Source organism: Candidatus Rhabdochlamydia oedothoracis (assembly GCF_019453995.1).
In the GTDB taxonomy this organism is placed as follows: Bacteria; Chlamydiota; Chlamydiia; order Chlamydiales; family Rhabdochlamydiaceae; genus Rhabdochlamydia; species Rhabdochlamydia oedothoracis.
On sequence record NZ_CP075587.1, the window covers coordinates 1,201,294 to 1,431,979 of the forward strand.

The 230,686-nt window shown below is 36.5% G+C and carries 214 protein-coding genes, 6 tRNA genes, 3 rRNA genes, 2 other RNA genes and 40 pseudogenes (1 of these 265 cut by a window edge); 120 read left to right on the forward strand and 145 right to left on the reverse strand.

The window, feature by feature from the left end; all coding sequences use genetic code 11:
* Positions 1–284: 284 nt before the first annotated feature.
* Entirely contained in the window at positions 285–467 is a 183-nt protein-coding gene (locus RHABOEDO_RS06645; RefSeq protein ID WP_220017458.1) for a winged helix-turn-helix domain-containing protein, read from the forward strand.
* A 7-nt stretch (positions 468–474) separates the two neighbouring features.
* On the opposite strand, the pseudogene RHABOEDO_RS06650 reads toward RHABOEDO_RS06645, so the two are convergent.
* Positions 475–591, reverse strand: a pseudogene (locus RHABOEDO_RS06650) (IS5/IS1182 family transposase); the annotation flags it as partial.
* 12 nt (positions 592–603) lie between these two features.
* Here RHABOEDO_RS06650 and RHABOEDO_RS06655 point away from each other — a divergent pair.
* Positions 604–783, forward strand: a pseudogene (locus RHABOEDO_RS06655) (transposase); the annotation flags it as partial.
* 10 nt (positions 784–793) lie between these two features.
* On the opposite strand, the pseudogene RHABOEDO_RS06660 reads toward RHABOEDO_RS06655, so the two are convergent.
* Both RHABOEDO_RS06660 and RHABOEDO_RS06665 read right to left on the reverse strand, forming a co-directional pair.
* A pseudogene (locus RHABOEDO_RS06660) lies at positions 794–1,537 on the reverse strand (IS630 family transposase); the annotation flags it as partial.
* Between the two features lie 13 nt (positions 1,538–1,550).
* The gene (locus RHABOEDO_RS06665; RefSeq protein ID WP_220017460.1) at positions 1,551–1,826 is read right to left on the reverse strand and encodes a helix-turn-helix domain-containing protein; all 276 of its coding nucleotides are present in this window, start codon (positions 1,824–1,826) and stop codon (positions 1,551–1,553) included.
* Positions 1,827–1,991: 165 nt separating this feature from the next.
* Here RHABOEDO_RS06665 and RHABOEDO_RS10845 point away from each other — a divergent pair.
* Positions 1,992–2,122 (forward strand): annotated as a pseudogene (locus RHABOEDO_RS10845) (IS5/IS1182 family transposase); the annotation flags it as partial.
* Between the two features lie 253 nt (positions 2,123–2,375).
* Here the strand turns inward: RHABOEDO_RS10845 and ispH are convergent.
* Positions 2,376–3,305: a 4-hydroxy-3-methylbut-2-enyl diphosphate reductase gene (ispH, locus tag RHABOEDO_RS06670; RefSeq protein ID WP_215217577.1), complete on the reverse strand. Its 930-nt coding sequence runs from the start codon at positions 3,303–3,305 to the stop codon at positions 2,376–2,378.
* Positions 3,306–3,312: 7 nt separating this feature from the next.
* Positions 3,313–4,527, reverse strand: coding sequence for a dicarboxylate/amino acid:cation symporter (locus tag RHABOEDO_RS06675; protein WP_215217578.1), 1,215 nt, complete (start codon positions 4,525–4,527; stop codon positions 3,313–3,315).
* Between the two features lie 447 nt (positions 4,528–4,974).
* Between RHABOEDO_RS06675 and RHABOEDO_RS06680 the strand changes: the two genes are divergently transcribed.
* A complete protein-coding gene (locus tag RHABOEDO_RS06680; RefSeq protein WP_220017461.1) occupies positions 4,975–6,564 on the forward strand; it encodes a hypothetical protein in 1,590 nt (529 codons plus the stop codon).
* A gap of 7 nt (positions 6,565–6,571) precedes the next feature.
* Here RHABOEDO_RS06680 and RHABOEDO_RS06685 read toward each other — a convergent pair whose 3' ends face one another.
* From RHABOEDO_RS06685 to RHABOEDO_RS06695, 3 genes are read right to left on the reverse strand one after another with little or no spacing between them, the layout of a single operon-like run.
* Positions 6,572–7,087 carry a transposase gene (locus RHABOEDO_RS06685; protein ID WP_220017462.1) on the reverse strand — a complete coding sequence of 172 codons (516 nt, stop codon included), beginning with the start codon at positions 7,085–7,087 and terminating at the stop codon, positions 6,572–6,574.
* Positions 7,044–7,193, reverse strand: a complete 150-nt coding sequence (locus tag RHABOEDO_RS06690; protein ID WP_220017463.1) for a hypothetical protein — start codon at positions 7,191–7,193, stop codon at positions 7,044–7,046. Before RHABOEDO_RS06690 ends, RHABOEDO_RS06685 begins: the two co-directional genes overlap by 44 nt.
* On the reverse strand, positions 7,160–7,396 hold the full coding sequence (locus RHABOEDO_RS06695) for a transposase (protein WP_220017464.1): 237 nt from the start codon (positions 7,394–7,396) through the stop codon (positions 7,160–7,162). The genes RHABOEDO_RS06690 and RHABOEDO_RS06695 overlap by 34 nt, the downstream gene beginning before the upstream one ends.
* A gap of 191 nt (positions 7,397–7,587) precedes the next feature.
* Here RHABOEDO_RS06695 and RHABOEDO_RS06700 point away from each other — a divergent pair, with 191 nt between their 5' ends.
* Entirely contained in the window at positions 7,588–9,939 is a 2,352-nt protein-coding gene (locus RHABOEDO_RS06700) for a hypothetical protein (protein ID WP_220017465.1), read from the forward strand.
* Here the strand turns inward: RHABOEDO_RS06700 and RHABOEDO_RS06705 are convergent.
* Positions 9,936–11,798 carry a bifunctional serine/threonine-protein kinase/formylglycine-generating enzyme family protein gene (locus RHABOEDO_RS06705; protein ID WP_215217363.1) on the reverse strand — a complete coding sequence of 621 codons (1,863 nt, stop codon included), beginning with the start codon at positions 11,796–11,798 and terminating at the stop codon, positions 9,936–9,938. The genes RHABOEDO_RS06700 and RHABOEDO_RS06705 overlap by 4 nt on opposite strands.
* A gap of 29 nt (positions 11,799–11,827) precedes the next feature.
* Complete coding sequence (locus RHABOEDO_RS06710; protein WP_215217362.1) at positions 11,828–12,235, reverse strand: helix-turn-helix domain-containing protein; 408 nt, start codon at positions 12,233–12,235, stop codon at positions 11,828–11,830.
* A 142-nt stretch (positions 12,236–12,377) separates the two neighbouring features.
* Between RHABOEDO_RS06710 and rnhC the strand changes: the two genes are divergently transcribed.
* Positions 12,378–13,277, forward strand: a complete 900-nt coding sequence (gene rnhC, locus RHABOEDO_RS06715) for a ribonuclease HIII (protein WP_215217361.1) — start codon at positions 12,378–12,380, stop codon at positions 13,275–13,277.
* On the opposite strand, the gene RHABOEDO_RS06720 is transcribed toward rnhC, so the two are convergent.
* The 4 genes from RHABOEDO_RS06720 to RHABOEDO_RS06735 all read right to left on the reverse strand — a co-directional run bounded on the left by RHABOEDO_RS06720 (position 13,266) and on the right by RHABOEDO_RS06735 (position 15,917).
* Positions 13,266–13,838 carry a hypothetical protein gene (locus RHABOEDO_RS06720; protein WP_215217360.1) on the reverse strand — a complete coding sequence of 191 codons (573 nt, stop codon included), beginning with the start codon at positions 13,836–13,838 and terminating at the stop codon, positions 13,266–13,268. The two genes, rnhC and RHABOEDO_RS06720, sit on opposite strands and share 12 nt — an antisense overlap.
* Positions 13,839–13,859: 21 nt before the next feature.
* A complete protein-coding gene (locus tag RHABOEDO_RS06725) occupies positions 13,860–14,477 on the reverse strand; it encodes a Yip1 family protein (RefSeq protein ID WP_215217359.1) in 618 nt (205 codons plus the stop codon).
* Positions 14,478–14,973: 496 nt separating this feature from the next.
* Positions 14,974–15,561 carry an IS630 family transposase gene (locus RHABOEDO_RS06730; RefSeq protein ID WP_220017466.1) on the reverse strand — a complete coding sequence of 196 codons (588 nt, stop codon included), beginning with the start codon at positions 15,559–15,561 and terminating at the stop codon, positions 14,974–14,976.
* A 17-nt stretch (positions 15,562–15,578) separates the two neighbouring features.
* The gene (locus RHABOEDO_RS06735; RefSeq protein WP_220017467.1) at positions 15,579–15,917 is read right to left on the reverse strand and encodes a helix-turn-helix domain-containing protein; all 339 of its coding nucleotides are present in this window, start codon (positions 15,915–15,917) and stop codon (positions 15,579–15,581) included.
* Between the two features lie 294 nt (positions 15,918–16,211).
* On the opposite strand from RHABOEDO_RS06735, the gene RHABOEDO_RS06740 reads away from it, so the two are divergent.
* The 5 genes from RHABOEDO_RS06740 (at position 16,212) to RHABOEDO_RS06760 (ending at position 20,112) form a co-directional block, all read left to right on the forward strand.
* Positions 16,212–16,988: a BPL-N domain-containing protein gene (locus tag RHABOEDO_RS06740; protein ID WP_215217547.1), complete on the forward strand. Its 777-nt coding sequence runs from the start codon at positions 16,212–16,214 to the stop codon at positions 16,986–16,988.
* A 77-nt stretch (positions 16,989–17,065) separates the two neighbouring features.
* A complete protein-coding gene (locus RHABOEDO_RS06745) occupies positions 17,066–17,308 on the forward strand; it encodes a DUF378 domain-containing protein (RefSeq protein WP_215217548.1) in 243 nt (80 codons plus the stop codon).
* Positions 17,309–17,368: 60 nt separating this feature from the next.
* A complete protein-coding gene (locus RHABOEDO_RS06750; RefSeq protein ID WP_215217549.1) occupies positions 17,369–18,775 on the forward strand; it encodes a cryptochrome/photolyase family protein in 1,407 nt (468 codons plus the stop codon).
* A 2-nt stretch (positions 18,776–18,777) separates the two neighbouring features.
* Entirely contained in the window at positions 18,778–19,128 is a 351-nt protein-coding gene (locus tag RHABOEDO_RS06755) for an SRPBCC family protein (RefSeq protein ID WP_215217550.1), read from the forward strand.
* 51 nt (positions 19,129–19,179) lie between these two features.
* A complete protein-coding gene (locus RHABOEDO_RS06760) occupies positions 19,180–20,112 on the forward strand; it encodes a TIGR01777 family oxidoreductase (RefSeq protein ID WP_215217551.1) in 933 nt (310 codons plus the stop codon).
* A 334-nt stretch (positions 20,113–20,446) separates the two neighbouring features.
* Here RHABOEDO_RS06760 and RHABOEDO_RS06765 read toward each other — a convergent pair whose 3' ends face one another.
* The gene (locus tag RHABOEDO_RS06765; protein ID WP_215216525.1) at positions 20,447–21,460 is read right to left on the reverse strand and encodes an IS30 family transposase; all 1,014 of its coding nucleotides are present in this window, start codon (positions 21,458–21,460) and stop codon (positions 20,447–20,449) included.
* A 46-nt stretch (positions 21,461–21,506) separates the two neighbouring features.
* Here RHABOEDO_RS06765 and RHABOEDO_RS11515 point away from each other — a divergent pair, with 46 nt between their 5' ends.
* The 3 genes from RHABOEDO_RS11515 to RHABOEDO_RS06780 all read left to right on the forward strand — a co-directional run bounded on the left by RHABOEDO_RS11515 (position 21,507) and on the right by RHABOEDO_RS06780 (position 23,456).
* Positions 21,507–21,683 carry an IS630 transposase-related protein gene (locus RHABOEDO_RS11515; RefSeq protein ID WP_350339714.1) on the forward strand — a complete coding sequence of 59 codons (177 nt, stop codon included), beginning with the start codon at positions 21,507–21,509 and terminating at the stop codon, positions 21,681–21,683.
* A gap of 413 nt (positions 21,684–22,096) precedes the next feature.
* On the forward strand, positions 22,097–22,525 hold the full coding sequence (locus tag RHABOEDO_RS06775; RefSeq protein WP_215217701.1) for a hypothetical protein: 429 nt from the start codon (positions 22,097–22,099) through the stop codon (positions 22,523–22,525).
* A gap of 43 nt (positions 22,526–22,568) precedes the next feature.
* A complete protein-coding gene (locus RHABOEDO_RS06780; RefSeq protein ID WP_220017469.1) occupies positions 22,569–23,456 on the forward strand; it encodes a hypothetical protein in 888 nt (295 codons plus the stop codon).
* A gap of 45 nt (positions 23,457–23,501) precedes the next feature.
* Here the strand turns inward: RHABOEDO_RS06780 and RHABOEDO_RS06785 are convergent, their stop codons facing one another.
* Together RHABOEDO_RS06785 and RHABOEDO_RS11520 are read right to left on the reverse strand one after the other, a co-directional pair.
* Positions 23,502–23,822, reverse strand: a complete 321-nt coding sequence (locus RHABOEDO_RS06785; RefSeq protein WP_215217704.1) for a hypothetical protein — start codon at positions 23,820–23,822, stop codon at positions 23,502–23,504.
* Positions 23,823–24,253: 431 nt separating this feature from the next.
* Positions 24,254–24,343: a DUF4277 domain-containing protein gene (locus RHABOEDO_RS11520; protein WP_215217705.1), complete on the reverse strand. Its 90-nt coding sequence runs from the start codon at positions 24,341–24,343 to the stop codon at positions 24,254–24,256.
* A 59-nt stretch (positions 24,344–24,402) separates the two neighbouring features.
* Here RHABOEDO_RS11520 and RHABOEDO_RS06795 point away from each other — a divergent pair, with 59 nt between their 5' ends.
* Positions 24,403–25,416 (forward strand): IS30 family transposase, encoded by a 1,014-nt coding sequence (locus RHABOEDO_RS06795; protein ID WP_215216525.1) that lies wholly within the window; start codon positions 24,403–24,405, stop codon positions 25,414–25,416.
* 139 nt (positions 25,417–25,555) lie between these two features.
* Positions 25,556–25,805: pseudogene (locus tag RHABOEDO_RS10850) on the forward strand (IS481 family transposase); the annotation flags it as partial.
* Here the strand turns inward: RHABOEDO_RS10850 and RHABOEDO_RS06800 are convergent.
* Positions 25,783–26,175 (reverse strand): IS110 family transposase, encoded by a 393-nt coding sequence (locus RHABOEDO_RS06800; protein ID WP_220017470.1) that lies wholly within the window; start codon positions 26,173–26,175, stop codon positions 25,783–25,785. The pseudogene RHABOEDO_RS10850 and the gene RHABOEDO_RS06800 sit on opposite strands and share 23 nt — an antisense overlap.
* Before the next feature lie 176 nt (positions 26,176–26,351).
* Between RHABOEDO_RS06800 and RHABOEDO_RS10855 the strand changes: the two are divergent.
* The 4 genes and pseudogenes from RHABOEDO_RS10855 to gatB all read left to right on the forward strand — a co-directional run.
* A pseudogene (locus RHABOEDO_RS10855) lies at positions 26,352–26,486 on the forward strand (IS481 family transposase); the annotation flags it as partial.
* 73 nt (positions 26,487–26,559) lie between these two features.
* Positions 26,560–26,865 (forward strand): Asp-tRNA(Asn)/Glu-tRNA(Gln) amidotransferase subunit GatC, encoded by a 306-nt coding sequence (gene gatC / locus RHABOEDO_RS06810; protein WP_215217624.1) that lies wholly within the window; start codon positions 26,560–26,562, stop codon positions 26,863–26,865.
* 13 nt (positions 26,866–26,878) lie between these two features.
* Positions 26,879–28,342 carry an Asp-tRNA(Asn)/Glu-tRNA(Gln) amidotransferase subunit GatA gene (gatA, locus tag RHABOEDO_RS06815; protein WP_215217623.1) on the forward strand — a complete coding sequence of 488 codons (1,464 nt, stop codon included), beginning with the start codon at positions 26,879–26,881 and terminating at the stop codon, positions 28,340–28,342.
* 2 nt (positions 28,343–28,344) lie between these two features.
* The gene (gene gatB, locus RHABOEDO_RS06820; protein ID WP_215217622.1) at positions 28,345–29,808 is read left to right on the forward strand and encodes an Asp-tRNA(Asn)/Glu-tRNA(Gln) amidotransferase subunit GatB; all 1,464 of its coding nucleotides are present in this window, start codon (positions 28,345–28,347) and stop codon (positions 29,806–29,808) included.
* Positions 29,809–29,951: 143 nt separating this feature from the next.
* Here gatB and RHABOEDO_RS11770 read toward each other — a convergent pair whose 3' ends face one another.
* Positions 29,952–30,203 (reverse strand): transposase, encoded by a 252-nt coding sequence (locus RHABOEDO_RS11770; RefSeq protein WP_434062171.1) that lies wholly within the window; start codon positions 30,201–30,203, stop codon positions 29,952–29,954.
* Between the two features lie 130 nt (positions 30,204–30,333).
* On the opposite strand from RHABOEDO_RS11770, the gene RHABOEDO_RS06830 reads away from it, so the two are divergent.
* From RHABOEDO_RS06830 to RHABOEDO_RS06840, 4 genes are all read left to right on the forward strand, one after another.
* Positions 30,334–30,516, forward strand: coding sequence for a helix-turn-helix domain-containing protein (locus RHABOEDO_RS06830; RefSeq protein WP_220017471.1), 183 nt, complete (start codon positions 30,334–30,336; stop codon positions 30,514–30,516).
* Between the two features lie 41 nt (positions 30,517–30,557).
* Positions 30,558–30,680: a hypothetical protein gene (locus tag RHABOEDO_RS11135; RefSeq protein ID WP_281069542.1), complete on the forward strand. Its 123-nt coding sequence runs from the start codon at positions 30,558–30,560 to the stop codon at positions 30,678–30,680.
* Entirely contained in the window at positions 30,622–30,786 is a 165-nt protein-coding gene (locus RHABOEDO_RS06835) for a hypothetical protein (RefSeq protein ID WP_220017472.1), read from the forward strand. The genes RHABOEDO_RS11135 and RHABOEDO_RS06835 overlap by 59 nt, the downstream gene beginning before the upstream one ends.
* A 378-nt stretch (positions 30,787–31,164) precedes the next feature.
* A complete protein-coding gene (locus RHABOEDO_RS06840) occupies positions 31,165–31,368 on the forward strand; it encodes a hypothetical protein (RefSeq protein ID WP_220017473.1) in 204 nt (67 codons plus the stop codon).
* Here RHABOEDO_RS06840 and RHABOEDO_RS06845 read toward each other — a convergent pair.
* The 3 genes and pseudogenes from RHABOEDO_RS06845 to RHABOEDO_RS11775 all read right to left on the reverse strand — a co-directional run.
* Entirely contained in the window at positions 31,356–31,550 is a 195-nt protein-coding gene (locus tag RHABOEDO_RS06845) for a hypothetical protein (RefSeq protein ID WP_220017474.1), read from the reverse strand. The two genes, RHABOEDO_RS06840 and RHABOEDO_RS06845, sit on opposite strands and share 13 nt — an antisense overlap.
* The gene (locus RHABOEDO_RS06850; protein ID WP_220017475.1) at positions 31,496–32,122 is read right to left on the reverse strand and encodes a helix-turn-helix domain-containing protein; all 627 of its coding nucleotides are present in this window, start codon (positions 32,120–32,122) and stop codon (positions 31,496–31,498) included. The genes RHABOEDO_RS06845 and RHABOEDO_RS06850 overlap by 55 nt, the downstream gene beginning before the upstream one ends.
* Before the next feature lie 80 nt (positions 32,123–32,202).
* A pseudogene (locus RHABOEDO_RS11775) lies at positions 32,203–32,677 on the reverse strand (integrase core domain-containing protein); the annotation flags it as partial.
* Positions 32,678–32,741: 64 nt separating this feature from the next.
* Between RHABOEDO_RS11775 and RHABOEDO_RS10860 the strand changes: the two are divergent.
* The 5 genes and pseudogenes from RHABOEDO_RS10860 to RHABOEDO_RS06885 all read left to right on the forward strand — a co-directional run.
* A pseudogene (locus RHABOEDO_RS10860) lies at positions 32,742–33,385 on the forward strand (integrase core domain-containing protein); the annotation flags it as partial.
* A 317-nt stretch (positions 33,386–33,702) separates the two neighbouring features.
* Positions 33,703–35,169, forward strand: a complete 1,467-nt coding sequence (locus tag RHABOEDO_RS06870) for a TolC family protein (protein WP_215217029.1) — start codon at positions 33,703–33,705, stop codon at positions 35,167–35,169.
* The gene (locus RHABOEDO_RS06875) at positions 35,166–36,263 is read left to right on the forward strand and encodes an efflux RND transporter periplasmic adaptor subunit (protein WP_215217028.1); all 1,098 of its coding nucleotides are present in this window, start codon (positions 35,166–35,168) and stop codon (positions 36,261–36,263) included. The genes RHABOEDO_RS06870 and RHABOEDO_RS06875 overlap by 4 nt, the downstream gene beginning before the upstream one ends.
* The gene (locus RHABOEDO_RS06880; protein ID WP_215217027.1) at positions 36,260–39,328 is read left to right on the forward strand and encodes an efflux RND transporter permease subunit; all 3,069 of its coding nucleotides are present in this window, start codon (positions 36,260–36,262) and stop codon (positions 39,326–39,328) included. Before RHABOEDO_RS06875 ends, RHABOEDO_RS06880 begins: the two co-directional genes overlap by 4 nt.
* A 121-nt stretch (positions 39,329–39,449) precedes the next feature.
* Complete coding sequence (locus RHABOEDO_RS06885) at positions 39,450–40,856, forward strand: Fic family protein (RefSeq protein ID WP_215217026.1); 1,407 nt, start codon at positions 39,450–39,452, stop codon at positions 40,854–40,856.
* A 263-nt stretch (positions 40,857–41,119) separates the two neighbouring features.
* Here the strand turns inward: RHABOEDO_RS06885 and xerD are convergent, their stop codons facing one another.
* The 5 genes and pseudogenes from xerD to RHABOEDO_RS06910 all read right to left on the reverse strand — a co-directional run bounded on the left by xerD (position 41,120) and on the right by RHABOEDO_RS06910 (position 46,314).
* Entirely contained in the window at positions 41,120–41,986 is an 867-nt protein-coding gene (xerD, locus tag RHABOEDO_RS06890; RefSeq protein WP_215217025.1) for a site-specific tyrosine recombinase XerD, read from the reverse strand.
* Positions 41,987–42,033: 47 nt separating this feature from the next.
* The gene (locus tag RHABOEDO_RS06895) at positions 42,034–43,278 is read right to left on the reverse strand and encodes a hypothetical protein (RefSeq protein ID WP_215217024.1); all 1,245 of its coding nucleotides are present in this window, start codon (positions 43,276–43,278) and stop codon (positions 42,034–42,036) included.
* Positions 43,279–43,359: 81 nt separating this feature from the next.
* Positions 43,360–45,186 (reverse strand): YrzE family protein, encoded by a 1,827-nt coding sequence (locus RHABOEDO_RS06900; RefSeq protein ID WP_215217023.1) that lies wholly within the window; start codon positions 45,184–45,186, stop codon positions 43,360–43,362.
* A 149-nt stretch (positions 45,187–45,335) separates the two neighbouring features.
* Positions 45,336–45,803: pseudogene (locus tag RHABOEDO_RS06905) on the reverse strand (IS630 family transposase); the annotation flags it as partial.
* 154 nt (positions 45,804–45,957) lie between these two features.
* Positions 45,958–46,314 (reverse strand): IS630 transposase-related protein, encoded by a 357-nt coding sequence (locus RHABOEDO_RS06910; protein WP_215217796.1) that lies wholly within the window; start codon positions 46,312–46,314, stop codon positions 45,958–45,960.
* Positions 46,315–46,665: 351 nt separating this feature from the next.
* Between RHABOEDO_RS06910 and RHABOEDO_RS06915 the strand changes: the two genes are divergently transcribed.
* Positions 46,666–47,700, forward strand: a complete 1,035-nt coding sequence (locus RHABOEDO_RS06915) for an IS630 family transposase (protein WP_220017478.1) — start codon at positions 46,666–46,668, stop codon at positions 47,698–47,700.
* A 140-nt stretch (positions 47,701–47,840) separates the two neighbouring features.
* Here RHABOEDO_RS06915 and RHABOEDO_RS06920 read toward each other — a convergent pair whose 3' ends face one another.
* The 3 genes from RHABOEDO_RS06920 to RHABOEDO_RS06930 form a co-directional block, all read right to left on the reverse strand.
* Positions 47,841–48,356, reverse strand: a complete 516-nt coding sequence (locus RHABOEDO_RS06920; protein ID WP_220017479.1) for a transposase — start codon at positions 48,354–48,356, stop codon at positions 47,841–47,843.
* The gene (locus tag RHABOEDO_RS06925; protein ID WP_215217041.1) at positions 48,313–48,666 is read right to left on the reverse strand and encodes a transposase; all 354 of its coding nucleotides are present in this window, start codon (positions 48,664–48,666) and stop codon (positions 48,313–48,315) included. Before RHABOEDO_RS06925 ends, RHABOEDO_RS06920 begins: the two co-directional genes overlap by 44 nt.
* 225 nt (positions 48,667–48,891) lie before the next feature.
* Entirely contained in the window at positions 48,892–49,905 is a 1,014-nt protein-coding gene (locus tag RHABOEDO_RS06930; RefSeq protein ID WP_215216525.1) for an IS30 family transposase, read from the reverse strand.
* Between the two features lie 240 nt (positions 49,906–50,145).
* Here RHABOEDO_RS06930 and RHABOEDO_RS06935 point away from each other — a divergent pair, with 240 nt between their 5' ends.
* The gene (locus RHABOEDO_RS06935) at positions 50,146–52,419 is read left to right on the forward strand and encodes a DUF4116 domain-containing protein (RefSeq protein ID WP_220017480.1); all 2,274 of its coding nucleotides are present in this window, start codon (positions 50,146–50,148) and stop codon (positions 52,417–52,419) included.
* Between the two features lie 37 nt (positions 52,420–52,456).
* Here RHABOEDO_RS06935 and RHABOEDO_RS06940 read toward each other — a convergent pair whose 3' ends face one another.
* Positions 52,457–52,654 (reverse strand): IS630 transposase-related protein, encoded by a 198-nt coding sequence (locus tag RHABOEDO_RS06940; protein ID WP_215217716.1) that lies wholly within the window; start codon positions 52,652–52,654, stop codon positions 52,457–52,459.
* 74 nt (positions 52,655–52,728) lie between these two features.
* On the opposite strand from RHABOEDO_RS06940, the pseudogene RHABOEDO_RS06945 reads away from it, so the two are divergent.
* Together RHABOEDO_RS06945 and RHABOEDO_RS06950 are read left to right on the forward strand one after the other, a co-directional pair.
* Positions 52,729–52,924, forward strand: a pseudogene (locus tag RHABOEDO_RS06945) (IS5/IS1182 family transposase); the annotation flags it as partial.
* Between the two features lie 59 nt (positions 52,925–52,983).
* Positions 52,984–54,018, forward strand: coding sequence for an IS630 family transposase (locus RHABOEDO_RS06950; RefSeq protein ID WP_220017482.1), 1,035 nt, complete (start codon positions 52,984–52,986; stop codon positions 54,016–54,018).
* Positions 54,019–54,127: 109 nt separating this feature from the next.
* Here RHABOEDO_RS06950 and RHABOEDO_RS06955 read toward each other — a convergent pair whose 3' ends face one another.
* Positions 54,128–55,141, reverse strand: coding sequence for an IS30 family transposase (locus tag RHABOEDO_RS06955; RefSeq protein WP_215216525.1), 1,014 nt, complete (start codon positions 55,139–55,141; stop codon positions 54,128–54,130).
* Between the two features lie 70 nt (positions 55,142–55,211).
* Here RHABOEDO_RS06955 and RHABOEDO_RS06960 point away from each other — a divergent pair.
* The 5 genes and pseudogenes from RHABOEDO_RS06960 to RHABOEDO_RS06980 all read left to right on the forward strand — a co-directional run.
* Positions 55,212–55,417 (forward strand): annotated as a pseudogene (locus RHABOEDO_RS06960) (IS5/IS1182 family transposase); the annotation flags it as partial.
* Between the two features lie 263 nt (positions 55,418–55,680).
* Positions 55,681–56,343 (forward strand): CT253 family lipoprotein, encoded by a 663-nt coding sequence (locus RHABOEDO_RS06965; RefSeq protein ID WP_215216531.1) that lies wholly within the window; start codon positions 55,681–55,683, stop codon positions 56,341–56,343.
* 42 nt (positions 56,344–56,385) lie between these two features.
* Complete coding sequence (locus RHABOEDO_RS06970; RefSeq protein WP_215216532.1) at positions 56,386–57,228, forward strand: CPBP family intramembrane glutamic endopeptidase; 843 nt, start codon at positions 56,386–56,388, stop codon at positions 57,226–57,228.
* 31 nt (positions 57,229–57,259) lie between these two features.
* The gene (locus RHABOEDO_RS06975) at positions 57,260–58,039 is read left to right on the forward strand and encodes a protein phosphatase 2C domain-containing protein (RefSeq protein ID WP_215216533.1); all 780 of its coding nucleotides are present in this window, start codon (positions 57,260–57,262) and stop codon (positions 58,037–58,039) included.
* Complete coding sequence (locus RHABOEDO_RS06980) at positions 58,036–59,169, forward strand: cysteine desulfurase family protein (RefSeq protein ID WP_215216534.1); 1,134 nt, start codon at positions 58,036–58,038, stop codon at positions 59,167–59,169. Before RHABOEDO_RS06975 ends, RHABOEDO_RS06980 begins: the two co-directional genes overlap by 4 nt.
* Here the strand turns inward: RHABOEDO_RS06980 and RHABOEDO_RS06985 are convergent.
* The 4 genes from RHABOEDO_RS06985 to dcd are packed head-to-tail and all read right to left on the reverse strand — an operon-like array spanning position 59,166 to position 62,627.
* On the reverse strand, positions 59,166–60,404 hold the full coding sequence (locus RHABOEDO_RS06985) for a hemolysin family protein (RefSeq protein ID WP_215216535.1): 1,239 nt from the start codon (positions 60,402–60,404) through the stop codon (positions 59,166–59,168). The genes RHABOEDO_RS06980 and RHABOEDO_RS06985 overlap by 4 nt on opposite strands.
* Positions 60,404–61,675 carry a hemolysin family protein gene (locus RHABOEDO_RS06990; RefSeq protein WP_215216536.1) on the reverse strand — a complete coding sequence of 424 codons (1,272 nt, stop codon included), beginning with the start codon at positions 61,673–61,675 and terminating at the stop codon, positions 60,404–60,406. The genes RHABOEDO_RS06985 and RHABOEDO_RS06990 overlap by 1 nt, the downstream gene beginning before the upstream one ends.
* On the reverse strand, positions 61,668–62,000 hold the full coding sequence (locus tag RHABOEDO_RS06995; RefSeq protein WP_245397492.1) for a hypothetical protein: 333 nt from the start codon (positions 61,998–62,000) through the stop codon (positions 61,668–61,670). The genes RHABOEDO_RS06990 and RHABOEDO_RS06995 overlap by 8 nt, the downstream gene beginning before the upstream one ends.
* Positions 62,001–62,060: 60 nt before the next feature.
* Entirely contained in the window at positions 62,061–62,627 is a 567-nt protein-coding gene (dcd, locus tag RHABOEDO_RS07000; RefSeq protein WP_215216537.1) for a dCTP deaminase, read from the reverse strand.
* A gap of 129 nt (positions 62,628–62,756) precedes the next feature.
* Between dcd and ruvB the strand changes: the two genes are divergently transcribed.
* The 3 genes from ruvB (at position 62,757) to ffs (ending at position 65,162) form a co-directional block, all read left to right on the forward strand.
* Positions 62,757–63,755 (forward strand): Holliday junction branch migration DNA helicase RuvB, encoded by a 999-nt coding sequence (gene ruvB / locus RHABOEDO_RS07005; protein WP_215216538.1) that lies wholly within the window; start codon positions 62,757–62,759, stop codon positions 63,753–63,755.
* 12 nt (positions 63,756–63,767) lie between these two features.
* Complete coding sequence (locus RHABOEDO_RS07010; RefSeq protein WP_215216539.1) at positions 63,768–64,955, forward strand: SpoIID/LytB domain-containing protein; 1,188 nt, start codon at positions 63,768–63,770, stop codon at positions 64,953–64,955.
* Positions 64,956–65,064: 109 nt separating this feature from the next.
* An RNA gene (gene ffs, locus RHABOEDO_RS07015) (signal recognition particle sRNA small type) lies at positions 65,065–65,162 on the forward strand.
* A 4-nt stretch (positions 65,163–65,166) separates the two neighbouring features.
* On the opposite strand, the gene RHABOEDO_RS07020 is transcribed toward ffs, so the two are convergent.
* Positions 65,167–66,117 carry a hypothetical protein gene (locus RHABOEDO_RS07020; RefSeq protein ID WP_220017484.1) on the reverse strand — a complete coding sequence of 317 codons (951 nt, stop codon included), beginning with the start codon at positions 66,115–66,117 and terminating at the stop codon, positions 65,167–65,169.
* 202 nt (positions 66,118–66,319) lie between these two features.
* Between RHABOEDO_RS07020 and RHABOEDO_RS07025 the strand changes: the two genes are divergently transcribed.
* Positions 66,320–69,448, forward strand: a complete 3,129-nt coding sequence (locus tag RHABOEDO_RS07025; RefSeq protein WP_215216541.1) for a hypothetical protein — start codon at positions 66,320–66,322, stop codon at positions 69,446–69,448.
* Here the strand turns inward: RHABOEDO_RS07025 and RHABOEDO_RS07030 are convergent.
* On the reverse strand, positions 69,445–70,059 hold the full coding sequence (locus RHABOEDO_RS07030) for a MazG nucleotide pyrophosphohydrolase domain-containing protein (RefSeq protein WP_215216542.1): 615 nt from the start codon (positions 70,057–70,059) through the stop codon (positions 69,445–69,447). The two genes, RHABOEDO_RS07025 and RHABOEDO_RS07030, sit on opposite strands and share 4 nt — an antisense overlap.
* Before the next feature lie 89 nt (positions 70,060–70,148).
* Between RHABOEDO_RS07030 and RHABOEDO_RS07035 the strand changes: the two genes are divergently transcribed.
* The 4 genes from RHABOEDO_RS07035 (at position 70,149) to RHABOEDO_RS11525 (ending at position 71,717) form a co-directional block, all read left to right on the forward strand.
* The gene (locus RHABOEDO_RS07035; RefSeq protein WP_215216543.1) at positions 70,149–70,613 is read left to right on the forward strand and encodes an NUDIX hydrolase; all 465 of its coding nucleotides are present in this window, start codon (positions 70,149–70,151) and stop codon (positions 70,611–70,613) included.
* 4 nt (positions 70,614–70,617) lie between these two features.
* The gene (locus RHABOEDO_RS07040; protein ID WP_215216544.1) at positions 70,618–71,004 is read left to right on the forward strand and encodes an AAA family ATPase; all 387 of its coding nucleotides are present in this window, start codon (positions 70,618–70,620) and stop codon (positions 71,002–71,004) included.
* A 137-nt stretch (positions 71,005–71,141) separates the two neighbouring features.
* Positions 71,142–71,519, forward strand: a complete 378-nt coding sequence (locus RHABOEDO_RS07045; RefSeq protein WP_215216545.1) for an AAA family ATPase — start codon at positions 71,142–71,144, stop codon at positions 71,517–71,519.
* A gap of 36 nt (positions 71,520–71,555) precedes the next feature.
* The gene (locus RHABOEDO_RS11525) at positions 71,556–71,717 is read left to right on the forward strand and encodes a DRTGG domain-containing protein (protein WP_215216558.1); all 162 of its coding nucleotides are present in this window, start codon (positions 71,556–71,558) and stop codon (positions 71,715–71,717) included.
* A gap of 98 nt (positions 71,718–71,815) precedes the next feature.
* Here the strand turns inward: RHABOEDO_RS11525 and RHABOEDO_RS07055 are convergent, their stop codons facing one another.
* From RHABOEDO_RS07055 to RHABOEDO_RS07065, 4 genes are all read right to left on the reverse strand, one after another.
* The gene (locus RHABOEDO_RS07055) at positions 71,816–71,995 is read right to left on the reverse strand and encodes a hypothetical protein (RefSeq protein ID WP_215216546.1); all 180 of its coding nucleotides are present in this window, start codon (positions 71,993–71,995) and stop codon (positions 71,816–71,818) included.
* 106 nt (positions 71,996–72,101) lie between these two features.
* The gene (locus tag RHABOEDO_RS11530) at positions 72,102–72,248 is read right to left on the reverse strand and encodes a hypothetical protein (RefSeq protein ID WP_215216547.1); all 147 of its coding nucleotides are present in this window, start codon (positions 72,246–72,248) and stop codon (positions 72,102–72,104) included.
* On the reverse strand, positions 72,202–72,339 hold the full coding sequence (locus RHABOEDO_RS07060; RefSeq protein ID WP_215216548.1) for a transposase family protein: 138 nt from the start codon (positions 72,337–72,339) through the stop codon (positions 72,202–72,204). Before RHABOEDO_RS07060 ends, RHABOEDO_RS11530 begins: the two co-directional genes overlap by 47 nt.
* Before the next feature lie 212 nt (positions 72,340–72,551).
* On the reverse strand, positions 72,552–73,634 hold the full coding sequence (locus tag RHABOEDO_RS07065; protein WP_215216549.1) for a glycosyltransferase family 9 protein: 1,083 nt from the start codon (positions 73,632–73,634) through the stop codon (positions 72,552–72,554).
* Between the two features lie 89 nt (positions 73,635–73,723).
* Here RHABOEDO_RS07065 and RHABOEDO_RS07070 point away from each other — a divergent pair, with 89 nt between their 5' ends.
* Entirely contained in the window at positions 73,724–74,989 is a 1,266-nt protein-coding gene (locus RHABOEDO_RS07070; protein WP_215216550.1) for an MFS transporter, read from the forward strand.
* On the opposite strand, the gene RHABOEDO_RS07075 is transcribed toward RHABOEDO_RS07070, so the two are convergent.
* The 4 genes and pseudogenes from RHABOEDO_RS07075 to RHABOEDO_RS07095 form a co-directional block, all read right to left on the reverse strand.
* Positions 74,957–75,829: an RluA family pseudouridine synthase gene (locus tag RHABOEDO_RS07075; protein WP_220017486.1), complete on the reverse strand. Its 873-nt coding sequence runs from the start codon at positions 75,827–75,829 to the stop codon at positions 74,957–74,959. The two genes, RHABOEDO_RS07070 and RHABOEDO_RS07075, sit on opposite strands and share 33 nt — an antisense overlap.
* Positions 75,810–77,294 carry a leucyl aminopeptidase gene (locus RHABOEDO_RS07080; protein ID WP_215216552.1) on the reverse strand — a complete coding sequence of 495 codons (1,485 nt, stop codon included), beginning with the start codon at positions 77,292–77,294 and terminating at the stop codon, positions 75,810–75,812. The genes RHABOEDO_RS07075 and RHABOEDO_RS07080 overlap by 20 nt, the downstream gene beginning before the upstream one ends.
* Positions 77,295–77,299: 5 nt before the next feature.
* Positions 77,300–77,728 (reverse strand): single-stranded DNA-binding protein, encoded by a 429-nt coding sequence (gene ssb, locus RHABOEDO_RS07085; protein ID WP_215216553.1) that lies wholly within the window; start codon positions 77,726–77,728, stop codon positions 77,300–77,302.
* Positions 77,729–78,018: 290 nt separating this feature from the next.
* A pseudogene (locus RHABOEDO_RS07095) lies at positions 78,019–78,139 on the reverse strand (IS5/IS1182 family transposase); the annotation flags it as partial.
* 227 nt (positions 78,140–78,366) lie between these two features.
* On the opposite strand from RHABOEDO_RS07095, the pseudogene RHABOEDO_RS07100 reads away from it, so the two are divergent.
* Positions 78,367–78,624 (forward strand): annotated as a pseudogene (locus RHABOEDO_RS07100) (IS481 family transposase); the annotation flags it as partial.
* 104 nt (positions 78,625–78,728) lie between these two features.
* Here RHABOEDO_RS07100 and RHABOEDO_RS11140 read toward each other — a convergent pair.
* Both RHABOEDO_RS11140 and RHABOEDO_RS11145 read right to left on the reverse strand, forming a co-directional pair.
* On the reverse strand, positions 78,729–82,592 hold the full coding sequence (locus RHABOEDO_RS11140) for an autotransporter outer membrane beta-barrel domain-containing protein (RefSeq protein WP_215216556.1): 3,864 nt from the start codon (positions 82,590–82,592) through the stop codon (positions 78,729–78,731).
* 175 nt (positions 82,593–82,767) lie between these two features.
* Complete coding sequence (locus tag RHABOEDO_RS11145) at positions 82,768–82,896, reverse strand: hypothetical protein (protein WP_256439893.1); 129 nt, start codon at positions 82,894–82,896, stop codon at positions 82,768–82,770.
* A 247-nt stretch (positions 82,897–83,143) separates the two neighbouring features.
* On the opposite strand from RHABOEDO_RS11145, the gene RHABOEDO_RS07110 reads away from it, so the two are divergent.
* A complete protein-coding gene (locus tag RHABOEDO_RS07110; protein WP_281069578.1) occupies positions 83,144–83,572 on the forward strand; it encodes an IS110 family transposase in 429 nt (142 codons plus the stop codon).
* A gap of 66 nt (positions 83,573–83,638) precedes the next feature.
* On the opposite strand, the gene RHABOEDO_RS07115 is transcribed toward RHABOEDO_RS07110, so the two are convergent.
* Both RHABOEDO_RS07115 and RHABOEDO_RS07120 read right to left on the reverse strand, forming a co-directional pair.
* Positions 83,639–84,019 (reverse strand): winged helix-turn-helix domain-containing protein, encoded by a 381-nt coding sequence (locus RHABOEDO_RS07115; RefSeq protein WP_215217433.1) that lies wholly within the window; start codon positions 84,017–84,019, stop codon positions 83,639–83,641.
* A 57-nt stretch (positions 84,020–84,076) separates the two neighbouring features.
* A pseudogene (locus RHABOEDO_RS07120) lies at positions 84,077–84,221 on the reverse strand (IS481 family transposase); the annotation flags it as partial.
* Positions 84,222–84,965: 744 nt separating this feature from the next.
* Between RHABOEDO_RS07120 and RHABOEDO_RS07125 the strand changes: the two are divergent.
* From RHABOEDO_RS07125 to RHABOEDO_RS07145, 5 genes are all read left to right on the forward strand, one after another.
* Complete coding sequence (locus tag RHABOEDO_RS07125) at positions 84,966–86,030, forward strand: hypothetical protein (protein WP_220017488.1); 1,065 nt, start codon at positions 84,966–84,968, stop codon at positions 86,028–86,030.
* Positions 86,031–86,314: 284 nt separating this feature from the next.
* Positions 86,315–86,923 carry a hypothetical protein gene (locus RHABOEDO_RS07130; protein WP_215217435.1) on the forward strand — a complete coding sequence of 203 codons (609 nt, stop codon included), beginning with the start codon at positions 86,315–86,317 and terminating at the stop codon, positions 86,921–86,923.
* A 179-nt stretch (positions 86,924–87,102) separates the two neighbouring features.
* Positions 87,103–88,812, forward strand: a complete 1,710-nt coding sequence (gene lepB, locus RHABOEDO_RS07135) for a signal peptidase I (RefSeq protein WP_215217436.1) — start codon at positions 87,103–87,105, stop codon at positions 88,810–88,812.
* 171 nt (positions 88,813–88,983) lie between these two features.
* Positions 88,984–90,165: a DEAD/DEAH box helicase gene (locus RHABOEDO_RS07140; protein WP_215217437.1), complete on the forward strand. Its 1,182-nt coding sequence runs from the start codon at positions 88,984–88,986 to the stop codon at positions 90,163–90,165.
* Between the two features lie 129 nt (positions 90,166–90,294).
* Entirely contained in the window at positions 90,295–91,308 is a 1,014-nt protein-coding gene (locus tag RHABOEDO_RS07145) for an IS30 family transposase (protein WP_215216525.1), read from the forward strand.
* 68 nt (positions 91,309–91,376) lie between these two features.
* Here the strand turns inward: RHABOEDO_RS07145 and ileS are convergent, their stop codons facing one another.
* Positions 91,377–94,478: an isoleucine--tRNA ligase gene (gene ileS, locus RHABOEDO_RS07150; RefSeq protein ID WP_215217564.1), complete on the reverse strand. Its 3,102-nt coding sequence runs from the start codon at positions 94,476–94,478 to the stop codon at positions 91,377–91,379.
* Between the two features lie 231 nt (positions 94,479–94,709).
* Here ileS and RHABOEDO_RS07155 point away from each other — a divergent pair, with 231 nt between their 5' ends.
* From RHABOEDO_RS07155 to RHABOEDO_RS07170, 4 genes and pseudogenes are all read left to right on the forward strand, one after another.
* Positions 94,710–95,639 (forward strand): tetratricopeptide repeat protein, encoded by a 930-nt coding sequence (locus RHABOEDO_RS07155; protein WP_215217563.1) that lies wholly within the window; start codon positions 94,710–94,712, stop codon positions 95,637–95,639.
* Positions 95,640–95,709: 70 nt separating this feature from the next.
* Positions 95,710–96,089: a transfer-messenger RNA gene (ssrA, locus tag RHABOEDO_RS07160) on the forward strand.
* Between the two features lie 125 nt (positions 96,090–96,214).
* Positions 96,215–96,430, forward strand: coding sequence for a helix-turn-helix domain-containing protein (locus RHABOEDO_RS07165; protein ID WP_220017489.1), 216 nt, complete (start codon positions 96,215–96,217; stop codon positions 96,428–96,430).
* Positions 96,431–96,442: 12 nt separating this feature from the next.
* A pseudogene (locus RHABOEDO_RS07170) lies at positions 96,443–97,234 on the forward strand (IS630 family transposase); the annotation flags it as partial.
* A gap of 34 nt (positions 97,235–97,268) precedes the next feature.
* Here the strand turns inward: RHABOEDO_RS07170 and RHABOEDO_RS07175 are convergent.
* Positions 97,269–98,282 carry an IS30 family transposase gene (locus RHABOEDO_RS07175; RefSeq protein WP_220017490.1) on the reverse strand — a complete coding sequence of 338 codons (1,014 nt, stop codon included), beginning with the start codon at positions 98,280–98,282 and terminating at the stop codon, positions 97,269–97,271.
* A gap of 172 nt (positions 98,283–98,454) precedes the next feature.
* On the opposite strand from RHABOEDO_RS07175, the gene RHABOEDO_RS07180 reads away from it, so the two are divergent.
* Positions 98,455–100,458, forward strand: a complete 2,004-nt coding sequence (locus RHABOEDO_RS07180) for a hypothetical protein (RefSeq protein WP_220017491.1) — start codon at positions 98,455–98,457, stop codon at positions 100,456–100,458.
* A gap of 93 nt (positions 100,459–100,551) precedes the next feature.
* A pseudogene (locus RHABOEDO_RS11780) lies at positions 100,552–100,659 on the forward strand (IS481 family transposase); the annotation flags it as partial.
* Here RHABOEDO_RS11780 and RHABOEDO_RS07185 read toward each other — a convergent pair.
* Positions 100,657–101,052, reverse strand: a pseudogene (locus RHABOEDO_RS07185) (integrase core domain-containing protein); the annotation flags it as partial. The pseudogenes RHABOEDO_RS11780 and RHABOEDO_RS07185 overlap by 3 nt on opposite strands.
* A gap of 39 nt (positions 101,053–101,091) precedes the next feature.
* On the opposite strand from RHABOEDO_RS07185, the gene RHABOEDO_RS11785 reads away from it, so the two are divergent.
* Together RHABOEDO_RS11785 and RHABOEDO_RS07195 are read left to right on the forward strand one after the other, a co-directional pair.
* Positions 101,092–101,328, forward strand: coding sequence for a transposase (locus RHABOEDO_RS11785; protein ID WP_220017464.1), 237 nt, complete (start codon positions 101,092–101,094; stop codon positions 101,326–101,328).
* Positions 101,295–101,915 (forward strand): transposase, encoded by a 621-nt coding sequence (locus RHABOEDO_RS07195; RefSeq protein WP_220017492.1) that lies wholly within the window; start codon positions 101,295–101,297, stop codon positions 101,913–101,915. Before RHABOEDO_RS11785 ends, RHABOEDO_RS07195 begins: the two co-directional genes overlap by 34 nt.
* A gap of 120 nt (positions 101,916–102,035) precedes the next feature.
* Here RHABOEDO_RS07195 and RHABOEDO_RS07200 read toward each other — a convergent pair whose 3' ends face one another.
* Entirely contained in the window at positions 102,036–102,200 is a 165-nt protein-coding gene (locus tag RHABOEDO_RS07200) for a DUF1328 domain-containing protein (protein ID WP_220017493.1), read from the reverse strand.
* A gap of 168 nt (positions 102,201–102,368) precedes the next feature.
* Here RHABOEDO_RS07200 and RHABOEDO_RS07205 point away from each other — a divergent pair, with 168 nt between their 5' ends.
* Positions 102,369–102,959: a helix-turn-helix domain-containing protein gene (locus RHABOEDO_RS07205; protein WP_220017494.1), complete on the forward strand. Its 591-nt coding sequence runs from the start codon at positions 102,369–102,371 to the stop codon at positions 102,957–102,959.
* Positions 102,911–103,450, forward strand: a complete 540-nt coding sequence (locus RHABOEDO_RS07210) for an IS630 family transposase (protein WP_245397602.1) — start codon at positions 102,911–102,913, stop codon at positions 103,448–103,450. The genes RHABOEDO_RS07205 and RHABOEDO_RS07210 overlap by 49 nt, the downstream gene beginning before the upstream one ends.
* A 4-nt stretch (positions 103,451–103,454) precedes the next feature.
* Here RHABOEDO_RS07210 and RHABOEDO_RS11150 read toward each other — a convergent pair whose 3' ends face one another.
* The gene (locus RHABOEDO_RS11150) at positions 103,455–103,589 is read right to left on the reverse strand and encodes a hypothetical protein (protein ID WP_256439941.1); all 135 of its coding nucleotides are present in this window, start codon (positions 103,587–103,589) and stop codon (positions 103,455–103,457) included.
* 47 nt (positions 103,590–103,636) lie between these two features.
* On the opposite strand from RHABOEDO_RS11150, the gene RHABOEDO_RS07215 reads away from it, so the two are divergent.
* Positions 103,637–104,155, forward strand: coding sequence for a transposase (locus tag RHABOEDO_RS07215; protein ID WP_220017496.1), 519 nt, complete (start codon positions 103,637–103,639; stop codon positions 104,153–104,155).
* Positions 104,156–104,510: 355 nt separating this feature from the next.
* On the opposite strand, the pseudogene RHABOEDO_RS07220 reads toward RHABOEDO_RS07215, so the two are convergent.
* Positions 104,511–104,729, reverse strand: a pseudogene (locus RHABOEDO_RS07220) (transposase family protein); the annotation flags it as partial.
* A 95-nt stretch (positions 104,730–104,824) separates the two neighbouring features.
* On the opposite strand from RHABOEDO_RS07220, the gene RHABOEDO_RS07225 reads away from it, so the two are divergent.
* Complete coding sequence (locus tag RHABOEDO_RS07225) at positions 104,825–105,838, forward strand: IS30 family transposase (protein WP_215216525.1); 1,014 nt, start codon at positions 104,825–104,827, stop codon at positions 105,836–105,838.
* A gap of 8 nt (positions 105,839–105,846) precedes the next feature.
* On the opposite strand, the gene RHABOEDO_RS11155 is transcribed toward RHABOEDO_RS07225, so the two are convergent.
* Both RHABOEDO_RS11155 and RHABOEDO_RS07235 read right to left on the reverse strand, forming a co-directional pair.
* Entirely contained in the window at positions 105,847–106,182 is a 336-nt protein-coding gene (locus tag RHABOEDO_RS11155) for an IS110 family transposase (protein WP_220017889.1), read from the reverse strand.
* 3 nt (positions 106,183–106,185) lie between these two features.
* Positions 106,186–106,371: a hypothetical protein gene (locus RHABOEDO_RS07235; protein WP_220017497.1), complete on the reverse strand. Its 186-nt coding sequence runs from the start codon at positions 106,369–106,371 to the stop codon at positions 106,186–106,188.
* Between the two features lie 218 nt (positions 106,372–106,589).
* Here RHABOEDO_RS07235 and RHABOEDO_RS11535 point away from each other — a divergent pair.
* Positions 106,590–106,745 (forward strand): annotated as a pseudogene (locus RHABOEDO_RS11535) (helix-turn-helix domain-containing protein); the annotation flags it as partial.
* Here RHABOEDO_RS11535 and RHABOEDO_RS07245 read toward each other — a convergent pair.
* Positions 106,742–107,902, reverse strand: a complete 1,161-nt coding sequence (locus tag RHABOEDO_RS07245; protein ID WP_215217485.1) for a citrate (Si)-synthase — start codon at positions 107,900–107,902, stop codon at positions 106,742–106,744. The pseudogene RHABOEDO_RS11535 and the gene RHABOEDO_RS07245 overlap by 4 nt on opposite strands.
* A gap of 12 nt (positions 107,903–107,914) precedes the next feature.
* Positions 107,915–108,898, reverse strand: coding sequence for a malate dehydrogenase (locus tag RHABOEDO_RS07250; RefSeq protein WP_215217484.1), 984 nt, complete (start codon positions 108,896–108,898; stop codon positions 107,915–107,917).
* Positions 108,899–109,091: 193 nt separating this feature from the next.
* On the opposite strand from RHABOEDO_RS07250, the pseudogene RHABOEDO_RS10885 reads away from it, so the two are divergent.
* Positions 109,092–109,403: pseudogene (locus RHABOEDO_RS10885) on the forward strand (EamA family transporter); the annotation flags it as partial.
* 9 nt (positions 109,404–109,412) lie between these two features.
* Positions 109,413–110,006 carry a DMT family transporter gene (locus RHABOEDO_RS10890; protein ID WP_245397603.1) on the forward strand — a complete coding sequence of 198 codons (594 nt, stop codon included), beginning with the start codon at positions 109,413–109,415 and terminating at the stop codon, positions 110,004–110,006.
* A gap of 81 nt (positions 110,007–110,087) precedes the next feature.
* Here RHABOEDO_RS10890 and RHABOEDO_RS07260 read toward each other — a convergent pair whose 3' ends face one another.
* The 4 genes and pseudogenes from RHABOEDO_RS07260 to RHABOEDO_RS07275 form a co-directional block, all read right to left on the reverse strand.
* Positions 110,088–111,005, reverse strand: a complete 918-nt coding sequence (locus tag RHABOEDO_RS07260; RefSeq protein WP_215217482.1) for a hypothetical protein — start codon at positions 111,003–111,005, stop codon at positions 110,088–110,090.
* Between the two features lie 84 nt (positions 111,006–111,089).
* A pseudogene (locus RHABOEDO_RS07265) lies at positions 111,090–111,527 on the reverse strand (ISAs1 family transposase); the annotation flags it as partial.
* A 30-nt stretch (positions 111,528–111,557) separates the two neighbouring features.
* Positions 111,558–111,734 carry a hypothetical protein gene (locus RHABOEDO_RS07270; RefSeq protein WP_215216832.1) on the reverse strand — a complete coding sequence of 59 codons (177 nt, stop codon included), beginning with the start codon at positions 111,732–111,734 and terminating at the stop codon, positions 111,558–111,560.
* A gap of 49 nt (positions 111,735–111,783) precedes the next feature.
* A complete protein-coding gene (locus RHABOEDO_RS07275) occupies positions 111,784–113,613 on the reverse strand; it encodes an NEL-type E3 ubiquitin ligase domain-containing protein (protein ID WP_215216831.1) in 1,830 nt (609 codons plus the stop codon).
* A 148-nt stretch (positions 113,614–113,761) separates the two neighbouring features.
* On the opposite strand from RHABOEDO_RS07275, the gene RHABOEDO_RS11790 reads away from it, so the two are divergent.
* Together RHABOEDO_RS11790 and RHABOEDO_RS07285 are read left to right on the forward strand one after the other, a co-directional pair.
* A complete protein-coding gene (locus RHABOEDO_RS11790; protein ID WP_215216830.1) occupies positions 113,762–113,995 on the forward strand; it encodes a hypothetical protein in 234 nt (77 codons plus the stop codon).
* 51 nt (positions 113,996–114,046) lie between these two features.
* Positions 114,047–114,214: pseudogene (locus tag RHABOEDO_RS07285) on the forward strand (IS5/IS1182 family transposase); the annotation flags it as partial.
* A gap of 178 nt (positions 114,215–114,392) precedes the next feature.
* Here the strand turns inward: RHABOEDO_RS07285 and rrf are convergent.
* The 9 genes and pseudogenes from rrf to RHABOEDO_RS07325 form a co-directional block, all read right to left on the reverse strand.
* Positions 114,393–114,507: ribosomal RNA gene (gene rrf, locus RHABOEDO_RS07290) — 5S ribosomal RNA — on the reverse strand.
* Positions 114,508–114,635: 128 nt separating this feature from the next.
* A 23S ribosomal RNA gene (locus RHABOEDO_RS07295) occupies positions 114,636–117,577 on the reverse strand.
* Positions 117,578–117,743: 166 nt separating this feature from the next.
* Positions 117,744–117,817 (reverse strand) — tRNA-Ile (locus RHABOEDO_RS07300).
* Between the two features lie 10 nt (positions 117,818–117,827).
* Positions 117,828–117,900 (reverse strand) — tRNA-Ala (locus RHABOEDO_RS07305).
* Positions 117,901–117,989: 89 nt separating this feature from the next.
* Positions 117,990–119,545: ribosomal RNA gene (locus RHABOEDO_RS07310) — 16S ribosomal RNA — on the reverse strand.
* Together the 16S, 23S and 5S rRNA genes with 2 tRNA genes alongside form the textbook arrangement of a ribosomal RNA operon.
* A gap of 261 nt (positions 119,546–119,806) precedes the next feature.
* Positions 119,807–120,616 carry a vitamin K epoxide reductase family protein gene (locus RHABOEDO_RS07315; protein WP_245397494.1) on the reverse strand — a complete coding sequence of 270 codons (810 nt, stop codon included), beginning with the start codon at positions 120,614–120,616 and terminating at the stop codon, positions 119,807–119,809.
* Positions 120,617–120,766: 150 nt separating this feature from the next.
* A pseudogene (locus RHABOEDO_RS11795) lies at positions 120,767–121,042 on the reverse strand (SPW repeat domain-containing protein); the annotation flags it as partial.
* Positions 121,039–122,103, reverse strand: coding sequence for an NAD-dependent epimerase/dehydratase family protein (locus RHABOEDO_RS07320; RefSeq protein WP_245397495.1), 1,065 nt, complete (start codon positions 122,101–122,103; stop codon positions 121,039–121,041). The gene RHABOEDO_RS07320 and the pseudogene RHABOEDO_RS11795, both read right to left, overlap by 4 nt.
* Positions 122,104–122,207: 104 nt before the next feature.
* Entirely contained in the window at positions 122,208–123,743 is a 1,536-nt protein-coding gene (locus tag RHABOEDO_RS07325) for an Npt1/Npt2 family nucleotide transporter (RefSeq protein ID WP_215216828.1), read from the reverse strand.
* 258 nt (positions 123,744–124,001) lie between these two features.
* Here RHABOEDO_RS07325 and RHABOEDO_RS07330 point away from each other — a divergent pair, with 258 nt between their 5' ends.
* Positions 124,002–124,340, forward strand: a complete 339-nt coding sequence (locus RHABOEDO_RS07330; protein ID WP_220017498.1) for an Hsp20/alpha crystallin family protein — start codon at positions 124,002–124,004, stop codon at positions 124,338–124,340.
* A 104-nt stretch (positions 124,341–124,444) separates the two neighbouring features.
* The gene (locus tag RHABOEDO_RS07335) at positions 124,445–125,119 is read left to right on the forward strand and encodes an adenylate kinase (protein ID WP_215216826.1); all 675 of its coding nucleotides are present in this window, start codon (positions 124,445–124,447) and stop codon (positions 125,117–125,119) included.
* Between the two features lies 1 nt (position 125,120).
* On the opposite strand, the gene RHABOEDO_RS07340 is transcribed toward RHABOEDO_RS07335, so the two are convergent.
* The 6 genes and pseudogenes from RHABOEDO_RS07340 to RHABOEDO_RS07365 form a co-directional block, all read right to left on the reverse strand.
* Complete coding sequence (locus RHABOEDO_RS07340; protein ID WP_215216825.1) at positions 125,121–126,029, reverse strand: DMT family transporter; 909 nt, start codon at positions 126,027–126,029, stop codon at positions 125,121–125,123.
* Between the two features lie 245 nt (positions 126,030–126,274).
* Positions 126,275–126,778 (reverse strand): annotated as a pseudogene (locus RHABOEDO_RS10900) (transposase); the annotation flags it as partial.
* A 21-nt stretch (positions 126,779–126,799) separates the two neighbouring features.
* Positions 126,800–127,081 (reverse strand): annotated as a pseudogene (locus RHABOEDO_RS10905) (aromatic amino acid lyase); the annotation flags it as partial.
* An 80-nt stretch (positions 127,082–127,161) separates the two neighbouring features.
* Positions 127,162–127,422, reverse strand: coding sequence for an aromatic amino acid lyase (locus tag RHABOEDO_RS07355; protein ID WP_320412797.1), 261 nt, complete (start codon positions 127,420–127,422; stop codon positions 127,162–127,164).
* A gap of 127 nt (positions 127,423–127,549) precedes the next feature.
* A pseudogene (locus RHABOEDO_RS07360) lies at positions 127,550–127,753 on the reverse strand (transposase family protein); the annotation flags it as partial.
* A gap of 198 nt (positions 127,754–127,951) precedes the next feature.
* Positions 127,952–128,986, reverse strand: coding sequence for an IS630 family transposase (locus tag RHABOEDO_RS07365; RefSeq protein WP_220017499.1), 1,035 nt, complete (start codon positions 128,984–128,986; stop codon positions 127,952–127,954).
* 96 nt (positions 128,987–129,082) lie between these two features.
* Between RHABOEDO_RS07365 and RHABOEDO_RS07370 the strand changes: the two genes are divergently transcribed.
* Positions 129,083–130,096, forward strand: coding sequence for an IS30 family transposase (locus tag RHABOEDO_RS07370; RefSeq protein ID WP_220017500.1), 1,014 nt, complete (start codon positions 129,083–129,085; stop codon positions 130,094–130,096).
* A 134-nt stretch (positions 130,097–130,230) separates the two neighbouring features.
* On the opposite strand, the gene RHABOEDO_RS11545 is transcribed toward RHABOEDO_RS07370, so the two are convergent.
* Positions 130,231–130,521 (reverse strand): aromatic amino acid lyase, encoded by a 291-nt coding sequence (locus tag RHABOEDO_RS11545; protein WP_215216526.1) that lies wholly within the window; start codon positions 130,519–130,521, stop codon positions 130,231–130,233.
* A 231-nt stretch (positions 130,522–130,752) separates the two neighbouring features.
* On the opposite strand from RHABOEDO_RS11545, the pseudogene RHABOEDO_RS11800 reads away from it, so the two are divergent.
* Positions 130,753–130,841 (forward strand): annotated as a pseudogene (locus RHABOEDO_RS11800) (IS5/IS1182 family transposase); the annotation flags it as partial.
* 73 nt (positions 130,842–130,914) lie between these two features.
* Positions 130,915–131,424, forward strand: a complete 510-nt coding sequence (locus RHABOEDO_RS07380) for a hypothetical protein (protein ID WP_215216527.1) — start codon at positions 130,915–130,917, stop codon at positions 131,422–131,424.
* A 287-nt stretch (positions 131,425–131,711) separates the two neighbouring features.
* Here the strand turns inward: RHABOEDO_RS07380 and RHABOEDO_RS11805 are convergent.
* The 8 genes and pseudogenes from RHABOEDO_RS11805 to RHABOEDO_RS07425 form a co-directional block, all read right to left on the reverse strand.
* A pseudogene (locus RHABOEDO_RS11805) lies at positions 131,712–132,296 on the reverse strand (transposase); the annotation flags it as partial.
* A 449-nt stretch (positions 132,297–132,745) separates the two neighbouring features.
* Entirely contained in the window at positions 132,746–133,279 is a 534-nt protein-coding gene (locus RHABOEDO_RS07395) for an IS30 family transposase (protein ID WP_220017857.1), read from the reverse strand.
* A complete protein-coding gene (locus tag RHABOEDO_RS07400; protein ID WP_220017502.1) occupies positions 133,280–134,314 on the reverse strand; it encodes an IS630 family transposase in 1,035 nt (344 codons plus the stop codon).
* A 55-nt stretch (positions 134,315–134,369) separates the two neighbouring features.
* Positions 134,370–134,867, reverse strand: a complete 498-nt coding sequence (locus RHABOEDO_RS07405) for an IS30 family transposase (RefSeq protein WP_220017503.1) — start codon at positions 134,865–134,867, stop codon at positions 134,370–134,372.
* Positions 134,868–135,300: 433 nt separating this feature from the next.
* Positions 135,301–135,813, reverse strand: a complete 513-nt coding sequence (locus RHABOEDO_RS07410; protein WP_215216848.1) for a hypothetical protein — start codon at positions 135,811–135,813, stop codon at positions 135,301–135,303.
* 444 nt (positions 135,814–136,257) lie between these two features.
* Positions 136,258–136,340: transfer RNA gene (locus tag RHABOEDO_RS07415), tRNA-Tyr, on the reverse strand.
* A gap of 9 nt (positions 136,341–136,349) precedes the next feature.
* Positions 136,350–136,421: transfer RNA gene (locus tag RHABOEDO_RS07420), tRNA-Thr, on the reverse strand.
* Positions 136,422–136,460: 39 nt separating this feature from the next.
* The gene (locus tag RHABOEDO_RS07425; protein WP_215216847.1) at positions 136,461–136,670 is read right to left on the reverse strand and encodes an SEC-C metal-binding domain-containing protein; all 210 of its coding nucleotides are present in this window, start codon (positions 136,668–136,670) and stop codon (positions 136,461–136,463) included.
* Positions 136,671–136,759: 89 nt separating this feature from the next.
* Here RHABOEDO_RS07425 and RHABOEDO_RS07430 point away from each other — a divergent pair, with 89 nt between their 5' ends.
* Genes RHABOEDO_RS07430 through surE form a run of 3 tightly spaced genes read left to right on the forward strand, consistent with a single transcriptional unit; the run spans position 136,760 to position 139,765 of the window.
* Positions 136,760–137,512: a tRNA 2-thiocytidine biosynthesis TtcA family protein gene (locus tag RHABOEDO_RS07430; RefSeq protein ID WP_215216846.1), complete on the forward strand. Its 753-nt coding sequence runs from the start codon at positions 136,760–136,762 to the stop codon at positions 137,510–137,512.
* Between the two features lie 15 nt (positions 137,513–137,527).
* Entirely contained in the window at positions 137,528–138,967 is a 1,440-nt protein-coding gene (locus RHABOEDO_RS07435; RefSeq protein ID WP_245397496.1) for a sodium/proline symporter, read from the forward strand.
* Positions 138,968–139,765, forward strand: a complete 798-nt coding sequence (gene surE, locus RHABOEDO_RS07440; RefSeq protein ID WP_245397497.1) for a 5'/3'-nucleotidase SurE — start codon at positions 138,968–138,970, stop codon at positions 139,763–139,765.
* On the opposite strand, the gene RHABOEDO_RS07445 is transcribed toward surE, so the two are convergent.
* Entirely contained in the window at positions 139,752–140,150 is a 399-nt protein-coding gene (locus RHABOEDO_RS07445; protein ID WP_215216845.1) for a hypothetical protein, read from the reverse strand. The two genes, surE and RHABOEDO_RS07445, sit on opposite strands and share 14 nt — an antisense overlap.
* Before the next feature lie 176 nt (positions 140,151–140,326).
* Between RHABOEDO_RS07445 and RHABOEDO_RS07450 the strand changes: the two genes are divergently transcribed.
* The 3 genes from RHABOEDO_RS07450 (at position 140,327) to RHABOEDO_RS07460 (ending at position 141,454) form a co-directional block, all read left to right on the forward strand.
* Positions 140,327–140,399: transfer RNA gene (locus RHABOEDO_RS07450), tRNA-Val, on the forward strand.
* Positions 140,400–140,414: 15 nt separating this feature from the next.
* Positions 140,415–140,488, forward strand: a tRNA-Asp gene (locus tag RHABOEDO_RS07455).
* A gap of 69 nt (positions 140,489–140,557) precedes the next feature.
* Positions 140,558–141,454 (forward strand): YitT family protein, encoded by an 897-nt coding sequence (locus RHABOEDO_RS07460; RefSeq protein ID WP_215216844.1) that lies wholly within the window; start codon positions 140,558–140,560, stop codon positions 141,452–141,454.
* Here RHABOEDO_RS07460 and rfbA read toward each other — a convergent pair.
* The 13 genes and pseudogenes from rfbA to RHABOEDO_RS07525 form a co-directional block, all read right to left on the reverse strand.
* Entirely contained in the window at positions 141,444–142,334 is an 891-nt protein-coding gene (gene rfbA / locus RHABOEDO_RS07465; RefSeq protein ID WP_215216843.1) for a glucose-1-phosphate thymidylyltransferase RfbA, read from the reverse strand. The two genes, RHABOEDO_RS07460 and rfbA, sit on opposite strands and share 11 nt — an antisense overlap.
* A gap of 194 nt (positions 142,335–142,528) precedes the next feature.
* Positions 142,529–143,071 carry a phosphoribosyltransferase gene (locus RHABOEDO_RS07470; protein WP_215216842.1) on the reverse strand — a complete coding sequence of 181 codons (543 nt, stop codon included), beginning with the start codon at positions 143,069–143,071 and terminating at the stop codon, positions 142,529–142,531.
* A complete protein-coding gene (accC, locus tag RHABOEDO_RS07475) occupies positions 143,072–144,439 on the reverse strand; it encodes an acetyl-CoA carboxylase biotin carboxylase subunit (RefSeq protein WP_215216841.1) in 1,368 nt (455 codons plus the stop codon).
* Between the two features lie 27 nt (positions 144,440–144,466).
* Complete coding sequence (accB, locus tag RHABOEDO_RS07480) at positions 144,467–144,934, reverse strand: acetyl-CoA carboxylase biotin carboxyl carrier protein (RefSeq protein ID WP_215216840.1); 468 nt, start codon at positions 144,932–144,934, stop codon at positions 144,467–144,469.
* A gap of 12 nt (positions 144,935–144,946) precedes the next feature.
* Positions 144,947–145,504, reverse strand: coding sequence for an elongation factor P (locus RHABOEDO_RS07485; protein ID WP_215216849.1), 558 nt, complete (start codon positions 145,502–145,504; stop codon positions 144,947–144,949).
* A gap of 45 nt (positions 145,505–145,549) precedes the next feature.
* Entirely contained in the window at positions 145,550–146,221 is a 672-nt protein-coding gene (locus RHABOEDO_RS07490; protein WP_215216839.1) for an HAD family hydrolase, read from the reverse strand.
* Positions 146,205–147,167, reverse strand: a complete 963-nt coding sequence (locus tag RHABOEDO_RS07495; protein WP_215216838.1) for a gluconeogenesis factor YvcK family protein — start codon at positions 147,165–147,167, stop codon at positions 146,205–146,207. The genes RHABOEDO_RS07490 and RHABOEDO_RS07495 overlap by 17 nt, the downstream gene beginning before the upstream one ends.
* Before the next feature lie 5 nt (positions 147,168–147,172).
* Complete coding sequence (gene rpe / locus RHABOEDO_RS07500) at positions 147,173–147,889, reverse strand: ribulose-phosphate 3-epimerase (protein WP_215216837.1); 717 nt, start codon at positions 147,887–147,889, stop codon at positions 147,173–147,175.
* Positions 147,890–147,933: 44 nt separating this feature from the next.
* A complete protein-coding gene (locus RHABOEDO_RS07505; protein ID WP_215216836.1) occupies positions 147,934–149,850 on the reverse strand; it encodes a hypothetical protein in 1,917 nt (638 codons plus the stop codon).
* Between the two features lie 8 nt (positions 149,851–149,858).
* Positions 149,859–150,641, reverse strand: coding sequence for an aspartate kinase (locus RHABOEDO_RS07510; protein WP_215216835.1), 783 nt, complete (start codon positions 150,639–150,641; stop codon positions 149,859–149,861).
* Between the two features lie 480 nt (positions 150,642–151,121).
* Positions 151,122–151,427: an IS30 family transposase gene (locus RHABOEDO_RS11550; protein WP_220017891.1), complete on the reverse strand. Its 306-nt coding sequence runs from the start codon at positions 151,425–151,427 to the stop codon at positions 151,122–151,124.
* Positions 151,428–151,521: 94 nt separating this feature from the next.
* A pseudogene (locus tag RHABOEDO_RS07520) lies at positions 151,522–151,797 on the reverse strand (transposase); the annotation flags it as partial.
* 47 nt (positions 151,798–151,844) lie between these two features.
* Positions 151,845–152,048, reverse strand: a complete 204-nt coding sequence (locus tag RHABOEDO_RS07525; protein WP_215217408.1) for a hypothetical protein — start codon at positions 152,046–152,048, stop codon at positions 151,845–151,847.
* Between the two features lie 206 nt (positions 152,049–152,254).
* Between RHABOEDO_RS07525 and rpsA the strand changes: the two genes are divergently transcribed.
* The 5 genes from rpsA to RHABOEDO_RS11810 all read left to right on the forward strand — a co-directional run bounded on the left by rpsA (position 152,255) and on the right by RHABOEDO_RS11810 (position 158,475).
* Positions 152,255–154,018 (forward strand): 30S ribosomal protein S1, encoded by a 1,764-nt coding sequence (gene rpsA, locus RHABOEDO_RS07530; protein WP_215217409.1) that lies wholly within the window; start codon positions 152,255–152,257, stop codon positions 154,016–154,018.
* A gap of 128 nt (positions 154,019–154,146) precedes the next feature.
* Positions 154,147–155,424: a transcription termination factor NusA gene (gene nusA / locus RHABOEDO_RS07535; RefSeq protein WP_215217410.1), complete on the forward strand. Its 1,278-nt coding sequence runs from the start codon at positions 154,147–154,149 to the stop codon at positions 155,422–155,424.
* A gap of 3 nt (positions 155,425–155,427) precedes the next feature.
* Positions 155,428–157,875 (forward strand): translation initiation factor IF-2, encoded by a 2,448-nt coding sequence (gene infB, locus RHABOEDO_RS07540; RefSeq protein ID WP_215217411.1) that lies wholly within the window; start codon positions 155,428–155,430, stop codon positions 157,873–157,875.
* 1 nt (position 157,876) lies between these two features.
* On the forward strand, positions 157,877–158,242 hold the full coding sequence (rbfA, locus tag RHABOEDO_RS07545) for a 30S ribosome-binding factor RbfA (protein ID WP_215217412.1): 366 nt from the start codon (positions 157,877–157,879) through the stop codon (positions 158,240–158,242).
* A 20-nt stretch (positions 158,243–158,262) separates the two neighbouring features.
* Positions 158,263–158,475, forward strand: coding sequence for a hypothetical protein (locus tag RHABOEDO_RS11810; protein WP_215217413.1), 213 nt, complete (start codon positions 158,263–158,265; stop codon positions 158,473–158,475).
* A 39-nt stretch (positions 158,476–158,514) separates the two neighbouring features.
* Here RHABOEDO_RS11810 and RHABOEDO_RS07555 read toward each other — a convergent pair whose 3' ends face one another.
* Positions 158,515–159,528: an IS30 family transposase gene (locus tag RHABOEDO_RS07555; protein WP_215216525.1), complete on the reverse strand. Its 1,014-nt coding sequence runs from the start codon at positions 159,526–159,528 to the stop codon at positions 158,515–158,517.
* A gap of 78 nt (positions 159,529–159,606) precedes the next feature.
* Between RHABOEDO_RS07555 and RHABOEDO_RS11560 the strand changes: the two genes are divergently transcribed.
* Both RHABOEDO_RS11560 and RHABOEDO_RS07565 read left to right on the forward strand, forming a co-directional pair.
* Positions 159,607–159,780, forward strand: a complete 174-nt coding sequence (locus RHABOEDO_RS11560) for a winged helix-turn-helix domain-containing protein (protein WP_215217736.1) — start codon at positions 159,607–159,609, stop codon at positions 159,778–159,780.
* A 139-nt stretch (positions 159,781–159,919) separates the two neighbouring features.
* Positions 159,920–160,219, forward strand: a complete 300-nt coding sequence (locus RHABOEDO_RS07565; RefSeq protein WP_245397498.1) for a pseudouridine synthase family protein — start codon at positions 159,920–159,922, stop codon at positions 160,217–160,219.
* A 17-nt stretch (positions 160,220–160,236) separates the two neighbouring features.
* On the opposite strand, the gene RHABOEDO_RS07570 is transcribed toward RHABOEDO_RS07565, so the two are convergent.
* The 5 genes and pseudogenes from RHABOEDO_RS07570 to RHABOEDO_RS07585 form a co-directional block, all read right to left on the reverse strand.
* Complete coding sequence (locus RHABOEDO_RS07570; protein ID WP_220017505.1) at positions 160,237–161,727, reverse strand: hypothetical protein; 1,491 nt, start codon at positions 161,725–161,727, stop codon at positions 160,237–160,239.
* A 149-nt stretch (positions 161,728–161,876) separates the two neighbouring features.
* Positions 161,877–162,002: pseudogene (locus tag RHABOEDO_RS07575) on the reverse strand (IS5/IS1182 family transposase); the annotation flags it as partial.
* A gap of 199 nt (positions 162,003–162,201) precedes the next feature.
* Positions 162,202–162,441 (reverse strand): annotated as a pseudogene (locus RHABOEDO_RS10910) (IS5/IS1182 family transposase); the annotation flags it as partial.
* A 117-nt stretch (positions 162,442–162,558) separates the two neighbouring features.
* The gene (locus RHABOEDO_RS07580; protein ID WP_215216924.1) at positions 162,559–163,275 is read right to left on the reverse strand and encodes a hypothetical protein; all 717 of its coding nucleotides are present in this window, start codon (positions 163,273–163,275) and stop codon (positions 162,559–162,561) included.
* 308 nt (positions 163,276–163,583) lie between these two features.
* Positions 163,584–164,582: a hypothetical protein gene (locus RHABOEDO_RS07585; protein WP_215216925.1), complete on the reverse strand. Its 999-nt coding sequence runs from the start codon at positions 164,580–164,582 to the stop codon at positions 163,584–163,586.
* Positions 164,583–164,831: 249 nt separating this feature from the next.
* Between RHABOEDO_RS07585 and ychF the strand changes: the two genes are divergently transcribed.
* From ychF to RHABOEDO_RS07640, 11 genes and pseudogenes are all read left to right on the forward strand, one after another.
* A complete protein-coding gene (ychF, locus tag RHABOEDO_RS07590; RefSeq protein WP_215216926.1) occupies positions 164,832–165,926 on the forward strand; it encodes a redox-regulated ATPase YchF in 1,095 nt (364 codons plus the stop codon).
* An 8-nt stretch (positions 165,927–165,934) separates the two neighbouring features.
* Positions 165,935–167,065: a THUMP domain-containing class I SAM-dependent RNA methyltransferase gene (locus RHABOEDO_RS07595; RefSeq protein ID WP_215216927.1), complete on the forward strand. Its 1,131-nt coding sequence runs from the start codon at positions 165,935–165,937 to the stop codon at positions 167,063–167,065.
* 87 nt (positions 167,066–167,152) lie between these two features.
* Entirely contained in the window at positions 167,153–168,238 is a 1,086-nt protein-coding gene (gene sctU / locus RHABOEDO_RS07600; protein ID WP_215216928.1) for a type III secretion system export apparatus subunit SctU, read from the forward strand.
* Entirely contained in the window at positions 168,235–170,367 is a 2,133-nt protein-coding gene (gene sctV / locus RHABOEDO_RS07605; RefSeq protein WP_215216929.1) for a type III secretion system export apparatus subunit SctV, read from the forward strand. Before sctU ends, sctV begins: the two co-directional genes overlap by 4 nt.
* A 12-nt stretch (positions 170,368–170,379) precedes the next feature.
* Positions 170,380–171,528: an HrpJ domain-containing protein gene (locus tag RHABOEDO_RS07610; RefSeq protein ID WP_215216930.1), complete on the forward strand. Its 1,149-nt coding sequence runs from the start codon at positions 170,380–170,382 to the stop codon at positions 171,526–171,528.
* Complete coding sequence (locus RHABOEDO_RS07615) at positions 171,525–171,980, forward strand: CesT family type III secretion system chaperone (protein WP_215216931.1); 456 nt, start codon at positions 171,525–171,527, stop codon at positions 171,978–171,980. Before RHABOEDO_RS07610 ends, RHABOEDO_RS07615 begins: the two co-directional genes overlap by 4 nt.
* A gap of 6 nt (positions 171,981–171,986) precedes the next feature.
* Complete coding sequence (locus RHABOEDO_RS07620; RefSeq protein ID WP_215216932.1) at positions 171,987–173,585, forward strand: 4-alpha-glucanotransferase; 1,599 nt, start codon at positions 171,987–171,989, stop codon at positions 173,583–173,585.
* Positions 173,582–175,093: a transglutaminase family protein gene (locus RHABOEDO_RS07625; protein WP_215216933.1), complete on the forward strand. Its 1,512-nt coding sequence runs from the start codon at positions 173,582–173,584 to the stop codon at positions 175,091–175,093. The genes RHABOEDO_RS07620 and RHABOEDO_RS07625 overlap by 4 nt, the downstream gene beginning before the upstream one ends.
* 263 nt (positions 175,094–175,356) lie before the next feature.
* Positions 175,357–175,843 (forward strand): annotated as a pseudogene (locus RHABOEDO_RS10915) (transposase); the annotation flags it as partial.
* 76 nt (positions 175,844–175,919) lie between these two features.
* On the forward strand, positions 175,920–176,171 hold the full coding sequence (locus RHABOEDO_RS07635) for an IS30 family transposase (protein ID WP_245397604.1): 252 nt from the start codon (positions 175,920–175,922) through the stop codon (positions 176,169–176,171).
* Between the two features lie 342 nt (positions 176,172–176,513).
* Positions 176,514–176,987 (forward strand): hypothetical protein, encoded by a 474-nt coding sequence (locus RHABOEDO_RS07640; protein ID WP_215217790.1) that lies wholly within the window; start codon positions 176,514–176,516, stop codon positions 176,985–176,987.
* A gap of 41 nt (positions 176,988–177,028) precedes the next feature.
* Here the strand turns inward: RHABOEDO_RS07640 and RHABOEDO_RS07645 are convergent.
* From RHABOEDO_RS07645 to RHABOEDO_RS07655, 3 genes and pseudogenes are all read right to left on the reverse strand, one after another.
* Positions 177,029–177,634 (reverse strand): annotated as a pseudogene (locus tag RHABOEDO_RS07645) (transposase family protein).
* Between the two features lie 28 nt (positions 177,635–177,662).
* Positions 177,663–179,003: a DNA recombination protein RmuC gene (locus tag RHABOEDO_RS07650; RefSeq protein ID WP_215217121.1), complete on the reverse strand. Its 1,341-nt coding sequence runs from the start codon at positions 179,001–179,003 to the stop codon at positions 177,663–177,665.
* Positions 179,003–179,824: a CDP-alcohol phosphatidyltransferase family protein gene (locus RHABOEDO_RS07655; protein ID WP_215217122.1), complete on the reverse strand. Its 822-nt coding sequence runs from the start codon at positions 179,822–179,824 to the stop codon at positions 179,003–179,005. The genes RHABOEDO_RS07650 and RHABOEDO_RS07655 overlap by 1 nt, the downstream gene beginning before the upstream one ends.
* Positions 179,825–180,168: 344 nt before the next feature.
* Here RHABOEDO_RS07655 and RHABOEDO_RS07660 point away from each other — a divergent pair, with 344 nt between their 5' ends.
* Together RHABOEDO_RS07660 and RHABOEDO_RS07665 are read left to right on the forward strand one after the other, a co-directional pair.
* Positions 180,169–183,333, forward strand: coding sequence for a ribonucleoside-diphosphate reductase subunit alpha (locus RHABOEDO_RS07660; RefSeq protein WP_215217128.1), 3,165 nt, complete (start codon positions 180,169–180,171; stop codon positions 183,331–183,333).
* Positions 183,308–184,381: a ribonucleotide-diphosphate reductase subunit beta gene (locus RHABOEDO_RS07665; protein ID WP_256439909.1), complete on the forward strand. Its 1,074-nt coding sequence runs from the start codon at positions 183,308–183,310 to the stop codon at positions 184,379–184,381. Before RHABOEDO_RS07660 ends, RHABOEDO_RS07665 begins: the two co-directional genes overlap by 26 nt.
* Before the next feature lie 68 nt (positions 184,382–184,449).
* On the opposite strand, the gene RHABOEDO_RS07670 is transcribed toward RHABOEDO_RS07665, so the two are convergent.
* A complete protein-coding gene (locus RHABOEDO_RS07670) occupies positions 184,450–184,593 on the reverse strand; it encodes a hypothetical protein (RefSeq protein ID WP_215217124.1) in 144 nt (47 codons plus the stop codon).
* A 63-nt stretch (positions 184,594–184,656) separates the two neighbouring features.
* On the opposite strand from RHABOEDO_RS07670, the gene RHABOEDO_RS11160 reads away from it, so the two are divergent.
* Together RHABOEDO_RS11160 and RHABOEDO_RS10920 are read left to right on the forward strand one after the other, a co-directional pair.
* Complete coding sequence (locus RHABOEDO_RS11160; RefSeq protein WP_256439910.1) at positions 184,657–184,779, forward strand: hypothetical protein; 123 nt, start codon at positions 184,657–184,659, stop codon at positions 184,777–184,779.
* Positions 184,780–184,923: 144 nt separating this feature from the next.
* Positions 184,924–185,187: pseudogene (locus tag RHABOEDO_RS10920) on the forward strand (transposase); the annotation flags it as partial.
* On the opposite strand, the pseudogene RHABOEDO_RS11165 reads toward RHABOEDO_RS10920, so the two are convergent.
* The 4 genes and pseudogenes from RHABOEDO_RS11165 to RHABOEDO_RS07695 all read right to left on the reverse strand — a co-directional run.
* Positions 185,184–185,366: pseudogene (locus RHABOEDO_RS11165) on the reverse strand (transposase); the annotation flags it as partial. The pseudogenes RHABOEDO_RS10920 and RHABOEDO_RS11165 sit on opposite strands and share 4 nt — an antisense overlap.
* An 18-nt stretch (positions 185,367–185,384) precedes the next feature.
* Positions 185,385–185,672, reverse strand: a complete 288-nt coding sequence (locus tag RHABOEDO_RS07685; RefSeq protein WP_220017506.1) for a helix-turn-helix domain-containing protein — start codon at positions 185,670–185,672, stop codon at positions 185,385–185,387.
* A gap of 95 nt (positions 185,673–185,767) precedes the next feature.
* Positions 185,768–190,138 (reverse strand): hypothetical protein, encoded by a 4,371-nt coding sequence (locus RHABOEDO_RS07690; protein WP_220017507.1) that lies wholly within the window; start codon positions 190,136–190,138, stop codon positions 185,768–185,770.
* A gap of 64 nt (positions 190,139–190,202) precedes the next feature.
* The gene (locus RHABOEDO_RS07695; protein WP_220017508.1) at positions 190,203–191,345 is read right to left on the reverse strand and encodes an ISAs1 family transposase; all 1,143 of its coding nucleotides are present in this window, start codon (positions 191,343–191,345) and stop codon (positions 190,203–190,205) included.
* 381 nt (positions 191,346–191,726) lie between these two features.
* On the opposite strand from RHABOEDO_RS07695, the gene RHABOEDO_RS07700 reads away from it, so the two are divergent.
* The 6 genes from RHABOEDO_RS07700 to RHABOEDO_RS07725 all read left to right on the forward strand — a co-directional run bounded on the left by RHABOEDO_RS07700 (position 191,727) and on the right by RHABOEDO_RS07725 (position 198,695).
* Positions 191,727–192,077 (forward strand): IS110 family transposase, encoded by a 351-nt coding sequence (locus tag RHABOEDO_RS07700; RefSeq protein ID WP_220017509.1) that lies wholly within the window; start codon positions 191,727–191,729, stop codon positions 192,075–192,077.
* Between the two features lie 77 nt (positions 192,078–192,154).
* Positions 192,155–192,523 carry an IS630 transposase-related protein gene (locus RHABOEDO_RS07705; RefSeq protein ID WP_215216866.1) on the forward strand — a complete coding sequence of 123 codons (369 nt, stop codon included), beginning with the start codon at positions 192,155–192,157 and terminating at the stop codon, positions 192,521–192,523.
* 5 nt (positions 192,524–192,528) lie between these two features.
* On the forward strand, positions 192,529–193,014 hold the full coding sequence (locus tag RHABOEDO_RS07710; protein ID WP_245397582.1) for an IS630 family transposase: 486 nt from the start codon (positions 192,529–192,531) through the stop codon (positions 193,012–193,014).
* 369 nt (positions 193,015–193,383) lie between these two features.
* Complete coding sequence (locus tag RHABOEDO_RS07715; RefSeq protein WP_220017510.1) at positions 193,384–196,320, forward strand: insulinase family protein; 2,937 nt, start codon at positions 193,384–193,386, stop codon at positions 196,318–196,320.
* A 127-nt stretch (positions 196,321–196,447) separates the two neighbouring features.
* Positions 196,448–197,197, forward strand: a complete 750-nt coding sequence (locus RHABOEDO_RS07720) for a S1C family serine protease (RefSeq protein ID WP_220017511.1) — start codon at positions 196,448–196,450, stop codon at positions 197,195–197,197.
* Between the two features lie 82 nt (positions 197,198–197,279).
* On the forward strand, positions 197,280–198,695 hold the full coding sequence (locus RHABOEDO_RS07725; RefSeq protein ID WP_215216906.1) for a Do family serine endopeptidase: 1,416 nt from the start codon (positions 197,280–197,282) through the stop codon (positions 198,693–198,695).
* A gap of 81 nt (positions 198,696–198,776) precedes the next feature.
* Here the strand turns inward: RHABOEDO_RS07725 and RHABOEDO_RS07730 are convergent, their stop codons facing one another.
* The 4 genes from RHABOEDO_RS07730 to sucC are packed head-to-tail and all read right to left on the reverse strand — an operon-like array spanning position 198,777 to position 202,256.
* Positions 198,777–199,061, reverse strand: a complete 285-nt coding sequence (locus RHABOEDO_RS07730) for a hypothetical protein (protein ID WP_215216905.1) — start codon at positions 199,059–199,061, stop codon at positions 198,777–198,779.
* Positions 199,062–200,204, reverse strand: coding sequence for a site-2 protease family protein (locus tag RHABOEDO_RS07735; RefSeq protein WP_215216904.1), 1,143 nt, complete (start codon positions 200,202–200,204; stop codon positions 199,062–199,064).
* Between the two features lie 3 nt (positions 200,205–200,207).
* Positions 200,208–201,086, reverse strand: a complete 879-nt coding sequence (gene sucD / locus RHABOEDO_RS07740; RefSeq protein WP_215216903.1) for a succinate--CoA ligase subunit alpha — start codon at positions 201,084–201,086, stop codon at positions 200,208–200,210.
* Complete coding sequence (sucC, locus tag RHABOEDO_RS07745) at positions 201,087–202,256, reverse strand: ADP-forming succinate--CoA ligase subunit beta (RefSeq protein WP_215216902.1); 1,170 nt, start codon at positions 202,254–202,256, stop codon at positions 201,087–201,089.
* Between the two features lie 119 nt (positions 202,257–202,375).
* Here sucC and ftsY point away from each other — a divergent pair, with 119 nt between their 5' ends.
* Positions 202,376–203,263 (forward strand): signal recognition particle-docking protein FtsY, encoded by an 888-nt coding sequence (ftsY, locus tag RHABOEDO_RS07750; RefSeq protein ID WP_434062184.1) that lies wholly within the window; start codon positions 202,376–202,378, stop codon positions 203,261–203,263.
* Between the two features lie 204 nt (positions 203,264–203,467).
* On the opposite strand, the gene RHABOEDO_RS07755 is transcribed toward ftsY, so the two are convergent.
* The gene (locus tag RHABOEDO_RS07755) at positions 203,468–204,418 is read right to left on the reverse strand and encodes a leucine-rich repeat domain-containing protein (RefSeq protein ID WP_220017512.1); all 951 of its coding nucleotides are present in this window, start codon (positions 204,416–204,418) and stop codon (positions 203,468–203,470) included.
* A 258-nt stretch (positions 204,419–204,676) separates the two neighbouring features.
* Here RHABOEDO_RS07755 and RHABOEDO_RS07760 point away from each other — a divergent pair, with 258 nt between their 5' ends.
* The 3 genes from RHABOEDO_RS07760 to RHABOEDO_RS11170 all read left to right on the forward strand — a co-directional run bounded on the left by RHABOEDO_RS07760 (position 204,677) and on the right by RHABOEDO_RS11170 (position 207,954).
* Positions 204,677–205,351 (forward strand): hypothetical protein, encoded by a 675-nt coding sequence (locus tag RHABOEDO_RS07760; protein ID WP_215216899.1) that lies wholly within the window; start codon positions 204,677–204,679, stop codon positions 205,349–205,351.
* Positions 205,315–207,543 (forward strand): replication restart helicase PriA, encoded by a 2,229-nt coding sequence (gene priA, locus RHABOEDO_RS07765; protein WP_215216898.1) that lies wholly within the window; start codon positions 205,315–205,317, stop codon positions 207,541–207,543. Before RHABOEDO_RS07760 ends, priA begins: the two co-directional genes overlap by 37 nt.
* Positions 207,544–207,831: 288 nt before the next feature.
* Positions 207,832–207,954: a hypothetical protein gene (locus RHABOEDO_RS11170; protein WP_281069544.1), complete on the forward strand. Its 123-nt coding sequence runs from the start codon at positions 207,832–207,834 to the stop codon at positions 207,952–207,954.
* Between the two features lie 101 nt (positions 207,955–208,055).
* Here RHABOEDO_RS11170 and RHABOEDO_RS07770 read toward each other — a convergent pair.
* Positions 208,056–208,842 (reverse strand): IS5 family transposase gene (locus RHABOEDO_RS07770; protein ID WP_434062185.1). Its coding sequence is split into 2 segments (ribosomal slippage): positions 208,056–208,583 and positions 208,585–208,842, totalling 786 coding nucleotides; the frame shifts between segments, so codons are not numbered across the junction.
* A gap of 53 nt (positions 208,843–208,895) precedes the next feature.
* Positions 208,896–209,057, reverse strand: coding sequence for a hypothetical protein (locus RHABOEDO_RS07775; RefSeq protein WP_215217720.1), 162 nt, complete (start codon positions 209,055–209,057; stop codon positions 208,896–208,898).
* Between the two features lie 127 nt (positions 209,058–209,184).
* Here RHABOEDO_RS07775 and RHABOEDO_RS07780 point away from each other — a divergent pair, with 127 nt between their 5' ends.
* Positions 209,185–209,529 carry a hypothetical protein gene (locus tag RHABOEDO_RS07780; RefSeq protein ID WP_215217721.1) on the forward strand — a complete coding sequence of 115 codons (345 nt, stop codon included), beginning with the start codon at positions 209,185–209,187 and terminating at the stop codon, positions 209,527–209,529.
* 37 nt (positions 209,530–209,566) lie between these two features.
* Here RHABOEDO_RS07780 and lysS read toward each other — a convergent pair whose 3' ends face one another.
* The gene (gene lysS / locus RHABOEDO_RS07785; RefSeq protein ID WP_215217722.1) at positions 209,567–211,132 is read right to left on the reverse strand and encodes a lysine--tRNA ligase; all 1,566 of its coding nucleotides are present in this window, start codon (positions 211,130–211,132) and stop codon (positions 209,567–209,569) included.
* 343 nt (positions 211,133–211,475) lie between these two features.
* A pseudogene (locus RHABOEDO_RS07790) lies at positions 211,476–212,252 on the reverse strand (IS30 family transposase); the annotation flags it as partial.
* An 84-nt stretch (positions 212,253–212,336) separates the two neighbouring features.
* On the opposite strand from RHABOEDO_RS07790, the gene RHABOEDO_RS07795 reads away from it, so the two are divergent.
* On the forward strand, positions 212,337–212,579 hold the full coding sequence (locus RHABOEDO_RS07795) for a helix-turn-helix domain-containing protein (protein WP_220017514.1): 243 nt from the start codon (positions 212,337–212,339) through the stop codon (positions 212,577–212,579).
* A 39-nt stretch (positions 212,580–212,618) separates the two neighbouring features.
* Here the strand turns inward: RHABOEDO_RS07795 and RHABOEDO_RS07800 are convergent, their stop codons facing one another.
* The 5 genes and pseudogenes from RHABOEDO_RS07800 to RHABOEDO_RS07820 all read right to left on the reverse strand — a co-directional run bounded on the left by RHABOEDO_RS07800 (position 212,619) and on the right by RHABOEDO_RS07820 (position 218,429).
* Entirely contained in the window at positions 212,619–213,632 is a 1,014-nt protein-coding gene (locus RHABOEDO_RS07800) for an IS30 family transposase (protein ID WP_215216525.1), read from the reverse strand.
* Between the two features lie 76 nt (positions 213,633–213,708).
* Positions 213,709–213,930, reverse strand: a pseudogene (locus RHABOEDO_RS10925) (transposase); the annotation flags it as partial.
* 107 nt (positions 213,931–214,037) lie between these two features.
* Positions 214,038–214,301 carry a hypothetical protein gene (locus tag RHABOEDO_RS07810; protein ID WP_215217560.1) on the reverse strand — a complete coding sequence of 88 codons (264 nt, stop codon included), beginning with the start codon at positions 214,299–214,301 and terminating at the stop codon, positions 214,038–214,040.
* Complete coding sequence (gene cysS / locus RHABOEDO_RS07815; protein WP_215217562.1) at positions 214,298–215,713, reverse strand: cysteine--tRNA ligase; 1,416 nt, start codon at positions 215,711–215,713, stop codon at positions 214,298–214,300. Before cysS ends, RHABOEDO_RS07810 begins: the two co-directional genes overlap by 4 nt.
* Positions 215,694–218,429 (reverse strand): AMP-binding protein, encoded by a 2,736-nt coding sequence (locus RHABOEDO_RS07820; RefSeq protein ID WP_215217561.1) that lies wholly within the window; start codon positions 218,427–218,429, stop codon positions 215,694–215,696. The genes cysS and RHABOEDO_RS07820 overlap by 20 nt, the downstream gene beginning before the upstream one ends.
* A 224-nt stretch (positions 218,430–218,653) precedes the next feature.
* On the opposite strand from RHABOEDO_RS07820, the gene RHABOEDO_RS07825 reads away from it, so the two are divergent.
* Positions 218,654–218,830 (forward strand): helix-turn-helix domain-containing protein, encoded by a 177-nt coding sequence (locus RHABOEDO_RS07825; RefSeq protein WP_215216868.1) that lies wholly within the window; start codon positions 218,654–218,656, stop codon positions 218,828–218,830.
* 58 nt (positions 218,831–218,888) lie between these two features.
* On the opposite strand, the pseudogene RHABOEDO_RS07830 reads toward RHABOEDO_RS07825, so the two are convergent.
* Together RHABOEDO_RS07830 and RHABOEDO_RS07835 are read right to left on the reverse strand one after the other, a co-directional pair.
* Positions 218,889–219,023: pseudogene (locus RHABOEDO_RS07830) on the reverse strand (IS5/IS1182 family transposase); the annotation flags it as partial.
* Between the two features lie 26 nt (positions 219,024–219,049).
* A complete protein-coding gene (locus tag RHABOEDO_RS07835) occupies positions 219,050–219,274 on the reverse strand; it encodes a hypothetical protein (protein WP_220017516.1) in 225 nt (74 codons plus the stop codon).
* On the opposite strand from RHABOEDO_RS07835, the gene RHABOEDO_RS07840 reads away from it, so the two are divergent.
* Positions 219,261–220,274 (forward strand): IS30 family transposase, encoded by a 1,014-nt coding sequence (locus RHABOEDO_RS07840; RefSeq protein ID WP_215216525.1) that lies wholly within the window; start codon positions 219,261–219,263, stop codon positions 220,272–220,274. The genes RHABOEDO_RS07835 and RHABOEDO_RS07840 overlap by 14 nt on opposite strands.
* Before the next feature lie 65 nt (positions 220,275–220,339).
* On the opposite strand, the pseudogene RHABOEDO_RS07845 reads toward RHABOEDO_RS07840, so the two are convergent.
* A pseudogene (locus RHABOEDO_RS07845) lies at positions 220,340–220,525 on the reverse strand (transposase); the annotation flags it as partial.
* 260 nt (positions 220,526–220,785) lie between these two features.
* The gene (locus RHABOEDO_RS07850; RefSeq protein ID WP_220017518.1) at positions 220,786–220,935 is read right to left on the reverse strand and encodes a hypothetical protein; all 150 of its coding nucleotides are present in this window, start codon (positions 220,933–220,935) and stop codon (positions 220,786–220,788) included.
* Positions 220,936–221,144: 209 nt separating this feature from the next.
* Between RHABOEDO_RS07850 and RHABOEDO_RS10930 the strand changes: the two are divergent.
* Positions 221,145–222,230 (forward strand): annotated as a pseudogene (locus RHABOEDO_RS10930) (ISAs1 family transposase).
* A 51-nt stretch (positions 222,231–222,281) separates the two neighbouring features.
* Here RHABOEDO_RS10930 and RHABOEDO_RS07865 read toward each other — a convergent pair.
* Together RHABOEDO_RS07865 and RHABOEDO_RS07870 are read right to left on the reverse strand one after the other, a co-directional pair.
* The gene (locus RHABOEDO_RS07865) at positions 222,282–222,821 is read right to left on the reverse strand and encodes an IS630 family transposase (protein WP_245397605.1); all 540 of its coding nucleotides are present in this window, start codon (positions 222,819–222,821) and stop codon (positions 222,282–222,284) included.
* Positions 222,773–223,141, reverse strand: coding sequence for an IS630 transposase-related protein (locus RHABOEDO_RS07870; RefSeq protein ID WP_220017522.1), 369 nt, complete (start codon positions 223,139–223,141; stop codon positions 222,773–222,775). Before RHABOEDO_RS07870 ends, RHABOEDO_RS07865 begins: the two co-directional genes overlap by 49 nt.
* A 149-nt stretch (positions 223,142–223,290) precedes the next feature.
* On the opposite strand from RHABOEDO_RS07870, the gene RHABOEDO_RS07875 reads away from it, so the two are divergent.
* The gene (locus RHABOEDO_RS07875) at positions 223,291–223,509 is read left to right on the forward strand and encodes a hypothetical protein (RefSeq protein ID WP_215216865.1); all 219 of its coding nucleotides are present in this window, start codon (positions 223,291–223,293) and stop codon (positions 223,507–223,509) included.
* On the opposite strand, the gene RHABOEDO_RS07880 is transcribed toward RHABOEDO_RS07875, so the two are convergent.
* The 9 genes from RHABOEDO_RS07880 to miaA form a co-directional block, all read right to left on the reverse strand.
* Positions 223,474–224,007: a biotin transporter BioY gene (locus RHABOEDO_RS07880; protein WP_215216864.1), complete on the reverse strand. Its 534-nt coding sequence runs from the start codon at positions 224,005–224,007 to the stop codon at positions 223,474–223,476. The two genes, RHABOEDO_RS07875 and RHABOEDO_RS07880, sit on opposite strands and share 36 nt — an antisense overlap.
* A gap of 9 nt (positions 224,008–224,016) precedes the next feature.
* Complete coding sequence (locus RHABOEDO_RS07885) at positions 224,017–224,787, reverse strand: hypothetical protein (RefSeq protein WP_215216863.1); 771 nt, start codon at positions 224,785–224,787, stop codon at positions 224,017–224,019.
* Positions 224,771–225,178 carry a bis(5'-nucleosyl)-tetraphosphatase gene (locus RHABOEDO_RS07890; RefSeq protein WP_215216862.1) on the reverse strand — a complete coding sequence of 136 codons (408 nt, stop codon included), beginning with the start codon at positions 225,176–225,178 and terminating at the stop codon, positions 224,771–224,773. Before RHABOEDO_RS07890 ends, RHABOEDO_RS07885 begins: the two co-directional genes overlap by 17 nt.
* A gap of 3 nt (positions 225,179–225,181) precedes the next feature.
* Positions 225,182–226,435 carry a beta-ketoacyl-ACP synthase II gene (fabF, locus tag RHABOEDO_RS07895; RefSeq protein ID WP_215216861.1) on the reverse strand — a complete coding sequence of 418 codons (1,254 nt, stop codon included), beginning with the start codon at positions 226,433–226,435 and terminating at the stop codon, positions 225,182–225,184.
* A gap of 129 nt (positions 226,436–226,564) precedes the next feature.
* Positions 226,565–226,942, reverse strand: a complete 378-nt coding sequence (rsfS, locus tag RHABOEDO_RS07900; protein ID WP_215216860.1) for a ribosome silencing factor — start codon at positions 226,940–226,942, stop codon at positions 226,565–226,567.
* On the reverse strand, positions 226,939–227,538 hold the full coding sequence (nadD, locus tag RHABOEDO_RS07905) for a nicotinate (nicotinamide) nucleotide adenylyltransferase (RefSeq protein WP_215216859.1): 600 nt from the start codon (positions 227,536–227,538) through the stop codon (positions 226,939–226,941). The genes rsfS and nadD overlap by 4 nt, the downstream gene beginning before the upstream one ends.
* Entirely contained in the window at positions 227,535–228,200 is a 666-nt protein-coding gene (locus RHABOEDO_RS07910; protein WP_215216858.1) for an HAD family hydrolase, read from the reverse strand. The genes nadD and RHABOEDO_RS07910 overlap by 4 nt, the downstream gene beginning before the upstream one ends.
* 9 nt (positions 228,201–228,209) lie before the next feature.
* Positions 228,210–229,892, reverse strand: a complete 1,683-nt coding sequence (locus RHABOEDO_RS07915; RefSeq protein ID WP_220017524.1) for a hypothetical protein — start codon at positions 229,890–229,892, stop codon at positions 228,210–228,212.
* A 197-nt stretch (positions 229,893–230,089) separates the two neighbouring features.
* Positions 230,090–230,686, reverse strand: the 3' portion of a protein-coding gene (gene miaA, locus RHABOEDO_RS07920; RefSeq protein ID WP_215216856.1) for a tRNA (adenosine(37)-N6)-dimethylallyltransferase MiaA. Its footprint extends 435 nt past the window's final position; the window shows 597 of its 1,032 coding nt (coding positions 436–1,032); its start codon lies beyond the right edge, outside the window; the stop codon is at positions 230,090–230,092.

Here is a 230,686-nt window from a genome sequence, read left to right on the forward strand (position 1 = left end):
TAGCATACATTTGTTCTCCCTTGAATGTTATCTGTGTATACTGAAATGCATTAGAAAAAAGACTTTTCAAACACTAAATTCATTGAAATTTTCTAATGGATTGAGATATGAGTTTTGCTCATATGCAACTAAAAGCGAACTTTTTAACAAGAAACTAAAAAGACATCCTCAAGGCTCGTCATCGCCATGAACGGAATAAAAGGCTATGCGATAGAATCAAATCTATTTTATTGTTAGATGAAGGGTGGGGACATACCCACAAGTAGCACATGCTTTAATCCTAGATGAGGACATGCCGGCTCAATCAAGGCCAACTTAAACAACTAAAAATCTATGTAAAAGAAGAAGCTCCCAGTTCAGCTAAACAAGTTGTCAATTTTGCCAAAGACCAATTTGGAATATGTTATACGCCATCAGCTATGGTTTCTTTATTGCATCGGTTAAACTTTACCTATAAAAAGCCTTAGAGCCTGTTTAAAATCTTTTCAAAAGTAGAGCAATAAAAGCAAGAACCACCATATTCAGGCTTGTATGTAGTTTTATTTCGCAATTTTTCCATAGCCTGCGACATTTTTCTATCCACGCAAAAGTCGGAAAGAGAAAACAAGCTGTGTAATTATTGATGCTCAAAGTGTTAAAAATACTGATACAGCGGAGAAGAAAGGATATGATGCAGGAAAAAAAATATCAGGAATAAAAAGACATATAGTAGTCGATTCCCAAGGGCTTCCTCATGCGATTCACATTACCACCGCTAATATCACTGACAGAAATGGGTGTATATAGTGCCGATTCAAACGGCTAGCTTAATGGGATTTAAGTCAACGACTTGAAACTTGTCGTTTATCCTACATTTCAAAATATCTGTTATTTTCGGTATCTCTTCTAAGAAGAATCCTCTAATTGCCTGAAAAAAAGTCACCGACGTTTCGTAATATCGATTGTATACCTTCTTTTCCTTTAAGATCTTCCACAAGCGTTCAATAGGATTCAAATTCGGCGAATAAGGAGGGAGATAGTGCACTTTAATCCTAGAAGACATCAGAAACTCTTCTAGTTTCTTATTTTTGTTTGATCTTGCATTATCCAAAATTACATGAATAATTCGAGCCTCTGTCTGTTTTTCTAGCTTCTTGAAAAAATCGAGCATTGCATCGGCATCAACTGTCTTATATTCCTCTGTAAAAATCTTCATTCCTGTCAGGCAAAGAGCTCCAGCAAAATGCAATCGCAATTGTTTCCCGGATGTCTGCAAAGTCTTTTGAACGCCTTTTTTGATCCATCCACATACGGCTTGGGACTGATGTTCAGGATGCACAGCATCTATGAAATAGATCTCTTCATCAGGGTTTAAGGTCTCCTTTAAAGCCCTATATTGTTCTATGAAAATTCGTTGTTTTTCAGGATCTAATTTCCCAGGAATCTTTTTAGGACGTTTATAAACAAATCCGTGCTGTATGAGCCAATCTGTCATGCCACTTCGGGAATATTTTATCCCATATTGCTCATGCACATAAGCTATGATCCCTTTGACTTTAAGATAGGTCTTTTCATGTAGGTTTTAGTAGAGACTCTTTTTGGTCTTGTGAAAGTTTTGATTTGCTACCGCCTCGAGGGCTACTTCCAGTTTTATTTTCGGAATCATATTCTCTGAGGTATTTCTGAACAGTGATAGGGCTTATCCGGAGTGTTTTAGCAAGATTTTTTGTTGAGATACCCTCATCATAGCCCAAAATTACACAAAGCCTATTCCGTTCAGAATAGTCTTTTGGATGCTTTAACTTGTGTTCTAAGTCAGCTCTCTGGCTAGGGATCAGTTTTTTCATACTCAATAGCTTAACACAAAACAAAATATTTTTCTATACGATTGAATCGGAACCACTATAGAAGCATTTTCACTACATAAAAACAATTTGTTCGGTGTAAAAAGTGTTTTAGCATATGAAGGATATTCTGGAGAAAAATTTGCAAAGAGCGTGCAGGAGATATGATGGGTTGTAGAGCGTTCTTTTGCGTGGATAGAAAAATGTCGCAGGCTATGGAAAAATTGCGAAAGAAAGCACATACAAGCCTGAATATGGTGGTTCTCGCTTTTATTGCTCTACTTTTGAAAAGATTTTAAACAGGATCTAAGTAATTTTTCCTTTCCCTCCATTTAGGAAAGAAGTATAGCAAAAATCTAATTACACAAGAAGTCCAATTTTAGGTTTTTTAACCTCAATTAGTATTAGTTATTTATAATTATTAACTTAGAAATATTTCTTGTGTAGAGTAATTGGGGATTATTTATTGACTAAAACCCAAAACTGAGGTCTGAAAGGATGTGTAGGAATTAGTAAATGTGTAAAAAATGTATACAAGTTCCTTTAAGCAGTTTATGGACAATGTTGTGTAAACTCGCGAGGTAAATGAAAATACACATCCTCTACTGTATAGATAATATCTTCAATCTCTTTGACTCCATACTCTTGTAGTTTCTTAATACATCTTTGCACAACATCTTCAGGTGTAGATGCTCCTGCTGTCAAACCTAGCACTTCAACTCCTTTTAGCCATTTAGGATCGATCTCATGTTCTGTATTGATTAGATAAGAGGGTACATTGCGCAAATGCGCTACTTCACATAATCTATTGGAATTAGAACTTCTAGGATCTCCTACTACTAGAATAAGATCTGAGCAATCCACAATACTACGCAAGGCCATCTGGCGATTGGTTGTAGCGTAGCAAATAGAAGAACTGGGCAGTGTTTCAATATGAGGGTATTTAGCAATTAGCGCTTGTGTTACTTCTTTCACATCATCTAAGCTCAATGTGGTTTGTGTGGTATAAAATAAAGGCTCATGGGAAAAACATAAGTTTTCTACATCTAATAGAGATTCCACAACAGTTGTCACTTCAGGAGCTTCTCCTGAGGTACCTATAGTCTCAACGTGATTGCGGTGACCAATTAAAATGATCTGATAGCCTTTTTGCGCGTATCTTTTTACAGCCGAATGCACTTTTGTAACCAAGCCACATGTAGCATCGATTTCTATTAGATTCCTTTTTTTAGCCTGGGCGCGCACTTCAGGAGTAACTCCATGTGCAGAATAGATCAAATAAGAACCACAAGGCACTAGCTCTAGATCTTCAATAAACACAGCACCTTGTTTTTCAAGACTCTCAATTACATGCTTATTGTGAACAATCTCATGCTTTACATAGATAGGAGCACCCCACATCTTCAGTGCCTTTTCTACCGTTTCAATGGCTCGCACAACCCCTGCGCAAAACCCTCGAGGCTTAGAAAGTAGTAGTTTCATATTATCCTTATTCTTTTACAGGTAACGCTTCTAAATGCGTGCATTCTTGATCCACAATTGCTGTTACGCTTAAATCAGACCATACGTTCAAACTGGTCTCTATCATATCTATAAAGGCATAAAAAGGTAAAATAAGACCCAGTGTGTTAAGAGGCACATCCATTCCTATTAAAAACATACTTGTTAGAAAGAAGCACCCCATAGGAACTCCTGCATTTCCAATTGACGCAAGAGTTGACAACACAACCCATATCCCTAAATCCAATAAACCAAAAACATGTCCGTGAATAGTCGAACAGAAAAGCACCGTGATTAAGATAAAAGCAGCGCATCCATTCATATTAATAATCGTGCATAAAGGAAGAGAAAAATGCGCAACTTTAGGATGGATTCCAGCTTCTTTTTCCGCACATTTTAAAGTAACTGGTAAAGTTGCATTGGAAGACTTAGAAAAAAAAGCAAGACTTAAAGCCGTAAAAGAGGCTTTTGCTAACTTTACAGGGGAAATTCCTTTGTATTTTAACAATAAAGGCAAGATTACAAACCCTTGCACAAGATTAGCGCTAACAACTGTTAATAAATACAATCCTAAATGTTTAAAACTATTGGTATGACTAAGATCTTTAAACATAAGAGCTGTAAAGGCCCATGTTCCTAAAGGAATAAGATGGGCAATCCCTTCAGTAACCTTTAAAATGAGTTTAAAAAGCGAAGAGAAAATTTGATGCACAGAAATTCGGTTGTCTTCGGGTAAATATGTAGCCGCAATTCCCATAATAAATCCAATAAAGGCCGTGCCTATTACATTATTCTCTAGAAAGACCTGTACAATGTTACTAGGTACAATTTTCCATAAAAAAGACAGGTAAGTATCTGTAGGTGCTTTAGTGATCTGAACCGCCTCTGCTGCACTTATTTTAGCACTAGGCTGCATGATAAAGAAAAGTAAAAGGCCGACAGCTGCTGCGATAACTGTTGTAAGTAGTGTGTATGTAAATACCCTTTTACCAAGATTGCTTATTTCTAACTGGCTTTTCATTCCAGAAAGCGTAGAGGTAATCGACAGGAAGATAATGGGAATACTCAATAGCTTCAAAAAATTCATAAATAGAGCAGCTGTGATTTCCGCTCCCTTTAGAAGTAATTCTTGTCCAAAAAAACCTGTAATAATCCCCAGGAAGATGGCTCCTAATAAAAATAATAAAGATTTCTTGTTTTGCATAGTTTTTTTTAATAAAAGTGCTAGATCGAGAATAGTAAAAAGGATTGGCTAATTTAGTAACAACAAGAAATCTTTTTCATGCTACAAAAGTATTACCTTAATGGTTTTTTGTCAAATGTCCACAAACCTTATGGCTCAAAAACAATGATTTAAGTTCTATGAAAAAAACCTAATTTAATCTATCATCTTCTTGATTTATTCATCTATGTCTAACCCTTTATTAACCATAAAAAATCTTTCATGTGGAAAAGCATTCTTTTAATTTCCAGATTTTCTTGGTCTTCTCATTCAGCTATCTCAAAAAATAATGTGACTATAAATCCCCTTAATTGCATTAAAAACCTGATACAAGAGCTTTCCTGTTCCCCAAAAGAGACTCCATCTATTTTAAAAAGAAAAGTTACAGCAGAATCTTGGTCTTCTATAATGTGGGAAAACTTACTCTATTTGTTTTTTTCATTAAGAATGAAATTTCTACCTCCTCCTACAAGCAATATTTCTCAACTTAAAAACCTACTTACTCAAGAACAAGTTGAGAAAAAAATATTTGTTGAATACGTCTCTAATGTATTTGGTAAAAGACTGATACAAACGATTCAAAAGGCTATTGACTCTTTACCTAATTTTATTAAGAAGAAGGATCTTTGGCATATATTTGGAATGATTGGACACGCTCTAACTACAAACGATTTAACAGACTTGCTAAAGAGAGTAAATAATGGAGAGATCCCCTTAAAACTTTCTCGAAGCATGTCTACCGATCTTAGTGAGTTGTCTTCTGAAGATATGGAAAAATTAGTCGGTTTTTATCGTAACCCTTTGGAACATCTGCTGCCAAATGAAAAAAAAATATTATGGGAAGAGCTTGAAAAAAGCGGTATACCGCTAAACAATAGAGTTTTAGCCAATGAACAATATGAATATCATATACGTAAATTAACCGAAAATTTAGAAAAAGAAGAACAATGTATAGAAGCGGATTTAAAACTTCTTCCTTTTGCCATTTCTGAGCAATTAGCTAGAATTGTGGCCTATGCACAACCTGATGCTATTTGTAAAAACATGGTAATTCCCATTCCTATTTTTACTGATAAGCAAGATATTGTCTATTATCAGCTTAATAATCACATTAACCAAAAAGGTTTGCACTGCTACTTGTTTACCCCATTAAAAGGTGATTTTCCGGCACAATTGGTTTTTAGGGGCACAGATGATGTAGAAAGTCTTTCTAGAGACATTTTAGATCCAAATGGGATCGGAAAAACCGTTTTTGATGAATGCAAAAACCAAATAGCTGCAATGGTAGAAGCCTATTTTAAAACAACCAAAAGCCCTGCTTTAGAAATCACAGGCCATTCCTTAGGAGGTTTAGATGCGCAACGCGCTATGATTCTTTGTTTAGAGAGGTTTAATCAAGAAAATAATAACGGGCCCTTTTCCCTTCTATCTCGTATTAATTGCTTTACATTTTGCTCTCCTAAATTAGATCTAGATACAATCAAATCATGGGAAGAGCAGATAGATATGCTTAAAAGCCATCTTTCTCCACCTCAAATTAGCCTTAACTTTTGCTACCATAAAAGTGACTTATTAACTCAAGCAGGTTTTAAAAACTTATATATTAAGGAAAACTTAAGCTTTTTACAAGAGAACTACTTACAGGTAACCTCTGACTCAGGAATTCTTGCTACAAATACACATCACAGAGAGCCGTTTTTCAAAGGCGGTAAATTTTATCCAACCCAAGATAATCGTAAGTACATCCATTATAACAGTGCAGATCTTGCTTATTTAGAAGAAAAAATGGACGCTTTACAAGAGGTCATGGGAAAAGAATCCAAGATTAATCTTTCCAAAAAAGATTTAGAAATTATTGAATTATCCAAGAATAAACTAATTGAAATGAAAAAAAACAAAAAAGAAATACAAGCTTATCAAGAAGGCTATTCATCTGATTCCTCTTGGGGAATCTTTCTTATTTACAAATTGCTCATAGCTCCTGGACAGAGGGTTTTTCATTGGATGAACCTATCTTGAATTAAATTTACTGTTTTAAAGATACTTGCCGACTTAAGAAATTCATCCAATATCCCAGTAGTCCAAACATTAATAGTCCGTTCCAATATATTGCCTTTCTTTCCCAGCGCACTGTAAGACGACGGAAGCATGTCTTTAACCAAGAAATCGTTCTCTCAATGACCCAACGTTGCTTTTCAAGGTAGCAAATGCCTTTTATCTTATATCCCTTAGTGTTTCTTTTCCGAGCTATCAGAGGAAAAACCTCATGGGAAAGAACATCGATACGTGTTTGCTCTGAGTCATAACCTTTATCTGCTTCAAGTATGGGTACTTTTCCCTGATTCCATGCTTTTTTAATGAAGGGAATGACTTTCCTAAGCAGAGGGATCACTTGTTTTTTCTCATCCCCGGATGCTGATGTAAAAGTGATTGCAAGAGGCTTTCCTGATTTTTCTACCAGTAAATGCGATGTCACGCCTTTACCTTTGTAGCCATAATCAACTTGCTCTCCTCCTCCGCGTCCGCTGGAAAAAAAAACCATCTACAGAGAGTCTCTGGGCATCAATACACCCCAGCTGTTCGGCAAGCTTAAGTAGCTCTTCTAAAAATTGATCTAAAATCCAGCAGATTGCATTCTTCCAAGCCATGCGTGTGCTGTTGAGGGATGAGAAAACTCCTTGTTTCTAGGTGCATCTTTCCAAGGAGCTCCTGTCCGAAGCACCCAGAAAATAGTATTCACTACAGGTCTCCATGGCGCTAATTTTCTTCCATAATGGTTACGATTTACCCATTTTTCCATTTGAGGTTCGAGTATTTTAAACTGTTCTTCATTTAATCCTTGCTTGCTCATGTCATCTGTCTTTAGTTAAAAAATAAAAAGATCTGGTATCATAGCGAAAATTTATATTCAATTCAAGATAGGTTCATGAACTCTCATTATATTAAAGTTTAATATCTTGTTTACAATCAAATTAATTATTTAAATTTATTATTATTTCCATAACTGATATAATGTGTTTTTAATTAATTTTTTATAGACTTATGGGAAATATTAGTTTTTGGTTTTTTTCTAAGCTACCCAACCAACTCCCCAAAACCCCTCGGTTTATAAGTAGTTGTGCACAAAGTCCTCTTGCAAGGCCTGTGCTTACTTCGATCCAAAGTATAATAACAATACTTGGCCAACAAAAATCTTCCTTTACTAGAAAAGTAAAAGCTACAACGAAGCCTATTGGCACTTTTCTATGGAGAAGTTTTTATTCTCGTTTGTGTAGAGTATTAAAAAAAATAGGATTACTTTCTTCTTTCTTATCTATCTTTAAAGATGCAAAAATCATTTGCAAAGCATTTCCACCACCATATGAAAAAAAGCAAAAACCTTCATGTATGAATCTTTCTATTATTCCTGAAGAATCAGAACCACTAGATTTTGTGACAAAAGCTTTTTGTGTCTCCTCACAAATAGCTCATTCAGAAATCCTTCCAAAACAAACAAAAGAGTTAGTGTTTTACTTTCCTAAGGCATCTGTGTCCTATCCTATGAATGAAGAAACTCGACCATTGCAATTACAAACCCCTAATCTTCAAAAAGCGCAAGTTTCTTATTTTCCTTTGCCTGTTATTCATATCAGTCAAGAAACCTTTTATGAAAATATAGAAATACTTTCTCCTTTAAACCCTCTTATAAAAGCTCAGAAAGCACAAATCACTTACACTCCTTGGCCTACTATTCATGAAGAATCTGTGCTTAGTACCTTGCTCCAAAAATCACAGGTTACAAAAGAAGAATTCTTTGGAGCAGCTTCTGAGTTATTTGAAAAAGAGCTTATAGAGAGAATGCAGTCTTGGGAACAAGTCTCTTTACCAGAGAATCTAACACAGCCGGATCTTTTACATGCATTTGCCTTAATGGGTCATGGAATAACTACTGATAATTTAAATCAGTTGTTAATAAGGGTTAATCAAGGTGAAGTTTATTTACAGTTATCTAAAAAAGCAGAAGATCTCTCTCAGTTATCTACTCAGGATATAAAGAAGCTAGTGGATTTTTTCCGTAACCCACTAGAACATTTATTGCCGGGGGAAGCAAAGATTTTATGGGAAGAATTGGAAAAAGTATTAGGCCAACTTCCCAAGGATTTTAATAGTAAACGTGTAGCCTATACGAAATATGAATACCACATACATAGGTTAGCTGAGGAAGCTAAAAGTTTTATAGAAGAGGAAAAAAAACTTCTTTTCTTGGCCTCTTCTGAACAGATAGCTAAGTTTGCAGGTTATGCCAAGCCCGATACTATTTGTAAAAACATGATCATCCCTATTCTTACTAAAAAACATGGTCTTATCTACCATAAACTAGAAGATCATATTAATGAAAAGGGCTTGCATTGCTATTTATTTAATCCTATAAATAAAGAGCTATCTCTTCCAGCTCAATTGATTTTTAGAGGAACTGATGGCATAGAAAGTATGAAACGCGACATCTTAGACACTAATGGTATTGGAAAAACCGTTTTTGATACCCATAAAGAAAAAATAGCTACAATGATAAATAGCTATTGCAAAGCAACAGAAAAGCCAGCTTTAGAAATCTGTGGGCATTCTTTAGGTGCAATAGATGCACAAAGGGCTTTGGCTTTTTGTGTAGAGCTTTTTAACGAAAAAGTTAGGTATCCTCCTATTTCTAAATTATCCCATATCTCTTGTTCTGCATTTTGCTCCCCTAAACTAGATGATCTTACAATTGATCAATGGGAAAAAGAAGTAAATAAACTTAAGAGTTCTGCGTTAGAGCTTGAGCTTAACTTTGCCTATCACGAAAAAGATATAGTGACATGGGTGGGCTATAAAAATTTATTCATACCAGAGGATTTAACAACTCAGGCAAATTTACAAGCAAATTACTTACATGTTACTTCACCTTCTGGTCTTTTAACAACCATACACCACAGAATACCATTCTTCAACGGTGCACGATTTGATTCAACCATCGACAATCGTAAATATGATTTTTACACAAAAACAAAATTAGCTGAGCTGAAAACAAAACAAGCTGAATTAGAAAAATTGAAGAATGAGGTACTTGTCTTTCTTGATACAGAAAAAGATCGAAACAATAATCCATCAATAGACTTAAACTCTCTTGAGAGACTAAATACAACCCTAGATTCTATCCATGCATCTGATGAAAATGAACCTTTTGTTATGATAGATTTTGGAGAAACCGAACAAGCTTTACAAGCTATAGAATTAAGTATGAATGAAGCATACTGTCTCAAAGAAAAAATCCATGTTAATCAAACAGGACTTTCTTCTAAAGATTCCTGGTTAATCTACCTTTTGGAAAAAGCGTTAATATCCCCTACTCAAACAACGGTTTCCTATTTGCTTTAAGGATTAATCGCCACATCTGCTGCACAACGAAATCCATAGGTTCCATTCATGGTTCCTGGGTTGTTTCTATGCCTATGAGAACATCTAAGGTCTTCTTTTAAACTCTTCCAGCACCCTCCACGCAGTACGCGATATACCCCTTGTGGTGGTCCTTGAGGATGATTTGGTTCTTGGATGGACAGATCGTAATACTGATAATCATACCAATCTTGACACCACTCGTAGACATTGCCTGCCATATCATATAGTCCGTATTCATTAGGAGGATAGCTAAGCATAGCTGTAGTATCGGAACTGAAGAAGTTAGCCTGTGTTCGATCTATATCTTGTCCTGTTGGATAAAGAAAATCTTCTTTTCCTCCATAAGAAGCAATTTCCCATTCAGCTTCGGTTGGAAGTCTTTTTCCTATCCATTTAGCATAAGCTATAGCTCCATACCACGTAATGCCTACTACAGGGTGTTTAGCATAACCTGATTCAATACTAAGTTTTCCTCCACTGCGTTTAATTCTAGATTCACGCAAACGGATGATATCATTATTTTGCCCATCTTTTTCTCCTCCCATCACTTCTAAAAAACGGGCAAATTGCTCATTTGTTATAGGATGAATATCTAAAGCAAAAGAATGCATGTGGATTGAATGTCGAGGATGTTCATCACGTGCACCTTGATTACTACCCCTCAAATAAACACCGGAGGGGATGATGACCATATTGGTTAAAATGGGTTGAATAGCTTTTTCTACTTGTGGTTTTGGTTTATAGGGAGAAACCGTCATTTCTGCTTGAAAAATAGCCCCGGGATCTGGTTCAAAAGAGGGTCTTGTGAGCTCTTGGGGATTTAAGATGGGTTTAGCGTGACAGGCTGTGGTAAAGGAAAATTTAGTCCCCATAATGTATTTTTCTGCTTGTAGTCTTTTTAAATGCGCTTCACAAGAGGAAAGAGCAGAAATATTGACCAGTTCGCTCATTTTTTCTTGAAGGGGCCCTAAACGCATTTCAGGCTCTGTTTGCAAGCAACTACAAATTAAAGCATCCCATTGCCATTTAAGATCAGAGATTTTTTGAGAAGGAAGATCGAAAAAACCTTCAGGAAACTTACGCATCAAAAGATAATATAATAACACGCCAAAAGCCCATACATCTGCTTTAGGCTGGCTTGTCCAATTAAATTGCCTTTTTTGCTCTGGAGATAAAAAGGGGAATTGTTCGACAAAAGAACGGTGGACTTCTTTAGCACAAGCTTCATCCCAAGGTCCTATTGCATAATTTTTACCATTTGTATCACAACCGATTTCTAGGCTGTAAAAAGAGCTCATTGCATGATAGATGCGACTCAAGACAGCAAGCGGTCCAATGATCTGTGATAAACCAAAATCTGTTATAATAGTTTCTGGTCCTTTAGAGGTATAACGAACTAAAATATTACTGAGTTTCAATGTTCCATGAGCAAGTGGTTTTTCTTGGATATGCGCATAATCAAGAGCAGAACTCACTTGTTGAGCAAAACAGAGAATGGTCTCTTCTGGCAAATCAGGAAATTTCTGTAAAAATTGCGATAGATTTAAGCTGGGTTGTTGATCTTCGTCTAAAATAGCTTCTATAATAATTGCATAGCGCTTATCTAAAAATAATGCGTTATAAATTTTTGCGATATGAGGATGATTTAAATGAGCTAGTTGAACAATGTGTGTTTCAAATCGGGTAATAAAATCGGCATCAGAAGAGAGCTCTTCGGGTAAAATTTTTACAATGTACTGCTTTTGCAATAAACGATGTTCTGCAAGATAGGTCTGTCCTAAGGCCCCTCGTCCCAAAGGTCTTAATAACTCATAATCCCCGAAGTGAGTCATTATCATAAATTATCTCTCCTTTGATTTTAGTTTTTTTAAAGAACACCTAAGAATTTTGCTAGATACCATGCAATAATCAACACAAATGCAGCAATACCAACCCATAGCAAATTGGGTAACCATTTAACCCCCCCACTCATACTACCGCGTACTTCTAAAGTTCCAATACCATAAGAAAATTCATGCTTCTCTGCTGGCATATGAAAAACTTGAGGATTTTGACGAATCATGTGCTCAATGTCTAATCCTAGAAACTGAGCATATTGCTTCATAAATCCTAAAGCGTATACTCCAGAGATATATTGGTCGATCTCTCCTTCTTCAATTGCTTCTAGATAACTAGAACGAATAGAGGTTGCATTCTCTGCTTCTTTCAATGATATATCCAATTCTTGGCGTTTAGCTTTAAAAAGCTCTCCTACACCTTTAAGTTCTGCACCCATACCTCTCCTTTAAAATTTCAAGCAATATCATGAATAATATTCCTATCTTAGGAAGCATCATAGCATTTTAATTGCAAATCTATCCTTGTTTTTTTTCAAAATCAATGTAAAATTACCATAATCTCATTATTTTTAGATTAAAATGACATTTCAAAAACGCTCTTGTTTTGTAACAACCATGGATCTTAAGCTGAAAGATCATCTGCGTGAAGATCTCATCGATCAAGGATTTACCCTGACTACACCTGCTTATACGTTTTTTTCAGCAAAAAAAAAAGGAATTAGTTGCACTTTGTACACATCTGGAAAACTGATGATACAAGGAAAAGAAATGGATGAGTTCATTAGATTTTATATTGAACCTCAAATCCTACAAACATTTACTTATTCAAATCCAGAGCCAACGGACACTTCAGAGAGAATTGGGGTAGACGAAGCTGGTAAAGGGGATTTTTTTGGTCCCTTATGTATTGCAGCGGTATACGCAGATAAGAAAAAAATCCAAGGCTTATTAGCCTTAAGGATACGAGATAGTAAAATACTTTCCGATCCTGCAGTGATAGCACTTGCCTCTAAAATCAAAACCATCTGCCCTCATACACTTGTCATTCTCAAACCTAAAACCTACAACCAGCTCTACGCTCGTTTTCAAAATCTTAATCGCCTATTGGCATGGGGGCATGCAACTGCTATTGCAGAGCTTGTGCAAAAAACACATTGTAAACAAGTGATTATTGACCAGTTTGCCAATGAAACAGTTATTTTAGACGCTATAAAACAAAAAAAACTCGACTTAGAATTGACACAACGTCATCGAGCTGAAAGTGATTTAGTCGTGGCTGCTGCTTCCATTTTAGCGCGAGCTGCCTTTTTACAAGGGCTTTATGATTTACGCCTATTTTATAAAATCCAGCTCCCTAAAGGGGCGTCTCAAGAAGTTATTCGAGTAGGAAAAGCCTTTTGTTCCAAGCATAGCAGCTATTTATTAGAAGAGGTAGCCAAACTGCATTTTAAAACTCTACAGGAAATTTTAGCGCATTAATTCGAAAGAATCGATAAAGGTCTTATAGCTTGCTTCATCATAATATTGCGCTTCACATTCCATTGCCATTAGATAAAAACTATTTTTTACCATCAAAGCTCTTCCCTTAAAATACATCCCTTCTTTACAGATAAACAAATCTAGTACGGTATGACCATTTACTAAAGAGAGCTCATGAGTAAGGCCTGGATTATGTTTAAGAAGACCTTCTACAAAGCCTTCTAAGTTTTTATTCGCATAGGTTTGATCCACAAAGTCTGGATATTGAGCAATTAACAATAAAAATGTGGTTTTTTGATCTATTGCAGAAATATAAGCGTCGTATTTTAAATCAAATCCTATTTCAGGAAGGCGTAATTTTTCTGATAAATGATCTGGGTATTTAGGAAATTTCATACAACATTCACCGTTGAGAGAACGAAACTCCTGCCAATGATTCTTTGCCTTACTAACTTCTTTGCTAAGAACCACTTCTTTAGCATCCAGAGAAAAAGATGTAAGCGCTAAGCCCAAAACACAGCAGAGGCCTCCTGTTTTTAAGATGGAATATAGTTTTCTCATAATCTAATCTCCTAATATATTTTAAGTCTTTGTAATAAACCAGCTGATCACTCCGCTCATCAATATAGATAAAATTGCCACTGCTATAATGGGAATGATGATATTTAAGAATCCTTTCCAAATGGAAAACCCTTGAACTTCCCTAAGACCCTGTATCAGAATAACAAAAGACCAAATAGCTGCAACCCACTGCCCTAACATAACTAGTAGAAACAGGCCTGTTTTATTTGCCAATGTGACCTCTGCAGGAAAATCCGAATAGAAAGCTTGTTCTTTAAATACGCCAATCAAAAGTAGCCATGCCAATATGTTGATTACTACCGGTAAATTCGACCAGGCAACAACACATCTAACTTGTTTAAAAGGAGCATTCCCTCCTATAAGGCGCGCACACCAATGTAAAATATAAGCGGTAATGGTAATAGATATTAAACCAAATACTATACCTAATAGCAAAGAGCCAAGCAATATAACCCATAAAGGATAGAGGGTAATTAAGGAGAACATCTTAGAAAAACTTAATGCTATAGTAATCCCATAAATCCAAGAAAGCCTGTTAAATCCATAGCTTGGATCCTTAGCTACAAGGGCTTGAATGGTTGCTCTGGGTTTGGTCCAAATATCGCGCCAAGGATGCATATTTACCCTCTTTATTTATCTTCATAATAAATTCAAAAATATAACTAATCAATAACAAACTATGAATGATTTTAATTTAATTAATAACTCGTTGCAAAACAACATAATAAAAAAGCCGTTATTTTTGTAAATAACGGCTTTCATAAATTACCTGTTTTTAAAAGATTATTTTTTAATTAATTATGCAGTCTATCTTCTTCTTCTAGAAGCCTTAAATCTTCTTCTATACTGCTATAATCCTCATCTTCGTCATCAAATTCGATTACGATATTTGAAGTATCTTGATTGGAATAAGCGAAAGAACTTGTAAGTAAAGCGCAAATGAATCCTAAGCGAAGTATCATATTATCCCCTAAAAGATGTTTGAAAACTCATCTTTACAAATTGGTCGATGATTTTCAATAGATCTCTTGCATAACTTTTAGATATACTAGTGCCGATTCAAACGGCTAGCTTAATGGGATTTAAGTCAACGACTTGAAACTTGTCGTTTATCCTATATTTTCGGTATCTCTTCTAAGAAGAATCCTCTAATTGCCTGAAAAAAAGTCACCGACGTTTCGTAATATCGATTGTATACCGTCTTTTCCTTTAAGATCTTCCACAAGCGTTCAATAGGATTCAAATTCGGCGAATAAGGAGGGAGATAGTGCACTTTAATCCTAGAAGACATCAGAAACTCTTCTAGTTTCTTACTTTTGTTTGATCTCGCATTATCCAAAATTACATGAATAATTCGAGCCTCTGTCTGTTTTTCTAGCTTCTTGAAAAAATCGAGCATTGCATCGGCATCAACTGTCTTATATTCCTCTGTAACAATCTTCATTCCTGTCAGGCAAAGAGCTCCAGCAAAATGCAATCGCAATTGTTTCCCGGATGTCTGCAAGGTCTTTTGAACGCCTTTTTTGATCCATCCACATACGGCTTGGGACTGATGTTCAGGATGCACAGCATCTATGAAATAGATCTCTTCTAAAGCCATATATTGTTCTATGAAAATTCGTTGTTTTTCAGGATCTAATTTCCCAGGAATCTTTTTAGGACGTTTATAAACAAATCCGTGCTGTATGAGCCAATCTGTCATGCCACTTCGGGAATATTTTATCCCATATTGCTCTCATGCACATAAGCTATGATCCCTTTGACTTTAAGATAGGTCTTTTCCTGTAGGTGTTTTGGTAGAGACTCTGTTTGGTCTTGTGAAAGTTTTGATTTGCTACCGCCTCGAGGGCTACTTCCAGTTTTATTTTCGGAATCATATTCTCTGAGGTATTCCTGAACAGTGATAGGGCTTATCCGAAGTGCTTTAGCAAGATTTTTTGTTGAGATACCCTCATCATAGCCCAAAATTACACAAAGCCTATTCCGTTCAGAATAGTCTTTTGGATGCTTTAACTTGTGTTCTAAGTCAGCTCTCTGGCTAGGGGTCAGTTTTTTCATACTCAATAGCTTAACACAAAACAAAATATTTTTCTATACGATTGAATCGGAACCACTATAATACTAGTTTGATTTCAAATTAATAATTGCATAACTAGGTTTTTTTGAAAAAACAGCTCTTTCATTCAATAGGGCAATGGGAACAGAATAGTTTCTTTTTCTTTCATTTGAAAGAAAATGCCTTAAAATAGGTATTCTGTACATAGTTAAACATAAAGAAAGGTATTTTCTACATACTCCTCTGACTATATTCTTTTATGAGAGGAGCTTAGGTAGAAATAAAGGAGGTTCTCTATGAAAAACCAGGTTGTAGTTTATGTAGATAAGGGAGTGGATGGGGTTTCCTTGAAGCATTTGGTTCATAGCTTAAAACAACAGCTTAATCCTGAGATGAAAATAAAAAGATTGGATGCTCGCTCTGTTATAGAAGAAAATTGGGAAAAGGATACACAGCTATTTATTATGCCTGGTGGTAGGGATGTCTTTTACCAAAGCGCCTTAGTTGGAAAGGGAACCGATAAAATCCGTTCTTATGTAGAGAAAGAAGGCAATTATTTGGGAATTTGCGCAGGAGCCTATTTTGCATGCGAAAGAATTGAATTTGAAAAAGGAACAAGTTTGGAAATTTTGGGTGAGCGCTCTTTGTGTTTTTTTCCCGGGATTGCTAAGGGTCCGGCTTATGGAGTAGGGAAATATACATATAATTCTTCTAAAGGGGCTTGTAATGCACTGATTAATTGGCAAAAACATTCTTTACATGTGTATTTTAATGGAGGATGTTTTTTTAGTTCTAAGTCTTCAGAAATAAAGATATTATCTTGTTATCTCGATTTACCTCAATCCCCCCCTGCGATTGTCGAAATTAACCATGGACAGGGAAAAGTGATATTAAGCGGTGTTCATTTCGAATATTTACCGGATTTATTAGATCAAAAAGATCCTTACTTATCTATGATTTATCATCATTTGGAAAAAGCGGATTCTTTTCGAAGAGAAATGCTATGTGATCTATTAAAAAGAGTAGGATGTCGTTTGAAAACACCTAATTTGAAAAAAAAAGATGACAAATGAATAAAAAGTTTCTAAGATGATGCTAACGGGACATGCTGTCTTGAAACGGGCATGCATGGAGTATTAAGGAGGAACAAATGAAGTTTTTAAATACTCTCGCTTTTATTTTAATTGTAATTGGAGCTTTAAACTGGGGCTTAATAGGCTTTTTTCAGTTTGATTTTGTCGCTTGGTTATTCGGAAGTCAAATGGCTGGCTTAAGTCGCTTGGTTTACGCACTAGTAGGTCTAGCTGGTCTTTGGAGTTTGCGCTGGATTCCCCATTGGAAACATATGTGTTGCTGCTGCTCAAAAGATAGGGGCGGTAGTTGTAAAATGTAGTTTATATAAGGCGTAAGGATAGTTTTTTAAGAATTCTTACGCTTTTTTATCTTTGTATTTATGACAACAATTATTTGGTTTCAACGCGATCTGCGAATTCAAGACAATCCTGCCTTAAAATATGCTTCCCAACTACAGCTTCCTGTTTTACCCATATATATATTTGATCCAAAAGAGGATAAAAACTGGTCAATGGGTTCAAGCTCTCGCTGGTGGCTGCACTATTCTCTGCAATCTTTGCAAAAAAAGTTAAAAGCCCTAGGTCTTGATTTATTTTTCTTCCAAGGCGCAACTTTGCATGCATTGCAAAAGATTATAGATAAGGTAGATGCAAAACATATAGTTTGGAATTACTGTTATGAGCCAAGCGCGCTAATGCGTGAAAAAAAACTGATGAAACTAGCCTCTGCAAAGAAGTGCATAGCAAAAGGATTTCATGCGAATCTACTATTTGTACCCGGTCAAATGACTACTAAGCAGGGTAATCCCTATCAAGTATTCACTCCTTTTTGGCGATGTTGCTTAAAACAAGAAATAGGTAAGCCAGAGGGTAAAGTTACAAAAAAGTTACGATTAGCCACGTATTCTAAACATATATCTTTAGGTGCATTAGATTTATTGCCGCATATTCCTTGGGCTAAAGACTTTCCTTATCTTTGGCAACCAGGAGAAGACAACGCTTTAAAAAAGTGGAAGCATTTCTTGAGGAGTAAGATACATCAATATGCTCATGAACGCGATTTTCCTGCAGAGATGGGAACATCAATGCTTTCCCCTCATTTGCATTTTGGTGAGATTTCTGTGAAAAGAATTTTCGAAGATTTGCTACAGAATACCCATGCAGAGGTTTTTTTAAGAGAAATAGGGTGGCGAGAATTTGCTTATCATCTTTTAATCACTTTTCCTCATACTCCTTCAAAACCACTAAGAGCACAATTTACCCATTTCCCTTGGAAAAGAAAGGCGAAATGTCTCAAAGCTTGGCAAAAAGGCATGACAGGAATTCCTATTGTCGATGCTGGTATGCGGCAATTATGGCAACTAGGCTGGATGCACAATCGAGTTCGTATGATCGTAGCTTCTTTTTTGGTCAAAGACTTAAATGTTCCTTGGCAAGAAGGAGCGAAATGGTTTTGGGATACCTTAGTGGATGCAGATCTTGCAAACAATACCTTAGGTTGGCAATGGTGTGCAGGATGTGGTGCGGATGCAGCTCCTTATTTTCGTATATTTAATCCATTTACTCAGGGAAAAAAATTCGATCCAAAAGCAGAATACGTACGCCAATTTGTTCCTGAATTGAGAAATCTGCCTAATTCATGGATTCACACCCCGCATTTAAGTCCTAAGTCTGTGTTAGAAGCAGCGGGTGTTTACTTGGGGAAAAACTATCCTTACCCCATAGTAGATCACGATCTTGCGCGCAAAAATGCAATACAGATTTACCATCAATGGACTAAGAAATAAGTATGGATGTAAAAATTAAATCACCAGTAGCAGTACCTTGTGATTTTGCCTTTGCTTGGGCATTACGTCCTGGAGCCTTAAAAAGGCTATTGCCACCTTGGGTAAAAACCGATTTTTTATTCGATCCCCCTACACCGTGTAATAAAACCCAGGTAGGATTAAAGGTTTACGTAGGGCCCTTTTTCTTTAAATGGATTTTAAGGCATGAAAATTTCAAGCTCAATCAAGAATTTAGCGATAAACAAATAAAAGGCCCTTTCAAGCGCTATTTACATATTCATCGCTTTACTCCTATTAATTCTCAATCCTGCATTTTAAGCGATGAGATAGAATTTGACTCTATTTTTTTATAAAACCTTATAAATAAGCGATTTATACGACTTTTAAAATGGCGTCAAAAAATTATGAAAGAGGATCTAGAGTTCATTTACAAATACTCAAGTGTCCCTTTGAAGATTTTAGTGAGTGGAGCTAATGGATTTATAGGTTCTCAACTTACCCACTTTTTACGCTTAGCAGGTCATGATGTTATGAGGCTCGTGCGCCACAAACAAGAAGTGAGCTCTGACACCGTATATTGGGATCCTATAGAAGGTCAATTTTCTAAACAGGAATTTGAAGGTTTTGACGCGGTTTTTCATCTGGCAGGAGCTCCTATTGCTCATAGATGGACAAAAAAATACCGCAATAAGTTATTCAATAGTAGATGTCGTGATACTTGGTTACTATCTCAAGTGTTATCTCGTTTATATTCTCCTCCCAAAACCGTCATTTCCGCTTCTGCCATTGGTTTTTACGGGGATTGCAAAGAGAGCGTTACCGAACTCTCCCCTACAGGAGGAGGATTTCTTTCCTCGCTCTGCCAACAGTGGGAGATGGCTTTAGAAACAATCGAAGAACGCGGCTGTCGCGTTGTACATGCTAGATTTGGCGTTGTATTAGGAGTAAAAGGCGGTATGCTTCGTCAGATTTTACCACTCTATCACTTAGGTTTAGGCGGGAAGATCGGATCTGGTAACCAGTATTTAAGTTGGATTGGGATTGATGATGCAATGAGCGCTTTGTATCATCTTTTAATGACAGAATCGTTAACTAAAGCGGTTAACCTAGTAGCGCCCAATCCTGTAAAACAAAAAGAGTTTTCTTCTATTTTAGCAGCTAAGCTACACAGGCCTCGCTTCTTTCACCTTCCTTCCGCTCTTATTTCTTTGGTTTTTGGAGATATGGGAAAAGAGATGTTACTAGCTAGTACACGGGCCTATCCACAAAAGCTTCTGGAATCGGGGTATTCTTTTCGTTACCCACATTTACAAGAAGCGTTGAATTGGATCATGTAAAGCATCATTTTCTATTAGACTTTCGGCCTGGAGATCTTATAGAGATTTAAACTTTTTATTGATAAAGTTGTATATTTTTCTCCAGAAAAACTATGTGGAGGTAGAGACATGCCTAAACCTTATTCGATGGATCTAAGAAAACGAGTGCATACCTAGGGGAAAATAACGACAAAAGAAAAGCCAACCAGCTATTTCCAATAGGGATTGCGACCGTCTACCGGTAAGGCGCAAGAAACAAAGAGGGAATGTAGAACCTCTAAAAAAGAAAAGTATTTATAGGCCCTTTCAACCTTGAAGTGCACAAAAAAGAACATATAAATACTTGAAAAAACATCTATTGTGCACCCGAGCATAGCATGTTTGTAGATAATCTCGTAAACACTTCTAGTGGAGTTTCGAAGTTGAGAGCCTTTCTAGGTCTGTTATTTAGTAAAGTTTCCACCCTTTCTATATCCTTGGAAGTCGTATCTAAAAAGCTTTGTGTTTTAGGAAAATATTGCCTAACTAGTCCGTTTGTATGCTCATTTAAGCCTCTTTCCCAAGAATGGTAGGGCGTTGCAAAGTAGAAGTCTGTCTCTAGCTCGAAACTAACCATTTGGTGATAGGCAAATTCTTTTCCGTTGTCTGCTGTTAATGTGTGTACAAAATCTTTGATAGGTTTAAGTTGTTCAATTAACGCTTGACTTACTTCCTCTGCAGTTTTATGAGAAACTTTGGCGAGCTTAGTTAGCTTGGAAGTTCTTTCTACCATTGATACAATTACGCCTTTATGTCCTGCCCCTATGACTGTATCTAGTTCCCAGTCTCCTAAACGAGTCTTTTTTTCTACAATACAAGGCCGTTGCTTAATATCTATACGACCAGGCATGTTCCCTCTTCCAGAAGCTCCCTTTCTCTGCTTGTTATATTTTTTCCCTCGATGACGGAGCTCTCTATAAAGCTGTCCTCCCTGTCGTTTATCTTTCCAGATATGATTATAGATGGTCTCATGACTAACATGTTCTTTACCATGTCTTTTAAGCCATCCGGATATTTGTATAGGGCTCCATTGCAACTTGATTTTTTCTTCAATACGGGTAACTATTTGAGGAGTCATTTTTTTATTGGGCTGAGAATTTTTTCTAAGAAATGCTTTTTCTTGAGCTTGCTGATGACGGTATCCTCGTTGCCCTTTATTTCTCTTAAGTTCCCTACTAATAGTGCTATGATGAACTTTTAGAATGTTTGCTATTGAGCTAGATGTATCTCCTCTAGCTTTTAAAATATAAATCTGACATCTTTGGTCATAGGTTAGGTGATGGTAGCCTTTAGGCAAGGTCTCTCCTTGTGTTTGATTGTTAAAAATCACAATAGAGATTCTTTCATCGCCTGCCTATTCTTTTTTTAATTCTTCTGTGCACTTCAAACTTGAAAAGACTATAAGAAAAAAGCATTTTGGTTTGACTTTGCAATCGATCTTTTATGCTTTGCAAAAACTCAAGATCACAAGAAAAAAAAGACTATGTTTGATAAGGAAAGGAACGCAGAAGCAAAAGCGGAATAAACCAATATATTTATTACCAGCTCATTGATTTGTCCTTTTACGAAAGCTTCAAATGCAGGGTTTTCTGGCACTATAGTGCTTTTGTTGCTTGCTGCTTCTCTTCTTATTGGAAATGGCATAACAAATCCTAATTATTAGATTAATGTGTTTAAAAGATGCTGCAGTCTACATTCCTAGACCTTGCAATGCTTAAGATTTAAAAAATCTTTAAGTACGCATATAATCTCAGAGTTTATCCAAAATAGAGCCTGTCATCTGCAATTATAACTGTCCGTTAGCGAGCATTACATGTTTAGGACTACCCTCTTTTACCCTATAAAATAATTTAAATTCAATAGAACATCAATTAATGTATTATTTAAACACAATTATGTTAAAATAAATAATATAAAAATACCTCATTTAATAAGTAATAGTAATACTTAAAAATAAAGGTTAATTATGCAAGAGTTTGAAAAGGCCTCTTTAAATGACATCCTTCATGAAGAAATATCCGAACACATTATACTAGAAACGATAAATAATCCTCAGCACGGATGTTCTCCTGAGCTATTACAGCAAATACTTCCCTCCATGTACCTTATGGATACACACATAAAATTTATGGTGCTTAAGTTTAAGGAAAATAACCTACTTGATGAAGAGTTGACGGATCTATTGTGTTCTGGGATTGACCAATTTATTACAGCTCAACAACAAAATAGTATTACTCAAAAAAATAGAGAAAACCTAGAAAAAACTCTAAACTTAACACAAGAAAAAATAAAAAGCCTCCTGTTCATTAAGCAACTTGAACCAGAAATAGCCAAGATTTTTCTCTATATACTCTTACTCAAGAAGGCTTATTTAAAAACGATAAGCACTAATTAGTACTCTGCAAGAATAGTAAAATAATTTATAACAAGGAGTCATTATGACTATAAATCCTATTGAAAACCATTCACCTGAAGGCCACGCTAGAATTAATTTAGATGAATTATTTAATAGTTCTTCGATGAATGTACAAGCTGCACTTGCATATGCACAGTTGCAAATGATTACCAGTCTTATAAAAGTATGTGAGATTCTTGGTTCAGCAAGAAACTTATCCAACCTTGCAGCAATAAAAGCAGGATTTGCTAGTGCAGATGAAACTGCAACGGCAGGCTCAATAGTAGGAGCTGGAGGTTTAGTATTAGGAGCTACTGGTGTAGCACAAGGTGTTGGTAAATTTCAAGAGGCTAAAGGAATAGCCGAAGCCACTGAAATGCGAAATGATAGTCTAAAGATATTAGATGAGGAGTTTAAGGCCAAAGATCTCAATAATGCTAAAGATCTTAATAAAGATATTACCGTGGAAGTAGAGGCTGTAGACGAGCCATGTACATCTAGTGTAAATGATGATATTGTCTCAGAAATTGAAGAAGATGCCTTATCTAATAGACAAGCTAAAGTCAAAGAGCAAACAGAAGAACAGATTAAAGAACCTAATGATTTAGAACGGGCCAAGATTGATAAGCAAACAGAAAAAAAGAATAAGAGAATTAAATTAGTGAATAAAGAATATGAAATTCTTGCAGATTCTCATAAGGCTAAGTCAGGTAAATTTCAGTCTGTTGGCACACCAGGTCAAGCCGCTTATTATGTAGCCCAAGGATTATCGGAACATCAAAAAGCCAAATCACAAAAAGAAAGTCTAGTTCAACAAGTACAACAAGATAATCAAAATCAACAGGGAAATACAGCTGATGGAGTCAAGAAAGAAATTGATAAAATATCAGACTTTGACCCGTTTAAAAGAAATTCTTCTAGTCTAAGATAATTAAGAAAAAAGACTCTGCCATTTTGATGGCAGAGTCTTTTTCATCTATGAAATAGTACAGCTTGAGTCTTCTTGAAGCTTCCTGTGTGCTTCATCCCAACGAGCTCGATTTTCTCTGTCAAATTTTGCAAGCCTTCTATCTAAATCGTTTTCCCATTTTATAAATTCTTCAGAGCGAGGTTTTTCTTTACATTTGCATTTGCATTCAGACTCAGATTTAGAAGAAGTACTAAGAGCTTTTTCGTATTCTTTGTTCACTCTTGTCCGTCTTTCTGCGTCTGCTTTTTCTCTTTGCTCTTGGATAAATCTCCTACTTGTATTGTATGTAGACATTGCGTCTGCTAAGCTTTGTATAGGACCGCTCATAATATCACCTTAGAAAATATACGTTCATTCATTAATATTACTTTAGGATTTTAATCCCAGGTTTCTAACAGAATGCTAGACGATAGATTTTCTCTTTCATTATCTTAAATATTTAAAGAACATTATAAAGAGGGTTGAGTTTGCATATCACAGATTATGGCTAACAAAAACCTCAAATCACGCTACTTTTCGTACTTAAGAGAACGTAGCATCAATAATTTGAAAGAATAAGTCAACTAGTATTTTAAAGTAATTTTTCTCTGTGCAGGACAATTTTTTAGGAGCAGATAAAAAGAATAGCCCGCAAATATGACCAGAGATCTGGCATAATACTTCCAGAAAGCAATCTAAGGGGTATTATGCAACATATTTGCGAACTGAAAAATATTTCAGCAGAACGTTTTGGTTGGAGCAAGTCTAGACTAACCGTATTAGTCAATTGGCTTGGATGCAAAAAATTGATGAGCTAAATACAATGTTCTATTCGTAAAGCCCAGACCATTTATGAAGAGTCTTTTCAAGTTTGAAGTGCACAGAAGAATTAAAAAAAGAATAGGCAGGCGATGAAAGAATCTCTATTGTGATTTTTAACAATCAAACACAAGGAGAGACCTTGCCTAAAGGCTACCATCACCTAACCTATGACCAAAGATGTCAGATTTATATTTTAAAAGCTAGAGGAGATACATCTAGCTCAATAGCAAACATTCTAAAAGTTCATCATAGCACTATTAGTAGGGAACTTAAGAGAAATAAAGGGCAACGAGGATACCGTCATCAGCAAGCTCAAGAAAAAGCATTTCTTAGAAAAAATTCTCAGCCCAATAAAAAAATGACTCCTCAAATAGTTACCCGTATTGAAGAAAAAATCAAGTTGCAATGGAGCCCTATACAAATATCCGGATGGCTTAAAAGACATGGTAAAGAACATGTTAGTCATGAGACCATCTATAATCATATCTGGAAAGATAAACGACAGGGAGGACAGCTTTATAGAGAGCTCCGTCATCGAGGGAAAAAATATAACAAGCAGAGAAAGGGAGCTTCTGGAAGAGGGAACATGCCTGGTCGTATAGATATTAAGCAACGGCCTTGTATTGTAGAAAAAAAGACTCGTTTAGGAGACTGGGAACTAGATACAGTCATAGGGGCAGGACATAAAGGCGTAATTGTATCAATGGTAGAAAGAACTTCCAAGCTAACTAAGCTCGCCAAAGTTTCTCATAAAACTGCAGAGGAAGTAAGTCAAGCGTTAATTGAACAACTTAAACCTATCAAAGATTTTGTACACACATTAACAGCAGACAACGGAAAAGAATTTGCCTATCACCAAATGGTTAGTTTCGAGCTAGAGACAGACTTCTACTTTGCAACGCCCTACCATTCTTGGGAAAGAGGCTTAAATGAGCATACAAACGGACTAGTTAGGCAATATTTTCCTAAAACACAAAGCTTTTTAGATACGACTTCCAAGGATATAGAAAGGGTGGAAACTTTACTAAATAACAGACCTAGAAAGGCTCTCAACTTCGAAACTCCACTAGAAGTGTTTACGAGATTATCTACAAACATGCTATGCTCGGGTGCACAATAGATGTTTTTTCAAGTATTTATATGTTCTTTTTTGTGCACTTCAAGGTTGAAAGGGCCAAGTTCGTACTGATGGTACTAAGATGTTTAGTCCCAAAGTATAATGGTGTATAATATGAACATTTAGCATCAAAGGAAACATTATGGGACAAATATTACATGGGTGCGCCAAAACAACTGTGGCGATACGTCGGAAAATACAAAAATAGTCAAAAGAGCATAGCCAAATTAGCAGAGGAATTGAGTCTCAACCCTAAAACTGTTCTTAAGTGGAGGAAGAGAGGGTTTCAGCACGATGCTCCTATGGGGACTAAAAAGATTCATTCCACTATCCTAAGCAATGAAGAAGAGGCTATAATTGTTGCCTTTCTCAAGCATACCCTTCTTTCCTTGACTGCGTTTGCTGTTTAATTAGCGCTCTTCTGGAAACTAACAAAATACTTTTTTCTACTGAATCTTGGGGCTTACAGTGTACTCGTGTATACATACCTGATCGAAGAGCTTCTGCGATTCCTCGTGCATCATTTTTGTCTGTCTTATTTATTTTCAAAGCAAGAATCGTACTCAGCTTCCTTGCATCCATACATAGGGGATCTATAGCTCTTTTTCTAAATCCTGTGACTAGGTAATGAGATAAACATCCACTTTCAAAGCCAACAACGATTTCTTGAAAATTTCTTTTGGAAAAATAATCTGCTAGTAAATCAGGATCTGTTTTTTCTGAACCTTCATGGACAATCTTACCTTGTTCATTTAAATACACAGATAAAAGTTCTTTTCATTGATACATCTAATCCAATATAATGCTTTATGGGTTGCTCCTCATTTTTTTGCTCTTTAATGAGCGGTTTTGAGATTTGAAAAAATCTCGTTTATATTGGAGAGTTTATCCTACTCCGTTTAAGGAGCAACCCCTTCTTTGTGTGCAATTATGGCATGTATATTGATATTGCTGAAGTGCGTACCCAAGAAGGAAAACTTTATCTTATTGTAGCTATTGATAGGATCTTTAAATTTGCTTACATAGAGGCTCATCCTCAAACTAGTAAGGCTCTTGCCGCCCAATTTTTTCGGTATTTTTTCCTTTACAGGCAAAGAAAGAAAAATTATAGTGGTTATTCGTATTCAGCTCTTTTAAGGAATTTAAATGACAAAGTTTGATGAAGAAGATCTTGAAAAGCTTAATAGACTCTGCCGTCTTGGCGAAGCAACAGATGAGGAAAAAAAAGCCATATCTAAGCATTTAAAAAAAGTGTTAGGTTATATGGAACTGCTTTCTGAAGTTGACACAACGGATGTCCCTACTTGTTATCAAGTGGGAGAAATCCAAAATAGTGTCACAAGAGATGACACAGTTATGAATACCTTATCCAGAGAGCAGTTTTTAGAAAATGCTCCTTCTCATTTAGGCAGCATAATTCGAGTGCCTACAGTAATTAATTTTTCTAACTAAAGAGTTTTTGTACATGTATCGACTATCTGCCCATGCTATTCGTGAGGGATTTTGCAAAAAAAAGATGTCCGCTAAACAAATTGCGGAAAAGACGTTAGAGCGAATTTCCCTGCATGATGAAAAAATTGGCGCTTTTCTATCTGTAATGGAAGAGCGGGTAATGTTAAAAGCTGGTGAATTAGATCGCAAAAGGGATTCTGGCAAGCCGCTAGGCGCTTTAGCAGGGGTACCTGTTTCCATTAAAGACAATATTCATATTCAAGGAGAAAAAACAACCTGCGCTTCTAAGTTTTTAGAAAACTATAAAGCGGTTTTTGATGCAACTGTAGTTAGGCTTTTAGAAGAAGCAGATGCATTGATCATTGGTAAAACCAATCTTGATGAATTTGCCATGGGATCTTCTACAGAAAACTCTGCTTATCAAATAACTAAAAATCCTTGGGATCTTAAATGTACACCAGGTGGATCATCTGGAGGATCTGCCGCATCTGTAGCTGCGCGTTTTTGCCCTATTTCTCTAGGAACAGATACAGGCGGATCTATCAGACAACCAGCTGCTTTTTGTGGAATTGTAGGATTTAAGCCTACATACGGAAAAGTCTCTCGTTACGGCTTGGTAGCCTTTGCTTCTTCTCTAGATCAGATCGGTCCTTTGACCTACGATGTAAAAGATGCCGCTTTATGCATGCAGGTGATTTCAAGACACTGCTCTTATGACTCTACCAGCATTAAATCCCCTTCAGAAGACTATTTAAAAAAACTGGATCAACCCATTCACGGTCAAACAATTGGTGTCCCCTATAGTTGCTTAAGTGAATTAGATCCTGGATCTAAGGAACATTTTTTAGAAGCCGTAGAAGTTTTTAAAAGATTAGGTGTAACTATTGTAGATGTAGATTTAAAGCTGTTAAAATATGCAATTGCCGTCTACTACATTCTAGCTACAGCAGAGGCATCCACAAACCTTGCGCGTTTTGATGGCATTCGTTACGGCAAGCGAGCGGAGGAAGCAAAAACCCTCGAGGAGATTTATGTACTTTCTAGGCAAGAAGGTTTTGGAGCAGAGGTAAAAAAACGCATTTTGCTAGGCACTTATGTTCTCTCCTCTGGTTATCAAGAGGCGTATTGCAAAAAAGCACAAAAAGTACGCACTTTATTAATCCAAATGTTTCAACAAGCCTTTGCTAAATGCAACATGATTGCTATGCCAACATCTCCTTTAACAAGCTTTCCTTTAGGCAAATTTCAAGATCCGGTACAGCTTTATCTACAGGATGTTTTCACTGTATCTGTAAACCTATCAGGATTACCAGCAATTAGTGTCCCTAATGGATTTAGTGAGGAAAACCTCCCTTATGGCTTGCAACTCATTGGGCCTTATATGTATGATGCAGAGGTTCTGCGTTTTGGACATGCTTTTGAAAGTGCTACTTCCTTTACAAACATCATTCCCCCTTTATTTGATAAAAAGGTATAAAAATGAGCGAGATCTGCTATGGAGATTGGCAACCCGTAATTGGTTTAGAAATTCACGCACAGCTCAATACTAAATCTAAGCTTTTTAGCTCTGCAGCTAATCATTTTGGAGATGAGCCTAATACAAATATTAGCACTGTCTGTACGGGTCAACCTGGGGCTTTACCTGTTTTGAATAAAGAAGCTGTACATAAAGCTGTTCTTTTTGGTTGTGCAGTAGGCTCTGAGGTCTCTTTGAGCAGTCAATTTGATCGTAAATCCTATTTTTATCCCGATAGCCCTCGTAATTTTCAAATTACACAGTTCTATAAACCCATTTTAATAGGGGGTACTGTAGTAGCTGATGTAGAAGGCGTATTAAAACATTTTTCTATTAATCGAAGTCATTTGGAAGATGATGCTGGTACTTTAAAACACTTTAGTACATTTACAGGTGTTGATTACAATAGAGCAGGGGTAGCACTAATAGAAATTGTCTCAGATCCCTGTATGCATACTCCCAAAGAAGCAGGAGCCTATTCTATGGCTATTAAAGCCATTTTAGAATATCTAGACGTCTCTGATTGTAATATGGATGAAGGTTCCTTTCGTATTGATTGTAACATTTCTGTCAGGAAGAAAGGAGAACAGATCTTGCGTACAAAAATTGAGATTAAAAATCTCAATTCTTTTAGCAATATAGAACTGGCGCTTGAATCAGAGATTCGCAGACAAATTCGTGAATACACTCTGCATCCGCAAAAAGACTTTTATAAAGTAATATCTCAAGGAACCTATCGTTTTGATTCAGAGAAAAAAGAAACCGTTTTAATGCGTGAAAAAGAAGATGCTGATGATTATCGCTATTTTCCAGAACCAGACCTTCCTCCGATTTTACTCAAAGAAGAAGAGATTAAAGCAATTAAAGCTACTTTGCCAGAATTACCACACCAAAGATACAATCGCTATTTACAAGAATTAGAACTGCCTGAATCTGCTGCTGCCTTTTTAATTAACGATAAAAAGCTCGCTGATTATTTTGAAGAAGCGCTTAAAATCTGCCCTAGCCCTAAAAGCATATGTAATTGGATGATCATAGAGTTTGCTGGGCGCTTTAAAGACACAGGAAATAGTCTCATTCGCTCAGGAATTGGGCCTAGCGATATAGGTAAACTTGTCAAGATGATTGAATCAAACACCATTACTGGAAAGATTGCTAAAAGCATTGCTGATGATATGTGCAAAGCCCCAGGAGCAGATCCTGAGCAAATCGTAAAACAAAACCCTGACTACCAGCCCCTGCAAGATATTTCAAGCATTACACTTTTAGTGGATAAGGTTTTAGAGAATAACCCACAATCGATTGCTGATTTTCATACTGGAAAAACAAGAGCCTTTGATTTCTTAGTTGGACAAGTCATGAAATTATGTAAAGGTAAAGCCTCTCCTGTCATAGTAAATGAAATTCTGACCAAAAAACTAAAATAATACGAGATTTAAGTTGGAAATTGACTGCTGAAGGTTCTTCTATGTATTTTCTTAGATGTTTAGTCCCAAAGTGTGATGGAGTGGGTTAATTCTAAAACTTTTTGGTTTTTTTTACCAACTTTTGATAATATACTAGTGCCGATTCAAACGGCTAGCTTAATGGGATTTAAGTCAACGACTTGAAACTTGTCGTTTATCCTACATTTCAAAATATCTGTTATTTTCGGTATCTCTTCTAAGAAGAATCCTCTAATTGCCTGAAAAAAAGTCACCGACGTTTCGTAATATCGATTGTATACCTTCTTTTCCTTTAAGATCTTCCACAAGCGTTCAATAGGATTCAAATTCGGCGAATAAGGAGGGAGATAGTGCACTTTAATCCTAAGTCTTTTCAAGTTTGAAGTGCACAGAAGAATTAAAAAAAGAATAGGCAGGCGATGAAAGAATCTTATTGTGATTTTTAACAAATCAAACACAAGGAGAGACCTTGCCTAAAGGCTACATCACCTAACCCTATGACCAAAGATGTCAGTTATATTTTTAAAAGCTAGAGGAGATACATCTAGCTCAATAGCAAACATTCTAAAAGTTCATCATAGCACTATTAGTAGGGAACTTAAGAGAAATAAAGGGCAACGAGGATACCGTCATCAGCAAGCTCAAGAAAAAGCATTCTTAGAAAAAATTCTCAGCCCAATAAAAAAATGACTCCTCAAATAGTTACCCGTATTGAAGAAAAAATCAAGTAGTTGCAATGGAGCCCTATACAAATATCCGGATGGCTTAAAAGACATGGTAAAGAACATGTTAGTCATGAGACCATCTATAATCATATCTGGAAAGATAAAACGACAGGGAGGACAGCTTTATAGAGAGCTCCGTCATCGAGGGAAAAATATAAACAAGCAGAGAAAGGGAGCTTCTGGAAGAGGGAACATGCCTGGTCGTATAGATATAAGCAACGGCCTTGTATTGTAGAAAAAAAGACTCGTTTAGGAGACTGGGAACTAGATACAGTCATAGGGGCAGGACATAAAGGCGTAATTGTATCAATGGTAGAAAGAACTTCCAAGCTAACTAAGCTCGCCAAAGTTTCTCATAAAACTGCAGAGGAAGTAAGTCAAGCGTTAATGAACAACTTAAACCTATCAAAGATTTTGTACACACATTAACAGCAGACAACGGAAAAGAATTTGCCATCACCAAATGGTTAGTTTCGAGCTAGAGACAGACTTCTACTTTGCAACGCCCTACCATTCTTGGAAAGAGGCTTAAATGAGCATACAAACGGACTAGTTAGGCAATATTTTCCTAAAACACAAAGCTTTTTAGATACGACTTCAAGGAATAGAAAGGGTGGAAACTTTACTAAATAACAGACCTAGAAAGGCTCTCAACTTCGAAACTCCACTAGAAGTGTTTACGAGATTATCTACAAAAATGCTATGCTCGGGTGCACAAAGATGTTTTTTCAAGTATTTATATGTTCTTTTTGTGCACTTCAAGGTTGAAAGGGCCCTAGAAGACATCAGAAACTCTTCTAGTTCTTATTTTTGTTGATCTTGCATTTTATCCAAAATTACATGAATAATTCGAGCCTCTGTCTGTTTTTCTAGCTTCTTGAAAAAATCGAGCATTGCATCGGCATCAACTGTCTTATATTCCTCTGTAAAAATCTTCATTCCTGTCAGGCAAAGAGCTCCAGCAAAATGCAATCGCAATTGTTTCCCGGATGTCTGCAAAGTCTTTTGAACGCCTTTTTGATCCATCCACATACGGCTTGGGACTGATGTTCAGGATGCACAGCATCTATGAAATAGATCTCTTCATCAGGGTTTAAGGTCTCCTTTAAAGCCCTATATTGTTCTATGAAAATTCGTTGTTTTTCAGGATCTAATTTCCCAGGAATCTTTTTAGGACGTTTATAAACAAATCCGTGCTGTATGAGCCAATCTGTCATGCCACTTCGGGAATATTTTATCCCATATTGCTCATGCACATAAGCTATGATCCCTTTGACTTTAAGATAGGTCTTTTCATGTAGGTGTTTTAGTAGAGACTCTTTTTGGTCTTGTGAAAGTTTTGATTTGCTACCGCCTCGAGGGCTACTTCCAGTTTTATTTTCGGAATCATATTCTCTGAGGTATTTCTGAACAGTGATAGGGCTTATCCGGAGTGTTTTAGCAAGATTTTTTGTTGAGATACCCTCATCATAGCCCAAAATTACACAAAGCCTATTCCGTTCAGAATAGTCTTTTGGATGCTTTAACTTGTGTTCTAAGTCAGCTCTCTGGCTAGGGATCAGTTTTTTCATACTCAATAGCTTAACACAAAACAAAATATTTTTCTATACGATTGAATCGGAACCACTATATATTCAAATGGTGTTAATCATTTTAGAGCTTTCAATCTTTTCGCAAAGTTATAGGCATTTAAAAAATTATATAAATGCTCTTTTAACTGCTGATGGGTTTGGTAGTGGTATCTTTTCACGGTAGCCTCTTTAAGGGTTCTGTTCATCCGTTCAACTTGGCCATTTGTCCATGAGTGGTTTACTTTTGTTAACCGATGCTCTATTAGGATAAGAAGAAAACTTCTTCTTAAGGGGTTTTTCACCTTTTGTTTCAGGCAGACGACTTATCCCGTGCCTTTGTAAGCATCGATGAAGGGTAGATATTTTCTTCATTGCTTAGGATAGTGGAATGAATCTTTTTAGGCCCCGCTGAAACCCTCTCTTCCTCCACTTAAGAACAGTTTTAGGGTTGAGACTCAATTCCTCTGCTAATTTGGCTATGCTCTTTTGACTATTTTGTATTTTCCGACGTATCGCCTCAGTTGTTTTGGCGCACCCATGTACTATTTGTCCCATAATGTTTCCTTTGATGCTAAATGTTCATAGTATACACCATTATACTTTGGGACTAAACAAGCTCCGAGTTTCCAATGAGATGAAAAAGAAAGGAGTTCTCATTTCTCCAGGAGGAGTGAGATCGATATAGCTAAGGCCATGATCTAGAAACATTTAAGAAGAGACTAAAGGCGTTAGAAGCAAAATGTTGCACAAGATACCTATTATGTAGGCACTATTAAAGGTGTGGGAAGGATCTATCAGCAAACAGTGATTGATACCTATAGTAAAGTTGCTTTTGCTAAGTTGTATGACAGAAAAAATGCACTAGTAGCAGCATAAGTATTAAATGATAAAACAATACCCTGGTTTGAAGAACAAGAGTTAAGAGTGTTAAGAATACTTAACCGTAGAGGGACAGAGTACTGTGGGAGTCGGGCATACCATGAATATGAGCTCTATCTTACAATAGAAGATATTGAACATACTCGAACAAAGGCAAGGCATCCTCAAACCAACGGAATCTGTGAGAAGTTTCCTCAGACGATTCAAAATGAATTTTCTGCATCAGCATTTAGGCAAAAAGTTTATCATATTCTAGAAGAACTGCAAATGGATATGGATAAATGGGTAAAAGAGTACAATGAAGAGCGAGTCCATTCTGGGAAATATTGTTATGGGAAGACACCATGGCAAACCTTTAATGCTAGACACATTACACCAAATTGACACTGTCAATGAAGTGCTGTCTGTCAACTCAAGTTCTGTCTAGGACAAACGAAAATCCGAGAACTTTTACCTACTGTATAGCTAATTTATCCGAAGCCTTGGATCAAGCTGTTTTATCAATGTCCATTTAAATCACTATACCATACCCTTGAGAGGCATATATGAAGCCGATTCGCTCTATATGTACTAAGGTGGGTTGGTAAATGAAATTTTGACCAAAAAGCTAAAGTAACTATACTGCGGATAAAAAGCATAAGAGATTTTACTCTCTATTTTTATCAGTTATGAGTTGGCAAATATTGCTACAAAGTTTTTTTGTGTTATGCGCATGCACGGGTTGTTACCTTAACCGCGCTGTAATAGATCCGTATAGCTATGCCTGTTTTACACCTGCTTGTCGCAAAGTCAATTCTTGTATCTTAGAGCAATATCCTGCTGAGCTTTTAGAAAAAAAAGAACCTTATGGGCTTGCTGAGCTAATTGCCATCGCTTTAAAGAACAATCCTCAAACAAGATCTAGCTGGGCAAAAGCACTTGTCTCTGCAGCATCTTATGGACAAAAACAAAGCGTTTTTTTCCCTAATATAACCGGCTCTTTTCAAGCCATACGTGCAAGACAACCGAAAATGGAGGCAACTTCGATAATAACCCCCGAGTCCATTTTTGGAGCAACGCAATCACCTGGCTCTCTTCAATCAGGAAGAGGTGCTACTGATATTTACTTTGGCAATTGGGGTCCTATGCTCTCTTTATCCTATTTATTATTCGATTTTGGTACACAGAAAGCAAATGCAGAAGCAGCTCGTTATTCATTAGAGCAAGCTCAATTTCAATATAATGATAGCATTCAATCTTTATTAAAAACCGTGATTACAGATTTTTATAGATACTTGTATCAAAAAGAATTGCTACAGGCAAATATGGCAAATGTGCTTAATGCAGAGCTTACTTTAGATGCTACAGAACAAGGCCTTCATTCAGGTGTACGTCCTTTATCCGACTTTCTACAAGCAAAGACACAATTACTTTCTCAGAAAACAAACTGGGCTGCACAAAAGCAAGAGCTTGAACTAGCTTTTGCAACTTTGTTAAATGATATAGGCCTTCCTTCTTATATGTCTTTACAAACACAAGAACTACCTCAAGAACTACCCAAAAATGACCTTATATTACCTCTAGAAACCTTAATCGGCATTGGTATACAAAATAGAGCTGATCTATTATCTGCTGAAAGCGCTCTTCGCTCCCAAGAACAAATGGTCAAAATGACCAAGAGGCAAGTTTTACCTCAATTAAATTATCAGTTTAAAATAGGTAAAACCTATTTTTCTTTTGATGGCAATGTCACTCATGATAAATACAACTTTGTCAGCACATTTAACGTAAGCATGCCTATTTTCTCTGGTTTTTACTACCGCAATGCGATTAAACAAGCTGAATCTAATGTAGTACTTGCAGAAGAAACGCTTAGAAGTCTGCAGTTAAATGCTATGAAAGAAATTACCGTTGCTCATTCTAATATTCACACCGTCTTTGAAACACTCAATTGGGCTGCAGAATTTTTATCTGCTGCAGAAGAACAGTACTCGGTTGCTTTAAACGGCTATCAACAAGGCACTCAGACCATTCTTGATCTTATATCTGCTCAAACATCTCTTGTCGATGCAAGAGCTCAAAAAGCACAAGCTATGCAAGATTGGTACCTTGCTTTAGCCAACTTAAGCTATGCCACAGGTTTGATTTCCCCAAACACCATCTACTCTTTAGGAGATCTTTTCGAATGAATTGGATGAAATTTCTTCTTCTTTGCTCTTTGTTATATAGCTGCCAAAAAAAGCCTCAAGTGATTAAACCACATGAAGTAGTTGTAACTCGCGCTTTGAAACAAACCGTGCAAGTATATAAAGATTATGTGGGAACCATTACCGCTAAATCTAGTATTCAGGTTCACGCTCAGGTTTCTGGTATTCTGGTTGGGCAATATTTTATGGAAGGACAGTTTGTACAGAAAGGAGATTTATTGCTCGTTATTGATCCAAGGCCTTATCAAGCTTCATTAGATAAAGCAAAAGCTGAGTATTTTCAAACATTCACGCAACTTAAATTAGCAGAAGATACGCTACAAAGATATGCAAAGCTAGCAGAACAAGATTATATCTCTCAGCTCAATTACGACCAATACATGGCTAACTTCTTAGAGCAAAAAGCAGTGGTAGGACAATCTGTTGCAGATTTAGAAAACGCTAAAATCAATTTAAAATATTGCTATATTCACTCTCCTATTGATGCAATTACAGGAAAATTACAATTCAAACCTGGTAATTACATTGATACTAACCAAGACACTACGCTTACTCTGCTTAATCAGATAGATCCCATTTTAGTAGATTTTTCCGTTCCTGAAAGTGATCTGTTTACTATTCAAAAATGCTCTCAAAAATCCTTTTTGAAATTATACATCTTTCCTACTTTAGAGCACACTACCTGCTTTGAAGGGCAATTAACACTCATTGACAATCAAATTAATACGGCAACAGGAGCTATCTTATTAGAAGGAACACTAGATAATCACGACCATTTGCTATGGCCTGGGCATTTTGTAGATGTAAGACTTGTACTAGAAGAAAAAGAATCTCTGATTCTTCCTTCAGAAGCAATAGGCGTTGGGCAAAAGGGACATTACGTATATACCATTAATCAGAATATGGAAGTAGAAACTACGCCGATTATCATTGGTCAACGCTATGAAAATGGAACTACCAGTATCGAATCAGGAATTAGCACTAATGACATCGTTATTGCGCAAGGACTTCTTGATCTCTATCCTGGCAAAAAAGTTCATATACAAACGTGGTTAAATAACAAAGAGGCATTGTGAATCCCTCCTCTTTATTCATCAAACGACCCGTAATGACAATCCTTGTCATGCTGACAATAGCTTTTTTTGGAATCTTATCTTATTTTAAACTCCCTGTCAGCGATCTGCCCGATATTGACTTTCCTACTATTACAGTCACAGTGAGCTATCCTGGAGCAAATCCGGAAACCATTTCTAACAATGTAGTGGTTCCCTTAGAACAGCAATTTACTACTATCGAAGCGATCTCTTCGATCTCTTCTACTAGCTATACAGGAAAGGCTACGATTGTTCTGCAATTTGATTTAGATCGAAATATAGATCTTGCTGCAGCTGACGTACAAGCAGCTATTAATACAGCAAGCTCTCAACTGCCTAAAGATCTCCCCTACGCTCCCATTTATACAAAAACCAATCCCACGGCTACCTCTCTTTTATTTTTTATCGTTACCTCACCTGTTTTAAATAGAGGAGAATTGTACAATTATAGTTATACATTTCTTTCTCAAAGATTAAGCGTAATAGAAGGGGTATCTCAGGTATTAATCTACGGATCTCCACAAGCGGTTCGTCTTAGGGTTGATCCACAGAAACTAGCAGCTAGAGGGCTTGATTTAAACGATGTAGCTAATGCTGTTGTAACAGCAAATGTACAAATACCCGTGGGTACTTTATTTAGTCCTAAACAAGAGTTCACTCTTAATGTCGATGGACAATTAGCTAAAGCAGCTCTTTACGATCCTATTATCATTAAAGCGCAAGATGGGTCCATTGTGCGCTTTTGTGATATCGGCCAAGCCATAGATAGTGTTCTTAATGATAAGCTTTCCGTACAATTTTTTGAAAAAGGATATACAGCCCCATCTGTTGGTCTTGCCATTCGTAAAAGGCCGGGCGCTAACACTCTATCGGTTATTCAGAAAATCAATCAAATTCTACCTAGTCTATCTACACAATTACCTAGTTCTTTACGTTTGGTAAGGGTCTTTGATCAATCGGAATACATACTCGAATCAGTTCATGAAGTACAGATGACTTTATTGATAGCCATTGTACTAGTTGCTATCGTGATTTTCTTCTACTTAGGCAACCTAAGAGATACGATTATTCCTCTGATTGTGATCCCTTTATCGATTTTGGGCGCTTTTATTATCATTTTAAAACTAGGCTTTACCCTTAATATTTTATCTCTACTTGGTATTACACTAGCTGTTGGCTATCTAGTAGATGATGCTGTTGTTGTATTAGAAAATATCACACGCCATGTTGAAATGGGAGAATCTGCCACAGATGCTGCCTTAAAAGGAGCTAAGGAGATTTTTTTTACCATTTTATCAATGACCCTTTGTTTATGTATAATTTTTATCCCCATTATTTTCATGCAAGGAATTATCGGGCGGATATTGTATGAATTTGCAATGACCATTGTTATTACCGTTTTCATTTCAGGAATTCTTTCTCTGACTTTAACCCCTCTTCTATGCAGTAAATTAGTTCGCAAAGCAAATCAAGAAAAAAAAACAAATTTTGCAGCCTATCATCGTAGAACGCTTCTTCTCTATGAAAAATCGCTGAATTGGGCTTTAAACCATCCTAAAATTATTTTAGGACTAGGAGTGTTGAGTTTAGGCTTATCGACCATTTTAATGATCAAACTCCCTAAAGACTTCTTGCCACCGGATGATATCGGCCTTATTCAAGGATACCTACAAACAGTAGATGGTACTTCTCCTTTAGCTGTTTCAGAATCTAGCAATCAATTAGCCGACATCTTATCGCAGGATGAAAATATTACCTCTGTTGTATCGGTTGGAGGTTACCCACAAGATAATGAAGGGCTTTTATATATTCGCTTAAAGCCCTTAAAAGAACGCCTTTCCCTTAAACCTCTACTGACACACATGTACTCTTTGGTGCATAAAATACCAGGAACAAACGTTTTTTTAAAGCCACAGCCACTGATTAACTTGGAAGTAGGAACGACATCTAGTAAATCTAATTACCAATACACCATGCAAAGTCTATCGGAAGAAGAGCTCTATAAATACACGCCTATCATGCAAAAAAAGCTTGCGGAGCTTCCTTTTTTAAGTCATGTAAATAGCGATTTAGATATTACCCAACCCAGATGTCAAGTTCATATTCTGCGCGACAGAGCATCCCTCTATCAGATCAGTGCATTACAAGTGGAGCAAGCTCTTAATTTAGCTTATGCTACAAGTAATCTCTCTCCTATCAATACTTCAAACTACCAATACTATGCCATTATGGAAACCTTTCCGAAGTTCTACCGCGATCCTAGCTCTTTATCCCAAATATGGTTGCATTCTGCATTGGGAAAAATTGTGCCCTTAACAGCCATTACCGACATAAAAGAGAGTACAGGTCCATTAACGGTAAATCATCTTAACGCATCCCCTTCTGCTACTATCTCCTTTAATTTAGTCGATACAGCGCTAAGCAGCGCTTTGGATAAAATTCATGTGATCGCAAAACAAACCCTTCCTAACACTGTTAAAGGAACTGTGCAAGGAAGCGCCAGTGTATTTAAAACCTCTTTTGCCAATCTGCAATCTCTACTTTTAATCACCTTTTTTCTCATTTATATCATCCTAGGGATTCTCTATGAAAACTTCTTTTCACCTGTTACGGTAATGTCTACCCTAGCTCCTGCTGCAGTGGGAGGACTTTTAAGCCTCATTTTATTCCATCAAAGCTTTTCCCTTTATGCTTTTGTCGGTGTGATCATGCTGTTTGGGATTGTTCTAAAAAATGGTATTATTTTAATTGATTTTGCCAATCAAGCTCTTTTAAAAAAGACAGCCCATGAAGCCATTTTTGAAGCGTGCTTAACCAGATTTCGCCCTATTCTTATGACAACTTTTGCCGCAATGATGGGCGCTGTACCTATTGCGGTGGGCATAGGTGGGGCTATTGCCAAAACCCGCCAACCTTTAGGGATTGTCATAGTAGGAGGCCTGCTCTTTTCACAGGTAGTTACCCTGTACCTAACCCCTGTGGTTTATCTCTATATAAAAAAATTAGAAGAAAAACTCTCTCTACGCCCTAAAAACCTTTCTTCCTAATTGCGCCAAAAAACTTAAAATTTGGCGCAATAGTAGTAATTAATGATTTTCAAATGGCGCAATTAATCAAAATCAGCTTATAATAGTGCAATTACAATAAATCGCGCCACAAGAGACCCTCGTGAAGAAACAAAATTACAGTAAAATTTTTGATGCTATTCTAGAAACAGTAAAACATTTTCCCAAACAAGCTTTCTTAAAAGATATTTTACAAGCTTTAGATTTCCCTGTGCCTAAAAGATCCTTACAGCGTTATTTAGCTGTCTTAACAAAACAAGGGCATTTAAATGCATTAGGTAAGGCTAGATCCAGACGATATTCTTTAAAAGAAAATGAAAAAAAATTTTTACCTATTTTCTTTCCAGGAGCTTTACTATTACAAGATTCTCCTCTTCTTAAGCCATTGATTCCACTATCACCAACAGCCTTGTCTATTCAACTAAATGTCCGCCAACCTATTCAAGCGCGTCGCCCTATTGGATATAAACGAGAATTTCTTAATACATATCGCCCTAATGAAACATACTATCTCTCTAAAAACATACGAGATCACCTATTTGAAATGGGAAAATCTCAAGATAGCCAGCGTCCAGCAGGAACCTATGCTAGACACATTTTAAACCGTTTATTGATTGACTTGTCATGGAATTCGAGTCGGTTAGAAGGAAATACGTATTCGTTACTTGAAACAGAGCGTTTGCTAGAACTTGGAAAGGCTCCAGAAGGGAAAAATAGTATGGAAGCTCAAATGATCTTAAATCACAAGTCCGCTATTGAATTTATGGTCGAATCAGCTGAGTTCATGAAATTTAACAGCTTTACCATTTGTAATCTACACGCTCTTTTGTCGGATAATTTATTACGTGATCAAAGAGCCTGTGGTCGTTTACGTTCAGTACCAATAGGCATAACTAAATCGGTATATCAACCCCTAGCAATTCCGCAACTAGTGAGCGAATATTTCCAACAGATTTTAGATACAGCTGATGCTATTATAGATCCCTTTGAGCAATCCTTCTTTATAATGCTTCAGTTGCCTTATCTACAACCATTCCTAGATGTTAATAAACGAGTATCAAGACTTGCTGCCAATATTCCCTTAATTCGTTCAAATCTATGTCCTTTGTCCTTTGTAGACGTTCCTGAGCAAGCCTACATCAGCGGTCTTCTCGGTATATATGAATTAAATCGGCTGGAATTATTACGCGAAGTATTTGTGTGGGCCTATGAACGATCTAGCTCTCTTTATTCAGCAACACGCCAAGAACTAGGAGAACCAGATCTCTTTCGCCTGCGCTACCGTAATCTTATTATTACAATGATAGGAGAAATTATTCATAAATGCTTAAGCAAGCAAGCAGCAGTAGCCGCAATCAAACAAAAAGCCATTGAAGTTGTTATATTAGAAGATCGAGCACGGTTTATTGAGGTTATTGAAACCGAACTAATGAGCCTGCATAAAGGAAACATTGCCCGATTTCGACTAAAACCTTCAGAATATGATAAATGGTTAAAGAGCTGGATTTGACCACTTTTAAATTTTAATCTATTGTCGCTCTCCCCTATTGAGTAGGCTACTTTTCTAAGTTGAACATATTCTCTACAAATGAGCATACAGGCCCTCTTTATTCAAAAGCTCACCATGAGAACCACATTCTTGGATGCTCCCCTGTTCAAAGACAAAAATTTTGAAACAAGATGGATGAATCAGCAAAGTATTCGTGTTCTTGCTGTCTAAAAAAAGATGACAAGATCAGTTTTTCCGTCTTAAAGAGACGTCTAATTTTAAACTCAAGGCCTTGGATGATAATTTTGAAAGGCTTCTATGATATGCTTATTGCTTAAGTGTGTGTAGCGATCTGTTGTTGCAATGCTACTATGCCCTAACAACTCTTGGATAACACGTAAATCAGCCCCATTTTCTAATAGATGAGTAGCAAAAGAATGCCGCAGCGTATGGGGTGAAATAGACTTGGCAATCCCTATTTGTTTTGCATAGGCTTTTAGTTGTTTCCAAATAGAGAACCGATCGATTCTTTTTTGTCTTGTATTGATAAACAATGCCTCAATTTTTGCATTAGATGGGCGGTAATGGAGTAAATAATGATCAACCGCTTCTACAGCTAACTTAGCAACAGGAACAATTCTTTCCTTTTTCCCCTTTCCTATTACACGAATCGTATGATCGGAGAAATCTTGTATATTTAATCCACAGATTTCTGAGACACGTAAGCCCGAGGCGTATATAACTTGCAAGATCGCTCGATCTCTTGCACCTATTTCTGTGTTAAGATCTGGAGCTAATAAGAGTTTTTCTACCTCTGTAAAAGTTAAAATCTCGGGAACTAATTGCCATATTTTAGGCGCATCGATCGATAATCCAGTCTCGTTTTTAATCAGCTCTTCTCTATATAAAAACCGTAAAAAAATCTTTACGCTAACCAGCATTCTGCAAATAGAGCTACTAGCATATCCTTTCAATTGTAGTTTATGTGCAAATGCTAATACATCTTCTTCTGTAATTTCCTGTAAATTGCTCTGTTTTAAAACCTGAAAGAACCCCTTTAAATCACGAGCGTAGGCTTGAAGAGTGTGCTGAGAAAGGCCCTTCTCAGAAGAGAGATAACAAAGAAAATCTTGTAGAACTTGTTGTAACATAATCACTTTTTTACATGACTAGTCATAGAAAAGCAAGTCTCGTCCTTTTAAGCACTTTTTGGCTGATTTTCCAAACGTGAAGAAACATAATAAAGAAGTGACAGCCAAACAACAGCTAAAAGAATAGCCGCACACTTGACCAAGATGTTTTCTGTTAAGGCATATAAAGCAGTTGAAGTGATAATTCCTATGCAGCCTGTAGCAATGAGAACTAGGCGATCGTAGAGCCCTTCTTTATTATTTTGCAATGACTGGACTAAATCATATACTCCAAGAGCAGAAAAAGCTACCGTGGAAGCTAAGCCTAAAATAGTAGATAAAGTAACAAATGCAGTTCCCGGTATAAAAGAAATAGCAAGTCCTAAAAGTCCAATACTTGCAAACCCTATCGCTAAATAATTAAACATCATATTTTTATAAGCGACTGCTTGTATTTCTGCTAGTATAGCAGTGTCTATCGTTATATTAGGGTCTGTTATTTTCTTTTTAAGAGGTTCTAGACGCTCTAGGCAATTTCTATTAGTTACACGCTTCATACGGGCTGCTTTAACTGCTTCTTTTTTAGAAATCTCTCTAAGAAAACGATGTGCTACATATGCATCTATATTTTTGTAATAAGACTTTTTAGAATTGGTAATATCCTCGATCGATTTCTTGGCATACCTTTCTCGAAGCTTTGTCTTTAACTGTTTTTGCAATGGCTCTGATACACTTATTTGTTCTTGTAGAAATGCTGCAATGGCTTCTTCTTTTTCCTGAGGGGATACATGTTGTAGCTCGCTTAATTTTTTATCTAATTCTAGTTGAAAACCACGCTGTTCATGCAGTTTCATCGATATAAGCAACAACATAAGAAACACAGCTGAATTACTAAGTATAGTGGTGGTTTTGCTAAGAATTTTTGATGCGGTAATAACTGTTTTGAAAGAAGCAATACTGCTAGATAAACTTAAACCTAAGCTCGAAAAATAGAAAGCACCAGATAAAAATTGCATGCCGCTACGAACTTGCTTTACTTGATTTGCCCTTTGTCCGGCCATATCTTTAATATCGGCGGATTGTTCGATATTTACACCTGCAGAATAGAAGTTATTTCCCGCTGAAATGAAGCTTAAGCATTTTACAAAGCCTAAAATAGAAGAATCCTCTTTAGGCAATATTCTTTTAACCTGCATTGCTAAATTGCCGAGCACACCCAAAGTGTTTAAAGCTAAATCGCTAAAGTTATTACGGGTCTTATAAGATTCAGCTGGTAAAACATACTGTTTAAGCGTTTCTAATGTTATACTCATATAATTACCTTTTAGAACTAAATTATAACATAAAATCAAATAAAAATCTATTGCATAGAAAACATTAATAATAAATTAATATTAAAGATTAACCGTTATCTTCGTAGAAGATAAAGGTTTTGTTAAGATTTTTTGAGCAGCTAGAGCACTTACTTCACTTATAAGTTTTAAGTCTTTGCGCAAATTATTTAAGTTGCATTTTCTATAAAAGACATACTTAAGGTCTTGGTCCCATTGTTCTTTTACCTGTGGATTTGCTAAAACCTGGTTTAAATGAGTTTCTAAAGAAGACTCCAAAGACTCTTTCTGTTGCTCTGAACCTTTTTCAAGTTTTTTTATTAAATAGGGTATGTTTTTGGCTTCTTCATACACGCTTTGAATCTCTAAAGCTAATGCACGGTCTTTCTCTAAACCTGAAATCAACCATTGATTCCAAAAATACTTTGAGGTTTTTTTAAGAGCTGAAATCTTATTTTTTAGTGATAACTTACTAGGAAGATTTTTCTGTTTATATTGCTGACGAAGTTCTATGCGTACATCTTTAGGCATCTTTTTAAATAAATCATGCACTTCTTGATCCCATTGTTCCTTTTGGGAAAGAAATGTCTGAAATACCTCTAGAGAAGGGTGAGCCTGTTTCCAAAGAGCGTCTTTTTGAGTGAGTAAGTGATAGTAATATCCCAGAAATCCCATACCCAGGGCTCCTACACCTAAAGAAACACCTAATTGAATAAAGGATAAGCCAAAGCCTAGGGTTATTCCCGTAAGCGCAATTAAAGATATTCCAAATAATATGGCAATGATAATAACAATAGCTTTATCACATTTGCCACAAGGAGTATCTGATAGGTTTTTTTTAGCAAGATAGACTTTTGATCCTATGGATGCGGTTGTAATTAGAAAAGATAAGGCATAAATCGCAATACCAACACCAAACGGCAGAGTTAGCACCCCAACTACCGATAGAATAGCACCCAATAAATTAATGGTGAAAAGAGCTGTGTGAATTTTTTTGGTTTTGGTGCTTTCTACACGCACGCGCCCCATTAATTTTTTCATCTCTGTTTTAGCGCTTTTTTGTACTAGCTCATCCGCACTATTGACTCTTTCTAATAATCCTCTTCTATAAGCTTTATCAACTGCTTGGGCAACAGGAAGACTCGATGCCTCTTTAAGCTGTACCCATCGACGTGCCTTCACTTTATGTCGATCCATCAAAAGACCTAGCGCTTCTAAAGGAGTAAATTTCCAATAGTCTTTATCGGCTTTATCGGTTAAACCTAATAATTGATGAACTTCATTTGAGCTATCTTGTGCTTGCAAAATTTGTAAAAGCTCATCTAGATCAGAGGGCTGTATTTGTGTATTTTTCAGACCTTCTAGTGCAAGCTTTTCTATTTTCTGTTTAAAGTGTTGTTTTTTAGACTCTTGATTAGCTAATGCGCTCCAAGATGTTTTTAACTGGTTTAAATGACTAGAAATGGGTACATTTTGAATAAGTCCTTGTAAAGCTAGAGCGTCTTCTTGTTTAAGAAGCTCGTTAAGATTTTGATCTTGAGCTAATTGATAACCATTTTGTACAGCGGCTAAACCATATAAAGCTCCAAATATCAGTGTATTTATATCATTTAGAACACTGTTAGCAAGTGATAAAAGTGATAAAGAAGCAGAACTTGTAATTTCTTTAGCTAAAGAGGTGCATAAATATCCAGTAAATGTTGTATAACCTACAATTTGAGCAACTTTTTCTATTTTGCTTGGAGGTATTTCTTCTTTAGAAGACAATGCATTTGCAAAAAGTTTTAGATCGCCTAAAGCATCAAAGACTTGCATTTCGTCTTTTTTTAATAAAAGAGCTGGATTTTGTATAAAAAAATCCTTTGGGATAGCCATAGCTTTATATTCCATAATTAATTCCACTTCTATTTTATCAAATAAATATTAAGTTTTATTAAACGATAATTGTTAAATGGTTAAAAACAATCTATTTATTAATATTAACTAAGGATTTAATTAAATAATTAATTTTATCGATTTAAATATATACTAGTGCCGATTCAAACGGCTAGCTTAATGGTATTTAAGTCAACGACTTGAAACTTGTCGTTAATCCTACATTTCAAAACATCTGTTATTTTCGGTATCTCTTCTAAGAAGAATCCTCTAATTGCCTGAAAAAAAGTCACCGACGTTTCGTAATATCGATTGTATACCGTCTTTTCCCTTAAGATCTTCCACAAGCGTTCAATAGGATTCAAATTCGGCGAATAAGGAGGGAGATAGTGCACTTTAATCCTAGAAGACATCAGAAACTCTTCTAGTTTCTTATTTTTGTTTGATCTCGCATTATCCAAAATTACATGAATAATTCGAGCCTCTGTCTGTTTTTCTAGCTTCTTGAAAAAATCGAGCATTGCATCGGCCTCAACTGTCTTATATTCCTCTGTAACAATCTTCATTCCTGTCAGGCAAAGAGCTCCAGCAAAATGCAATCGCAATTGTTTCCCGGATGTCTGCAAAGTCTTTTGAACGCCTTTATAAAACTTTCTCTGAAAAAACGATTACCAGAGACAGCCCCATATATTTTTTCTCCACGAATACCTCTTCCTTTCTCGCATTGGAGGTATTCATTAATTCCACTTTCATCGATGTAAACTCGATTCTCTTCAGGAATATTTTCTAGCTTTTGTTTAAACTCTTCTCGTTTCTTTTCATCTCTTTCTTTATAGAAAAATGTCTTTTTTTTAAGGTTATTTTCAATCTTTTACATGCATAAATTGTTGTTCCAAATGCCTCTGCTATTTCTCTAAGATAAGCATCAGCATGTTCTTGAATATAATGTTTTAACTTTTCATTATTGAGTTTACTTAGTGATCTTTGCTTCAACTTGGGAGCTAAATTGCCTTGCTTTTCTAACTTTTTCCAATTTAGAAGAGAACGAGGAGAAACTCCAAAAGCCTGAGCCACCGCTAAAGGAGAACCACATCTTTTTAAATATTTTAAAGCTTTTATTCTTAAATCTCTTGAGTATGTCATATTTTGAATTATACAAATTACTTAAGAAAAAATAAATTTAATTCACTATATATAGTGGTTCCGATTCAATCACATAGAAAAATATAGGATTAACGACAAGTTTCAAGTCGTTGACTTGAACCCCGTTAAGCTAGCCGTTTGAATTGGCACTACTATATACTAGTTTGATTTCAAATTAAGAATTGTATAACTAGGTTTTTTTGAAAAAATTGCTCTATCTTGCAAGAAGATGTTATCTTTTATATAAAAATGTTTATGCATTCAAACTCTTAATTTGAATGTAAACGAGTATATAGTGGTTCCGATTCAATCGGATAGAAAAATATTTTGTTTTGTGTTAAGCTATTGAGTATGAAAAAACTGACCCCTAGCCAGATAGCTGACTTAGAACACAAGTTAAAGCATCCAAAAGACTATTCTGAACGGAATAGGCTTTGTGTAATTTTGGGCTATGATGAGGGTATCTCAACAAAAAATCTTGCTAAAGCACTTCGGATAAGCCCTATCACTGTTCAGGAATACCTCAGAGAATATGATTCCGAAAATAAAACTGGAAATAGCCCTCGAGGCGGTAGCAAATCAAAACTTTCACAAGACCAAACAGAGTCTCTACTAAAACACCTACAGGAAAAGACCTATCTTAAAGTCAAAGGGATCATAGCTTATGTGCATGAGCAATATGGGATAAAATATTCCCGAAGTGGCATGACAGATTGGCTCATACAGCACGGATTTGTTTATAAACGTCCTAAAAAGATTCCTGGGAAATTAGATCCTGAAAAACAACGAATTTTCATAGAACAATATATGGTTTTAAAGGAGACCTTAAACCCTGATGAAGAGATCTATTTCATAGATGCTGTGCATCCTGAACATCAGTCCCAAGCCGTATGTGGATGGATCAAAAAAGGCGTTCAAAAGACTTTGCAGACATCCGGGAAACAATTGCGATTGCATTTTGCTGGAGCTCTTTGCCTGACAGGAATGAAGATTGTTACAGAGGAATATAAGACAGTTGATGCCGATGCAATGCTCGATTTTTTCAAGAAGCTAGAAAAACAGACAGAGGCTCGAATTATTCATGTAATTTTGGATAATGCAAGATCAAACAAAAATAAGAAACTAGAAGAGTTTCTGATGTCTTCTAGGATTAAAGTGCACTATCTCCCTCCTTATTCGCCGAATTTGAATCCTATTGAACGCTTGTGGAAGATCTTAAAGGAAAAGAAGGTATACAATCGATATTACGAAACGTCGGTGACTTTTTTTCAGGCAATTAGAGGATTCTTCTTAGAAGAGATACCGAAAATAACAGATATTTTGAAATGTAGGATAAACGACAAGTTTCAAGTCGTTGACTTAAATCCCATTAAGCTAGCCGTTTGAATCGGCACTAGTATATTTGGATCTTTAAGTAAGAATCCAAAATTTTATATCTTTGATCTTAAGGTAAAGGATGATACTGAATTTGTTTTATCTCATTTAAAAAAATAGATCTTGCCCGATGAACCTATCTTGAATTAAATTTACTGTTTTAAAGATACTTGCCGACTTAAGAAATTCATCCAATATCCCAGTAGTCCAAACATTAATAGTCCGTTCCAATATATTGCCTTTCTTTCCCAGCGCAATGTAAGACGACGGAAGCATGTCTTTAACCAAGAAATCGTTCTCTCAACGACCCAACGTTGCTTTTCAAGGTAGCAAATGCCTTTTATCTTATATCCCTTAGTGTTTCTTTTCCGAGCTATCAGAGGAAAAACCTCATGGGAAAGAACATCGATACGTGTTTGCTCTGAGTCATAACCTTTATCTGCTTCAAGTATGGGTACTTTTCCCTGATTCCATGCTTTTTTAATGAAGGGAATGACTTTCCTAAGCAGAGGGATCACTTGTTTTTTCTCATCCCCGGATGCTGATGTAAAAGTGATTGCAAGAGGCTTTCCTGATTTTTCTACCAGTAAATGCGATGTCACGCCTTTACCTTTGTAGCCATAATCAACTTGCTCTCCTCCTCCGCGTCCGCTGGAAAAAAAAACCATCTACAGAGAGTCTCTGGGCATCAATACACCCCAGCTGTTCGGCAAGCTTAAGCAGCTCTTCTAAAAATTGATCTAAAAATCCAGCAGATTGCATTCTTCCAAGCCATGCGTGTGCTGTTGAGGGATGAGAAAACTCCTTGTTTCTAGGTGCATCTTTCCAAGGAGCTCCTGTCCGAAGCACCCAGAAAATAGTATTCACTACAGGTCTCCATGGCGCTAATTTTCTTCCATAATGGTTACGATTTACCCATTTTTCCATTTGAGGTTCGAGTATTTTAAACTGTTCTTCATTTAATCCTTGCTTGCTCATGTCATCTGTCTTTAGTTAAAAAATAAAAAGATCTGGTATCATAGCGAAAATTTATATTCAATTCAAGATAGGTTCATAGACCCGTCTATAAAGTTGGGAATAACACTGATATTCTCGAAAATATGGATAAAGCAATAATTAAGAATCCAATCCTTTTTGTTTTTACTGTGGCCCTTTCAACCTTGAAGTGCACAAAAAAGAACATATAAATACTTGAAAAAACATCTATTGTGCACCCGAGCATAGCATGTTTGTAGATAATCTCGTAAACACTTCTAGTGGAGTTTCGAAGTTGAGAGCCTTTCTAGGTCTGTTATTTAGTAAAGTTTCCACCCTTTCTATATCCTTGGAAGTCGTATCTAAAAAGCTTTGTGTTTTAGGAAAATATTGCCTAACTAGTCCGTTTGTATGCTCATTTAAGCCTCTTTCCCAAGAATGGTAGGGCGTTGCAAAGTAGAAGTCTGTCTCTAGCTCGAAACTAACCATTTGGTGATAGGCAAATTCTTTTCCGTTGTCTGCTGTTAATGTGTGTACAAAATCTTTGATAGGTTTAAGTTGTTCAATTAACGCTTGACTTACTTCCTCTGCAGTTTTATGAGAAACTTTGGCGAGCTTAGTTAGCTTGGAAGTTCTTTCTACCATTGATACAATTACGCCTTTATGTCCTGCCCCTATGACTGTATCTAGTTCCCAGTCTCCTAAACGAGTCTTTTTTTCTACAATACAAGGCCGTTGCTTAATATCTATACGACCAGGCATGTTCCCTCTTCCAGAAGCTCCCTTTCTCTGCTTGTTATATTTTTTCCCTCGATGACGGAGCTCTCTATAAAGCTGTCCTCCCTGTCGTTTATCTTTCCAGATATGATTATAGATGGTCTCATGACTAACATGTTCTTTACCATGTCTTTTAAGCCATCCGGATATTTGTATAGGGCTCCATTGCAACTTGATTTTTTCTTCAATACGGGTAACTATTTGAGGAGTCATTTTTTTATTGGGCTGAGAATTTTTTCTAAGAAATGCTTTTTCTTGAGCTTGCTGATGACGGTATCCTCGTTGCCCTTTATTTCTCTTAAGTTCCCTACTAATAGTGCTATGATGAACTTTTAGAATGTTTGCTATTGAGCTAGATGTATCTCCTCTAGCTTTTAAAATATAAATCTGACATCTTTGGTCATAGGTTAGGTGATGGTAGCCTTTAGGCAAGGTCTCTCCTTGTGTTTGATTGTTAAAAATCACAATAGAGATTCTTTCATCGCCTGCCTATTCTTTTTTTAATTCTTCTGTGCACTTCAAACTTGAAAAGACTTGTTTTTAATATCATTCAATATTTAATTAAAATTAACATTAAAATGTTATTTTAATCGAAACAAACGTAAATGATTTGGACTTCGCTTTCAATTTAATAGCATTGGATGAATTTCTTAAGTCAGCAAATTTTTTTAAAATAGTAAATTTAAGCCAAAGTAGGTTTGTTATATGAAAAGTAATATATTTAGCAATTGTTTAATCTATATAGATTTAAATGCTCATTATGTTCCTGTATTAGGGACGACTGTAGCTCTATGCGGTATTTTAGAAAAATATATGATCCTACCTGCTTTTAACAAAGAAACTATTAATGCGAATCGTTATCTGTCTCATATTTCTAATAAATCTTTAAGTATTTTTTTGTTGGAATCGATTCCTGTTTTAGGAAGCGTTTTCATTTACCTAGGGACTAGAAAGCCAAATTCTTTGCTAGTAGCCATTCCCGGTCTTTTGCAACGCCTGCCCAATTTGCAAAAAGATAAAGAAGTAATATTAAAAATGGTAAATAATCGTTCTTGGGAGGCTATAAAATATGCTCATCCTGACTTACAAAAGGATCAAGAGGTTCTTACCAAGGTTTTAGATAGCGCTCCTTGGGAAAAGGTAAAGCATCTTCTTCCTCATAAGATAATAACAGATAAAAAGCTCATGTTAAAGGCTTTACGATGCATTTCCCCTGAGATAATAACAGATAAAAAGCGTATTTTAAAGGCTTTAGAGGTTTCTTGGGAGGCTATAAAATATGCTCATCCTGACTTACAAAAGGATCAAGAGGTTCTTACCAAGGTTTTAGATAGCGCTCCTTGGGAAAGGGTAAAGCATCTTCTTCCTCATGAGATAATAACAGATAAAAATCTCATGTTAAAAGCTTTACGATGCATTTCCCCTGAGATAATAACAGATAAAAAGCGTATTTTAAAGGCTTTAGAGGTTTCTTGGGAGGCTATAAAATATGCTCATCCTGACTTACAAAAGGATCAAGAGATTCTTACCAAGGTTTTAGATAGCGCTCCTTGGGAAAGGGTAAAGCATCTTCTTCCTCATGGGATAATAACAGATAAAGAGTGTGCTTTAAAAGCTTTAAACCGTTCTTGGGAGGCTGTAAAGTACATTTCTACAGACGTTTTTTGTAAGGATGTGGAGGTTCTTAACAAGATCTTAGATGAGGCTCCTTGGGAAAGGGTAAAGCATCTTCTTCCTCATGGGATAATAACAGATAAAGAGTGTGCTTTAAAAGCTTTAAACCGTTCTTGGGAGGCTGTAAAGTACATTTCTACAGACGTTTTTTGTAAGGATGTGGAGGTTCTTAACAAGGTCTTAGATGAGGCTCCTTGGGAGGTTATACGCGATCTTCTATTTTCTCGTGTAATACCGGGGGGGAAGAATAGCGCCTTAAAGGCGTTAAACCGTTCTTGGGAGGCTGTAAAATATATTAGGAATCAGGTTTTGTTAAGCAACGAAGAGTTTGCTCTAGAGGCAATCAAAATCCATCCTCTAGTGTTACCATATATTTCTAAAAATCTAATATCAGATGATCGGTTTCTGCATAGTGTTGTTGTACAAAAGCCTTTAGCAAAGACTTCTTCTGGAGAGATGGCGATCGCTTCTATGATCAATCTTAATGGATTGCACCTAGCACCCCCTTTACTCTCTTGTCCAAAAGATGTTCAGTGCAATTTGAGAGATTTCCTTACGGAGTTTGATAAAAACATAATAGATAAGAGCATATACAGGGATGCAGGAAATCTGCAGCAGCTATATTCCCAACGGGATGATCTAGAGAACTTATGCAACAAGGTGCAAAATACATCGAACGATCTACTTTTTATACAACTTTCCCTTTTACTAAAAAACATCATTTACCAATGGAAAACAGGTAAAGGATTAGAAAAAAAAGATCAAAACTTAAGAGCATTAGCAGATGCCGCAAGCAAATGTACACCTACTTGGTTGGAAGTAGCAACGAGAATATATTCTGAATTAGATGGCAGTGGAACACCGGAAGCAGAGTTGCTCACCTTGGTGCAAAAATATAAAGAAGAAACCATATTGCAATTTACACAAGTCAATGGTAGACATTGGCATTCTTTAAACTATATAAGAAAGAAGTATGGTACAGATCTCGGTCTAAACACTACCCTTGCTAGACATGATATGTATACCGATAATTTTCCTAGTTCTTTAACCAAATGGCAAATAAAGGCGTTATGGGACGCTTGTTCTTTGTTAGAGAGTGTTCATACAGCCCTTTCTACTCAAGAGTACAGTATACCTTTATATGATTTTTTAAAACAAATTACGGAGAAAAATCATCTTGCTAAAGATAAAGACTCCATTGTAGGTTATGTTTCAGATAACTTTTATAATGAAGATTATACATTAAATCTTCATGCTGTGCATGTTATGCTCATAGATATTGGAGTATTAGAAAAGGTTGTTTGATCCTCTTATAGTGTACTTCAAAATGATCGGGGTTTTTCTATACATAAGCGATTAATCTCTGATCATCAATTTTCCTATAAGTGCTTTTCTTTTTTAGAGGTTCTATGTTTCTTCTTTGTTTCTTACTCTTTACCCATCGGTAGACAGTTGCAATCCCAACTTGAAATAGCTGGCTGGCCTTCATTTTGTCGTTATTTTCTTCTAGGTATTGAAGCACTCGTTTTATTAGATCCATTAGAGCTCTTTCAAAACTAGGAAATAAAAAAGCCCTTGTATAAAATGATGCCCTTAAAAATACGTAAGGGCATGATGAAATTTGAAAAAGCAAAAAGTTTAGACAACGAGAAATTCCGAAGATTAACCGGATTAAAACGTAGCACATTTGATCAAATGAGCTTGATTTTGGAGATAAGTCACAAAGAGAAAAAAGCCCGAGGAGGCCGCGTCAATAAATTAAAAATAGAAGACATGTTACTGATGACCTTAAGAGTATCTAAGAGAGTATATAGTGGTTCCGATTCAATCGTATAGAAAAATATTTTGTTTTGTGTTAAGCTATTGAGTATGAAAAAACTGATCCCTAGCCAGAGAGCTGACTTAGAACACAAGTTAAAGCATCCAAAAGACTATTCTGAACGGAATAGGCTTTGTGTAATTTTGGGCTATGATGAGGGTATCTCAACAAAAAATCTTGCTAAAACACTCCGGATAAGCCCTATCACTGTTCAGAAATACCTCAGAGAATATGATTCCGAAAATAAAACTGGAAGTAGCCCTCGAGGCGGTAGCAAATCAAAACTTTCACAAGACCAAAAAGAGTCTCTACTAAAACACCTACATGAAAAGACCTATCTTAAAGTCAAAGGGATCATAGCTTATGTGCATGAGCAATATGGGATAAAATATTCCCGAAGTGGCATGACAGATTGGCTCATACAGCACGGATTTGTTTATAAACGTCCTAAAAAGATTCCTGGGAAATTAGATCCTGAAAAACAACGAATTTTCATAGAACAATATAGGGCTTTAAAGGAGACCTTAAACCCTGATGAAGAGATCTATTTCATAGATGCTGTGCATCCTGAACATCAGTCCCAAGCCGTATGTGGATGGATCAAAAAAGGCGTTCAAAAGACTTTGCAGACATCCGGGAAACAATTGCGATTGCATTTTGCTGGAGCTCTTTGCCTGACAGGAATGAAGATTTTTACAGAGGAATATAAGACAGTTGATGCCGATGCAATGCTCGATTTTTTCAAGAAGCTAGAAAAACAGACAGAGGCTCGAATTATTCATGTAATTTTGGATAATGCAAGATCAAACAAAAATAAGAAACTAGAAGAGTTTCTGATGTCTTCTAGGATTAAAGTGCACTATCTCCCTCCTTATTCGCCGAATTTGAATCCTATTGAACGCTTGTGGAAGATCTTAAAGGAAAAGAAGGTATACAATCGATATTACGAAACGTCGGTGACTTTTTTTCAGGCAATTAGAGGATTCTTCTTAGAAGAGATACCGAAAATAACAGATATTTTGAAATGTAGGATAAACGACAAGTTTCAAGTCGTTGACTTAAATCCCATTAAGCTAGCCGTTTGAATCGGCACTAGTATAGAACCTATTTTCACATAAGCCAGAGCTATAATATCAGTGGCCCTTTCAACCTTGAAGTGCACAAAAAAGAACATATAAATACTTGAAAAAACATCTATTGTGCACCCGAGCATAGCATGTTTGTAGATAATCTCGTAAACACTTCTAGTGGAGTTTCGAAGTTGAGAGCCTTTCTAGGTCTGTTATTTAGTAAAGTTTCCACCCTTTCTATATCCTTGGAAGTCGTATCTAAAAAGCTTTGTGTTTTAGGAAAATATTGCCTAACTAGTCCGTTTGTATGCTCATTTAAGCCTCTTTCCCAAGAATGGTAGGGCGTTGCAAAGTAGAAGTCTGTCTCTAGCTCGAAACTAACCATTTGGTGATAGGCAAATTCTTTTCCGTTGTCTGCTGTTAATGTGTGTACAAAATCTTTGATAGGTTTAAGTTGTTCAATTAACGCTTGACTTACTTCCTCTGCAGTTTTATGAGAAACTTTGGCGAGCTTAGTTAGCTTGGAAGTTCTTTCTACCATTGATACAATTACGCCTTTATGTCCTGCCCCTATGACTGTATCTAGTTCCCAGTCTCCTAAACGAGTCTTTTTTTCTACAATACAAGGCCGTTGCTTAATATCTATACGACCAGGCATGTTCCCTCTTCCAGAAGCTCCCTTTCTCTGCTTGTTATATTTTTTCCCTCGATGACGGAGCTCTCTATAAAGCTGTCCTCCCTGTCGTTTATCTTTCCAGATATGATTATAGATGGTCTCATGACTAACATGTTCTTTACCATGTCTTTTAAGCCATCCGGATATTTGTATAGGGCTCCATTGCAACTTGATTTTTTCTTCAATACGGGTAACTATTTGAGGAGTCATTTTTTTATTGGGCTGAGAATTTTTTCTAAGAAATGCTTTTTCTTGAGCTTGCTGATGACGGTATCCTCGTTGCCCTTTATTTCTCTTAAGTTCCCTACTAATAGTGCTATGATGAACTTTTAGAATGTTTGCTATTGAGCTAGATGTATCTCCTCTAGCTTTTAAAATATAAATCTGACATCTTTGGTCATAGGTTAGGTGATGGTAGCCTTTAGGCAAGGTCTCTCCTTGTGTTTGATTGTTAAAAATCACAATAGAGATTCTTTCATCGCCTGCCTATTCTTTTTTTAATTCTTCTGTGCACTTCAAACTTGAAAAGACTAGTGAAAGTACAGCTTATAAAACAATAAAATGGGTAGAATACACCCTGATAAAACATCCCCTATTTGCACTGCCTGGACGTAAAGAGCTATTAAAAAGCGATATGGAATATGATGTTATTTTAATAGATGCCACAGAAACACCCATAGAGCGCCCTAAAACAAACAAAAACATTTTTACTCAGGGAAGAAGAAAAGGCATATACTCGTTTACATTCAAATTAAATTGAATAAGGTTTAGGCATTTCTCTACCTCCATATATTTTGTTGGAGAAAAATATACAACTTTATCAATAAAATTTTAAATAGCTATATAATAGTTTGTAGCTTAATATGTTAGAAAAGATTTATCGATTGTAAGTAAAGAAAATTATGAAAAAAGAAGATGTTAAAAATCTGGAGTAGTGCTTTCTAAAAAGCAAAGAAATTTGCTATGTTAGTTTTTTAAGAAGTTTTTTGGAGATATCTATTATGCCACGAGCACTTTTTTTTGCTTTAGCCCTTGTTACGGGTTGTAATTTGAACCTAATCCCTCAAGAAGATCATAAACAACAAACACAAGTAGCTCTAAAGCCTGTTGTTGTAATTACTCCTGTCATTGATAGCACCGAAGAAGATAGCATTTGGAGCCTATCCGATGAATTCACTTATTGCATTACCCATCAGCTTGCGCAAAAAAATCATCTTTCTTTAATAAATTTTGATAAAACTCGTGCGACTGCTCAACAACCCGTCTTAAAACAAAACCCTTTTGAGCAAGACATGAGCTGGCTTAAAAAGGTATTTTCTCATCATGGATTTGTAGTGTTTCTCGAACTTGTGGAGCATAACGAAGTAATAAGACAAGGTGATAAGCAAACCATTGATTCTAAAAAGTGCTCCGCTGAGCTTTTAATGACTATGCGTGTGCGCATTTTTGATTTGCGAAAAAACGAGCCTAAAGTAGTTTTACAAGAACTAGTACATGAATCTCATTTCATCCCTAGGCCCTTTACACGAAGTAATTTCCAACAAGAAAAATGGGGTCATGAAATGTTTACCATTTCTCCTATGGGCCTTGCACATTCACAATTTATCAAACACATCTGCAATCGCCTTGAAGATTACATTCTTCTAGCAGCTCATAACGATTAAAAAGGGCTCTTGATGGTAACTTCTTCCATAAGCGGCAATTATTTGACAACGATCCTATTATTTGGGACCATTGGATTATTTACTCTATGCATTGCTAAGTCACGTGGATTTTTTCATGATCGATCTTATATAAATGTTCCTTTTTCTTTAGCACAGCTCTTAAGCGTTTTTGTCATCTATTTGTGCATGACTCTCTTAGGGCTACCTATTTTAATTACTTTATCCAAACTTATCTACCCACTAATAGAGACAGAAACCCCTTTTCCTGTGTTTGTATTAAGTTGGCTACAACTTTTTGTAATAATGGTTACTTTTTTCTTAATTCGAGCTGTTTTATCTAACCATAATAGAACTATTTGGAGGCATATTTGGAAAAAACCAAGCTGCAACCAATCCTTAGCACAAGATATATGGATGGGAATATTAGCATGGCTCATCAGTTTTCCCATTGTTATTGGAATAGGTCAATTGTTTGACTTTATCCTTTATCTTTTTTTTCACTTAGAAAGTTATGAACAAGTAGCTGTCCGTTACCTTAAAAAATCTATCTATTCCCCTTCTCAACTCATACCCGCTTTAATCATGATCACGCTTGCTGCACCGATTATTGAAGAGCTGCTTTTTCGAGGATGCTTGCAGTCTTATTTAAAAAGATATATAAAAAAAAGCTTGGCAATTGTTTTTTCTTCTATTTGTTTTTCTGCTTTTCATTTCTCATTTAGCCAAGGTATTGGTAATGTTTCTTTGCTGTTTTCTTTGTTTGTATTTGCTCTTTTTTTGGGGTTTATCTATGAACGTCAAGGTTCTTTATTCGCATCGATTAGTCTACATATGACTTTAAACATAGTAAGTGTAGCCCGTATCCTTCTATCTTCCACAGAATAAAAAAAATATTATCGATTTAAAGGAACAAAGTATGATATGTACCAGAAAAGAAAGAGAGGATCGAGAAAAAATGGCAGCCACTCGCCGTGATGTTCAGAGCTTTGGTATTTCTGATATAGGGCTTTCACGTGCTAATAATGAAGATGCATGGAAAGAAATTCCAGAAAAACGCTTTTACGCTTTAGCAGATGGAATGGGCGGTCATAATGCAGGTGAAATAGCCTCTTACACCGCGGTAGAGAGCATTTGCTCCTCTATTCAAGAACTGCCTAGCGTAGAATCTATTCAAGAGCTTTTAAAGCATATGAAAAAAGCTGTGTATCAAGCTAATAAAACAGTCTTACAAAAAGCAAAGCAAGCTAAAGAGTATAAAGGAATGGGTACCACTCTTTGTTGTTTTATGTTATTTGATGATTATTTGGTTTATGCTCATGTAGGAGATAGTCGATTGTATCGCATACGCAACCGCATTGAGCAATTAACCAAAGATCATAAAATTCGTCATATTCAATGGGGGCAACCATCTGATGGCTCTACACACACTCGCCCCTTATTATTCCGTAATGTGATTACGCGCGCTATTGGCACTCATGTAGAAGTAGAACCAGATGTAGGAAGTTATAGCGTACAACCAGGTGATATCTACCTTTTATGCAGCGATGGTCTTTCTAATTTAGTCAATGATGAAGCTATACATAACATCTTAAAACTCCCTTGTTCTTTAGAGATAAAAGGAAACCAGCTATTGCAAAAAGCTTTAAAAAATGGAGGACATGACAATATTACTTTATTGTTGGTAAATATTCTATGATTAGCACTGCTATTTACCTAGACAATAATGCAACTACTCCAATTGCACAAGAATCGTTAGACGCTCTTATTAAAGAGTGCGCAGCGCCTGTAGGAAATCCTTCTTCCATCCATCGCTTCGGGCAAGCAGCTAAAAAAAGATTAGAAGGCTATAGAAATACCATTGCCAATTATCTCGCGGTTCCAGCCGACGAGATTATCTTTACATCAGGTGGCACAGAATCCATGAATCTTTTGATCTATGGCCTGCTAGAAAACAGGTTAAACACACACGTCATTACTTCTGATGTAGAACATGCTTGTATTTATAATAATTTGACCCTATTGCAAAAAAGAGGTACTCGTGTGTCTTTTTTGCAAGCCGGACTACACGGCAGTATTCATCCAGATCAAATCGAAAAAGCAATCCTTCCTTCAACGCGCATGATTATCCTCTCAGCTGTAAATAGCGAAACAGGAGTAAAAACCGATATAGATGCAGTTGCTCAAATAGCAAAAAAAAACGATATTGCTTTCATAGTTGATGCAGTAGCTCTTCTAGGAAAAGAAATCTTTTCCATTCCCAGTGGCGTTTCGGCTATGGGATTTTCTGGACATAAATTGCATGCCCCTAAGGGGATAGGTTGTGTTTTTGCTCGTCCGGAACTCGCTTTATACCCTTTTATTAAAGGAGGAAATCAAGAATTCAATCGACGCTCTGGTACACAAAATCTAAGCGGGATAGCAGCAATAGCCGCTGCGGTAGAATGCCTATATGAGCATTTACCCTCTGCTACAGAAAAAATGGCTAGGCTAAGGGACCTGTTAGAAGCTTACCTTATAGAACAAGCAGCTCCTGTTATCATTAATGGCTCTGGAAAAAGGATCTGCAATACAAGCAATCTTTGCTTTCCCGGGGTTCAAGGAGAAGATCTGATCATTGCACTGGATATGAGAGGTATTGCAATAAGTCATGGATCTGCTTGTTCATCTGGAGCCCTAGAACCTTCTCGTACTCTTATAAATATGGGCGTTTCTCATCCACTTGCTCGATCTTCTATTAGGATTTCCTTGTCCCGTATGACTACAGAAGAGGAAATCAAATCAGCAAGCTTACTCATTGCTAAAACAATTAAAGATCTTCGCTCTTAAGAAATGGTTTTTACCAATACGGTTTTAATGGCCAAGAAGGAAATCTCTTCTACAATCAATTCAAAACGATCAATTCGTACGCTATCTCCTTGAGAAGGATTGTGATTTAATGCTTTCATTACTATTTCTCCTAAAGTTTCTGCATTCTGGTAGCAAAGATGTACGCCAAACTGTTTATTAAATTCGTCAAGACGCATTTGAGCAGGAAAGCTGCGATCTAAAACCACATGAAAAGCGTTAGGCAAAATATCAGAAAAAGACTCCGAAATAGAAGATTTTCCAAAGATTTCATGTACAATGGCATCTAAGGTTAAAACTCCTTTAGCTAGCCCTTTACCATCTAATATAATGGCTAAGCTCTGATTATTATGACGAAATTGTTTTAAAATATCTAAAATCGATGTCGTTTGAGCAATAAACCAAGGGGACCTTGCATAATCTTTTATCCGTTTATTCTCAGGAATACGAAGTAAATCTCTTAAGTAAGCAACCGCAATAATATTTTGTGGATGACGATGATAAATGGGAACAAAGACTGTTTGTTTGCCTTCTATAAAACGACGCAACTCTTTTACCGTACAAAAAGCTGGAACAAGTGGTATTTGTGTTAAGGGCTGAGTGACATCCTTAGCTATTTTTGCTTTTAAAGAAAAAATGTTTGCTACAATCGTATTTAATTCTTGTTTGGTGTGATCTAAAGGAGGGCTTTGTCTCTCCTCAATAGCATTTTGTAGCTCTTCACGGGAAAGATAGGCTGTAGAAGCGATAGGATTCCCTATTAAATGATTAATCCATCTACAAAGTAGATCTAAGATGAAGATGATAGGGCGCAACAATAAAGAGAAAAAGTATAAAAAGGGTACCCCAAATAGCCCCATATGTTCTGCATAACGTCTACCTAAAGACATAGGGGTAATCTCTGCAAAAATCAAGATAAGAATAATCTGCGATAGAGGGGCGAAATCGGGACTTAAACCAATAGCATCATAGAAACGACGCGAGCACTCCGAGCCAAAAAATAAAGCGGTATTTATTCCAATAAGCGTTGTTCCAAATAAAAGAGCGGGATGATTTAGCAAGTAATTTAACCAAAGAGCGCTTTTTTTCTTTTTACTGACATAATATTGCAAGCGCACTTTATTAAAAGAAACACAAGCCATTTCCGTCATAGAAAAAAATCCTTGAACAACTAGGCAAAGAAGTGTAAAAAAGAGAAAAGCCTTCCAAGATTGCATCAATAGCTTCCTTTTGAAGAAGAGACTTTTATTAGTCTTACATATATACGGCGTACGCGTTTATGATCTGAGGCTAATACATGAAATAAAAAGCCATAAGCCGTATATTTAAATCCTGCTTTAGGAATATCTCCTATTTTCTCTGTTAACCAACCTCCTAAAGTAATCATATTATTTATATTTGGCAGAGCTATCCCAAAGATCTTTTCGAATTCAGAAAGCTCTAGTTTGCCGCTTGCAATGATAATGCCTTTGCCCGATGAAGTATAATCGGCTTTTTCATCTCTTGCATCTGCAATCTCTCCAACGACTGTTTCTACTAAATCCTCCAAAGCAATTAAACCTGACACAGACCCATACTCATCGACTACCAAAGCTAAAAACTCTTGTCTATCAAGCATTTGTCTTAAAAGTATGGGAGCTGAAGTCATTTCAGGAACAAAAAAGGGTTTTTGTAAAATAGCTATCATATCTTTTGGCTGATGTAGTTTTTCTTTATGAAGAAAATAGATTTGGCTGGTCATAATGCCGATCACAGAATCGAGATTCTTTTGACAAACAGGAACCCGAGAGCATTGTTGGTCCACAAACATACGCACAAGTTTTGTTAAAGGCTCTTCTAAATCAAAGAATAGGATATCAGTCCTAGGTCTCATTAATTCTTTGACTTGAGATTCACTTAATTGTAGATAACCTTGTATAAGTTCTGCTTCTTCTTCATTTAGCACTCCTAACTGACGAGATGCCTTTAAAGCATATTCCAATTCATCAACTGAGATATCAGGCTCTTTTTTCAAGAAAGAAAATAATAATCTCATCAGAAATTGCGTAATGGTTACTAAAACTTTTCTAACCGGTAAAAAAAAGTTTTGCAGTCGATAAATATAAGGAGCTACTCGATAAGAAATTGTATCATTATTAGCAAGGCCAATCGATTTAGGAATCATTTCACCAAATGTCAAGGTCAATACAAGAGGTAATCCAATATGTAAAATCCATGCAGAAAAACCATCAAATAAACTAGATATGACATTCTGAAATAAAATATTGGTAATTACATTCAATACTAGAATCGTAATGATTAAATCACGAGGAGAAGAGAGCAGATGAGCAACCAATTGCTTGCGTCGATCTACATCTGCTCTAAAAACCTTGACCTTCATTGAAGATAAAGAAAACAATGCCACTTCTGAACAGGAAAAAAAAGCAGAAGAAAGAAGAAGCAATACCAATAAAAAAATAGCAAAAGCTAATCCCAAAGAATCACTCATCTTTTGTAAAATAGACTTTTAATTGTCCCTCAGGAACTAGCCCTAAGCCCTTCATCAAGGTTAACTCAATCCATGCTGAATCTTTTTGGGAATTAATTTGTAGCTTTAAGTCTTCTTTTTCTTCTAATAAAAATTGTTTTTCAGACTGAAGAGCGTATAATTGAGATTTCAGCACTTCTAACACCTGCTTTTTTTTTTTCATGGCATGTAAGTACATAAAGCAACAGCAAAGCATGCACAATAGTACCCATCCATATTGAAAAAAAGCATTTTTTCCAAGATTAGGTTTATGGGTTTTATTCTTAATCCACTCGTTTGATTGCATACAATTAGCAAAAGCCCTCTAAAATTTAATACTTAGAGCATCTATTCTTTTTTTTCTACTTTAAGCCACAGGCAAAGTAATCCCTTTCTGTTTCATATATTTCCCATCTCGATCTTTATAAGAGACTAAGCATTCCTCTGAGCTTTGATAAAATAAAACTTGAGCTAACCCTTCATTTGCATAGATTTTGGCAGGAAGAGGTGTAGTGTTAGAAATCTCTAAAGTCACATAGCCTTCCCATTCAGGCTCAAAAGGTGTTACATTGACAATAATGCCACATCGCGCATAAGTAGATTTACCTACACAAATTGCAAGCACATCTCTTGGAATTCGAAATTTTTCTACACTACGAGCCAACGCAAAAGAATTAGGAGGAATCGTACATTCTTCTGCTTCTATGCAGACAAAAGCATCTTCAGTAAAGTTCTTTGGATCTATGATACAGTTATCAGTATTTGTAAAAATTTTAAATTGCCCAGCTACCCTTAAATCATAGCCGTAACTTGAGAGTCCAAAACTAATTACTTTTTTTCCTTCTACGTAACGTACCTGCTCTTTTACAAAAGGGTCGATCATTTCATGTTCTTCTGCCATGTAACAAATCCAACGGTCTGGTTTTGGAGCCATATTGATTTCCCTCCTTAATTATTAGGTTTATAGATTAATAAATTTACACTTCTTAAAAGAGATAGGTATAGCGTGTGAATTCGATTTCTTGCTAGAGTTTTCATTAGTTACTAATCATAGGTTCAAATTATGCCCGATAGCTTTACCCATTCATCTTGGAATAAAAAGGATGATTTTGCTGAAATCCCATTAAGACCGCAAGCCTTATCGGAATTCGTGGGACAAGATACCATTGTTAAACGTCTAGAAGTATCTATCTTAGCAGCAAAGCAAAGAAATGAACCACTTGGGCATTGCCTTTTTCACGGCCCTCCTGGCTTGGGAAAAACTACATTAGGAACTATTTTATCCAAAGCTATGCAAACAGACCTTGTGCTTACCTCAGGCCCTTCTATTGAAAAAGCAGGTGATTTAGCAGGTATTTTAACGAATCTAAAAGAAGGCGATATTTTATTTATCGATGAAATCCATCGGTTAAATAGAGCAATTGAAGAATATCTTTACGCTGCTATGGAGGATTTTTTTCTGGATTTAATGATTGATTCTGGCCCTTCCGCTCGCAGCATTCAAGTAAAACTCAATCGTTTTACTCTAGTAGGAGCTACTACTCGTGTAGGACTCTTAAGCAGCGCTATGCGTTCTCGTTTCACTCTAAATTTCAGACTAAATTATTATTGTTTTACATTCTTAGAAAAAATTATTATGCGTACAGGACAAATTTTAGGTATATCTCTTACAAAAGAAGCTTGTCTATCCATTGCAAAACGTGCAAGAGGAACTCCTAGAATTGCCAATAACCTCTTAAAATGGGTTCGTGATTTTGCACAAATTAAAGGTTTTAGCAAAATTGATGAGCCTCTTGCAAATGAAGCACTAAATATGTTAGAAATCGACGAACTAGGCTTAGATGAGATGGATAAAAAAATCTTGTCCACTCTAATTGATTATTACCAAGGGGGACCCGTTGGTATTAGCACAATAGCTGCGGCTCTTTCCGAAGAAATTCATACTTTAGAAGAAGTATATGAGCCTTATTTAATTACCCAAGGATTTTTAAAGCGTACGCCAAGAGGCCGAGAAGCTACCACACTAGCTTATGAACACCTTAAAATCCCTTTTAAAACTTGATGGAGATCTTGTATGAAGCTACTGCTTGCTTTTGTAACACTCTCATTAATTGTGTCTAGCTTATTATGCTATAGTAAAGAAGCGTCTGTAAATACACAGACCTTAAGCGATATCTCTAAGAAACACAAACCGCAAACGATTAAAATCTTACTCCACAAAGACCTACCCCAAGCTTTTTTAGAAGCTAAAGGCCGTTATTTCGTTTATAACCCTCAAAATGATTTCCTAATTGCAAGTGGCATTTACTCTAAAAAACAACCTATTTTCTCTCAAGAAGCAGGATTAAAATGGGGTGAGCTCTTTCCTGGGGTTTCTCAAATGCGCCTTGTTCCAGGATCTTCTCAAAGCACCATCTTAGTTAATGGGATTGAATACAAAGGTTGTGTAGAAATATACGATATAAAAGGCAAGCTTCATATTATCAACGAGATTGATATTGAAAACTACCTAAGATCTACACTTTCTCTTCAATCCCTTTCCGAGTTAGATGAAGAGGTTATGGATGCACTAGCTATTATTGCACGGACTAAAGCCTATTATTTAGCAAATAAAGATCCTCTTTTGCATTGGCATGTTACTAGCTTAGAAATTGAATACCAAGGCAGCGCTCTCGCTTGTCAAAATCCAAGTATTCCTGCCTGTATCTCTCGCACACGCAATATGATCCTTACCTATCAATCAGCACCATTTGAAGCTTCATGGACAGAAGATAGCGGAGGAAAAACAGCTTCTTTTTCTAGTATTTTCCGTAAAAACATCATGACTCCTTCTGGAGTTGACTCCCCTATTGCATCTGCACAAAGAGAGAATCATAACTGGTCTTTTGTCATCTCCAAACAACAATTAGCTCGTCTATTAGATGTTAAAAGCATACAAGCATTAGATCTCTATCAAGATGCAGACTCACATAAGGTTTATGCTATTCGTTATAAAGATGGCAATAAGCTAAAACAGATGGACTTCTTTACTCTGCAGAAAAAACTAGGTGCAAAACTCAAAAGCAATGAATTTACCATTGATGCAGATGAAAAAACAGTCTGTTTTACAGGTTATGGGAAAGGACACGGTGTTGGATTATGCTTATTTAGTGCTATCTGCATGGCAAAAAATGCAAAAAAAACCCCTGAAATTCTCAATCATTTTTTTCCTAATACCAAGCTGGAGCATATGGAAAGATTATCTACTAAAACCAAAGTTTAAAAAATTTCTAAATATAAATTCTCGAAATGACAGGCACCAAAGTGAACGAAAATATCTTAAACTTTTTAAAGTTGCTCAGAATTTCAACTTAATGCTACGATATCCTTTGCCGGGGATCTTTTGGAACTGCAGAACCTGAACCAGGTCAGAACTGGAAAGTAGCAGCCTTAAGGAATTTCTGTTGTGCTAGAAATTAATCTCCGGCTTTTCTTTAAAAAGTAAAAGCCATTCCACCAAACACAGCTTGAAAAATTGTCTTGCTATCATGATGTATGCAACTTCTTCTCTGAGAGATTTGTTCTGGCGCTGTTCCAATGCCATATAAAAAGACCATTTGATATCCTGCATAAAACTTTACCCATGAAGCTGGAATCCAACCTACTTGTGCAGAAGCCTCAGTAAAAAACCCTGCTCTTACTCGCTCTTTCTTACCCTGTAGAGACTTTTCCAATCTTAAATTATTTGCCATACCCCCTGCTTTGGCAGCTATGTTCCAATAGGTAACATCTGTTGGATTAGATTGTAAAAGACAACCCAATTGCAATCCAAACATCTCATTACGCATGTTTACAAAATAAGGGTTCGCAATACCCTTAGGTACCCCAGTGATTGATAGAAGCTTTAACTTTTCTTCCAGGCGAAAATAGTGAAAGCCAAACAAGGTAGCAAAGGAAAAATAATCTTGTGCTCTTGAAGTCAAATAATACCAATAATTTGCTTCTCCCGCACAAAAAGCCACGCGGTATTTTTCCTCAATCAGATCTACTGCCGGGAAACTAGCAGCATTTTGCTTTAAAGGAATAAGCAGATTTTGATTACCAGAAACCGACTTATTAAAACGCCAAGGGTTAATATGTAAGTAGTTAAATTCCAAGCTATTAGTACAATCAGCTGTATAAACAACCCCTACGCGATAACCTGATTTAAAATCAAAATCACGCATATTAGACAAAGCACTTGTTTGGTTGGTCGTATTTTTAACAAGCGTCGTTTTCTCTATATCATTGCGTTTCAAATAGATATATTCACCATAAAAGTCTAAATTACTCTCTGCAGAAACGGTTAAAGCGTAAGCTAACGCTCCGCAAGCAACACTAATAGTCCATTGTTTTCTTTTCATAAGATCCATTTTTTTAGAAAAAATATTTTGTAAATATACCATTCGCAGCTTATAAAGTTAAGCAAAGAAATCCTTTCTTACTGTGTTTAATACACTTACAAGACCCTTATAAAACAAGAAAACAATTCGTTCAATCACAAATTAAAAATTTATTAAATTTAAATTAATTAATAAAATAAGAGGTTTTTTTAAACAAAATAAACAAATATATGCTAAAATGATCCTTTAAACTGAGGGATTTATTATGACTGTTACTCCATTATTTGCTTCTTGTAGACCACCTCTAATAGGGGAAATATCTTTTCCTAGAGGGCTATTTAGTAGTGTTTCTTCTTTTATTAGCTCTTTCTTTACTACTTATGATCCCTCTCTTTTTTCGGTTTTTTTAGATCAAAAAAATATAGGCATTATTGATCAATTATCCAACTTCGGTAAGACCTTAGAACAGTATCACCCTGGAAAAACACGCAAATTGCTTAATGAATTTGCAAGAAAATATGAAAAAAATTCACAAAATCTAGATTCCTTACAGGATGCACACACAAAGACATTAGAAGAAATTGAAAAAGAATACCATAATATCACTAAATTGTCCGCTGAACAAAAAATTAAAACAAGCACTTCTTTTAACGAGTTTTCTGAAAAGTTTAAAGCACTCATAAACAAATATGATGCCAAAAAGTTGCAAGAGACTTATCGTTTGCTCGATGCATTTAACGAAACTATCATGCAATCACATCAATTATACATCGGGTTAGGTAAAGTAGTTAAACATATTGAAAACAATTCTCATCTTCTATTTTTGCAAACATTCAAAGAACAACTCAATTCTATTATTTTGCTACAAGAACAATTTAACCCTAATTTAGAAACTCAAGGTTTTCACCAAATTACTAGAAGACAAGCTAAACGTGATGGATTACTCGATCTAATTGCTGATGTAAACGCTATTCTTAAAACACTTGCTTCTGAAACCACCCGTAAGACAATCGGAAAGAACGACCACATCAAAAATGAACTGCTTAAAACCATACTAGAGAAAAGTGAAGAAGTTGTTTCTTTTATGCAAATACGCATGGAAAGACACAGAACATCCGTATTCAAAAAAATAAGGAGCCATCTTGAGGATGATGTTTCCTCTTGTGAGGATTTACAGAAAAAATTAGAACTCTTGCCTAACGATAAAAAAGCTCAAGGCCTCTTATTAGATCTTCAGAAAATGAGATTTTACCTCAAAGATGATGACCCACGCTCTTCTTGTAACACTCTAAAGGAAAAATTAGGACTTCTACTAAAGGAGCAGCCTTATCTCTTTACTGAAAGAGAGAAAATAGCTTTAACCCATCTTTTAGAAAACTTATCTGTTATTGCTTATGGAAAACGTTTTAATAAAAAAGATGTACAAGAACTGTTGAATCAATGCCAAGATATTATTAAAGAACTACTACCAAAGGAAACCGTCTTTTCACAAATAACTACCTCCCTCTATAAACTGAGTATTTGCCTTATACAGGGAAACATAGCGCCTAATGAGCATAAACATGTAATAGATCTCTTAAATGAATTCATCGAAAATCCCAAAGTTTCTTTTAAAGAAGATGAAAAACAAAAATTTTTAGATTTAAAACAAGCTCTTTTGTTTGATCCTAGCCAACCTATACCTAGAGAAAGAATACCCTCTTTACAACCTCAGAAATGCCTTAAACTAATAAAGGAAATCGAAAAACGCCCTCCTTCTATAGGAGAAAGTAAGTTAGCCATTGAACAAGAATTAGAGAAATTGAGCAAGCATGCAATGAATTTTACTCTTATGATGTCTTGTGATAAAAAAATTTTTAACAAGACTAGAGATTCTCTATTTTATCGTAATATCATACAAAAATCTGAAGAAACAGATTGCTGTCCTATAAAATTATTTCTCGATGAACTTAAAATACAAGGGTTTCCTACATGGAAAATTGTTTTGGTAAAGGTCTCATTTTTTGTCATAAAGCATTTAGGAATAGAAAAATCCATCCATAAAGCACTAAGCAAATACTCTATAATGCTTTATCAAGAATACACTCGTGATCAATTTCAAGATTTAAGCCAGAAACTAGTAGAAAATGCAACGATATACTTTCATTTATTAAACTCTGCTATCTCAAATGCTAAAGTAGATGCGCAAAAATTTCCAGATCAAGAACAGATCACTCGCCTGATTATAGAGCAGCTTTTATCTTTAAAACTAGAAGACGATGAAGCAGCGCTTAGAGAGCTCAATCTTCATGATCTATATAGTAAATTTGTAGACGATTTTCTGGAAAAATCAGAGTCAAGTCTATTAAAATGGATTGTATGTTTTTTTATAGATAAACCTGCTATTATTTCTTCTATTATCGAAACAGGAATAAATTCTTTCATTAAGCCAGATCCTAATGGAAATGCTTCTGGATTAGATCTCTTAATTCGCGACGGTCTCAGAACAATCTATAAAAAATTTCAACAACCAGAGGAAGATTCTCAAGAAAAGCCACTGCCTTCTAATCCGCTTGTCGAGAAATTTGTAGAAAACCTTATGCATACTTTTAATCAACATAGGAATATTCAACAAATAGCTTCTTCTACAAAGATTGCTGTTGCTCAGGCAAATCTTAAGAAGGAATTAGACAAACATGGTTCAAGATTAGAAGGAATACTTGACCAACAAATAAAAAATTATAAACAGCTTAACTATAATACAGAACTGCTATTAGATGCCAAAAACACGCAAGCGCTAGGAGAGAAAGACAGAGAATCTTTTTCCTTTTTGCCTGTTTTTCGAGATAAAATTCTGAACATTTTTTTTCCTGAACCTGAGACTAGACTGCTGCAACAACATACCATATCCCTAGCTGATGTTGGAAGCGATAAAATAAACACTACCATAAAAGCTGAAGTCGATGATAAAATTAGAGAAAAATTTATGCTTGATCTTACAAAATTATCAAAAGCTCCACCTTCTGAAGAAATCCTCTATGATTGGCTCTATCAAGGCTTAGGATTAATCAACCAAACTATTGAGAGCCCCAAAGAAAATAAAGAAAAACAAGAAGATGTAAAAGAAGAGATTACAGAGCTCTTAAGCGATATTAGTGCTTTGATTGCTAGCAAAGCACCTAAAACTGCTATTAAGGATATTATAAAGCGTGCGGGCTTATCATCAAAGCTAGCATCGAAGATTGAGGGCTTATTATCATCAAAGCTAGCATCTTGGATTTCTCCTATAATCCAAGAGCGTTTACAAAATATTGTAGACTTAGCAACGCAAGAAGCCTTGTATCAGCCCGAACTTATAGCTCAATTGGGTAGAAGGGTTATTTTACCTACAACTACTTTTTTAAGAACCTCTTAAGAATCTTTCCCATTTTCAAATTGCCTTTGTAAATGGGTAAGTTTTCTTCTTAAAGCACCTTCTACGTCGATCCCTTTGCTATCTGCTGTCATTAAAACATCAATTAGAGAGTTAACTATTTGTTCTTCTGTATGTAAAGGCAAAAGCTCTGATTTAAGCTCAGAAAAACCATTTGTCTTAAGCCGGTGTAACATCTTCTGTGCTCGAGATAAACTGGGAAGGCTTTCTGAAATACCGCTAAGAGCTCCTTTAGATTCCGTTTTTTTGATTTTTTGCCAGTTTTCTGCAATCTCTTCCACACTATGCACTTTTAAGTTATCAAAAACATGAGGATGACGACGGATCAGTTTCTCGTTTATATTCGATAAAATATGGGTTAAATCAAACCGTTTATCCTTTTCCGCAATTTTAGCACAAAATAAAAGGGTATAAAGCATATCCCCTAATTCTTCCATGATCTGCTCATCTAGATCTTGATCAATGGCTTCTATCACTTCATGCACTTCTTCGAGAAGATAGGGTTGCAAACTCTTTAGAGTTTGTCTACAAGACCATCCGCAATGATTAAAGAGCTTGTCTATTGTTTCTATCAAATTCGTAAATTCTTCCATAAGAGCCTTATAAAAATTTAAGTTTTCTAAAGGATCCTATCATTTTTTCTGTGTTTTATTTAAGATAAATAAAAACCGTTAGAGGTTTCATGCAACGACAATTCACAGCAACTGTATACATTATCAAAGATGATAAAGCTCTTTTGCTCATGCACCCTAAATTTCATAAATGGCTGCCTCCAGGAGGGCATTTAGAAGAGAATGAAACCCCTCATGAATGCGCTTTGAGAGAAGTATTAGAGGAAACAGGCTTAAAAATCGGTTTTTATCAAGATGAATATTTTCAGGTATCTCATAAAAACGCCTGCAGCATCCCACGTCCTTTTTTATGCTTGTTGGAAGAAATTCCCGCTTGGAATCAGACCCCTGTACACCAACATATAGATTTTGTATTTGTTGGATATCCGATAAAAGAGGGTCTGGATAAGGAGTTTTCTTACCGATGGTTTTCTAAAGAGGAAATTCTAAAGCTAAAAGAAGAAGAAATTTTTCCAGATGTTAAGCAAATTATTTCTGAAATATTTAACTTAAATTCCTTTCTCATAAAGGTTTAAAAATATGCAAGGGCTTTTTATTGCTTCTACCGGTCAGCATATTGGCAAAACCACAGCCTGTTTAGGCCTTTTCTCCGGGTTGCATAAGCTCTTTTCTCGTTTAGGTTATATGAAGACCATTGGACAGCAACACATCACTACAAAGCAAGGTACACAATTAGATAAAGACGTATTAGTCTTTAAAAAACATTTTGTACTGACCGATTCTTTAAAATCTATGAGCCCTATTGTAATTCCTGCTGGTTTTACTCGCGATTTTTTAGACCAAAAAATCCATATTGATGACTTGCGTAAAAAATTGATCAGCTCTTTTAAAACAATCCAAAAAAATAAGCAATTGGTTCTTGTAGAAGGCACTGGGCATTGTGGGGTGGATTCTATCATCCACTAGATCTCTTGCATAGCCAACAAGCAATCTAAAATTTTAAAGTATTTTAATCCATGAGAGTATGATTGTTTAAGCGATATAGCTGGAAATGCTTTTGTTAAGATAGGAATCTATAAATGAAAGCTTTAAAATAAGGGGTTATGAAAGAAATCTACTTAAATAATGCCCAAGTGGCTAAAGAGCTAAAACTTCCCCTAATTTTAATCTCTTCAGGAGGATTGGGCTCTAGCTTTGATGATTTAACACTAAACATTACCCTTTGCGATCAGTATAAACTATCTATTTTAGGAGTGATTCTTAACCGTGCGTTGCCCCAGAAACAAGAAATGATCCAGCATTATATGAGAAAAGCGCTTAAACGCTGGAATCTGCCTTTATTAGGATGTATTCCTTTTGATCCTTTTTTAAGTACTTTTTCCATGGGGACTTTGAGCTGTTATTTCAAACTCCTACTATTACAGGGTCTAATCATAGGTTTCGTCATTTTGATGGTATTCGATTGGTCGCCACCTCTTTAGAAAGCTATCGTGAAATGATTCTGCCCAACCAACTTAATTATTACACCATCTAATCGAGAAGATATTATTTTAGCTACCCTTAACAAACATTTAGAACTATTAGATTCTTGCAAGGAAGGTCTTTGTGCAGGAATGATTTTAACAGGAGATTTTTCTCCTCGCCATTATTTATTTAATAGAACAATTAGCAAAAGCTGATATTCCCGTTCTTTATCAGGACTTACGCATGAAGAATTTCCTTTGCACCTACCAGATCTAATAAATAATCTTTACGACATGATGCAATGAAGCGCCGTTTACGTAATAGGATCTATTGTCTTATTAGCAGAACCACATAATGTCTTGCCGTCAATGGCAATGCTGTCTCTTCCAAATGCCTGAGCTATGGACTGAGTCCACTGCATAAAACATGTACGGAACGAATGAGGATTTAAAAAGGCAAAAAACCTCTCATAGGTATACTTATTTGCATTCAAATTAAGAGTTTGAGTGTATAAACATTTTTATACAAAAGATAACATCTTCTTGCAAAATAGAGCAGTTTTTTCAAAAAAAACTAGTTATGCAATTCTTAATTTGAAATCAAACTAGTATATCATGAGAAGGAGCCCCATATTTACAGATATTAACAGATTGTAACCAACCGAGGTTCATCTGTGTCCACAATCTAAAGCCCATGTAATCATCTTGTCCACATAGCATGGCTAGGATAGATGTTGATAATATCATGAAGGCTATATAGTTGATTGCGCGCCTTTCTTGGGTCTGGTAATTTCGAAAAATGCATCATAATAGATGAAGAATGAATGAATCCTTCCATTTTATACTCCTTATGAAAAAGGAGCCAGAATCATTTTTTATCTCTCAATTATCAAGCAAAATCTTCATGCGTTGGCCCTGGTTCTTTATACACCCTTACATAGTTATACAGCGATGCAAAAAATTTCTGCTTTCACTGCAAAAATATCGACAGAAGATATCCATAAGATTAAAGAAGCTATTTCTGTTGCAGAAAGCCATATTGATTTCTCTTTATTGCAATCTGTTCTTAATGGTAACTAACCATTCAGAGCAAACCTTTATTAAATGATGGGTATCAAGATTTTTTAAACAAGCCCCTGTAGCACATTTTCTTAAAAGAGGACAACGAGACCAGAACTGTACTTGATAGGGGCAGCTCCCTTGTATAGAAAAATGCTGTAGCCCAATCGGTCGATAGCGCTCTGCTAGTGAAGGCCCAAACATGCTAAAAGAAGGAGTATTGGTTGTTGCACATAAATGAAGAGCAGCTGAATCCACACAAATAACTCCATCCATTTCACTCATTAAACTTTGCCATAAAGGTAAACTCAGCTCTCCTATACTCAGAGATTGAGATTTAAACCTTTGAACCATATAATCAGCTTGTTGTTTTTCAGATCCCGTGTGGTACACAAAAAGGAAGCATACGGAGTACTGGGTGCTAATGTGGGTTAGTAAAGTACATAAGGTTTCCACCTGTATCTCTTTGTTTGGCCAATGAGAATGCGCTGCTATCATGAGACGTATGGGTACTTTAAGAGATCTATTTGCTAATAGAATTTCTAATCTATTTTTTTCTAGGAATGTTAAATTCATAGAAATTGATTGCGGCAAAAAAATTGCATCATCGTTAAAATAATGCTGAATCAATTGCAAATATTTCATTTGCGCATTGAGCGTTTTAGCAAGAGGTATTTTTCTTGTGGTGACTAAAAGATTGATTTTTTCTTGTACGTGAGTAGAGTCAAAACCAATTTTTTCTTTAGCCCTTGCTAAGAAAGTTACACAGGCTGATTTAGCATTTCCCTGCAAGTCGAATAATAGATCGTATTTTTTAGAGCGCAGGTTTTTAAGAGTGCTAAAAAAAGTTTTCCAAGCCCCTAAAGAAGAGCGCCAGGCTTTAGTATTAATTACAATAATATTGGAAAGCAAAGATGAAGCTGATAATAAAGAAGCATTTGACTCTTCTACCACCCAATCAATCATTGCTTCTGGGAATCGAGCACGTAAATATTGCAACGTTGGCAATGTTTGAATAACATCTCCAATGGAAGAGGTTTTAACTAAAAGAATAGAAAAAGAGGAGCTTTGCATATCAAAACAGAATATCCTTCAGTAAAATATAGCCAAAGTAAAAAAATCATGATAAAATTAAAAATTTATTTTATGTGAGTATATAAACAATGAAATACATAGGATCTTCACGACAACCAACAGCTCTTTATTACATCGCTTTAACAGAAATTTGTAGGCGTATAGCCTTTGGAGCTATTGCTTATTTATTTTTCTTTTATATAGCCGACTTTCAATATTTTACAGAACACGCTTCCGGTCAAATAGGAACCGTATTTTTATCAATTACTATTTTTCTACCTATATTAGGTGGATTCATAGTAGAACGCATTCATTATCGTCTCTCTGTTATTTGGGGTATTTTATTAAATGCAATAGGCTGTTTTCTGATTTTAACCAGCTCTTTACCTTTTCTGTTTATTGCTCTTGTTTTGGTAGCTTTTGGAAATGCTTTATTTCAACCAGGTAGCTACGCTCTCTTAGGTACCTTTTATCAACAAAAGCCTCATTTAAGAGACTCTGGCTTTTCCATTTACTATGCCCTCATAAGCTTAGGGCAGCTTTCTGCATTTTGGATCCTAAACTCCTTAGCTGATTTAAAAAACCTACAGGCAGCTTTTGCAATAACAGGTAGCATTGGATTGATTGGTTTAATCCCCTTAAGTATAGCTTTAAAGCAATATAATAGACTTAAACTCCAAGCTGCAGAAAACGCTTTTTCTCCTCTTCACAAGCAGGAAAAAGATCGAATTTGGGTAGCGGTCATCCTCACCTTATTTTCTATTGTTTTTTGGATAGCTCAAGACCTAAGCCACACGACATTAAGTCCTTTATGGATCGAATATGGTCCCTCTATGATTAGACTTCTACCCTTTGATATGCAACTCTTTAGCATACAGAGCTTATATCTCATCTCAATTGCGCTTGTTTTAGCCAAAATCTATCTTTTTTCTTATAAAAAACGCTCTTATAGCAATGCTATCTTAAAAATTTCTCTCGCTTTTTTCATCTTGAGCATTTGTTTTGCCATGTTTACTTTAGATAGCTTCGAGCTAAATTTCGGCTCCTATGTAACTAGTTCGGTATTTACCGTATATTTTTTCGTGGTTTTGGCAGAGCTGCTGCTAGCTCCTATTGGTCTTTCTTTAATCACACGCCTATCCCCGCGCCGTTACACAGCTGTTTTAATCGGTATTTGGATTACTTGCTTCAATGCTGCTTTTTATTTAAGAGATTTAGCTTTTTTATTTATTCCAAGTCCCGTTTCTCCACATATGCTTTTTGAAACCGTTGCGATAGCATTGATCATCATCGGTCTTCTCGTATTTGCTCTTTCCAAAAAATTAAATCGCATGTGTCATTTTGAGCTCTTTTAAGCACTCTTTAAAATCCTCTGGAATTTTAGCCTTGACTGTTATTATTTGATGAGAAATAGGATTCGGGAAACGCAAGATATACGCATGCAACAAATGACGTATAACAGAGGTTCTGCAAAAAAAATGTTTTGCATAGAGGGTATCGCCTAAAATGGGATATCCCATATAACTTAAATGTACACGAAGCTGATGCGTCCTACCGGTCATTGGTTGGCATAGAAGAAGAGAAGCGGTTTTACTACGCTTTAAACAACGCCATAAAGTAACAGCTCTTTTAGCACCAGGTTTAGTAGCTACTCCATATAGGCTCTGTCCTTGGTAGTTTTTTAATTTTGCAATAGGCTTATCTATTTTTCTTTCCTCTTGCAAAACTTGCCCATCCACTAGTGCTAGATAAAACTTTTCTACAGAGTGCTCTTTAAATAAAGCAATCAATTTTTGTAAAATGAGTTTATTTTTCACAAAAATTAAAGCACCTGATGTCTCTTTATCCAAACGATGACCCAGTAACCATCTATCTTTTAATAAAGGTTGTAGGGACCGCATATCACTGATTAACATTGCGGGTTTGTTACAGATAAGCAGGTGTTCATCTTGATATAAGATTTCTAAGTGTTTTGGATGAAGAGTTTGGGGCTGATATAAGATCACCACATCCCCTATCTTTAGAGGATGGGTAGAAAAGCGCTCGACGATTCCATTTACAGTGCACAACTTTGTATCAATTGCAGATTTTAGAGACTTAACCGAGATGTCTGTGCATTGCAGCCTTAAAAACGCAAGTAAAGACATCCCTTTATACTCTCTTTCCAATTGAGCTTTACACAGAATCTTTTTCATCAAAATGCTCAAGAAAATCTATCGTGACTCTTACCCCAGCCCCTGTAGCTAAAGTGGGATGATAAGATTTAGACTTTGATAAATAAGCCACTCCTGCAATATCTAGATGCGCCCAAGCTGCTTTTTTAATAAATTGCTGTAAAAAAGCCGCTGCTGTGCAAGAAGATGCAGGACGGCCTCCTATATTTTTTAAATCAGCAATCTCTGATTTTAGCATTTCGGTATACTCTGGGTATAAGGGAAGACGCCAAAGCCTTTCATCTGTCCTAAGAGAGGCTTTTTGTAAGCCCCTTACAAGAGAGTCATTATTAGAAAAAAGACCTGCAGCCTCTTCACCAAGTGCAATCACAATTGCTCCTGTTAAGGTAGCAAAATCAATCACAACAGAAGGAGCATAGGTATCTTCAACATAAGAGAGAGCATCTGCTAAAACAAGTCTCCCCTCCGCATCTGTATTACCTATCTCCACCGTTTTTCCTAAGCGACTGGTATATACGTCCCCTGGTTTATAGCTACTAGGGCCTATTGCATTTTCTGCTAGAGCAAGCACACCAATGACGTTTCTTTTAATTTTTAAGCTGCAAAGGCTCTGTATTACACCCAATACACAAGCGCTACCAGCCATATCGCTTTTCATCGTCTCTATATAACCTGTAGTTTTTAAATTAAGACCACCTGTATCAAAGGTAATTCCTTTTCCTACAAGAGCTATTTTTTCTTTAGAAGAAGGATCTCCCATATATTCTAAAACAACTAAAGCAGGAGGTTGAACACTCGCTTTTCCCACAGCTAGCAATAAATTCATTCGCTCCTTTTCTAATTGCTTTTCACGTAAAACGACAACTTTAAGCTTTTTGCAGTCTTTACTTAAATCCTTTGCTGTTTTGATTAAACCTTCTACATGAGAATCATCCGCATTGCTATTCACTAAATCACGTGTAAGATATACCCCCTGCAGAATCTGTTCTACTTTCTTTATTAAAAAAGCATTAGATGGCTCTACACCGCAAATGCATGCATTCTCCAAAGGTGGGTTAAAAGGAATGCTTTTAAAGCAATCAAAGGCGTAATTTGCTAAGATTAACCCTTCTAAACTAGCTCGTATGAAAGAAAAGCCTTCTTTTTTGCTAAAAAAAGGCAGAAGTACATTACAGCTTTTGATCTTTTTAGCTCTTAGCTGTTTGACCGCACTTGCATAAGATTGCCGCAAGGTTTCTTCTTGACAATCAGCTTTTTCTCCTAGTCCTAATAAAAGAACCCTCTTTTCTATTCCTTTTTCGCGGTACAATAAAAGCGTTTCCCCTTTTTTACCAGAAAAGTCATCTAGAGGAATCTTTATAAGGACATCAAATTCTTTTAGTTCAAGAGCTATTTGCGCTTGAGTCTTTGTTTCCCATACAGGACATATCACAGCATCGGCGTATTTTCGTTTTTTTAGATCGGAAATATGGGTAATTTTAATCATAGTAATTAAAAAGGAATCTCCTCTTCTGCATCAAATGGTTCGTTGCTTAAAAGTGGTTTAGCTTGAATGCCCTCTTCTTTTAGCGGGGCATCGGTTGTTTGGCGCTCATCTGCCCTTTGATCTGTGCGACCAAAAGGACTAAACATGATATTATGAGCTGTAATTCCTGCTGAAATCTGAGGCTTTCCCTCTCGATTTGTGAAGATTTCTAAGTCCATTTCTCCTTGAACTATAATAGGGCTACCTTTCTTAAAATAAGCCATCATTTTATCAAATTGTTCGCCCCAAATAGTCACTCTCCACCAAATTGTTTCGTCTTTTCCAGCCTTACGCGTGCGTGCGGCTACACGTAAAGTAGTAACTTTTCGACCCGATGGGGTGAATTTAACTTCTGGATCAGAACCTAAATGTCCAGCAACTGTAGCTTGATTCATAAAAAATATCCTCGTATTTTTAAAAGTGATGCTACAAAGAGTATTTCTTGTAGCTACTAAAATAAGCAAGCAGTTTTCTTTCTAAATCAGAAAAGTCTAGAGAATTTAAGAAGATTATACATGCCATATCAGTATTTTTAACACTTTAAGCATTAATAATTACAAAGCTTGTTTTCGCTTTCCGACCAATGCTTTTTCTGACCTCGCCAACCCATTTTTTTTAAAACTATTTCAAGAACACTCTTAGAATTTTTATCATCTTTTTTATTCCAAAGATGGAAATAATAATCACAAAAAAATATCATATAGATCAACTATTCGTGGACGTGTTTTTTTGCGTGTAGACTCAAGTATTAGATGGATTTTGCTAAATTGTTTACGAGAGATATCGCTTGGATAAGAGCGGGCCATAATTACTTCCAAAGGTTTTATGAAAACTATCATTATACCTTAATGAGAAGATTTTAAACAGGCTCTTAAAGAATTATCCTTTACTAAAACCTCATCTACCCCACTCAATTTATAAATTGTCTTGTCGTGAAGCTTGTTGAAGAGCCGGATGCGGTAGTTCCGCAAGTCCGGTTCTGTGAGGGATGCGTAATGAAAGTTACGCATCTAATCGATAGAGGTTTCATCAGACGATTGAAAATGAATTTTATGCATCAGCATTTAGGCAAAAAGTTTATCATAGTCTAGAAGAACTGCAAATGGATGTGGATAAATGGGTAAAAGAGTACAATGAAGAGCGAGTCCACTCTGGGAAATATTATTATGGGAAGACACCATGGCAAACATTTCAGGATGCAAAGCATCTAGCACAAATGAAAATGCTAGACACATTACACCAAATTGATATTGTCAATGAAGTGCTATCTGTCAATTCAAGTTCTGTCTAGGACATGTTTTTTTAAGTATTTATATGTTCTTTTTTGTGCACTTCGAGGTTGAACGGGCACTCTCAAAAGTTTAATTTTGAAAGAAGTCTACTCCCAAACTGGCGTTAAAACTTCCAATCCAGTGCCATGTTTACTTGATTAATCTTTGAACCATTTCCAAATTTTCCATCATAACCTAAAGAAATGCTAAAACCGTTTTGAGAAGAAACAGAAAACTGTGCTCCAAGGAGAATTTGATCGGTTATTTGATGAAAACTAGTAACTGAAAAATCTGATTTACAAAATGTACCTTCTCGAAAACTAGCAGTGTAATGTCTTCCTGAAAGGGGTGTTGTTCTTAACCAACCCACGTTAACGCTGGGTACTAAACACATATTGCAATAGAGCCATTTTTTGGCAAGTTTCATATTAATTAGAAAACGTAAAAATGAAGCATATTTTCTTTTTACAGACAAGTTTATAGAATTGGCTTTGTTTTCTTTAAACGCTTCTTGAAAAATATTCAATTGATCTAATAAAATCTCTGGTTGAAGAAAGAAATTACAGTAACGCTCTAATCTAAAACCCGCTAATATGCTTTCTGAAATGTTCCAAATTGTAGGAGTGCTGTCTGCATTGCGAGATATCCCTGGAAATTTAATTTTTCGATGCACATCATAAAAACTTCCTGTTCCTAAAACAAGAAAGTCAAAATAAAAATTCTCAGAATTATATTTTAAACAAGGACCTAGATATCCTGAACTTGCACAGGCTTTTCCTGCTTGTTGTTTCCAGTCTAGCTGAGACTGAGAATAACCAATACCAGCGCCTAAACTCCAGTTATCAGTAAACAAATGATCTATCCCAATAGTAAATCCATAGGTTTGATTTGTAAAACCAATTGCTTCGTGACCAATCTCAGGACGACTATCTTGTGAATAAACAAATCCTAACGGGTTAAACCAAATGTCTGTAGGTTCACAATCATTTTCATAGCAACCGCCTCTTTGGTTTTCTCCTGATAAAAAGAAGGTATTTACTACACTAAAATTGTTTTCTAATTCGTTTAAGGCAAGCGCTCCGAATTGAGAAGGGGTTAATCTATTTAAAGCTTTTATATACTGATCTGTGGGAAGAACAAGTAGAGCTTTTGCAACTGTGTCAATATCAGTTTCAGCAAAATCAAAAGAAGAGCAAAATAGATAATCCTCTACAGCACCCGCGTTACCCTTTGGCCTACTAGCACGAATAACTATAGGAGGAATAACTATAGGAGGAATAATTAAAGAATCGGTAAGAATAAGGAGTTGCACCTCATTAGAAAGATAATTGATGGTATAATCAACAGGGTAAGTGCTGGAATTACTGCTAAATTCCCCATTAACGGTAGGATCTGTAGGATCTGTACCTGCGGTAAGAAAAGTATAGATTGTCCCCGCTGAATAAGTCCCAGGGGTAGGATGTACTTGTAAGGCTCCATCCAATGTGGCAATTCCTGTAACCTTAAGTAGATCTGTTGCTCCTGCTTCATTGATTTCTATGACAAGCTCTCCAGAATCCGTTTGCGTATAATCTCCATCTATGGTTAGTGTACCAATAGAATTACCAGGTTGCACACTACCGTTATTAGTTACATTGCCGATCGCTGTTCCACCCCCCCCAAGTATGGCATTAGTAGCTACGGTAAACGCACCTCCTAACTTATTATTCACCAGAAGAGTTCCTGCATTAATATTAACAGTCCCTGAAGAAAAGCCTGACGAATCATTAGTAAAATTTACCACTCCAGGTCCTTGTTTAGTTAAAATCCCGGATCCTGAAATAATGCCAGAATAGGTTCCTGTTTCCGCTTGATCAAACACAACTGTACTATTGTTTTCAATACCCTGTTGTAAGCTCGTCGTGTTTCCTACTAATACACCAGCATTTACCGTTATTCCTCCTGTGTAGCTGTTGTCTCCGGTTAAGGTAAGCGTTCCAGTTCCTTGTTTGGTAAAAGATCCTGTTCCGCTAATCACTCCTGCGTAACTGGTATTATTAGAGGTTCCTTCGATCAGAGTCTTTGTTCCTAAAACTATAGTTCCGCTACCACTTAGATCGCCGATGGTTTGTGATGAAGCTGTGATACCACTAATATCAAAGCTGCCTGTGTTATTAATAGTAACAGCTCCTTCAGAAACAAGCGTTCCATCTTCGGAAAGGGCTAAGATCCCCTGATCAATTGTAGTTCCCCCACTATAGGTGTTAACTCCGGTCAAGATCAGATTTCCACTATTGGATTTAATTAGGCTAGAATCACCAGAAACGATGCCTGAAAGGGTTAAAGTAGAATTAGATTCTACATTGATAGTTCCTAGTCCTAAAAGGCTAACGTTTCGAGCAGAAGAAAAGGACATTTGTGCTTTAAGGGTTCCTCCGTCAAAACTAATCCCACCAGATGGATCTCCTAAGTTACTATCCTGTGAAGCAATTAGGAAACCTCCATTAATATGCGTTCCTCCTCTGTAACTATTTACTCCAGATAAGGTGATCATTCCTGTATTCTTTTTAAGAATCCCATTATCAAAATAATCTTCAGGTGCATCTGGATCAGCTTCAATAGCAAAATTTGCATTCCAGTTGCTTTCTCCATCTAAAATGAGCTGGGCGTCTTTAAATAAAAATATATCCTTTGCGTATCCTTTACCAGGAGTTGCTGCCCCAGTTTCAACAGGATTCCCATCTGTACCAGTTTTAACTCCGGCTTTACCTATTTCAGTAGTATTGTCCTGTATGGTGGTTGGATTAAGTAAAATGAGAGTAGCTCTTTCGCCTACAAAAACCGCGCCTCCTAATGCTCCTCCTCCTCCTCCTGCTCCGGTATTATCTCCTCCATCTCCTCCAAAAAAACCTCCTTTTCCCATTTGCCCTGAGCTACCGCCGCCGCCGCCGCTGCCAAAACCTCCTCCTCCTCCTCCGGTTAGTCCACCGCCGCCGCCGCCGCCAAAACCTCCTCCTCCTCCTCCTCCTCCAGAATTTGCGATTTTTCCGATGCCACCAGCACCACCACTTCCAAAACCTCCTCCTGCTCCTCCTGTTGATGGACCAGTATCTGTAGCATTTCCACCACCGTTTCCACCACCACCGCCAATGCCAAAGGAGGCTGCTGGGCTAAAACCAACACCACCGCCGCCACCACAGTATCCTCCTGCAACCGAGCCATTTCCAGTTGCTGATGCCCCAGAGCCTGACCCGCCACCAGGACCAGGAGAATTACCCGAAGAGCCACCGCCACCGTCACCGCCACCATATCCCATTGCATCATTTAATTCCGAAAGTGAAACTCCTCCAGATGCTCCTTTTCCAGGCATAAAGCCTCCTCCGTTCCCTTGATTTTGTTCGGACGAGTTGGGCGCGTTTTTATTTGGAAGACAACTGATTCCACCTCCTCCACCCGCAACTGGTAACGGATTTGCATCGCTGGTCATCACATTTCCTCCAGAACCGCCTTGCGCCTTGTTATTTAAAAGCTCTACATTTGAATTGAATGTAACAACATCATTAAAACCGATAAAAAGAGCTCCTCCAGCCCCTAATCCTCCTCCTCCACCTCCTCCTGCAGAGTCTCCTCCAGAACCTCCAATAGCACCTCCATTTTTTAGGGTACAATTTTCAATGGATACTGATAAGGAAGGTGTAAAAGGAACCGTACTGAATAAGCAGAATTGATTGTTATTTCCGTCGATAACTTGAGGGGTAGACCCAGAAGCGGTAATATCTACTGAGCTTGCGATAAAGGGTAAATCAGTTTGAAGAATAATGGGAGAAAGGCCCGGGTTAATAGTTATCGTGTTTGATGAATCAAGTGAGTTATTAAGGTCTACGATAGCTTTCCGAAGGCTTCCCTCCACTTCATCATCTAGGTTATTTGTAACGGTAAATGAACCTGCCCAGGATAATGCTGAAAAGACAATCGTACTAGAAAAAATAAATAGACCCAAATTTTTCATTTTTTTCTCCTTTTATTTTACTATTAATAGATAAATAAATTATTTTTTATTTAAAATAAAAAAATATATATATAATAGAATTTTTGGGGATGAAGACAAAAATTACGCTATGGAAGGTGCTAAATAGGGTAAAGATGGAGAACGGAGCTGTTATTGCATATATAGTAGTGCCGATTCAAACGGCTAGCTTAATGGGGTTCCAGTCAACGACTTGAAACTTGTCGTTAATCCTACATTTCAAAACATCTGTTATTTTCGGTATCTCTTCTAAGAAGAATCCTCTAATTGCCTGAAAAAAAGTCACCGACGTTTCGTAATATCAATTGTATATAGTAGTGCTAATTCAAACGGCTAACTTAATGGGATTTAAGTCAACGACTTGAAGCTTGTCGTTAATCCTATATTTTTCTATGCGATTGAAATTGCACACAAAGAAGGGGTTGCTCCTTAAACGGAGTAGGATAAACTCTCCAATATAAACGAGATTTTTTCAAATCTCAAAACCGCTCATTAAAGAGCAAAAAAATGAGGAGCAACCCATAAAGCATTATATTGGATTAGATGTATCAATGAAAAGAACTTTTATCTGTGTATTAAATGAACAAGGTAAGATTGTCCATGAAGGTTCAGAAAAAACAGATCCTGATTTACTAGCAGATTATTTTTCCAAAAGAGATTTTCAAGAAATCGTTGTTGGCTTTGAAAGTGGATGTTTATCTCATTACCTAGTCACAGGATTTAGAAAAAGAGCTATAGATCCCCTATGTATGGATGCAAGGAAGCTGAGTACGATTCTTGCTTTGAAAATAAATAAGACAGACAAAAATGATGCACGAGGAATCGCAGAAGCCCTTCGATCAGGTATGTATACACGAGTACACTGTAAGCCCCAAGATTCAGTAGAAAAAAGCATTTTGTTAGTTTCCAGAAGAGCGCTAATTAAACAGCAAACGCAGAAATACTGTAAGGGGCTTGCTTAAAAGTTACGGAATACGATTGGGATCTGTGGGATCCAAAAGATTTTCGTCTGTGGTTGTAAAGCAGAATTAGATTGCGCATTGATAGAGTCGGAAGAAAGAGTTGTAACTTCTAAGCGCTTTACATCTAAGGCTCCATTGATTAATAAGTTTACGTCCTGTGTTCGTTAGCAATATAGCTTTAGATCCTTTTTCATACCATCCATAAGAGGGTTTGGAATTGTGTTGAGGATGAACCCCATCTAGATAAAGCAGTTGATCTGTTTGAGCGAGTTCTTTTTCTAGTTTTTGTAATTCTTGTGAAAAAAGCTTTTTTGCTTCCTCATTCACTTTTCCAGGAATCAGCTTAGGCTTTTTATAGGTGAAGTTTAAGCGGTGCAGTAAAGAAAACGTAGCTGATGGTGTATAACATATTCCAAAGTGGTCTTTGGCAAATAGGATTAACGACAAGTTTCAAGTCGTTGACTTAAATCCCATTAAGTTAGCCGTTTGAATTAGCACTACTATATACCCCATAGGATAAGAAGTAAACTTCTTCTTAAGGGGTTTTTCACCTTTTGTTTCAGGCAGACGACTTATCCCGTGTCTTTGTAAGCATCGATGAAGGGTAGATCTTGTAAGGTTAAGGAATAGTGGACTGTAGAGTATATAGTAGTTTCGATTCAATCACATAGAAAATCTTTTTTGTGCACTTCGAGGTTGAAAGGGCCATTTCAGGAAGAGACATTTTCCCCTTAGGGCCTCTTGAAAATTTGCCTTTAGTAATTAAATGTTGCTCCCGTTGCTTGTTAAAATCCTTCCAAAAATCCTCTATAGAGCAGTATAATTCGACAAGCTTTTCCATTTTTGGCCTCTTTTTGTTGTTGTTTTTTCGCAAATGAACTTGTACAACATTAAGAGGTCTTTTTGCACTGCTTTTTTGTCTTATCTTTCCTATTCTTAGTTAATTAAACTCAACACTGAGGTTTGTAAGATAGAGCAGCTTTTTCAAAAAAACCCAGTTATGCAATTCTTAATTTGAAATCAAATTCGAAACTCCACTAGAAGTGTTTAGGAGATTATCTACAAACATGCTATGCTCGAGTGCACAATAGATGTTTTTTCAAGTATTTATATGTTCTTTTTTGTGCACTTCGAGGTTGAAAGGGCCTTTAATATTAGTACAAAACCAAGGGAATAAATGTCTTCATTTTAACCTTCTTGAACTCAATAAAGTTTATTTAGGTATTCTTGCTTTAGTCAAGATGATTTTTTAATAAAATATTATTTACAGTTAATGATAATTAAAATAGTAAATTGATTATAGAGTAATTATAAAAATGACTTATTAAAAATGCGCTAATTTGTAAAAGCACAAAATAGACTACGGTTTTTTGTGCTTATCAAAAATATTCGAGTGGGATTTAAAGTCTTTTTACGTACAATTGCCAAAACCATGAAGAAATTGATCTATTTAGCCTTATGTATTTTTTCTCTGCCTTTTAGCGTCTACACTGCACAAAGCACCACCTTGAAAAACCGTTTTGAAAAAGGCTCTCCTGGTGACTTTATTGTAACCGCTCAAGAGGGCATCTATACCATTTTAATTCTGCGTCATAGGGAAAAGAACCAACTCATTCTAGAGGAAATTTCTATTCCTCAAGCGCAATTGGAAATAAAGAAAATACACTGGCAAAACTGGCTAGATGAAAAAGCACCAGGACATACTTCTTGGTCCCTTTTTGAAATCGATTTAAGCCAAGGAAAACTCATTGAATCCTACTCAATTAATAAGCAGAGTTGGTTATATATCGACTCTTCTGAATTTCTTTTATCTAAACTATTAGAACTGCCGTTGTATAAAGTGAGTAAAGAGGCACGAAAGAAAATTGGACCTCCTCCTGGATCAGGAGAACAGGATTTTAGATCGATCTGGAATCCCCCTTTGGTTTGCTCTGGAAAAGCGCTTAAGAAACCTAGTTTTGCAGTATATCAAGGACAATGGCCTCATGATCAATCGATCATTGAGGATTGCTTGATCGATTTTTACTTCTCCTCATTAGACCCTCTTTTTCCTTTTCCTTATTGGCTTGAAATACAAAGCACTCATTACACTCTAACTATCCGCGCAATCGATTCGGGAAAAGGATTAATTTCTCCTATCAAAGGAACAATCCCTCATCGGTTGCCAAACATTACCGTTGCTACGAAACGCAGTCCTGAAATGTGGACCATTTCTATTCAAGCCCCTGTATACTGCCATAATCTTAAGCTCTATGCTATAGAATCAGATTCCTTAAGTGAGGCAATTTTGATTCCTTTCCAATTAAGACTAGGCTCTGGTGAAGAAGTATTTATAGATATTTGTCCTGCTGCTTTACATAAAATATTAAAAAAAGGCTCTTATTACCGGTGGGTTTTAATTCCAGCATCAGACAGTCTTGTACAGATTCACTCATGGGAAAGCTTTCTTTGGGAATAAAACTTCTTTCCTGCTTGGTTGTTCGTAAATTAGACAACTTATCAACAAGCTTTCCACAATAAAATTAATTTACCTTTGCTATGTTTACTTATCTAAAAAAACCTTAGACAATAAGTATTTAAACTGTTTACAATTAGAAAGATAAAAAATTATCTCTTCTCTTTTTCCTACTCTTAATTTGCTCTTAATAGAATACTTATACAAGGGTTATCGATTTAAGTTGTGAACATTTTTCCCACAAAGAGAAGAGCTTAAAAAACGCAAATAATTTATATTTAATAAATATGAAAAGCCCTACTTTATTAGAAATTTCTTCCATCTATTTTCCTCATCGTTTTTATCGAATTACCTTCTCCCCTAGTCTCTCCAATCTTAAACTAGATGCTTCAAAAAAGACTTTTTTTCAAAAGATTCACAGCCAAATTCAAGAAAATCCTGAAAAATACCTATCTGCTTTAGAAGCATTTTATAAAGATCATCTCGATATTCCGGAGGTGGCTAATTTATTAGCTTTTGCTTACCTGAGATTAAAAAAAAGTAAACAAGCAGAAGAGCTGATTAAAATTACCTATGATCTGCATCCCTCTTATCTATGTGCTAAAATCAACTATGCTGATCAATGTTTGCGATATAAGAAAATCCAAGAAATCCCTGCTATTTTCCATCATAAACGTGATTTATTAGAACTTTACCCAGATCGCTTTTGCTTTCATTACTCAGAGTTTCGTGGGTTTATGGTTTGCATGGGGTTTTACCACCTTGCATGTAAGAATCGCGATTATGCTGATAAACATAGGTCTGTTGCAGAAGAGGTGGATCCCTTACACCCAGGGGTTATTGCTTTGAAAAACGCCCTAAAGAAAAGATTTTGGAATTTTTTTTATAGAAGATAAAAAGCTTGCTCTCTTTCTAAAAAACCCGTAAATTCTCTTTTTATAATGTTCTATCTATTTAAAGAATTTGAGTAACAATGTGGTTTTTTTATAAAAAAAAAATATACTCTCTCAGGCAATCTAAGCGTTATCTAATCCAAACGTATCATCTCTATAAAAAGAAAAAACACAAATTACCCTTGGATACCCGTAATGAGATAGAGGCTTCTTTAACCACTCTACAAAATGCGATCTTACAAAAAGATAGAACTTTAGCCGATCGACTAGCTAAAGAAGCTCAAGGTTTTAGCCTGACTTGCCTAAAAAAGGGGTCTTTTGACTACTTCCGAGATGTGGTAATTGGGGTATTTATCGCTTTAATCATTGCACTCTTAATCCGTCAAATGTGGTTTGAGCTCTATGAAATTCCCTCTGGATCGATGCGTCCTACTTTTAAAGAAAAAGATCGCTTAATTGTATCTAAAACAGATTTTGGAATCAATATTCCCTTAAAAACAAAACATTTGTATTTCAATCCCGATCTAATAAAACGTAATTCCATTGTGATTTTTACTGGAAAAAACATGGATATCTATGATGTAGATACTATGTATTTTTATCTATTCCCCGGGAAAAAACAATACATCAAGCGTCTCATTGGTAAACCAGGCGACACTCTATATTTTTATGGTGGACAGATTTATGGAATCGATAAAGACGGCAAGGATATTACCCAAGAGCTGCAATTAACCTCACTAAAGCAAATTGAGCATATCCCTTTTATTCATTTTCAGCGCAAAGTCGAGATTTCTCATAAAAACAACAATTCTCTTGTTTTCTATCAAATGAACGAACCTGTTGCAGAGTTTAATCTACAAAAAAACCAAGCTAAAATGCTTCCTATTTCTGGTTTTATTACAGATTACAGCGATTTATGGGGCTTTAAAAACTTTGGTATGGCAAGGCTGCTTAGCTTAGAAGAGCTAAAAGAGTTCAACGTAAAAGAAGTACCAAAAGGGGTGTTATATCTAGAGATTAAACACCATCCCTCTTTGCAGTCTGTGCAATTAACAAAAGATGCGTATAAAAATGTATATCCCAAAATACAGCTAAGCACATCTATTATTCCACTACAAGAGAGTCATCTAAAGGCGCTGATGCAAAATTTATATACAGCGCGATTTGTCGTAAAAGATCACCAAGTGTGTCGCTATCCTAATATGTGTCTGGAAAAAAAAGCCTTTGCTCCTATTCTTGCCGATGTACCGGATGGGTGTTATGAATTCTATTACGGCAAGGCTTGTCGCGTATTATCGCAAGGAATTACCGAGGAATTGCCTCCCTCTCATCCTTTATATACATATAGTCCACAAAATGTGCAGCTCTTTTTCAATCTTGGAATAGATTGGGATAATCGGTTTTTAAACAAAAAGAAAGAGCAACGATTAGTACCATCTCGTTATGCGTATTTTCGCAATCAAGATTTTTATCTGATGGGAGCGCCCATCTTAAAACATGATGATCCCTCTCTTACAGAATTTATCAGAAAAGAAAATTCTTCCCCTACTCCTTTTATAGATTATGGACCTCCTTTACTAAAGAATGGCAATCTTGATGTGGAATTTATTAAAAAATATGGCCTTACTATTCCACTAAAAATGTATCTTGTGTTAGGTGATAATCACGCAATGAGCTCAGATAGCCGTGATTTTGGCTTTGTTCCAGAAGATAATTTAAAAGGAAGTCCCAGCTGGATTTTTTGGCCTCCTGGATCTCGTTGGGGAAGGCCCAACCAACCTCTTTATCCTTGGATAAGTCCGCCAAATCTCATTGTATATGGCTGTGGAGCTGTAGGACTTATCTTCTGTTTATATCGCTGGATCAAAAAAAATAAGCTACCCATTCTATGATTTTTTTTTACGTTCTTATAAGGTTTTTATAAATACTATTCTTTTTTAGAATTTAAGAGATCTTGTTTATATTATTTAGTTTTGTTAAACTACTCATTATTCTTTTGCATCTTCTCTTTAGTCGTTGCAAATGATTAATCTATGCAATGCTACTTTAAGGTAAGTAAAAAAATGACAAGTAAAAATTTCGAAGATCTCATTCAAGAACCATTAATTCTTCAAGCAATTCAAGATTTAGGGTTTACAACTCCCTCAGATATTCAACAGCAAGCAATCCCAGAAGTTCTTAAAGGGAAAGATTTGCGAGCTTCTGCACAAACAGGAACAGGCAAAACAGCAGCTTTTATGTTGCCCTCTCTTTGTCAGTTATTAAAAAAGTCTCCGACTCGAGGACCCAAGATCTTGGTTTTGGTTCCTACACGTGAATTAGCCATGCAAGTAGTCGAAGAAACGGCCAAACTAAGTCGTCACCTTTGCCATATAACCAGTGTTTTTATTTGCGGAGGAATTCCTTATCATATCCAAAACCGAAAGCTTTCAAGAAATTTCGATATTCTGATTGCAACTCCTGGCAGACTCATTGAATGCTTGGAAGAAAAACGCATTGATCTATCTAATTTGGAAATGTTCATTTTGGATGAAGCGGACAGAATGCTCGATATGGGCTTTATTGAACCTGTTGAGTACATAGCTTCTATGACACCTAAATCTCGTCAAACTTTGATGTTTTCCGCTACTTATGACAAGAAGGTCTTAAGACTTGCAAATAGTTTGTTAACAAACCCAACGGAAATCATCGTCAAAAAGAAAGCCGCTAGCTATGACCTAATTGAGCAACACATTCGAAAAACAAATAACTTGGAGCAAAAATATAAACTTTTAGATGAGATTTTATCTGATCCAAATATAGAACAAGCTATTATTTTCTCTTCTACTCAAAGACAGACAGAAGAAATCGCTGATAAATTATGCTATGGTGGTCTAAAGGCAGCAGCTCTACACGGTGGAATGAATCAACAACAAAGAACGAGGACTATGAAAAAACTTCGCAATGGAGACATTAAAGTAATAGTCGCAACGGATGTAATGGCTCGTGGAATTGACATACCAGAGGTTAGTCACGTAATCAATTTTGATCTACCTAAGACATTAGATGATTATGTCCATCGTATTGGAAGAACAGGTCGTGCAGGGGCTAAAGGAAAAGCTTTTTCCTTTGCTTCTTCTAGGGATTATCAAATGCTTGGGGAAGTGGAAAGATTTATTGATGATCCTAGTGACTCTTCCCCTAAACCACAAAATAGAAGTAGAGGAAGAAGTAGAAGTCTGCAATCAAGAAGACGTTCCAGATAACTTTTGTAAAAAAATAGATGTAAAACCCTAAAAATTGGAGATGTCCAAGTTTTAGGGTTAGTCTTTTCAAGTTTGAAGTGCACAGAAGAATTAAAAAAAGAATAGGCAGGCGATGAAAGAATCTCTATTGTGATTTTTAACAATCAAACACAAGGAGAGACCTTGCCTAAAGGCTACCATCACCTAACCTATGACCAAAGATGTCAGATTTATATTTTAAAAGCTAGAGGAGATACATCTAGCTCAATAGCAAACATTCTAAAAGTTCATCATAGCACTATTAGTAGGGAACTTAAGAGAAATAAAGGGCAACGAGGATACCGTCATCAGCAAGCTCAAGAAAAAGCATTTCTTAGAAAAAATTCTCAGCCCAATAAAAAAATGACTCCTCAAATAGTTACCCGTATTGAAGAAAAAATCAAGTTGCAATGGAGCCCTATACAAATATCCGGATGGCTTAAAAGACATGGTAAAGAACATGTTAGTCATGAGACCATCTATAATCATATCTGGAAAGATAAACGACAGGGAGGACAGCTTTATAGAGAGCTCCGTCATCGAGGGAAAAAATATAACAAGCAGAGAAAGGGAGCTTCTGGAAGAGGGAACATGCCTGGTCGTATAGATATTAAGCAACGGCCTTGTATTGTAGAAAAAAAGACTCGTTTAGGAGACTGGGAACTAGATACAGTCATAGGGGCAGGACATAAAGGCGTAATTGTATCAATGGTAGAAAGAACTTCCAAGCTAACTAAGCTCGCCAAAGTTTCTCATAAAACTGCAGAGGAAGTAAGTCAAGCGTTAATTGAACAACTTAAACCTATCAAAGATTTTGTACACACATTAACAGCAGACAACGGAAAAGAATTTGCCTATCACCAAATGGTTAGTTTCGAGCTAGAGACAGACTTCTACTTTGCAACGCCCTACCATTCTTGGGAAAGAGGCTTAAATGAGCATACAAACGGACTAGTTAGGCAATATTTTCCTAAAACACAAAGCTTTTTAGATACGACTTCCAAGGATATAGAAAGGGTGGAAACTTTACTAAATAACAGACCTAGAAAGGCTCTCAACTTCGAAACTCCACTAGAAGTGTTTACGAGATTATCTACAAACATGCTATGCTCGGGTGCACAATAGATGTTTTTTCAAGTATTTATATGTTCTTTTTTGTGCACTTCAAGGTTGAAAGGGCCGTTTATTTTAAATCATTCCCAACGCGTTATCGCAATAAAGGTTTTTTCTCCGTTTAAATCCCAAACGCTCCCCTCTTCTTTAGAATTATACTCCAGTTTTACACCTAATACTTGTGTCATTACGTAATTTTGATGAATGGATAAAGCCCTCTTAACTTTTTCTGTGGTATTAAGACAAATTTCAATTCGATCGCTTACTGCAAAACTCAAATCTCGGCGCATAGTATTAATCTTATTAACCAATTCCCTTGCTAATGCCTCTATTAATAATTCTTCGTCTAAAACAATATCAATAGCAACAATCACTGAGCCTGTTGCAGAAGCCACTAATCCTTCTTTTACTTGGCGCTCTATTGTGATGTCCTCAGAACTTAAAAGAATGGTTTCGTTTTCAATGACTAACTCATATTGATTCTCTTTCAGCAATCGATTAAGCTTTTTTTGAGAAAGATTTTCTAAGGCTGTCTTAACAGCGCTCATTAGTTTACCTACTTTTTTACCTAAAACACGAAAATTGGGTTTCACTAAAAGTAGAACAAATGCTGTCTCATCTTCTTTAAAGATCACTTCTTTTACATTGAGCTCATCGGCAATCAGCTGTTTTTGCGATTTAAGCTGTTTTAAAATCTCAAGATCAGAAGACACAATAAAGGCAGAGCGCAAAGGTTGACGAACTTTTAATTTGCTTTCCTTACGCAACGCATGCCCCATGCTTACCACAGTTTGTACATAAGACATCTGCTCCTCTAAAAGCTGATCTCTATATACAGGGTTATAAATTGGAAAAGAGCATAGGTGAACCGATTGTAGATCTTGGTAGGTCTTTAAATAAAGATAAATTGCCTCACTTAAAAAAGGAATAAACGGAGCTGCGATCTTGGCTAAATTGATCAACACGGTATACAATGTTTCAAAGGCTAGCCTGCGATCTATTGTATCTTCTTCCGCCCAGAACCTAGATCGGTTTCTACGAATATACCAATTGGTCAATTGGTCGATAAATTTTACAAAAGGATCGACTGCTCGATGCAGTTCATAACGATCTAACCCCTCTGTCACCTCTTGAATTAATCCTTGTAAACAAGACAAGATCCAACGATCGATATCGATCTGAGGAGCAGAAAATTCTACTTCTTTGGGATCCCATTGATAAATCTTTGCATAAGTAGATAAAAAAACCACTGAGTTCCAAAAAGGAATGAGCATCTGACGAAGAACTAATTCTACTCCGCGTTCTGAGAAACGTAAATCTTCTGCGTGAACAACAGGACTATTCAGCAAGTATAAACGCACCGCATCAGCTCCATAACGGTTAAATACCAATTGCGGTTCTGGATAATTCTTAAGACGTTTTGACATCTTATTGCCATCTTCTGCCAAAATAATTCCATTAACAATAACATTTTTAAAAGCCGGTTGATCAAATAACGCTGTTGCAATCACCATTAAAGTATAAAACCAACCACGTGTTTGATCTAATCCCTCTGCAATAAAATCTGCAGGAAACCGATCTAGCGTTTCTTGTTTTTTCTCAAAAGGATAATGATTTTGCGCATAAGGCATAGAGCCCGATTCAAACCAACAATCAAATACTTCTGGTATACGCTTAAATTCCTTACCATTAGCAATAAATGTTAAAGAGTCAATGTAATGCCTGTGCAAATCAGAAACAGCAATCCCTGTTCTTTGTTGTAAATCTTCTATACTGGATAAGACAATCATCTCCCCGTCTTCGCTCCGCCAAATAGGGATAGGTGTTCCCCAGTAGCGGTTTCTTGAAATCGCCCAATCTCTAGCATTTTCTAACCACTTACCAAAACGACCTTCTTTAAGATGATGAGGAACCCATTGAATCTTTCGATTAGCATCCATCATTCGATCTTTGATTTTTTCCACTGCCACAAACCAAGTGCAGACAGCTCGATAAATTAAAGGGGTATCAGAGCGCCAACAAAAAGGATAGCGGTGACGAATTTGCGTATGGTGTAAAACCTTCCCCTCTTTTTTCAATCGCCGAATGATTTCCTTATCAGCGTCTTTTACAAAGAGACCCTCATAGTCAGGAACTAACTTGGTAAATTTACCATTATGATCAATAGGGCACACCACTTCAATGCCTTCTTTGCTGCATGCATAAAAATCCACTTCTCCAAATGCTGGAGCTGCATGTACAAGACCTGTTCCTTCTTCACTGCTAACAGAAACCTCCGCAATGACTCTAAAACCTTCATAACTAGCAAAATAAGGAAACAGGGGATGATAATGCTTAGAAACCAAAGAAGAACCCTTAAAGGTAGTAATGATCTCATACTCCCCTTCTTTAAAATAATGCCCTAAGCGATTATGTGCTAAGATATAATATTGACCTTCTCGTCTAATCTTTACATACTCAAAATTCTCATTAACCATAATCGCTAGATTAGATGGCAGAGTCCAAGGGGTCGTTGTCCATACGATAAATGAGGTATTTGGCTCATCTACAAGAGAAAACAGTACGGTAAGAGAGGGGTCATCTACTTCCTTATAATTAAGATTAGCTTCAAAATTGGATAAAGGGGTTCCTAATTGGGCAGAGAAAGGCATAACTTTATAGCCTTCGTAAACCAATCCTCTTTGATAGAGTTGAGAAAAAACCCACCAAACAGATTCCATAAAGCTAAGATCCATGGTTCGCCAAGTATCTGTGAAACTTACAAAGCGTCCCATGCGCATCACTGTGTATTCCCATTCTTTTGTATAGCGCATAACAATACTGCGACACTCTTCATTGAATTGAGAAATCCCAAACTTTTCAATACAAGAGGCTCCTGATAGCTCTTTAGCCTTTTCAATCTCATTTTCTACAGGCAGCCCATGGCAATCCCAACCAAATCGGCGAGGTACAAAATATCCCTGCATGGTTTTATATCTAGGAATTACATCTTTAATGGTTCCAGCCAAAATATGTCCGTAATGAGGAAGCCCTGTTGCAAAGGGAGGGCCATCATACACAGAAAAAATGGGGTTCGCACGATTTTGATCTACAGATTTTTCAAAAATGTTCTGTTTTTGCCAAAACGCTAAAATACGCTCTTCTCGCTCAGGGAAACTCTCTTGTGAATTGATATCAAACATATAAATAAAAGGGGGTTAAAAGAGTCAATCATAAGCCAAACATCCCTTAAAATGCCAGCTCGTATCTCTTAAAAACTAAAAAACAAACTTAATAAGAAAAAATAAAACTATTTAATATAAATTAAAAATAAATTATATTAATAAATAGATTTCAATCTTATTAATTGCAATATATTTTATTTTTAAATCTATATTCTTATACAGTGAGATAACTATTACAGTGAGATAACTATGTCAATTGATCCATCCTATAAAACAATCTGTATTAATCAAGCATCGCCTCTAGAATTTTTAAAAGGGAAATTATCTCATATTCCTATATTGGGAAATATCGTAACCCGAATGCAAATAAAAAAAGTGGAAAAAGAAGATAAGCTCCTAAACAGGGCCTTGGAACATGTAAAAAATAATAAATATCAATTGGCTGAGAAATGTTTCCTTAAATATGAAAAATATGGCAGAAAAAAAATTGAGCATTATGAAAAGGCAAGATATGAAAAAGTTAGTTTAGAATTGGGTTATAGCTATCTCTTTGGAAATTCCGTAGAAAAAAATCTAGATAAAGCAATTGACTCATTTGGAAAAGCTGGATCTCTACGTTCTGGCTTAGCAGATAAAATTTATTCCTGGAAAAATAGAGGGTTAGATTCTCAGGAGAAGTATTTCTACCTTGCAGAGATCTTTATAGACAATATTTTTTCAGATACAAAGCCTGCTTTAAAAGAAAAATATATGAAAGAAGCTGTTAGCTATTATGAAATTGCTGGGAACTTGGGCTGCATAGAAGCCTACTTAAGACTCAGCCCTATTTATTTGTACAAAATGGGGGAGCTAGAAAAAAGAATAGAGTGTTTGGAAAAAGCTACAGAACTTGGTTCCCCTATTGCTAAATTTATCCTTAAATCCCCTTTGTTAGGTGAAATTTATACTGCTGACCTTTATTTTAAAAAAAGAGAATTTCAACAGGCAATTAACTATTATGAAAAAGCTGCAGAAAAATTTCATCCTCAAGCCTGTATGCGCCTGTTTGAAATATACAGTCAGGGAATAGAAGGACAAATTGCAGTCAACCCAGATCTTGCAAAGAAATATTTAGAAAAATATATTGCCTGTGATAAAACAATCCCTTATATAGATGAGGATATGGTCAGTAGTTCTTAATATTTGTAAATTCTTTTGCTAATTTATCCTCCTATCGCTAATAATGCCTTTTTTTGCTATTATTACGTCTGGGGGTGACTGGTTTCGACTTGGAAACAAAGTACAAGTGGCATGCGGAGGACGTCGGTTGGCCTCCTAAATCATCCGATATAACTATAAATGCAGAAAAAGAAACCTCTTACGGGGAATATTTGCAGGCTGCTTAAGGCTTAACCGCTTTTTGCAACTCGATAGTCTAATGCCTGACTAGGAGCGTTAGAACTATTGTCATTAATCCTGGTATGGGTTTTTCTCTTCGCTTCTTCAAGAAGATGCCCGAGATTAGAAGAAGCAAATTGGTCTATTGTGTGGCACCTTCCTCAAGATCAATTCATTTTGAAGATGCTAAGCATGTAGTCATTTGTAGAGAGTTTGCTAAGGACGAGAGTTCGATTCTCTCCACCTCCATTTCTTTTAGGCTTTACTTTAAAAAAGCTGAGCGGCCCTTTGAACCTTGAAGTGCACAAAAAAGAACATATAGTGGTTCCGATTCAATCGTATAGAAAAATATTTTGTTTTGTGTTAAGCTATTGAGTATGAAAAAACTGACCCCTAGCCAGAGAGCTGACTTAGAACACAAGTTAAAGCATCCAAAAGACTATTCTGAACGGAATAGGCTTTGTGTAATTTTGGGCTATGATGAGGGTATCTCAACAAAAAATCTTGCTAAAGCACTCCGGATAAGCCCTATCACTGTTCAGGAATACCTCAGAGAATATGATTCCGAAAATAAAACTGGAAGTAGCCCTTGAGGCGGTAGTAAATCAAAACTTTCACAAGACCAAACAGAGTCTCTACTAAAACACCTACAGGAAAAGACCTATCTTAAAGACAAAGGGATCATAGCTTATGTGCATGAGCAATATAGGATAAAATATTCCCGAAGTGGCATGAAAGATTGGCTAATACAGCATGGATTTTCTTATAAACGTCCTAAAAAGATTCCTGAAAAACAACGAATTTTCATAGAACAATATAGGGCTTTAAAGGAGACCTTAAACCCTGATGAAGAGATTTATTTCATAGATGCTGTGCATCCTGAACATCAGTCCCAAGCCGTATGTCGATGGATCAAAAAAGGCGTTCAAAAGACTTTGCAGACATCCGGGAAACAATTGCGATTGCATTTTGCTGGAGCTCCTTGCCTGACAGGAATGAAGATTTTTACAGAGGAATATAAGACAGTTGAAGCCGATGCAATGCTCGATTTTTTCAAGAAACTAGAAAAACAGACACAGGCTCGAATTATTCATGTAATTTTGGATAATGCGAGATCAAACAAAAATAAGAAACTAGAAGAGTTTCTGATGTCTTCTAGGATTAAAGTGCACTATCTCCCTCCTTATTCGCCCAATTTGAATCCTATTGAACGCTTGTGGAAGATCTTAAGGGAAAAGACGGTATACAATCGATATTACGAAACGTCGGTGACTTTTTTTCAGGCAATGAGAGGATTCTTCTTAGAAGAGATACCGAAAATAACAGATATTTTGAAATGTAGGATAAACGACAAGTTTCAAGTCGTTGACTTAAATCCCATTAAGCTAGCCGTTTGAATCGGCACTAGTATATAAATACTTGAAAAAACATCTATTGTGCACCCGAGCATAGCATGTTTGTAGATAATCTCCTAAACACTTCTAGTGGAGTTTCGAAGTTGAGAGCCTTTCTAGGTCTGTTATTTAGTAAAGTTTCCACCCTTTCTATATCCTTGGAAGTCGTATCTAAAAAGCTTTGTGTTTTAGGAAAATATTGCCTAACTAGTCCGTTTGTATGCTCATTTAAGCCTCTTTCCCAAGAATGGTAGGGCGTTGCAAAGTAGAAGTCTGTCTCTAGCTCGAAACTAACCATTTGGTGATAGGCAAATTCTTTTCCGTTGTCTGCTGTTAATGTGTGTACAAAATCTTTGATAGGTTTAAGTTGTTCAATTAACGCTTGACTTACTTCCTCTGCAGTTTTATGAGAAACTTTGGCGAGCTTAGTTAGCTTGGAAGTTCTTTCTACCATTGATACAATTACGCCTTTATGTCCTGCCCCTATGACTGTATCTAGTTCCCAGTCTCCTAAACGAGTCTTTTTTTCTACAATACAAGGCCGTTGCTTAATATCTATACGACCAGGAATGTTCCCTCTTCCAGAAGTTCCCTTTCTCTGCTTGTTATATTTTTTCCCTCGATGACGGAGCTCTCTATAAAGCTGTCCTCCCTGTCGTTTATCTTTCCAGATATGATTATAGATGGTCTCATGACTAACATGTTCTTTACCATGTCTTTTAAGCCATCCGGATATTTGTATAGGGCTCCATTGCAACTTGATTTTTTCTTCAATACGGGTAACTATTTGAGGAGTCATTTTTTTATTGGGCTGAGAATTTTTTCTAAGAAATGCTTTTTCTTGAGCTTGCTGATGACGGTATCCTCGTTGCCCTTTATTTCTCTTAAGTTCCCTACTAATAGTGCTATGATGAACTTTTAGAATGTTTGCTATTGAGCTAGATGTATCTCCTCTAGCTTTTAAAATATAAATCTGACATCTTTGGTCATAGGTTAGGTGATGGTAGCCTTTAGGCAAGGTCTCTCCTTGTGTTTGATTGTTAAAAATCACAATAGAGATTCTTTCATCGCCTGCCTATTCTTTTTTTTAATTCTTCTGTGCACTTCAAACTTGACAAGACTCATTAAATTGGCATAATAATTAGATTAAATATAATCGCTGCTTGTAATGAATTCAGAGGTGGTTTTAATAAATTTTTTAATGTTAAATTTAGAGGAAAATTATGAGTGGAATATCTTTTTTTAATATGAACAGTAGCCATTTGGGCAATAATCTTGTATCTTTTTCCAATCGATCTAGCGGTTTTCAAGAAATCCCTTATACAGGTCTTAATAAAAGAATTGATGACTCATTAAAAAATTTTTTTGCAGCTTCAGAAAAGCACAATCCAAAAGTAAAAAATAACTTAGTTCATAAAGTAGATCGAGCTAAAAGGAGTACTGATTATAAACTAATTCAATCAGCATATATAGATGACCCAAACGCAGACAAGTTGATTCATAAAGTAAATATTTATGATGATGGATACCTGAGAAGATTATATACTAGTAAAAGGCCTTTTGCTCAAATTAAATATCAAAATGTAAAGATAACTAGCGATGATATGCTTGCTCAGGCAATTCGTTCAAAAGTTTCTCAATGCCTCTCTGAGTTTCAAAGAGAATTTTCAACGTTATTAGAATGCGACCATTTGAAAGAAAAACAGATGAATATTAGTTTTTATTTCCGGGGCTATGGAACAAAGGGTCAGGAGATACCTTTTAGTTTTTGTGGAGATATTATTAGATTAAACTTCTGTAGTAGTTATTTAGGAGATAAAGGGCAGCTTGAAAATCTAGACGCTGCGTTATTTCGTTCTTTCTTTATTTCTTATTTTGATGTAACTAAGGATCAATTTAATGGTAATTATCGTGGAATGAGCAATCAACTTTATCGTTTAATATATGGATTAAGCAAGGCGCTTGCAGCTCGTGCACCTTATTCCTCTTGTAATATTAAAGGATTCTATCCTTCTGAACGCCATATTTGCAGGATTTTAACAGGAAAACCGCCTCTTGTTATAGATATTCAATCTGTTTTAAATGATAGAAGCAGTCTTGAAATGTTTAATGAAGATCGCTTAGAATTATGTCTTTTAGGCGAGTATTTGCTCTCAGAACAAAAAACTTTTGTTGAAAATCTACTGACCTCTTTTAAGACAAAAAATTTTCAAGCTATCAATAGCTGCATATCAAATCTTTTGTCGAAAGAAAATGAATTCATACATTTTTTACAAACACACAAAGGGGATGTTTTTCAAAAAGGTCTTACATTTAAAAATAACTATGAATTAATTGAATCAGTTGATACAAGCATAGACTCGGTCGCTCATAAAATAGATATTTATGATGATGGATACCTGAGAAGATTATATACTAGTAAAAGGCCTTTTGCTCAAATTAAATATCAAAATGTAAAGATAACTAGCGATGATATGCTTGCTCAGGCAATTCGTTCAAAAGTTTCTCAATGCCTCTCTGAGTTTCAAAGAGAATTTTCAACGTTATTAGAATGCGACCATTTGAAAGAAAAACAGATGAATATTAGTTTTTATTTCCGGGGCTATGGAACAAAGGGTCAGGAGATACCTTTTAGTTTTTGTGGAGATATTATTAGATTAAACTTCTGTAGTAGTTATTTAGGAGATAAAGGGCAGCTTGAAAATCTAGACGCTGCGTTATTTCGTTCTTTCTTTATTTCTTATTTTGATGTAACTAAGGATCAATTTAATGGTAATTATCGTGGAATGAGCAATCAACTTTATCGGTTAATATATGGATTAAGCAAGGCGCTTGCAGCTCGTGCACCTTATTCCTCTTGTAATGAAAGAGGTAAAATTTTAAGTAGAAAACCTTCTCTTACAGATATCCAAGCTGTTTTAAATAACACCTGCAATCTTGATTTTTTTAATAAAGATCGCTCAGAATTGTGTCTTTTAGGCGAGTATTTGCTCTCAGAACAAAAAACTTTTGTTGAAAATCTACTGACCTCTTTTAGGACGAAAGATTTTAAAAAAATTAATAGTTATATGTCTAATTTTCTGTCGGGAAAAAGAGATATTCTTCAAATAAATCTCATATGTAGTACTAATCTAACGAATGTCTCTATAATTCAAAATGAGACTGACGTAACAGATCAAGAAATGAGTAACTTTTTTGACGGATTGAATAAAATACGAATACAATAGTTTTGATGTAATAGACAAGACTTAAATTGACACTTAGTGGTAAATAGCAAAGAAAAACAGCTTTTGCAACTAAGGCATCGGGGCTTATTTTATCTCTCAATTGCTATAGAAAAACCTGCATATGGACAGCTCCGAGTTTCCAATGAGATGAAAAAGAAAGGAGTTCTCATTTCTCCAGGAGGTGTGAGATCGATATGGCTAGATGTTTAGTCCCAAAGTGTGATGGAGTGGATTAATTCTAAAACTTTTTGGTTTTTTTTGCCAACTTTTGATAATATATTCAAATGGTGTCAATCCCTTTAGAGCTTTCAATCTTTTCGCAAAGTTATAGGCATTTAAAAAATTATATAAATGCTCTTTTAACTGCTGATGGGTTTGGTAGTGGTATCTTTTCACGGTAGCCTCTTTAAGGGTTCTGTTCATCCGTTCAACTTGGCCATTTGTCCATGGGTGGTTTACTTTTGTTAACCGATGCTCTATCTGGTTTTCATCACATACTCGATCGAAAATGTGTGTAAAAGCATATACATCTTGTTGCCTATGGGTAAATTGGATGCCGTTATCTGTCAAAATAGTATGGATTTTATAGGGAAGAATCCAGATCTTTTTATTTTTTAACTAAAGACAGATGACATGAGCAAGCAAGGATTAAATGAAGAACAGTTTAAAATACTCGAACCTCAAATGGAAAAATGGGTAAATCGTAACCATTATGGAAGAAAATTAGCGCCATGGAGACCTGTAGTGAATACTATTTTCTGGGTGCTTCGGACAGGAGCTCCTTGGAAAGATGCACCTAGAAACAAGGAGTTTTCTCATCCCTCAACAGCACACGCATGGCTTGGAAGAATGCAATCTGCTGGATTTTAGATCAATTTTTAGAAGAGCTACTTAAGCTTGCCGAACAGCTGGGGTGTATTGATGCCCAGAGACTCTCTGTAGATGGTTTTTTTTCCAGCGGAAGCGGAGGAGGAGAGCAAGTTGATTATGGCTACAAAGGTAAAGGCGTGACATCGCATTTACTGGTAGAAAAATCAGGAAAGCCTCTTGCAATCACTTTTACATCAGCATCCGGGGATGAGAAAAAACAAGTGATCCCTCTGCTTAGGAAAGTCATTCCCTTCATTAAAAAAGCATGGAATCAGGGAAAAGTACCCATACTTGAAGCAGATAAAGGTTATGACTCAGAGCAAACACGTATCGATGTTCTTTCCCATGAGGTTTTTCCTCTGATAGCTCGGAAAAGAAACACTAAGGGATATAAGATAAAAGGCATTTGCTACCTTGAAAAGCAACGTTGGGTCATTGAGAGAACGATTTCTTGGTTAAAGACATGCTTCCGTCGTCTTACAGTGCGCTGGGAAAGAAAGGCAATATATTGGAACGGACTATTAATGTTTGGACTACTGGGATATTGGATGAATTTCTTAAGTCGGCAAGTATCTTTAAAACAGTAAATTTAATTCAAGATAGATTCATCAATAGCTACAATGAGATAAAGTTTTCCTTCTTCGGTACGCACTTCAGCAGATTAACATAAATTAAGCACCCGAATACCATTCAAGTGCCTTAATTAGTTAATAATGATTTGCATAACCTGTAATTAAATAAATGAGAAACAATATGATAAAAATAAAGAAAAGCACTTTAGCTATATTAGTTGCAGTGCCTGAAACACCTCTAAACCCAAAAAATCCTGCTATAATTGCAATGATTAGAAATATGACGGCCCATGTTAACATAAATTTCTTCTCCTCCTGAAACTTATAAAAGTAAATCTTAACTTACCTATTTTTTTGTTCTATTTCTTTTATTGTAATTTCGTCAACTATTTAAATGAGTCTTTTCAAGTTTGAAGTGCACAGAAGAATTAAAAAAAAGAATAGGCAGGCGATGAAAGAATCTCTATTGTGATTTTTAACAATCAAACAAAAGGAGAGACCTTGCCTAAAGGTTACCATCACCTAACCTATGACCAAAGATGTCAGATTTATATTTTACAAGCTAGAGGAGATACATCTAGCTCAATAGCAAACATTCTAAAAGTTCATCATAGCACTATTAGTAGGGAACTTAAGAGAAATAAAGGGCAACGAGGATACCGTCATCAGCAAGCTCAAGAAAAAGCATTTCTTAGAAAAAATTCTCAGCCCAATAAAAAAATGACTCCTCAAATAGTTACCCGTATTGAAGAAAAAATCAAGTTGCAATGGAGCCCTATACAAATATCCGGATGGCTTAAAAGACATGGTAAAGAACATGTTAGTCATGAGACCATCTATAATCATATCTGGAAAGATAAACGACAGGGAGGACAGCTTTATAGAGAGCTCCGTCATCGAGGGAAAAAATATAACAAGCAGATTTTATCAGAGATTGCAAAGCATTTTGGTTTGACTTTGCAAGCGATCTTTTACGCTTTGAAAAGACTCAAGATTACAAGAAAAAAAAGATTGCGTTTTATAAGGAAAGGAACGCGGAAGCAAGAGCGGAATATCTAAAAAAGATAGAGGCAATTTCTCCTGAAAAAAGGGTCTATTTGGATCAGAGCGGAATCAGTCAATATGTGCATAGGCAATATGCGAGGAGCGCGAGGGGAAAACAAATATTTGGAGGAATTTCAGGAAAACGATTTGGTAGACGGAGTGTAATTTCGGCACTACAAGGGAAGAAATTGCTGGCACCGATGTGTTTTGAAGGAACTTGCCATACGGATCTATTTAATGTATGGCTAAAACAGGAATTGATTCCAAATTTGACTCATGGCCAAGTTTTGATTCTCGATAACGCGAGCTTTCATCAATCAAAGACAACTAGAACATTGATAGAGGAAAGTGGATACGAAATGCTCTTTCTCCCGCCTTATTCACCGGACTTAAATCCTATCGAAAAATATTGGGCCAATATGAAAACGAAAATCCGAGAACTTTTACCTACTGTAGCTAATTTATCCGAAGCCTTAGATCAAGCTGTTTTATCAATGTCGATTTAAATAACTATAGAATGTTTGCTATTGAGCTAGATGTATCTCCTCTAGCTTGTAAAATATAAATCTGACATCTTTGGTCATAGGTTAGGTGATGGTAGCCTTTAGGCAAGGTCTCTCCTTGTGTTTGATTGTTAAAAATCACAATAGAGATTCTTTCATCGCCTGCTTATTCTTTTTTTTAATTCTTCTGTGCACTTCAAACTTGAAAAGACTTTAAGTATAACATCTCTATTAAGCACCTTTGACAAAATAGTCGAGCAAGTAGAAAAACTGGATAAAGAAATGCTTAAACTAGTCAGTCAAGATAAAGAAGTAAAGCAGCTTATGACAATTCCTGGCATAGGACCTGTAACAGCATTAACCTATAAAACAGAAATGTTTGATCCAGCCCGCTTCAAAGCTTCTAAATCAGTAGGAGCTTATCTTGGTATGACTCCCAAACAATATGCCTCTGGAGAGGTGCAAAGACAGGGAATAATTTCGAAATGTGGATCCAATGAACTTAGGTCTTTGTTAGTTGAGGCCGGAATGGTAATGCGCACACGAAGTAAGAAATGGAGTAAAGTGAAAGCTTGGGGATTAAAAATTATGCGAAAAAAAGGGATGAAGAAAGCCGCTTTAGCAGTGGGTAGAAAGTTATCCGTGATCATGCACAAGATGCTGATCGAACAAAAAGAATTTATTTATGGCGAGCCAAAAGTAGCTTAAAAACACATCTTTTTAGAAATAGAAAAGTACATTAAGAAAAGTAGCTAAAATTTTTGTAGGAGAAAAACCGAAGAAATAGGCAAAGACGACAAGAAGTTGGCTCTTAGAAGCCGTAATAGACATTGTCTTGCCCATTTCATTTCGGATAGCATAATGGAGCGAAGAACCTCAAATAGTTTTCTTCAAAAAAAGACTCCGCAGAGAACCCTGGACTTATCTCCCGCATTAAACTTTGCTGTCCAATATGTTAAAAAACGCCTTTTATTTTGCAAGCAAAATATCGGCTCGGAGAGCTTATGAAGAATTAAGAGAATTTATATTCCCCTTGTGTGCAATTAGAGAACCTCTTGCTTAGTTAAATAAAAATTTCATAATTGTAGATTCCAGCAATAAGATTGAACCGTAAACCAAACCTTTTTCTTCTGTTCCTATATTTGCCACTTAAAATTTTAAATCTTTTTAGACTGCCAATCACGTTTTCATTAACAACTCGCTCAGAGGAAATCTCTTGATTCTGCTTTTTCTCTTCTTTTGTTAACGGCTTCTTCTTACTGGATTTTTTTGGAAGTCTTGAGTTTTTTTGAATCTTTTTTATACCTAGTCTTTTCAAGTTTGAAGTGCACAGAAGAATTAAAAAAAGAATAGGCAGGCGATGAAAGAATCTCTATTGTGATTTTTAACAATCAAACACAAGGAGAGACCTTGCCTAAAGGCTACCATCACCTAACCTATGACCAAAGATGTCAGATTTATATTTTAAAAGCTAGAGGAGATACATCTAGCTCAATAGCAAACATTCTAAAAGTTCATCATAGCACTATTAGTAGGGAACTTAAGAGAAATAAAGGGCAACGAGGATACCGTCATCAGCAAGCTCAAGAAAAAGCATTTCTTAGAAAAAATTCTCAGCCCAATAAAAAAATGACTCCTCAAATAGTTACCCGTATTGAAGAAAAAATCAAGTTGCAATGGAGCCCTATACAAATATCCGGATGGCTTAAAAGACATGGTAAAGAACATGTTAGTCATGAGACCATCTATAATCATATCTGGAAAGATAAACGACAGGGAGGACAGCTTTATAGAGAGCTCCGTCATCGAGGGAAAAAATATAACAAGCAGAGAAAGGGAGCTTCTGGAAGAGGGAACATGCCTGGTCGTATAGATATTAAGCAACGGCCTTGTATTGTAGAAAAAAAGACTCGTTTAGGAGACTGGGAACTAGATACAGTCATAGGGGCAGGACATAAAGGCGTAATTGTATCAATGGTAGAAAGAACTTCCAAGCTAACTAAGCTCGCCAAAGTTTCTCATAAAACTGCAGAGGAAGTAAGTCAAGCGTTAATTGAACAACTTAAACCTATCAAAGATTTTGTACACACATTAACAGCAGACAACGGAAAAGAATTTGCCTATCACCAAATGGTTAGTTTCGAGCTAGAGACAGACTTCTACTTTGCAACGCCCTACCATTCTTGGGAAAGAGGCTTAAATGAGCATACAAACGGACTAGTTAGGCAATATTTTCCTAAAACACAAAGCTTTTTAGATACGACTTCCAAGGATATAGAAAGGGTGGAAACTTTACTAAATAACAGACCTAGAAAGGCTCTCAACTTCGAAACTCCACTAGAAGTGTTTACGAGATTATCTACAAACATGCTATGCTCGGGTGCACAATAGATGTTTTTTCAAGTATTTATATGTTCTTTTTTGTGCACTTCAAGGTTGAAAGGGCCTAAGATAATCACTTCTTCCTGCTTTTCTATCTGTTTCATAACAGCAGAGGAAAATCTTTTTGCCCCTACAGCTCCCAATCGAATTCCATAACTTTTAAGTAAGCCTCTCACTGTATTTTTTAACTGCGTTTGCTGATTGAGGAGAGTTCTTCTCGAACCTAATAAAATGCTTTTTTCTACAGACTCTTGTGGCTTACAGTGTACTCTTGTATATAGATCTGATCGAAGTGCTTCTGCAATCCCTCGTGCATCATTTTTATCGGTCTTATTTATTTTTAGAGCAAGAATCGGTTAATGAGACAAGGATCCACTTTCAAAACCAACTAGGATTTCTTGAAAATCCCTTTTTGAAAAATAATCTGCTAGTAAATAAGGATCTGTTTTTTCTGAACCTTCATGGACAATCTTACCTTGTTCATTTAATACACAGATAAAAGTTCTTTTCATTGATACATCTAGTCCAATATAACACTTCATGGGTTGCTCCTCATTTTTTTTGCTCTTTAATGAGCGGTTTTGAGATTTTAAAAAAATCTCTTTATATTGGAGAGTTTAACCTACTCCGTTTAAGGAGTAACCCCTTCTTTGTGTGCAATTATGGCATGTCTATTATCAAAAGTTAGCAAAAAAACCAAAAAGTTTTAGAATTAATCCACTCCATTACACTTTGGGACTAAACATCTAAGAAATGGACACAAAAACAACTCGCTCAAGAATTATCTGTAAGTCGATCGACTATTTCTCGAATAGAAAATTGCCACAAGCTGATTACTCTGCCGCTAGCTGAAAAATTAAGTCTGATTTTTCATATCGATTCAGGGCTTTTTGTGCCTCATTTTTTCTATGATTAAACCCTTGATTTATATAGATACTTAGGTCTTACAATCGGCGTGCCTCTGCCATCTCTTGCCTTGGTACGCTCATAGACAATTTGCATGGCAATCCCAATAGATCTAGAAAGACCAAACAAAATGGTATAATACTCAGGGTAAGCAAATCCAGCCACTGTCAACATAGTTCCTGAAATAGCATCTACATTAGGATAAGGATCAGAAATCTTAGGATTTTCCAATAGTACTTTAATTCCTTCTGTACGCAAAAGCAAAGCGATTTTTACCAAAGGATGGTCTGGATAGTATTTTTGCACAAAATCGTATTGTAGGGTAGCACGTGGATCTTCTAATCGTAATACCGCGTGTCCAAATCCAAACACCAATTTTTTTTCCAATAAACGTTTACGAATCAACTTCTCTACTTGTTTAGCAGTTGCCTTTTCTCCTAATTCAGTAAGTACGCCGCTTACAAACTCTAAACAGTCCTGATTGGCTCTTCCATGGCGTGGTCCTTCTAAAGCACACATGGCTGCACAAATAGATCCATACATATCCTCTAATCCAGAAGCTACTGCTTTGCCTACAAAAGTGGATAGGTTTCCCCCACCATGATCGTAGTGTAAAATGTTGAATAGATTCATAACGGAAACAAGTTCTTTTTCTCTCTTATCAGGAACTTGGAGCATATAGCAAAAGTTTTCCATATAGCCTAAATCCAATCTGGGGTTAGGCGTTTTACCAAAGCCAGCGTGATGGTTAATCACAGCTGCGGCTAAATGAGGAACTTTAGCAATCATATTTAAACAATCCTCTGCATAGTTATCTGCAGATTCATGCATTCCTAATAATAATAGCGCTATACAAAAAAGTTTCATAGGATGGCCTTGTCGAGATAAAGCCTCAATAGTGGCAATCACCTGCTGAGAACAACAACTACGTTGTTTAATCATTTCAGAAAACTTTTCTAATTCTTGTTTGTTACCCTCTTTGCCATGATAGAGAAGATAGATGACCTGCTCTGGTTGCCATGTAGATAGTTCTGTAACAGGCCTTCCCAAATAAAATAATCCTTTTTGAGGATCAACATGTGATGTGGTGCAATAGCCTACAGGAAATCCGCGCAGGCCCGTTTCTAAATGCTCTTTTGTAATGGTAAATAACACATCCTTAGACATAACTTCCTTTAACTAAAGTAAATGTTCAATCAGCGCTCTTTCTTCTTTTAGCTCTTTTTCACTCAGTCTAATTGCCTTTTCTAAAAAAGGATCCCAAGATAATCCAGGCATAATTTCTATTATCTCTTTTTCTGTCCTATAGCATGGGAAGGAAAAAACTAATCCTTTTTCAATTCCGTAAGGATTAGGATCGGAATAAAGAGCGGCAGAAAACCTATCCTTGCTCAATCCTACTAAAGATCTTATAGAACAAATAATCGCATGAGCAGCTGATGCAGCAGAGGATCTTCCTCTGGCTTTTATGACTTCAGCACCTCTTTTCTGTACATAGGGAATAAATTCTTCTTCGCACCACTTGCGATCTTTAATCACCTCTAAAAGAGGTTTGTTCCCAATTTTTGCATGCAAAAAATCAGCTACCTGTGTTGCTGAGTGATTCCCCCAAATCGTCACATGAGAAACATCTGCAACTCCCACATTTGCTTTAATGGCAAGCATGGCTTGAGCTCTATTTTGGTCTAAAGCAGTCATAGCAAAAAATTGACTTTTAGGAATTCTAGGAGCATGATGCATAGCAATTAGGCAATTGGTATTACAAGGGTTGCCCACAACAAAAACAAGCACTTTAGAATCTGCTACTTCATTTAAGGCTTTTCCTTGCGTAACGAAAACTTTTCCATTTTCTGCTAATAAATCTTTTCTTTCCATGCCAGATCCACGAGGTTTAGCGCCGATTAAAAGCGCATAATCCACGTTTTCAAATACTTTTAATCGATCGGATTCTATTCTCACTTCTTGCAGCAAAGGAAAAGCACAATCCTGCAACTCCATAGCTACGCCTTCTGCTGTCTTTTGAAATTCATGTAGCTCTAATAAATGTAGAGCAATCGGTTGATCTAGCCCTAACATCTCGCCTGCTGCGATCCGAAACAACAAGCTATAAGCAATTTGTCCCCCAGCCCCTGTTACTGCAATTCTTTTCACTTTTTTGTTCATATAGACATTAAAAACCTTGTTTAATGATTTTAATTTTAATACACAAAAAATCATCTCTATGCAACCTAAACAAAATTAAAAATAATTTTTACTATTATTAACCATTGGTCATTGACTAGATCTCTATTTCTTGGTACCCTCGTTTGTTCTTAAACGTAAAAATTGATTCATGTCTGTATTTTTTGTTGCTTTAATGTACGTTGCTTGGTCCAGCGTTTTTTCTCTAGGAAAACTTGCTTTAGAGCATTCTCCTCCCCTTTTTCTAACAGCTTTTCGGATGCTTTTTGCAGCAGTACTCATCTTAAGTTTTTTATTAATCACCAAAAGATCCTCATTAAAATTATCTTTAAAGCAATTTGCTTCTGTTTTACTGCTCGCTTTCTTTAGCATCTATCTAACCAATACTTTAGAATTTTGGGGATTGCAGTATCTTTCTGCAGCTAAGACCTGTTTTATCTATAGCCTTTCCCCCTTTTTTGCCGCACTTTTCTCCTATATTCACTTTAATGAAAAAATGAATCCTCGCAAATGGATAGGGCTCTCTATTGGATTTATTGGATTTATTCCTGTTTTATTGACGCAAACAGGTTCTGAAGAACTCTTAAATGCTTTTAGTTTCTTCTCCTGGCCCACACTTGCTATTATAGGAGCAGCATTGAGCTCGGTCTATGGGTGGGTTCTACTTCGACTTATGGTAAAAGAGCAAGAAATTACCCCCCTTGTTGCTAATGGAACCAGTATGCTCTTTGGAGGCTTATTTGCCCTGATCCACTCCTATCTAATAGAGCCTGGCGCTCCTTTTCCCATATCTCCTCTACATCTTACCTCTTTTATAAAAAGGGTTATGTTGATCACCGTAATTTCTAACCTTATTTGCTACAACCTCTATGGTATGTTCTTAAAAAAATACACCGCTACATTTATGTCTTTTGTAGGATTGCTCAGCCCCATCTTTGCCTCTTTAAACGCTTGGCTCTTTTTAGGAGAAACCCCTTCTTGGATCATCGTTGTATCAACAAGCATTGTTTCCACAGGGCTTTGGATTGTCTACCGCGTAGAACTTAAACAGGGCTATATCGTTTCTTCTAAAACACCTGTTAGCAATTAGCTTTAGTAACATCAATGTTGAAGTTTATCTCTTTGTTTTTCAAATAGATAAACGGATTTTTCTCGGTGAAAATCCTAAAAGCTATTTAAAATCAGGAGCGGAAGGAGAAACTCCAGCAAATAAATGAGGATAACTGTTGCTAGGATTTGCTCTTTGGTTACGTATCGCTGCTTCGGATTCCTCATAAGAAGGAGGAGCTTCTAAAGGTTGCTGGAAATCCTTTATTAAGCCTGGAATTAACTGCTTGACCTCACTAAACTCTTTCTTTCCATCTTTTTCATCACTCCAGTGCACCCCACAATTATAAGCCGCATACATTACAGCTAGTGAGTTAAAAACCCCTCCTGCAACAACTGCTGTTGTTCCAGCTGTAGCAAGTGCTGGTACAGCTGCAAAGATAGTAATGCCTCCACCAGCTATTGCAAGAGTTCCAATTAAACTAGTTAGTATAGAGTATTTATAATTTGTTACTTTATCTACAGCTCTTCGATCAATTTTCAGTTGAACTTTAGCTATTTTACCTAATTCTTCAGTTAAATTTGAAGAACTGTACTTAGCCCAGCTCTCTATTGCTTTAGTATTTTCTAAATAGTTTGCAGTTCCTTCTGCTGCTTTAGAGAGTCTAGCATAAACAAATATGGAAATCCCTGCTACAGCAGTTGACACAACACCAATAGCAGCTATAGCTTTCCAGTTAGTCTTTTCTTTTTCAGTTTTTTCCTTTTCTTTAGATTTTTTAGGTGTATCTTTTGAAACGTGTACATGAGTGTTATGTATGTTATTTGTTGTGCTATTAGCAACATTAAATTGAGATGCAGGTTGTGATGAGGAAAAGAAATAATTGTTATTTACATTACTTACTAAGCCCAAACTTTCCCTAGCTCTATCATGATCAGCTGCTTTTATCTTTTTTGGTGTTGCTTCATCATATTGGGAGTTAGTCCGCTTTAACCAATCACAAATAAAAGTACGATCATTGCTTGAAATACTACTTGTCATATTTGCTCCTTTTATAATAAATTCAATTAAAAACAGATTTATTTTACTTTATTTAAAATAAAAAGTCTATGTAAATTTCAGGGCTTACGCATGAAAAATTTCCTTATCTAATAAATAATCTTTACGACATGATGCAATGAAGCGCCGTTTACGTAAACTGACCTTGCTTGTCTTATCTTTTTGTAAAAGATTCAAAGTAGCCCGTCGGGCTATAGATAGATTTTCAGCTCCATTTCCTTTTCTAACACGACTTAAATCCTCTCGGAAATTAACATCAAGTTGCCAATGCAATTTGTTTTCGATGCTCCAGTGATTACGCACTTCCTTTGCAAGACGTTCTGCGTTAGCAGGTAGACTTGAAATAAAATACCGAATTTCACAGCTATTCCTCTCTTGCGATTTCTTCTGTACTTTTACGCATATCAAGCTATGCAGCTTCTTCCAAATCTGACGCTGAGGTAACCAATCTAATTTCTCAGTCGCCCATACTTCTCTTATCTCACTACGTCCTCGATTACATTTTTCAGACCGCCAATAATCACAGCTAGCTTCTTACGGTATAACGTCCTGTGCTTGTTCAAAAAAGTTATGAGCTTCTGCATGTAATTGGTCTTGATTGCCTTTAAGGGCAATAACATAATCTCCTCCCTGGGAACAAATCTGTTCTACTACTATTTTGTGACAACCGGCTGCATCGATGGAAAAATTGCGAAAGAAAACTACATACAAGCCTGAATATGGTGGTTCTAGCTTTTATTGCTCTACTTTTGAAAAGATTTTAAACAGGCTCTAAAGCTTTTCTTGTTAATGCTGTTAATTCTTGCTTATATGTTTTTTCAATACTGATATAATCTGGAACTTCTTGTTCAGCAGCTTCTTCTCTTCCATCCAAGATAGCTTGATATTCTTCTCGGTAATTAGCAGAAAGAGCTTCATTCCACTTAGGATGACTAATAAGAAACTCCAAACACTCGTTTTCGTTTTGTTGTTTTTTTAAGACAGAGTCTTTAGCTTCTTTTAAATCTTTCTCTTGTAATGCACTGCATCTAAAATAGAGCATCTCTTGTACATCTATAGGAAGATCTAAGTCTTTTTTAAGTTTAATGAGATACCCAAGATAGACTTCAATCTCATCAAAAAAAGGTAAGGTACGGATTTTATTGTAAGCAATGCTCTCTAACATTTCAATAGTCCAAGGTCCCTTAATCAAAAAATTGGCTAGTTGCTTCATATCTTTACAGTCAATGGTTGCCAGTTGATAAGCAATACTCAAATGCAGAACAGAGAGTGCTACTCTATCTCCACAAGTCTCAGATGCATCTTGAATAACCTGATAGAAAATCGTGCGAAATTCTGTATCTGTATCAGCTTGGTTTAGATAACTTATAATTTTTTTAGCAAGTGCTTTTTTCATCTCTCTACCTGCTTTATAATCAGCGGTATAAGATAATCGATGTAGCCAAGAGCTCAATTCTGTTGTTTCTTTGAGTTTAGCAAACTTTGTAGGAGTTTTATCTATAATAGCATACAAACTCTTTAAAGACTCTTCGATAGATTTTTCCTCATTTGAATCCGTATCAGCAATATCAGCGATGGAATAGTTTATCCGAGGTCCTGAGTAATTAGAAGTCTGGGTTATATCTCTTAATCTTTCTAGAATATCCATGGATAAATTACATTCTGTTAAGTCAATGATACATTGAGAAGAAAGCTCTAGTATGCTCATAGGAATTCCAGATAAATTTGCATTGCGTTCAAGGTCCAGACAGGTCAACGCTTGTAGATTCCCAAAGGATGCAGGTAGGGTTGTAAGTGGGTTATTGTAAAGGTACAAATGGGTCAACGCTTGTAGATTCCCAAAGGATGTAGGGAGGGCTGTAAGTGGGTTACTGCTAAGGTCCAGATTGGTCAATGCTTGTAGATTCCCAAAGGATGCAGGTAGGGTTCTAAGTTGGTTATTGTAAAGGTACAAATGGGTTAACGCTTGTAGATTCCCAAAGGATGTAGGGAGGGTTGTAAGTTGGTTACTGCTAAGGCACAGCTGGGTCAACGCTTGTAGATTCCCAAAGGATTTAGGTAGAGTTGTAAGTTGGTTACTGCTAAGGTCCAGATTGGTCAACGCTTGTAGCTCCCCAAAGGATGCAGGTAGGGTTCTAAGTTGGTTACTGCTAAGGTCCAGATGCTTTAACTGATTAAAACAAGGGTTATTAAAAATGTCAGGCAATGAGGTTAAATTTAGATTTGTTAAATCTAAAGTCTCTTTTCTTTGAAATCCTGATAACCCAAGAAAGGCTCGAATTTTTTCCTGAGCTGTGATTCGAGCTTCACCTCTTGGAGCTGTTTCTACCCATGTCTTTAAAATGGTTTCACATGAACTTTTAGATAAACTTACATTTGGATTAACTTTATCCACTTTAATTGTAGTTTCTGTTGTGTTTTGACTCCAAACTTTTACTATTTTTTTTGTAAAAAAAACAAAGGGTTTATGACTTATTGTAAGAAAAGGAAGAGTTGCAGTAGCTAATGCAGTCCAACCTGTTGACTGAACAATTTTTAAAGGAATTGTAAGAGCTTTCTGTGTAAATGTATTAATTGAATTTATTGACATGTTAATCCTTATTTTGATATTTTTGCTTAACTTATCAGATATTAAGTTTTTTTATACAATACGCTATAAATATACGCCTTTTATTTCACAAGAGAAATAGCGGCTTGGAGATCTTAGAGCCTGTTTAAAATCTTTTCAGTAAGGCATAATGATAGTTTTCATAAAACCTTTGGAAGTAATTATGGCCCGCTCTTATCCAAGCGATATCTCTCGTAACCAATTTAGCAAAGTCCATCTAATACTTGAGTCTACATGCAAAAAAACACGTCCACGAATAGTTGATCTACATTGGTTCCGATTCAATTTCAATCGCATAGAAAAATATAGGATTAACGACAAGTTTCAAGTCGTTGACTTGAACCCCATTAAGCTAGCCGTTTGAATTGGCACTACTATAGAAGCATTTTCACTACATAAAAACCATTTGTTCGGTGTAAAAAATGTTTTAGCAGATGGAGGATATCCTGGAGAAAAATTTGCAAAGAGTGTGCAGGAGATATTAGGATGTATAGTAGAAATAGCCAAAAGAAATACACTTCATACTTTTACAGTTATTCCCAAAAGATGGGTTGTAGAGCGTTCTTTTGCTTTGTTTCAAAAGTACCTTGATGATTATGAAAGAGGTTTATTGTTAAAAATCACAATAGAGATTCTTTCATCGCCTGCCTAATACTTCAAACTTGAAAAGATACTCTTTAACAAGCGTATTAATTAACTTTATTATTTCTAGGCATAAAAAAACCCTAGTTAGATCTAGCTAACTAGGGTGGATAAAAAAAACTTGGCGGCGACCTACTCTTCCATACTCTTGAGTATAGTACCATCGGCGATGAAGACCTTGACTTCTGAGTTCGGGATGGGATCAGGTATTTCCTCTTCTCTATTGCCACCAAGACTAAATTTTGTCAGATCTCTCACTAATGCAAATTGACGCTTGAGTTTGTTAGTTTCCAAAACAGCTTTTTTAGCTGCATCTTCAGTATTCTCCTTATTTTAAGGAAAATAGTGACGATGAAAAAAAAGTAATCAAGCCAATGGACCTATTAGTATTGGTTAGCTCAACACATTACTATGCTTACACATCCAACCTATCAACCCTGTCATCTTCAGGGGGTCTCGTTGGGATATCTTATCTTGAAGGAGGCTTGGCGTTTAGATGCTTTCAACGCTTATCCTTTCCGAACATAGCTACCCGGCTATGCACTTGGCAGTACAACCGGCACACCATTGGTTCGTCCACTTCGGTCCTCTCGTACTAGAAGCAGCTCTTCTCAAATATCCTACGCCCACAACAGATAGGGACCAAACTGTCTCACGACGTTTTGAACCCAACTCGCGTACCGCTTTAATTGGCGAACAGCCAAACCCTTGGGACCTTCTCCAGCCCCAGGATGCGATGAGTCGACATCGAGGTGCCAAACCGCCACGTCGATATGAACTCTTGGTGGCGATAAGCCTGTTATCCCCGGAGTACCTTTTATCCGTTAAGCGACGGCGATTCCACTTTCTACCGCCGGATCACTAAGTCCTACTTTCGTATCTGCTCGACTTGTTGGTCTCGCAGTTAACCTCCCTTATACCTTTACGCTCTATTCGTGATTGCCAACCACGATGAGGGAAGCTTTGAACTCCTCCGTTACTCTTTAGGAGGATACCGCCCCAGTCAAACTACCCGTCTGACAATGTCCAACTCCCGGTTTCACGGAATATTGTTAGATTTTCAACCTTTCAAGACCGGTATTTCAAGGTCGACTCCATTTGCCCTAACGAGCAAACTTCAATGTCTTCCGGTTATCCTACACATGAAAAGTCAAAAGCCAATATCAGAGTATAGTAAAGGTTCACGGGGTCTTTCCGTCTTGTTGCGGGTAAACGGCATCTTCACCGCTACTACAATTTCACCGAGTCTCTCGTTGAGACAGTGCCCAGATCGTTAGGCCATTCGTGCAGGTCGGAACTTACCCGACAAGGAATTTCGCTACCTTAGGACCGTTATAGTTACGGCCGCCATTCACCAGGGCTTTAATTCAATGCTTTGTCGATTGCTCAACTGACATCTCCTTTTGACCTTTTGGCATTGGGCAGGCTTCACACCATATACGTCGTCTTAGACGACTTTGCATAGTGCTGTGTTTTTGTTAAACAGTCGCCTGGGCCATTTCTCTTCGACCAGTTTTCGCTTCTATTCGCGAAGAATATTACGAACCCTGGCCCCTCTTCTCCCGAAGTTACGAGGGTAATTTGCAGAGTTCCTTAACGAGAGTTCTCTCGCGCGCCTGAGAATATTCATCCCACCCACCTGTGTCGGTTTTGGTACGGTCGCTAAATTACGGTTAGAAACTATTTCTTGGAAGCATCGCGCTACGTTATCGGTTCCCTTTTCAGTTCCCCTTAGTCTCTGCCTAGATTTTTGTCTGCGGGCTTTCCTTCAGACCCTCTTCACAGCTCCACGGACATCCAATCGTCCGCACGCTTAACTTACTCCGTCATCTCATCACCATTGCTCTTTAGCGGCGCAGGAATATTTAACCTGCTTCCCATCGCCTACGCTTTTCAGCCTTAGCTTAGGGACCGGCTAACCCAGGGAAGACGAACTTTACCCTGGAAACCTTAGGTTTTCGGCGAAGAGGATTTTCACCTCTTTTATCGTTTACTCATGCCATGCATCTTCACTAGTATGCGCTCCAACACTCCTCACGGTATATCTTCTCTGCACATACTACGCTCTCCTACCGCGTATCTTATCGATACACCCGCGATTTCGGCTCTATGCTTTAGTCCCGTCTATTATCGGCGCAAAGTTTCTCGATTGGTGAGCTGTTACGCACTCTTTAAATGATGGCTGCCTCTAAGCCAACATCCCAACTGTCTTTGAAACTTCACTTCCTTACTCACTTAGCATAGAATTTGGGGCCTTAATCGGCGATCTGGGCTGTTCCCCTTTTGACTATGTAGCTTATCCCACATAGTCTATCTCCCGGCTTCCTTCTCGGTATTCGGAGTTTGATTCCCTTCGGTAAGGCGGTAGCCTCCCTTGTGGATTCAGTGCTCTACCCCCGAGTCGGCTTTTCCGAGGTTAACCCTAAAGTTATTTCGAAGAGAACAAGATATCTCCAAGTTTGATTGGCCTTTCACCCCTATCCACAACTCATCCAAGTCTTTTTCAACAGACACTGGTTCGGACCTCCAATCGGTTTTACCCGAACTTCATCCTGGTCATGGATAGATCACTTGGTTTCGTGTCTAAGCCACACGACTATACGCGCTATTCACACTCGCTTTCGCTTCGGCTCCAGAACGTTTGTTCTTTAACCTCGCCATGTAGCTTAACTCGCTGGCTCATCATGCAAAAGGCACGCCGTCAGCCATTCACCTTACGGTGCATAGGCCTTCGACCGTTTGTAAGCTGCTGGTTTCAGTTTCTATTTCACTCCCCTAACAGGGGTTCTTTTCACCTTTCCCTCGCGGTACTTGTTCACTATCGGTCATCGTTTTAGTATTTAGCCTTGGAGGGTGGTCCCCCCAGTTTCAGACCGGATTTCCCGTGCCCGGTCCTACTCAGGTTCCTATTTCGCTTATCTTATCTTTCGCATACGGGACTCTCACCCTGTTTCATTGGCCTTTCCATGCCATTTTGCTAGATTAAACTTCGCTTTATAATAGGCCCTACAACCCCAGGAATTAATCCCTGGTTTGGGCTCTTCCCACTTCGCTCGCCGCTACTATGGGAATCTCTTCTAGATTTCTTTTCCTCTGCTTACTGAGATGTGTCACTTCAGCAGGTCTTGCTTCTTTAAACTATGTATTCATTTAAAGATGATAGAGGGCTTCTCTATCGGGTTCCCCCATTCGGATACCTTCGGTTCTACGCCTTTTCCGACTCCCCGAAGCTTTTCGCAGGTTACACGTCCTTCTTCGCCTTTCGATGCCAAGGCATCCACCAACAGCTCTTAGCAGCTTGATTACAAAACTTTTTTGCTGCTAATTTTGATTTTTCTTTCATTCTCAAGCGCCAATTTACATCAGTGAAATCTTTTCCACTTATTTTACTTTTGCGCTTTATTTGAGATTTCTCTCTGACTAAATTTAGTTCTATCAAGATAGCTAATTTCTTCTTTACAGGAAGAATGTGCGGTTACCTAGACTTGAACTAGGGACCTCGACATTATCAGTGTCGCGCTCTAACCAACTGAGCTATAACCGCTTGACTCAAATGGAGGCTAGGAGGTTCGAACTCCTGACCTTCTGAATGCAAATCAGATGCTCTACCAGCTGAGCTAAACCCCCGTTTAAAGTTCTAGGGTTTAACAGCAAAAAAGAAGTGACGTGGACAAAACAGAGCTTGTCTCAACCTTAAAGAACTACTTTAGTCCTTAAAAGGAGGTGATCCAGCCCCACCTTCCGGTAGGGCTACCTTGTTACGACTTCATCCCAGTCATCAGCCTTACCTTAGGCGCCTCTTCCCTTGCGGTTAAGTCAGCGACTTCGGGTAAAACCAACTCCCATGATGTGACGGGCGGTGTGTACAAGGCCCGGGAACGTATTCACGACGTTGTTGCTGACACGTCATTACTAGCAATTCCAACTTCATGTAGTCGAGTTGCAGACTACAATCTGAACTGAGATCGGCTTTTCGGGATTTGCTCCACCTTACGGTCTTGCTGCCTTTTGTACCGACCATTGTAGCACGTGTGTAGCCCCAGACATAAAGGCCATGCGGACTTGACGTCATCCTCACCTTCCTCCTAGTTAACCTAGGCAGTCTCATTAGAGTCCCCACCTTTACGTGTTGGCAACTAATGATAAGGGTTGCGCTCGTTGCGGGACTTAACCCAACACCTCACGGCACGAGCTGACGACAGCCATGCAGCACCTATACAAAGATCCTTTCGGAACGCATCATCTCTGTTGCTGTCCTTTGCATTTCGAGCCTGGGTAAGGTTCTTCGCGTTGCATCGAATTAAACCACATGCTCCACTGCTTGTGCGGGCCCCCGTCATTCTTTTGAGTTTCACCCTTGCGAGCGTACTCCTCAGGCGGTATACTTATCGCGTTAGCTACGACACAGCCAGGGTTGAGCCTAACTACATCAAGTATACATCGTTTACGGCAAGGACTACCAGGGTATCTAATCCTGTTTGCTCCCCTTGCTCTCGCGCCTCAGCGTCAGGTAAAAGCTAGGAAACCGCTTTCGCCACAGGTGTTCTTCCACATATCTACGCATTTCACCGCTACACGTGGAATTCCGTTTCCTCCGCCATCCCTCAAGAATTGCAGTTTCAAATGCGGCTCCGAAGTTGAGCTTCGGAATTTCACATCTGACTTTTAATCCCGCCTACGCGCCCTTTACGCCCAATAATTCCGATTAATGCTTGCACCCTCCGTATTACCGCAGCTGCTGGCACGGAGTTAGCCGGTGCTTCTTTACGCAGTACTCTCACATGCCTTAGCTATTCACTAAAACACTTTGCTCTTGCGCGAAAGAGTTTTACAACCCGAAAGCCTTCATCACTCACGCAGCGTCGCTTCGTCAGGCTTTCGCCCATTGCGAAAGATTCTCGACTGCAGCCTCCCGTAGGAGTTTGGGCAGTGTCTCAGTCCCAATGTTGGCGGTCAATCTCTCAATCCGCCTAGACGTCTTTGCCTTGGTGCGCTTTTACCACACCAACTAGCTGATATCCCATGAACCTATCCTTTACCGCAAGGCCTTTTTACAAGGGCCCCCACTTTGATAGCCAATAATTTTTTATCGGTACCTCATTCGGTATTAGCGCCTGTTTCCAGTCGTTATTCCCAGGTAAAGGGTAAGTTATTCATGTATTACTAACCCTTTCGCCACTAAACTAAAAGTTGCCCTTTAGTTTCGTTCGACTTGCATGCCTCATCCACGCTGCCAGCATTCAATCTGAACCAAGATCAAATTCTCAGAAAAATATTTCTTGAAAATTTGCTCATATTAAAAAATTAACAGGCAAATAAAATGATTTTATTCATTCCATTTACACAAGCTCTTTTTTGCTTGCACGTCACTTCTGTTTTGCTGTTAAACATTTTTTGAACCAATCTCGTTGATTCTATTCCTTTTGCGCTTTGCGCCTAAGGAAGTAAACAACATACATAATATACTCCTTTTTTCGCAATTCCTTTTCTCGCTTTTTTTTGCTTTTTCATAGAAAGAAAAAAAATTGTAACTTTAGAAAATTAGACGTTGCCAAGGGCCATATTTTTCAAGAACTTTTCCTTTTGGGAAAGATAAGAAGCAAATCAAAGCCCCTAAAAGAAGGTTATGGAAAATAAGTAACAACGAGATTTCGAGGTAGAACCAAACCGTGACAAGTAAGATAGCTCCAAATAGCAGATTCAAAAAGCGCAAGACCCGAAATACTTCTGCGCAGGAAATCAAAGAAATAAAGGCAATTAAAGGACCTAATATGAAATTAATATTAACTAAAAAACTACTATTTATATAATAAGCACTAATAATTAACCAGACACCCAATACAATTAATAAAAGCAGATTCCAAGGCAATGTTATTCCAAAAGACTGCTTGAAAAATTTGGATTTTTTTTCCTCTACATGTATTCCATGCCAAAAGGTTTGCCAAAAGCAGCGATTGTGTTTTGCTTCTTTTAAAAGCAAAAGAGTGGCTACTAACTCTGGAGCTGTAAATAAAATCATAATAGACATAAAAAAAGCTGTAGCTAAACATAAACTACACCATGCACCGACAACCACCGGCTGTAAAATAATTAACAAAACGCTAATAATACTTACAGGAACGACAAGGAAACTAAAAAGACAAACAAGCCAGGGGTTTTTTGCCCATCTTTTACTACCACCTTGCCATCCAAGTAAAAACTCTAAAGTATATCCAAAAGCTCCTAAGCCGGCATCAGAAATAGGAAATGCATGGGAAACATCGGAATTGAGTACTTTACTTGTTCCATCTAGAAAAAAGGGATCCCAAACATCAGCAATGTACCCTAATTGATAAGCTGCCATGTATCGCGAAAATAACCAACACATAAGCGCTAAAGCAATAGTTAAGACTCGTGCAGTCCAAGAAGAAGGATTAAAAGACCACCCTTTAGGATAAAAGCTTGTATTTTCAAAAGAAATCTCAGGCATTGCTAATTGAAAACCAAAAACAACAGCTAAAGACCCCATTAGTGTATCATTTAAATAAATAAGGGACTGAGGAGCCCAAAATACAAGAGGAGCTAATTTTAGCCAGATACCAAGCCCTGCTACACCCCATGCAAATCTTTTTTTTTTAGTATAGAAAAAACTTATAGCAAATAATGTAATAAGCAATCCTGTGCCAAGATCGTTATACATTAGTAGGTCATCTTGATAAAAAAAGGTTAAAGGATTAGCAAATAACCAAATTCCTAAAGCCATACTAAGGAAACAAAATAATTTTTTCATTGTGCCTTTTTCTTTAGAGAATTGGGTATATTCAATCCATTTTCCGTATACCAAGCTACCGGATCTTTTTTTAATTCTTCAGCCCATTGCAAAATGGTTTCATCCACGCGCTTCTTTGGATCCCAACCTAGATGCCTTTTTGCTTTTGAGATGTCTAATTCATAATGATCATCTGCAATTTGAATCATCCAAGGTTTGATAAAAGAAGGTTTCATAAACGGCAGATGGTCTTGAAACCAAGCACCTATTTTGGCAATTGGTTTTGGAACTCGCCAGGTTTTCCATTCTTTTTTATACAGTGAATAAGCCATTTTTTTCTGCAGTTCATCATAACTAAAAGTTTTAGCTTCTCCAATTAGCAGATTGATTTCTTCTGGGAGCTCTTTACGTTTTTTTACACATAAGCCGATAGCTTCTACTAAATCATTCATATGTACAAAGCTAGATCCACAATGAATATCACCAGAAAAAAGATGAGATTCTAATTGGTTTTCAAAAATCCTCTGCATTTGATTGGATAAGGGGATAGAATGGCATTTATCATCGTAAACACCTGCAATGCGTAAATTAACACTACTAAATCCTTTTCTCAATTCATGAATGAGATGCTCTGTTTGTGTTTTAGAGCGTGGATATCCCCAAGAAGGAGCTATAGCTGAATCTTCTGTTATTTTAATTCCTGGCTGAGTTGGTTTGTATATCAACATTGTTGAAGAAAAGATAAATTGCTCCAATTGGAAATGGGCTAAACCTTTTAGAAATCTTTGAGTGCCTTTTACGGTAATTTGATCGTATTTCTTGCTCTCTGGTTCTGCAAAACTATAATAAGCAGCAAGATGAATAACCGAGGCTATTTCATCTCCATAATTTTTTTTTAATAGTTCAAGTCCCTTGAGCACATTTTCATCAGAAGAAATATCTACTTTAATAAAATCTATCTTCGGATTTACAGGTGGAGTAATATCAAAACCAATAATTTGATAATCTTGAGAAAAATATTCAGCTACCTTTGAGCCTATTCTTCCACTTATTCCTGTAATTAGAATGATTTGCTTGCTCACTATGAACAACTCGCTTTGTAGTTAAACTTAAAACATTTAATGCATGTTTCACTTATTTTTTGCAAGTTTTATATAAAAGAGATTGATAAGGCTTAACTTATAGATTAGAGTTCTGGCAGGCCCTGCATATTAATGGGCTCATCGACTGCGGTCATTTGTTTAAACTGTTTGCCTAAGTAAAAAGCAGATGGGATCCAAGCGACTAAAATAAGAAATAAAATGCCAGCTACAAAAGGAGCCGAAAGAGCCACACTTCCCATCAAAATAATAAATACCTGATAGACTAATGAAGAACCAGACTTGCCTAAACTTGAACCTAGACCATCAATTGCAGCTTTGCCTTTGAGTTTAGATTCGCTGTTAAGAGGTAAAAAAGCTACTTCTTTAGAAGCGTCAAATACCGAATATTTGCAAGCTTTGCTTAAACAATTTTGCAAAGATCCGCAGTACACTGCCATCGCAAAAGGAGCTAACCCAAAAACAGCTGCTGAAAAAGCTGCCAATGAATCAGCGCAAAACATAAAAGTAAAAAAACCAACAGCGGTTAGCGTCATGATCATTGGCGTGATAACTGCTGTAAAAGTCCAACCAAGTCTTGTAATTAAAACAGAAAAAAATAAAGCCCCACAGGTAGCTAATATACCGATTCCGACAGTTATTTTATTCATATGCTCAAGCATGACATTAGGGTCGCTAAATAAAGTTGCTAATTGAGACTTCCATAAGACATCTGTGAGGTTAATGCTAATGTTATAGCCTAAAACAATGATAGCAAGAGGAACCAAATACCTAGAGCAAAGAATGTATTTTACACTCTCTCTAATGGAAAGTTGCTCTTTGATTTCTTGCTTGATCAAACAAGGCTCGTTTCTTTCTTTATCGGTTAATACATAGCGATTAATCCAAGCATAAATGCCCATGCAAGCAATTCCTAAAGCCACGATTAATAAAATAAGCTGATAGATTGTTTGGCTCCAAGGATTTTCCTTCGTAGGCAAAAAAGAAAAAGCAAAGGGTTTACTAAAAATTAAAGCTAAAGATCCTCCTAAGATGGGGGCTATATTTGAACCTATATTTAAAATTCCATATGTTCTCTTTGCTTCACCTACACATGTTACATCATTTACAAAGCCCCAGTAGATTACTGCCAATAATAAAGTAGCCCAAAGCTCTGAAACTATATAAAAAGAGGTAAAAATCCAGTTGCGTATTAAAGCTATTAAGCCTTGAAATCCTTCTGGTAAAACAGTAGACAACCAGTTCCCTAATGTGTGTAAGTGCAATTTTTCGCTGTTTGGATATAAAACAAAGGCAAATACAAGAAAATAGGCAAGAAAACTGGAAATGGTAATATAAAAGACGGCTGATTTATTAAAATAACGATTTAAGCGAGTATACAACCAAGTAGCTCCAACCGCAGCTGGGAAAATTCCCCACACCTTAATAAAAGGGATTACCTCTGCTCCTGAATGCTTTGCTGTTAGAATAACCGCATCTTTTAAATTCCTTAGGACGCTGTAACTTACACAAATCAGAAACAGCAAAAGTAACATGGAAAGAACTTTTTTAAGTTCAGAGCGATGAACAGGCCAAAAAATACTCCTTAAAGTACCGAATGCTTTTACTTTTTTTTTTGCCATAAACCTTTTAATAAGAGACTGTAAAATCCTCTGAAAGAGAGTTTTTTGCAATCTCAAATCCGAGATTTTATAAAAATCGTTAGTTTTTATCTAACACTTTTTTCTTGTTTCTTTTTATTTTAATATATATAGTTATAAATTGTATTTTTAACCAAATTAAAATCTATGTGTCGTAAACTAAACCAACATCTTCATGGACTCTTCTCTCATACTAGCAATCGCTTGTGTTTGTCTGAGGAAAAAGGAGGGATGCTTCTTTTGAATCCTTTTGAAGAATCTTCAGGTTTAACTATATCAGAAGACGAAAAATATGTTTATATAGAAGCTTATGTCCCCGGTATTAAATCAGAAGAAATAGAGCTTTCTCTAAAACAGAACATTCTTTGGATTAAAGCTGTTAAAAAAGAAGAAGTAAAAGACAATAAAAGAAAGTTTTACCAAAAGGCCACTAGCTCCTTTTCTTACAGCATTCCCCTTCCTAGCGCTGTAGACGAAACAAAAAGTCCAGAAGCTATATGTAAGAACGGAATAGTAAAAATAAAATTTCATAGAAAAAAAATTCAACCCTCCAAAAAAATTTCTATACAAGCCCTTTAATTTTGGGCTTTTTTTCCATTTTCTAAAGATAAAAAATGTTATTTTTAAAAGAGTGACTTCTGCTAAGATAAGCCTCTGCCAAATCACATTTTAACTGGTATTTTATGGCTGAATCTTCTGACACGCACGTATTTATTTTATTAGGCCCTCCTGGAGCTGGAAAAGGAACTCAAGCAAAGAATTTATCTCAATATTTCCACCTCACTCATATTTCAACAGGAGATTTACTTAGAAAACAAATTCATCAAAAGACAGAGTTTGGTAAAGCGGTAGATGTCTACATGCAGAGTGGCCAATTAGTTCCAGATGAAATGATTTTACATATGCTATTTGAAAGAATCTCTGCGGCAGATTGCAAGAAAGGCTATATTTTAGATGGATTCCCTCGAACATTAACTCAAGCTGAAAAATTACAAGCTTATTTTACACAAAATAAAATTGAGCCATTTGTTTTTAATCTAGATTTAAGCGATCAAGAGATTATTAGACGGTTGCAAGACCGTCTGATTTGCATAAAGTGCCATACTCCTTATCATCTATTTAATTCTCCACCCAAAAAAGCAGGTATTTGCGATAGATGTCATGCACACTTAACTTATCGATCTGATGATCAACCTGAAGTGGTTAGCAAACGCCTGCAAATATATCATGAGCAAACAGCTCCTTTAATTATGTATTACAAAGAACTTAAATTGCTTCATACCATTGATTGTAATCACACCGAGAAAGAGATTTTTCATCAAATGTTTCTCTACTTAAATAGATCTTTCTCATCGTAACTTAAGAAATAAAGCGCTTTTTCCCATAGAACTGAATAACGCTGCCTATAATGACCAAAGCAAGACCCAGACCGGAGCATAAGTTAGGCAACCGGTTAAAAACAAGCCAGTCAAATAATCCTGAAAACAGAAGGGCTATATAAGAGAAAGGGGCTAAAATGGATGGCCTAGCATATCGGTAAGCAAATCCACGAAAAGACTGGTTAAAAATGCTTGTAACCCCCATACCTAATAAAACCCATGCATGCACAAGGCTACTTGTATGTCCATAAGTACTAGTCTGAAATAATTCTCCCGAAAAAAGGTAAAGAACTCCAGTAAAAATAGAACAGAGAAAAAATAAGAAAAATAATGTGCTTTGTTGAGGAGCATGATGCACTTGATGAAAGTAGATTACTTGAGAACCTGCTAAAGCTACTGGAATTAGGAATCCTACTAAGCTAATCCTACTAATTACTCCAAGGTCTGGCTGTAAAATACAAAGTACCCCTATAAAAGAAATTACGATACTAAATAAAGTAAGCATATTTAGACGCTGTCTATGAAAAAGGCTTTCAAATATTAAAATAAACAAGGGTGAAGTACTTTGTAAAACAGCTGCATCAAGTAAAGATTGCTGGTTTAAAAAATAAAAAAAAGAATACTGATACACAAGCACACAACTGCTACGCAGCCATTGTATTCTCCAATTTCTTGCTTGCCAAAGTTGAACAACAGAATATTTTGTTAGAGAAAATGGTAAAAGCAATATAAAGGGAATGGCAAATCGTAAAAATGTGATTAAGAAAAAAGGAGTATTATCCAATCCAAACTTAGAAAACAACCCAAAGAGAGAGGACCCAATAGTTGAAAGTAAGATGTATGCCACCCCTTTTATAAAATCTTGGTCAAAAGATTTTGCTGTAGACATATGCGAAGACCTTGAAGAGAAATGTTTAATCTTCACTTCTATACAAGACTCTAGTTATCCTCTCAAGATAAAACCCCTCTATTCCTTCATAAATGGTATTCTTACCTGTATTTTTTCCACTTCTTGTAGCAAAGCCCCAGTTTTAATGATCTCTGCTAACTTATTCTAAATAATCGGTTAGGCATTGATCTGTCGATAAATAAGGAACATATTTACGCACCATGTTAACCTCAGTTTTGGGTTTTCTAGAAAATAACTAGCTCTAAACTTTCCTTATCAGACATCTTAATACGAGGCTTTTTAGGTTGCTTCGTATAAGCCGCAATTGCACAAAGCGTATTAACCAAAAAATTGCTTATTGATCTATGTCTTGTATGTTCAATCTGGGATATATTTTTTATTCGACAAAATATCGGCTACAGAAACGTCTGATGTATTTCCAGGTGTTAATTGAAAAGCTAGAATTTCTCCTACTTCATTAAGTATTAAATGAAGTTTAATTCCCAAGAACCATCCTGCTCCTGTTTTCCCATTTTTGCAAATCTTGTAAAAACTTTATTTCTCCTAATTCTTTTGTTATGGCAAACTTGTATCTTTTTTGAGTCAATAAAGCTAATTCCAGTAATTTTACCTTTGTTATGTAAAAGATAAGCGAATAGGGGGATAAAAATATTTTTTACAAAGTAAACAAATCTGCTGTAGCTAATAAGAGTAGGAAACTCTTTACGGAGATGAACCATTACATAACTGCAACTGAGGTTGTTAAACACCTCTCTTGTAGCACTACTTAAAAGGTTTGCACCCCTAATTTCGGCAGCCTGTACTCCACATAGCAGTTCAAAAGCTAATACATAACAGCTATTTTCAGAAATTTCTTGAGCTATTCGACCCGCAATAAGTCCCAAAGAAACAATATCTTGAAAATCTCCAGTTGAGGTGAGCGACTGAATGGATACGGGATTGCATAAAGAACGGTTTTTAGCTGCTAAAGAAGTTGTCATAAACTGCCCTCCCATTAACCCTAATCGCAAACCCAGATTTTCCAAACATAAAAAAGCAGGTAACTAATTGCTATGATTTTTATCCATGAATCGGTCAATACGCTTGTCAGAAAGATTAGATTATGAAATATCTAGTGGTGCTCACAAAGAATCAAAGCATTATCATTACTTGAATTTAACTCATTTGTTACTAGCCGCTGAATCCATTCAAGGTTTTCTCGAATAGGTCCGATAATTTGAGGTGTACAACGAATGGAATAAGCATCCTCAATAGGTGCTTGAGTAGCCATTGGTTGTGTATGCGCATAAGACTTTAGCTGTTCTTCAACAGATTTTTCATCCACCGCCATTTGTGAATCTTGTAAAATGGTCCAAATATTTTTAGCGGTTATCTATTGACCTTGATGCGGCTTTTGCTCGTTTACAAATGGATGAAAAGGTTTCTTTTTTACCTTTAAACCCTCAAAAGTTAAACAAGAAATCACATCATAAGTTTTAATAGACCTCTTTCAAAACCCATTAACATAGCTCCAGATTATAAATGCCCGCAATTAGATTGAACCGAAGACCAAACCTTTTTCGTCTATTTCTATAACGATCAGCTAAAATTTTGAATCGCTTAAGCAGACCAATAGCATTTTCATTAATTACACTTTCTTTGGAAAGGAATTGATTATTTTTTTTGTCTTGTTTTGTTAAAGGATTTTTCTTGCTTCTTCTTTTAGAGCCTGTTTAAAATCTTTTCAAAAGTGAGGATATTCTGGAGAAAGATTTGCAAAGAGTGTACAGGAAATATTAGAATATAGTAGTGCCAATTCAAACGGTTAGCTTAATGGGGTTCAAGTCAACGACTTGAAACTTGTCGTTAATCCTATATTTTTCTATACGATTGAATCGGAACCACTATATACTAGTGCCGATTCAAACGGCTAGCTTAATGGGATTTAAGTCAACGACTTGAAACTTGTCGTTTATCCTACATTTCAAAATATCTGTTATTTTCGGTATCTCTTCTAAGAAGAATCCTCTAATTGCCTGAAAAAAAGTCACCGACGTTTCGTAATATCGATTGTATACCTTCTTTTCCTTTAAGATCTTCCACAAGCGTTCAATAGGATTCAAATTCGGCGAATAAGAAGGGAGATAGTGCACTTTAATCTTAGAAGACATCAGAAACTCTTCTAGTTTCTTATTTTTGTTTGATCTCGCATTATCCAAAATTACATGAATAATTCGAGCCTCTGTCTGTTTTTCTAGCTTCTTGAAAAAATCGAGCATTGCATCGGCATCAACTGTCTTATATTCCTCTGTAACAATCTTCATTCCTGTCAGGCAAAGAGCTCCAGCAAAATGCAATCGCAATTGTTTCCCGGATGTCTGCAAAGTCTTTTGAACGCCTTTTTTGATCCATCCACATACGGCTTGGGACTGATGTTCAGGATGCACAGCATCTATGAAATAGATCTCTTCATCAGGGTTTAAGGTCTCCTTTAAAACCATATATTGTTCTATGAAAATTCGTTGTTTTTCAGGATCTAATTTCCCAGGAATCTTTTTAGGACGTTTATAAACAAATCCGTGCTGTATGAGCCAATCTGTCATGCCACTTCGGGAATATTTTATCCCATATTGCTCATGCACATAAGCTATGATCCCTTTGACTTTAAGATAGGTCTTTTCCTGTAGGTGTTTTAGTAGAGACTCTGTTTGGTCTTGTGAAAGTTTTGATTTGCTACCGCCTCGAGGGCTATTTCCAGTTTTATTTTCGGAATCATATTCTCTGAGGTATTCCTGAACAGTGATAGGGCTTATCCGAAGTGCTTTAGCAAGATTTTTTGTTGAGATACCCTCATCATAGCCCAAAATTACACAAAGCCTATTCCGTTCAGAATAGTCTTTTGGATGCTTTAACTTGTGTTCTAAGTCAGCTATCTGGCTAGGGGTCAGTTTTTTCATACTCAATAGCTTAACACAAAACAAAAAGTCTTTTCAAGTTTGAAGTGCACAGAAGAATTAAAAAAAGAATAGGCAGGCGATGAAAGAATCTCTATTGTGATTTTTAACAATCAAACACAAGGAGAGACCTTGCCTAAAGGCTACCATCACCTAACCTATGACCAAAGATGTCAGATTTATATTTTAAAAGCTAGAGGAGATACATCTAGCTCAATAGCAAACATTCTAAAAGTTCATCATAGCACTATTAGTAGGGAACTTAAGAGAAATAAAGGGCAACGAGGATACCGTCATCAGCAAGCTCAAGAAAAAGCATTTCTTAGAAAAAATTCTCAGCCCAATAAAAAAATGACTCCTCAAATAGTTACCCGTATTGAAGAAAAAATCAAGTTGCAATGGAGCCCTATACAAATATCCGGATGGCTTAAAAGACATGGTAAAGAACATGTTAGTCATGAGACCATCTATAATCATATCTGGAAAGATAAACGACAGGGAGGACAGCTTTATAGAGAGCTCCGTCATCGAGGGAAAAAATATAACAAGCAGAGAAAGGGAGCTTCTGGAAGAGGGAACATGCCTGGTCGTATAGATATTAAGCAACGGCCTTGTATTGTAGAAAAAAAGACTCGTTTAGGAGACTGGGAACTAGATACAGTCATAGGGGCAGGACATAAAGGCGTAATTGTATCAATGGTAGAAAGAACTTCCAAGCTAACTAAGCTCGCCAAAGTTTCTCATAAAACTGCAGAGGAAGTAAGTCAAGCGTTAATTGAACAACTTAAACCTATCAAAGATTTTGTACACACATTAACAGCAGACAACGGAAAAGAATTTGCCTATCACCAAATGGTTAGTTTCGAGCTAGAGACAGACTTCTACTTTGCAACGCCCTACCATTCTTGGGAAAGAGGCTTAAATGAGCATACAAACGGACTAGTTAGGCAATATTTTCCTAAAATACAAAGCTTTTTAGATACGACTTCCAAGGATATAGAAAGGGTGGAAACTTTACTAAATAACAGACCTAGAAAGGCTCTCAACTTCGAAACTCCACTAGAAGTGTTTACGAGATTATCTACAAACATGCTATGCTCGGGTGCACAATAGATGTTTTTTCAAGTATTTATATGTTCTTTTTTGTGCACTTCAAGGTTGAAAGGGCCAAATATTTTTCTATCCGATTGAATCGGAACCACTATATATTATCAAAAGTTGGCAAAAAGAACCAAAAAGTTTTAGAATTAATCCATTCCATCACACTTTGGGACTAAACATCTTAGAGATCCTTTTGAAGGAATACAAGGGAGAATCCCAGCATTATACATTTGCACTAATTTATCAAAATTAGTCCAAGAAATAGCAGAAGTGCTCCGAGCTAGAGAATTCAATCTTGTGAAAATAGTAGCTCTTACTATGTGATCATCCAGATAAGAGCCTACATTTGTTGCAACCGCAGAAATTAAATTCTCTTGCAACTGCCTAGCAGAGCTAATTGGTGATAACTTCTCGAATAGTGTATGAAAGCGATTCATCGTAAAAATAGACTACACCTATTCCTTTCATGATTTGGAAAATCCATCTTAAAGTAGGGTTTGCCACTTCCTTACTCAGCTGATTTAAGTAAAGTACTTTCTTTGTACTTTCAGTTGCTCTCTTAACCTAAGATTATAAATCATTAAAAATAAAATCATTATCATCTTTCATCTCATAGAAAGATTTGCAAAAAATGTGCAGAAAATATATAGGATGTATATTAGAAATAGTGTCGCAGGCTATGGAAAAATTGCGAAAGAAAACTACATACAAGCCTGAATATGATGGCTTTATTGCTCTACTTTTGAAAAGATTTTAAACATCTTCTTAAGCTTTATATATAAAAATTTAATACATTTTTTAATAAATACAAAACCCACAGAGAAAATTTTATGATTCATGAATCACACACACACTCAGCACAAGCTCTAAACACAGTAACAATTGATTTCCCTCATACTCAGACTGCATCGGCAACTATACGCAAAACCGCGATCACAGCTGCAAAGATAATAGGTTTACTAACCGCTGGGGCAGGAATTAGCTATCTAATAGCCATCAACAGATTCAAAAGCGATCCCTGCTTGAAAAATTCTTCTTTTATTATAAACAGTCCTGATGAATCCTTCTGGGATGGTTGCTGTCGCCCTTTATTTAATTTGGGAAAATGTCTTGGAGAGAAAATCTCAAACTTTTCCCATGTTTTAAATCAATGTCCCAGATCAGTCGAAAGCGGTTTCTGCTTGGAAAATGCTCCTTTTATTATAAACAGTCCTGATGAATCCTTCTGGGATGGTTGCTGTCGCCCTTTACTTAATTTGAGAAGATGTCTTGAAGAGAAAATCCCAAACTTTTCCCATGTTTTAAATCAATGTCCCAGATCATCTGATTGTGATCCTTAAAGAATTAAAATGATGTCCTAGACAGGACTTGTATTTACAGAAGGCAATTTATTGACAGTGTCAACTTGGTGTATGCCAGTTTGATTTCAAGTTAAGAGTCGATATTTCTTTTGTGAAATAAAAGGCGTTCTTTAAGGTCTTGGACAGCAAAGTTTAATGCGGGAGATAAGTCCAGGGTTCTCTGCGGAATCTTTTTTTAAAGAAAACTATTTTAGATTCTTCGCTCCATTATGCTATCCGAAATGAAATGGGCAAGACAATGTATATCACGGCTTCTAAGAGCCTGTTTAAAATCTTTTCAAAAGTAGAACAATAAAAGCGAGAACCACCATATTCAGGCTTGTATGTAGTTTTCTTTCGCAATTTTTCCATAGCCTGCGACATTTTTCTATCCACGCAAAAGAACGCTCTACAACCCATCTTTTGGGAATAACTGTAAAAGTATGAAGTGTATTTCTTTTGGCTATTTCTACTATACATCCTAATATCTCCTGCACACTCTTTATATCCTCTATCTGCTAAAACATTTTTTACACCGAACAAATGGTTTTTATGTAGTGAAAATGCTTCTATAGTGGTTCCGATTCAATCGCATAGAAAAATATAGGATTAACGACAAGTTTCAAGTCGTTGACTTGAACCCCATTAAGCTAGCCGTTTGAATTGGCACTACTTTTGAATTGGCACTACTATATACACCCATTTCTGTCAGTGATATTAGCGGTGGTAATGTGAATCGCATGAGGAAGCCCTTGGCTATCGACTGCTATATGTCTTTTTATTCCTGATATTTTTTTCCCTGCATCATATCCTTTCTTCTCCGCTGTATCAGTATTTTTAACACTTTGAGCATCAATAATTACAAACCTTGTTTTCTCTTTCCGACCACTGTGCATGACCGATGCAAATAAAATAGCAGCATGGATGCTATTGCTTACGATAGTCGTTAATTGGACAATAGACTTCTTTCGAAATTAAATTTTTGAGAGTAGATTTCTTGCATAACCCCTTATTTTAAAGCTTTCATTTATAGATTCCTAATCTTAACAAAAGCATTTCCAGCTATATCGCTCAAACAATCATATCTCCTGGATTAAAATACTTTAAAATTTTAGATTGCTTATTGGTTATGCAAGAGATCTAATCAAGACAAGCTTAAATCTAAAAGAAAAAAATCAGGAAGCAACTCATGGACGCTTAAGGAAAAGTATTTTTAGGATTGGATTTGAAAAACTAAAGAGGTGTTTATCTCATCCTTTAGATAGGGCCCTTTCAACCTTGAAGTGCACAAAAAAGAACATATAAATACTTGAAAAAACATCTATTGTGCACCCGAGCATAGCATGTTTGTAGATAATCTCGTAAACACTTCTAGTGGAGTTTCGAAGTTGAGAGCCTTTCTAGGTCTGTTATTTAGTAAAGTTTCCACCCTTTCTATATCCTTGGAAGTCGTATCTAAAAAGCTTTGTGTTTTAGGAAAATATTGCCTAACTAGTCCGTTTGTATGCTCATTTAAGCCTCTTTCCCAAGAATGGTAGGGCGTTGCAAAGTAGAAGTCTGTCTCTAGCTCGAAACTAACCATTTGGTGATAGGCAAATTCTTTTCCGTTGTCTGCTGTTAATGTGTGTACAAAATCTTTGATAGGTTTAAGTTGTTCAATTAACGCTTGACTTACTTCCTCTGCAGTTTTATGAGAAACTTTGGCGAGCTTAGTTAGCTTGGAAGTTCTTTCTACCATTGATACAATTACGCCTTTATGTCCTGCCCCTATGACTGTATCTAGTTCCCAGTCTCCTAAACGAGTCTTTTTTTCTACAATACAAGGCCGTTGCTTAATATCTATACTAGTGCCGATTCAAACGGCTAGCTTAATGGGATTTAAGTCAACGACTTGAAACTTGTCGTTTATCCTACATTTCAAAATATCTGTTATTTTCGGTATCTCTTCTAAGAAGAATCCTCTAATTGCCTGAAAAAAAGTCACCGACGTTTCGTAATATCGATTGTATACCGTCTTTTCCTTTAAGATCTTCCACAAGCGTTCAATAGGATTCAAATTCGGCGAATAAGGAGGGAGATAGTGCACTTTAATCCTAGAAGACATCAGAAACTCTTCTAGTTTCTTATTTTTGTTTGATCTTGCATTATCCAAAATTACATGAATAATTCGAGCCTCTGTCTGTTTTTCTAGCTTCTTGAAAAAATCGAGCATTGCATCGGCATCAACTGTCTTATATTCCTCTGTAAAAATCTTCATTCCTGTCAGGCAAAGAGCTCCAGCAAAATGCAATCGCAATTGTTTCCCGGATGTCTGCAAAGTCTTTTGAACGCCTTTTTTGATCCATCCACATACGGCTTGGGACTGATGTTCAGGATGCACAGCATCTATGAAATAGATCTCTTCATCAGGGTTTAAGGTCTCCTTTAAAGCCCTATATTGTTCTATGAAAATTCGTTGTTTTTCAGGATCTAATTTCCCAGGAATCTTTTTAGGACGTTTATAAACAAATCCGTGCTGTATGAGCCAATCTGTCATGCCACTTCGGGAATATTTTATCCCATATTGCTCATGCACATAAGCTATGATCCCTTTGACTTTAAGATAGGTCTTTTCCTGTAGGTGTTTTAGTAGAGACTCTTTTTGGTCTTGTGAAAGTTTTGATTTGCTACCGCCTCGAGGGCTACTTCCAGTTTTATTTTCGGAATCATATTCTCTGAGGTATTTCTGAACAGTGATAGGGCTTATCCGGAGTGTTTTAGCAAGATTTTTTGTTGAGATACCCTCATCATAGCCCAAAATTACACAAAGCCTATTCCGTTCAGAATAGTCTTTTGGATGCTTTAACTTGTGTTCTAAGTCAGCTCTCTGGCTAGGGATCAGTTTTTTCATACTCAATAGCTTAACACAAAACAAAATATTTTTCTATACGATTGAATCGGAACCACTATATACGACCAGGCATGTTCCCTCTTCCAGAAGCTCCCTTTCTCTGCTTGTTATATTTTTTCCCTCGATGACGGAGCTCTCTATAAAGCTGTCCTCCCTGTCGTTTATCTTTCCAGATATGATTATAGATGGTCTCATGACTAACATGTTCTTTACCATGTCTTTTAAGCCATCCGGATATTTGTATAGGGCTCCATTGCAACTTGATTTTTTCTTCAATACGGGTAACTATTTGAGGAGTCATTTTTTTATTGGGCTGAGAATTTTTTCTAAGAAATGCTTTTTCTTGAGCTTGCTGATGACGGTATCCTCGTTGCCCTTTATTTCTCTTAAGTTCCCTACTAATAGTGCTATGATGAACTTTTAGAATGTTTGCTATTGAGCTAGATGTATCTCCTCTAGCTTTTAAAATATAAATCTGACATCTTTGGTCATAGGTTAGGTGATGGTAGCCTTTAGGCAAGGTCTCTCCTTGTGTTTGATTGTTAAAAATCACAATAGAGATTCTTTCATCGCCTGCCTATTCTTTTTTTAATTCTTCTGTGCACTTCAAACTTGAAAAGACTTAGATTAAAAGAGCTTTTGGAATAAGAGATCACCAATATGGTTAGTTTCGAGCTAGAGACAGACTTCTACTTTGCAACGCCCTATACCATTCTTGGGAAAGAGGCTTAAATGAGCATACAAACGAACTAGTTAGGCAATATTTTCCTAAAACACAAAGCTTTTTAAATACTACTTCCAAGGATATAGAAAGAGTGGAAACTTATACTAAATAACAGACCTAGAAAGGCTCTCAACTTCGAAACTCCAATAGAAGTATTTAGGAGATTATCTACAAACATGCTATGCTCGGGTGCACAATAGATGTTTTTTCAAGTATTTATATGTTCTTTTTTGTGCACTTCGAGTTTGAAAGGGCCAATCGCTCATGATGAGTTTGCAGAAGCGGGTCTTTTCAAGATATTTTCTTGCCTAATGGTTTTTATATCGCATATTATAACAGAAAGATCGTTTTGTATTTCTTTTAAAACAGTTAATAAGTCTTGCAGTCTATCTTGTATGCGTTCATAGCTTTTAGCTTCAAAGTTCACTAAAGCAGCAAAAGCGTTTTGCTCCGTATAGAGATTAAAAATCTGAAATGGCCATTCATAATCCCCTGTACGCTGTATACATACAGGATCGCCAATAAGCCAACTGGCTGCAGGATTGCCATATTTATCTACCCCAAACCCAAACCAACCCGATGTGTGAATCAGAACCTTATTTAATATAAAATGACTATTGTCGTTTAAACAAACATAATACTGATCATCTAGACAAAAACTGTTTTTTACAGTTAAAGAAGCCTCAGTTGGTTCTGCTTGAACTTTTACAAGAAGAAAAGATAGCATACTGAAAAAAACAACTCCTAATAAAATCAATCTTCCTAGTGTATTCATAAAATTGCACTTCCATTTTGCTTAAAGAGAGAAAGATTAAAGGTTGTATTAGAAAAATTCAAGATTTTAATAGAATAAAAGCTTGCTAAATATCTCTTTACAGGACAATTTTTTAGGAGCAGATAAAAAGAATAGCCCGCAAAAAAGCAATCTAAGAGGTATTATGAAACATAATACAGAGACCATTTAGTCAAAAATTGCTTTTAATGGTCGGTCACCTGTCGGAATAGGAGAAAAAGATTTGGATTACGCTTCAGTCTTTTGGTAGGATTGTACAACTATGAACTTAAAATTTAGGTTTCAAAAGAACTCTAGTGCAGAAAGTAAGAACAGTTGTCTTTGGGATTCTGCTCAAAGAGCGACAGCCACGTCAAAGCATGCTAAATTATATCGAGAGAATAAACAAAGATGATTTCATTGGAAATTAAAGAAGCGCTCAAGAAATGGGGGCAGTTGGACTCGAACCAACGTAAGTCAAAGACTGAGAGATTTACAGTCTCTTGCAATTGCCGCTATGCGATACCCCCCTAAAACAATGCTGGAGAAAGGACTCGAACCCTCAACCGTCCGCTTACAAGGCGGATGCTCTACCGTTGAGCTACTCCAGCAATTAGATGAAGGATTTATAGCAAAGAGCTGTTTTACCCTCAAGAATTATCTGATTTTTTATTTTCAGAAGGCATAACATTTCTAGCTCTTTGAAAAAAAGCGGAAACTTTCCCAGATGATGTTGGGGGTTGTTTCAGAGAAACCCGCTCTGGATTTAATGATTTGGTTTCTGCTTTGCTTTCACAACATTTTTTAAATTTTTTTCCTGAGCCACAAGGGCAGGGATCATTTCGGCCTGTCTTATTCATGTTTACCTCAAAAACAGGTACTAGCATATCCTAAGTCGCATAAAAAGGGCAATCGTGAAATAATGGTTTCCAAAAAAGGACTGTAAAAAATGACAAACTTACCTATTCCATTAGCTACTCCTCCTTGGACTGGTTTAGGGCATAAGCTAGAAAGCTTGTGTCGCAAGGCTTTATACGAATATCAACTATTAGAAGGGATTGATAAATTGGCAATCGCTTTAAGCGGAGGCAAAGATAGCCTAAGTTTATTATTTTTACTCAAAGCAATTTTAGGAAGAGGATTTCCTTCTGTCCAACTACATGCTATTCATATTGGTGGGGATTTTTCTTGTGGAGCTGGAATGAGCAACTCTTTTTTAAAAGGAATTTGTGAAAAGTTAGATGTTCCTCTTACCATTGTGAATGTAAATCAGGATCTAAATACATTGCAATGCTATTCCTGCTCGCGCAATAGAAGAAAAATTCTTTTTGAAACAGCAAAAAGCGTCCAAGCAACGACTATTGCTTTTGGTCATCATCGCGATGATAGTGTAGAAACGCTTTTTATGAATCTTATGCATAAAGCAGAATTTGCTGCCATGTTACCTAAAGTTCCTATGCATGATTACGGTATTACTATTATTCGACCTTTAATTTACGTGCCTGAAGAGAACTTAGTACAGTTTGCTAAATTTTATGAATTTTCCAGAGTTGTTTGTCAATGTCCAGTAGGTCAAAAATCTATGCGCAAAACAGTGAAAAGCATCTTAAAAGACCTACAGGAGAAATTTCCTAATGCGATTGATAATTTAGCAACAGTCTCCCGTATTTCCGGTTCTCAAAAAGCTTTAAAAAAACCTTAACTTCTGCTTTAATCTATGGCTATGTATATATCTGAATTATACGCTGTTATTTGTTATTTTGTTTTACTAACTTGTATTGCCATCTACTCCTATAAACGCCATCTAACCGCCACAGATTTTATCATCGGCAGTAGGTCTTTAAATTACTGGCTAACTGCACTAGCAGCTCATGCTAGCGATATGAGCAGCTGGCTGTTTATGGGCTATCCAGCAACTATTTTTGCAGCTGGTTTATTTAATGCTTGGGCAGCTATTGGTTTGATGCTATTTATGTTTTTAAATTGGCAATTGATTGCACCTAAATTACGAACAGCAACTGAAGAGTACAATAGTCTAACCTTATCTTCTTTTTTTGAAAGCAAATTAGCTGACACCTATGGACTTATCCGCGTATTTACCGCTACTATGTCGATTGTTTTTTATACTATTTACATCTCAGCTGGGCTAGTCGGGCTTGGTATTCTCTTAGAGGTTCTCTTTCAAATTCCTTATTCTTGGGGGATTTGTATTGGAATTTGTATTGTCATTCCTTATGTATTTATAGGAGGTTATTTAACGCTTGCTTGGATTGATTTATTTCAAGGGATTTTTCTCATGATAGTGATTATAGCCACCCCCCTTTTTTTACTGAACAAGCTAGGTGGATGGGATCGTCTTCTTGAAGTTATGCATGCAAAAAATTTACCTTTATCTCTAATCCCCGACTTCTCTTTCCACTCTATTTTAGAGGTTATCTATATGGTATTTGGATGGGGATTGGGTTATTTCGGCCAGCCTCATATCATCACTAAATTCATGGGAATTAGAGATGTAAAAGAAATGAAAAAATCTCAATATATTGGCATGAGTTGGATGGTTCTTTCTATTAGCGCCTCTACTTTAGTTGGCCTAGTTGGTATTTTGTATTTCCAACAAGGTTTAGAAGATTCTCAACAACTTTTTGTCTTAATGGTAAGAGATTCTGTTGCTCCTTTTCTTGTAGGCTTTATTTTATGCGGTGTATTAGCTGCTACAATTAACGCAATGAGCGCCCAGTTATTAGTTCTTTCTTCTAATATTTCAGAAGATTTTTATAAACGCTTAATCCGTAAAACAGCCTCATCCAAAGAGAGATTGATAGTTGCACGAATAGGAATTCTTATGGTCGCATTCCTTGCTTTTTTTATTGCTTATGCAAAAAATAGTACTATCTATTCACTTGTAATGTATGCGTGGTCTGGTTTAGGCTGTTCCTTTGGACCTTTAATTCTATTATGTTTATACTGGAAAAGAGTAAATAAATATGGAGCTTGGGCAGGAATTTTAACTGGTGGCATTACAGCAGCGATTTGGCCTTATTTCAACGCTAAAATACCATCCATGATCCCCGGTTTTTTTGTGGGATTAATTGCTATTTATGCAGTCTCTAAATTAGCTGAAAATAAAATTCCTCCATCAACCCTACAGGAGATATAAATGCAAAAAAAACCTTACATTCTAATCACAAATGATGATGGGATTGAAGCCCCAGGACTTTTTGCCTTATATCAAGCTGTTTGCAGTTTTGCAGAAGTTGTTATCATAGCCCCTGCGTCAGAACAATCTGGCGTAGGAGCTGGTATCTCTTTAAGAAACCCTTTACAAATTCAATCCGTTCTTTGGCCAAACAACCCGGCTGCATGGAAAGTAACGGGCACTCCTGCGGATTGTGTGCGTTTAGGACTACACGCTATTTTAGATCAAACACCTGATCTCATTCTATCTGGAATCAATCGAGGCTCTAATGCAGGAAGAACTGTTCTCTATAGCGGTACAGTTGGTGCTGTTATTGAAGGGACGATGAAAAATGTCCCTGGAATTGCTTTTTCCTCCGTCAATTATAAAAATCCCAATTACGAACAGTTTAAAGAATTTGTGCAGCCTATTGCTTTACAATGCTTAGCCCAACCGCTGCCTAAAGGAACTTTACTGAATGTAAATTTTCCAAATGCAGAAAAAATTCAAGGTATAAAATTAGCTCATCAAGGAATGGGTTATTGGATGGAAGCTCCAGAACAAAGACTCCACCCGGAAGGGCATGAATATTACTGGTTAGGAGGCAAATGGAGCACACATGAAGAAGAGGAAGGAAGCGATGTGTATTTACTAGAAAAAGGATATGTCACAGCTGTTCCTATTCATGTAAATCACTTAACAGATAAAGCATTATTGTTAGAAAGAAAACAACCTTTTGAGCATTTTGTGAATTCTAAATCAACTCTCACCGAGCTTTAACTTGTTTTTTTGCAATTTGTCTTTCCAATGTACCTAAACGCAGAAATGCCTGCTTCTGCGCTCTTTCTACAATTTCTCTTCCACCTTCTATTTCATAAAGTCTTTTTAATTCCTCTTTTAAAGCGATACTATAAAAAGAAGGGTAAAATTCTTTGGATTCTAAACTATTTTGCTGAAATTTACGAGCCGCTATCATTAAATCAACTAAATCTTCAAAATGTTGCCTTAAAATAGGTTGAGCTTGCAACAATTGCTGACGATCCTGAATACATTTCAGTGTATTAAGCATTTTTCGAAAATGCGCATCCCCTTCAAGTTGAAAATCTTCATAGGAACTAGGATTACATCCCAACAAGACAAGAAAGATGATAAATAATTTTTTCATATACAACTCTTAAATTCTCATAAAAGTGTTACGCCATACTAAAATTGATCTATGAATTTGTCAATATACGTTGAATGTAAAACGAATCTCTCGAAATCGCAAATGCTTTAGGTTTTTTATTTGAAATTTCTTGCAAAAAAACCCTTATGTGTTTAAACTACGTACTTTACTGTTTGGGGCGCATAGCTCAGTTGGTAGAGCTCCTGTCTTACACACAGGCGGTCATAGGTTCGAGTCCTGTTGCGCCCAAAACCTACCGCGTTTGCGGGAGTAGCTCAACTGGTTAGAGCGCCGCCCTGTCACGGCGGAGGTTGCGGGTTCAAGTCCCGTCTCTCGCGTTTGTAAAATACTAGTGGTTATAAATCTTGCTTAAATCGTATTTTAAAGCAAAAAATTCTGTAGACACCATGAGCAAATCTTCTTTTAAAATTACCAAGCATCACATACTCAGCTTTCTTTGGATAGCCGTAGGGGCGTTTTTAGCTGCGGTTTCCGTAAGAATATTTCTGATTCCTAATCAGTTAATCGATGGTGGAATTGTAGGTATTGCTCTAATCTTTGGCCGTTTATATGGAGATGGTTACCTATCTTTCATTTTAATTGCTCTAAACCTGCCTTTTATCTATCTCGCTTATAAATACATTCGCAGATCTTTTGTAATACACATGCTAGTTGCGGTATTACTATTTGCAGGCTTTTTAAGTATTTTACGCCAATCCCCTGCTTTTATAGCGGACTCTTTAGAAATTATTGTATTTGGTGGTGCTATTTTAGGGGTTGGAGTTGGACTTATTATTCGCCATGGAGGATGCCTAGATGGTACGGAAATTCTAGCGATTATTATTAATCGTAAGAAAGGATTTACAGTGGGACAGGTTGTTCTATTTGTAAACGTGTTTATCTTCGCCGCTTATGGATTGATTTTTAAAGATTGGCACATTGCTTTGCAATCTTTAATGACGTATATTGTTGCTTTCAAAATGATGGACCTAGTGATTGTAGGTCTTGATGAGATAAAATCTGTGCTTATTATGTCATCAAAATCTAAAGAACTTTCCCATGCAATCATTAATGAGTTAGGCCTTGGTCTAACAATTATGCATGGCAAAGGGGGTTTTTCAGGGGATGCTAAAGAGATTATTTTTGTCATAGTTGAGCGTTTAGATCTTGCTGAATTAAAAGAAATTGTCCTAAGAGAAGATCCTAGTGCTTTTATGGCCATTGAAGATTTACATGAAGTTGTATACGGGAAAAAAACCAATGCTCCTTATAAAAAGCGCTCTCGTTTTAAATCTATATCCTAGCTAATTTTATACCCTCTTTCTGTACAAGCTTATCTAAATACCTGCCATAATCGGTATCTGCATAAAGAGCTGCTACTTTTTGTAATTGATCTAGATCAATAAAACCCATCTGATAGGCAATCTCTTCTAGACAAGCAATATAAATCCCCTGTCTTTCCTGGATTGTTTTTACATATAAAGAAGCTTGTTGAAGCGCATCATGGGTCCCAGTATCTAACCATGCAAAACCACGTTCGAATAATTTGACCTGTAGTTGTTTTTTTCTTAAGTAAAACTTATTTAGATCGGTAATTTCATATTCCCCTCTTTTAGATGGCTTTAACTGTTTAGCGATAGATACTACTTGATGATCATAATAATAAAGACCTGTAACTGCAAAATTAGACTTAGAATGAAGAGGTTTTTCCACAATATCAACTACTTCTTGGTTTGTATCAAATTCTAATACTCCATAGCGATGAGGATCTTTTACTTCGTAGCCAAAAATAGTAGCGCCTTCTATAAAAGAGGAAGATTCTTTTAGTAATTGAAAGAGCTGATGTCCATAAAAAATGTTATCTCCTAAGATTAATGCTACATTCTCTTGATTAATAAAAGACTCTCCTATTAAAAAAGATTGAGCAATCCCCTCTGGTTTTTCTTGCAGTGCATAAGAAATAGAAATCCCTAAATCTGAACCATCTTTAAAAAGCTGTTGAAAACGTGGCGTATCTTCTAATGTGGAAATAATTAAAACCTCTCTAATACCAGCTAGCATGAGAATAGCTAAAGGGTAATAGATCATCGGCTTATCAAATACAGGTAAAAGCTGCTTACATACACCAATTGTAATAGGATAGAGTCTAGTACCTTTACCTCCTGCAAGAATAATCCCTTTCACGTAGATTTCCTTTTTTAATTTGAAATTGTTTGTAAATCTTTTAAAAGATAAACATCTTTTAACCCTCGATAGTGTTCTTTGTAATCAAATCCACAATAAATCCATCTCCTATAAATTTGGTATCACAGTTATAAAATAAATATATTTTTATAATCAAGTTAATAAGCAATTTACTAGGAAATATTTAAGGGTTTTTATTGAAGCCTTGAAACTGTCTCTTTAAAAAGATAAATTCCTTTCAATCCACGATAATATTCTTTGTAATCTAAGCCATAACCCACTACAAATCGATTTTCTACAGAAAATAATAGGTAATCAGGGCGATACTCCAAATCAGAGACATTTTTAGAAAGTAGAACTAAGGATTTTAAAGATTTGGGCTTTTTTTCAGCAAGCGCTTGATATACCTGAAAAAGCGTATTGCCAGAATCAAAAATATCATCGACAAGAAGCACATTCTTGGCTAATAGATCAAGAGCTTCTAGTCCTTTTATTTGCAAATTTCCTCTGGTTTTTCCATGGTAACTGCTAGCTTGAATGCTTTCCACTACACAGGGTAAAGAAATAGCCCTGATTAAATCAGCAACCAAACAAATAGCACCTTTCATGATCATAACAATCACAATTTCTTGATCCTTGTAATCAGCTTCTAATTGAACCGCTATTTTAGCAATCTTATCCTGAATTTCATCCATGGAGATAAGTAGATCTAATTCTAAGGTGGAATGTATAGACATCTATTCTTTGGGTTTAGTGAAATTACATCCTTCTGTAATTAGCAGATCGATATAATTGATAAAATACTCATTATTTAAAAAACACTTATCTTCTAACATGAACAAGTGGAAAGCAATTGTAGAATCTATCCCGCCAATATGAAACTCTTTTAAAGCTCTTTTAGCAACTGCAATGGCTTCATTGCGATCTTTCCCTTTTACGATCAATTTAGCAATCATTGAATCGTAATAGGACGAGATTCGATAACCAGAATAACAAGCGCTATCTATACGCACATGAGGACCTACAGGAGGAATATAATATTCCAATACTCCAGGGCAAGGTGTGAAATGATTTGCGGGGTTCTCTGCATTAATTCGACATTGAATGACATGTCCATCAAAACAAATATCCTTTTGCTTGATTTTCAATTTTTCACCCATTGCTACTTTAATCTGCTCTTTGACTAAGTCGATACCTGTTAATTCTTCTGTAATGGTATGCTCTACTTGAATGCGAGTATTTACTTCCATAAAGTAGAAATTTTTATTCTCATCTAATAAAAACTCCACTGTTCCCACGGAATAATAACGAGCAGATTCAACAATTTCAATAGCGGCTTCTCCCATTTTTTTACGCAAAGAAGGATTTAATAAAGGAGAAGGGGCTTCTTCAATTAATTTTTGCCTTCTTCTCTGAACAGTGCAGTCTCTTTCTCCTAAATGTACATAATTTCCATATTTATCCCCTAAGACCTGTATCTCAATATGGCGAGGATTTACAATCATTTTTTCTAGATAGACATCTGCATTATTAAAGATGGTTTCAGCTTCTGTTTTTGCAGCAGAGAACTGTCTTACAAATTCTTCAACTGTATGAGCTATACGAATCCCCTTACCACCGCCGCCAGCAGATGCTTTAATAAAAATAGGAAACCCTATTTGCTTAGCTTCTTTTAATGCCTCTTTTACGTCTGAAATCACACTTCTTGAGCCTGGTATCACAGGACACTTAACGCTTTTTGCAGTGGCTTTTGCCTCAGCTTTATCCCCTAAAAGAGCAATTGTTTGAGCAGAAGGCCCGATAAAATTCACTCCACAGCTTTCACAAATAGAGGCAAAATTCGCATTTTCACTTAAGAAACCATATCCTGGATGAATAGCATCTGCTCCTGTTACTTCACATGCAGATAAAATATTGGGTATTTTGAGATAAGATTTTAAAAGAGGAGGCTCTCCTATACAGATTGCTTCATCTGCATGTAGCACATGCAGGGCTTCTGCATCTGCTTGAGAATATACAGCAACTGTTTGTAGACCTAAGTCATGACATGCTTGAATAATTCGTACAGCAATTTCACCTCGATTAGCGATTAAGACTTTCTGCATTTTCCACACACTTAAAAAGAAAATTGATTATACAATGCGGAACATTTTGGTTCCAAATTCTACGGGATGTCCGTTTTCTACAAGAATTTCTGCAATCTTGCCGCTTCTTCCTGCTTTCACCTCATTCATAACCTTCATTGCTTCAATAATACAGAGAACTGTATCCTCTTTGACCATATCTCCTACTTTGACAAATGGCTCGTCGTCTGGTGAAGCAGAGTGATAAATCGTACCTACTAGAGGAGCTGTAATATGTTGCCCTGGTTTTTCTTCTTTTACAAGAGGAGAATGATTTTCTGATGAATGTATGGGAGGAGAATGGAAAAAAGTCTGCTCTTTATTTTGCTCTGTAGATGGGAAGCCAACAGACGATATATTGGAGCTAACTTGCGTTTCTAGCTGCAGCTCATCCCCTTCTTTTTTTTTAATGATCAGTTTCTGGATGCCTGTTTTTCGCATAGCAGTCATCAAATCTTTAATTTCCTTAAGATCCACTCTTATGCCTCCTTAAACTCTCTGAATGTATTCATTTGTTTGTGTATCTATCTTTATAATATCTCCAGATTCGATAAAAACAGGCACTTCAATTTTAGCCCCGGTTTCTAATAAAGCTATTTTTGTAGAATTAGTCATTTTTAATGCCGATTCCATTTCTTCTGTTTTAAGCACAACAAGTTCTAAGAACTGAGGCAATTCAATAGAAAAAGCAGTATCGCCATAGAATACAGCTTTTAAAGAGGTGCTTTCTTTTAAATAATTTACTTTATCACCAATAATCTGAGAGGGAACTAAAACCTGTTCTAAATTTCCTATATCAAGGAACAAATAATTTTCTTTTTCCAGATATAGGTATTCTAGGGATCGCTCAAGGGGAGCAGCATCTGCTACAACTTGATTGAGTTTAAAATTTTTCTCCGACATCTCTTCTGTCAAAAGATCTTTTAGTATTGTTTTCATAAAAGGATTATCTTTAGCAACGGTTACCTTAACACAGGACTCTACTTTATACATTTTACCATCAATAAAGAGAATCATCCCGGGAGAAATTTGATTGCCTGTTATCATATTTTTTTCCATACTTTCAAAATGAAAATGTTAGTTTAAGATCATTTATCTCAACTCTCTTAAGTCGCCCAGTTCTACTAAACTCGAAATGCGATAAGTAATTTTAGCTTTAGATGTTTTTTCTTTAGCGCTTAAGCCTCTACCACATAATACATGTACTGTTTTACAGTTTAATTGTATCGCTGGTTCAAGATCCAAAGAGATGCGATCCCCACAAACCATTACTTGCTCTGGGCTATAGTCAAATTCTGCTAAAAGCCTTTCGTAATGAGGCTTTTTATTCCTATCTTCAGATACAACAATCTTACTAAAAAGAATTGGATCAATACCAGATTTTTCTAGTTTTTGCCTTTGTAAAGAATCTTTTCCTATTGTTACCAAACACAAACTGTGCTTTTTTCTCTTTAATAAATGCAGGGTTTCAACAGCTAATTCTAAGGGGAAAATAGGCATATCTAATGTAAAATTAGTGAGTTGCTCCTTGCCGATATTGATAAATTCAAGATCTTCACGCATAATGACAATAAATTCTTTTAAAGCTTCTTCCGCATTTGAAGCTTGCTTATTAAGCTCTCTTAAAAGAAAAAGTGTCTGATAAAAGTTCTGTGCTTTAAAACCTTTATTTACCATTGCACGCAAACTACGTTCGAGCAATACATGTGTAATACAATCAGATGTTTTAACTAGTGTATCATCAAGATCAAAGATAATTAACAATTTTTATCAACTCTTGTGCTAATTTTTTAGAATCGTGGCGAATAAGGCTTCTTTTTAACAAGTCTTTTTTAGGAATTTCTTTTGGTCCCCCTAAAAGAGGAGAAGCGATAATTCGATCATCTTTTAAATCATTTTCTACAATTTGACCCTCATCGGAATAGACCTCTATTAATTCCTCAGGAGGGGGCTCATTATTAACTAAAATATAATCAAAAATGTCTTTTCCAATAAAACGAACGATTTCTTCTAAATAATTGCTAACTTTAAATCCGGTGGTTTGTCCTTTACGATTCATTAAATTCACCACAAATACTTTTTTTGCGGTAGAAGCGCAAAGAGCTACGCTTAGTCCTTCGACGAGTAAATTAGGAATTAAAGAAGTATGAAGTCCCCCCGGGCCTAAAACAATCACATCGGCATTGATAATTTCATCAATTGCATAGGGGTTTGCTTTAGGAAAAGGTTCTAAATAAATGCTTTTATATCCTTGATCAATCTCATGAGAAAGATATACTTCTCTTTCTCCTTCTAGTAATTTCCGATTGCTTAAAAGCATTTTTAAACGCACCTGATGAGTGGTCACAGGAATAACCTTACCTTTGATAAATAAAATTTTACCCATTTCTTCCACAGCTTTCTCAAAACTACCTGTTACCTTCTCTAGAGCAGAAAGAAGAAGATTTCCAAAGCTATGCCCTTCTAATCCCCCGTTTTCAAAACGATAATTCATTAAAGAGCGCATCATATTAGAAGAGTTTGAAAGAGCGATTAAACACTGTCTGACATCTCCAGGAGGCAGCACCCCTAGTTCATCTCGCAAGATTCCCGTGCTTCCCCCATCATCAGCCATAGAAACAATAGCACTTAAATTAACAGGATAATCTTTTAATCCCCTTAACACGGTAAAGTTACCCGTTCCACCACCGATTATAACTACTTTTTTCATAAGAACTACTTAAGAGTTTTCAAACTAGTAATTGCTTGGGCCATATTTGGTGCACTGTAAATATAACTTCCGGATACTAAGACATTCGCTCCTGCTTCTACACACTGACGAGCTGTCTCATGGTTTATCCCACCATCTACTTGGATGGCAAAAGGAAACACAGGCGCTTTTTCTTGTTGCAGCTCACTTAGAAATCTGCCCCCTTTATATAACTTCATCTGATTGCAAATATCACGCGCAAATTGAATCTTTTCTAGCATCTCAGGTATAAATTTCTGCCCACCATGCCCTGGGTTTACCGTCATTAAAAGAAGCAAATCGCATTTATCTAAAAATTTCACAATCATGGATGAACTTGTTTCTGGACAAAAAGCTAAACCGGCTTCTATTCCACACGCTCGAATCAATTGAAGAGTCTCTTCCACATTTTCTGTTGCTTCAAAGTGAAAGGTAATTCGGTCAGCGCCAGATTTTACAAATTGTTCTATGTAATTGTAAGAGTTATACATCATCAGATGCACATCTAGAAAAAGATTTGTTGCACGATTTATTGCTGCAACAGCTTTAGGCCCTAAACTCAAGTTAGAAACAAAGTGTCCATCCATAATATCGATATGCAATGCATCTGCACCAGCTTCTTCTACTTTTTTAGCCTCCAAAGCCAATTTGCCAAAATCAGCGGAAAGAATCGAAGGGACAACTTGAATCAAAGAGCGTTTCATAGATTAAACTCGTTTTAAGCAGAAAATTTTTTAAGTTTTTAGAATTAGAAGTCAAGAGCATCTTGGATAGTATTTATAAATAGTATTTTTTTTTGTGTATCTTCTTCTAAATAGCCATAACACAAATAATCCCATTCCGCAGCACGAAATAAAACCGCAATAAGCTGAGAAGAAGAAATTTGTAATCGAGCAACTTTTTCCAAAACCTTAGATTTTAACGAATGATCCAAATAAGATAAAACAAAAAAACAAGAACCCGGTTTCATCTGATAAATAAATCGCGTATTGTTTTTTTTATCTTTATTCTTCTCAAAGAGGTCTAAAAACAGAAAAAATAATTCCTTTAAACGCAAAGGATCAAAAATTGTACTGAGTTCTTTGGGGTAGATAGAATGGAAAAAATATTCTAACAGCAGGTTTTCTTGTTTTTTTAATCGACAGCACATTTTCTTTAATTCGCTAAAACGCTCATGTTGTTTAGTAATCATTCCTCCATTAAAATCTCTAAACTCTCCAATCACTTTTTCTAACTCTTTTGCTACAAATTGACGCGCTTGAAATAAGTCGACTCGATGATCGGATCGTATAAAAGAACGAGAAGCAATCCGCAGACGAAAGACCGAAGCTTCTTTTGGGTATTTCTTTCTTAGCATCCCCACCTGTTTAATTCGATCAGGAATAAAAACAAGAGAAGAATGACTAAATAGCTGCTGTATAGATGGATCCAATATTTGACGAACACGCACAAGGATTACTGTAAATAAAAGATCTGCTTCTAATTGCTCATCAAAATTAATAATAACCTGAGGGATATCCCGAAAATAACGCAATTGTTTGGATAAAAGAATCATATTACGCATCACCTCTTCTTCATTACGCGGGATAAATAGAGGGTGCATTAAACTATGGATACCGTTTTCTACTTCATCCATGAGTTTCTCATTAAGTTTTTTTAGCTCTTGTGAAGAAATTTCTGATTTATCTTTTTTTTCCAATTCTAGATAAATTAAATGAACTTGACCTTCTTCATAAGAGAAATAAGACCCTTCGATATAATGAAAATCAGGAAAACAGCTTTCGATCATTCTCATACAATGAACTTGTTCGAACTGTTCGTCATCGTTCAGAAAATGAATAGCGATAAATACTCCTAAAACCTTTTCAAAACCTAAAGGCATTTGCAACCAAGTTTTACGCAATTTGATTTTAATCAATCTCTCCGCCGAGCAGTTTTCTGTTTGACTAACCAATGCACGCTTCAATACATAAAATACCGATATAATCCGAGCCATATGCGTACAATCGCGATACGCTTTAAATTCTTGTCTTGTATTAAATAAAAAATGTTGCATTTGGTGAAAGATATCATAATCAAAATCTTGCGGTCTTTTTTGAATCAGTAAGGAAATTCTTTCTTGAATGAATAAATTTTTCTGATCTGCGGATAATCCTTTATTTTCTAAAATACAACTTGCCTGGTAGACAGAAGTTGAACCTAAGCGAATTTCATTCTGTAAAAACAAGAAGTTATTATGCATTTTTTTCAATTCTATCCCATCATTGGCTGAAATTACCATTTCAGATAGACAAAAAGGATCTGAACCAGAATAAGAAAACACAAAATCACAACTAAAAAAAGAGCAAATATGGGGTTTTTTTCCTGGAAGTAACCATCGATCTATGATTTCATAAAAAAATTTGGCAGGATTTCCTATTTTTTTACAGAGTAATGAAATCTTAAGAAAATAAGAGTCTTTTTCTTTAAAAGAAGTCTGAATGAGTGGTAATTTCTGTACAAAATCGCTAAATAGATTGCCTTTCTCTATTTCTTCAAAGGCAATACATTTCATCAATGCATCTTGTAATTTACCACAGTAGAATAGGTGGTCATCTTTCGTACTTTGATTAAGAATCGTAACTATATCAAAAATATTTGACGGGATTTTCAGAAGATTTTGCATAGCACCTCTTAAATTCTTAGATGCTCCCATTCATACAAAAAATTCGGTTTTTTTGCACAGTTCAAATTACTAATGGTAGTTCCTGTTGAATTTGGATGAAGGAAAGAGCTTACTTGTAGGCTAATTTGATGAGCTGCAGCTAAGATAATGCAGCGAGGGTGTAAAATTTTACTTTGATTTTCTGCTAATTCTAATGCTTTCTCATAGGAAATATTTTTTAACAGTTCTGCTTCAGGATAAGTTTTTGGGTCCATGGAATAAATTCCCTCTACATCTTTATAGAATTGAACCATCTTACAAGAAAGTGCAATGGCAAGCGCAACAGCTGTTATATCAGAACCACCCCTACCTAAAGTTGTAATCTCTTTATTTTTACTAATTCCTTGAAAACCAGCTACGATCACCACTTTGCCAGATTCTAATTCCTTGGATAATCGCTCTTTATTCACATAGATAATCTTTGCATTTACATGGCATGAGGAAGTAATAATACCAGCCTGTTCTCCCGTTAGGCTAATAGCCTCTATCCCTTCTTTATGAAGAGCCATTGCTAGAAGAGTCATGCTAAAGACCTCCCCTGTAGAAACAAGCATATCTAGCTCTCTTAAAGGGGGTCTGGAATCTATTTTCTTAGCCACTTGAAGGAGTTGATCGGTCACGCCTTGCATTGCGCTCACTACAACGCAAACAGAGTGAGAGCTTAGTTTGGCTTTTATCATTTTACTAATACGATAAAAAGATCCCAAATCGGCTAAAGCAGCCCCTCCAAATTTTAAAACAATTTTTTTCATAATCATCTATAAGCTTAAATTTTTAAGAAGATTCATTTTAACTAAGGCCCTTTCAACCTCGAAGTGCACAAAAAAGAACATATAAATACTTGAAAAAACATCTATTGTGCACCCGAGCATAGCATGTTTGTAGATAATCTCCTAAACACTTCTAGTGGAGTTTTGAAGTTGAGAGCCTTTCTAGGTCTGTTATTTAGTATAAGTTTCCACCCTTTCCATATCCTTGGAAGTCGTATCTAAAAAGCTTTGTGTTTTAGGAAAATATTGCCTAACTAGTCCGTTTGTATGCTCATTTAAGCCTCTTTCCCAAGAATGGTAGGGCAGAAGTCTGTCTCTAGCTCGAAACTAACCATTTAGTGATAGACAAATTCTTTTCCGTTGTCTGCTGTTAATGTGTGTACAAAATCTTTGATAGGTTTAAGTTGTTCAATTAACGCTTGACTTACTTCCTCTGCAGTTTTATGAGAAACTTTGGCGAGCTTAATTTAGCTTGGAAGTTCTTTCTACCATTGATACAATTACGCCTTTATGTCCTGCCCCTATGACTGTATCTAGTTCCCAGTCTCCTAAACGAGCCTTTTTTTCTACAATACAAGGCCGTTGCTTAATATCTATACGACCAGGGATGTTCCCTCTTCCAGAAGTTCCCTTTCTCTGCTTGTTATATTTTTTCCCTCGATGACGGAGCTCTCTATAAAGATGTCCTCCCTGTCGTTTATCTTTCCAGATATGATTATAGATGGTCTCATGACTAACATGTCTTTTAATCCATCCGGATATCTGTATAGGGCTTTATTGCAACTTGATTTTTTCTTCAATACGGGTAACTATTTGAGGAGTCATTTTTTTATTGGGCTGAGAATTTTTTCTAAGAGCCTGTTTAAAATCTTTTCAAAAGTAGAGCAATAAAAGCGAGAACCACCATACTCAGGCTTGTATGTAGTTTTCTTTCGCAATTTTTCCATAGCCTGCGACATTTTTCTATCCACGCAAAAGAACGCTCTACAACCCATCTTTTGGAAATAACTGTAAAATTATGAAGTGTATTTCTTTTAGCTATTTCTACTATACATCCTAATATCTCCTGCACGCTCTTTGCAAATTTTTCTCCAGAATATCCTCCATCTGCTAAAACACTTTTTACAACGAACAAATGGTTTTTATGTAGTGAAAATGCTTCTATGATGCCTTACTGAAAAGATTTTAAACAGGCTCTAAGAAATGCTTTTTCTTGAGCTTGCTGATGACGGTATCCTCGTTGCCCTTTATTTCTCTTAAGTTCGCTACTAATGAGCTAGATGTATCTCCTCTAGCTTGTAAAATATAAATCTGATATCTTTGGTCATAGATTAGGTGATGGTAGCCTTTAGGCAAGGTCTCTTTTTGTGTTTGATTGTTAAAAATCACAATAGAGATTCTTTCATCGCCTACCTATTCTTTTTTTTAATTCTTCTGTGCACTTCAAACTTGAAAAGACATAACATGCAATAGTTGACAATCTGATTTTACATCTCTCCCCTATCCAGAGAATGAAGGTGAAATTACGATTGATTTTATTACGAATCATTTGATAGTCTTTCTCCTTATCAATAAAACGCAGGAGAAACCCTTAAATGTCTAACAAAGAATTAAACGACTGGAACGTAAGTAACATCATCGATGATGCTGAGTTTCAAGAGGAAGAAGCCAAACAATTCAAAAATTTACTCAACAAAAAAGAGGAAATTGCCGGAAAAGGTTCCGTCGCGTTAATGAATACTGGTCAAATTTTAATGGGTCAAATTGTAGAAATTACAAAAGACTTTGTGATCATAGATGTAGGGTTAAAATCTGAAGGACTTGTTCCAATCAATGAATTTTCTGACACTGAAGAACTCGATGAAAACAGCTCCATTGAAGTGTATCTTGATCAGGCAGAAGGAGAAGATGGACAAATCGTACTTTCTCGAGAAAAAGCTCGTCGCCAAAGACAATGGGAGTACATTGTACATCATTGTAAAGAAGGCTCTATTGTCAAAGGAAAAGTCATTCGCAAAGTAAAAGGCGGTCTCATGGTGGATATTGGCATGGAAGCTTTTTTACCAGGTTCTCAAATTGATAATAAACGCATTAAAAATCTCGATGAGTTTATTGGACAAAGCTATGACTTTAAGATCCTAAAAATCAATACAGAGCGTAAAAATATCGTTGTGTCCCGCCGCGAAATTTTGGAAGAAGAGCGTATCTCACGTAAAGCAGAGCTTTTAGAAAATATTCACGAAAGGGAAATCTGCAAAGGCTGCGTAAAAAACATCACCGATTTTGGAGTCTTTTTAGATCTCGATGGCATCGATGGTCTACTACACATTACAGACATGACTTGGAAGAGAATTAAGCATCCCTCGGAGATGGTCTCTTTAGGACAAGAGCTAGAAGTAATCATCCTGCATGTCGATAAAGAAAAGGGGCGCGTTGCTTTAGGAATGAAGCAAAAAGAGACCAATCCTTGGGAAGAAATTGAAAAGAAGTACCCTTCAGGCACACGGGTAAGAGGCAAAATCGTTAACCTTGTTCCTTATGGGGCTTTTATCGAAATTGAACCAGGTATCGAAGGGCTCATTCACGTATCAGAAATGTCTTGGGTAAAAAATGTAACAGATCCTAGCGAAGTTGTGAATAAAGGAGATGAAGTAGAAGCTATTGTTCTCTCTGTTCAAAAAGAAGAAGGAAAGATTTCTCTCGGGCTTAAGCAAACAGAGAAAAATCCATGGGACGATGTAGAAAAAAAATACCCTTGCGATTGCTGTGTGAATGCAGAAATTCGTAATTTGACCAATTATGGCGCTTTCGTAGAGCTAGAGCCAGGTGTAGATGGGTTAATTCACATTTCTGATTTGAGCTGGATTAAAAAAGTGTCACATCCTTCAGAAGTGCTTAAGAAAGGTGATCGAGTAGATGCTGTGATTTTATCTGTAGACAAAGAGAGTAAGAAAATCACTCTTGGCTTAAAACAGCTAAGCAATAACCCTTGGGAGAGTATTGAAAAAACAATGCCTATTGGATCTTTAATTCAAGGAATTGTTACAAAAATCACAGCCTTTGGTGCTTTCATAGAGCTTTCTAACGGAATTGAAGCTCTAGTGCATGTAACAGAACTCTCCGATCAACCTTTTGGAAAAGTAGAAGAAGTGGTTAATAAAGGAGAAGAAATTACAGCTAAAGTAATTAAGCTTGATCCCGAACATAAAAAAATTGGCTTATCCATTAAAGAGTACTTAATTGATGAAAATAAATTTAACAGAGACGATATTGTCGTAGGAGGATCTAAAGCTTCTTCTCATGACAAAAAGCGTAAGAAAACCTCTTCAAAAGAACCTAATAACCACCCAGAAGAGTAAAAATACAGCTCAGTACAAATTAAATTTTTTAATTTATGCTGAGCTGATATGTTTTATCTTAAACAACAAATGCTAACTCTGACTAATTATTTAAGTCAAAAGTAAACACTAAGAGAAAAAGAGGCAAGATGAACAAAGATCTAGTCGCAATCTTCGAATATCTTGAAAGAGAAAAAGGAATTAAACGAGATGTAGTAATTTCTGCGATCGAAGAATCGCTATACGTGGCTGCTCGTAAAAGTATCCACGGCGGTTTGATTAATGTTTCTGTACAGGTTAACCCTAAGACAGGAGATATTAATGTAATAGCCCAAAAAGAAGTAGTAGAGCTCGTTACTATTCCAGAAGAAGAGATCTCTCTTGCGGAAGCACGCGTGCTTCATCCCGATTGTGAACTAGGACAGTTTGTTGACATTTCTGTTATTCCACAAAACTTTGGTAGAATTGCCGCACACACAGCAGGTCAAATCATCTCTCAAAAATTACGTCATGCAGAAAGAGATGTGATTTATGAAGAATACCGTCATCGGATCAATGAAATTGTTTCAGGTACAGTGAAAAAAGTCATTAGAGAAAAAACCTTAATCATTGATTTAGGAAAAGTTGAAGGTATTTTACCTAGCCGATTTTATCCAAAAACAGAAGAGTATAACTTAGGTGATCGAGTACAAGCCCTTCTATTTGAAGTAAGAGATACAGAAAATGGCGGAGCAGAAGTGATTTTATCTCGTAGCCACCCTGAATTTGTTGCACAATTGTTTTCACAAGAAGTCCCTGAAATTGCAGATGATACAATTGTTATAGAAAAAATAGTGCGTGCAGCTGGCTATCGCACAAAGATTGCAGTTAGTTCCCAAGATCCAAAAGTAGATCCTGTTGGAGCTTGTGTAGGAGTACGTGGAAATCGCGTCAAAAATATCATACGCGAGCTAAATAATGAAAAAATTGACATCATCCCTTTTAACAGTGATGCCACCACCTTGCTTAAATCCTCATTAGCACCGATAGAAATTAAGAAAATGATCGTTGATGAGCAAAGAAATGTCATCACTATCGTGATTAATGATGAAGATTATCCTGTAGCTCTTGGTAAAGGTGGAAGAAATGCCCGTTTAAACGGAGAGCTATGCGGCTCTGATCTACAAATACAAAAAATGAGCCATTACAAAGCTAATATGAATCTTGAGCACGCACAAATGGCTTCTGCCGATGATCCAACTTTAGATGAGCCGCTTACCATTGAAGAAGTTAGCAGCAGAATGATTATAGAAAGCTTAATTAGTGCTGGGTATGATACTCCTCGAAAAGTGTTAAATGCAACACCTGAACAATTGGCAATTATACCGGAAATCAGTTTAGAAATGGCGGACAAAATTTTAGAAAAAATTCGCAAAAAAAGAGGTTAAGAGTTGGCCAAGAATTTAAAAATAAATATAAAAAACGCACAACTTGCAGAAGCTCTTAAGCTCACTCGAGAAAAAAAACCTGTGCTCCGAAAAAAAGAAGAGAAAAAAGAACCTTTATCGGTTGAATTATCCCCTACTCCCACGGTAGAAGCGCCATCTTTCTCTTCTTTAAAACCTACTCCTGCTGAGCAACTCACAAAGGGGAAACCTATTCAGCAGAAGCCTCCTGTTGTAAAAACAGAGTCCACTCATTCAACAGCTAAGCCAGAATATCGCCATAAACCGCAACCGTTTAGAACAAATTTCCCTCCGCAACACCCCTCTTTTAGGCAAGATACAAGACCTAACACTCCATCTTCTTCTAGGCCTCCCTATCCCGCTCGAGCTGGATATCCGAGTGCTCTAAAAAGACCTCCTTTATCTAAAGATGTACCTATTCCAAAGGCTTCCGATGCTCCTAAAAAAGACTCTTTTAAACCAACACCACGTGAATCGGAAGACAAAAATCAGCGTTCTAAAACAGCTCATGAAATACGGCCAGCCAAAAAATCACCGCAAAAAACATTTGATGCCCGTGATAGAAAAGGACTACGTGATGATTTAGACGATCAAGGCTGGAGGAGAAGGCGCCCTCATCATAAAATGCGTTCTCACAAGAAAGAAGAGGTTGTTATTAGGCCTAAAGAATTAAAGATTCACCTGCCTATTACTATAAAAGATCTTGCTTCTGAAATGAAACTTAAAGCATCTCAGCTCGTTGCTAAATTGTTTATGAAAGGGATTATGCTCACTTTAAACGACTATCTAGATGATGAAACCACCATTCAATTATTAGGGCATGATTTTGACTGTGAAATCACCATTGATACAACAGAAGAAGATCGACTTCGAATTACTGATAAGACGATTAAACAAGAAATTCAAGCTAGTCAAACCGATGAATTGATTATTCGTCCCCCTGTAATTGCCTTTATGGGGCATGTAGATCATGGTAAAACCAGTTTAATCGATGCTATTCGCAAATCAAATATTGTCTCCTCAGAAGCCGGTGATATTACCCAACATATCGGAGCATTTAAGTGTCATACAGAATCAGGCGACATTACCATTTTAGACACACCAGGTCATGAAGCCTTTTCCTCTATGCGCGCCAGAGGAGCAGATGTAACAGACATCGTCGTTCTTGTCATTGCAGGTGATGAAGGGATAAAAGCTCAAACGGTAGAAGCCATCGATCAAGCTAAAGCAGCTGGCGTTCCTATTTTAGTAGCTATCAACAAATGTGATAAACCAAACTTTGACGCAGACAACATTTATCGTCAATTAGCAGATAAAGATTTGCTAACAGAAGCTTGGGGCGGACAGGTCATTACTGTAAATTGTTCGGCTGTGACAAAGCAAGGTATTAAAGAAATGCTCGAAATGTTAGCTCTTCAAGCAGAAGTTCTTGAGCTAAAAGCCAATCCTAAATCTAGAGCTCGAGGAACTGTGATTGAATCAGAAATGCACAAAGGGTTAGGTCCGGTTGCTACCGTGCTTGTGCAGAATGGCACCTTAAACTTAGGTGATGCTATCGTGTTTGCTCAACATTATGCAAGGGTTAAAACCATGCACAATGAACTCAAAAAAGAAATTACAACAGCAGGGCCCTCTTCTCCTGTAAAAATTACAGGTCTTTCTGGACTGCCAGAAGCTGGTAGCGAATTTATTGTCGTTAAAAATGAAAAAGAAGCTATTGAAATTGCTCAAAAACGCTCTGAAGGACAACGTCATCACAATATGATGCAACAACCTAAACGAGTTGGTTTAGAGAACTTTTTAGATAATTCAGTGCAAAAGAAAGTTCTTAATCTCATTTTACGTGCTGACGTGCAAGGCTCTGTTGAAGCATTAAAAAACTCTTTGTTAAAAATTCAGTCTAAAAAAATTGAATTAAATATTATCTCCGCAGCTGTTGGAGAGATCTCTGAATCAGACGTACAACTAGCGCAAAATACAAAAGCGATGATTATCGGTTTTCATAGCCAAGTTGAGAGCCATGCAGAGAATTTAATCAAAACCTTAAAAGTAACGGTTAAGCTCTATGATATTATCTATCATGCGGTTGATGAAGTAAGAGCTTTAATGCGGAGCATGTTAGATAAAATTCCTCAAGAGAACGATGTGGGCTCAGCAGAGGTAAAAGCGATATTCAAATCCTCTCATTTAGGTATCATTGCTGGTTGTATGGTAACCGATGGAACTATTAAGCGCTCTTCTCAGCTGCGCTTATTACGAGATGGGCAAGTCATTTGGAAAGGAACTATGCAATCTCTTAAAAGAGTAAAAGAAGATGTGCGTGAGGTTTCTAAAGGATATGAATGTGGGATTGTATTGCCAAACAATAATGACATTAAAGTAGGAGATATATTCCAAGCTTATGAAATAACCTATTTAGACCAAGAGCTATAATATGGCAAAAAATCGAGTTGCAAGGTTAAATTCTTTGCTAAAAGAGGTTATTTCAGAAGTAATTCGTGAAGATGTGGATAACCCGCATGTTAATCAATTTGTTTCTGTAACCCAAGTAGAAATCACCAGCGATCTTCATCATGCTAAAGTATACATCAGTGTAATTGGAAATCAAAAGGTAAAAGAAGAAACCATTGAAGCCCTGCAATCTGCTGCAGGCTTCATTGCAGTTCATTCTTCTAAAAAAGTGGTTATGCGCTACTTCCCTAACCTTACCTTTAAGTTAGATACCTCTGTGGATAAACACGCGCGTATTGATGCCGTATTGGGAAAGATCCGAGAAGAACAAAAATCTCGTAAAAATTAATGCCTAATTTTGAAGGTATTTTGCCATTTAATAAACCCATTGGCAGAACCTCTTTTAACTTGGTATCTAGCCTACATAAATTAACCAACAATAAAACCATCGGTCATGCAGAAAGGCGTTACTATAAAACTTATTTAGAAGGTGGCAAAGAAGCATTGCTGAATTTGAACTATGCAGGAAAGGCATGCCGGCTTAATCAAGGCCAACTTAAACAACGGCCCTTTCAACCTTGAAGTGCACAAAAAAGAACATATAAATACTTGAAAAAACATCTATTGTGCACCCGAGCATAGCATGTTTGTAGATAATCTCGTAAACACTTCTAGTGGAGTTTCGAAGTTGAGAGCCTTTCTAGGTCTGTTATTTAGTAAAGTTTCCACCCTTTCTATATCCTTGGAAGTCGTATCTAAAAAGCTTTGTGTTTTAGGAAAATATTGCCTAACTAGTCCGTTTGTATGCTCATTTAAGCCTCTTTCCCAAGAATGGTAGGGCGTTGCAAAGTAGAAGTCTGTCTCTAGCTCGAAACTAACCATTTGGTGATAGGCAAATTCTTTTCCGTTGTCTGCTGTTAATGTGTGTACAAAATCTTTGATAGGTTTAAGTTGTTCAATTAACGCTTGACTTACTTCCTCTGCAGTTTTATGAGAAACTTTGGCGAGCTTAGTTAGCTTGGAAGTTCTTTCTACCATTGATACAATTACGCCTTTATGTCCTGCCCCTATGACTGTATCTAGTTCCCAGTCTCCTAAACGAGTCTTTTTTTCTACAATACAAGGCCGTTGCTTAATATCTATACGACCAGGCATGTTCCCTCTTCCAGAAGCTCCCTTTCTCTGCTTGTTATATTTTTTCCCTCGATGACGGAGCTCTCTATAAAGCTGTCCTCCCTGTCGTTTATCTTTCCAGATATGATTATAGATGGTCTCATGACTAACATGTTCTTTACCATGTCTTTTAAGCCATCCGGATATTTGTATAGGGCTCCATTGCAACTTGATTTTTTCTTCAATACGGGTAACTATTTGAGGAGTCATTTTTTTATTGGGCTGAGAATTTTTTCTAAGAAATGCTTTTTCTTGAGCTTGCTGATGACGGTATCCTCGTTGCCCTTTATTTCTCTTAAGTTCCCTACTAATAGTGCTATGATGAACTTTTAGAATGTTTGCTATTGAGCTAGATGTATCTCCTCTAGCTTTTAAAATATAAATCTGACATCTTTGGTCATAGGTTAGGTGATGGTAGCCTTTAGGCAAGGTCTCTCCTTGTGTTTGATTGTTAAAAATCACAATAGAGATTCTTTCATCGCCTGCCTATTCTTTTTTTAATTCTTCTGTGCACTTCAAACTTGAAAAGACTAACTAAAAATCTATGTAAAAGAAGAAGCTCCCAGTTCAGCTAAACAAGTTGTCAATTTTGCCAAAGACCACTTTGGAATATGTTATACACCATCAGCTATGGTTTCTTTATTGCATCGGTTAAACTTTACCTATAAAAAGCCTAAGAGCCTGTTTAAAATCTTTTCAAAATTAGAGCAATAAAAGCAAGAAGCACCATATTCGGACTTGTATGTAGTTTTCTTTCATCTGCTAAAACATTTTTTACACCGAACAAATGGTTTTTATGTAGTGAAAATGCTTCTATACACCCATTTCTGTCAGTGATATTAGCGGTGGTAATGTGATACGATTTAGCACGCAAAGGCATCTTCATCCCACGAGCCCCGTTACGGTTACCATCAAAATAGAACTTATTTCCTACATCTACCCTTACATACAGCTAAAGGTAGATTGTTCCAAAGGCACCTATATCCGCTCTTTAGCACATGATATAGGCATCCTTCTCGAATCAGGAGCCCATCTATCTCAGCTTAACAGAACAAAAAGCGGCCTCTTTCAGCTCATCCATTGCTGCGATGGAGAGCGTTTATTTGAAATAGGCTATAATTGGTCTGATTATTTACAAAGAAACAGCTTATAGAGCTTCAGGTTTCAAGGCTACCAGCTTTCATCATGGTCAGATTCATTCTCTGAATCTGAACTAGAAGGTACCAAGCTCTTTCTTCTATTGCTCATTGGTTCCAACATAGGACTGCTTTTCATTGTGGCTAATATACCACTAGCAATTGTATTCCGAGTACTAATGCCAGAATCTTCCTCTTTTAATTTTTTAATATGATCCTCTATCTTTTTTAATTTTTTAGTACAATACTTTCGTGTTTTTTCGGGAAGGTTTTGACATTTAGATAAAATATTTAACAAACATTGTATGCATTCCATAATTTTTACAAGAGAATCTAAGTCTTTTATTTTTTCAAAAATATTGTCCGTACATGAACTAATTGGATCTTTCATTTGTTCTTTTAGATCAAATTTATTATTGAATTTATTCACTTTATTGCTAAAGTATTTTTTCCACTCATTCGAGAGTTTAGATTTGCTAATATCTTGACCTTTTTCATAACAAACTCTAACTAATTCAAGCAATAAAGTCGATGGGTAATCTTTAACAGTTTGCCTCATATAGTCAATAGTAAGTACTTTATTTAGCTTTGGTCTTTCTTTAATTTGTTCTGGCCATCCTTTACTGGTTATAGACTCTTTTGAAGTACTAGGTTTGTCTGCATCAACTTCTTCTCGTATCCTTTTACCTTTATTAACAGGTGCATTTAATGAACTCTTTGAACTTGGCAGCGGTGGTGGTGGTGGAATATTTGGTGGTTGCAAATTACCTTTATTAACAGGTTCATTTAATGAACTCTTTGAACTTGGCAGCGGTGGTGGTGGTGGAATATTTGGTGGTTGCAAATTACCTTTATTAACAGGTTCATTTAATGAACTCTTTGAACTTGGCAGCGGTGGTGGTGGTGGAATATTTGGTGGTTGCAAATTACCTTTATTAACAGGTTCATTTAATGAACTCTTTGAACTTGGCAGCGGTGGTGGTGGAATATTTGGTGGTTGCAAATTACCTTTATTAACAGGTTCATTTAATGAACTCTTTGAACTTGGCAGCGGTAGTGGTGGAATATTTGGTGGTTGCAAATTACCTTTATTAACAGGTTCATTTAATGAACTCTTTGAACCTACTCCGCTTCCTATCTGTTCTTCAAAAAGACTCTGAGTTTTAGTTGCTCCTGAAGGCATCTCTTTTGTATGCAAAGGACTAATTTTTCTATTTACTAAATAAGCAATACCTATAACTCCTATAGATCCAATAGCAGGAAGTAATACTGACCAAATACAGGATACAAGCAATCCAACACCTCCTGCTAACCCTAAAGCAGATGAAACAAATCGAAGACTGTGTTTTTGAATAAAACTAGGTTGTTGCAAAACAGGAGATACCTTAGATCCTTGATTATTTGATTGTTGAGATAATAACACAGGATGGGTTTGATTATTTAATAATGGAAATATATTACCAAAATCAACCACTAATCGATTACTTGATAAATCGAAGTTTCCTTGTACTGTAAGCTGTGTCATATAAACCTTTAATTAAAAAATTAAATTTATAAAATTAATTCATCATTTTATATTAGAGAATCTCCTAATCGCCCAAGACTTGTATAAAATAAGCTTGCTCATTTTAGAAGATCTTAGAATGGAAATAAGTAATAGAGTTCTTCTAACACCTAAATTTTAAGTTCATAGTTGTACAATCCTGCCAAAAGACTGAAGCGTAATCCAAATCTTTTTCTCCTATTCCGATAGCGGTCTGAAATTATTTTGAATCGTTTTAACATTCCTATCACGTTCTCTAGCGGCGGAATTCTTCTGGTTTCAGGTTTTTAATGTTCTCAAATCTCATATCACCTCACGAGTGAAGCAATATATACTAGTTTGATTTCAAATTAAGAATTGCATAATTAGGTTTTTTTGAAAAAACTACTCTATCTTTCAAGAAGATGTTATTTTTTATATAAAAAATGTTTATGCATTCAAACTCTTAGAGCCTGTTTAAAATCTTTTCAAAAGTAGATCAATAAAAGCTAGAACCACCATATTCAGGCTTGTATGTAGTTTTCTTTCTCAATTTTTCCATAGCCTGCGACATTTTTCTATCCACGCAAAAGAACGCTTTACAATCCATCTTCTAGAAATGACTGTAAAAGTATGAAGTGCATTTCTTTTTGCTATTTCTAATATATATTCTAATATTTCCTGTACACTCTTTCCAAATCTTTCTCCAGAATATCCTCACTTTTGAAAAGATTTTAAACAGGCTCTTACAAACTCTTAATTTGAATGCAAACGAGTATAGTAGCTTAGATGGTAATTAAAATTTAGATTTCAGAAGAACTCTAATAAATAACGCTATTTTTCAGTTTGATTAGAATTGTCAGCATCAGATTGAATTTGCTCAATAAAATTTGCTGTTTCCTGTGCTTTCTGCGGTTTGTCTAGCTGTACATATAAATGTTCTATAATGCTTAAAGTTGAGACTACAGATAATTCTTTTATCTTTCTTTGAGCTTCTGTAAGCTTAATAGTTATTTGATTTTTTTTCTTTCGTTCTACCAGGTCAGCATCTAATGTTTTTAGATATTTTTGTAGGTCTTTTACAAGATACATTTTAGTAGCTTTAGGAGAACTCCACGAAAAAAACAAGAATTTTTTAGATTTTTTTACTTCTTCAGGCATTTCTTTTGTTTTTTCTGTTAAACAGGAAAGGCAAGCTGTTAATAAACCGCATTTTTTTTCTTCAGTATAATTATTAATGGCATCCTTAAATCCATTTACTACTTCGTTTTCATTTGATTGCTCTACTTGTCTTTCATCCTTCAATCCATTTACTACTTCGTTTTCATTTAATTGCTCTACTTGTCTGTTTTTTAACATAATAGCAGCTGTAGTGGCTGCTATTACTCCAGTGCATATTGCTGCTGGTATCAATGCTGAAGCAAATACAGAAGCAACTAAGGCAGAAACAGCTAAAAATCTTACAGCACCTGTTTTAGAAGGGAGTCGTGACTCTTCTATGTTTTTCACATCAAAAAAGGAACAGGCAGCATTTAACATTACACTACTCATAAGAATTTCCTCGGATTAATTTAAAATATTAAAAGCGTTATTTTTAAGAATATAAAGTATTTAATGTACAGTATTTTATCTATTTACACTGCGTAACTTATATACGATTCAAAAAGTATCGTAACACTTAGAAATAGATAACATATAATCCTTACTTTATGATGATTTGCAACTTTTTTATTGGAAAATTATTTTATACTTGTTTGCATTCAAATTAAGAGTTTAAACACATAAACATTTTTATACAAAAGATAACATCTTCTTGCAAGATAGAGCAGTTTTTTCAAAAAAACCCAGTTATGCAATTCTTAATCTGAAATTAAACTAGTATATAAATCTGGATTTGCATCTTCTGTAAAATGCAGGGTTTTTTGAGACTCAAAAGTTTTTAATTGATTAATATATTCTCCAGCATGTTTTGCTTTATCAAGATGATACTTTTTTTCTGTTTCGTTTTCATACTTGTTTTGCTCTTGACTTATTTTTTGATGTAGCTTTTGTACAGTTTCCATAATTAAAGAAGGATTAGCTTTTTCTAGGGGCTTTTGTTGATCATTAACCTGTAGTATTTGATACCATTTAGGATCTAACTTTGCCAAGTTCTGGAATTCCTTGCTGTCTTCATCAAAATAATTTTTAAGCTTTTTTTCAAAATATGTTTGTGTGTTAATCGATTTCAGCCCGCTTTTTTTACTTAAAGATTTAGGCATACTTTCTGGACTCTTCCTGCGCAAATATAAGTAACAGATTGTCAATAAGCCATGTAGATCTGTTAGGCTAAGACTATCTATCTTTCCCAAAGAATTTAAGAAAGCTTCTTGTACATCTGTAGGACCTTCTTCTCGAATCTCTTCTGTTATTGGCTGCATGAATGCTGTTGATCTAATCGAACCTTCTCTTGTCATAGTTTTCTCAAGATCATTTTCTTGGCTAGTTCGTGATACTGTTGATGCAGACCTTGTTAAGGTTCCATCAAAAACTTCTCTAGCAGTTACAGCGGAGTCTTTCGAAGTTTTTTCGTCTAATTGAATAACCCTATTTTTCCATACGCAAGCGCCGGCTGCTATAGCTGCAAAACCCAATGCAGGTAACAATACTGAAGCAACAGCAGAGCAGATCAATCCAACAATAGCTAAAAATCTTATTGTCTCTATAACAGCTACATTACGAGTAGTATTACTTAAAACAACAACAGCTCTGGATTGCAACCCTTTTTTATCATCGGACCTTTCAACAAGGGATGAAGTAGAATCTAATGGTATTTCTAACGGAATACTTGGGGTTGTAAATACTACTGAACAAGCCATAAAAGCTCCTAATAAAATGAAATATTGTAAAAAGAACAGAAGTTTATTATTTTAATAAAAAATTTACGTTTTTATTATTTATAAATTAATATTGCTTTGATGTAATTAGTATTTAATATTAATTATACATTTGATCATAATAAAATCAATTTTAATTTCTAATTATTTTTAATTAGAAGTATATCCTTTCTCTTGTCAAGACAGAAAGAATGCTCTATTATTCTCTTTCTATTTCAAGCTAGGTATAAGATGCGAGAACTTTCTTGTGGAATCGTTGGTTTACCAAATGTGGGTAAATCCACTTTATGGAATGCATTGACGAAAAAAGCTGCGGCAGCGGCAAATTTTCCTTTTTGTACGATTGATCCTAATGTAGGGATTGTTGAGGTATATGATCCTCGACTAGAAGAGCTATCCAAGATCTCTAAAAGTGAAAAATTGATCTACTCAGCTGTGACTTATGTAGATATTGCAGGATTGGTAAAAGGTGCTTCTCAAGGAGAGGGCTTAGGTAATCAATTTTTAGCAAATATCCGAGAAAGCGATATCATTATTCATGCGGTTCGCTGTTTTGAGAATGATGATGTGCTCCATGTAGCTGGGAAAATCAATCCTATAGATGATATCGAAGTGATTCATTTAGAGTTGATTTTATCCGATCTACAGATGGTAGAAAATATTCTTGTTAAGGTAGAAAAACAGGCTAAGGGAAAAAAAGAGCTTCAAGATACAGTTGTGTGTCTAAAAAAAGCACGCGACCATTTGAATCAAAATCACCCCTTACGTACTTTAGCTCTTACTCAAGAAGAGAGTGTCTTGTTGAAGAATTATCCTTTTCTTACCAATAAAAAAGTATTGTATGTAACAAATGTTTCCGAACGCGATTTGCCGAATATGAATAACCCCTATGTGGAAAAGGTTCGCACGTATGCAGAAAAAGAGGGAAATATCGTTGTCCCCATTTGTGCAAAAATAGAAGAAGAAATAGCCCAACTAAGCGATAAAGATGCTTTAGATTTCTTGGAAGATTTAGGTATTAAGGAAACAGGTTTGAATCGCTTGATAAAAGCCTCATTTGATAGTCTTGGACTCATCACTTATCTTACTACTGGAAAAATGGAAACTAGAGCATGGCCTATTAAAAAAGGAACTAAAGCTCCAGAGGCTGCAGGAGAAATCCATCATGATCTGCAAAAAGGCTTTATTCGTGCGGAGGTAGTCTCTTTTGAAGATATGGTCAAATACCAAGGAAGAATGGGGGCTAAGGAAGCAGGTCGCGTTCGTTCTGAAGGTAAAGAATACATCGTTCAAGACGGCGATGTGATGATTTTTTTTCATAATTAAAGGATTTCATGTTTGATTTACTATTTATTTCTTCAGCACATTGCACGCAAGAATTGCTAGCAAAAGAGATTGAAGAATTGGGTGTGTCCGATGTTCGTATCGGTCATTATGGGATTTTTCTTCCAAAAACAATGGATAATGTGTATTTGGTAAACTATTTGAGTAGACTAGCTAATCGAGTACTATGGCCTATTGCACAGTTTAGCTGCCGTCATAAAAAGGATTTATATCAAGAATCCCGAACGGTACATTGGGACGCCTTTTTAACTTTGCAAAAAACATTTGCCATTGATGCAAATGTCTCTCATCCTAATTTGCGCAATAGTTTATTTGCAGCACAAGTGCTCAAAGATGCTATTTGCGATCACTTTTGGGAGAAATACGAAAAGAGACCATCTGTTGACATCAAGAAGCCTGATCTACAATTGAATCTATTTATCCATAAAGGGCGTGCTACCATTAGTCTAGACACCTCTGGAGCTCCTCTTTATAAGCGTGGCTGGAAACAAGAAGGCGGCATTGCTACAATCCCTGAAACACTAGCTGCTACACTGCTTAAACTATCGGGCTTTACAGCAAAAGAGGTTATTTGCGATCCTTTTTGTGGAGCAGGAACACTATTAATTGAAGCTGCTTGTATAGCAACAAATACACCAGCTGGCTACTTCCGGAAAGAATGGGGGTTCTTATCCCATCCAGACTTTGATCAAAAGCGATGGTTGGAAATTAAACAAAGCTGGGATGCTAAGCGCATACCCTGTCCCTCTATTTGCGCTATTGGAGCGGATAAAGATCCAAACATGGTAGCTTTAAGCCAAAGGCATCTACAAAAAACAGGTTTTAGTAAACAAGTGATTGTTTGCAGGTCAGAGGTAGCTCATTTTAAACCTTCTTGCCTTCCCACTTTAATTGTAACAGATCCTCCATTTGGTAAAAGAATGATGCAATCTAATGATTTGATTGCCTGTTTTAACCAATTTCTTAAAACTCATTGTCTAGCTACTCCCTTTGCTTTTCTACTTTACCCTTCTGATAAAGGCGCGCAGTTAGAAAGAAATGGGATGCAAATCCTAAAACGTTGGCCACTTGCTCACGGGGGCTTAGGGGTAAGTTTGTTCTGCGTTCAGCATGCTGTTTAGTTTTTTTTCTTGACGCTGAGGGATATTGCCAGTATAGATGCACTTCGATTACAAAACTTTTAAGAAGTTTTACAGGATTTTTTTCTCATGGCCGAAAAAACAGAAAAGGCGACGCAAAAGAAACTGCGAGACGCACGTAAAAAAGGACAGGTTTCCAAGTCTCAAGACTTCCCTGCTGCCTTTACCTTTGTAGTATCGATAGCGACCACCATTATAAGCGCCACGTATCTCTTTAGGCTGCTTGCAGATTACATGATTGCCATGTTCAATCTTTCTAAAACTCAAATCGATTTACCCAATCGGGCTCCAGGAATTATTAAACAAGCCATCTTAGTGATCTTTCAAACAAGCGTTCCCATTATAGTCATAACGGCTTGTACTGGTGTTTTGGTGAACTTTCTGATTATTGGACCCATGTTTGCTTCTCAAGCAATGAAACCAGATATTAAACGATTAAATCCTGTTACCAACCTTAAGAACCTTTTTAAATTAAAAACACTCGTAGAGCTCACTAAGTCTATTTTAAAAATTTTAGGAGCTTTAATTATTATCTACTCGGTAGTTTGGAATATTCTACCCGATATTGTATCTACTGCTGCACTTCCTGTAGAAGCGAGTGCTTTAGTCTTTACGAATTTTCTAAATAAGGTAATTATTCGCATAGGGATCTTTTTTCTAGCAATTGCTATATTTGACCTCGCTTTTCAAAAAAGAACCTTTGCTAAAGAGATGATGATGGAAAAATTTGAGATTCGTCAGGAGTATAAAGACACAGAAGGAGATCCTCATATTAAAAGTAGAAGGAGGCAAACCGCACAGGAAATTGCTTATCAAGAAGGTCCACCTTCTGCTAAAAAAGCAAGAGCGATTATTACTAATCCTATACATATTGCAGTGGCCATTGATTATAAATCAGAAGCAGATCCTTCTCTAGAGCCCGCCCCTCGAATTATCACAATGGGAAAGGGTCTAGTGGCTGATCAGATTATCAAAGTAGCTCAAGCAAATAATATTCCCATTATGCGGAATGTACCTTTAGCACAAACCCTTTTTGCAAAAGGATCAATTGGCGATTATATACCTGAAGAGACCTATCAAGCTGTAGCAGAAATCCTAAGGTGGCTAGAAGGACTGGAATCATTAGAGACATCGGGAATGGAGTTATTTACATGAAAGATTTGCTGAATAGAATCACGCGCGCCTTAAGTAGTCAAAGAGCTCTAAATATCATTAATTCATCCAGTGATATTATTTTAGCTCTTTTCATCATCATGTTAATCATGGTGATTATTATCCCTGTTTCGCCAAACATGCTAGATAACTTAATTGCTATCAATTTAGCTGTTTCTATTTCTGTGTTAATGGTAGCTCTCTACATTCCTAAAGCGGTCAATCTTTCGATCTTCCCTTCTTTGTTGCTGATCACCACCTTATTTCGTTTAGGGATAGAGATCTCTGCCACCAAACAGATTTTGCTCCATGGATATGCAGGACACATTATTTACACTTTTGGAAACTTCGTCGTTGGAGGAAACTTCGTCGTTGGAGGAATTGTTTTCTTAATCATTACCATTGTGCAGTTCATCGTTGTAACCAAAGGGGCCGAAAGAGTCGCTGAAGTTGCTGCTAGATTTACTTTAGATGCAATGCCTGGAAAACAAATGAGTATCGATGCAGATATGCGAAGCGGTGTCATTGACGCCAATCAAGCAAGAGAGCTGCGTTTAGCCATCTCTAAAGAAAGCCAGATGTATGGAGCGATGGACGGAGCGATGAAATTCGTTAAGGGGGATGTCATTGCAGGGATTGTCATCGCATTAATTAACATCATCGGAGGTTTGATTATCGGAGTTGCTATGCGCAATATGACAGCTCTTCAAGCAGCTAAAACCTATACCCTTCTTTCTATAGGTGGTGGTTTAATCGCACAAATTCCCTCGTTGCTTATCTCTTTAACAGCGGGTATTGTGACAACTCGTGTTTCTTCAGAGAAAAAAGACTCTCATTTAGGGAAAGAAATCTCCTCACAGCTCTTAGGTCAACCTAAAGCCATTATGATTGCGGCTATAGTGATCTTTTTAATGGGCTTGATTAAAGGGTTTCCTACCCTTGTTTTTATCGTAATTTCTGTTGCTTTGGGTACAGTTGGCTTTGTGGTATGGTATAATGCTAATAAAGCCCTAGTTAAAGCGCAAGGCGGTATTTCTACGGCAAAAATGGATACCGATGTAGAAGGACATTCCATGATCCGAGGTGGAACGGATGATTATGCATTGACTCTTCCCATTGTTCTAGAAGTGGGTAAATCTCTCTCTACTGTCATTCGCAAAGAAAAACAAGGCTCTACTTTTGTAGAGGATATGATTCCTAAAATGCGTCTTGCCCTTTATCAAGATCTAGGAGTGCGTTTCCCTGGAGTACACGTACGCACTGATTCCCCTACTTTAGAATCTGATGAATACGCTATCTATTTAAATGAGGTGCCAACCGTCAGAGGTAAAATTGTTAAAAATGCCCTTTTAACAACGGAAAACCCAGAAACGCTGCGCCGTTATAATATTGCCTTTAGCACTACGAAAAACTCGATTGGTCAACCGTCTGTTTGGGTCGAAAACCGCTACCAAGAAGTCTTAAAAAAGGCAGGTATTAAATTTTGGAGACCTTTAGATGTGATGATCTTGCATCTTTCTTATTTTTATCGCCAACATGCAGCAGACTTTTTAGGAATTCAAGAGATGCGTGGTATTTTAGAATTTATTGAAAAATCTTATCCAGATCTAGTCAAAGAGGTAACACGCTTGGTTCCTCTGCAAAAGCTGACTGAAATTTTTAAACGCCTGATTCAAGAACAGATTTCCATCCGCGATCTACGCACTATTTTAGAAGCCCTAGCAGAATGGGCCCAATCGGAAAAAGACACCGTCTTGCTAACTGAATACGTTAGATCTTCTTTAAAACGCTATATCAGTTTCAAATACTCTCAGGGACAATCCATCCTATCTGTTTATTCTCTAGATCCAGAGATTGAAGATCTAGTGAGAGGAGCTATCAAACAAACCTCAGCAGGATCTTACTTAGCACTCGATCCTGATTCCGTACAGCTGATTTTACAAGCGATGCGCAATGTAATCACACCGGTTCCTGTAGGAGGACAACCGCCTGTATTACTCACTGCCATTGATGTAAGAAGATTTGTACGCAAATTAATCGAAGGAGAATTTCCCGATATGGCGGTCATTTCCTATCAAGAAATTGTACCTGAAATCCGCGTCCAACCTTTGGGTCGGATTCAACTTTCATAGAAGAGATCATTTATGCCAGATCCAAATCATATTGATGGTGTTTCTCGTAGCGATGCTGCTAAAGCACAAAAAGCAGCGGAAGCTGAAATGGCTAATCAGAAAGCAGCTATTGTACAAGAGGCTAGTGAAGATTTACAAGAATGGACGGAAGAAGGTGCTTTTCTACCAGGTTTTATGAGAAAAGCAGAAAGCTTAGAGACAAGGTTAAGAAAATCTCCTAAAGAAGAGCGCTCGGAAAAAAAAGAACAGGTTAGAGAAATAGAGCAAATCGAAGAGATCAGTAAGGAATTTCAGCAAAGAAATCCAGAACTCCAAGCAAGAGCTCTTAGACTTTTGCGCTCAAGGCTGCAAGAAGAAGATACTGCCGAGGATATACAGAGAAAAGTTGCAGAAATTTACCCCGATCATTTCTTAGCTGATGAAGCTTTGGATTTTGTCCTTCGAACATCTACAGGAGAGTTATCTAAACAAGCAGCACTAGCTAGAGAACAATTAAATCATTTTTATAGTCGAGAAATTAAAGCTGGGAAAAACATAGCAGCACAGGTACAAGAATTCTCTATCCAAGGTCTAGAAACCTCGATTGGGCTGCGTGCTTTATACCGAGAAATCACAGGAAATCCCAGAGACTGTAATACGCTTTTTAATACGCTTTTATCCATGTTTAAATATGATAAAATGAAATTGGTCATTGCCTTTATTCTACATTCGTTAGGCAGTGATTTAAAGGCAAAGGGCTCTTCCATTGATCGTGGAGAGCTGTATAATTTACTCACGGAAGCGCGTAAATTACAAGCCATTTTAGGGATTTTTCATTTTTTTAAATCTCGTATGTCCTTTATTGCTGCTGAATTTAAACGTCAAGGACTTACTTTATCGGATTTACTGAACTTTGAAGAACTAGCCAAACAATTTATGGAGATTTTGCAAGATCGTTATCCTTCAGGAGATAAAATTCTTCAGCAGTATCTCAAAAAATGGATGTTAGCTATTACAGGTGACATTACCCTTCTCTCTTTGTATCACAGAGCTCTAAGAGAAACGAGTGGAAGACTATACAGATCCAATCAACATAGGCAAGAGCTTAGTAACGCTATGGTCGAAGGATTAGAGGATCTGTATGATCAGTTAGAAGATGATGAAGGAGAAAAAGAATCATGATGGACCCGTTTGCTCAATTGTTAAACGATTTAAGCCTATTATTGGATACGCATCTCTCCCCTGATAAACGAGGAGCCTGTAAACTTAACATAGAGGATACCTTGCATGTGCAGCTAGAGCCGGATGCTACCCGAGAAAAACTCCTCTTCTTTTGCTTTATCTCTGAAGTTCCTCCTGGAAAATTTCGCGAAAATGTCTTAAGAGATGCGCTGAAAGCCAATGCAGATCCTAGTACACCGGGAACACTTGGATTTTCTGAACGCAATAATCAATTGGTTTTATTTGCTAACCTTAATTTCCCTTCTTTAACAGCAAAAGAGGTTTTAGATTTTCTTCACCTATTTATGGCAAAAGCTCAAGTCTGGAAACAAGCCATTGCAACAGGCCAAACTAGTAACCTTTGTCCTGAACCCCTACAAAAACCACTAAGCCCCTTTGATATAAAACCTTAAAAACCTATGAATCCCCTCTCTTCTATTACAGGTAAACAGTGGGAAAAAGTTGCTGTTAAACACCACCATGGAATCAATTTACTCCTCTCTGCCCTGCACAGTGCACAAAGCTGTGGGATTGGTGAGTTTTTCGATCTTATTCCTATCATTGATTGGTGTAAACAGATAGGATTTGATGTGATTCAGCTACTTCCTTTAAATACCACGGACAATGATCCTAGCCCCTATAACCCCAACTCCTCCTGTGCTTTGAGCTTTATCTATCTCTCCTTATACGCCCTTCCGTTTATGGAAAAGATCCCAGATCTCAAAGAAAAACTCATAGATTTTCATAAGTTTAACTTAAGTCCTAAGGTATCTCATGCGGATGTATTAGCTCATAAACTACTTTGGTTACGCGCTTATTTTGATGGGGTAGGAACTGAAATTACAAACAGTCCTGCGTTCTTGCAATTTTGCGAGGAAAATCATTGGGTACAATCTTATGCTCTATTTAAGATCTTAAAAGATCAATTAGGCAACACTCCCTGTACTACGTGGCCACAAGAATTGCAACTTCTATCTAAAGAAAAACGGGAAGAATTACTTGCTAAGCATCGCTTGGAAATACTTTTTTACACTCTTTTACAGTTTCTCTGTTATGAGCAACTAAAAAAAGTAAAAACCCATGCAGATGAATGTCATGTTTTATTGATGGGGGATATTCCTATTTTAATTAGCAAAGAAAGCGTTGATGTATGGCAATATCCAGAATATTTTGATCTTAACTTTGCAGCAGGAGCTCCTCCTGATCTATTTAACCTAGATGGGCAATATTGGGGCTTCCCTCTTTTTCGCTGGGATGCAATGCGCAAAAACCAGTTTGATTGGTGGATCAAACGTTTGAAATTTGCGGAGAATTTTTTTGACATTTTCCGTATTGACCATGTTTTAGGATTTTTTCGCATTTGGGCTATTCCTTTAAATCACCCAGCTCAAGAGGGTTATTTTATTCCTGCAAATGAAGCACAAGCTTCTATACAAGGGCAAGAAATGCTCAAAACCCTTATTTCAAATACGACAATGCTCCCCATTGCAGAGGATTTAGGAGTTGTAGCTAGTTTTATACGTCCTTGCCTAGAAGAATTAGGCATTTGTGGCACTAAAGTGATGCGTTGGGAGAGAAAATGGGAAGAAGATGGCAGCTTTATTCCCTTTAAAGACTATACTCCGATCAGTTTAACCACGGTCTCTACTCATGATTCAGAAACACTCATATTATGGTGGCAAGAATCCCCTGAAGAAGCAAAACTCTTTGCAGCTACAAAAAACTGGGTGTACTCTCCTTTATTATCACAAAAGCAACGCTTAGAGATCTTATGGGATAGTCATCACACTCCTAGTCTATTTCACATCAATTTACTACAAGAGTATTTAAGCCTATTTCCTGCTCTAAGCTGGGATAATCCTCTAGAGGACCGCATCAATATCCCTGGCAAGGTGTTATCTACAAACTGGACTTTTCGCTTTCGCCCTTCTGTAGAAACTCTGATCTCTCATCAAGGGCTTAGTTCTATCTTGCAAAATTTAGCATTCTCTACAGCTCCTCCTACAGAGGTCCTATGAAAATTCTTGTATTTTTTTTTCTTATCAGCGGTTTCTATGGACATACTAATCAACTTAAAGCGTTGTATAATAGCCTAGATCCTAAATCTGTCATGCAGCATGTGGCTTTTTATGAGCTCTACCCAGATTCCAAAGAAGGACAAGCAGCGCTTAAGCGCGCTTGGCAGCTCTTAAGTCAAGGAACACTTCATCAACAAAATACACCATTAACTAACCTTGATCTCAAAGAAATTATCTCTCTGATTACCAGACAATCCTTTGAACCAAACGTAATGCTCAACCAAGAACAACTCCAGCTAATTCAAGCCATTGCTCATAATTTAGCCAACCGCAAGAAAAAAGGTGTATCTCTTACCTGTAAAGAAGATGTCCTTAAAACCCCTTCAGAAGAAATCGATCTTGCGCGAGCATTGTTGCTTTTTCAATCAGACAGGGAAAATCTGGAGTATATTAAACAATATGAAACCATGTTAGATCTCATGGCTCTTCAGGTTTTAACACGCCTCTCTCCCGATTCTTCCGACTTAGAAAAGATCCGTGCATTAAATGACTTTATCTTCCAACAAATGCAATTTCGGTTCCCTCCCCATTCTTTACATGCACAAGATATCGATCTATATACTTTTCTACCTTCTGTGCTAGATAATCGCCAAGGAGTATGCTTAGGGGTTTCCATTCTCTACTTATGTTTAGCCCAAAGATTAGATCTTTATTTAGACATTATTACTCCCCCTGGTCACATCTACCTGAGCTATCCCGATAAAGAACGTGTGATTAATATTGAAACAACTTCTAGAGGTATTGATCTACCTTCCGAGGATTATCTAGGAATTAATAACCGTATTTTACAAAAACGCACGATTAAAGAAGTTATCGGTTTAGCTTTTATCAACCAAGCGTCTGTATTCTGGCAAAAAGATGATTATCAACAAGCCATAAACCTATATAAAAAAGCCCAATTATTTTTACCTCAAGACCCCCTACTTAAAATGTTTCTAGGAATCAACTATCTATTGATAGGAGAAAAAGCACAGGGAAAGAAAATATTACAAGAAATTCGAAATCTGACTTTTGAAGAATCTGTATCCGCTGAAACAATTCCAGAAGATTACTTAAAAAAAAGAATAGATGAGGAAGGTATTCGCGCTGTGTTCTTAAACGTTGATGAAACCAGAGATTCCATCATACGTAAACAAAAAACGTTAAAAGAAGTGCTAAAGCGGTTCCCTAAATACCGCGCTGGAATTTTTCAATTAGCCACCACCTGGCTACAACTCAATCGCTCGATGGAAGCTATGCAAACACTAGAGACCTACTATGCATTAGATCCGACCAATGCTACCGTTGCTTATTATTTAACCATCCTATCTCTACAGCGCCTTGATTTTAATCAAGCTTGGAAATATTGGCATCAAGCCAATAGACTGACTCTAGAAAGAAATCATCGCCCTAAAGTGCTTAAAGAACTACACGTTCATTTAAAGAGGCTCTGTCCGGATCCTCTATAGAAATTTACAGATCAATCGAATTCTTCTAGGTCGTTTTGGATTTTTGTAGTATTTGTAACACTTACGTCCTTATCCAAGTTCATTTCCTTAGCCTAGTTATACATGCCATAATTGCACACAAAGAAGGGGTTGCTCCTTAAAACCTCAGTGTTGAGTTTAATTAACTAAGAATAGAAAAGATAAGACAAAAAAGCAGTGCAAAAAGACCTCTTAATGAGGTACAAGTTCATTTGCGAAAAAACAACAACAAAAAGAGGCCAAAAATGGAAAAGCTTGTCGAATTATACTGCTCTAATAGAGGATTTTTGGAAGGATTTTAACAAGCAACGGGAGCAACATTTAATTACCAAAGGAAAATTCTCAAGAGGCCCTAAGGGGAAAATGTCTATTCCTGAAATGATGACAATATCTATTTTGTTTCACCAATCAAACTACAGGAATTTCAAACACTTCTATTGCATTTATGTAATGGTTCATCTCCGTAAAGAGTTTCCTACTCTTATTAGCTACAGCAGATTTGTTTAACTTGTAAAAAATCTTTTTATCCCCCTATTCGCTTATCTTTTACATAACAAAGGTAAAATTACTGAAATTAGCTTTATTGACTCAACAAAGCTACAAGCTTGCCATAACAAAAGAATTAGGAGAAATAAAGTTTTTGCAAGATTTGCAAAAATGGGAAAAACAGGAGCAGGATGGTTCTTGGGAATTAAACTTCATTTAATTATCAATGAAGTAGGGAAGTCTTTGGTAGAAAGAACTTCCAAGCTAAATTAAGCTCGCCAAAGTTTCTCATAAAACTGCAGAGGAAGTAAGTCAAGCGTTAATTGAACAATTTAAACCTATCAAAGATTTTGTACACACATTAACAGCAGACAACGGAAAAGAATTTGCCTATCACCAAATGGTTAGTTTCGAGCTAGAGACAGACTTCTACTTTGCAACGCCCTACCATTCTTGTGAAAGAGGCTTAAATGAGCATACAAACGGACTAGTTAGGCAATATTTTCCTAAAACACAAAGCTTTTTAGATACGACTTCCAAGGATATGGAAAGGGTAGAAACTTATACTAAATAACAGACCTAGAAAGGCTCTCAACTTCGAAACTCCACTAGAAGTGTTTAGGAGATTATCTACAAACATGCTATGCTCGGGTGCACAATAGATGTTTTTTCAAGTATTTATATGTTCTTTTTTGTGCACTTCGAGGTTGAAAGGGCCCATTTTAAACTCCGGTTATTTTTAAAAAAGCAAGAAAGTTATATGATGTAAATATATTTTAAGTTCATGCAATTCTAAAATAACTTTAACTTAACAGTCTACGGACCTTACTTTATGAATCGAATAAATTTTTGTTGAAAAAGCCCCTTAAAATAAGGTACAAGAAAATAAGGCCAAAAACAAAGAGAGGTTTTCTATATGTATTTTTTTCTTTTAAGCAGTTTAGTGTGCATTCCCTGTTTGTTATGTGCAAATATCATATTAGATGAGGCTATGAACCCAGAAGATCAGCGTAAAACCGGTATAATAAAGTTAAATCGCAAACAAAAACTGGCTTTAGAAGCTTGGTTGAATGATCATTTTATAGCTAAAGGAGAACGTACCTCTCAAGATAAAGAACCTCTTTCTCTATCAATTAACATAGACAACGGACAAAAGTTACAACTTTCCGATGGTTCTATCTGGGAAGTACACCCTCAGGATGTTGATATTTCTGCAGTTTGGATTACCCCCTTCCCTTTACAAATAGAGAAAAGCACTAATCCTGCCTATCCATTTTTATTGAAAAATACAAGAACTCAAATGAGCGTAAGAGCTAGAAAAAGCAGCTCTAACCCTATGCTAAAACCAAAGGAACCTGTAAGAAAGAATACTATGCCTTATCAGGGATAAGTTTAAAATAAGAGATTTTAATTAATAGACCTCTTGCTTAGTTAAATAAAAATTTCATAATTGTAGATTCCAGCAATAAGATTGAACCGTAAACCAAACCTTTTTCTTCTGTTCCTATATTTGCCACTGAAAATTTTACATCTTTTTAGACTGCCAATCACGTTTTCATTAACAACTCGCTCAGAGGAAATCTCTTGATTCTGCTTTTTATCTTTGTCTTTTTTTGGGGACGCTCTATAGGTGTTTCTGATGCATCTATAAGAATTACTTCGTATTCCATGTCTCTCTTAAGAAGAGCTTTTTTCCCAGGCTGTGAAAACTTCTTGCTTTTAATCCATGTGTCTTCTACCTATCTGCAGGCTCGATAACATGCGCTTTCTCTCAGACCGTAACTACAACCTGTGTGAAAATACGTTCGATATTCTCTCAAATATTCTAAAGTCTTTAAAAGCTTGTCTTCTAGGCTTAAGTAAGCCTTTTCTCCTAGCTTTTCTCTATCTTTTGTTTTGCTCTTCCCATAAAATTAAGACCTTTTCTTCAAAAGTTTTTCGTTTCACTCCTGTTAGTCTTCTAAATTGCTCGGGTGAGAGTGATTGAAGTTCTAAGTAATTTTTCCTTTCCCTCCATTTAGGAAAGAAGTATAGCAAAAATCTAATTACGCAAGAAGTCTAATCTCTAAGAGCTTAAGTCTTTGCCTTTATGCAAGGGATGCACAAGCTCGGCAATTTGCAAATCTCGTGGTTTTTTATCAATTTCCAATAATGGTTCCAAATCCACTTCTTCAGAGAGCAATTGTAAATCCTTAAACTTGCGCGCTGTTACTAAAACACGAGTCTCTAAAGACCCCACTGCTTTATTATAGGATTCAACCGCTTGAGCCAAACTTTTACCCATTTTACACCAATGCCCTGTCATATCAAACAATCTTTTATATAACTCTTGACCAAGTTCTCTTACCTTTTCTGATTGCTTGGATAAATTCTCCTGTCTCCAACCATAAAACACTGTACGCAAAAGTGCAATGAGGGTTGTTGGTGTTGCAATGATTACCCCTTGTTCTGCACCTACTTCAATTAAAGAAGGATCATTCTCAAGTGCTGCACTAAAAAAAGCTTCTGCTGGTAAAAACAAAATGACAAATTCAGGAGCGGGTTGAAAGTGCTCCCAATAACTCTTTTTACTCAATGCATTAACATGAGCTCTTATATGACGTGCATGATCGCGAAATTTAGCTTCCTTAATCTTTTCGTCAGGATTGTACATAGCCTCTAAGTACGCTTCTAAAGGAACTTTGGCATCAATGATAATTTGTTTACCGCCGGGCAAGCGAACAAGAAGATCGGGCCTGATGCTTGTCTCTTCTGTAAATTTATGTTTTTGCTCGTAGAAGTCACAGTAGTTAAGCATACCAGCTAATTCAACAATTCTCTTTAATTGCATCTCCCCCCATCTACCACGAGATTGCGGATTTTTCAACACTTGCACAAGATTAGCCGTTTCTGTTTTAAGTTGTTTTTCGCTATCGGTTAAGGCACGTACCTGTTCTTTAAAAACCTCTCGCTCAGATTTACGTTCATTTTCATATTTACGCATCTCTAGATCGAGCTTGACCAGGATTTCTTTAAAAGGCACAAGCATTTCTTCTACTGACTGTTTACGTTTATCTAAATCTGATTGGGCAGAGATACGCCATTTAGCAATTTCTGTTTCAGCAACAGATAGAAACTGTTTGTTATTGTGCTCTAGTGCTTGAGAAGATAGCGATTGAAATAAAAGCTTAAAATGTTGTTCTGCTAGCTCCATGGCTTGTTGTCTTTCCTCAGAACTTTTTTGCTGCAACAAAAGCGTAAAAATCTCTTTTTCTTTTTCTTTTAATTGCAAATCTAAATTAGATACTTCTTCTGCTTTCTGCTGGGCTAAAGCTAAGGAAATCTCTAGTTTTTTTCGACTCATAAGAGCAAATAGCCAAAGTCCCCACCCAATAACAGCTAATGAAACGATGACAAGGTCCTTCATTAGTCCTCATGCTCGGGCTCGAAATCCACTAAAGTTTTTGATTTCCTGCCTGCAATCAAGCGGATAATCGATAAAGTCCATCCCAAAAGAATATAGCTCCATGTCACAATGGTTAACATGATCGGAAAGAAGTACAGCGTTCCATAAAAAATAAAAATAGCTGAGATAACAGTCCCAAAAACCAATTGAAAAGAAGGAACTCGAAAATGTAGAGCTTTGGAACTGGGAAATTTCCAACGACTTACCATAAAATACCCTAAAATAATCATTACAATGCTTAAGGTGATAGCATGCGCTTCTTCAGATAGAGAAAAATAGTTATGGAAAAAATTAGATGCAAATAAAAAATTTAGAGAAACCGCGGCTAAAGCAGCAGCGGGAATGGGAAGGCCTGTAAAGTGTTTTTTTTCAGATAAAGCTTCTGCATTTGGTTCCGTTGTTTTTACATTAAAACGAACGAGTCGTAAAATACCGCAGATGGAATAGAGCATAGCACCTAAAACGGCTAAAAAAGACAATCCTGTTCCAGGCTCTAATGATAATGTTTTTAAAAGCAAAACAGAGGGGGCTACTCCAAAAGATATGGCGTCTGCTAATGAGTCAAAAATAAATCCAAATTCGCTCTCTGCTCGAAACGCGCGAGCAACAGCACCATCTAGCAAATCTGCAAAGGCCGCTACTAATAATAAAAGCACCGATATACGCAATACTTGAAATAATCCAGAACCGGGCTCTACCATGTTTACTTTAAAAATCACAAATAATCCACAAGCTAAACCAAAAGCTGTGATCATGTTGGGAATGAGATAAACCCTTCGCATAACCCTCCTTTTTTAATCGTAAAATTGTTTTTCCCTTACATATAGAATCGTATCAGTTTCTTAGAATTGTTGCACTCTAATCACTTAAGTTCTTTGTTTAGAAAAGCATAAAAATAACTTTTTAAAAAGTATATTTTTTACTAGACAAGTAGCTTTTAGCTACTATATATGGTGTGCATGACTCAAATAAACTACCATATGTAGTATAAAGATCTTTTATTTTTTAGACTTCGCTGTAATTGCTTAAAACGTTAATCTAGGAGCCATAATGAGAAAGACCCAAGATCCTAACATCTTTATAAAAAACTAAAACACTTGGAGCAAAAAAATATATGAAAGGTTCAATGACTCAAGAAGATCCTGTGAAACTAAAAGAGGGCAACTCTTCACCTAAGGCCTCCCTACAGCATTTCACTGTTGTCAAACGCAATGGTAGCATTGTTCCTTTTCGTCAAGAGAGAATTTTAAGAGCTATTGAATGTGCCTTTCGCGACACCAAGAAAGTCGATAAAGAAACCCCTCTTAGCAATTCTTTACACCAATCTATCGATCAAATCGTTAACCTAGTGATTGAAGATTTGTATAAATTAGCTGTCCAAGGAACATCTTTAACCGTTGAAGGAATTCAAGATCAGGTTGAAGTCTGCTTAATGAAAGCAGGTCATCATGATGTAGCGCGAGATTATATTATTTATCGCGATCAACACAAAGCCTTGCGCGATGACTCTGTTCAGAGCTTAAAAATGATTAGAGAAGATGGAGTAGAGGTACGCTTTAATCCTATGAAAATCGCCTCTTCTTTGGAAAAAGCCTTTCGCTCTTCTATGGAAATCACAGGGTTTTCTCCAAAGCAAGTGGTAGAAGCCATTAATTTGCTCACACAGAATGTAGTTGCAAGAGCGCTGAGTCTTTCTAAAACAGGCGTTGTCCTTAGCTCTATTTTGATCGAAGATGAAATCGAGCAACAATTGATGAAAGCCGATTTTTATAGCGTAGCAAAGCACTTTATCTTGCATAGAGCCTTACTTGGCAGACAAAATCAACTCAAGTTCTCTTATCCTATCCCAGAAGATAGAACAACGCGTGAATTTACCATTCTTGATCAAGAGCAAAACAAGCGCACTATTACGGAAAAACAATTATTTACCCGTATTAAAGTAGCTTGTCGCGGATTAGAAGAGTTGGTATCTGCCGATGAACTTCTAGAAAACACGGTTTCTAATTTTTACGAAGGAATTAAGGAAAAAGAGGTTGACCTAGCCCAAATTATGGCAGCCCGTACAAAAATTGAAATTGAGCCTGCTTATTCTAAAGTAGCTGCCCGCTTGTTATTAGATGTCCTCTACCGAGAAACCATGGAAATTAGCTCTTCAGATCCTGATTTAGAGTCATCTCATCGCAGCTACTTTAAAAAGTATATCAAAGAAGGAATCAAACTAAGCAGATTACACCCTGATTTATTAAAGTTTGACCTTGATCTACTCTGTCATGCTATGCAACTGCAAAGAGATGATCAATTTACCTACCTTGGACTACAAACCCTATACGATCGCTACTTTATCCATCATGAACAGCGTAGGCTAGAAACACCGCAAATTTTCTGGATGCGTATTGCCATGGGTCTTGCTATGCAAGAAGAGCAAAAAAATGAACGTGCCATTGAATTCTATAACGTCCTTTCTACTTTTCTCTTTATGTCCAGTACTCCTACGTTATTTAACTCTGGAACGCTTCACTCACAATTATCCTCTTGTTATCTGTTAACGGTACAAGACGATTTGGGTTGTATTTTTAAAATGATCGCCGATAATGCACAGTTATCCAAATGGGCTGGAGGAATTGGCAATGATTGGACAAATATTAGAGCAACAGGCTCTCTTATTAAAGGAACAAATGGGTGTAGTCAAGGGGTTATCCCGTTCTTAAAGGTAGCCAATGACACAGCGGTTGCTGTCAATCAAGGTGGCAAGCGCAAAGGTGCGATGTGCGCCTATTTAGAAACATGGCATCTAGATATCGAAGATTTTCTAGAACTGCGCAAAAATACAGGTGATGAAAGACGGCGTGCTCATGACATGAATACAGCTAACTGGATTCCTGATCTATTTATGAAACGAGTTAAAGAAAATGGATTGTGGACCTTGTTTAGCCCAAATGACGTTCCCGATCTACACGATCTTTACGGGATGGATTTTGAAGATCGGTATAAAGAGTATGAACAGATGGCAACATCTGGAAAAATCAAACTATTCAAACAAATGGAAGCAGTTCAACTTTGGCGCAAAATGCTCAGCATGCTATTTGAAACAGGACACCCTTGGATCACTTTTAAAGATCCGTCTAATATTCGCTCTGCACAAGATCACGTGGGCGTCGTGCATAGCTCCAATCTCTGTACAGAGATTTTGCTCAATACTTCCTCCGATGAAACCGCTGTATGTAACTTAGGCTCGGTTAACTTAATCCAGCATATGAATCCTCAAGGAATCAATGAAGAAAAACTAAGCGCTACCATTCGCACAGCTGTGCGCATGCTGGATAATGTAATCGATATCAATTTTTATCCTACATTAGAAGCGAGTCATGCAAACTTAAGACATCGCCCCATTGGCTTAGGAATGATGGGATTCCAGGATGCTCTCTATGCATTGAATATTAGCTATGCAAGTCATGAAGCTATTGCTTTTGCGGATAAAAGTATGGAAATGATTTCTTATTACGCTATTTTGGCCTCTAGTGAATTAGCACGTGAAAAAGGCACCTATTCCTCTTACAAAGGCTCAAAATGGGAAAAAGAATTATTACCTATAGATACGATCTCTCTGCTTGAAAACCAGCGCGGAACCAATCTTGATATGGATCACACCTCGACTATGAATTGGAACATTGTACGCGCATCGATCAAAAATCATGGTATGCGTAACTCTTACACCATGGCCATTGCTCCCACAGCAACCATTTCCAATATCACAGCAGTTACACAATCGATTGAACCCTCTTATAAAAATCTATTTGTTAAATCTAATTTATCCGGTGAATTCACAGTTCCTAATGTATACCTTGTAGATCGTCTTAAAGAACTTGGCATTTGGGATCAACAAATGCTCGATGACCTTAAATACTTTGATGGTTCTATTGCAGAAATCGATCGTATCCCTCAAGAAATTAAACAAGTCTACCTAACCGCCTTTGAAATTGACCCAGAATGGCTTATTGAATGCGCTAGTCGTCGGCAAAAATGGATTGACATGGGGCAATCTTTAAATCTGTATCTAGCCCAGCCAAGTGGTAAGAAGTTACATCAAATGTACTTCTTTGCTTGGCAAAAAGGGTTAAAAACCACCTATTATCTGCGCTCTTTGGGAGCTACTCAGATTGAAAAATCGACAACAGATATCAACAAACGAGGGCTGCAGCCTAGATGGATGAAACACAAATCTGCCTCGAGTAATATTGCATTGCAGCGCAAGAGTTGTAACCTAGATGAAGGATGTGAAAGTTGCCAATAAGGAGATCATAACTATGAGCAAAACTACAGACACAAGAAAACGGGTTAATGTAGCACAAAAAAAACTGATTAACTGCAATCAAGTAGATGTAAACCAACTCATGCCTCTTAAATACCATTGGGCATGGGAGCATTATATGAATGGTTGCGCCAATCATTGGATGCCTACAGAAGTTCCTATGACCAAAGATATTGAACTTTGGAAAGCTAAAACTTTAAGCGAAGATGAACGTAGAGTGATTATGCGTAACTTAGGATTTTTCAGCACTGCTGAGAGTTTAGTTGGCAATAATATTGTACTTGCTATCTTTAAGCATGTGACAAACCCTGAAGTGCGTCAATACCTGCTACGTCAGGCATTTGAAGAAGCCATTCATACCCATTCCTTTGTCTATATCTGTGAATCTTTAAACCTTGATCAAGGTTTAGTGTTCAATATGTATAATGAAATCTCTAGCATTAAAGCTAAAGATGAATTTCAAATGCAGCTAACAGCTGAAGTTTTGAATCCTAATTTCTCAACCGATACAACACAAGGAGCGCAAAAGTTCCTCGAAAATCTAATTGGTTATTACCTCATTATGGAAGGGATTTTCTTCTATAGTGGCTTTGTCATGATTCTCTCTTTCCATCGCCAAAATAAAATGACAGGAATTGGTGAACAATTTCAATACATCTTACGCGATGAGACCATCCATTTAAATTTTGGTATCGATCTCATTAATGGAATTAAAGAAGAAAATCCAAATCTTTGGACTTTCGAGTTTCAAAATCAGATTATTCGAAAAATTAAGCACGCTGTTGAATTAGAGATTGCTTACGCTCAAGATTGCCTTCTTAGAGGAATTCTTGGTCTTACCTCTTCTATGTTCCGCGAGTATGTGCAATATATTGCAGATCGTAGATTAGAGAGAATTGGTCTTAAAGCGGTCTATCACTCAAAAAATTCATTCCCTTGGATGAGTGAAACAATGGATCTCGGTAAAGAGAAAAACTTCTTTGAAACCCGTGTGACAGAATACCAGTCAGCTTCGTCCCTTACCTGGTAATCAAGAGCAGGGAGAAATTCCTGCCTTGCTTAAAACATCTTTTTGTGTTACTTGTTCTAATTGTTTTTCTAGATAAACGAGGGATTAGCACTTCGATCAGATCTATATACAAGAGTATATAGTGGTTCCGATTCAATCGTATAGAAAAATATAGGATAAACGACAAGTTTTAAGTCAACGACTTGAAACTTGTCGTTTATCCTACATTTCAAAATATCTGTTATTTTCGGTATCTCTTCTAAGAGCCTGTTTAAAATCTTTTCAGTAAGGCATTAATGATAGTTTTCATAAAACCTTTGGAGGTAATTATGACCCGCTCTTATCCAAGCGATATCTCTCGTAACCAATTTAGCAAAATCCATCTAATACTTGAGTCTACTGGTGTATGTTACCCATAGATTATCCTAAATGGGAATTATGTGATTATTATTTCCCTCTTTGAAATAAAAAAGATGATAAAAATTCTAAGAGTACTCTTGAAATAGTTTTAAAAAAAATGGGTGTATAGAAGCATTTTCACTACATAAAACCATTTGTTCGGTGTAAAAAATGTTTTAGCAGAGGGAGGATCTTCTGGAGAAAGATTTGCAAAAAGTGTCCAGGAAATATTAGGATGTATGGTAGAAATAGCCAAAAGAAATACACTTCATACTTTTACAGTTATTCCCAAAAGATGGGTTGTAGAGCGTTCTTTTGCATGGATAGAAAAATGTCGCAGGCTATGGAAAAATTGCGAAAGAAAACTACATACAAGCCTGAATATGGTGGTTCTCGCTTTTATTGTTCTACTTTTGAAAAGATTTTAAACAGGCTCTAAGAAGAATCCTCTAATTGCCTGAAAAAAAGTCACCGACGTTTCGTAATATCGATTGTATACCGTCTTTTCCTTTAAGATCTTCCACAAGCGTTCAATAGGATTCAAATTCGGCGAATAAGGAGGGAGATAGTGCACTTTAATCCTAGAAGACATCAGAAACTCTTCTAGTTTCTTATTTTTGTTTGATTAGGTCTTTTCCTGTAGGTGTTTTAGTAGAGACTCTGTTTGGTCTTGTGAAAGTTTTGATTTGCTACCGCCTCGAGGGCTACTTCCAGTTTTATTTTCGGAATCATATTCTCTGAGGTATTCCTGAACAGTGATAGGGCTTATCCGAAGTGCTTTAGCAAGATTTTTTGTTGAGATACCCTCATCATAGCCCAAAATTACACAAAGCCTATTCCGTTCAGAATAGTCTTTTGGATGCTTTAACTTGTGTTCTAAGTCAGCTCTCTGGCTAGGGGTCAGTTTTTTCATACTCAATAGCTTAACACAAAACAAATATTTTTCTATACGATTGAATCGGAACCACTATATATGCCTTAGCAAAGTTATAAGAACAATTGCCTGTCTCATTTCACAGCAACAGCTTTTGCTTCAAGAATTATAAATTCACCGTCTTTCATAACGCCCGATGAAGCATCTGCGTATTCATAAGGAGAGCAACTGCCTAATGATTTAAGAGAGCTTTTTTTATCGCTTAAGTCATCTCGTTGATTAAGCGTATATAGCTCAAGACCTAAGGCTTTTGCACGGGTGTTTGCTAAGCTATTTAAAAGCTTTTCATATTCTGGAGCGGAGAAAGGATAGATCCTCTCTTGAAAAAGAACTGGTGTGTTTTCTTTTGGATCCCATAAAAGACGGAGAATACAGCGAGCTAAAATTCTTCCATTGGTATGATCTTTAATGGCAAGAAGTCGATTTTTACCATCTAAAACATATGCCATAAGACATACGTTGAGAGAAGGAATCCCATCAATTCTTTGACAGCTCCCTAATACTTCTATTCCAGAAAGAAAAAGATCTTGCCAATCATCCGTATCAACAATAAGGACATTTTTTTGACTAGTTGTTGTTAAACCTACAATCAAAGCTTTAATATCATTTTTGAATTCACACTCATATAATACATTTAATAGCTTCTTAAGAAGCTCGAGTTTCTTTTGAAAGACTATGGAAGAATTACACAGATCCTTGCATAAAAGAAAAATTTCTTGGTCTGTCTTACTCAAATTATCAATAGGAAGCGACTTTTCAGCATCCTGGAGATATTGTATTAACTGTTGAGGAGCAACAGTAAAATGCTTGTCTGTAAGAATCTTTTCTTGTAAAAAAGCATAGAAATTAATAGATCTCTTTTTGCTATTACTTACAACTTTCTCCTCTGGAATCTGTGTCTTTTGCCAATCGTTAAATAGTTTAGGGTTTTCCTTTTCAATACGTTGTAGATGAGGATTGTTTTTTGTTTGGTAACGCTCTTTTTGGATAGTACCTTCAAAAATGTTTATTACTAACCTTTGAAGTTCCTCAGAAACTCTGGGCTCTTGATGAGACTTTACATTGCTCGCATATTTGACTAGTCCTAAGGGGACACGCAGGCTATTTTCAACTTGTAAGTATTTTTCATGAAAATCGCTAATTTGTGTATTAAAAGCAAAAATCTCTGTTTGTAACTTTTCATTGAATTGCTCTGTAATATCTTTAAACTCGTAATTTTCGTCTAGTTTTTCAAGAATATTTGGCAACAAATTTGTATCTCCAAGAACACGCACAATATCTAAAGATTGCTTACAAGATTTTTCCCAATGGGGTTTTTCTAAAGAGGAAGAGAAACACTGTTTAAGGAGATAGAGTTTTTTTTCTGAGGAAACGCTAGAATAAGAAGATAGAGCTATTAATGCTTGGAGCAGATTAGGTAGGAACCCTTTAGCATCTCTAAGACTAGCTCTTTGAGCGCTTCCTGCAAGAAATTCACGAATTTTCTGAGCATTTTGTAAAGAATCTTCTTTTTGATCAGACTCGGTAACTATCTGATTAATAATAATCATGGGAAGAATCAAATGTTCTATTTTTTTGTTCTCCTTAGAAATGAGTAATTGATAGTTAGAAAAATACGAGGGTTTGTTAAGGTTTTCCATAAGAACTTGGATTAAAAAACAAGCTTCTTTTGGGTTGCGATGTTTCAAAATTTTAATAAAAAAATCTTGTATATCTGACTCTAGAACAATGCTTTTCTCTTTACAAAACCTTGCTATTAAGGAAAACCTTTCTTGCGTTCTTTGTTTTTCCTTTTTTAATTTTTCTTGTTTGAGCTCTTCTGTAGCTTTAAGAATTTCCCCGCCCAGCTCCTCTAATTTTTTTTGGAAATTAGGAAATAAATCAAGCTCTTCAATCTCTGCATAATGCTGTTTTATAAAGCCTTCGATTGTAGCATTAGTCTTATTGCCTAACAAGCTATAGTAACAAGCGCACAGTAGTTGAAGACTATTCAGATGTATATTTGTATCTGAAATATCATACTTAGGTAAATATTCCCAAATCTCAGATATTGTATTGCTCGCAATAGACTTTCTAATGCTTAATTGAGCAATTTCAACTAGAGAGTCCTTGTCTATAATATCATAGCTATTAATGAATAGAGAATTTGCAACTCCATTATTCTGAGCAGCAAATTTAGCAATGTCTACTCGCGCTTCCTCTCTTTTAATCTTATAGCTCTTAATGAACATAGAAGCTCTAGCATCCTTCTGAACCGCGTCTTTAGCAATTGCTATTAAGGCGTCTTGGTCTGTAATCTTATAGTTCCCAATAAATTCAGAAGTTGTACCTGCATCTTTCTGAACAGCAAGCTTGGCAAGATCTATTCGATCTTCCTCTCTTTTAATCTTATAGCTCTTAATGAACATAGAAGCTCTAGCATCCTTCTGAACCGCGTTTTTAGCAATTTCTGTTAAGGCGTCTTGGTCTGTAATCTTATAGTTCCTAATAAATTCCGAAGTTATACCTGCATCTTTCTGAACAGCAAGCTTGGCAAGATCTATTCGATCTTTTTCGCTTACAATTTTATAATTTTGAATAAATTTAGAAAATTCCCTATCTTTCTTAACACAAGGTTCAGCAACTGTCATTAAAAATTTTTGATCTTTAATTCCGTAATTCTGAATAAATTCAGAAATTTCCCTTATATTATTCTGAGCAGCAAGCTTTGCAATCTCTATTAGAGCTTCCTGATCTGTAATCTCATATTCCTTAATGTATTGCGATGTTCCTCCTCCATCACTCTGAGCAGCAAGCTTTGCAATCTCTATTAGAGTTTCCGGATCTGTAATCCCATATTCCTTAATGTATTGCGATGTTCCTCCTCGATAACTCTGAGCAGCAAGCTTTGCAATCTCTATTAGAGTTTCCGGATCTGTAATCCCATATTCCTTAATGTATTGCGATGTTCCTCCTCCATCACTCTGAGCAGCAAGCTTTGCAATCTCTACCAAGTCCTCTGGCTCGGTAATGCGGTATTCCTTAATGTATTGCGATGTTCCTCCTCGATAACTCTGAGCAGCAAGCTTTGCAATCTCTATTAGAGTTTCCGGATCTGTAATCCCATATTCCTTAATGTATTGCGATGTTCCTCCTCCATCACTCCGAGCAGCAAGCTTTGCAATCTCTATTAGAGTTTCCGGATCTGTAATCCCATATTCCTTAATGTATTGCGATGTTCCTCCTCGATAACTCTGAGCAGCAAGCTTTGCAATCTCTATTAGAGTTTCCTGACCTGTAATCCCATATTCCTTAATGTATTGCGATGTTCCTCCTCCATCACTCTGAGCAGCAAGCTTTGCAATCTCTACCAAGTCCTCTGGCGCGGTAATGCGGTATTCCTTAATGTATTGCGATGTTCCTCCTCCATCACTCTGAGCAGCAAGCTTTGCAATCTCTACCAAGTCCTCTGGCTCGGTAATGCGGTATTCCTTAATGTATTGCGATGTTCCTCCTCGATAACTCTGAGCAGCAAGCTTTGCAATCTCTATTAGAGTTTCCTGACCTGTAATCCCATATTCCTTAATGTATTGCGATGTTCCTTCTCCATCACTCCGAGCAGCAAGCTTAGCTATCTCTATTAGAGTTTCCTGACCTGTAATCCCATATTCCTTAATGTATTGTGATGTTCCTCCTCCATCACACTGAGCAGCAAGCTTTGCAATCTCTATTAGAGTTTCCTGATCTGTAATCCCATATTCCTTAATGTGTTGCGATGTTCCTCCTCCATCACTCCGAGCAGCAAGCGCTGCAATCTGTACTAGGGAGTTCTGGTCTTTAATTCTATAGTTCTTGATGTACTGAGAAATTTTCCCTCTAAAATTGCGAGCAGCATATAGAGCAATATGTATTCGGATGTTTTCGTCTGCAATCCCATATTCCTTAATGTATTGCGATGTTCCTTCTCCATTATTCTGAGCAGCAAGCTTTGCAAGCTCTGTTAGAGCCTCCTGATCTGTAATCTTATATCTGTTAATGTATTGAGAAACTCCTTTTCCATCCCTCTTAGCGGCAAGCTTTGCAAGTTTTACTCGTGTTTTCTCATCTTTGATCTTATAGTTCTGAATAAATTCAGAAGCTTTATATGGATTATTTTGTATAGCAAGCTTAGCAAGCTCTATTCGGATGTCCTCATTTTCAATCGCATAATTTTGAATATATTGAGAAATTTTACCTTCGTCATCCTGAATGGAAAAGGCACCGCGATTCTGAATAAGCCTATTAGCAAGATTTATTAGGGATTCTGAGTCTTTAATCTCATATTTACGAGTATTTTGAGAGGTTGTAGATTGTTGAGTGGAAATTGTAACAAAAAAAGATTGAATACTATTCGCTACTTTATCCTTGTTATGTAAAAAATTATTACAAGATTCAATATGAAAATTGTCACCTATCGGAGAAGTCATTTAAACACCCAAGTTAAAGATTTATAAATGTTAATAAATATGATTACTATTAGAACATCAGGGCTTAAGCATGAAGAATTTCCTTTGCATTTACCAGATCTAATAAATAATCTTTACGACATGATGCAATGAAGCGCCGTTTACGTAAACTGACCTTGCTTGTCTTATCTTTTTGTAAAAGATTCAAAGTAGCCCGTCGGGCTATAGATAGATTTTCAGCTCCATTTCCTTTTCTAACACGACTTAAATCCTCTCGGAAATTAACATCAAGTTGCCAATGCAATTTGTTTTCGATGCTCCAGTGATTACGCACTTCCTTTGCAAGACGTTCTGTATTAGCAGGTAGACTTGAAATAAAATACCGAATTTCACAGCTATTCCTCTCTTGCGATTTCTTCTGTACTTTTACGCATATCAAGCTATGTAGCTTCTTCCAAATCTGACGCTGAGGTAACCAATCTAATTTTTCAGTCGCCCATACTTCTCTTATCTCACTACGTCCTCGAGTACATTTTTCAGACCGCCAATAATCACAGCTAGCTTCTTCAGGTATAACGTTCTGTGCTTGTTCAAAAAAGTTATGAGCTTCTGCATGTAAGTGGCCTTGATTGCCTTTAAGGGCAATAACATAATCTCCTCCCTGGGAACAAATCTGTTCTACTACTATTTTGTGACAACCGGCTGCATCGATTGTTACAAAAACTCCTTTAATATTTAATATGGTAAGCAGGCTTTGAATGGTCTCTAGTTCCTTTCCTTTTCCAGAACATTTAAGATGTCCTAACACAAGACTTTGCTCAGAAGCAAAAGCGCTTACCATATGGATAGGATCTATTGTCTTATTACCAGAACCGCATAATGTCTTGCCGTCAATGGCAATACTGTCTCCTCCAAATGCCTGAGCTATGGACTGAGTCCACTGCATAAAACATGTACGGAACGAATGAGGATTTAAAAAGGCAAAAAACCTCTCATAGGTATCATGAGAAGGAGCTCCATATTTGCAGATATTAACAGATTGTAACCAATCGAGGTTCATCTGTGTCCACAAGCTAAAGCCCATGTAATCATCTTGTCCACATAGCATGGCTAGGATAGATGTGCTGATAATATCATGAAGGCTATCTAGTTGATTGCGCGCCTTTCTTGGGTCTGGTAATTTCGAAAAATGCATCATAATAGATGAAGAATGAATGAATCCTTCCATTTTATACTCCTTATGAAAAAGGAGCCAGAATCATTTTTTATCTCTCAATTATCAAGCAAAATCTTCATGCGTTGGCCCTGTAAGCTCGCCAAAGTTTCTCATAAAAAAGCTTTTTAGATACGACTTCCAAGGATATGGAAAGGGTGGAAACTTATACTAAATAACAGACCTAGAAAGGCTCTCAACTTCGAAACTCCACTAGAAGTGTTTAGGAGATTATCTACAAACATGCTATGCTCGGGTGCACAATATAACATGCCATAATTGCACATAAAGAAGGGGTTGCTCCTTAAACGGAGTAGGTTAAACTCTCCAATATAAACGAGATTTTTTCAAATCTCAAAACCGCTCATTAAAGAGCAAAAAAATGAGGAGCAACCCATGAAGCATTATATTGGATTAGATGTATCAATGAAAAGAACTTTTATCTGTGTATTAAATGAACAAGGTAAGATTGTCCATGAAGGTTCAGAAAAAACAGATCCTGATTTACTAGCAGATGATTTTTCCAAAAGAGATTTTCAAGAAATCGTTGTTGGCTTTGAAAGTGGATGTTTATCTCATTACCTAGTCACAGGATTTAGAAAAAGAGCTATAGATCCCCTATGTATGGATGCAAGGAAGCTGAGTACGATTCTTGCTTTGAAAATAAATAAGACAGACAAAAATGATGCACGAGGAATCGCAGAAGCCCTTCGATCAGGTATGTATACTAGTTTGATTTCAAATTAAGAATTGCATATAGTTATTTAAAATATTATTGATAAAGTTGTATATTTTTCTCCAACAAAATATATGGAGGTAGAGAAATGCCTAAACCTTATTCAATGGATCTAAGAAAACGAGTGCTTCAATACCTAGAAGAAAATAACGACAAAATGAAGGCCAGCCAGCTATTTCAAGTTGGGATTGCAACTGTCTACCGATGGGTAAAGCGTAAGAAACAAAGAGGAAACGTAGAACCTCTAAAAAAGAAAAGCACTTATAAGAAAATTGATGATCAGAGATTAATCGCTTATGTAGAAAAAAACCCCGATCATTTTTTATCAGAGATTGCAAAGCATTTTGGTTTGACTTTGCAAGCAATCTTTTACGCTTTGAAAAGACTCAAGATCACAAGAAAAAAAAGATTGCGTTTTATAAGGAAAGGAATGCGGAAGCAAGAGCGGAATATCTAAAAAAGATAGAAGCAATTTCTCCTGAAAAAAGGGTCTATTTGGATCAGAGCGGAATCAGTCAATATGTGCATAGGCAATATGCGAGGAGCGCGAGGGGAAAACAAATATTTGGAGGAATTTCAGGAAAACGATTTGGTAGACAGAGTGTAATTTCGGCACTACAAGGGAAGAAATTGCTGGCACCGATGTGTTTTGAAGGAACTTGCAATACGGATCTATTTAATGTATGGCTAAAACAGGAATTGATTCCAAATTTGACTCATGGCCAAGTTTTGATTCTCGATAACGCGAGCTTTCATAAATCAAAGACAACTAGAACATTGATAGAGGAAAGTGGATACGAAATGCTCTTTCTCCCGCCTTATTCACCGGACTTAAATCCTATCGAAAAATATTGGGCCAATATGAAAACGAAAATCCGAGAACTTTTACCTACTGTAGCTAATTTATCCGAAGCCTTAGATCAAGCTGTTTTATCAATGTCGATTTAAATAACTATAACTAGGTTTTTTTGAAAAAACTGCTCTATCTTGCAAGAAGGTATTATCTTTTTGTATAAAAATATTTATATATTCAAACTCTTAATTTGAATGCAAACGAGTATAGACATCTCAAGATTTTTTGAGATAAATGGATATATTTTTAATAAAAATTACAAATCAAGAATTAACTTCAATTTTAATGCAATTAATTTATCTTTAATTTATTAAAAAAAATAATTACTTTTATTTAATTTAAGTTTCGGATTCAAGATATGTTCATCTAGATGCAAAAAATGGGATCATCTTTACTAAAATCTTGAGCTAATCTATTGTTAAGCGCTTAAATTAGCTGGATTCATGTATACATTTTGTAAATCTTTGACACAACCTGGAGAAAAACACGGCGATTTTATCGTTACAAAATATTTAGTTATCGATGAACTACACTGTGTCTTACGAGAACTTACGCACGTGCCTACAGGCGCTATTGTTATGCATATTGAGAACGATGATCCAGAGAATCTATTTTGTCTTTCTTTTAAGACCTTGCCGTATAATTCAAATGGTGTAGCACATATCTTAGAACACACCGTCTTATGCGGCTCTTCGAAATACCCGGTAAAAGATCCTTTTTTTTCTATGCGACGAAGGAGCCTAAACACTTTTATGAATGCTTTAACAGGAGCTGACTTTACCTGTTATCCAGCAGCATCACAAGTGGAAAAAGATTTTTATAACTTATTGGATGTTTATTTGGATGCGGTATTCCATCCAGAATTAAAGCGAATGAGCTTTCTGCAAGAAGGGCATCGTCTAGAGTTTATCAATCTTAAAAAACCAGAAGAAGGGTTGCATATCAAAGGGATTGTATACAACGAGATGAAAGGAAGCCTCTCTTCTGTCGACACGCGTATGTGGCATGCTATGATGGCTCAACTTCTGCCAGATCTTCCTTATGCGTTTAATTCAGGAGGAGATCCAAAAGAGATCCCTAGTTTAACCTATGAGCAGCTTATTGCTTTCCACTCTTTGTATTATCAGCCGGCGCGTTGCTTATTTTTCTTTTATGGTAATCTCCCTTTGCAAAAACACCTGGATTTTATCGCAGAAAAAACGCTAGACCAAGCAAGTAGCTCACCTCCTACAGGCTTAGGTAAACAAAAGCGTTTTGATACACCGAAGTTCTCTACTATGCGCTATCCCATCGAAGCTTCTGAAACTTTTTCTCGTCGAACAGTGATCGCTTTTGGATTTTTAACAGCTCCTATTACAGAACAAGAAGATGTGTTAGCATTAAGCATTTTAGATGTAATCCTAATGGAAACTGATGCTTCTCTTTTAAAAAGAGCTTTGCTTGAATCACAGCTCTGTATTTCCGCAAATGGTTTCATAAGCCTGGAGATGAGCGAAGTACCGTATCTAATTGTCTGCAAAGGTACTGAAGAAAAAGATGCCGATGCACTAGAGCAAGTTTTAGTAAGCAATTTAAAGAAGATCGTTGTAGAAGGCATCCCGAAACATCTCATCGATGCAGCCATTCATCAGTTAGAGCTCTCTCGTTTAGAGATAGGAGGAGATCAATCCCCTTTTGGCCTTTCTTTATTTATGCGCTCTGCTTTAGCTAAACAAAATGGATGTGCTGCTGAATCAGGGCTGATGGTGCACTCTTTATTTGAGGAGCTATTAGAAAAAACAAAACAACCCACTTATTTAACAGGATTAATCGACAAGTATTTTCTAAGCAATCCTCATAGGGTTCGACTGATTATGATAGCAGACCCTCATCTAGCAGAAGAAGAGAGAAATCAAGAGTTAAAACAACTTAAAAAAAATCAGCAAGAGCTATCTAAGGAACAAATTAAAGAGATTCAAAAACAAACAAGAGATCTAGCCCTGTATCAAAAGCAAACAGAAGCTCAAGCTTTAGATTGCTTGCCGAAAATATCTTTAAATGATGTTCCTACTGCTATTCGTGATTTTCCCCTGCAAGTCATTTGCTCAAAAAACTTAACCGTCTATCATCACGATTGCTTTACTAACCATATTTTGTACGTGGATCTACTTTTTGATCTACCTACAATTGAAGAAGAAGATTTGCCCTATGTGCATTTATTAACCTCCATTTTATCTGAATTAGGAAGTGGAAACAGAGATTATAGAGAGAATCTGGAATATATGCAGGCCCATACAGGAGGACTGACCACTTCTTGTTCCTTATATCCTCAAACTTTAGATCCAAAAGCGCTGCGCCCTTCTTTTAATCTACGAGCAAAGTGCTTATATCGCAAAGCAGAGCAACTATTTGCATTGATGCAGGATTTATTGTTATATCCTCGACTTGATGAGATTAAGCGAATTGAAGAGCTCATTTTACAAATTTACACATCCTTGCTTAATCGATTAAATCGACAAGCCATGCGCTATGCTACTCATTTAGCCATTAGTGGTTTTTTAACAGCTACACATATCAGCGAAGCCTGGTATGGGCTGCGTTACTTCAAGACTCTTCAAGCTATTTGTCAAGATCTACCAACCAATCTTCCTAAGGTAATCGACCGCTTAAAAGCTTTAAAAGAAAAAATTTTCACTTTTAATAACCCTCATTTGATATTGAGTTGTTCTTATGAGATGTTAAAAGAATTAGAGAGTAAAAATTATTTTAACCTCAATCAATTACCTACTCTTAAAACAAGCCCTTGGCGGTTTGAAACACCTTTAATTTTACCTTCTTCTCAGATTCGCTTGATCTCTTCGCAGGTTGCATTCAATGTAGAAGCATTTCCTACCATTTCCTACATCCACCCTTATGCAGCTGCTTTGACAATTGCTTCGGTTTTGTTTGAACATAAGACTCTACATCCAAAGATTCGGGAACAGGGTGGAGCATATGGTGCTAGTGCAACATTTAGCGCTAAAATGGGACATTTTTATTTTCTCTCCTATCGAGATCCTCATATCTATGGTACTAGAGGGCATTTCCACGAAGCAGTTGATCAACTCTGCAAGGGAAAAATCTCTGTACAAGAATTAGAAGAGGCAAAGCTTATTATTATCCAAGATTTAGATTCCCCTGTTTCAACAGAAAACAGAGCTCTTATAGCTTATGGATGTCTTCGCAGTCAAAAAACAAAAGAAATGCGCCAAGAATTCCGCAACTCTCTTCTCAATACCACAATCAAAGATGTAAAATACATCGTCGAAAAAGAGTTAAAGCCCAAACTCACCCAAGGAATATTTATTTCCTTTGCCAATCAAGAATTAATCAACAATGAAAATGCTGGTTTGCAAAATCCTCTGTCTATTTTTCCTATTTAAAATATCTCATCTATAAAAAATCAGTTGTAAAATAAAAAACACAACTGATATGTTCAGCTGTTTCTTATCGAGAAAAACAAAAAACACTGATTAAATAAATCAAAAAAGATAAGCAAAACTGTGTTAGTTGATTTTACTATTTAGGCTCTTTATGCAAGCATTTTTTTTCCTTATTTTAAGCATTTTCTGCTTAAATAACTGCTATGCTGCTTATCCTTTTCCTTCTAGATATCCTAAAGTCTCAGATGCCAAAAAAGCAGCCAATTTTTTTACTGAGATTCTAAACGCATCTGTTCCTGCTGTTGTATTCATTCAAGTAAATTGGATTAGTTCTTTGTGGGGAAATAACGAAAAAAGAGCCTGCATCGGTTCAGGATTTTTAATTACAGCAGATGGTTATATTATAACCAATGAGCATGTAATTAAAGATGCAGATGTAATTACTATTACGTTAAGCAACCAATTACAATTCGATGGTATCGTAGTAGGAGCAGACCCTATTTCTGATATTGCCTTAATTAAAATCGAAGCAGAAGGTCTTCCTTTCTTGGCTTTAGCTGATTCTGATTCCATTGAATTAGGAGAATGGGTTATAGCAATTGGTAACCCTTTTGGTCTGCAATCCACCGTAACATTTGGAATTGTAAGCAGATTAAAAAAAGATAAGTTCCAAGAACCAGATACCCTACAAGTCAATCTCGGTCTTAACCCAGGCAATTCCGGAGGGCCTCTTCTCAATTTAGATGGAGAAGTAATCGGAGTGAATAGAAGCACACGGTACTATAAAGAAGGTTTCTATACAGGCTTATCTTTTGCTATTCCAAGTAATGTAGCTAAAGAAGCTATAGAGAAACTAATTGACCAAGAACTACCTTAAAGTTTTTACTTATGTTTACAAAAATTTAGAGAAGTGTATATTTTATATGCTCAATTTGTAGTTTATTTAAAGGGATTATATTATGAAAAAATCATCTATCCAATCTCCTATTTTTCTTGTTTTAAGCATTATTCTTCTTAGTGCAAATTCTATTCATATTCCAGCTCTAAAAGAAACTCAGGTTTTAGATCGGATATCACAAGCATTTACTCTAATCTATGAGAGCGCTAATCCTGCTGTTATCTCTATAAAAGCTCAAAGTAATGTAAATGAAACTTACGGCGCACACAATCCTTTTGAATTTCACAGTGAAATATTTAATCGTTTTTTTGGGCAAATGCCCCAACCATCTCCTCAAAAAAATGCAGGATCTGGCTTTTTTTGTAGTGTTGATGGTCACATTATGACAAATGCGCATGTGGTGAATAATTGTGATAAAATCACGATTGTTCTGCACGATGGACAAGAAGTAGATGCTGTATTAGTGGGATCTGATCCACATACAGACATTGCTCTTCTGAAGATTGAATCAAAAGAAATAGCTGCATTGCCTTATCTGCCCTTAGGAGATTCAGAATCTGTTAAAATAGGAGAGCTAGCTTTTGCAATTGGCAGCCCCCTTCTTCTAAAATCCACCTTTACCCAAGGAATCATTAGTGCCAAAGGAAGACAGAACCTACATATTAATGATCTAGAGGACTTCATTCAAAGCACAGTACAAATTAATCGTGGCAATTCAGGTGGTCCGCTTTTAAACTCAAAAGGGGAAGTGATTGGAATCAATACAGCCATTGCTTCTAATAGCGGCGGCTATATGGGAATTAGTTTTTCTATTCCGATCAATATGGCTAAAAACATTATGAATCAGCTTTTAGAAAAGGGAAGTGTCACACGTGGATTTTTAGGGGTTACTCTACAACCAATGGATGCAGACATCGCTAAAGCCTTTGGTTTATCAAAACCAGAAGGAGCTCTTATTGCTGAAGTTGTTCCTGGGTCTGCTGCTGATAAAGCAGGTCTTAAACAGGGCGATATTATTTTAGAGTATGACAATAAACCTGTTAAGAGCTCTGAAGGATTAAAAACAGAGATTTCTCTAAAATTCCCCGGCTCTACTATTCAGCTAAAAGTAAAACGCAATCAGGAGACCAAAAAAATCTCTGTAAAATTGGGCTCTAATTCCGATAATGTAATGGCTGAAAATGGAATTGTGCAAAAATTGGGACTACAGGTCGAAACGTTAACAGAAGATTACGCTAAGCAGCTTGGTTATAAGCCTACAGAAGAGGGTGTTGTGATTACAAAAGTAAAACCCAATTCCCCAGCAGCGCTTGCAGGTTTGCGTCCAGGATGCTTAATTCAAACGATCAATCATAAAAAAGTGACAAATCTTTTAGAGTTTAATCAAGCAATTAATCAAAATACCACTAAAGCTATTCTGCTTCTAGTTCGTGATCGTAATAGAGGGGCTTATTTCTGTTCTATTCAACTGAAGTAACCTTAAGAACACATACCCGTGCTCTTGCTGCTCTAAAAAAAGTGAGTAAATCATAGACTGTAAATGAGTTTTGAGAAAGTCCTATTTCACAATTAAACTTTTATCAACATCCGTTGGTTTTTGATAAAAGGGACGTTCTTCTTGATTTTCTGTCTTTTTTGCAATCTTTTTTTGTTTGCGTTTTTTTAGAGGGGTTTTACTTAAAAAGTATTTATCGGTAGGAGATTGTTTTTTCTTGGTCATTTGATTCTTAGGCCGACCCACTCCTACAAAATGAGGCTGAGCTTGTCTAGGTCTTGGTTTTTTTTTATCTTCTGCACAAACCGTTAATGAGATGCATAGAAAACAAATAAGCCAAAGCAACATTTAATCCTCCTTTGATAAAACGTCAAGTAATTCTTGAAATAGTGGATCTTGTCGGATCGGATCAAATATAGATTTAGCTAACATAGATTCTACATTAACAACTCCTTCGTCCACTGCGGTTTTTAGCCAGCCAACTGCGGCTGTAGGCTCCTTAAGAGCAGCACTTGCACAAGCATTGCGAATCGCAATATCTGGATGAGGTTTGGATTGAAAGCATTGCGCTCCAATCTGCGTTACTAAAGAAAACTCTTTCTGATCAAAGGCTGCTTTATGTAGAAGGCAAAGAGCTTCAATGTTAATCTCTTTTTGAATAGGTAATAACAAATCGTAGGCTTGTTTATATAAATCTTGCTCAAGACATAAGAAAGCAAGGTACTCCGTTGCTTGATTAAAAATCATTCCCTTTTTGGCTTGAATACGAACTTTTTCACAAAGGTCCATAGCAACTTTTTTATCGGTTGTTGCCTCTATTTTTTCCATGAGCCCGTGTAGCTTTTGATTGCGATCTGAGCTGCTCATTGCTCGTGATTTACGATAGGTATCGTAGCTTTGAAAGGCTAAAAGAAACAGTAAAGATCCAATAAAAAACCCCTGCATTAAAAAAAATAACAAACTGCATACTAGTGCTATCACAATACTTGTAATCAGAGAATACTTAATCCCCTTTACTCCCCAAATAGCTTCTAAAATGATGCGCAAAAGCTGCCCTCCATCTAAGGGGAAAACAGGCAGCAAATTACAAATGGTCCAAAATAGATTTATCCCTTGTAAAAGCCGTAGTATTAATCCTAGATTCCCTTGACCTAAAGCTGGGTATTGCAGAAGAAAAGTAGCTATTCCAAATAAAATAAATCCAAAAAAAGGTCCGTTGAAAACAATCAGAAATTGTTTGCCAAATTTTAATCTCTTCCCTTCATGATAAGTAAGTCCTCCTAAAGCAACTAACTCTATACGAGGCTTTTGTTTGAAACAAAACGCTGTTAATGCATGACCGAATTCATGAAAAAGAACAGAGATAAAAATCACTGCAATCCAAACCAGAGTCCCTAGTAAACTTAAACTATTTACATAACCAATAAGCGCGGAAAATACCCAAAATGCAGGATGAATGATAATGGGAATACGACCTGGAATGTACAACATATTTTAAAACCTATCTAATGCTTCCGCCATAGCTTGTCCCATTTCTGCAGGAGATTTTGCTATAAACGCCCCAGCGTTTTTTAATGCGTTTATCTTATCGCGAGCGCCTCCTTTTCCTCCAGAAATAATCGCACCTGCATGACCCATGCGTTTATCTTTTGGTGCGGTGGTTCCTGCAATGAAAGCTGCTACAGGCTTAGAGCAATGCTCTTTAATCCACTCTGCAGCTTCTTCCTCAGCGGAGCCTCCGATCTCTCCTATTAAAAGAATTCCTTGTGTTTTAGGATCTTCTTGAAAAAGTTTTATCACATCAATAAAGTTTGTTCCATTTAAAGGATCTCCTCCAATTCCCACACAAGTTGTTTGCCCAAGACCTAGCTGAGTGGTTTGCCAAACCGCTTCATAGGTAAGGGTTCCCGATCTAGAAACGATGCCAATTTTTCCTTTTTTATGAATATATCCTGGCATAATCCCAATCTTACACTCCCCTGGTGTAATGATGCCAGGGCAGTTTGGTCCAATGAGACGACTGAATTTACTCAGTTGCATAACTCTGGAAACCTCTAGCATATCTTTGACAGGGATTCCTTCTGTAATACAGACAATCAGTGCAATTCCAGCGTCTTCTGCTTCTAAAATAGCATCTGCTGTATACGGAGCCGGCACAAAAATGACCGTTGCATCACACTCTGTTTTTTTTTTAGCTTCCCTAACAGTGTCAAAGACCGGTAAATCTAAAATGGTCTCTCCTCCTCTACCAGGAGTGACTCCTCCTACAAATCGTGATCCATATAACAGACATTGCTCTGTATGAAAACGCCCAGATCTGCCAGAAATTCCTTGAGTAATTACACGTGTATTTTTATGAATTAAAATAGCCATTTATTCCTTACCTTTGAGCGTTTCAACTACCTTCTTTGCCGCATTAGCCAGACCATCCACTGTAATGATTGCTAAATGAGCATGTTCTAAAAGTCGCCTTCCTTCTTCTACATTAGTTCCTTCCATTCTCACAACTAAAGGAACATGGATCTTTATTTCCTTAACCGCTGCTATAATTCCTTCTGCTAATGTGGCACAATTCATAATCCCACCAAAAATATTTACCAATATAGCTTTTACATTAGGGTCGCTTAAAATGATCTTAAACCCCTCAGCTACTTTTTCTTTAGAAGCGCCTCCTCCTACATCTAAAAAATTAGCAGGTTTGCCCCCATAATATTGAATGATATCCATTGTAGCCATAGCAAGTCCTGCTCCATTGACCATGCAACCAATATTACCTTCTAAAGCAATGTAGGCTAAATCATGTTCTTTGGCCTTCACCTCATTTGGTATTGCTTGTGAAGGATCGTAAAAATCGGCGATCTTCTGCTGTCTAAAAAGCGCATTGTCATCAACTACAAGCTTAGCATCTAAAGCCCAGAGTTGATGATTTTGATCAGCAACCAAAGGGTTAATCTCTAACAAAGATGCATCGGTATCCATGAAAGCTTGTACTAAACTTTGTGCTATTTGAGCACCCTGTTTAGCCATTTCTGCTTTCCACTGCATAAATTTAATCAACTGGATTTTTTGAAAAGGGCGCAAGACACCGCTTAAGCCAATGGGAATCGTTAAAACTTTCTCAGGATTTTTAAGCGCAATCTCTTCAATCTCTACCCCTCCTTCTGCAGAAGCGATTAAAACAACTTGCTTCTTCTCTCGGTCGATAACAACACTTAAGTAATACTCTTTTTTAATCGCAACCACTTCAGAAATTAAAACTTGATGTGCAATCACCCCTTGAGATCCCGTTTGGTTATTGACCATTTTCATCCCTATCAGTTTCCGCGTAGTTTTAAGGATCTCTTGTCGGCCATGTGCAATTTTTACGCCTCCAGCTTTACCTCTTCCTCCGGCATGAACCTGAATTTTTATTACAGCTTCTTCTAGAGAAAGATCTCTTAAGACAGCTTCTACGCCTTCGATAGAACTGGCTATCCCAAATCTCGGGATGGGTATCTTATAGGATATAAGTATCTCTTTGGCTTGATATTCGTGTGTATTCATTTTGTTTCTCTTTGCTTTGCTTGAATCTCTTTATCTGATAGAGTTTTTTTTCAAGCAATTAAAAAAGGGTCCTTATGTTTGGTTTTCTTAAAGAAGGCTTTCAAAAAATTAAGCAGGCTATGTCTAAAACCAGGTCTGCTCTTTCCCATAGAATTCGCTCTTTATTTGGGAAGCCATGGAACGAAGAAACCTTCGAAGCGCTAGAGCAAATTCTCTTTGAAGCAGATCTAGGATCAGAATGTGCTTCTTTGCTCGTTGAAAAAGCACGCAGTACCCTACGCCTACAACCTAAAGCGGAAATCAACGATATTTTAAAGATATTTTATGAATACACGTTATCTATACTTCAAGAACCTCCCCTTGTTTCTCTTAAGCACTCAGAAGAGAAAACACCTCATGTGATTTTGATCGTAGGGGTTAATGGCAGTGGAAAAACCACTTCCCTTGCAAAACTCGCCTATCAATTTAAAAAACAAGATAAAAAAGTATTAATTGGAGCAGCGGATACTTTTCGCGCTGCAGCAGTAGAGCAACTAGAGCTTTGGACTAATCAAATCGGAGTAGATATTGTCAAAGGTAAAACCGGTGCTGACCCTTCAGCTGTCGTCTTTGACACATTAACAGCTGCTAAAGCTCGCAACATAGATATAGTCTTAATCGACACAGCAGGTCGCCTACAAAATAAAACAGCTCTTATGCAAGAGCTGGAGAAGATGAAACGCGTCATGCAAAAACCGATCCTTTCAGCTCCTCACGAAACCCTGCTTGTCTTAGACGCAACCACAGGGCAAAATGCTATCGATCAAGCAGAAACCTTTCATAAGTTCACTCCCTTAACAGGGTTAATTATGACTAAACTCGATGGTTCTGCTAAAGGGGGCATAGTTCTTTCAATCTACAAAAAACTTCACGTTCCTATTCAATGGATTGGCACAGGTGAGAAAATGGAAGAATTAGAGCGATTTGACCCTATAGCATATGCTTCTTCCCTCTTTGAAATGAATTAAAACCATTTTAGCGGTTTTTTAAATCAGGAAGTCTGTTTGGTGTAGCTGATTGTGCTAGAATTCATTGACAATGAGTTAATATAAAATTTATTTCATGAAAATAAAATATTTACCAAATATTGACTTTTTTGCATCTTGAATATCGAACTTTTTTTAAAAAAGGTCAGATGCTTGAAGCTAAAGAGATGAAAAAAACTTCAGAGTTTACACTTTTTCATAGTGGCTATGCCTAATGATACTTGCATTTGTCCATAAGGTTTGAAGAACCTCTACTGTTGTATTTAGATAGTTTTGCGAGAGGTCTACTTTTTCTATTTGTTCCCAGCTATTTACTCCAAGTGCTTGTAATTCTTCAGATGAATACCTTAATTCATTATCAGCAGCAGAAAATTCCGTAAGAGAGGTTAAATCTTTAAGTTCCCTAGGTAATTGGGATAATTCATTGCTCGATACTTTAAGCACTTCTAAAAAACTACATTGCCTAATCTCTTTTGGGAGCTCTTTTAAGCAATTCTCCTCAACATTGAGTATTTTCAAGTTTTTAAGATATCCAATGGATCGAGGCAGACGCTTAAGAGTATTACCGCTTACATTTAGATTTTTTAAGTTTGTTAAATGCTCAATTCCACGATCAGGTAGCGTTATCAGTTGATTAAAGCTAAGGTCTAGCTCCTCAAGCTGCGTCCAAACTTTGATCGATTCTGGTAAAAATTCAATTTGATTTTGACTAAGATCTAACTTTTTTAAATTACGTAATTGATACATTTCTCTAGGTAGAAAAATAAGTTCAGAATTTCGCAAATCTAGAACAGTTATTGTATCTAATAAAGATTGATTCTTTTCATCTTCAAACCACTCTCTTTTTTTGGTTATTGAATTTAGCTGAGGAGCACCACTATCTATTAAAACATTCCAAAGCTGCTCTAAAAAATGATCTTCTAGCTGTATTTCTAGTTTCTGTAGATCTTGTAGGCAGGATATGACAGGAAAGGGGTTTATTACTGTTTTATAATCAGCTATTTTATCGTTAAAGATTTTCCATGCAACTTGTGGCTTAAGATCACCTTTTGAAATCCTCTGTATTGCTTTATCAATTAACTTGAACTCTGAGGAATGGGTTTTTAATTGATTAAGGTTATCTTGAAAAATGCTCACAGGTTCCTCATGAAAAACATTTTCTGAAAAAGGAATAAAAGATGTTGAAAAAGATAAACTCTTCTGTGGAATGGCCATGATTTCACCAAAGGAAAAATGTATTGACATAAGCTAACATGAATCTTGATTAAATTTCAAAAAATAGAATTTATCCAAGTTTAAGAAATAAAATAATGCTTTTTTGTTCCTAAGAACTAAACCTGTAAACAATCTAAGACTTCATGTAATATCCAGATAGAATAAAAAGCATGTACTCTTATGTTTACACAGAATCCATTTCAGAAAGAACTATTTGATCTGATTAAACAAACAGCCAGTTTACTCAAAGAAAGCCCTTGCTCTTTACGTATTTCACCAGAGACTTACGGATTTTTTCATCTTCCTGTCAAAAAGCCTTTGATAAAACCACAAGCAGTAAAACAGAAGGCTATTTTAAAACAAGCACCTGTTGATCGTTGGCCTTCTGTTCGATCTGTCCTCCAGAAGATTGCCCCTAATATGAAATTACACGATACAATACTCGATGATCTCAAAGCACAAAAAGCAGCTAACGCCTGGAGCGAGCAAATAGAAGTGGTAATCATTACTGGTCCTATTTCCAATGAAGAACTTCTTTTTTTAAAAGATCTCGCAAGAGCTATTCATGATCGTTTATCCGTTACCAAATTAATTTCTGGTACAAAATTAGAAAAAGAAAAAGGCTGGGAATCTTTTTTCAAAAAAAATAGCTTTAAATTGATCATTCTCACGCAGGCAGCGCAGCAATACACTGAATTGATGCTGTATTATAAACAAGAGAAAAACCAGCACTTTCTAGCAACTGCTGCTCTTATTGTTCTTGAAACATTAGAAATATATACACAGCCTGATCAAAAAACCGCTCTTTGGAAATCTCTATGTCAGATCTTAACTCCGGCAGCATCGTCTCTGTAATTTTAGACCAAGCTATTAATATGACTCTTGACTATAAGGTCTGTCCGAGCTTTATAGGTCGTATTTATATTGGATCTCGTGTAAAGGTTCCTCTACAAGGATCTACCAGATTAGCTACGGTTATCGAAATTAAGCAAAACTCTCCAGTAAAAAAGCTACGTAAAATCATCGAGCTTTTAGATACGCCTGTTTTACCCAAAGATCTAGTCTCTCTTGCTAAATGGATGGCACATTACTATTGCTGTCCTTTACGTAAAGTCTTGCAAGTTATCCTGCCACCTAGCGTGCGCAAAGATACAGGGACTAAACAACAGTTATTTATAAAACCTCTTCTTGATAAATCAAGGTTAAAAGAGTTATGCGAAAGCTTGCGTTTAACCTCTCATACGCAAGCTGAAGTAGTATCGACTCTTCTACAAGCTCCTAAAGGATTATTGCTTAGTGAACTGATGGAAAAAGCAAATGTCTCTCGTAGCCCTATTAATACACTGATTAAAAAAAATATACTAAGTTGCTCTTCGATTACCATTGATCGCTCTAAATTGTTAGAATGGGAGTTTTTTAGAACCAAACCAAAAGCATTAAATCCTGAACAGGTAAAAGCGCTTGAATCTATAAAACACAGCTTAAATACAAACCTGTTTCAGACACATCTACTATATGGAGTGACGGGAAGTGGAAAAACAGAAGTATATTTACAAGCTATTCAACATGCACTAGAACAAGGAAAAAGCATCATCTTTCTTGTGCCAGAAATTGCCTTAACTTCTCAAACCATTGAAAGATTAAGAAGTAGATTTTTGCAAAAATTATCCATTTTGCACTATCGGATCTCTGCTGGGGAAAAAAGAGATGCTTGGCATAATATCGCCACTCATATCACTCCTATTGTCATTGGAGCTAGATCTGCTATATTTAGCCCTACTTGCCACTTAGGTCTAATCATTGTTGATGAAGAACATGAGAGCTCTTACAAACAAACAGAAGAGTCTCCTAGATACCATGCACGTGATATAGCTGTTATGCGTGCTAAGCTAAACCAAGCAACAGTAATCCTGGGCAGTGCAACACCTAGCTTAGAAAGCTATCAAAATACTCTTTTAGATAAATACCATTTAAATACGTTGTCCAAACGAGCGGACAAAGCTCATTTGCCACAAATACAAATCGTTGATATGCGCCCTCAATATCAAAAAGCCAAGGGATTCACTCTATTTTCTGAAATATTGATTGAGAAAATTAAACAGAAGATAGCACTTGGTGAACAGGTTCTGCTTTTTTTAAACCGAAGGGGCTATCACACTTCACAACTATGCTTAAACTGTTCATACGTTATAAGTTGTCCTCATTGCGATATCTCTTTGACCTTTTATTTCAAAGAAAACCGATTTACGTGTCATCTATGCGACTTCTCTCTTTTCCCTCCCCCTAAATCTTGTCCTAAATGCCATGCGGAAGGACAACTAAAATTTAAAGGGGTCGGCACAGAATTAGTAGAGCGTTCTTTAAAGGCTCTTCTACCAGAAGCGCGCACACTGCGTATTGACAGGGATACAACTCGTCACAAAGGAAGCCACGAACTATTATTAAAACAGTTTCGCACAGGCAAAGCTGATGTGTTGATCGGAACACAAATGATCGCAAAAGGCCTGCATTTTCCTTTAGTGACATTAGTAGGTGTTCTCATGGCTGATAGCAACTTGCAAATTCCTGATTTCCGAGCTAGTGAAACCACCTTCCAATTGCTCACGCAAGTAGCTGGAAGATCTGGAAGAGGATCTCTATTAGGAGAAGTGCTCATCCAAACCCTTCTTCCAGAGCACATGATTCTCTCTCTAGCACAACAACAAAACTTTGAAGGTTTTTTTGCTCAAGAAATACAAACACGTAGGCTATTTTGCTATCCTCCTTTTACCAGGCTTGTAAAACTGATTTTTAGCGGAAAAATAGAATCCCAAGTTGTAGAATATGCAGAAAAAATTCGAAAAGATCTAAAGAGAAAACTGATAAATAACTGTGAAATTCTACCGCTTATTGCCTGCGGTCATGCTAAAATTAAAGATCTATTCCGCTATCAGTTTCTCATTAAAGCGAAAAAATTGATCCCTATACTCCTCCCATTACATCAGATACCACAACACAAAGAGATCAAACTCTCTATCGATGTGGATCCTTTGTCCACTTTTTTTTAGCATAGTTTAAGAGGAGTTTTTCTGAGCAAACATCTACCTGAATACGAGGTTTTTAAACTGCCTCACATAAACTGCAATTGCACAAAGCATAGTTAATAATTATAAACAACTAATACTATATGTATCTATCTATAAGTCACCCATTTCTTTGTATTTCATTTTCATAAAACCAGTGTATTTTTTCTTATTCGATTCAATCCTTATAGCTTTTAGGATTTTCACCGAGAAAAATTCGTTTATCTATTTGAAAAACAAAGAGATAAACTCAACATTGAGGTTGTAAGGAGCTTGCTTAAAAGTTACGGAATACGATTGGGATCTGTGGGATCCAAAAGATTTTCGTCTGTGGTTGTAAAGCAGATAGAAAAACAGGAAAAAATTATTGTTCTGAGCATAACCTCTCTATTATAGTTATTTAAAATTTTATTGATAAAGTTGTATATTTTTTTCCAACAAAATATTATGGAGGTAGAGAAATGCCTAAACCTTATTCAATGGATCTAAGAGCCTGTTTAAAATCTTTTCAAAATTAGAGCAATAAAAGCAAGAACCACCATATTCAGGCTTGTATGTAGTTTTCTTTCGCAATTTTTCCATAGCCTGCGACATTTTTCTATCCACGCAAAAAAACGCTCTACAACCCATCTTTTGGGAATAACTGTAAAAGTATGGAGTGTATTTCTTTTGGCTATTTCTACTATACATCCTAATATCTCCTGCACGCTCTTTGCAAATTTCTCTCCAGAATATCCTCCATCTGCTAAAACATTTTTTACACCGAACAAATGGTTTTTATGTAGTGAAAATGCTTCTATACACCCATTTCTGTCAGTGATATTAGCGGTGGTAATGTGAATCGCATGAGGAAGCCCTTGGGTATCGACTGCTATATGTCTTTTTATTCCTGATATTTTTTTCCCTGCATCATATCCTTTCTTCTCCGCTGTATCAGTATTTTTAACACTTTGAGCATCAATAATTACAAAGCTTGTTTTCTCTTTCCGACCACTGCTTTTTCTGACCTCGCCAACCAATTTTTTTTAAAACTATTTCAAGAATACTCTTAGAATTTTTATCATCTTTTTTATTCCAAAGATGGAAATAATAATAACATAATTCCCATTTAGGATATTCTATGGGTAACATACGCCACTGGCAACCACTTGTTAAAATGTACAAAATTCCACAAAAAATATCATATAGATCAACTCTTCGTGGACGTGTTTTTTTGCGTGTAGACTCAAGTATTAGATGGATTTTGCTAAATTGTTTACGAGAACTTGGATAAGAGCGGGTCATAACTACCTCCAAAGGTTTTATGAAAACTATCATTATACCTTAATGAGAAGATTTTAAACAGGCTCTAAGAGTGAAGATCCAGAGGAGCCTACACGAAGAGAATTTTGATTATCTGAAATGGGGACCCCTTGAGAAGTCGTTAGTTTATTTTTAGCTTGTTGATGTATTTCTTTACCTTGGTCCACAAGGGGTGTATTAGCCTCTTTTTTACCCATAAAAAATCTCCTTTATACTTATTTGCAAAACTTAAAAAAAGTATAGATTGTAAACATAAAAATATTTTATGTTCGTTATACGAATTTTTAATTTGACCAGCAGTGCTTATATTTGAGGAGGTTATTTATGACAGTACCACCAACTTTACAGTATGGTTCTATATCTGAGCCTATTTCTCCAGAATTGGAACGAGAAGGGATTTTACATACACCATATGGATACCATCGAGTGAATCGACAAGACTTTAGTCGATTTCAAAAACCCTTTGTCAAAGGTTTCATTGCATTTTCTGCAGCAAATTTATTAATAGGTGGATCTATTGTAGGACTTGGAGCTTATTCTGGAAGTGAAGGGGCAACTTGGGGTAGCATGCCTTTTTTTGCTAATAGTGTGCTCGGTCTATTTAGCCTTTTCATGGTTAGAAGTTTCCAGGGCATCACTCGAGAAGCTCACGATTCTTTATGTCTTTAATAAAGACGGAGCTGTATTTAATACAGCTCTTCAAATTTTATTCTTCTGGACGCATAATAGGGAAAAAGAGGACATCTCGAATAGAGGTGGCTTTTGTGAGTAGCATTACTAAGCGGTCAATCCCCATTCCCATCCCGCCGGTATTGGGAATGCCCTGGCAAATCGATTCTAAAAACTCTTCATCTAAAGGAGAGGCTTCTTCATTGCCTGCAGCACGTTTTTCTGCTTGGGCTTCTAAAAGCTCTCTTTGTAGAATAGGATCATTGAGCTCTGTATAGGAATTACAAAACTCTGAGCCTAGGATGAAAGTCTCGAATCTTTCTACAAAGCGCTCTTGTTTCAGTTTTGGATCGCGATGTAGTTTGCAAAGGGGGGTGGTTTCAATCGGATGATCGATGATATGGTGAGGTTGGATCAGATGTTCTTCTACAAACTCTTCAAAAGTATGTGCAATTAAAACCCCTTTACTAGCTTTCTGCAATTCTTTTGGATCAAGAGCGGTATTTTTAATCAAATAATCAGAGAGCTCTTTTTCACTCATTTGGTCTATGTTTATTTTAGCATAGGTAAGAATGCTATCTTTCATAGAAAGGCGCTTCCAAGGGGTCTTTAAATCAATAGTTACTTCTTCTGTTTCTTTTTGAAAGGTTAGCTGAGTGGTATTAAATAACTTAAGGGCTAATTCTTCAAATAGATTTTCCACTAGCTGCATCATGTCGTTATAATCCCAATAGGCAGCATAAGCCTCTAGCTCAGTAAACTCTGGGTTGTGAGTGCGATCGATTCCTTCATTGCGAAATACCTTTCCCATTTCAAAGACCTTTAAAAGTCCTCCTGCAATCAATTTTTTTAAAGGAATTTCTAGAGAAATCCTCAAAAACATTTCTTGATCTAACGCATGGAGATGGGTTACAAAAGGTTTTGCAGAAGCGCCTCCATAAGTATTTTGTAGGACAGGTGTTTCTACTTCTATAAAGCCTAATCTATGAAAATACTTACGTATAAGCTCTAAAATACGAGAGCGCATGACAAAAGTGTGCACTACATCAGGGTTTGCAATTAAATCAAGCCAGCGCTTGCGATATCGCACACCTTTATCTGCAAGTCCACTATATTTATCAGGGAGCGGAAGTAAGCTTTTACAAAGTATTTTTACTCTATGAGCAAAAAGCGTAAGTTCCCCTTTATGCGTATGAAATAAATACCCCTCTACTCCTAAAAAATCCCCTAAGTCGATCTTCTTTTCCAAAAACTTTAGGGAGCTCATTTCTCCACTGGGTTGAAAACCATCTACGCAGGTGGTATTTCTATTAAACATCACTTGGATACGACCTGTTTCATCCTGTAATTGAGCAAAAGCATTCTTCCCCATTCCACGAAAGAGCACAAGCCTGCCAGCTATAGAGGTTTTTTCTGTTTTTTCTTGTTCCGCTTCTTCGCTAATCCCAGTTTTTTTATCTAGCCATTTTGTGTGTAATTGTTGAGCGGTATTTTCAGGAGAAAAAGTAGGAGGATAAGGATCAATTCCTAGTTGTTTAATCTCCTCTAATTTACGTAAACGATTTTGAAATTCTTCATGTTCATAGTAATCTGGCTTTTGCATAGATGGATCTCTTTGAAATTTTCCACTATTTTAGAGAGTTATTTGCAAAACTGCAAGTAGAGAAGAGGATATTCATCAGCAAAAGAGATATTTTCTTCTGTTTTAAAATAAAAACTTAAGAATAAATATTATTTACTCTTACTTTGATATCCTTATAATCTATAATTCATTTAGAACAAATCTGAATGTGTTCCAATCCTAACAAAAATAACTTAAGTTTTGGTCTTTTTAAAAATCAGTAGCCAATCTGGTTCTATATCTCTATCGAATAATTCTTGTAATTGAAAGGCCCTTTCAACCTTGAAGTGCACAAAAAAGAACATATAAATACTTGAAAAAACATCTATTGTGCACCCGAGCATAGCATGTTTGTAGATAATCTCGTAAACACTTCTAGTGGAGTTTCGAAGTTGAGAGCCTTTCTAGGTCTGTTATTTAGTAAAGTTTCCACCCTTTCTATATCCTTGGAAGTCGTATCTAAAAAGCTTTGTGTTTTAGGAAAATATTGCCTAACTAGTCCGTTTGTATGCTCATTTAAGCCTCTTTCCCAAGAATGGTAGGGCGTTGCAAAGTAGAAGTCTGTCTCTAGCTCGAAACTAACCATTTGGTGATAGGCAAATTCTTTTCCGTTGTCTGCTGTTAATGTGTGTACAAAATCTTTGATAGGTTTAAGTTGTTCAATTAACGCTTGACTTACTTCCTCTGCAGTTTTATGAGAAACTTTGGCGAGCTTAGTTAGCTTGGAAGTTCTTTCTACCATTGATACAATTACGCCTTTATGTCCTGCCCCTATGACTGTATCTAGTTCCCAGTCTCCTAAACGAGTCTTTTTTTCTACAATACAAGGCCGTTGCTTAATATCTATACGACCAGGCATGTTCCCTCTTCCAGAAGCTCCCTTTCTCTGCTTGTTATATTTTTTCCCTCGATGACGGAGCTCTCTATAAAGCTGTCCTCCCTGTCGTTTATCTTTCCAGATATGATTATAGATGGTCTCATGACTAACATGTTCTTTACCATGTCTTTTAAGCCATCCGGATATTTGTATAGGGCTCCATTGCAACTTGATTTTTTCTTCAATACGGGTAACTATTTGAGGAGTCATTTTTTTATTGGGCTGAGAATTTTTTCTAAAGTCTTTTCAAGTTTGAAGTGCACAGAAGAATTAAAAAAAGAATAGGCAGGCGATGAAAGAATCTCTATTGTGATTTTTAACAATCAAACACAAGGAGAGACCTTGCCTAAAGGCTACCATCACCTAACCTATGACCAAAGATGTCAGATTTATATTTTAAAAGCTAGAGGAGATACATCTAGCTCAATAGCAAACATTCTAAAAGTTCATCATAGCACTATTAGTAGGGAACTTAAGAGAAATAAAGGGCAACGAGGATACCGTCATCAGCAAGCTCAAGAAAAAGCATTTCTTAGGCCCTTTCAACCTTGAAGTGCACAAAAAAGAACATATAAATACTTGAAAAAACATCTATTGTGCACCCGAGCATAGCATGTTTGTAGATAATCTCGTAAACACTTCTAGTGGAGTTTCGAAGTTGAGAGCCTTTCTAGGTCTGTTATTTAGTAAAGTTTCCACCCTTTCTATATCCTTGGAAGTCGTATCTAAAAAGCTTTGTGTTTTAGGAAAATATTGCCTAACTAGTCCGTTTGTATGCTCATTTAAGCCTCTTTCCCAAGAATGGTAGGGCGTTGCAAAGTAGAAGTCTGTCTCTAGCTCGAAACTAACCATTTGGTGATAGGCAAATTCTTTTCCGTTGTCTGCTGTTAATGTGTGTACAAAATCTTTGATAGGTTTAAGTTGTTCAATTAACGCTTGACTTACTTCCTCTGCAGTTTTATGAGAAACTTTGGCGAGCTTAGTTAGCTTGGAAGTTCTTTCTACCATTGATACAATTACGCCTTTATGTCCTGCCCCTATGACTGTATCTAGTTCCCAGTCTCCTAAACGAGTCTTTTTTTCTACAATACAAGGCCGTTGCTTAATATCTATACGACCAGGCATGTTCCCTCTTCCAGAAGCTCCCTTTCTCTGCTTGTTATATTTTTTCCCTCGATGACGGAGCTCTCTATAAAGCTGTCCTCCCTGTCGTTTATCTTTCCAGATATGATTATAGATGGTCTCATGACTAACATGTTCTTTACCATGTCTTTTAAGCCATCCGGATATTTGTATAGGGCTCCATTGCAACTTGATTTTTTCTTCAATACGGGTAACTATTTGAGGAGTCATTTTTTTATTGGGCTGAGAATTTTTTCTAAGAAATGCTTTTTCTTGAGCTTGCTGATGACGGTATCCTCGTTGCCCTTTATTTCTCTTAAGTTCCCTACTAATAGTGCTATGATGAACTTTTAGAATGTTTGCTATTGAGCTAGATGTATCTCCTCTAGCTTTTAAAATATAAATCTGACATCTTTGGTCATAGGTTAGGTGATGGTAGCCTTTAGGCAAGGTCTCTCCTTGTGTTTGATTGTTAAAAATCACAATAGAGATTCTTTCATCGCCTGCCTATTCTTTTTTTAATTCTTCTGTGCACTTCAAACTTGAAAAGACTATCTTTTTTATTCCAAAGAGGGAAATAATAATCACATAATTCCCATTTAGGATATTCTATGGGTAACATACGCCACTGGCAACCACTTTTTAAAATGTACAAAATTCCACAAAAAATATCATATAGATCAACTCTTCGTGGACGTGTTTTTTTGCGTGTAGACTCAAGTATTAGATGGATTTTGCTAAATTGTTTACGAGAAATATCGCTTGGATAAGAGCGGTTCATAACTACCTCCAAAGGTTTTATGAAAACTATCATTATACCTTAATGAAAAGATTTTAAACAGGCTCTAAGAGAATGGTTTAAAGAGTTTGAAAATTTAAATAAAAAAGCTAGCTTTTTTGTTGCTGCTCGATAATTTGACTGACAAGTTTTAAACCCTGATTAGTGAGATAAACCCTATTGCCTTCTGCTTTCTTAATAAAATTAGCCTGAGCTAAGTCGCGTGCGATAACTTGTGCGCCTTTGGTATTTTGCCCAATGGCTTTAGCTACCTCTAAGCAATCAATTTGCCCATAAGGAGTTCCTGATTGCATGGCTAATTCATAGAGCTTAAGCACAAAGATCTCATCTTTTGTCATGGCTTTTTGTGTCATATGGTTCTCATTTTTTTTAAACGTGGGCCTTGAGGACTATCTTCTATACAATACCCTCGTGTCTGAATTTTATCACGGTAGTTATCGGCTAATTTCCAGTTTTTCTCTCTGCGCGCGTGTTGTCTTAAACGTAGAGCCTCTTGTAGATCCTCTGGTATGCATTCTTCTTCTACAAAGATACATCCCAGTACAGTATCGATTTTTTGTAGGAAGGTAAATATTTTTTTCGCTTCACTTAAAGAGACCCTCTTTTCATCACAAACGGTGTTCACTTGACGAATCAATTCAAACACAGCAGCTAGGGCTGCAGAAATATTTAAATCATCTGCAAGATGGATATAAAACATCTCTTCTGCTGTTTTCAAAATTTCTATAGTAGACTCTACTTTTAGATCCATCTCCAATGTCTTCAGTCGTGCAATGAAATCATCTATTCTCTGCAGAGAAGCACGCGCTGCTTCTAAAGCTCTAAAAGTAAAATTAAGCTGGGTGCGATAATGGGTTTGTAGTAAAAGATAACGAATATAACGCCCCTCATATCCTTTTGCAATAAGATCTCGCAAGGTATAGAAGTTACCTAAGCTTTTTGACATCTTCTTATGATCGATTAAAAGATGCTCTATATGCACCCAATATTTGACAAACCGTGAACAAGAAAATGCCTCTGATTGAGCAATCTCATTTTCATGATGAGGAAACATATTGTCTACTCCTCCAGCATGAATATCGATACTAGAGCCCAGTAATTTCATAGCCATAGCAGAGCATTCTATATGCCATCCTGGGCGTCCAGGGCCAAATGGACTATCCCAATAAATCCCCCGCTCTTTTTCTGGATCATAAGCTTTCCATAAAGCAAAATCTGCTATGTTTTCTTTTTCATATTCATCTTCTGACATCCGATTAGAAGCACCAGCTTCTAACTGATCTAGGCAAAGATGTGAAAGACGCCCATAGGAAGGAAACTTGGCAATGGAAAAATAAATGCTTTTGTCTACCCCTTGATAGGCTATTTTTAACTCGAGCAGCTTCTGAATAATCAAAATCATTTCTTCTATATACCCTGTAGCTCGAGGATAATATTCGACAGGTTCTATGTTAAGAGAATGAAGATCCTCGAAAAAAGCCTCTTCGTAAGGTCTTGTGTATTCATGCAAAGATACTTTTTGTACGATTGCTGCCTTAATCGTCTTATCATCAATATCCGTGATATTCATTGCTTGTATGACCTGATATCCTAAAAGCTTCAAACTTCTACGCAAGAGATCTTCTGCAACATAGGTACGAAAATTTCCAATATGTGCATAATGATAAATAGTGGGACCACATGTATACATGTGGATTGTTTTACCGTCTAAAGGTAGTACCTCTTCTTTTTTTCTACTTTCTGTATTATAAATCTTTAAATGCATCATTATTTGTTTTACTCAATTCATCTAATAAGCGATAATTCTTTTTTCCAGTGCCTGTTAAAGGTATTTGCGAAATCTTGCGCACTTCGGAAACCTTTACAATTTTTCCAAACCCTTCTTCTTTCAAAATAGTGTTAATTTCCTCTTTAGAAACAGAAAAAGTAGTAAATAGAATCAATTGAGGTTTTTCTGCTGCTACCTCTCGCATGCTAATTGCTAAACCAGCTCCCTCTTTTTCACCTGTTAACCACTGTTTATGATGCGCCACCTCTATTAGCTTATCTTCTATACCACCTAAGCCAATCATCTCACCGCCAATCTTAATCACTCTTTTTAGTCTACCAGATAAAATAAGCGATCCTTCAGGAGTAATATAGCCTAAATCACCCGAAGTATACCATATTTTTTCTTGAAAAACAATAAAAGGATTAGAGCTAGAATCAAGATATCCTTTAAACACGTTTAAACCTGAGATACAGATCTCCCCTTCTTGCCCTAATGGTTTAGGCTCTTTTGTGTTTACATCCAAAATACAGATTTCTGTATGCTTCAAGGGGAAACCAACTCCATTCGCACTTCTTCCTCGGAGATTACTTGTAACTAAAGGACTACATTCTGTGGCTCCATATCCTTCAATCAGCTGAGCTTTTGGTAAAAACCGCTTTACATAAGTAAACAGTTCATCAGGAGCTTTTTCTGCTCCTGATAAAATAAGATGCAAGGAGTCTAGTTCCTTGGGCTTTGCTACTCGAAAAAGCCCTTGAATAAAACTTGGTGAACAACAAAACGTCGTTGATTTCCAATAGGCTATATCCTGTGCCATCCCATAGCTATCCGTTGGATCAGGAGCATAACAGGTTTTAATTCCAGCTAAAATCGGCATCATTCCTGTAAGAGAAAATCCCATAGAGTGAAAGGGAGGTAATACCGCATAAAGACAAGATCCAAATTCTATAATATTAAGAGCAATACAATCCCTTTGATTAATCAGCAAATTCTCATGCGATAGAGCAACAGCTTTTGGAAAAGCCTCTGTTCCACTAGTAAATAAAATGACTGCGTTCTGGTCTTTTTTTATTTTATCTAAACCAAGATAGCCAACTAAAAATTCACTAGATAATACAGAACCCATTGCTGCTTTTAATTTAGTTACAATTCCTATCTTTTGTTTAATATCCTCTAAAAAGAGCATTCGATTTTCTTCTAATTTACCAAAGTCCACTTCATTTAAACGGTCTAAAAACCGATGAGAGGTCACAACAAATTGCAACTTAACAAGATCGACTGCATGATCTAAAGAGCGAGTTCCCATTGTCCAATTCAACATAACAGGGATCTTATTAGATAGCCAAATTGCAGAGATCACAAGATACGCGGCAACAGAAGAAGGCAAAAGAACCCCTATATATTCTCCTGAAAGAGAACGAAAATATGTACTAAGTGCTAAGGCAGAACGTTTAAAACTGGAATAGGAGAATACTCCTGCTATATGATCAGCACAAGCAACAAAGGAAGACATTCTATCCAAGCTACGCAACAAAACTTGTCCCACCGTTTTCCCTTCCGGAATCTCTATACTTGGACGTTTCTTCTTTTCCACCCAAGCCGCTGGCAATGGTGGCAATATGTTACTTTTATTTTTTTCTTTTTCAGGACCGGAAGCGCTTTGCAAAAGATCTTCAACAACTTGTAATTTTTCTGGATTTACTCCAATCACCGCATATTGTTCCTCCAAAAATACACATAAGCCTGCAATGTCCAACGAATCAAGACCTAGATCACGAGATAGATTCATTTCCCTTGTGATCTTGCCTTTAGGACGTCCTGATAGTCTGCTTAAATGGGCAAAAATCGTTTTTTGCACATCAGAGGTTACTATCTGATTTGCGATTAACTCGATGGAAACTTGCTGTTGCGTAATCTTTGGAATTTTTTTCTTCCAACGAGAATAAGAGATAAGCGTTAATGGTTCTGCTCCTGGTTTAGGATAGCGATTATACCATTCTTCTAAATACTTATTAAAATCTACACGTGTCGCATCCCAAGGAAAATCTAAAGAAGGCAGAGAAAATTCTACTTTTACATTGCGCTTGGGCATAAAGAAGAATCCACTTTTACATAAAAGTTTAGCACATCTTCTTAAGATTTGGCCAAAATTAGGAGATATTCCGGTTATCGCCCGAGAGAATTGACTTCCCCAAAGCCCTGTCGTTCGTACTAATACTATATTAAGATCTGGGCAGAGTTGAATTAAACGATGCACAAAAGAAGCTCCACCAATGATTTCAAAACCGGAAATTTTTAAGCGACCAGAGGGATAAATCATGAAATGATTTTTTCTCTTAAGACCTTTAACAATTTCTTGCATGCACTGGTCTACTTTTTTCCCACGCCACTTACTAGCCAATACATCCATTGTCGGCAAAGGAATAGCCTTAACTAGGTCCATAAACCAACGAAATCCTTTAAGGTAATAAAAATGCTCAACTACGAGGGGCCGAGGTCGGAATAAAGGCCATAGAAGACTCTCTACAATCACAGGATCTATTTCAGCAGGATGATTAGGCAAAAATAAAATCCCACCTGGTTTTTTAAAAGAATGGTTTTTGATGCTCTCCCGACCACAAACCTCAATGCGATAGCGCAAGCAGAGCAATTTGCGAATGATCCAACAAAAACCATTTAAAACCCAAGTAGTTAGCCTACTCTGCTTCATAAAAATCTCCTTGACCTAAGAACTTAAATAAAAAAATACACTTGCTTTGTTTTAAAATCAGCAATATTAATAAAAGAAGTGAAAAACAATCAACTTTATTGACAAAATATACAATAAAAAAAAGAAAATACAATTAGGATATTTTTTAATACTAGTCTTTTCAAGTTTGAAGTGCACAGAAGAATTAAAAAAAAGAATAGGCAGGCGATGAAAGAATCTCTATTGTGATTTTTAACAATCAAACACAAGTAGAGACCTTGCCCAAAGGCTACCATCACCTAACCTATGACCAAAGATGTCAGATTTATATTTTACAAGCTAGAGGAGATACATCTAGCTCAATAGCAACCATTCTAAAAGTTCATCATAGCACTATTAGTAGGGAACTTAAGAGAAATTAAAGGGCAACGAGGATACCGTCATCAGCAAGCTCAAGAAAAAGCATTTCTTAGAGCCTGTTTAAAATCTTTTCAAAAGTAGAGCAATAAAAGCGAGAACCACCATATTCAAGCTTGTATGTAGTTTTCTTTCGCAATTTTCCCATAGCCTGCGACATTTTTCTATCCACGCAAAAGAACGCTCTACAACCCATTGTATCAGTATTTTTAACACTTTGAGCATCAATAATTACAAAGCTTGTTTTCTCTTTCCGACCACTGCTTTTTCTGACCTCGCCAACCAATTTTTTTTAAAACTATTTCAAGAATACTCTTAGAATTTTTATCATCTTTTTTATTCCAATGATGGAAATAATAATAACAAGTCTTTTCAAGTTTGAAGTGCACAGAAGAATTAAAAAAAGAATAGGCAGGCGATGAAAGAATCTCTATTGTGATTTTTAACAATCAAACACAAGGAGAGACCTTGCCTAAAGGCTACCATCACCTAACCTATGACCAAAGATGTCAGATTTATATTTTAAAAGCTAGAGGAGATACATCTAGCTCAATAGCAAACATTCTAAAAGTTCATCATAGCACTATTAGTAGGGAACTTAAGAGAAATAAAGGGCAACGAGGATACCGTCATCAGCAAGCTCAAGAAAAAGCATTTCTTAGAAAAAATTCTCAGCCCAATAAAAAAATGACTCCTCAAATAGTTACCCGTATTGAAGAAAAAATCAAGTTGCAATGGAGCCCTATACAAATATCCGGATGGCTTAAAAGACATGGTAAAGAACATGTTAGTCATGAGACCATCTATAATCATATCTGGAAAGATAAACGACAGGGAGGACAGCTTTATAGAGAGCTCCGTCATCGAGGGAAAAAATATAACAAGCAGAGAAAGGGAGCTTCTGGAAGAGGGAACATGCCTGGTCGTATAGATATTAAGCAACGGCCTTGTATTGTAGAAAAAAAGACTCGTTTAGGAGACTGGGAACTAGATACAGTCATAGGGGCAGGACATAAAGGCGTAATTGTATCAATGGTAGAAAGAACTTCCAAGCTAACTAAGCTCGCCAAAGTTTCTCATAAAACTGCAGAGGAAGTAAGTCAAGCGTTAATTGAACAACTTAAACCTATCAAAGATTTTGTACACACATTAACAGCAGACAACGGAAAAGAATTTGCCTATCACCAAATGGTTAGTTTCGAGCTAGAGACAGACTTCTACTTTGCAACGCCCTACCATTCTTGGGAAAGAGGCTTAAATGAGCATACAAACGGACTAGTTAGGCAATATTTTCCTAAAACACAAAGCTTTTTAGATACGACTTCTAAGGATATAGAAAGGGTGGAAACTTTACTAAATAACAGACCTAGAAAGGCTCTCAACTTCGAAACTCCACTAGAAGTGTTTACGAGATTATCTACAAACATGCTATGCTCGGGTGCACAATAGATGTTTTTTCAAGTATTTATATGTTCTTTTTTGTGCACTTCAAGGTTGAAAGGGCCACATAATTCCCATTTAGGATATTCTATGGGTAACATACGCCACTGGCAACCACTTTTTAAAATGTACAAAATTCCACAAAAAATATCATATAGATCAACTCTTCGTGGATGTGTTTTTTTGCGTGTAGACTCAAGTATTAGATGGATTTTGCTAAATTGTTTACGAGAAATATCGCTTGGATAAGAGCGGGTCATAATGACCTCCAAAGGTTTTATGAAAACTATCATTATACCTTACTGAAAAGATTTTAAACAGGCTCTTAGAAAAAATTCTCAGCATAGAGAGCTCCGTCATCAAGGGAAAAAATATAACAAGCAGAGAAAGGGAACTTCTGGAAGAGGGAACATCCCTGGTCGTATACTAGTTTGATTTCAAATTAAGAATTGCATAACTAGTTTTTTTTGAAAAAACTGCTCTATTTTGCAAGAAGATGTTATCTTTTGTATAAAAATGTTTATACACTCAAACTCTTAATTTGAATGCAAATAAGTATACCCTCATCATAGCCCAAAATTACACAAAGCCTATTCCGTTCAGAATAGTCTTTTGGATGCTTTAACTTGTGTTCTAAGTCAGCTATCTGGCTAGGGATCAGTTTTTTCATGCTCAATAGCTTAACACAAAACAAAATATTTTTCTATACGATTGAATCGGAACCACTATATACATGAAAATTAATAAACCGTCTTATCAAAAACCACAGGGCCAACGCATGAAGATTTTGCTTGATAATTGAGAGATAAAAAATGATTCTGGCTCCTTTTTCATAAGGAGTATAAAATGGAAGGATTCATTCATTCTTCATCTATTATGATGCATTTTTCGAAATTACCAGACCCAAGAAAGGCGCGCAATCAACTAGATAGCCTTCATGATATTATCAGCACATCTATCCTAGCCATGCTATGTGGACAAGATGATTACATGGGCTTTAGCTTGTGGACACAGATGAACCTCGATTGGTTACAATCTGTTAATATCTGCAAATATGGAGCTCCTTCTCATGATACCTATGAGAGGTTTTTTGCCTTTTTAAATCCTCATTCGTTCCGTACATGTTTTATGCAGTGGACTCAGTCCATAGCTCAGGCATTTGGAGGAGACAGTATTGCCATTGACGGCAAGACATTATGCGGTTCTGGTAATAAGACAATAGATCCTATCCATATGGTAAGCGCTTTTGCTTCTGAGCAAAGTCTTGTGTTGGGACATCTTAAATGTTCTGGAAAAGGAAAGGAACTAGAGACCATTCAAAGCCTGCTTACTATATTAAATATTAAAGGAGTTGTTGTAACAATCGATGCAGCCGGTTGTCACAAAATAGTAGTAGAACAGATTTGTTCCCAGGGAGGAGATTATGTTATTGCTCTTAAAGGCAATCAAGACCACTTACATGCAGAAGCTCATAACTTTTTTGAACAAGCACAGAACGTTATACCGGAAGAAGCTAGCTGTGATTATTGGCGGTCTGAAAAATGTACTCGAGGACGTAGTGAGATAAGAGAAGTATGGGCGACTGAGAAATTGGAAGAAGCTGCATAGCTTGTGATATGCGTAAAAGTACAGAAGAAATCGCAAGAGAGGAATAGCTGTGAAATTCGGTATTTTATTTCAAGTCTACCTGCTAATGCAGAACGTCTTGCAAAGGAAGTGCGTAATCACTGGAGCATCGAAAACAAATTGCATTGGCAACTTGATGTTAATTTCCGAGAGGATTTAAGTCGTGTTAGAAAAGGAAATGGAGCTGAAAATCTATCTATAGCCCGACGGGCTACTTTGAATCTTTTACAAAAAGATAAGACAAGCAAGGTCAGTTTACGTAAACGGCGCTTCATTGCATCATGTCGTAAAGATTATTTATTAGATCTGGTAAATGCAAAGGAAATTCTTCATGCTTAAGCCCTGTCACAAACCATCAAATAATTCTGCTTTTAAAGTTTCTATAGTTATTTAAATCGACATTGATAAAATAGCTTGATCTAAGGCTTCGGATAAATTAGCTACAGTAGGTAAAAGTTCTCGGATTTTCGTTTTCATATTGGCCCAATATTTTTCGATAGGATTTAAGTCCGGTGAATAAGGCGGGAGAAAGAGCATTTCGTATCCACTTTCCTCTATCAATGTTCTAGTTGTCTTTGATTGATGAAAGCTCGCGTTATCGAGAATCAAAACTTGGCCATGAGTCAAATTTGGAATCAATTCCTGTTTTAGCCATACATTAAATAGATCCGTATGGCAAGTTCCTTCAAAACACATCGGTGCCAGCAATTTCTTCCCTTGTAGTGCCGAAATTACACTCTGTCTACCAAATCGTTTTCCTGAAATTCCTCCAAATATTTGTTTTCCCCTCGCGCTCCTCGCATATTGCCTATGCACATATTGACTGATTCCGCTCTGATCCAAATAGACCCTTTTTTCAGGAGAAATTGCCTCTATCTTTTTTAGATATTCCGCTCTTGCTTCCGCGTTCCTTTCCTTATAAAACGCAATCTTTTTTTTCTTGTAATCTTGAGTCTTTTCAAAGCGTAAAAGATCGCTTGCAAAGTCAAACCAAAATGCTTTGCAATCTCTGATAAAAAATGATCGGGGTTTTTTTCTACATAAGCGATTAATCTCTGATCATCAATTTTCTTATAAGTGCTTTTCTTTTTTAGAGGTTCTACGTTTCCTCTTTGTTTCTTACGCTTTACCCATCGGTAGACAGTTGCAATCCCAACTTGAAATAGCTGGCTGGCCTTCATTTTGTCGTTATTTTCTTCTAGGTATTGAAGCACTCGTTTTCTTAGATCCATTGAATAAGGTTTAGGCATTTCTCTACCTCCATATATTTTGTTGGAGAAAAATATACAACTTTATCAATAATATTTTAAATAACTATATCTCTCATTAAAAAAAATCATTTAAAAAAACTCCTAAATTAAGTTAATTAAAGATTACACACTTAAAATCCGGAGTTTATATGAAAATAGGACATAGAAACCCTTCTAAACCAAATGATTACAATAGAGGAATAAGCTCTTCTCTTATGCAAACAAGAGATAAAGTTAGGAAAGTTACCAGAAAAATCCCCCGTACTTTTACAGCAGGGAAAGTGCATTTTTCCCAACTTAAAGCTAATAAAGCCTCTGAAAAAACCAGCCGCTTATTTACGCAAAAAATGAATACATTTAATAGCTAGTAAGCGCTTAATAACATCTCCACATAGAAAAGGAAGAACTCCTAAGGTTATAGCTTGTGTCCATCCTATAAAAGCTGCAAGCCAAATAGCCCCAAATAGATAAATAATTCCATCTCCTATCGATAAGATCCAAAAGAGGTTGTTTTTAGACGCAAAGCGACTTAAAAAACCCACTACTCCTGCAGCTATTATATATCCTAAGAGATACCCAGCATTAGAGCCTAATAAACGAGAGAATCCTCCTACACAAGTTGCAAATACAGGAAATCCTAAAGCTCCCTGCAATAAAAATCCTATTACAGCCAACATTGTTCTTTTTGCCCCGAATAGCACAGAAAGCGCTAGGATCAGAGTATTCTGCAATACGATGGGGACGGGAGTAAAAGGAAGGGGAATAGAAATAGGCGCAGCTAATGCAATTAAAAAACTCATTCCCAATATAATAAGTGCTTCTTGTGCATAATTTTTTGTTTCAAGCGGTATGCTTATTGTATTCATAGAAGCCTCCTAATTTGGCTTTTTAGTATGTGATAAAACCAGCTCCCAATCAGTGCAAGGGGAAGCGTATTTAGGTTCAGCATGAGTTGCCCATCCAGGCATAGCTGAAATTAAAACAGCCCCTTGTTCATTTAGCTTAAGAAATTTACCATGATCATCACTAATGCTCCGATTCAAAGAGAAACTCTTATGAACCTCTATGTCTCTGATTAAGGTTTTATACCTCATTGCATAGGTATTGGTAGTAGAAGGTGTGGTACGCCAATGGCAGGAATTGGTATGGAAAATTTTTGCAGATAAATTCTGGTATTCAGGCAGGAAATATTTATCTTTATGATCATATAGAGTGACATAGTCAACCCCTGGTAGAGTAAAAGATTCTCGCAATATTCTACACCAATGAGGCCGGTGGATATAATCATCTTCTAAAAAATAGATAATCGTCCGATCGGAAAACTTTTGCGAAGCTACATAATCGAGCATCCATAAGAAGGAAGCTGTTTCGGTTCCCCCTTGCATTTCAATCACAGGAAATCTTTTTTGCTTATGAATAAAGTGCGGCGTTTCGCAAGGGTGAGAAGCATCGAGCAAAAAAGTCACTTCAATCTTAGGATCATCGATTGTGTCTAGTAAATTAGCTAAGCAAAGCTCCCTGTCAAAAGAGCGATATCTCTCTTTATGTGCGCTTATTTTTGAATAGTGACAATAACGCACAAACACCTGGATACTCTCTTGAGTAGGCTTTTTTATCCATGAAACCAACTTACGTAATATATCCATCAAGATACTTCCTTGCTTGCTTAAAAACATTTTGCGATTCTGGAAAGGAGATTTGCTTCATCGCTTCATCTAAATCAAACCACCTTGCTTGCACAATCTCATTTGGCTGACATTCCAAGACTCCTGTTACAAGAGCTGGAAAATAACCAACGATCTTGCTCTTCTCTTGAAGAGAATAGCTTTCTGTAAAAGGCTTTAGAGAAAGAAGTTGCCGAACACGTAAACCAGTCTCTTCTTTTAATTCACGAATAGCGGTCTTTTGCGCTGTTTCTGTTTTTTCAGCTCTGCCTTTTGGGAAGCCCCAATGCTGTCCATTTAGATGTTGAATCAACAATACTTGCCATTTTCCTTTTAATTTGCGAAAAGGGATAATTCCATAAGAGGTGATCATCGTTTAATAATAAGGAGCAAAGATTAAACTGGAATTATGCCCACCAAAGCCGAAAGAATTACTAAGCGCTGCAGTCACTTTATGGGGCGTGGCTTTTACAACAATATCTAAATCTTGGACTTCTTCTTCTGGCTCTTCCAAATTAATGGTAGGATGTAACATTCCTTGACGCATCTGCTCAATCAGAGCTACCGCTTCAATTCCCCCTGCTGCACCAAGACAATGCCCAATCATTGATTTAGTAGCATTTATTTTAATATTTGCAGCATGTGATCCAAAAGTTTGTTTAATCCCCCGTATCTCACATAAATCTCCTACTTGCGTAGACGTTGCGTGTGCATTGATATAGTTAATCCGCTCTTTTGATATACCGGAATTTTTAATTGCCTGTTTCATACACAACTGAACTCCCCATCCATCTTCCCGAGGAGATGTCATATGAAAGGCATCACAATTAATAGCTCCCCCTAGATACTCACATAAAATAGGTGCATTTCTTGCCAAAGCATGTTCTAAGCTCTCTAAAACTAAAATCCCCGCTCCTTCTCCAACAACAAATCCATCTCTTTTCTTATCCCAAGGCCTAGAAGCTTTTTGAGGATCTTCATTGTATTTTGATAAAGCATGACAAGCCACAAATCCACCTACTCCAATCGGATTAATGGGAGCCTCTGTTCCCCCACATAACATAAGATCCGCCTCTCCACGAAAAATATGCTCTGCTGCTGCATGAATAGAATAGTTAGCTGTGGCACAAGCCGTAGAAATGGAGTAATTAGGTCCCATAAAACCCAATTCAATTCCCAGTAAAGCACCAGCCATATTGGTAATAATGAAAGGAACAAAAAAAGGTGTAAGACGTTTAAAACCTTCTTTTATAAGGGTTTGGGTGCCATTATAAAACATATGCATTCCACCCATACCAGAGCCTACAACCACACCGCAGCGTTGTTTATTCAGCTTTGATAACAGTTCAGGTGTTAAGAGCTGTGCTTGTTGGAGAGCCTTCTTTCCCGCTACAATTGCATAGCGAATAAAAGGATCAACCCGTCTTGCTTGTTTTTTATCTAAATAATCACCCACTTCAAAATTGCGAATGCTAGCAGAAAATCTAGTGGGGTAGTCTTGACAAGGAAATTCTTCAATAGGGATAACCCCGCTCTTTCCTGCTAGAAGCTGTTGATAAAATGTCCTTACATCTGTGCCAAAACAAGACGCAAGACCCATTCCTGTCACAACAACCCGTTTTTTCGCCATAAAAAGCTCCCTATAAAATAAGCAGTTAGGATATACAAAACAGGTTAATTTCTGCAACTTGAGAAACAAGAGGTAGCTTATATTAATAGAGATTTATTAAAAAGATAGTAAAAATTTTTTTTGAGAACTTTAAGCTTGCTTATCTGATTCAATATTTATTTTTAAATCTATAATAGAGCCCTTGTTCCATAAATCCTCCAAACGGTATCTCTCCCTTAATCCAGGCTCAAAAATATGAACCATGGTATCTAAGTAGTCGATAATAGCCCAATCGCCGTTCTGCAAGCCTTCTATATAAGAGGGCTTTAGACCTGCTTTCTTCAGTTCATCAACAATAGTGCTTGCAATAGCACTTACATGTTTATCTACATTGCCTTCTGCAATAATGACAAAATCAGCAAGCGAGCTAATGCCTCTTATATCAAGCGCTAAAATATTGCTGCCCTTTTTATCAAAAATAATCTGAGCAATTTGATTAAGATAGGGAGGAATTTCTTGAGTGTTCATAGCTTTGAAGAGTATAGGTGATTTAATTGAATATAGTCTAGTATCTTTGCAGGTACAAGATGTTTACAAAATTTTCTTTGTTGTAAACGCTGGCGTGTCATTCTACCACTAATTTCCATTAAAGGAATTTTTATAAATCCCTTTCCCAGTTTGATCTTTGCTTGAGAAGACAACTTAAGATCGATTAGTTGAGATGCGACAAACCGCGAAGCGACTAAGGGAGTCACAAGATGTAAAAGCTCTTCTATCCGATGCCAAAGATGTAAGTTGGGTAAAAGATCTTCTCCCAACAAAAGAAAAAGATCTATTTCCCCTCTTTTTTTTAACCTCTCGACCGTATCTATCGTATAAGGTTCCTGCATTTGAATTTCCCAGTCTAGTAAAGCAAATGAGGGAACCTTCTCAATCACCAACTGCAGCATGTGAATGCGATGTTCTATAGAAGCATCAGGGGTTTTAAAAGCAGTACTTTTGGCAGGACAAATGAAAACCTGGTCTAGATGAGCGTATTCTAACAAATTAATCACCAGATTTAAATGGCCAAAATGAAAAGGATCAAAACTGCCACCAAATAAACCAATTTTTTGCTTTCTCAAAGAATAGCCCATCCATTTTTATCAGCAACCTTCTTAAGCACCCGATCGGGATTGACACCAATTGCTGTTCCTGCAGCTTCTAAAAAGGGTAAATCTAAATGGCTATCCGAGTAAGCTGTGATATTTTTATGATCAACACAGAGCTTTTGAGCTAATTCTAACATATAAAAAGCTTTCTGCTTGCCTGCTAGAACAAAGCCAACAGCGGATAGTTTTCCTTCAGCATCAATTGCATAATCAGTTGCTTTCCAAGCATGAAACCCTAACTTTAAAGCAAACTTTTTAACTAAAAAATCAGGAGAGTTTGATAAAAGAAGAGTATAATGCCCTAAGTGTTGAGCCAGCTTTAAATGAGCAACAGATGGTAAATAAAGCAGCTGATTAAAATATTCTTCAACAAATAAATCAGCTGCTTGCTCTAATAGGGATAACTGACGTCCGGATAACGTCTGAAAAAAAACTGCTCGATGTAACTCAAGCAAATTTTTTTCCAGTATATAGTAACGAAAATAAGAATAGACAGCATAAAATAAATGATTATAGCTTAACATGTTTTGTCTAATTAAATAGCGACAAAAAGCCAAGCTGCAATTACAGGTTGTTAAAGTGTAATCTAAATCAAATACGCTTAAATGCATCCAGTTCTTATTTAGATTAAGCATTGACTTCTGTCAAATCTCCATCTCCGCTATCTTTTTTATTTTTTTCTCTATATCAAGAATGGAAGTGTTAATTTTTTTCAAAACACTTTTATCGGTTTCCACTAGCTCTCTGTACATGATTGTTTTTTCAAAGTCAAGGCCAGAACCTCCTAATAGTTTACGATACTGCTCTAGTTGGTCTTTTAATTCCTTACACCTATTTTTCTTTTCAAAAAGAATAATCTGTAATTGCGCAAGAGCTTTTTGATCATCTTCTGATAACAACATCAGGGTTTTTTCTTTATTATCATTAATTAGATCTTTAACCTGCTTAAAAAGCCTCTCTAACATTTGCTTTTCAGATTGTTTCCACCGATTCTGTTGAAAAGTTTCTTCCAAAGCCTTATTCTGCAAAGTTATTTGCTCAAGACTTAACTCACTGGCTTGTTGTATCAAATTCTTCAAGTCACAGCTAAGTTTTTCTAAACGATCTTTTTTTTCTTTTTCTTTTTCTTGCAGTTTTTGCGTGTGTATTTTTTCTGCTTCACGGGCTTTTTCTAAAATAGGCTTTTTTACATTATATAATTGCTCTTTAAGCATTTGCACTTCTTCTCGTCCCAATAAAACAGTTTTTATGAAGGCCAGGATTTCCGTGATTTGTCGATCACATTCTTGAAGCGATGTTTCTTCATTAACAGAAGCTACAAATGCCTGGATTTTTTCTGCTACTTGATCAAACCCTTGTTTAAAGAGCAGTTTTTTCTCTTGGGTTTCTTTTTTTCTTTCTTTTTCATAATTTTTGATCTCATCCCAACAAGTACTTAACTTAACACGCGTTTCAGTAAAAACATGGGTATTTAGTGTCAAAACTTTAGCAATTTGCTGTAAATATTTAATTTCTTTTCTTAAAACATATCCCGGGATCTGTGTCAGCTCTTTTTCACGGAATTGAGAATATACAAAACACTCTACATCTTGACTAAATTGCTCAGAAATTTGCTTGATTAGTTCTTTACGCCTAGGAAAAACTTGATTTCCACATAAAGATAACCTTTCTAGCAGTTTATTTTTTATGCGAATGCGCATCTCTGTTTTAAGAAGCTCTTTACGCAAAGAGTTAATTTTTACAGCTAATGCATTTAATAATTGCAATTCGCGTTGAATAGTCGCATAAAGCTCTCTATTTTTTTGGAGAGAAAAACATTCTTCAGAGATTACAACATCTGCAATCAGCTCAAGCACTACATTCATGTCTGCTACATCTTTTTCTAGTGCTTGAATGGCTAATTCAATTTGTTCAACCGCAAACGCTGACTGCTGATCTACAATTTCCTTTAATTGCTTTGCTTCTGAAGCAAGCTCAATATAAGAATTCCATAAATCAGCACGAATTGAGATAGGCATATCTTCCTTGAATAAAGAAAGACAAATTTTTCTAACTTCCCAAAAATCCTTAAAGCGAGGAGAACTTCCTTGAGATAAGGTTTGACGCATAAATTCCAGACTTAATCGGATCTTTTTTTCAATATGTATTTCACCGTGAAATTGCTCGAGAAACTCTATTAATGAATGGGTACTATTTTTTTCATTCATATCGTTTGGGTAAGCATCAGACACGTCTCCTTGAGAATTATCTTTTTCGCTTTGTTTCTGCTTCGCAGTAAGTTCAGCAATACTTTCATTGCTGAAGTTCTTTCCGGATTCGCCTTTCATATCGTGATCTGAATTCATTGTACTGATGGTTGTGTTCTGTTTCAGAAAAAATTGGTTTTAAAGTTATAAACAGAAAAATACTAAATCATCTTAGTTTTTTGGTGAAGGATGAACCTGTCATTAACAAATTTATTTTGCAAAAAATAACAAAATAGCTTATTTAGTATTTTTTTTTGTATATAAAAAAAGTAAAAAATTTAAAAGCTTTGTTCATAATCTCTAATGATTATTTCAGCCGCTATTTCTACTGAAACTTTGTTAAGGTTCAGCCAGCGAAATAAGGGCTCCTTACGAAACCAGGTGAATTGTCTTTTAGCATATCTTCTTGAAGATTGCTTAAAAAGTGTAATAAATTGCTGCAAATCTTCTTGTGTTTTAGATGATTGTAAATAGCTTAAGCATTGACGATAACCAATTGCTTGGGAAGCGGTTTGATTCTTGCTTAATCCTTGCAATTCTAGCTGCTTTACCTCTTCAACAAATCCCTTTTGCAGCATTTCATCGCATCTTTTTTCAATTCTAGGATACAGGATCTCTTTTGGCATGTATAAAAACCAACAGCGAAAATCATATGTCTCTGATAATTCTGAAATAACCGGTAGCAGGGCTGATACCTTATTTTTAGTCACAGAAATAATCTCTAAAGCACGCACAATTTTTTGTCTATCTTTCGATGTAACAGTCATTGCATAATCTGGATCCAATGTTTTTAAACGTTCGTAAAGCACTTCTGTACCGAGGGTATCCATCTCTATTTCTAGTTTTGCCCTTAAGTCCGGTTTAGATGAAGGACC

Bases quoted from the DNA above. Each gene is read 5' to 3' on its own strand.
- RHABOEDO_RS07460 (WP_215216844.1), top strand. From the start codon at position 140,558: ATGAGCAAATCTTCTTTTAAAATTACCAAGCATCACATACTCAGCTTT.
- RHABOEDO_RS07365 (WP_220017499.1), bottom strand. From the start codon at position 128,986: ATGAAAAAACTGACCCCTAGCCAGATAGCTGACTTAGAACACAAGTTA.
- RHABOEDO_RS07775 (WP_215217720.1), bottom strand. From the start codon at position 209,057: ATGGGTAAAAAAGAGGCTAATACACCCCTTGTGGACCAAGGTAAAGAA.
- rbfA (WP_215217412.1), top strand. From the start codon at position 157,877: ATGGCAAAAAATCGAGTTGCAAGGTTAAATTCTTTGCTAAAAGAGGTT.
- RHABOEDO_RS07585 (WP_215216925.1), bottom strand. From the start codon at position 164,582: ATGGCTTGTTCAGTAGTATTTACAACCCCAAGTATTCCGTTAGAAATA.
- RHABOEDO_RS07640 (WP_215217790.1), top strand. From the start codon at position 176,514: ATGTATTTTTTTCTTTTAAGCAGTTTAGTGTGCATTCCCTGTTTGTTA.
- RHABOEDO_RS07495 (WP_215216838.1), bottom strand. From the start codon at position 147,167: ATGAAAAAAGTAGTTATAATCGGTGGTGGAACGGGTAACTTTACCGTG.
- sucC (WP_215216902.1), bottom strand. From the start codon at position 202,256: ATGAATACACACGAATATCAAGCCAAAGAGATACTTATATCCTATAAG.
- RHABOEDO_RS06925 (WP_215217041.1), bottom strand. From the start codon at position 48,666: ATGAGCAAGCAAGGATTAAATGAAGAACAGTTTAAAATACTCGAACCT.
- RHABOEDO_RS06760 (WP_215217551.1), top strand. From the start codon at position 19,180: ATGAAAGAGGATCTAGAGTTCATTTACAAATACTCAAGTGTCCCTTTG.
- RHABOEDO_RS07915 (WP_220017524.1), bottom strand. From the start codon at position 229,892: ATGAAAGGCGAATCCGGAAAGAACTTCAGCAATGAAAGTATTGCTGAA.
- RHABOEDO_RS07040 (WP_215216544.1), top strand. From the start codon at position 70,618: ATGCAAGGGCTTTTTATTGCTTCTACCGGTCAGCATATTGGCAAAACC.
- RHABOEDO_RS06980 (WP_215216534.1), top strand. From the start codon at position 58,036: ATGATTAGCACTGCTATTTACCTAGACAATAATGCAACTACTCCAATT.
- RHABOEDO_RS10890 (WP_245397603.1), top strand. From the start codon at position 109,413: ATGAATCCTCGCAAATGGATAGGGCTCTCTATTGGATTTATTGGATTT.
- RHABOEDO_RS06725 (WP_215217359.1), bottom strand. From the start codon at position 14,477: ATGCATCCTTGGCGCGATATTTGGACCAAACCCAGAGCAACCATTCAA.
- RHABOEDO_RS07665 (WP_256439909.1), top strand. From the start codon at position 183,308: ATGAAGGATGTGAAAGTTGCCAATAAGGAGATCATAACTATGAGCAAA.
- rnhC (WP_215217361.1), top strand. From the start codon at position 12,378: ATGACATTTCAAAAACGCTCTTGTTTTGTAACAACCATGGATCTTAAG.
- sucD (WP_215216903.1), bottom strand. From the start codon at position 201,086: ATGGCTATTTTAATTCATAAAAATACACGTGTAATTACTCAAGGAATT.
- dcd (WP_215216537.1), bottom strand. From the start codon at position 62,627: ATGGCTCCAAAACCAGACCGTTGGATTTGTTACATGGCAGAAGAACAT.
- RHABOEDO_RS07410 (WP_215216848.1), bottom strand. From the start codon at position 135,813: ATGAATACACTAGGAAGATTGATTTTATTAGGAGTTGTTTTTTTCAGT.
- RHABOEDO_RS06750 (WP_215217549.1), top strand. From the start codon at position 17,369: ATGACAACAATTATTTGGTTTCAACGCGATCTGCGAATTCAAGACAAT.
- RHABOEDO_RS06700 (WP_220017465.1), top strand. From the start codon at position 7,588: ATGGGAAATATTAGTTTTTGGTTTTTTTCTAAGCTACCCAACCAACTC.
- RHABOEDO_RS07485 (WP_215216849.1), bottom strand. From the start codon at position 145,504: ATGATAACAGGCAATCAAATTTCTCCCGGGATGATTCTCTTTATTGAT.
- RHABOEDO_RS07035 (WP_215216543.1), top strand. From the start codon at position 70,149: ATGCAACGACAATTCACAGCAACTGTATACATTATCAAAGATGATAAA.
- RHABOEDO_RS06695 (WP_220017464.1), bottom strand. From the start codon at position 7,396: ATGAGCAAGCAAGGATTAAATGAAGAACAGTTTAAAATACTCGAACCT.
- rpsA (WP_215217409.1), top strand. From the start codon at position 152,255: ATGTCTAACAAAGAATTAAACGACTGGAACGTAAGTAACATCATCGAT.
- gatC (WP_215217624.1), top strand. From the start codon at position 26,560: ATGACAAAGTTTGATGAAGAAGATCTTGAAAAGCTTAATAGACTCTGC.
- RHABOEDO_RS06720 (WP_215217360.1), bottom strand. From the start codon at position 13,838: ATGAGAAAACTATATTCCATCTTAAAAACAGGAGGCCTCTGCTGTGTT.
- RHABOEDO_RS07700 (WP_220017509.1), top strand. From the start codon at position 191,727: ATGAAGCATTATATTGGATTAGATGTATCAATGAAAAGAACTTTTATC.
- RHABOEDO_RS07695 (WP_220017508.1), bottom strand. From the start codon at position 191,345: ATGGAAGGATTCATTCATTCTTCATCTATTATGATGCATTTTTCGAAA.
- RHABOEDO_RS07245 (WP_215217485.1), bottom strand. From the start codon at position 107,902: ATGTCTAAGGATGTGTTATTTACCATTACAAAAGAGCATTTAGAAACG.
- RHABOEDO_RS07885 (WP_215216863.1), bottom strand. From the start codon at position 224,787: ATGGATATATTACGTAAGTTGGTTTCATGGATAAAAAAGCCTACTCAA.
- RHABOEDO_RS07025 (WP_215216541.1), top strand. From the start codon at position 66,320: ATGACTGTTACTCCATTATTTGCTTCTTGTAGACCACCTCTAATAGGG.
- RHABOEDO_RS06990 (WP_215216536.1), bottom strand. From the start codon at position 61,675: ATGAGTGATTCTTTGGGATTAGCTTTTGCTATTTTTTTATTGGTATTG.
- RHABOEDO_RS06645 (WP_220017458.1), top strand. From the start codon at position 285: ATGAGGACATGCCGGCTCAATCAAGGCCAACTTAAACAACTAAAAATC.
- RHABOEDO_RS11785 (WP_220017464.1), top strand. From the start codon at position 101,092: ATGAGCAAGCAAGGATTAAATGAAGAACAGTTTAAAATACTCGAACCT.
- RHABOEDO_RS11790 (WP_215216830.1), top strand. From the start codon at position 113,762: ATGATAGTTTTCATAAAACCTTTGGAAGTAATTATGGCCCGCTCTTAT.
- RHABOEDO_RS07340 (WP_215216825.1), bottom strand. From the start codon at position 126,029: ATGTCTACAGCAAAATCTTTTGACCAAGATTTTATAAAAGGGGTGGCA.
- RHABOEDO_RS07075 (WP_220017486.1), bottom strand. From the start codon at position 75,829: ATGAAAAAGATTCTGTGTAAAGCTCAATTGGAAAGAGAGTATAAAGGG.
- RHABOEDO_RS06920 (WP_220017479.1), bottom strand. From the start codon at position 48,356: ATGGTTTTTTTTTCCAGCGGACGCGGAGGAGGAGAGCAAGTTGATTAT.
- RHABOEDO_RS07760 (WP_215216899.1), top strand. From the start codon at position 204,677: ATGTTTACACAGAATCCATTTCAGAAAGAACTATTTGATCTGATTAAA.
- accC (WP_215216841.1), bottom strand. From the start codon at position 144,439: ATGCAGAAAGTCTTAATCGCTAATCGAGGTGAAATTGCTGTACGAATT.
- RHABOEDO_RS07820 (WP_215217561.1), bottom strand. From the start codon at position 218,429: ATGAAGCAGAGTAGGCTAACTACTTGGGTTTTAAATGGTTTTTGTTGG.
- RHABOEDO_RS07250 (WP_215217484.1), bottom strand. From the start codon at position 108,898: ATGAACAAAAAAGTGAAAAGAATTGCAGTAACAGGGGCTGGGGGACAA.
- RHABOEDO_RS07030 (WP_215216542.1), bottom strand. From the start codon at position 70,059: ATGGAAGAATTTACGAATTTGATAGAAACAATAGACAAGCTCTTTAAT.
- RHABOEDO_RS06745 (WP_215217548.1), top strand. From the start codon at position 17,066: ATGAAGTTTTTAAATACTCTCGCTTTTATTTTAATTGTAATTGGAGCT.
- RHABOEDO_RS07435 (WP_245397496.1), top strand. From the start codon at position 137,528: ATGGCTATGTATATATCTGAATTATACGCTGTTATTTGTTATTTTGTT.
- RHABOEDO_RS07445 (WP_215216845.1), bottom strand. From the start codon at position 140,150: ATGAAAAAATTATTTATCATCTTTCTTGTCTTGTTGGGATGTAATCCT.
- RHABOEDO_RS07195 (WP_220017492.1), top strand. From the start codon at position 101,295: ATGGCTTGGAAGAATGCAATCTGCTGGATTTTAGATCAATTTTTAGAA.
- RHABOEDO_RS07045 (WP_215216545.1), top strand. From the start codon at position 71,142: ATGAAAGAAATCTACTTAAATAATGCCCAAGTGGCTAAAGAGCTAAAA.
- RHABOEDO_RS07380 (WP_215216527.1), top strand. From the start codon at position 130,915: ATGATTCATGAATCACACACACACTCAGCACAAGCTCTAAACACAGTA.
- ftsY (WP_434062184.1), top strand. From the start codon at position 202,376: ATGTCTAAAACCAGGTCTGCTCTTTCCCATAGAATTCGCTCTTTATTT.
- RHABOEDO_RS07650 (WP_215217121.1), bottom strand. From the start codon at position 179,003: ATGAAGGACCTTGTCATCGTTTCATTAGCTGTTATTGGGTGGGGACTT.
- RHABOEDO_RS06730 (WP_220017466.1), bottom strand. From the start codon at position 15,561: ATGACAGATTGGCTCATACAGCACGGATTTGTTTATAAACGTCCTAAA.
- RHABOEDO_RS06875 (WP_215217028.1), top strand. From the start codon at position 35,166: ATGAATTGGATGAAATTTCTTCTTCTTTGCTCTTTGTTATATAGCTGC.
- sctV (WP_215216929.1), top strand. From the start codon at position 168,235: ATGAAAGATTTGCTGAATAGAATCACGCGCGCCTTAAGTAGTCAAAGA.
- RHABOEDO_RS07200 (WP_220017493.1), bottom strand. From the start codon at position 102,200: ATGTTAACATGGGCCGTCATATTTCTAATCATTGCAATTATAGCAGGA.
- RHABOEDO_RS06910 (WP_215217796.1), bottom strand. From the start codon at position 46,314: ATGACATACTCAAGAGATTTAAGAATAAAAGCTTTAAAATATTTAAAA.
- RHABOEDO_RS07690 (WP_220017507.1), bottom strand. From the start codon at position 190,138: ATGACTTCTCCGATAGGTGACAATTTTCATATTGAATCTTGTAATAAT.
- RHABOEDO_RS06685 (WP_220017462.1), bottom strand. From the start codon at position 7,087: ATGGTTTTTTTTTCCAGCGGACGCGGAGGAGGAGAGCAAGTTGATTAT.
- fabF (WP_215216861.1), bottom strand. From the start codon at position 226,435: ATGGCGAAAAAACGGGTTGTTGTGACAGGAATGGGTCTTGCGTCTTGT.
- RHABOEDO_RS07595 (WP_215216927.1), top strand. From the start codon at position 165,935: ATGTTTGATTTACTATTTATTTCTTCAGCACATTGCACGCAAGAATTG.
- RHABOEDO_RS06975 (WP_215216533.1), top strand. From the start codon at position 57,260: ATGATATGTACCAGAAAAGAAAGAGAGGATCGAGAAAAAATGGCAGCC.
- RHABOEDO_RS06935 (WP_220017480.1), top strand. From the start codon at position 50,146: ATGAAAAGTAATATATTTAGCAATTGTTTAATCTATATAGATTTAAAT.
- gatA (WP_215217623.1), top strand. From the start codon at position 26,879: ATGTATCGACTATCTGCCCATGCTATTCGTGAGGGATTTTGCAAAAAA.
- RHABOEDO_RS07260 (WP_215217482.1), bottom strand. From the start codon at position 111,005: ATGACAAGTAGTATTTCAAGCAATGATCGTACTTTTATTTGTGATTGG.
- RHABOEDO_RS07615 (WP_215216931.1), top strand. From the start codon at position 171,525: ATGATGGACCCGTTTGCTCAATTGTTAAACGATTTAAGCCTATTATTG.
- gatB (WP_215217622.1), top strand. From the start codon at position 28,345: ATGAGCGAGATCTGCTATGGAGATTGGCAACCCGTAATTGGTTTAGAA.
- RHABOEDO_RS06830 (WP_220017471.1), top strand. From the start codon at position 30,334: ATGTCAGTTATATTTTTAAAAGCTAGAGGAGATACATCTAGCTCAATA.
- RHABOEDO_RS06675 (WP_215217578.1), bottom strand. From the start codon at position 4,527: ATGCAAAACAAGAAATCTTTATTATTTTTATTAGGAGCCATCTTCCTG.
- RHABOEDO_RS07315 (WP_245397494.1), bottom strand. From the start codon at position 120,616: ATGGCAGCTTATCAATTAGGGTACATTGCTGATGTTTGGGATCCCTTT.
- cysS (WP_215217562.1), bottom strand. From the start codon at position 215,713: ATGCATTTAAAGATTTATAATACAGAAAGTAGAAAAAAAGAAGAGGTA.
- ssb (WP_215216553.1), bottom strand. From the start codon at position 77,728: ATGAATCAAGCTACAGTTGCTGGACATTTAGGTTCTGATCCAGAAGTT.
- ychF (WP_215216926.1), top strand. From the start codon at position 164,832: ATGCGAGAACTTTCTTGTGGAATCGTTGGTTTACCAAATGTGGGTAAA.
- RHABOEDO_RS07130 (WP_215217435.1), top strand. From the start codon at position 86,315: ATGAAAAGCCCTACTTTATTAGAAATTTCTTCCATCTATTTTCCTCAT.
- RHABOEDO_RS07580 (WP_215216924.1), bottom strand. From the start codon at position 163,275: ATGAGTAGTGTAATGTTAAATGCTGCCTGTTCCTTTTTTGATGTGAAA.
- RHABOEDO_RS06755 (WP_215217550.1), top strand. From the start codon at position 18,778: ATGGATGTAAAAATTAAATCACCAGTAGCAGTACCTTGTGATTTTGCC.
- RHABOEDO_RS06835 (WP_220017472.1), top strand. From the start codon at position 30,622: ATGAGACCATCTATAATCATATCTGGAAAGATAAAACGACAGGGAGGA.
- RHABOEDO_RS07275 (WP_215216831.1), bottom strand. From the start codon at position 113,613: ATGTCAATAAATTCAATTAATACATTTACACAGAAAGCTCTTACAATT.
- RHABOEDO_RS07725 (WP_215216906.1), top strand. From the start codon at position 197,280: ATGAAAAAATCATCTATCCAATCTCCTATTTTTCTTGTTTTAAGCATT.
- ispH (WP_215217577.1), bottom strand. From the start codon at position 3,305: ATGAAACTACTACTTTCTAAGCCTCGAGGGTTTTGCGCAGGGGTTGTG.
- RHABOEDO_RS07335 (WP_215216826.1), top strand. From the start codon at position 124,445: ATGGCTGAATCTTCTGACACGCACGTATTTATTTTATTAGGCCCTCCT.
- RHABOEDO_RS06950 (WP_220017482.1), top strand. From the start codon at position 52,984: ATGAAAAAACTGATCCCTAGCCAGAGAGCTGACTTAGAACACAAGTTA.
- RHABOEDO_RS06740 (WP_215217547.1), top strand. From the start codon at position 16,212: ATGAAAAACCAGGTTGTAGTTTATGTAGATAAGGGAGTGGATGGGGTT.
- surE (WP_245397497.1), top strand. From the start codon at position 138,968: ATGCAAAAAAAACCTTACATTCTAATCACAAATGATGATGGGATTGAA.
- RHABOEDO_RS06915 (WP_220017478.1), top strand. From the start codon at position 46,666: ATGAAAAAACTGACCCCTAGCCAGATAGCTGACTTAGAACACAAGTTA.
- RHABOEDO_RS06735 (WP_220017467.1), bottom strand. From the start codon at position 15,917: ATGAAAAAACTGACCCCTAGCCAGAGAGCTGACTTAGAACACAAGTTA.
- RHABOEDO_RS06710 (WP_215217362.1), bottom strand. From the start codon at position 12,235: ATGGGTGCAGAACTTAAAGGTGTAGGAGAGCTTTTTAAAGCTAAACGC.
- RHABOEDO_RS06985 (WP_215216535.1), bottom strand. From the start codon at position 60,404: ATGCAATCTTGGAAGGCTTTTCTCTTTTTTACACTTCTTTGCCTAGTT.
- RHABOEDO_RS07780 (WP_215217721.1), top strand. From the start codon at position 209,185: ATGACAGTACCACCAACTTTACAGTATGGTTCTATATCTGAGCCTATT.
- RHABOEDO_RS07655 (WP_215217122.1), bottom strand. From the start codon at position 179,824: ATGCGAAGGGTTTATCTCATTCCCAACATGATCACAGCTTTTGGTTTA.
- RHABOEDO_RS06785 (WP_215217704.1), bottom strand. From the start codon at position 23,822: ATGAGCGGTCCTATACAAAGCTTAGCAGACGCAATGTCTACATACAAT.
- RHABOEDO_RS07620 (WP_215216932.1), top strand. From the start codon at position 171,987: ATGAATCCCCTCTCTTCTATTACAGGTAAACAGTGGGAAAAAGTTGCT.
- RHABOEDO_RS07470 (WP_215216842.1), bottom strand. From the start codon at position 143,071: ATGTCTATACATTCCACCTTAGAATTAGATCTACTTATCTCCATGGAT.
- RHABOEDO_RS11545 (WP_215216526.1), bottom strand. From the start codon at position 130,521: ATGAATCGCTTTCATACACTATTCGAGAAGTTATCACCAATTAGCTCT.
- RHABOEDO_RS07660 (WP_215217128.1), top strand. From the start codon at position 180,169: ATGACTCAAGAAGATCCTGTGAAACTAAAAGAGGGCAACTCTTCACCT.
- RHABOEDO_RS06690 (WP_220017463.1), bottom strand. From the start codon at position 7,193: ATGGCTTGGAAGAATGCAATCTGCTGGATTTTAGATCAATTTTTAGAA.
- RHABOEDO_RS07065 (WP_215216549.1), bottom strand. From the start codon at position 73,634: ATGCAAAGCTCCTCTTTTTCTATTCTTTTAGTTAAAACCTCTTCCATT.
- RHABOEDO_RS07070 (WP_215216550.1), top strand. From the start codon at position 73,724: ATGAAATACATAGGATCTTCACGACAACCAACAGCTCTTTATTACATC.
- RHABOEDO_RS06775 (WP_215217701.1), top strand. From the start codon at position 22,097: ATGCAAGAGTTTGAAAAGGCCTCTTTAAATGACATCCTTCATGAAGAA.
- ileS (WP_215217564.1), bottom strand. From the start codon at position 94,478: ATGTTTGATATCAATTCACAAGAGAGTTTCCCTGAGCGAGAAGAGCGT.
- RHABOEDO_RS07060 (WP_215216548.1), bottom strand. From the start codon at position 72,339: ATGGAAGGATTCATTCATTCTTCATCTATTATGATGCATTTTTCGAAA.
- RHABOEDO_RS07235 (WP_220017497.1), bottom strand. From the start codon at position 106,371: ATGAAGTGTTATATTGGACTAGATGTATCAATGAAAAGAACTTTTATC.
- RHABOEDO_RS07910 (WP_215216858.1), bottom strand. From the start codon at position 228,200: ATGCTTAATCTAAATAAGAACTGGATGCATTTAAGCGTATTTGATTTA.
- RHABOEDO_RS07165 (WP_220017489.1), top strand. From the start codon at position 96,215: ATGAAAAAACTGACCCCTAGCCAGAGAGCTGACTTAGAACACAAGTTA.
- RHABOEDO_RS06940 (WP_215217716.1), bottom strand. From the start codon at position 52,654: ATGGATCTAATAAAACGAGTGCTTCAATACCTAGAAGAAAATAACGAC.
- RHABOEDO_RS07430 (WP_215216846.1), top strand. From the start codon at position 136,760: ATGACAAACTTACCTATTCCATTAGCTACTCCTCCTTGGACTGGTTTA.
- RHABOEDO_RS06900 (WP_215217023.1), bottom strand. From the start codon at position 45,186: ATGGAATATAAAGCTATGGCTATCCCAAAGGATTTTTTTATACAAAAT.
- RHABOEDO_RS07505 (WP_215216836.1), bottom strand. From the start codon at position 149,850: ATGCAAAATCTTCTGAAAATCCCGTCAAATATTTTTGATATAGTTACG.
- RHABOEDO_RS07870 (WP_220017522.1), bottom strand. From the start codon at position 223,141: ATGCCTAAACCTTATTCAATGGATCTAAGAAAACGAGTGCTTCAATAC.
- RHABOEDO_RS07880 (WP_215216864.1), bottom strand. From the start codon at position 224,007: ATGAATACAATAAGCATACCGCTTGAAACAAAAAATTATGCACAAGAA.
- RHABOEDO_RS07155 (WP_215217563.1), top strand. From the start codon at position 94,710: ATGTCAATTGATCCATCCTATAAAACAATCTGTATTAATCAAGCATCG.
- xerD (WP_215217025.1), bottom strand. From the start codon at position 41,986: ATGTTACAACAAGTTCTACAAGATTTTCTTTGTTATCTCTCTTCTGAG.
- RHABOEDO_RS07180 (WP_220017491.1), top strand. From the start codon at position 98,455: ATGAGTGGAATATCTTTTTTTAATATGAACAGTAGCCATTTGGGCAAT.
- RHABOEDO_RS07325 (WP_215216828.1), bottom strand. From the start codon at position 123,743: ATGGCAAAAAAAAAAGTAAAAGCATTCGGTACTTTAAGGAGTATTTTT.
- RHABOEDO_RS07570 (WP_220017505.1), bottom strand. From the start codon at position 161,727: ATGACACAGCTTACAGTACAAGGAAACTTCGATTTATCAAGTAATCGA.
- RHABOEDO_RS07610 (WP_215216930.1), top strand. From the start codon at position 170,380: ATGCCAGATCCAAATCATATTGATGGTGTTTCTCGTAGCGATGCTGCT.
- RHABOEDO_RS11530 (WP_215216547.1), bottom strand. From the start codon at position 72,248: ATGATATTATCAACATCTATCCTAGCCATGCTATGTGGACAAGATGAT.
- RHABOEDO_RS07875 (WP_215216865.1), top strand. From the start codon at position 223,291: ATGAAAATAGGACATAGAAACCCTTCTAAACCAAATGATTACAATAGA.
- RHABOEDO_RS06850 (WP_220017475.1), bottom strand. From the start codon at position 32,122: ATGAAAAAACTGATCCCTAGCCAGAGAGCTGACTTAGAACACAAGTTA.
- RHABOEDO_RS07705 (WP_215216866.1), top strand. From the start codon at position 192,155: ATGCCTAAACCTTATTCAATGGATCTAAGAAAACGAGTGCTTCAATAC.
- RHABOEDO_RS07400 (WP_220017502.1), bottom strand. From the start codon at position 134,314: ATGAAAAAACTGATCCCTAGCCAGAGAGCTGACTTAGAACACAAGTTA.
- RHABOEDO_RS06895 (WP_215217024.1), bottom strand. From the start codon at position 43,278: ATGAGTATAACATTAGAAACGCTTAAACAGTATGTTTTACCAGCTGAA.
- rpe (WP_215216837.1), bottom strand. From the start codon at position 147,889: ATGAAACGCTCTTTGATTCAAGTTGTCCCTTCGATTCTTTCCGCTGAT.
- RHABOEDO_RS07735 (WP_215216904.1), bottom strand. From the start codon at position 200,204: ATGTTGTACATTCCAGGTCGTATTCCCATTATCATTCATCCTGCATTT.
- RHABOEDO_RS07140 (WP_215217437.1), top strand. From the start codon at position 88,984: ATGACAAGTAAAAATTTCGAAGATCTCATTCAAGAACCATTAATTCTT.
- RHABOEDO_RS07810 (WP_215217560.1), bottom strand. From the start codon at position 214,301: ATGACACAAAAAGCCATGACAAAAGATGAGATCTTTGTGCTTAAGCTC.
- RHABOEDO_RS11160 (WP_256439910.1), top strand. From the start codon at position 184,657: ATGATAGTTTTCATAAAACCTTTGGAGGTAATTATGACCCGCTCTTAT.
- RHABOEDO_RS06995 (WP_245397492.1), bottom strand. From the start codon at position 62,000: ATGCAATCAAACGAGTGGATTAAGAATAAAACCCATAAACCTAATCTT.
- RHABOEDO_RS07510 (WP_215216835.1), bottom strand. From the start codon at position 150,641: ATGAAAAAAATTGTTTTAAAATTTGGAGGGGCTGCTTTAGCCGATTTG.
- RHABOEDO_RS07730 (WP_215216905.1), bottom strand. From the start codon at position 199,061: ATGTTGCTTTGGCTTATTTGTTTTCTATGCATCTCATTAACGGTTTGT.
- ruvB (WP_215216538.1), top strand. From the start codon at position 62,757: ATGCCCGATAGCTTTACCCATTCATCTTGGAATAAAAAGGATGATTTT.
- RHABOEDO_RS07010 (WP_215216539.1), top strand. From the start codon at position 63,768: ATGAAGCTACTGCTTGCTTTTGTAACACTCTCATTAATTGTGTCTAGC.
- RHABOEDO_RS07685 (WP_220017506.1), bottom strand. From the start codon at position 185,672: ATGAAAAAACTGACCCCTAGCCAGAGAGCTGACTTAGAACACAAGTTA.
- RHABOEDO_RS07020 (WP_220017484.1), bottom strand. From the start codon at position 66,117: ATGGTATATTTACAAAATATTTTTTCTAAAAAAATGGATCTTATGAAA.
- rsfS (WP_215216860.1), bottom strand. From the start codon at position 226,942: ATGAACACTCAAGAAATTCCTCCCTATCTTAATCAAATTGCTCAGATT.
- lysS (WP_215217722.1), bottom strand. From the start codon at position 211,132: ATGCAAAAGCCAGATTACTATGAACATGAAGAATTTCAAAATCGTTTA.
- sctU (WP_215216928.1), top strand. From the start codon at position 167,153: ATGGCCGAAAAAACAGAAAAGGCGACGCAAAAGAAACTGCGAGACGCA.
- priA (WP_215216898.1), top strand. From the start codon at position 205,315: ATGTCAGATCTTAACTCCGGCAGCATCGTCTCTGTAATTTTAGACCAA.
- RHABOEDO_RS06665 (WP_220017460.1), bottom strand. From the start codon at position 1,826: ATGAAAAAACTGATCCCTAGCCAGAGAGCTGACTTAGAACACAAGTTA.
- RHABOEDO_RS11140 (WP_215216556.1), bottom strand. From the start codon at position 82,592: ATGAAAAATTTGGGTCTATTTATTTTTTCTAGTACGATTGTCTTTTCA.
- RHABOEDO_RS07850 (WP_220017518.1), bottom strand. From the start codon at position 220,935: ATGAAAAAACTGATCCCTAGCCAGATAGCTGACTTAGAACACAAGTTA.
- RHABOEDO_RS07890 (WP_215216862.1), bottom strand. From the start codon at position 225,178: ATGATCACCTCTTATGGAATTATCCCTTTTCGCAAATTAAAAGGAAAA.
- RHABOEDO_RS07625 (WP_215216933.1), top strand. From the start codon at position 173,582: ATGAAAATTCTTGTATTTTTTTTTCTTATCAGCGGTTTCTATGGACAT.
- RHABOEDO_RS06965 (WP_215216531.1), top strand. From the start codon at position 55,681: ATGCCACGAGCACTTTTTTTTGCTTTAGCCCTTGTTACGGGTTGTAAT.
- RHABOEDO_RS06705 (WP_215217363.1), bottom strand. From the start codon at position 11,798: ATGATAATGACTCACTTCGGGGATTATGAGTTATTAAGACCTTTGGGA.
- RHABOEDO_RS07080 (WP_215216552.1), bottom strand. From the start codon at position 77,294: ATGATTAAAATTACCCATATTTCCGATCTAAAAAAACGAAAATACGCC.
- RHABOEDO_RS07425 (WP_215216847.1), bottom strand. From the start codon at position 136,670: ATGAATAAGACAGGCCGAAATGATCCCTGCCCTTGTGGCTCAGGAAAA.
- RHABOEDO_RS06780 (WP_220017469.1), top strand. From the start codon at position 22,569: ATGACTATAAATCCTATTGAAAACCATTCACCTGAAGGCCACGCTAGA.
- nusA (WP_215217410.1), top strand. From the start codon at position 154,147: ATGAACAAAGATCTAGTCGCAATCTTCGAATATCTTGAAAGAGAAAAA.